The 200,425-nt window shown below is 71.3% G+C and carries 190 protein-coding genes and 1 pseudogene (1 of these 191 running past the window's edge); 117 read left to right on the top strand and 74 right to left on the bottom strand.

Translation table 11 applies throughout. The features are described from left to right. A protein-coding gene (locus ACIBKY_RS40960) for a carboxylesterase/lipase family protein (RefSeq protein ID WP_397105660.1) crosses the window boundary here: on the top strand, nucleotides 1–1,541 show its 3' portion. The gene continues 73 nt to the left of window position 1, outside the view; 1,541 of the gene's 1,614 nt are visible here — the last part of the coding sequence; its start codon lies beyond the left edge, outside the window; it ends in the stop codon at nucleotides 1,539–1,541. 2 nt (nucleotides 1,542–1,543) lie between these two features. On the opposite strand, the gene ACIBKY_RS40965 is transcribed toward ACIBKY_RS40960, so the two are convergent. Beyond that, nucleotides 1,544–2,089, bottom strand: coding sequence for a GrpB family protein (locus tag ACIBKY_RS40965; protein ID WP_397105662.1), 546 nt, complete (start codon nucleotides 2,087–2,089; stop codon nucleotides 1,544–1,546). A gap of 89 nt (nucleotides 2,090–2,178) precedes the next feature. On the opposite strand from ACIBKY_RS40965, the gene ACIBKY_RS40970 reads away from it, so the two are divergent. Next, nucleotides 2,179–2,574: a hypothetical protein gene (locus tag ACIBKY_RS40970; RefSeq protein ID WP_397105664.1), complete on the top strand. Its 396-nt coding sequence runs from the start codon at nucleotides 2,179–2,181 to the stop codon at nucleotides 2,572–2,574. Here ACIBKY_RS40970 and ACIBKY_RS40975 read toward each other — a convergent pair. From ACIBKY_RS40975 to ACIBKY_RS40985, 3 genes are read right to left on the bottom strand one after another with little or no spacing between them, the layout of a single operon-like run. Continuing rightward, on the bottom strand, nucleotides 2,552–2,830 hold the full coding sequence (locus ACIBKY_RS40975) for an antibiotic biosynthesis monooxygenase (protein ID WP_397105666.1): 279 nt from the start codon (nucleotides 2,828–2,830) through the stop codon (nucleotides 2,552–2,554). The genes ACIBKY_RS40970 and ACIBKY_RS40975 overlap by 23 nt on opposite strands. Further along, nucleotides 2,827–3,420, bottom strand: coding sequence for a DUF2867 domain-containing protein (locus ACIBKY_RS40980; protein WP_397105668.1), 594 nt, complete (start codon nucleotides 3,418–3,420; stop codon nucleotides 2,827–2,829). Before ACIBKY_RS40980 ends, ACIBKY_RS40975 begins: the two co-directional genes overlap by 4 nt. After that, a complete protein-coding gene (locus ACIBKY_RS40985; RefSeq protein WP_397105670.1) occupies nucleotides 3,417–5,339 on the bottom strand; it encodes a fumarylacetoacetate hydrolase family protein in 1,923 nt (640 codons plus the stop codon). Before ACIBKY_RS40985 ends, ACIBKY_RS40980 begins: the two co-directional genes overlap by 4 nt. Before the next feature lie 57 nt (nucleotides 5,340–5,396). Here ACIBKY_RS40985 and ACIBKY_RS40990 point away from each other — a divergent pair, with 57 nt between their 5' ends. Beyond that, entirely contained in the window at nucleotides 5,397–5,990 is a 594-nt protein-coding gene (locus ACIBKY_RS40990) for a TetR/AcrR family transcriptional regulator (protein WP_397105672.1), read from the top strand. Between the two features lie 118 nt (nucleotides 5,991–6,108). Here the strand turns inward: ACIBKY_RS40990 and ACIBKY_RS40995 are convergent, their stop codons facing one another. Then, the gene (locus ACIBKY_RS40995) at nucleotides 6,109–8,034 is read right to left on the bottom strand and encodes a glycosyl hydrolase family 8 (protein WP_397105674.1); all 1,926 of its coding nucleotides are present in this window, start codon (nucleotides 8,032–8,034) and stop codon (nucleotides 6,109–6,111) included. Nucleotides 8,035–8,146: 112 nt separating this feature from the next. After that, complete coding sequence (locus ACIBKY_RS41000) at nucleotides 8,147–8,455, bottom strand: hypothetical protein (protein WP_397105676.1); 309 nt, start codon at nucleotides 8,453–8,455, stop codon at nucleotides 8,147–8,149. 138 nt (nucleotides 8,456–8,593) lie between these two features. Between ACIBKY_RS41000 and ACIBKY_RS41005 the strand changes: the two are divergent. Together ACIBKY_RS41005 and ACIBKY_RS41010 are read left to right on the top strand one after the other, a co-directional pair. Then, nucleotides 8,594–10,144: pseudogene (locus tag ACIBKY_RS41005) on the top strand (lantipeptide synthetase); the annotation flags it as partial. A 73-nt stretch (nucleotides 10,145–10,217) separates the two neighbouring features. Continuing rightward, the gene (locus tag ACIBKY_RS41010; protein WP_397106007.1) at nucleotides 10,218–10,799 is read left to right on the top strand and encodes an MFS transporter; all 582 of its coding nucleotides are present in this window, start codon (nucleotides 10,218–10,220) and stop codon (nucleotides 10,797–10,799) included. 164 nt (nucleotides 10,800–10,963) lie between these two features. On the opposite strand, the gene ACIBKY_RS41015 is transcribed toward ACIBKY_RS41010, so the two are convergent. Then, nucleotides 10,964–13,942: an AfsR/SARP family transcriptional regulator gene (locus ACIBKY_RS41015; protein ID WP_397105677.1), complete on the bottom strand. Its 2,979-nt coding sequence runs from the start codon at nucleotides 13,940–13,942 to the stop codon at nucleotides 10,964–10,966. Between the two features lie 205 nt (nucleotides 13,943–14,147). Between ACIBKY_RS41015 and ACIBKY_RS41020 the strand changes: the two genes are divergently transcribed. The 4 genes from ACIBKY_RS41020 (at nucleotide 14,148) to ACIBKY_RS41035 (ending at nucleotide 18,453) form a co-directional block, all read left to right on the top strand. Then, complete coding sequence (locus tag ACIBKY_RS41020) at nucleotides 14,148–15,146, top strand: sugar ABC transporter substrate-binding protein (protein WP_397105679.1); 999 nt, start codon at nucleotides 14,148–14,150, stop codon at nucleotides 15,144–15,146. Next, on the top strand, nucleotides 15,143–16,624 hold the full coding sequence (locus ACIBKY_RS41025; protein WP_397105681.1) for a sugar ABC transporter ATP-binding protein: 1,482 nt from the start codon (nucleotides 15,143–15,145) through the stop codon (nucleotides 16,622–16,624). Before ACIBKY_RS41020 ends, ACIBKY_RS41025 begins: the two co-directional genes overlap by 4 nt. Next, nucleotides 16,621–17,553, top strand: coding sequence for an ABC transporter permease (locus ACIBKY_RS41030; RefSeq protein WP_397105683.1), 933 nt, complete (start codon nucleotides 16,621–16,623; stop codon nucleotides 17,551–17,553). The genes ACIBKY_RS41025 and ACIBKY_RS41030 overlap by 4 nt, the downstream gene beginning before the upstream one ends. Before the next feature lie 75 nt (nucleotides 17,554–17,628). After that, a complete protein-coding gene (locus tag ACIBKY_RS41035; RefSeq protein ID WP_397105685.1) occupies nucleotides 17,629–18,453 on the top strand; it encodes an SAM-dependent methyltransferase in 825 nt (274 codons plus the stop codon). A gap of 208 nt (nucleotides 18,454–18,661) precedes the next feature. On the opposite strand, the gene ACIBKY_RS41040 is transcribed toward ACIBKY_RS41035, so the two are convergent. Next, nucleotides 18,662–19,963, bottom strand: a complete 1,302-nt coding sequence (locus ACIBKY_RS41040; protein ID WP_397105687.1) for an aspartate aminotransferase family protein — start codon at nucleotides 19,961–19,963, stop codon at nucleotides 18,662–18,664. 105 nt (nucleotides 19,964–20,068) lie between these two features. Here ACIBKY_RS41040 and ACIBKY_RS41045 point away from each other — a divergent pair, with 105 nt between their 5' ends. The 13 genes from ACIBKY_RS41045 (at nucleotide 20,069) to ACIBKY_RS41105 (ending at nucleotide 33,000) form a co-directional block, all read left to right on the top strand. Continuing rightward, the gene (locus tag ACIBKY_RS41045; RefSeq protein WP_397105689.1) at nucleotides 20,069–21,082 is read left to right on the top strand and encodes a Gfo/Idh/MocA family protein; all 1,014 of its coding nucleotides are present in this window, start codon (nucleotides 20,069–20,071) and stop codon (nucleotides 21,080–21,082) included. Next, the gene (locus ACIBKY_RS41050) at nucleotides 21,079–22,035 is read left to right on the top strand and encodes a Gfo/Idh/MocA family protein (RefSeq protein ID WP_397105691.1); all 957 of its coding nucleotides are present in this window, start codon (nucleotides 21,079–21,081) and stop codon (nucleotides 22,033–22,035) included. Before ACIBKY_RS41045 ends, ACIBKY_RS41050 begins: the two co-directional genes overlap by 4 nt. Further along, the gene (locus ACIBKY_RS41055) at nucleotides 22,032–22,889 is read left to right on the top strand and encodes a fumarylacetoacetate hydrolase family protein (RefSeq protein WP_397105693.1); all 858 of its coding nucleotides are present in this window, start codon (nucleotides 22,032–22,034) and stop codon (nucleotides 22,887–22,889) included. Before ACIBKY_RS41050 ends, ACIBKY_RS41055 begins: the two co-directional genes overlap by 4 nt. Beyond that, on the top strand, nucleotides 22,886–24,433 hold the full coding sequence (locus ACIBKY_RS41060) for an ABC transporter substrate-binding protein (RefSeq protein ID WP_397105695.1): 1,548 nt from the start codon (nucleotides 22,886–22,888) through the stop codon (nucleotides 24,431–24,433). Before ACIBKY_RS41055 ends, ACIBKY_RS41060 begins: the two co-directional genes overlap by 4 nt. After that, complete coding sequence (locus ACIBKY_RS41065) at nucleotides 24,433–25,392, top strand: ABC transporter permease (protein ID WP_397105697.1); 960 nt, start codon at nucleotides 24,433–24,435, stop codon at nucleotides 25,390–25,392. The genes ACIBKY_RS41060 and ACIBKY_RS41065 overlap by 1 nt, the downstream gene beginning before the upstream one ends. Further along, nucleotides 25,389–26,258, top strand: a complete 870-nt coding sequence (gene opp4C / locus ACIBKY_RS41070) for an oligopeptide ABC transporter permease (protein WP_397105699.1) — start codon at nucleotides 25,389–25,391, stop codon at nucleotides 26,256–26,258. The genes ACIBKY_RS41065 and opp4C overlap by 4 nt, the downstream gene beginning before the upstream one ends. Next, nucleotides 26,255–27,232 (top strand): ABC transporter ATP-binding protein, encoded by a 978-nt coding sequence (locus tag ACIBKY_RS41075; protein WP_397105701.1) that lies wholly within the window; start codon nucleotides 26,255–26,257, stop codon nucleotides 27,230–27,232. Before opp4C ends, ACIBKY_RS41075 begins: the two co-directional genes overlap by 4 nt. Continuing rightward, a complete protein-coding gene (locus ACIBKY_RS41080) occupies nucleotides 27,229–28,242 on the top strand; it encodes an ABC transporter ATP-binding protein (RefSeq protein WP_397105703.1) in 1,014 nt (337 codons plus the stop codon). Before ACIBKY_RS41075 ends, ACIBKY_RS41080 begins: the two co-directional genes overlap by 4 nt. Beyond that, nucleotides 28,202–28,633 carry a RidA family protein gene (locus tag ACIBKY_RS41085; protein WP_397105705.1) on the top strand — a complete coding sequence of 144 codons (432 nt, stop codon included), beginning with the start codon at nucleotides 28,202–28,204 and terminating at the stop codon, nucleotides 28,631–28,633. The genes ACIBKY_RS41080 and ACIBKY_RS41085 overlap by 41 nt, the downstream gene beginning before the upstream one ends. Next, complete coding sequence (locus ACIBKY_RS41090) at nucleotides 28,623–30,158, top strand: amidohydrolase family protein (RefSeq protein WP_397105707.1); 1,536 nt, start codon at nucleotides 28,623–28,625, stop codon at nucleotides 30,156–30,158. The genes ACIBKY_RS41085 and ACIBKY_RS41090 overlap by 11 nt, the downstream gene beginning before the upstream one ends. Then, nucleotides 30,155–31,018 (top strand): IclR family transcriptional regulator, encoded by an 864-nt coding sequence (locus ACIBKY_RS41095; protein ID WP_397105709.1) that lies wholly within the window; start codon nucleotides 30,155–30,157, stop codon nucleotides 31,016–31,018. Before ACIBKY_RS41090 ends, ACIBKY_RS41095 begins: the two co-directional genes overlap by 4 nt. Before the next feature lie 84 nt (nucleotides 31,019–31,102). Continuing rightward, nucleotides 31,103–31,930, top strand: coding sequence for an amidohydrolase family protein (locus ACIBKY_RS41100; protein ID WP_397105711.1), 828 nt, complete (start codon nucleotides 31,103–31,105; stop codon nucleotides 31,928–31,930). Beyond that, nucleotides 31,927–33,000, top strand: a complete 1,074-nt coding sequence (locus ACIBKY_RS41105; RefSeq protein WP_397105713.1) for an alanine racemase — start codon at nucleotides 31,927–31,929, stop codon at nucleotides 32,998–33,000. The genes ACIBKY_RS41100 and ACIBKY_RS41105 overlap by 4 nt, the downstream gene beginning before the upstream one ends. On the opposite strand, the gene ACIBKY_RS41110 is transcribed toward ACIBKY_RS41105, so the two are convergent. Beyond that, the gene (locus ACIBKY_RS41110; protein ID WP_397105715.1) at nucleotides 32,943–33,422 is read right to left on the bottom strand and encodes a hypothetical protein; all 480 of its coding nucleotides are present in this window, start codon (nucleotides 33,420–33,422) and stop codon (nucleotides 32,943–32,945) included. The two genes, ACIBKY_RS41105 and ACIBKY_RS41110, sit on opposite strands and share 58 nt — an antisense overlap. 66 nt (nucleotides 33,423–33,488) lie before the next feature. Here ACIBKY_RS41110 and ACIBKY_RS41115 point away from each other — a divergent pair, with 66 nt between their 5' ends. After that, nucleotides 33,489–34,304, top strand: coding sequence for an SDR family NAD(P)-dependent oxidoreductase (locus tag ACIBKY_RS41115; protein ID WP_397105717.1), 816 nt, complete (start codon nucleotides 33,489–33,491; stop codon nucleotides 34,302–34,304). Here the strand turns inward: ACIBKY_RS41115 and ACIBKY_RS41120 are convergent. Continuing rightward, entirely contained in the window at nucleotides 34,291–34,893 is a 603-nt protein-coding gene (locus tag ACIBKY_RS41120) for a TetR/AcrR family transcriptional regulator (RefSeq protein WP_397105719.1), read from the bottom strand. The two genes, ACIBKY_RS41115 and ACIBKY_RS41120, sit on opposite strands and share 14 nt — an antisense overlap. A gap of 239 nt (nucleotides 34,894–35,132) precedes the next feature. On the opposite strand from ACIBKY_RS41120, the gene ACIBKY_RS41125 reads away from it, so the two are divergent. From ACIBKY_RS41125 to ACIBKY_RS41165, 9 genes are all read left to right on the top strand, one after another. Continuing rightward, the gene (locus ACIBKY_RS41125) at nucleotides 35,133–36,716 is read left to right on the top strand and encodes an exo-alpha-sialidase (protein ID WP_397105721.1); all 1,584 of its coding nucleotides are present in this window, start codon (nucleotides 35,133–35,135) and stop codon (nucleotides 36,714–36,716) included. A 126-nt stretch (nucleotides 36,717–36,842) separates the two neighbouring features. Then, nucleotides 36,843–37,604: a DeoR/GlpR family DNA-binding transcription regulator gene (locus ACIBKY_RS41130; protein WP_397105723.1), complete on the top strand. Its 762-nt coding sequence runs from the start codon at nucleotides 36,843–36,845 to the stop codon at nucleotides 37,602–37,604. Beyond that, complete coding sequence (locus tag ACIBKY_RS41135) at nucleotides 37,601–38,734, top strand: 1-phosphofructokinase family hexose kinase (protein ID WP_397105725.1); 1,134 nt, start codon at nucleotides 37,601–37,603, stop codon at nucleotides 38,732–38,734. The genes ACIBKY_RS41130 and ACIBKY_RS41135 overlap by 4 nt, the downstream gene beginning before the upstream one ends. Before the next feature lie 2 nt (nucleotides 38,735–38,736). Beyond that, nucleotides 38,737–39,825 (top strand): mannitol-specific PTS transporter subunit IIC, encoded by a 1,089-nt coding sequence (mtlA, locus tag ACIBKY_RS41140; protein WP_397105727.1) that lies wholly within the window; start codon nucleotides 38,737–38,739, stop codon nucleotides 39,823–39,825. Continuing rightward, nucleotides 39,822–40,130 (top strand): PTS lactose transporter subunit IIB, encoded by a 309-nt coding sequence (locus ACIBKY_RS41145; RefSeq protein WP_397105729.1) that lies wholly within the window; start codon nucleotides 39,822–39,824, stop codon nucleotides 40,128–40,130. The genes mtlA and ACIBKY_RS41145 overlap by 4 nt, the downstream gene beginning before the upstream one ends. Continuing rightward, nucleotides 40,123–40,539 (top strand): PTS sugar transporter subunit IIA, encoded by a 417-nt coding sequence (locus ACIBKY_RS41150; RefSeq protein ID WP_397105731.1) that lies wholly within the window; start codon nucleotides 40,123–40,125, stop codon nucleotides 40,537–40,539. Before ACIBKY_RS41145 ends, ACIBKY_RS41150 begins: the two co-directional genes overlap by 8 nt. After that, complete coding sequence (locus ACIBKY_RS41155) at nucleotides 40,536–41,531, top strand: zinc-dependent dehydrogenase (protein WP_397105733.1); 996 nt, start codon at nucleotides 40,536–40,538, stop codon at nucleotides 41,529–41,531. Before ACIBKY_RS41150 ends, ACIBKY_RS41155 begins: the two co-directional genes overlap by 4 nt. 12 nt (nucleotides 41,532–41,543) lie before the next feature. Continuing rightward, nucleotides 41,544–41,822, top strand: coding sequence for an HPr family phosphocarrier protein (locus ACIBKY_RS41160; RefSeq protein WP_379614219.1), 279 nt, complete (start codon nucleotides 41,544–41,546; stop codon nucleotides 41,820–41,822). Then, nucleotides 41,815–43,419 (top strand): putative PEP-binding protein, encoded by a 1,605-nt coding sequence (locus ACIBKY_RS41165; RefSeq protein ID WP_397105735.1) that lies wholly within the window; start codon nucleotides 41,815–41,817, stop codon nucleotides 43,417–43,419. The genes ACIBKY_RS41160 and ACIBKY_RS41165 overlap by 8 nt, the downstream gene beginning before the upstream one ends. Before the next feature lie 216 nt (nucleotides 43,420–43,635). Here the strand turns inward: ACIBKY_RS41165 and ACIBKY_RS41170 are convergent, their stop codons facing one another. After that, a complete protein-coding gene (locus ACIBKY_RS41170; protein ID WP_397105737.1) occupies nucleotides 43,636–44,631 on the bottom strand; it encodes a hypothetical protein in 996 nt (331 codons plus the stop codon). 274 nt (nucleotides 44,632–44,905) lie between these two features. Here ACIBKY_RS41170 and ACIBKY_RS41175 point away from each other — a divergent pair, with 274 nt between their 5' ends. Continuing rightward, the gene (locus ACIBKY_RS41175) at nucleotides 44,906–45,076 is read left to right on the top strand and encodes a hypothetical protein (protein ID WP_397105739.1); all 171 of its coding nucleotides are present in this window, start codon (nucleotides 44,906–44,908) and stop codon (nucleotides 45,074–45,076) included. 128 nt (nucleotides 45,077–45,204) lie between these two features. Here the strand turns inward: ACIBKY_RS41175 and ACIBKY_RS41180 are convergent, their stop codons facing one another. Next, the gene (locus ACIBKY_RS41180; RefSeq protein ID WP_397105741.1) at nucleotides 45,205–46,080 is read right to left on the bottom strand and encodes a hypothetical protein; all 876 of its coding nucleotides are present in this window, start codon (nucleotides 46,078–46,080) and stop codon (nucleotides 45,205–45,207) included. Nucleotides 46,081–46,738: 658 nt separating this feature from the next. Between ACIBKY_RS41180 and ACIBKY_RS41185 the strand changes: the two genes are divergently transcribed. Genes ACIBKY_RS41185 through ACIBKY_RS41220 form a run of 8 tightly spaced genes read left to right on the top strand, consistent with a single transcriptional unit; the run spans nucleotide 46,739 to nucleotide 55,620 of the window. Beyond that, a complete protein-coding gene (locus ACIBKY_RS41185; protein ID WP_397105743.1) occupies nucleotides 46,739–48,127 on the top strand; it encodes an exopolysaccharide biosynthesis polyprenyl glycosylphosphotransferase in 1,389 nt (462 codons plus the stop codon). Further along, the gene (locus tag ACIBKY_RS41190; RefSeq protein ID WP_397105745.1) at nucleotides 48,127–49,422 is read left to right on the top strand and encodes an O-antigen ligase family protein; all 1,296 of its coding nucleotides are present in this window, start codon (nucleotides 48,127–48,129) and stop codon (nucleotides 49,420–49,422) included. Before ACIBKY_RS41185 ends, ACIBKY_RS41190 begins: the two co-directional genes overlap by 1 nt. Further along, nucleotides 49,419–50,948 (top strand): murein biosynthesis integral membrane protein MurJ, encoded by a 1,530-nt coding sequence (gene murJ, locus ACIBKY_RS41195; protein ID WP_397105747.1) that lies wholly within the window; start codon nucleotides 49,419–49,421, stop codon nucleotides 50,946–50,948. Before ACIBKY_RS41190 ends, murJ begins: the two co-directional genes overlap by 4 nt. Then, nucleotides 50,945–51,649, top strand: a complete 705-nt coding sequence (locus tag ACIBKY_RS41200; RefSeq protein ID WP_397105749.1) for a polysaccharide deacetylase family protein — start codon at nucleotides 50,945–50,947, stop codon at nucleotides 51,647–51,649. Before murJ ends, ACIBKY_RS41200 begins: the two co-directional genes overlap by 4 nt. Further along, nucleotides 51,646–52,776 carry a glycosyltransferase gene (locus ACIBKY_RS41205; protein WP_397105751.1) on the top strand — a complete coding sequence of 377 codons (1,131 nt, stop codon included), beginning with the start codon at nucleotides 51,646–51,648 and terminating at the stop codon, nucleotides 52,774–52,776. Before ACIBKY_RS41200 ends, ACIBKY_RS41205 begins: the two co-directional genes overlap by 4 nt. Continuing rightward, nucleotides 52,773–53,417: a hypothetical protein gene (locus tag ACIBKY_RS41210; RefSeq protein ID WP_397105753.1), complete on the top strand. Its 645-nt coding sequence runs from the start codon at nucleotides 52,773–52,775 to the stop codon at nucleotides 53,415–53,417. Before ACIBKY_RS41205 ends, ACIBKY_RS41210 begins: the two co-directional genes overlap by 4 nt. Beyond that, nucleotides 53,414–54,517, top strand: coding sequence for a GNAT family N-acetyltransferase (locus ACIBKY_RS41215; RefSeq protein ID WP_397105755.1), 1,104 nt, complete (start codon nucleotides 53,414–53,416; stop codon nucleotides 54,515–54,517). Before ACIBKY_RS41210 ends, ACIBKY_RS41215 begins: the two co-directional genes overlap by 4 nt. Beyond that, on the top strand, nucleotides 54,514–55,620 hold the full coding sequence (locus ACIBKY_RS41220; protein WP_397105757.1) for a glycosyltransferase: 1,107 nt from the start codon (nucleotides 54,514–54,516) through the stop codon (nucleotides 55,618–55,620). Before ACIBKY_RS41215 ends, ACIBKY_RS41220 begins: the two co-directional genes overlap by 4 nt. A gap of 20 nt (nucleotides 55,621–55,640) precedes the next feature. Here the strand turns inward: ACIBKY_RS41220 and ACIBKY_RS41225 are convergent, their stop codons facing one another. Beyond that, a complete protein-coding gene (locus ACIBKY_RS41225) occupies nucleotides 55,641–57,347 on the bottom strand; it encodes a glycosyl hydrolase (protein WP_397105759.1) in 1,707 nt (568 codons plus the stop codon). Nucleotides 57,348–57,766: 419 nt separating this feature from the next. Here ACIBKY_RS41225 and ACIBKY_RS41230 point away from each other — a divergent pair, with 419 nt between their 5' ends. The 4 genes from ACIBKY_RS41230 (at nucleotide 57,767) to ACIBKY_RS41245 (ending at nucleotide 61,081) form a co-directional block, all read left to right on the top strand. Beyond that, entirely contained in the window at nucleotides 57,767–58,894 is a 1,128-nt protein-coding gene (locus ACIBKY_RS41230; RefSeq protein WP_397105760.1) for an ATP-grasp domain-containing protein, read from the top strand. After that, a complete protein-coding gene (locus ACIBKY_RS41235; protein WP_397105762.1) occupies nucleotides 58,891–60,129 on the top strand; it encodes an NAD(P)-binding domain-containing protein in 1,239 nt (412 codons plus the stop codon). Before ACIBKY_RS41230 ends, ACIBKY_RS41235 begins: the two co-directional genes overlap by 4 nt. Next, nucleotides 60,120–60,434, top strand: coding sequence for a hypothetical protein (locus ACIBKY_RS41240; RefSeq protein ID WP_397105764.1), 315 nt, complete (start codon nucleotides 60,120–60,122; stop codon nucleotides 60,432–60,434). The genes ACIBKY_RS41235 and ACIBKY_RS41240 overlap by 10 nt, the downstream gene beginning before the upstream one ends. Before the next feature lie 95 nt (nucleotides 60,435–60,529). After that, on the top strand, nucleotides 60,530–61,081 hold the full coding sequence (locus ACIBKY_RS41245; protein ID WP_397105766.1) for a C40 family peptidase: 552 nt from the start codon (nucleotides 60,530–60,532) through the stop codon (nucleotides 61,079–61,081). Nucleotides 61,082–61,305: 224 nt separating this feature from the next. Here ACIBKY_RS41245 and ACIBKY_RS41250 read toward each other — a convergent pair whose 3' ends face one another. From ACIBKY_RS41250 to ACIBKY_RS41260, 3 genes are all read right to left on the bottom strand, one after another. Then, the gene (locus ACIBKY_RS41250; RefSeq protein ID WP_184969978.1) at nucleotides 61,306–61,575 is read right to left on the bottom strand and encodes a hypothetical protein; all 270 of its coding nucleotides are present in this window, start codon (nucleotides 61,573–61,575) and stop codon (nucleotides 61,306–61,308) included. Between the two features lie 257 nt (nucleotides 61,576–61,832). Beyond that, on the bottom strand, nucleotides 61,833–62,981 hold the full coding sequence (locus tag ACIBKY_RS41255) for a S8 family serine peptidase (protein WP_397105768.1): 1,149 nt from the start codon (nucleotides 62,979–62,981) through the stop codon (nucleotides 61,833–61,835). Nucleotides 62,982–63,082: 101 nt separating this feature from the next. Beyond that, nucleotides 63,083–64,537 (bottom strand): GEVED domain-containing protein, encoded by a 1,455-nt coding sequence (locus ACIBKY_RS41260; RefSeq protein WP_397105770.1) that lies wholly within the window; start codon nucleotides 64,535–64,537, stop codon nucleotides 63,083–63,085. A gap of 64 nt (nucleotides 64,538–64,601) precedes the next feature. On the opposite strand from ACIBKY_RS41260, the gene ACIBKY_RS41265 reads away from it, so the two are divergent. After that, the gene (locus ACIBKY_RS41265; RefSeq protein ID WP_397105772.1) at nucleotides 64,602–64,835 is read left to right on the top strand and encodes a hypothetical protein; all 234 of its coding nucleotides are present in this window, start codon (nucleotides 64,602–64,604) and stop codon (nucleotides 64,833–64,835) included. 531 nt (nucleotides 64,836–65,366) lie between these two features. Here ACIBKY_RS41265 and ACIBKY_RS41270 read toward each other — a convergent pair. After that, entirely contained in the window at nucleotides 65,367–66,101 is a 735-nt protein-coding gene (locus tag ACIBKY_RS41270; RefSeq protein ID WP_397105774.1) for a MarR family transcriptional regulator, read from the bottom strand. 236 nt (nucleotides 66,102–66,337) lie between these two features. Between ACIBKY_RS41270 and ACIBKY_RS41275 the strand changes: the two genes are divergently transcribed. Next, nucleotides 66,338–67,330, top strand: coding sequence for a hypothetical protein (locus ACIBKY_RS41275; RefSeq protein WP_397105776.1), 993 nt, complete (start codon nucleotides 66,338–66,340; stop codon nucleotides 67,328–67,330). Between the two features lie 59 nt (nucleotides 67,331–67,389). Beyond that, the gene (locus ACIBKY_RS41280) at nucleotides 67,390–68,532 is read left to right on the top strand and encodes a serine hydrolase domain-containing protein (protein ID WP_397105778.1); all 1,143 of its coding nucleotides are present in this window, start codon (nucleotides 67,390–67,392) and stop codon (nucleotides 68,530–68,532) included. On the opposite strand, the gene ACIBKY_RS41285 is transcribed toward ACIBKY_RS41280, so the two are convergent. Then, a complete protein-coding gene (locus ACIBKY_RS41285) occupies nucleotides 68,525–69,886 on the bottom strand; it encodes an MFS transporter (protein ID WP_397105780.1) in 1,362 nt (453 codons plus the stop codon). The two genes, ACIBKY_RS41280 and ACIBKY_RS41285, sit on opposite strands and share 8 nt — an antisense overlap. Nucleotides 69,887–69,955: 69 nt before the next feature. Between ACIBKY_RS41285 and ACIBKY_RS41290 the strand changes: the two genes are divergently transcribed. Then, on the top strand, nucleotides 69,956–70,582 hold the full coding sequence (locus ACIBKY_RS41290) for a TetR/AcrR family transcriptional regulator (RefSeq protein ID WP_397105782.1): 627 nt from the start codon (nucleotides 69,956–69,958) through the stop codon (nucleotides 70,580–70,582). Here ACIBKY_RS41290 and ACIBKY_RS41295 read toward each other — a convergent pair. Genes ACIBKY_RS41295 through ACIBKY_RS41305 form a run of 3 tightly spaced genes read right to left on the bottom strand, consistent with a single transcriptional unit; the run spans nucleotide 70,579 to nucleotide 73,803 of the window. Then, nucleotides 70,579–71,328, bottom strand: coding sequence for an SDR family NAD(P)-dependent oxidoreductase (locus tag ACIBKY_RS41295; protein WP_397105784.1), 750 nt, complete (start codon nucleotides 71,326–71,328; stop codon nucleotides 70,579–70,581). The two genes, ACIBKY_RS41290 and ACIBKY_RS41295, sit on opposite strands and share 4 nt — an antisense overlap. Next, nucleotides 71,325–72,176, bottom strand: a complete 852-nt coding sequence (locus tag ACIBKY_RS41300) for an SDR family NAD(P)-dependent oxidoreductase (RefSeq protein ID WP_397105786.1) — start codon at nucleotides 72,174–72,176, stop codon at nucleotides 71,325–71,327. Before ACIBKY_RS41300 ends, ACIBKY_RS41295 begins: the two co-directional genes overlap by 4 nt. Nucleotides 72,177–72,198: 22 nt before the next feature. Then, nucleotides 72,199–73,803 carry an AMP-binding protein gene (locus tag ACIBKY_RS41305; RefSeq protein WP_397105788.1) on the bottom strand — a complete coding sequence of 535 codons (1,605 nt, stop codon included), beginning with the start codon at nucleotides 73,801–73,803 and terminating at the stop codon, nucleotides 72,199–72,201. Nucleotides 73,804–73,927: 124 nt separating this feature from the next. Between ACIBKY_RS41305 and ACIBKY_RS41310 the strand changes: the two genes are divergently transcribed. Together ACIBKY_RS41310 and ACIBKY_RS41315 are read left to right on the top strand one after the other, a co-directional pair. Next, entirely contained in the window at nucleotides 73,928–75,256 is a 1,329-nt protein-coding gene (locus ACIBKY_RS41310; RefSeq protein WP_397105790.1) for a flavin monoamine oxidase family protein, read from the top strand. 9 nt (nucleotides 75,257–75,265) lie between these two features. Further along, nucleotides 75,266–75,574: a cupin domain-containing protein gene (locus ACIBKY_RS41315; protein WP_397105792.1), complete on the top strand. Its 309-nt coding sequence runs from the start codon at nucleotides 75,266–75,268 to the stop codon at nucleotides 75,572–75,574. A 16-nt stretch (nucleotides 75,575–75,590) separates the two neighbouring features. On the opposite strand, the gene ACIBKY_RS41320 is transcribed toward ACIBKY_RS41315, so the two are convergent. From ACIBKY_RS41320 to ACIBKY_RS41340, 5 genes are read right to left on the bottom strand one after another with little or no spacing between them, the layout of a single operon-like run. Then, on the bottom strand, nucleotides 75,591–77,207 hold the full coding sequence (locus tag ACIBKY_RS41320; protein WP_397105794.1) for an AMP-binding protein: 1,617 nt from the start codon (nucleotides 77,205–77,207) through the stop codon (nucleotides 75,591–75,593). Beyond that, nucleotides 77,204–78,163, bottom strand: coding sequence for an amidohydrolase family protein (locus tag ACIBKY_RS41325; protein ID WP_397105796.1), 960 nt, complete (start codon nucleotides 78,161–78,163; stop codon nucleotides 77,204–77,206). The genes ACIBKY_RS41320 and ACIBKY_RS41325 overlap by 4 nt, the downstream gene beginning before the upstream one ends. Continuing rightward, entirely contained in the window at nucleotides 78,160–79,347 is a 1,188-nt protein-coding gene (locus ACIBKY_RS41330; protein WP_397105797.1) for an acetyl-CoA acetyltransferase, read from the bottom strand. Before ACIBKY_RS41330 ends, ACIBKY_RS41325 begins: the two co-directional genes overlap by 4 nt. Further along, on the bottom strand, nucleotides 79,347–80,762 hold the full coding sequence (locus ACIBKY_RS41335) for a 3-oxoacyl-[acyl-carrier-protein] synthase III C-terminal domain-containing protein (RefSeq protein WP_397105798.1): 1,416 nt from the start codon (nucleotides 80,760–80,762) through the stop codon (nucleotides 79,347–79,349). Before ACIBKY_RS41335 ends, ACIBKY_RS41330 begins: the two co-directional genes overlap by 1 nt. A 35-nt stretch (nucleotides 80,763–80,797) precedes the next feature. Continuing rightward, a complete protein-coding gene (locus ACIBKY_RS41340) occupies nucleotides 80,798–81,772 on the bottom strand; it encodes an amidohydrolase family protein (protein WP_397105799.1) in 975 nt (324 codons plus the stop codon). Between the two features lie 29 nt (nucleotides 81,773–81,801). Here ACIBKY_RS41340 and ACIBKY_RS41345 point away from each other — a divergent pair, with 29 nt between their 5' ends. The 3 genes from ACIBKY_RS41345 to ACIBKY_RS41355 all read left to right on the top strand — a co-directional run bounded on the left by ACIBKY_RS41345 (nucleotide 81,802) and on the right by ACIBKY_RS41355 (nucleotide 86,110). After that, nucleotides 81,802–82,764 carry an AraC family transcriptional regulator gene (locus tag ACIBKY_RS41345; protein WP_397105801.1) on the top strand — a complete coding sequence of 321 codons (963 nt, stop codon included), beginning with the start codon at nucleotides 81,802–81,804 and terminating at the stop codon, nucleotides 82,762–82,764. A gap of 80 nt (nucleotides 82,765–82,844) precedes the next feature. Further along, on the top strand, nucleotides 82,845–84,044 hold the full coding sequence (locus tag ACIBKY_RS41350; RefSeq protein WP_397105803.1) for an acetyl-CoA C-acetyltransferase: 1,200 nt from the start codon (nucleotides 82,845–82,847) through the stop codon (nucleotides 84,042–84,044). Continuing rightward, nucleotides 84,044–86,110 carry a 3-hydroxyacyl-CoA dehydrogenase NAD-binding domain-containing protein gene (locus ACIBKY_RS41355; protein WP_397105805.1) on the top strand — a complete coding sequence of 689 codons (2,067 nt, stop codon included), beginning with the start codon at nucleotides 84,044–84,046 and terminating at the stop codon, nucleotides 86,108–86,110. The genes ACIBKY_RS41350 and ACIBKY_RS41355 overlap by 1 nt, the downstream gene beginning before the upstream one ends. Here the strand turns inward: ACIBKY_RS41355 and ACIBKY_RS41360 are convergent. The 3 genes from ACIBKY_RS41360 to ACIBKY_RS41370 all read right to left on the bottom strand — a co-directional run bounded on the left by ACIBKY_RS41360 (nucleotide 86,084) and on the right by ACIBKY_RS41370 (nucleotide 92,025). After that, nucleotides 86,084–87,772 (bottom strand): CocE/NonD family hydrolase, encoded by a 1,689-nt coding sequence (locus ACIBKY_RS41360; RefSeq protein WP_397105807.1) that lies wholly within the window; start codon nucleotides 87,770–87,772, stop codon nucleotides 86,084–86,086. The two genes, ACIBKY_RS41355 and ACIBKY_RS41360, sit on opposite strands and share 27 nt — an antisense overlap. Continuing rightward, nucleotides 87,769–88,950: a serine hydrolase domain-containing protein gene (locus ACIBKY_RS41365; RefSeq protein ID WP_397105808.1), complete on the bottom strand. Its 1,182-nt coding sequence runs from the start codon at nucleotides 88,948–88,950 to the stop codon at nucleotides 87,769–87,771. Before ACIBKY_RS41365 ends, ACIBKY_RS41360 begins: the two co-directional genes overlap by 4 nt. A 156-nt stretch (nucleotides 88,951–89,106) precedes the next feature. Then, complete coding sequence (locus ACIBKY_RS41370; protein ID WP_397105810.1) at nucleotides 89,107–92,025, bottom strand: tetratricopeptide repeat protein; 2,919 nt, start codon at nucleotides 92,023–92,025, stop codon at nucleotides 89,107–89,109. Between ACIBKY_RS41370 and ACIBKY_RS41375 the strand changes: the two genes are divergently transcribed. After that, nucleotides 91,967–92,419: a carboxymuconolactone decarboxylase family protein gene (locus tag ACIBKY_RS41375; RefSeq protein ID WP_397105812.1), complete on the top strand. Its 453-nt coding sequence runs from the start codon at nucleotides 91,967–91,969 to the stop codon at nucleotides 92,417–92,419. The two genes, ACIBKY_RS41370 and ACIBKY_RS41375, sit on opposite strands and share 59 nt — an antisense overlap. A gap of 96 nt (nucleotides 92,420–92,515) precedes the next feature. Here the strand turns inward: ACIBKY_RS41375 and ACIBKY_RS41380 are convergent, their stop codons facing one another. Next, nucleotides 92,516–93,604, bottom strand: coding sequence for an FAD-dependent oxidoreductase (locus ACIBKY_RS41380; protein WP_397105814.1), 1,089 nt, complete (start codon nucleotides 93,602–93,604; stop codon nucleotides 92,516–92,518). A gap of 26 nt (nucleotides 93,605–93,630) precedes the next feature. Here ACIBKY_RS41380 and ACIBKY_RS41385 point away from each other — a divergent pair, with 26 nt between their 5' ends. Then, nucleotides 93,631–94,179 carry a TetR-like C-terminal domain-containing protein gene (locus ACIBKY_RS41385; protein ID WP_397105816.1) on the top strand — a complete coding sequence of 183 codons (549 nt, stop codon included), beginning with the start codon at nucleotides 93,631–93,633 and terminating at the stop codon, nucleotides 94,177–94,179. Nucleotides 94,180–94,184: 5 nt separating this feature from the next. Here ACIBKY_RS41385 and ACIBKY_RS41390 read toward each other — a convergent pair whose 3' ends face one another. After that, nucleotides 94,185–94,778, bottom strand: a complete 594-nt coding sequence (locus ACIBKY_RS41390; protein ID WP_397105817.1) for a hypothetical protein — start codon at nucleotides 94,776–94,778, stop codon at nucleotides 94,185–94,187. Nucleotides 94,779–94,824: 46 nt separating this feature from the next. Beyond that, the gene (locus tag ACIBKY_RS41395) at nucleotides 94,825–95,958 is read right to left on the bottom strand and encodes a serine hydrolase domain-containing protein (protein ID WP_397105819.1); all 1,134 of its coding nucleotides are present in this window, start codon (nucleotides 95,956–95,958) and stop codon (nucleotides 94,825–94,827) included. Between the two features lie 87 nt (nucleotides 95,959–96,045). On the opposite strand from ACIBKY_RS41395, the gene ACIBKY_RS41400 reads away from it, so the two are divergent. Further along, nucleotides 96,046–96,513 (top strand): hypothetical protein, encoded by a 468-nt coding sequence (locus ACIBKY_RS41400; RefSeq protein WP_397105820.1) that lies wholly within the window; start codon nucleotides 96,046–96,048, stop codon nucleotides 96,511–96,513. Here the strand turns inward: ACIBKY_RS41400 and ACIBKY_RS41405 are convergent. From ACIBKY_RS41405 to ACIBKY_RS41415, 3 genes are all read right to left on the bottom strand, one after another. Continuing rightward, nucleotides 96,504–96,851 carry a VOC family protein gene (locus ACIBKY_RS41405; RefSeq protein ID WP_397105822.1) on the bottom strand — a complete coding sequence of 116 codons (348 nt, stop codon included), beginning with the start codon at nucleotides 96,849–96,851 and terminating at the stop codon, nucleotides 96,504–96,506. The genes ACIBKY_RS41400 and ACIBKY_RS41405 overlap by 10 nt on opposite strands. Nucleotides 96,852–96,940: 89 nt before the next feature. After that, entirely contained in the window at nucleotides 96,941–98,284 is a 1,344-nt protein-coding gene (locus ACIBKY_RS41410; protein ID WP_397105824.1) for a dihydroorotase family protein, read from the bottom strand. Further along, complete coding sequence (locus tag ACIBKY_RS41415) at nucleotides 98,281–99,510, bottom strand: MFS transporter (RefSeq protein WP_397105825.1); 1,230 nt, start codon at nucleotides 99,508–99,510, stop codon at nucleotides 98,281–98,283. Before ACIBKY_RS41415 ends, ACIBKY_RS41410 begins: the two co-directional genes overlap by 4 nt. An 83-nt stretch (nucleotides 99,511–99,593) precedes the next feature. Here ACIBKY_RS41415 and ACIBKY_RS41420 point away from each other — a divergent pair, with 83 nt between their 5' ends. Continuing rightward, nucleotides 99,594–100,793 (top strand): asparaginase, encoded by a 1,200-nt coding sequence (locus ACIBKY_RS41420; protein ID WP_397105827.1) that lies wholly within the window; start codon nucleotides 99,594–99,596, stop codon nucleotides 100,791–100,793. Beyond that, nucleotides 100,708–101,367 (top strand): GntR family transcriptional regulator, encoded by a 660-nt coding sequence (locus ACIBKY_RS41425; RefSeq protein ID WP_397105828.1) that lies wholly within the window; start codon nucleotides 100,708–100,710, stop codon nucleotides 101,365–101,367. Before ACIBKY_RS41420 ends, ACIBKY_RS41425 begins: the two co-directional genes overlap by 86 nt. A gap of 1 nt (nucleotide 101,368) precedes the next feature. Here ACIBKY_RS41425 and ACIBKY_RS41430 read toward each other — a convergent pair whose 3' ends face one another. After that, complete coding sequence (locus tag ACIBKY_RS41430) at nucleotides 101,369–102,112, bottom strand: SDR family oxidoreductase (RefSeq protein WP_397105830.1); 744 nt, start codon at nucleotides 102,110–102,112, stop codon at nucleotides 101,369–101,371. Between the two features lie 49 nt (nucleotides 102,113–102,161). Here ACIBKY_RS41430 and ACIBKY_RS41435 point away from each other — a divergent pair, with 49 nt between their 5' ends. Next, nucleotides 102,162–102,734 carry a TetR/AcrR family transcriptional regulator gene (locus ACIBKY_RS41435; protein WP_397105832.1) on the top strand — a complete coding sequence of 191 codons (573 nt, stop codon included), beginning with the start codon at nucleotides 102,162–102,164 and terminating at the stop codon, nucleotides 102,732–102,734. 110 nt (nucleotides 102,735–102,844) lie between these two features. Further along, nucleotides 102,845–103,285, top strand: a complete 441-nt coding sequence (locus ACIBKY_RS41440) for a DUF5994 family protein (RefSeq protein ID WP_397105834.1) — start codon at nucleotides 102,845–102,847, stop codon at nucleotides 103,283–103,285. A 135-nt stretch (nucleotides 103,286–103,420) separates the two neighbouring features. Here the strand turns inward: ACIBKY_RS41440 and ACIBKY_RS41445 are convergent, their stop codons facing one another. The 3 genes from ACIBKY_RS41445 to ACIBKY_RS41455 form a co-directional block, all read right to left on the bottom strand. Then, entirely contained in the window at nucleotides 103,421–103,654 is a 234-nt protein-coding gene (locus ACIBKY_RS41445) for a hypothetical protein (RefSeq protein WP_397105836.1), read from the bottom strand. A 58-nt stretch (nucleotides 103,655–103,712) separates the two neighbouring features. Next, nucleotides 103,713–104,210 carry an ATP-binding protein gene (locus ACIBKY_RS41450; protein ID WP_397106008.1) on the bottom strand — a complete coding sequence of 166 codons (498 nt, stop codon included), beginning with the start codon at nucleotides 104,208–104,210 and terminating at the stop codon, nucleotides 103,713–103,715. A 145-nt stretch (nucleotides 104,211–104,355) separates the two neighbouring features. Next, entirely contained in the window at nucleotides 104,356–104,769 is a 414-nt protein-coding gene (locus tag ACIBKY_RS41455) for a VOC family protein (RefSeq protein ID WP_397105837.1), read from the bottom strand. Nucleotides 104,770–105,414: 645 nt separating this feature from the next. Between ACIBKY_RS41455 and ACIBKY_RS41460 the strand changes: the two genes are divergently transcribed. The 3 genes from ACIBKY_RS41460 (at nucleotide 105,415) to ACIBKY_RS41470 (ending at nucleotide 108,632) form a co-directional block, all read left to right on the top strand. After that, a complete protein-coding gene (locus ACIBKY_RS41460) occupies nucleotides 105,415–107,835 on the top strand; it encodes a M4 family metallopeptidase (protein WP_397105839.1) in 2,421 nt (806 codons plus the stop codon). A 62-nt stretch (nucleotides 107,836–107,897) separates the two neighbouring features. Then, entirely contained in the window at nucleotides 107,898–108,170 is a 273-nt protein-coding gene (locus ACIBKY_RS41465) for a hypothetical protein (RefSeq protein WP_397105841.1), read from the top strand. A 147-nt stretch (nucleotides 108,171–108,317) separates the two neighbouring features. Further along, complete coding sequence (locus tag ACIBKY_RS41470; protein WP_397105843.1) at nucleotides 108,318–108,632, top strand: hypothetical protein; 315 nt, start codon at nucleotides 108,318–108,320, stop codon at nucleotides 108,630–108,632. Here the strand turns inward: ACIBKY_RS41470 and ACIBKY_RS41475 are convergent. After that, nucleotides 108,629–109,351, bottom strand: coding sequence for a TetR/AcrR family transcriptional regulator (locus ACIBKY_RS41475; RefSeq protein ID WP_397105844.1), 723 nt, complete (start codon nucleotides 109,349–109,351; stop codon nucleotides 108,629–108,631). The genes ACIBKY_RS41470 and ACIBKY_RS41475 overlap by 4 nt on opposite strands. An 89-nt stretch (nucleotides 109,352–109,440) precedes the next feature. Here ACIBKY_RS41475 and ACIBKY_RS41480 point away from each other — a divergent pair, with 89 nt between their 5' ends. The 5 genes from ACIBKY_RS41480 to ACIBKY_RS41500 all read left to right on the top strand — a co-directional run bounded on the left by ACIBKY_RS41480 (nucleotide 109,441) and on the right by ACIBKY_RS41500 (nucleotide 115,141). Further along, on the top strand, nucleotides 109,441–110,382 hold the full coding sequence (locus ACIBKY_RS41480) for an ATP-binding cassette domain-containing protein (protein ID WP_397105846.1): 942 nt from the start codon (nucleotides 109,441–109,443) through the stop codon (nucleotides 110,380–110,382). Beyond that, nucleotides 110,379–111,197, top strand: a complete 819-nt coding sequence (locus ACIBKY_RS41485) for an ABC transporter permease (RefSeq protein WP_397105848.1) — start codon at nucleotides 110,379–110,381, stop codon at nucleotides 111,195–111,197. Before ACIBKY_RS41480 ends, ACIBKY_RS41485 begins: the two co-directional genes overlap by 4 nt. A gap of 110 nt (nucleotides 111,198–111,307) precedes the next feature. Next, nucleotides 111,308–113,119 carry a penicillin acylase family protein gene (locus ACIBKY_RS41490; RefSeq protein ID WP_397105850.1) on the top strand — a complete coding sequence of 604 codons (1,812 nt, stop codon included), beginning with the start codon at nucleotides 111,308–111,310 and terminating at the stop codon, nucleotides 113,117–113,119. Next, nucleotides 113,116–114,297 carry an MFS transporter gene (locus tag ACIBKY_RS41495; protein WP_397105852.1) on the top strand — a complete coding sequence of 394 codons (1,182 nt, stop codon included), beginning with the start codon at nucleotides 113,116–113,118 and terminating at the stop codon, nucleotides 114,295–114,297. Before ACIBKY_RS41490 ends, ACIBKY_RS41495 begins: the two co-directional genes overlap by 4 nt. After that, on the top strand, nucleotides 114,290–115,141 hold the full coding sequence (locus tag ACIBKY_RS41500; RefSeq protein WP_397105854.1) for an alpha/beta fold hydrolase: 852 nt from the start codon (nucleotides 114,290–114,292) through the stop codon (nucleotides 115,139–115,141). Before ACIBKY_RS41495 ends, ACIBKY_RS41500 begins: the two co-directional genes overlap by 8 nt. 2 nt (nucleotides 115,142–115,143) lie before the next feature. Here ACIBKY_RS41500 and ACIBKY_RS41505 read toward each other — a convergent pair whose 3' ends face one another. From ACIBKY_RS41505 to ACIBKY_RS41515, 3 genes are all read right to left on the bottom strand, one after another. Beyond that, nucleotides 115,144–117,429 carry an FdhF/YdeP family oxidoreductase gene (locus ACIBKY_RS41505; RefSeq protein ID WP_397105856.1) on the bottom strand — a complete coding sequence of 762 codons (2,286 nt, stop codon included), beginning with the start codon at nucleotides 117,427–117,429 and terminating at the stop codon, nucleotides 115,144–115,146. 180 nt (nucleotides 117,430–117,609) lie between these two features. Further along, a complete protein-coding gene (locus ACIBKY_RS41510; protein WP_397105858.1) occupies nucleotides 117,610–118,218 on the bottom strand; it encodes a hypothetical protein in 609 nt (202 codons plus the stop codon). 2 nt (nucleotides 118,219–118,220) lie between these two features. Further along, nucleotides 118,221–118,790, bottom strand: coding sequence for an RNA polymerase sigma factor (locus tag ACIBKY_RS41515; RefSeq protein WP_397105860.1), 570 nt, complete (start codon nucleotides 118,788–118,790; stop codon nucleotides 118,221–118,223). Nucleotides 118,791–119,094: 304 nt separating this feature from the next. On the opposite strand from ACIBKY_RS41515, the gene ACIBKY_RS41520 reads away from it, so the two are divergent. Further along, nucleotides 119,095–119,886, top strand: a complete 792-nt coding sequence (locus tag ACIBKY_RS41520; protein ID WP_397105862.1) for a helix-turn-helix transcriptional regulator — start codon at nucleotides 119,095–119,097, stop codon at nucleotides 119,884–119,886. Between the two features lie 57 nt (nucleotides 119,887–119,943). Here ACIBKY_RS41520 and ACIBKY_RS41525 read toward each other — a convergent pair whose 3' ends face one another. After that, nucleotides 119,944–121,479 (bottom strand): long-chain fatty acid--CoA ligase, encoded by a 1,536-nt coding sequence (locus ACIBKY_RS41525; RefSeq protein ID WP_397105864.1) that lies wholly within the window; start codon nucleotides 121,477–121,479, stop codon nucleotides 119,944–119,946. 150 nt (nucleotides 121,480–121,629) lie between these two features. On the opposite strand from ACIBKY_RS41525, the gene ACIBKY_RS41530 reads away from it, so the two are divergent. Next, the gene (locus ACIBKY_RS41530) at nucleotides 121,630–122,118 is read left to right on the top strand and encodes a hypothetical protein (protein ID WP_397105865.1); all 489 of its coding nucleotides are present in this window, start codon (nucleotides 121,630–121,632) and stop codon (nucleotides 122,116–122,118) included. After that, nucleotides 122,093–122,965: an alpha/beta fold hydrolase gene (locus tag ACIBKY_RS41535; protein WP_397105867.1), complete on the top strand. Its 873-nt coding sequence runs from the start codon at nucleotides 122,093–122,095 to the stop codon at nucleotides 122,963–122,965. The genes ACIBKY_RS41530 and ACIBKY_RS41535 overlap by 26 nt, the downstream gene beginning before the upstream one ends. Here ACIBKY_RS41535 and ACIBKY_RS41540 read toward each other — a convergent pair. Then, nucleotides 122,962–123,873, bottom strand: coding sequence for an aldose 1-epimerase family protein (locus ACIBKY_RS41540; RefSeq protein ID WP_397105869.1), 912 nt, complete (start codon nucleotides 123,871–123,873; stop codon nucleotides 122,962–122,964). The genes ACIBKY_RS41535 and ACIBKY_RS41540 overlap by 4 nt on opposite strands. A gap of 115 nt (nucleotides 123,874–123,988) precedes the next feature. Between ACIBKY_RS41540 and ACIBKY_RS41545 the strand changes: the two genes are divergently transcribed. Continuing rightward, nucleotides 123,989–126,055, top strand: coding sequence for a histidine kinase (locus tag ACIBKY_RS41545; RefSeq protein WP_397105870.1), 2,067 nt, complete (start codon nucleotides 123,989–123,991; stop codon nucleotides 126,053–126,055). Here the strand turns inward: ACIBKY_RS41545 and ACIBKY_RS41550 are convergent. Next, a complete protein-coding gene (locus ACIBKY_RS41550) occupies nucleotides 125,942–126,550 on the bottom strand; it encodes a DNA-binding response regulator (protein ID WP_397105872.1) in 609 nt (202 codons plus the stop codon). The two genes, ACIBKY_RS41545 and ACIBKY_RS41550, sit on opposite strands and share 114 nt — an antisense overlap. A 98-nt stretch (nucleotides 126,551–126,648) precedes the next feature. On the opposite strand from ACIBKY_RS41550, the gene ACIBKY_RS41555 reads away from it, so the two are divergent. Then, complete coding sequence (locus tag ACIBKY_RS41555; RefSeq protein WP_379635530.1) at nucleotides 126,649–127,383, top strand: ABC transporter ATP-binding protein; 735 nt, start codon at nucleotides 126,649–126,651, stop codon at nucleotides 127,381–127,383. Further along, a complete protein-coding gene (locus tag ACIBKY_RS41560) occupies nucleotides 127,380–129,725 on the top strand; it encodes an FtsX-like permease family protein (RefSeq protein ID WP_397106010.1) in 2,346 nt (781 codons plus the stop codon). Before ACIBKY_RS41555 ends, ACIBKY_RS41560 begins: the two co-directional genes overlap by 4 nt. Nucleotides 129,726–129,761: 36 nt before the next feature. On the opposite strand, the gene ACIBKY_RS41565 is transcribed toward ACIBKY_RS41560, so the two are convergent. Both ACIBKY_RS41565 and ACIBKY_RS41570 read right to left on the bottom strand, forming a co-directional pair. Next, nucleotides 129,762–130,082: a VOC family protein gene (locus ACIBKY_RS41565; RefSeq protein ID WP_397105874.1), complete on the bottom strand. Its 321-nt coding sequence runs from the start codon at nucleotides 130,080–130,082 to the stop codon at nucleotides 129,762–129,764. Further along, entirely contained in the window at nucleotides 130,075–130,380 is a 306-nt protein-coding gene (locus ACIBKY_RS41570; RefSeq protein ID WP_397105876.1) for a winged helix-turn-helix transcriptional regulator, read from the bottom strand. Before ACIBKY_RS41570 ends, ACIBKY_RS41565 begins: the two co-directional genes overlap by 8 nt. 309 nt (nucleotides 130,381–130,689) lie before the next feature. On the opposite strand from ACIBKY_RS41570, the gene ACIBKY_RS41575 reads away from it, so the two are divergent. From ACIBKY_RS41575 to ACIBKY_RS41590, 4 genes are all read left to right on the top strand, one after another. After that, nucleotides 130,690–132,969: a hypothetical protein gene (locus ACIBKY_RS41575; RefSeq protein WP_397105878.1), complete on the top strand. Its 2,280-nt coding sequence runs from the start codon at nucleotides 130,690–130,692 to the stop codon at nucleotides 132,967–132,969. A gap of 120 nt (nucleotides 132,970–133,089) precedes the next feature. Beyond that, a complete protein-coding gene (locus tag ACIBKY_RS41580) occupies nucleotides 133,090–133,533 on the top strand; it encodes a DUF6325 family protein (protein ID WP_397105880.1) in 444 nt (147 codons plus the stop codon). Next, a complete protein-coding gene (locus ACIBKY_RS41585) occupies nucleotides 133,530–133,850 on the top strand; it encodes an SHOCT domain-containing protein (protein ID WP_397105882.1) in 321 nt (106 codons plus the stop codon). Before ACIBKY_RS41580 ends, ACIBKY_RS41585 begins: the two co-directional genes overlap by 4 nt. Nucleotides 133,851–133,968: 118 nt before the next feature. Continuing rightward, nucleotides 133,969–135,192 carry an NAD(P)/FAD-dependent oxidoreductase gene (locus tag ACIBKY_RS41590; RefSeq protein ID WP_397105883.1) on the top strand — a complete coding sequence of 408 codons (1,224 nt, stop codon included), beginning with the start codon at nucleotides 133,969–133,971 and terminating at the stop codon, nucleotides 135,190–135,192. Nucleotides 135,193–135,258: 66 nt separating this feature from the next. Here ACIBKY_RS41590 and ACIBKY_RS41595 read toward each other — a convergent pair whose 3' ends face one another. Both ACIBKY_RS41595 and ACIBKY_RS41600 read right to left on the bottom strand, forming a co-directional pair. Further along, nucleotides 135,259–136,479: a cytochrome P450 gene (locus tag ACIBKY_RS41595; protein ID WP_397105885.1), complete on the bottom strand. Its 1,221-nt coding sequence runs from the start codon at nucleotides 136,477–136,479 to the stop codon at nucleotides 135,259–135,261. A 24-nt stretch (nucleotides 136,480–136,503) separates the two neighbouring features. After that, nucleotides 136,504–138,117 carry an FAD-dependent oxidoreductase gene (locus tag ACIBKY_RS41600; RefSeq protein WP_397105887.1) on the bottom strand — a complete coding sequence of 538 codons (1,614 nt, stop codon included), beginning with the start codon at nucleotides 138,115–138,117 and terminating at the stop codon, nucleotides 136,504–136,506. Nucleotides 138,118–138,320: 203 nt separating this feature from the next. Between ACIBKY_RS41600 and ACIBKY_RS41605 the strand changes: the two genes are divergently transcribed. After that, a complete protein-coding gene (locus ACIBKY_RS41605; RefSeq protein WP_397105889.1) occupies nucleotides 138,321–141,479 on the top strand; it encodes a S8 family serine peptidase in 3,159 nt (1,052 codons plus the stop codon). Nucleotides 141,480–141,540: 61 nt separating this feature from the next. Here ACIBKY_RS41605 and ACIBKY_RS41610 read toward each other — a convergent pair whose 3' ends face one another. Next, on the bottom strand, nucleotides 141,541–142,227 hold the full coding sequence (locus ACIBKY_RS41610; protein WP_397105891.1) for a response regulator transcription factor: 687 nt from the start codon (nucleotides 142,225–142,227) through the stop codon (nucleotides 141,541–141,543). Then, a complete protein-coding gene (locus ACIBKY_RS41615; protein WP_397105893.1) occupies nucleotides 142,224–143,342 on the bottom strand; it encodes a sensor histidine kinase in 1,119 nt (372 codons plus the stop codon). The genes ACIBKY_RS41610 and ACIBKY_RS41615 overlap by 4 nt, the downstream gene beginning before the upstream one ends. Before the next feature lie 90 nt (nucleotides 143,343–143,432). On the opposite strand from ACIBKY_RS41615, the gene ACIBKY_RS41620 reads away from it, so the two are divergent. Genes ACIBKY_RS41620 through ACIBKY_RS41630 form a run of 3 tightly spaced genes read left to right on the top strand, consistent with a single transcriptional unit; the run spans nucleotide 143,433 to nucleotide 146,158 of the window. After that, nucleotides 143,433–144,902 carry a hypothetical protein gene (locus ACIBKY_RS41620; protein ID WP_397105895.1) on the top strand — a complete coding sequence of 490 codons (1,470 nt, stop codon included), beginning with the start codon at nucleotides 143,433–143,435 and terminating at the stop codon, nucleotides 144,900–144,902. Beyond that, nucleotides 144,877–145,113 (top strand): hypothetical protein, encoded by a 237-nt coding sequence (locus tag ACIBKY_RS41625; protein ID WP_397105897.1) that lies wholly within the window; start codon nucleotides 144,877–144,879, stop codon nucleotides 145,111–145,113. Before ACIBKY_RS41620 ends, ACIBKY_RS41625 begins: the two co-directional genes overlap by 26 nt. A 1-nt stretch (nucleotide 145,114) precedes the next feature. Continuing rightward, the gene (locus tag ACIBKY_RS41630; protein WP_397105899.1) at nucleotides 145,115–146,158 is read left to right on the top strand and encodes a hypothetical protein; all 1,044 of its coding nucleotides are present in this window, start codon (nucleotides 145,115–145,117) and stop codon (nucleotides 146,156–146,158) included. Nucleotides 146,159–146,264: 106 nt separating this feature from the next. Here the strand turns inward: ACIBKY_RS41630 and ACIBKY_RS41635 are convergent, their stop codons facing one another. Next, nucleotides 146,265–147,449 carry an MFS transporter gene (locus ACIBKY_RS41635; RefSeq protein WP_397105901.1) on the bottom strand — a complete coding sequence of 395 codons (1,185 nt, stop codon included), beginning with the start codon at nucleotides 147,447–147,449 and terminating at the stop codon, nucleotides 146,265–146,267. Nucleotides 147,450–147,556: 107 nt separating this feature from the next. Between ACIBKY_RS41635 and ACIBKY_RS41640 the strand changes: the two genes are divergently transcribed. Together ACIBKY_RS41640 and ACIBKY_RS41645 are read left to right on the top strand one after the other, a co-directional pair. Beyond that, complete coding sequence (locus ACIBKY_RS41640) at nucleotides 147,557–148,384, top strand: helix-turn-helix domain-containing protein (RefSeq protein WP_397105903.1); 828 nt, start codon at nucleotides 147,557–147,559, stop codon at nucleotides 148,382–148,384. A 26-nt stretch (nucleotides 148,385–148,410) separates the two neighbouring features. Continuing rightward, entirely contained in the window at nucleotides 148,411–149,622 is a 1,212-nt protein-coding gene (locus ACIBKY_RS41645; RefSeq protein ID WP_397105905.1) for an acyltransferase family protein, read from the top strand. A gap of 147 nt (nucleotides 149,623–149,769) precedes the next feature. Here the strand turns inward: ACIBKY_RS41645 and ACIBKY_RS41650 are convergent, their stop codons facing one another. After that, nucleotides 149,770–150,174, bottom strand: coding sequence for a hypothetical protein (locus ACIBKY_RS41650; protein WP_397105907.1), 405 nt, complete (start codon nucleotides 150,172–150,174; stop codon nucleotides 149,770–149,772). A 334-nt stretch (nucleotides 150,175–150,508) separates the two neighbouring features. On the opposite strand from ACIBKY_RS41650, the gene ACIBKY_RS41655 reads away from it, so the two are divergent. Further along, nucleotides 150,509–152,308, top strand: a complete 1,800-nt coding sequence (locus ACIBKY_RS41655; protein ID WP_397105908.1) for a BTAD domain-containing putative transcriptional regulator — start codon at nucleotides 150,509–150,511, stop codon at nucleotides 152,306–152,308. Here ACIBKY_RS41655 and ACIBKY_RS41660 read toward each other — a convergent pair. After that, on the bottom strand, nucleotides 152,298–153,119 hold the full coding sequence (locus ACIBKY_RS41660) for a DUF4344 domain-containing metallopeptidase (protein ID WP_397105910.1): 822 nt from the start codon (nucleotides 153,117–153,119) through the stop codon (nucleotides 152,298–152,300). The genes ACIBKY_RS41655 and ACIBKY_RS41660 overlap by 11 nt on opposite strands. 229 nt (nucleotides 153,120–153,348) lie before the next feature. Here ACIBKY_RS41660 and ACIBKY_RS41665 point away from each other — a divergent pair, with 229 nt between their 5' ends. The 6 genes from ACIBKY_RS41665 to ACIBKY_RS41690 all read left to right on the top strand — a co-directional run bounded on the left by ACIBKY_RS41665 (nucleotide 153,349) and on the right by ACIBKY_RS41690 (nucleotide 159,219). Further along, nucleotides 153,349–153,723 carry a hypothetical protein gene (locus tag ACIBKY_RS41665; RefSeq protein WP_397105912.1) on the top strand — a complete coding sequence of 125 codons (375 nt, stop codon included), beginning with the start codon at nucleotides 153,349–153,351 and terminating at the stop codon, nucleotides 153,721–153,723. 9 nt (nucleotides 153,724–153,732) lie between these two features. Next, the gene (locus ACIBKY_RS41670) at nucleotides 153,733–155,181 is read left to right on the top strand and encodes an FAD-binding oxidoreductase (protein WP_397105914.1); all 1,449 of its coding nucleotides are present in this window, start codon (nucleotides 153,733–153,735) and stop codon (nucleotides 155,179–155,181) included. Between the two features lie 174 nt (nucleotides 155,182–155,355). Next, on the top strand, nucleotides 155,356–156,207 hold the full coding sequence (locus ACIBKY_RS41675) for a hypothetical protein (protein ID WP_397105915.1): 852 nt from the start codon (nucleotides 155,356–155,358) through the stop codon (nucleotides 156,205–156,207). 302 nt (nucleotides 156,208–156,509) lie between these two features. Beyond that, complete coding sequence (locus ACIBKY_RS41680) at nucleotides 156,510–157,325, top strand: peptidoglycan-binding protein (protein ID WP_397105917.1); 816 nt, start codon at nucleotides 156,510–156,512, stop codon at nucleotides 157,323–157,325. 50 nt (nucleotides 157,326–157,375) lie between these two features. Beyond that, nucleotides 157,376–158,272 carry a peptidase inhibitor family I36 protein gene (locus ACIBKY_RS41685; RefSeq protein WP_397105919.1) on the top strand — a complete coding sequence of 299 codons (897 nt, stop codon included), beginning with the start codon at nucleotides 157,376–157,378 and terminating at the stop codon, nucleotides 158,270–158,272. A 14-nt stretch (nucleotides 158,273–158,286) separates the two neighbouring features. Continuing rightward, nucleotides 158,287–159,219 carry a SpoIID/LytB domain-containing protein gene (locus tag ACIBKY_RS41690; RefSeq protein ID WP_397105921.1) on the top strand — a complete coding sequence of 311 codons (933 nt, stop codon included), beginning with the start codon at nucleotides 158,287–158,289 and terminating at the stop codon, nucleotides 159,217–159,219. A gap of 41 nt (nucleotides 159,220–159,260) precedes the next feature. On the opposite strand, the gene ACIBKY_RS41695 is transcribed toward ACIBKY_RS41690, so the two are convergent. Together ACIBKY_RS41695 and ACIBKY_RS41700 are read right to left on the bottom strand one after the other, a co-directional pair. Next, nucleotides 159,261–160,217: an NBR1-Ig-like domain-containing protein gene (locus ACIBKY_RS41695; RefSeq protein WP_397105923.1), complete on the bottom strand. Its 957-nt coding sequence runs from the start codon at nucleotides 160,215–160,217 to the stop codon at nucleotides 159,261–159,263. Nucleotides 160,218–160,260: 43 nt separating this feature from the next. Further along, nucleotides 160,261–161,028 (bottom strand): TetR/AcrR family transcriptional regulator, encoded by a 768-nt coding sequence (locus ACIBKY_RS41700; protein WP_397105925.1) that lies wholly within the window; start codon nucleotides 161,026–161,028, stop codon nucleotides 160,261–160,263. A gap of 85 nt (nucleotides 161,029–161,113) precedes the next feature. Here ACIBKY_RS41700 and ACIBKY_RS41705 point away from each other — a divergent pair, with 85 nt between their 5' ends. Continuing rightward, entirely contained in the window at nucleotides 161,114–162,001 is an 888-nt protein-coding gene (locus tag ACIBKY_RS41705; RefSeq protein ID WP_397105927.1) for an SDR family oxidoreductase, read from the top strand. A 52-nt stretch (nucleotides 162,002–162,053) separates the two neighbouring features. On the opposite strand, the gene ACIBKY_RS41710 is transcribed toward ACIBKY_RS41705, so the two are convergent. The 4 genes from ACIBKY_RS41710 to ACIBKY_RS41725 all read right to left on the bottom strand — a co-directional run bounded on the left by ACIBKY_RS41710 (nucleotide 162,054) and on the right by ACIBKY_RS41725 (nucleotide 167,366). Continuing rightward, entirely contained in the window at nucleotides 162,054–164,864 is a 2,811-nt protein-coding gene (locus ACIBKY_RS41710; protein ID WP_397105928.1) for a tetratricopeptide repeat protein, read from the bottom strand. A gap of 71 nt (nucleotides 164,865–164,935) precedes the next feature. Then, entirely contained in the window at nucleotides 164,936–165,850 is a 915-nt protein-coding gene (locus tag ACIBKY_RS41715; protein WP_397105930.1) for an endonuclease/exonuclease/phosphatase family protein, read from the bottom strand. Nucleotides 165,851–165,877: 27 nt separating this feature from the next. Then, nucleotides 165,878–166,582, bottom strand: coding sequence for an alpha/beta fold hydrolase (locus ACIBKY_RS41720; RefSeq protein ID WP_397105932.1), 705 nt, complete (start codon nucleotides 166,580–166,582; stop codon nucleotides 165,878–165,880). A 406-nt stretch (nucleotides 166,583–166,988) separates the two neighbouring features. Then, complete coding sequence (locus tag ACIBKY_RS41725) at nucleotides 166,989–167,366, bottom strand: DUF4267 domain-containing protein (protein ID WP_397105934.1); 378 nt, start codon at nucleotides 167,364–167,366, stop codon at nucleotides 166,989–166,991. 95 nt (nucleotides 167,367–167,461) lie between these two features. Between ACIBKY_RS41725 and ACIBKY_RS41730 the strand changes: the two genes are divergently transcribed. The 3 genes from ACIBKY_RS41730 to ACIBKY_RS41740 all read left to right on the top strand — a co-directional run bounded on the left by ACIBKY_RS41730 (nucleotide 167,462) and on the right by ACIBKY_RS41740 (nucleotide 169,067). Continuing rightward, nucleotides 167,462–168,034, top strand: a complete 573-nt coding sequence (locus ACIBKY_RS41730) for a TetR/AcrR family transcriptional regulator (RefSeq protein ID WP_397105936.1) — start codon at nucleotides 167,462–167,464, stop codon at nucleotides 168,032–168,034. 81 nt (nucleotides 168,035–168,115) lie between these two features. Next, nucleotides 168,116–168,625 (top strand): pyridoxamine 5'-phosphate oxidase family protein, encoded by a 510-nt coding sequence (locus ACIBKY_RS41735; RefSeq protein ID WP_397105938.1) that lies wholly within the window; start codon nucleotides 168,116–168,118, stop codon nucleotides 168,623–168,625. 19 nt (nucleotides 168,626–168,644) lie between these two features. Continuing rightward, on the top strand, nucleotides 168,645–169,067 hold the full coding sequence (locus tag ACIBKY_RS41740; RefSeq protein ID WP_397105939.1) for a PPOX class F420-dependent oxidoreductase: 423 nt from the start codon (nucleotides 168,645–168,647) through the stop codon (nucleotides 169,065–169,067). Between the two features lie 75 nt (nucleotides 169,068–169,142). Here the strand turns inward: ACIBKY_RS41740 and ACIBKY_RS41745 are convergent, their stop codons facing one another. Then, nucleotides 169,143–169,355, bottom strand: a complete 213-nt coding sequence (locus ACIBKY_RS41745; protein WP_397105941.1) for a CsbD family protein — start codon at nucleotides 169,353–169,355, stop codon at nucleotides 169,143–169,145. Nucleotides 169,356–169,516: 161 nt separating this feature from the next. On the opposite strand from ACIBKY_RS41745, the gene ACIBKY_RS41750 reads away from it, so the two are divergent. Next, entirely contained in the window at nucleotides 169,517–170,719 is a 1,203-nt protein-coding gene (locus ACIBKY_RS41750; protein WP_397105943.1) for a tetratricopeptide repeat protein, read from the top strand. 2 nt (nucleotides 170,720–170,721) lie between these two features. Here ACIBKY_RS41750 and ACIBKY_RS41755 read toward each other — a convergent pair whose 3' ends face one another. The 6 genes from ACIBKY_RS41755 to ACIBKY_RS41780 all read right to left on the bottom strand — a co-directional run bounded on the left by ACIBKY_RS41755 (nucleotide 170,722) and on the right by ACIBKY_RS41780 (nucleotide 177,844). Further along, nucleotides 170,722–171,513, bottom strand: a complete 792-nt coding sequence (locus ACIBKY_RS41755) for an ArsR/SmtB family transcription factor (protein ID WP_397105945.1) — start codon at nucleotides 171,511–171,513, stop codon at nucleotides 170,722–170,724. 80 nt (nucleotides 171,514–171,593) lie between these two features. Continuing rightward, nucleotides 171,594–172,655, bottom strand: coding sequence for a DUF917 domain-containing protein (locus ACIBKY_RS41760; RefSeq protein WP_397105947.1), 1,062 nt, complete (start codon nucleotides 172,653–172,655; stop codon nucleotides 171,594–171,596). Then, nucleotides 172,648–174,165 carry a hydantoinase/oxoprolinase N-terminal domain-containing protein gene (locus tag ACIBKY_RS41765; RefSeq protein ID WP_397105949.1) on the bottom strand — a complete coding sequence of 506 codons (1,518 nt, stop codon included), beginning with the start codon at nucleotides 174,163–174,165 and terminating at the stop codon, nucleotides 172,648–172,650. The genes ACIBKY_RS41760 and ACIBKY_RS41765 overlap by 8 nt, the downstream gene beginning before the upstream one ends. A gap of 20 nt (nucleotides 174,166–174,185) precedes the next feature. Further along, nucleotides 174,186–175,496 (bottom strand): purine-cytosine permease family protein, encoded by a 1,311-nt coding sequence (locus ACIBKY_RS41770; RefSeq protein WP_397105951.1) that lies wholly within the window; start codon nucleotides 175,494–175,496, stop codon nucleotides 174,186–174,188. A 27-nt stretch (nucleotides 175,497–175,523) separates the two neighbouring features. Then, entirely contained in the window at nucleotides 175,524–176,822 is a 1,299-nt protein-coding gene (locus tag ACIBKY_RS41775) for a hydantoinase/oxoprolinase N-terminal domain-containing protein (RefSeq protein ID WP_397105952.1), read from the bottom strand. Beyond that, nucleotides 176,819–177,844 carry a DUF917 domain-containing protein gene (locus tag ACIBKY_RS41780; protein WP_397105954.1) on the bottom strand — a complete coding sequence of 342 codons (1,026 nt, stop codon included), beginning with the start codon at nucleotides 177,842–177,844 and terminating at the stop codon, nucleotides 176,819–176,821. Before ACIBKY_RS41780 ends, ACIBKY_RS41775 begins: the two co-directional genes overlap by 4 nt. Nucleotides 177,845–177,932: 88 nt before the next feature. Between ACIBKY_RS41780 and ACIBKY_RS41785 the strand changes: the two genes are divergently transcribed. The 4 genes from ACIBKY_RS41785 (at nucleotide 177,933) to ACIBKY_RS41800 (ending at nucleotide 182,365) form a co-directional block, all read left to right on the top strand. Continuing rightward, complete coding sequence (locus ACIBKY_RS41785; protein WP_397105956.1) at nucleotides 177,933–179,273, top strand: PucR family transcriptional regulator; 1,341 nt, start codon at nucleotides 177,933–177,935, stop codon at nucleotides 179,271–179,273. A 155-nt stretch (nucleotides 179,274–179,428) separates the two neighbouring features. After that, complete coding sequence (locus tag ACIBKY_RS41790) at nucleotides 179,429–180,247, top strand: class I SAM-dependent methyltransferase (protein WP_397105958.1); 819 nt, start codon at nucleotides 179,429–179,431, stop codon at nucleotides 180,245–180,247. Nucleotides 180,248–180,669: 422 nt separating this feature from the next. Further along, nucleotides 180,670–181,932 carry an FAD-dependent oxidoreductase gene (locus ACIBKY_RS41795; protein ID WP_397105960.1) on the top strand — a complete coding sequence of 421 codons (1,263 nt, stop codon included), beginning with the start codon at nucleotides 180,670–180,672 and terminating at the stop codon, nucleotides 181,930–181,932. After that, entirely contained in the window at nucleotides 181,925–182,365 is a 441-nt protein-coding gene (locus ACIBKY_RS41800) for a MarR family winged helix-turn-helix transcriptional regulator (protein WP_397105961.1), read from the top strand. The genes ACIBKY_RS41795 and ACIBKY_RS41800 overlap by 8 nt, the downstream gene beginning before the upstream one ends. Before the next feature lie 119 nt (nucleotides 182,366–182,484). Here the strand turns inward: ACIBKY_RS41800 and ACIBKY_RS41805 are convergent, their stop codons facing one another. Together ACIBKY_RS41805 and ACIBKY_RS41810 are read right to left on the bottom strand one after the other, a co-directional pair. After that, entirely contained in the window at nucleotides 182,485–183,132 is a 648-nt protein-coding gene (locus ACIBKY_RS41805) for a nitroreductase family protein (protein WP_397105963.1), read from the bottom strand. 11 nt (nucleotides 183,133–183,143) lie between these two features. After that, a complete protein-coding gene (locus tag ACIBKY_RS41810) occupies nucleotides 183,144–184,505 on the bottom strand; it encodes an MFS transporter (RefSeq protein ID WP_397105965.1) in 1,362 nt (453 codons plus the stop codon). 139 nt (nucleotides 184,506–184,644) lie between these two features. On the opposite strand from ACIBKY_RS41810, the gene ACIBKY_RS41815 reads away from it, so the two are divergent. Then, nucleotides 184,645–185,121, top strand: a complete 477-nt coding sequence (locus ACIBKY_RS41815; RefSeq protein ID WP_397105967.1) for a MarR family winged helix-turn-helix transcriptional regulator — start codon at nucleotides 184,645–184,647, stop codon at nucleotides 185,119–185,121. Nucleotides 185,122–185,312: 191 nt separating this feature from the next. Here ACIBKY_RS41815 and ACIBKY_RS41820 read toward each other — a convergent pair whose 3' ends face one another. Beyond that, nucleotides 185,313–185,966 (bottom strand): response regulator, encoded by a 654-nt coding sequence (locus tag ACIBKY_RS41820; protein WP_397105969.1) that lies wholly within the window; start codon nucleotides 185,964–185,966, stop codon nucleotides 185,313–185,315. Continuing rightward, on the bottom strand, nucleotides 185,963–187,108 hold the full coding sequence (locus ACIBKY_RS41825; protein WP_397105971.1) for a sensor histidine kinase: 1,146 nt from the start codon (nucleotides 187,106–187,108) through the stop codon (nucleotides 185,963–185,965). Before ACIBKY_RS41825 ends, ACIBKY_RS41820 begins: the two co-directional genes overlap by 4 nt. A 172-nt stretch (nucleotides 187,109–187,280) precedes the next feature. On the opposite strand from ACIBKY_RS41825, the gene ACIBKY_RS41830 reads away from it, so the two are divergent. The 3 genes from ACIBKY_RS41830 (at nucleotide 187,281) to ACIBKY_RS41840 (ending at nucleotide 189,293) form a co-directional block, all read left to right on the top strand. Beyond that, nucleotides 187,281–187,706, top strand: a complete 426-nt coding sequence (locus tag ACIBKY_RS41830) for a DUF6326 family protein (RefSeq protein ID WP_397105973.1) — start codon at nucleotides 187,281–187,283, stop codon at nucleotides 187,704–187,706. Between the two features lie 53 nt (nucleotides 187,707–187,759). Continuing rightward, a complete protein-coding gene (locus ACIBKY_RS41835) occupies nucleotides 187,760–188,422 on the top strand; it encodes a TetR/AcrR family transcriptional regulator (protein WP_397105975.1) in 663 nt (220 codons plus the stop codon). A 61-nt stretch (nucleotides 188,423–188,483) separates the two neighbouring features. Continuing rightward, on the top strand, nucleotides 188,484–189,293 hold the full coding sequence (locus tag ACIBKY_RS41840; protein ID WP_397105977.1) for an alpha/beta fold hydrolase: 810 nt from the start codon (nucleotides 188,484–188,486) through the stop codon (nucleotides 189,291–189,293). 21 nt (nucleotides 189,294–189,314) lie between these two features. Here the strand turns inward: ACIBKY_RS41840 and ACIBKY_RS41845 are convergent, their stop codons facing one another. Beyond that, nucleotides 189,315–189,656, bottom strand: coding sequence for an alpha/beta fold hydrolase (locus tag ACIBKY_RS41845; RefSeq protein ID WP_397106012.1), 342 nt, complete (start codon nucleotides 189,654–189,656; stop codon nucleotides 189,315–189,317). 32 nt (nucleotides 189,657–189,688) lie between these two features. Between ACIBKY_RS41845 and ACIBKY_RS41850 the strand changes: the two genes are divergently transcribed. The 8 genes from ACIBKY_RS41850 to ACIBKY_RS41885 all read left to right on the top strand — a co-directional run bounded on the left by ACIBKY_RS41850 (nucleotide 189,689) and on the right by ACIBKY_RS41885 (nucleotide 194,948). Continuing rightward, a complete protein-coding gene (locus ACIBKY_RS41850; RefSeq protein ID WP_397105979.1) occupies nucleotides 189,689–190,087 on the top strand; it encodes a helix-turn-helix domain-containing protein in 399 nt (132 codons plus the stop codon). Between the two features lie 35 nt (nucleotides 190,088–190,122). After that, the gene (locus tag ACIBKY_RS41855; protein WP_397105981.1) at nucleotides 190,123–190,587 is read left to right on the top strand and encodes a VOC family protein; all 465 of its coding nucleotides are present in this window, start codon (nucleotides 190,123–190,125) and stop codon (nucleotides 190,585–190,587) included. Nucleotides 190,588–190,673: 86 nt separating this feature from the next. After that, nucleotides 190,674–191,096 (top strand): hypothetical protein, encoded by a 423-nt coding sequence (locus ACIBKY_RS41860; protein WP_397105983.1) that lies wholly within the window; start codon nucleotides 190,674–190,676, stop codon nucleotides 191,094–191,096. Nucleotides 191,097–191,173: 77 nt separating this feature from the next. Continuing rightward, nucleotides 191,174–191,767 (top strand): TetR/AcrR family transcriptional regulator, encoded by a 594-nt coding sequence (locus tag ACIBKY_RS41865; protein WP_397105985.1) that lies wholly within the window; start codon nucleotides 191,174–191,176, stop codon nucleotides 191,765–191,767. Nucleotides 191,768–191,916: 149 nt separating this feature from the next. Then, entirely contained in the window at nucleotides 191,917–192,909 is a 993-nt protein-coding gene (locus ACIBKY_RS41870; RefSeq protein ID WP_397105986.1) for a zinc-binding dehydrogenase, read from the top strand. A 51-nt stretch (nucleotides 192,910–192,960) separates the two neighbouring features. Beyond that, entirely contained in the window at nucleotides 192,961–193,311 is a 351-nt protein-coding gene (locus ACIBKY_RS41875) for a VOC family protein (protein WP_397105988.1), read from the top strand. 211 nt (nucleotides 193,312–193,522) lie between these two features. Next, nucleotides 193,523–194,236 (top strand): L,D-transpeptidase, encoded by a 714-nt coding sequence (locus ACIBKY_RS41880; protein WP_397105990.1) that lies wholly within the window; start codon nucleotides 193,523–193,525, stop codon nucleotides 194,234–194,236. Further along, the gene (locus ACIBKY_RS41885) at nucleotides 194,229–194,948 is read left to right on the top strand and encodes a choice-of-anchor P family protein (RefSeq protein ID WP_397105992.1); all 720 of its coding nucleotides are present in this window, start codon (nucleotides 194,229–194,231) and stop codon (nucleotides 194,946–194,948) included. Before ACIBKY_RS41880 ends, ACIBKY_RS41885 begins: the two co-directional genes overlap by 8 nt. 252 nt (nucleotides 194,949–195,200) lie before the next feature. Here the strand turns inward: ACIBKY_RS41885 and ACIBKY_RS41890 are convergent, their stop codons facing one another. Then, entirely contained in the window at nucleotides 195,201–195,785 is a 585-nt protein-coding gene (locus tag ACIBKY_RS41890; RefSeq protein ID WP_397105994.1) for a helix-turn-helix domain-containing protein, read from the bottom strand. A gap of 43 nt (nucleotides 195,786–195,828) precedes the next feature. Between ACIBKY_RS41890 and ACIBKY_RS41895 the strand changes: the two genes are divergently transcribed. From ACIBKY_RS41895 to ACIBKY_RS41910, 4 genes are all read left to right on the top strand, one after another. Next, complete coding sequence (locus ACIBKY_RS41895; RefSeq protein ID WP_397105995.1) at nucleotides 195,829–197,154, top strand: serine aminopeptidase domain-containing protein; 1,326 nt, start codon at nucleotides 195,829–195,831, stop codon at nucleotides 197,152–197,154. A 75-nt stretch (nucleotides 197,155–197,229) separates the two neighbouring features. Continuing rightward, nucleotides 197,230–197,880, top strand: a complete 651-nt coding sequence (locus ACIBKY_RS41900; protein WP_397105997.1) for a dihydrofolate reductase family protein — start codon at nucleotides 197,230–197,232, stop codon at nucleotides 197,878–197,880. Nucleotides 197,881–198,233: 353 nt separating this feature from the next. After that, complete coding sequence (locus ACIBKY_RS41905) at nucleotides 198,234–198,776, top strand: hypothetical protein (RefSeq protein WP_397105999.1); 543 nt, start codon at nucleotides 198,234–198,236, stop codon at nucleotides 198,774–198,776. Between the two features lie 276 nt (nucleotides 198,777–199,052). Further along, nucleotides 199,053–199,787: a hypothetical protein gene (locus tag ACIBKY_RS41910; RefSeq protein WP_397106000.1), complete on the top strand. Its 735-nt coding sequence runs from the start codon at nucleotides 199,053–199,055 to the stop codon at nucleotides 199,785–199,787. The last annotated feature ends 638 nt before the right edge of the window (nucleotides 199,788–200,425 follow it).

Consider the following 200,425-nt stretch of genomic DNA (forward strand, 5'->3'; position numbering starts at 1 on the left):
CACCGGCGGACGCGCAGGTCCAGGCCCAGGGGCGAGTCGACGTGCGCACCGACAAGGGCAAGGTCAGGGGTGTCACCGACGGCCGGGTCAACCGGTTCCTGGGTGTGCCCTACGCCGCCCCGCCGGTGGGGGCGCTGCGCTGGGCGTCGCCGCGGCCGGCCGTACCGTGGAAGGGGGTGCGGGACGCGGCGGCGTCGGCGCGCAGATGCCCGCAGTCCCCGCAGATGGGCGGCGGCGACAGCGGCGTGGAGGACTGCCTCTACCTTGAGGTGACCGCCCCGGCGAAGCCCGGCAAGCGGCCCGTGGTGGTGTGGTTCCACGGTGGCGTGGGGATGTCCGGCGCGGCCTCGGAGTACAACGCGGACAGGCTGGTCGCGGGCGGTGACGTCGTGGTCGTGTCGGCCGCCTTCCGCATCGGGATCCTGGGCGGGCTGCAGCATCCCGCCCTGGACGCCGCATCCTCCGCCGGTGACTCGGGCTTCTGGGGCACCGAGGACCGGATCGCCGCGCTGCGCTGGGTGAAGGCGAACATCGCCGCGTTCGGCGGCGACCCGGGCAACGTCACCATCGGCGGGCAGTCGGCCGGGTCCACGGCGGTGTGCGGGCTGCTGGCCGCTCCCCCGGCGGCCGGGCTGTTCCACCGGGCCATCCTGCAGAGCGGGCCGTGCAAGCTGCGGTGGGCGAAGAACTCCCTGTTCGAGGGCACTCCGGCCAACGACGGCCGGCCGCGCACCCACAAGGAGACCCTGCCCGGCAACCTGGCGACCGCGGCCAACCTGGGCTGCGCCGACCGGGCGGGCGCGGCGGCGTGCCTGCGCGGGCTGAGCGTGGAGAAGATCCTCCAGGTGCAGGCCGGCGCCTTCGAGGCAGGCGGCGGATCGGGTTCCGCGTTCCTGCCGAAGGGCGACGTGTTCGGCGACGGGCGGTTCAACCGGGTACCGGTCCTCATCGGGGCCACCAAGGACGAGAGCCGCCTGTTCATGGTGTGGCGCTTCGACGGCGCGCACCCGTCGAAGCCGCTCACGGCCGCCGGGTACCCGGTGAAGGTGCGCGAGAGCTTCGGCGCCGACGCGCCGAAGATCCTGCGCCGCTACCCGCTGTCCGGCGGCGTACGGCCGGCCGAGGCACTCGGATCGGTGTACACCGACCACGGCTGGTTCTGCTCGACCGTGACCACCGCGCGGGCCATGGCCGGGAAGGTCCCGGTGCACGCCTTCGAGTTCGCCGAGCCGGTCGGCGACGACCATCCGGGGCTCACCTTCCGGCCGGGCGCCTGGCACGGGGCGGAGCTGCGCTACCTGTTCGACATGCCGGGCGCCAAGCCGATCTCGGCCCCGGCGCAGAAGCGGCTGGCCGCCCAGATGATCGGCTACTGGTCGAACTTCGCCAGGACCGGTGACCCCAACGGGCGCGGCCTGCCGTACTGGCCGAAGTCGAAGGCGCGCGGCGGGACCGCGATGTCGATCAGCGCGGGCGACCCGGGCCCGCGGGATGTCGGCAAGAGCCACAACTGCGGCTTCTGGGAGCGGCTCGCCAGGTGACGCTAGACGCCGGCCCGGGTGAGGATCGACTCCACGACCCGGGTCTTGGCGTCGGCGTAGTTCTGGACGTACTTCCAGGTGCGCCCGGCGAGGTCGCGTTTGGTGTCCGCGTACAGGTCACGGTCCTCGTCGTGCGTACGCAGCCAGTCGCGAAAGCCCAGCATGCGGCGCACCTCCAGGCAGCCCTCCGGCAGCACGTGCAGGTTGACCGGCATCTCGCCGGTCAGCTTGAGCACGCGGTGCTCGTACCACTCCGGCTCGCGGATCGTCAGGACGTAGCCGAGCGACTCCAGCGCCGGGACGTACGCGGCCTCGTCGGCGGGGTCTTCGACGATCAGGAGCATGTCGAGGATCGGCTTGGCCGGCAGACCGGGCACCGACGTGGACCCGACGTGCTCCAGCCTGACCTCGCCGAGGGTGGCCAGGATGTCACCGGCCAGGCGCTCGAAGCGGGCCGGCCAGGCCGGATCGTAGTCGGCCAGGTGGATGCGGTCGTTGTGGACGGGCGGGGTCGTGACGTGGGCTTTGGCGATCTCTTCGTCGGACATGGATGGCTCGTTCACGTATGACATCCTGCCCGTCCCCAGAGAAACCGGCATAAAGCGCTGTGCAAGCGGCCCCCGTTAGCTTGCCGATCGTGCAACCTCTCCCCGACATGGCCGCCGTGGCCAGGACCGGGCTGATCACCGGCCTGGTCTCCACCGTTCCCGCCGTCGCCCTGCTGGCCGTCGCGCTGACCGCCGATCCGCGCAGTGGCATCGGCTACTTCTACTTCCTGGCACCCATGATCACACCGTTCGCGTTTCTGGTCGGCCTGGTGATGCTGGCCGCCCGCGGCGGGGCCCGCCAGGCCGGCGGCGCCGTGGCGGGCAGCGTGCTGATCGTGCTGGTGGCCTACGCCGTCACGGCCCTGATGACGGACGAGCCACGGACGATGCTCACCTTCTTCGTGCTGCCCCTGGGCGCCGCCGCCCTCTTCCCGCTCGCGTTCGTGACGGGTGTCTGGCTGGTCAGGGCGCCACGAGGCGGATGATCTCGCGCGGCCGTACCTCGCGCTCGTCGTAGGCGAGATCCACGTCGGCCGCCTGGACCGCGGCGAGCGAGGCGGTGAACGCCGCCTCCGACTCCCACTCCACGATGGACACCACCGCGTCGCCGGCCAGCCAGCACGTGGCCGACAGGCAGCCGGGCGCCCGCCGGAACTCCGCGGCCACCGCCTGGACGCGGGCGACGAACTCCTCCCGGTGCTCGGCGCTCGGGTAGTGGTGGCCGATCATGCCGACCTTCATGATGATCTCCTTTGACTCGGGTCTTCGGGTGACCGCCAGCCCTGGCCGATCTTCCTGACCAGGGCGGGATCCACGATCAGGTGCCTGAACGGCCTGATCGCGAGCATGTAGGCCCGGCCGAACAGGCCGTTCGGCTTCACCAGGACGGCCATCTGGCCGCGATGGCCGCCACGGCCGTCCGGGACCCAGGCGATGTGCATCACCGTGTGCACGGTCTTGTTCGCCATCTCCGACGCCCACTCGGTGTCGGTCTGGAAGACCGAGGTGAACGGCACCGCGCGCAGGTCGGGGCCGCGCCTGGCGAGCAGGTGCGGCGGCAGCCGTCCGCGCAGGGATCGCACGCGCGAGCCGATCCCGGCGGCGCCGCGGTCCCAGCCGAACAGGGCGCCGATCTTCCAGCGGAGGGCGAAGAGCGCGCCCGTGAGGCCGGAGAAGCCGCCGGGGCGCGTGGACATCTGGCGTACGAGCACGTCCAGGTCGCCGGGGCCGCCGGGGGTCGGCAGCGCCCAGACGTCCTCGACCCGGAAGTCGGGCGCCACCTCGTGGATGTGCCAGGCGTGCTTGGTGTGCTCGGTGTCCGGGATTCTCACGCGCGCGCCCATTCGGCCATCAGCGCGAACAGCGCGATGCGGTCGAGCACCGGCTGCCCGGGATCGATCTCGCGGTAGCGCTGGTAGACGTTGACCACGACCCGCTCGGCGTCCAGCCAGGCGGCGTACTCGCCCAGGTCGATGCCGAAGGCGGCCTCCCGCACGTCCAGGCCCTTGGCGTGGGCGGCGTCGGCGTGCGCGACGACGTGGCCGAGGTAGTCGCGCACTCCGCGGATCCCGGCGGCGTCGGTCACCGGCCCGTGGCCCGGCACCACGGTGGGCGCGTCGAGGGCGAGCATCGTGTCGCAGGCGGCGATCCAGTTGGCGATCGGGCCGCCCCACACGATCGGCGTGCACCCGACGAACAGCAGGTCACCCGCGAACAGCACGCCCGCGTCCGGCACGTGCACGACCGTGTCGGCCCCGGTGTGCGCGGGGCCGAGGTCGAGCAGGCGCACCTCGCGGCCGCCCACGTCGAGGGTCAGCCGCCGCTCGTAGGTCTGGTCGGGGCCGCGCAGCCTGATCCCGCCGAAGTCGAAGGCGCCGAACCTTTCGCGCAGGTACGGCGTGAGCACCGGCCCGAGGTCCATGATCTGGAGCGCCGCGGTCATCTCCGGGGCCATCTCGGTACGCATCTCGTGGGCGGTCCCCTCGGCGGCGATGACGCGGACCGAGCCCGGCAGCAACTGGCCGCCGTGGGTGTGGTCGCCGTTGGCGTGGGTGAGCACGTGGTGGGTCAGCGGGTGGCGGTCGGTGACCCGCCGCAGGCCGTCCAGCATCTCGGCGGTGTGCCGCAGGTCGTAGAGCGTGTCGACGAGCAGTGACGCGCCGTCGCCGGCGACCAGCCCGGCGTTGCTCATGCCGAAGCCGCCGTCCGGCAGCAGCCATGCCCACACACCGTCGCCGACCTGGTGCGGCCCCTTCGTGTACGGCACCTTCGTGCTCGGCGCGCGGTTGACCCTCGGCTCGCGTGGCACGGCGGCGGGATCGGGTCTGGCGGGCATCGGACGCGGGGCCGTACCGGCGCGGACGGTCTGGCGGATCTCGCCGAGCCCATCGGCGCGCAGCGTCACCACGTCGCCGTCCTTGAGCCAGCCGCGGAAGGCGGGGAGGTCGGCGAAGCTGAGGTGCTCGATCAGGCAGCACCCGGGAACGGTGCCGGAGCCGAAGACGTCGCCCGGCTGGAGTTCGACCCCGCGCGAGGCGTAGGCGACGACCTCGCCGAACGTCCAGTCCATGGCGTCGGTACGGCCGGCCCCCACCAGCTCCCCGTTGACCTCGGCCCGCACCGCGAGCGCCGGCCACCCGCCGGGGCCGCAGGGCAGCTCGTCGGGTGTGACCAGCCAGGGCCCGAGCGTGGTGGCGCCGTCCTTGCCCTTGGCCTGTCCGATCTTGAGCTGGCCTTCGAGCGCCTGAAGGTCACGGGCGCTCCAGTCGCAGAACAGCGTGTAGCCGGCGATGTGCTCCATGGCCTGCTCGGGCGTCAGGTCGCGCCCCGGCGCGCCGATCACCGCGCCGATCTCCAGCTCGAAGTCGAACCAGGCGCTGCCCGGCGAGACGGTCACCTCGTCGTGGGGCCCGATGACGGTGGCCGGGTTGGCGAAGTAGAAGGCGGGGATCTGGTACCAGGTCGGCTCCAGGGTCCCGGTGCCGCCCGTAGCCCTGAGGCAGCCGCGCATGTGGTCGAGGAAGCACAGGCAGTCGCGGATGGACGGCGGTCTGGGGATGGGCGCCTTCAGCGTGAGATCGGCGAGCGGAGTGACCTGGGCGGGCTCGGCGAGCGCCCGCTCGCCCGCCTGCCGCAGCCCCGGGCCGAGCAGCTCGATCAGGCCGGTACCCGTGGGCAGGGCGTGGACCTGGTCGCCGTTGACGACGCCGACCCGGTCACCATCGGCCGAGGCGTAGGTGACGAAGCGCAAAATGACCTCCTGTGTTGGCCAGCATAGAGTATGATTGCTAGCACAGAAGGAGGTGCGGTGACAACACGTCGAGAGCAGACCAGCCAGGAGAGCCGCGAGCTGATCCTGGCCGCGGCGGCCGAACTGTTCGCGGAGAAGGGCTACCGGCAGACCACGTTCGCCGACGTGGGTGAGCGCTCCGGGATCAGCAGGGGTTCGATCCCCTGGCACTTCGGCAGCAAGGAGGGGCTGCTGCTGGCCGTTCTCGAACGCTCGCTGGACGAACTGCGCGCCGGGCTCGGCGAACCACCCGAGCGGGTGGAGACGGCACTCGACCTGCTGGCGGAGGGCGCGGGGGCGCTGTTCGCGCTGCCCACGGGCAGGCTCTTCGTCAACCTGCTGGTGGAGGCGCTGGAGCCGGGCTCACCGATCCAGGGGCGCTACGTCGAGATGCACGAGGCGCTGCGCGCGCACGGCCGGCGGGTGCTGGAGCGGTTGCCGCTGCCGCCAGGACTGTCGGCCGAGGGACTGTCGATCCTTCTCGTCGGGGCCGTGATCGGCGTGCACCAGCAATGGCTGCTGGCGCCCGATCGTGTCGACTACCAGGAGGCGCTGGCCGCGCTGCGGGGGCTGATGGCGAAAGCGGTGCTACCCGGCCCGGAGCAGGGATGATGACCCGCCGGAGCGGGTGATGCCACCCCGGCGCGAGGTGAAGGCGCCCGTGCCGCGCCGGGGTGGAGCGAGCGGAACGGCGGGCCGGTCGGGCAGGCCGACCGGCCGCCATGGTGTGTCAGGGCACCCAGTGGTTGTGCGTGGCCGTGATCATGACCTGGAGCTGGATGCTCGCCGCGAAGTAGCTGCCGCTGTCGATCGGCGTGGCCAGCATCCTGTTCCAGAGCGCGTCCAGCCAGGCCTGGCTGCCGGAGTCGGTCATCGCCGCCACCGCGAACGGGGCGAAGAACGAGGCGTCGCTTCCGGAGGAGATCTGCGTGCCGTTGAGCTTGTAGCCCATGGCGATCTTGCCGGGGTCGCCGCCGGTCTTGGACTTGACCCAGGTGTTCAGCTTGCGGGCGGCCGTCAGCGACTTGGCGTCGCCGCTGGTCACCGCGTCGGCGCCGATCCGCCAGGGCACGCGGCAGGAGTTCCACCAGTACTGGCCGTCGTTCGCGTGCTCCAGCACCTTTCCGGGCGCCGGGCGCGGCGAGGTGTTGGTGTCGACCACGAAGTCGGGCAGCAGGCCGGTGTTCGGGGCGTAGGTGGACTGCAGGGAGGCGATCACGTTCTGGTGCGCGTTGCGCACGGTGTCCCAGGTGGAGTCGCCGGTGGCCTTCTTGAAGGCGCGGAAGTGGTCGGCCATCCAGTCCGAGGCGCGCGAGACGTAGTAGCGATGGTCGCTCGGCGTGCTCCAGTCGCCCAGTTTGAGCAGGTTCGTGGAGGGGTTGAGCTCATCCTTCTTGATCGCGTTGATGTGCCGCACGGCGAGGTTCTTGTAGTTGTAGGTGCCGTTGCTGCCCCACTGCCGGTCGGCCAGGAGCAGGCCGTAGGCCACGTCCATGTCGCCGTCGGTGGCGCCGTCGCTGCCGTTGACGCTCTGGCAGGCCTCGTTCTGCTCGGCGGCCAGCAGGTCGGGGTTGATCACCGACGGGTGGTCGATCATCCACTTGGTCAGGCCGTCGAAGATCTTCTTGGCGTCCGGGTCGGCTCCGGCCATGGTCGCCGCGATCACCATGCCGTAACCCTGGGCCTCGGCCACGTACGGGTGGTCGGCGTCCGGGGAGTAGACCTGGTACCAGCCGTTGCCGCAGTTCTGCCGGAGGAAGGCGGTCTTCCACCGCTTGTAGTAGTCGATCACCTTCTGGTCGAGCGTCGCCTGGGCGCCGGAGGGCTTCAGCATGCCGGAGGCGTAGGGGAAGGCGTGGCTGCCGAACGGTACGGCGGGGCCGCCGCCGGCCGGCTGGGTGGTGGCGGTGACCGGGCCGCTCGCCGGCGAGACGTTGCCCGCGGCGTCACGGGCCCTGACCGTGTAGGTGTAGGCCGTGGCGGGGGTCAGGCCGGTGTCGGTGTAGGTCGTCCCGGTGGCGGTGCCGGCCGGCGTGCCGCCCCGGTAGACGTCGTAGCCGGTGACGCCGACGTTGTCGGTGGCGGCGTTCCAGGCCAGGGAGACGCTGGTGGAGGTGGTGGCGGTGGAGCGCAGGCCGGCCGGCGTGCCCGGTGGCGTGGTGTCGCCGCCGGAGGAGAACGAGCCGTAGGTCTCGAACTCCCAGAGCGAGTAGCCGTAGGTGGTGCCGCGGGCCGTGCCGTACATGCGGATGTAGCGCCCACTGCCCGACAGGCCCGTCAGGTCGTCGGTGGCGCCGTTGCCGGTGGTGGTGGAGTAGATGTCGGTCCAGATCGTCCCGTTGGGCGAGGTCTGGATTTTGTACGACTTGCCGTAGGCCGCTTCCCAGCTCAGCTTGACGCGGGAGATGGTCGCCGTGGCGCCGAGGTCGATGGTGACCGATTCGGGGTCGTGACCCTCGGCGCTGGCCCAGCGGGTGCTCGTACTGCCGTCCACCGCCTTGGCCGCCTCGAAACCGGCGCCTTCGATGGACGAGGCGGTCGCGGGCCTGTCGCGGGAGATCAGGGTGTCGGCCGCCGAACTGGCGGCGGCGGGATGGGCGGTGAGGGCTGCGACCATGGCCGCGGCGGCGGCCATGGCTCTGACAACGTGCGGCATCAGCGGGGTCCTTGGGGGGTGAGGTTCGGACGACGCCTTAGTTAGGAATGTTTCCTAACTTGTAGGGACAGTAAAGAACCTTCGCCCGCTTGGCAAGAGCCCCCTCGCGCGATCAGCAGGGATAGAGGCCGCGCCCCTGCCGGTGGGAGGCGTTGCCGTAGGTGAGGTTCTTCCGCTCGTGGGCCTTGATCGTGTACGGCCCGGCGTCCGGCCAGTTCGGGATGTCGACACAGATCGTCTTCGCGTATCCGCACTCGTTGACGACCTTCACGTACCGGAAGAAGTTGGCGGAGCCGCCGCTGTACCACCCCTCGTGCTGGACGTTGCACGCCGACGCCGCCGCCGAGACGTCCGCCTGCGCCGGTGCCGCGATCGACAGGGAAACCAGCGCCGCGGCGCCGAGGAGAACCTTCTTGAGCATGACTGACTTTCCTTTCTGGGAGTTACGCGGCGAAACGTTAGGGACGCGGGATTCGCGGGAGATATGAGCGCCTCATATCGAGCTCATAGCGGCGGCGTGCAGGCTCTAGCCAGCCGATCACCGCCGAGGGGGACACCAATGATCGAGTGGGAGCATCTCGCGCTCTTCTGCCAGTCGGACCCCGACTTCTTCGCCCGCCCGGACCGGATCGCCGACACCGCGGAGCGACTCGCCCACCGCGAGCCGCCGGAGAACTGGGAACGCACCGAGAAGGACCTCTGGGTACGGCTGCGCCCCGCCTACCGCCCGCTCAAGCGGACCGGCTGGAAGATCCACGTGGCGGTGACGCCCGGCGACGCCGACCACGCCTGCGCGATCGTCTGGGACTACTGCGTCGAGCACGACATCCCGTTCAAGTTCCTGCGCAGCCGCCGCGCCATCCAGCTGCTGAACGGCAAGTACGCCGACCGCTCGGCCAGCGGCAAGGCCATCACCATCTACCCGGCCGACGACGAGGAACTGGCCGAGGCGCTGGAAACGCTCGGCCGCCTGCTCAAGGGCATCACCGGCCCGTACGTCCTGAGCGACCTCCGGATCGGCGAGGGCCCGCTGTTCGTGCGCTACGGCGCCTTCACCAAGCTCACCTGCGTCGGCGAGGACGGCGAACCGGTCGCCGGCCGCCTCGACCCGGACGGCCGGATCGTCCCCGACGTACGCGAGGCCCGGTTCGTCCTGCCCGAGCGGGTCGCGGTGCCCGAGGTCCTGACCCCGCACCTGGAGGCCCGCGACGGCGGCGGCGCCGGCTTCCCCTTCGCCGTCGAGAGCGTCATGCACTACTCCAACGCCGGCGGCGTCTACCTCGCCACCAGAAAGGGGACGGACGAGCGCGTGGTCCTGGTGGAGGCCAGGCCGCACGCCGGTCTCGACCGCAACGGCCGCGACGCGGTCGCCCGCCTCCAGGTCCAGCGCGACATCCTGCGGCGGCTGGACGGCCTGCCCTGCGTGCCCCGCCTGCTCGGCCACCACCTCGCCTGGGAGCACCACTTCCTGGTCGAGGAGCACGTCGAAGGCCTGAGCCTGTTCGAGGAGATGGTCCGCCGCTACCCGTACGCCCACAACACCTACGGCCCGCCGGAACCCGAGGTCAGGGCGTACACCGAATGGGCCGCCGAGATCACCGGCAAGATCGGGCACGCGCTGGAGCGGATCCACGAGCGCGGCGTGCGCTACGGCGACCTGCATCCCGGCAACGTCATCGTCCGCCCCGACGGCGAGATCGTGCTGGTCGACTACGAGTACGCCCGCGACCTCGACGACACCACGATCCTGGACGGCGGCGCGCCCGGCTTCCACGCGCCCGCCGGGCTGAGCGGCGCCGCCGCCGACCGCTACCAGCTGGAATGCGTACGCGTCTGGCTCCACCTGCCGATGAACATGCGGCCGGAACACACCCCCGCCCAGGTCCGCCGCGCGATCGGCACGGTGACCGATCTGTTTCCCGTGGACGAGACGTTCGCCGCGCAGGCGGCCGCCGGGTTCGGGCTGACCGGGGACGGCCCCGCCCCCGACGTGGCCGACCGGCTGCTGGGCGGCGGGGAGATCTCCTGGCCGGCCGTACGCGACTCGCTGGTGGCGGGGATCATGGAGAGCGCGAGCTTCTCCCGCGACGGCGCGCTGTTCCCCGGCGGCCCGCAGCAGTTCGCCACCGGCGGCTTCACGCTGGCCTACGGGGCGGCCGGGGTGCTCGCGCCGCCTGCGCCTCATCGCCCGCGACCGCACGCTGCGGGCCGTCCTCGGCGCGGGCGTGATCGTCATGCTGGGCGCGAGCGCGTTCGGCTCGCTCAACGTCTTCTTCGTCAGGGAGAACCTGAGCGCCGACCCGGTCTGGTTCGGCGTGATCAGCTCGGCGCTGGGCGCGGGCATCCTCGCCGGCGCGCTCGGTTCCGCCGCGCTCCACGCGCGGCTGGGCAAGGAGCGGCTGTTCGCCAGCGGCCTGCTGCTGTGCGGCCTCACCTGCCTGGTCTACGCGCGCCTCGACAACGCGCCGCTCGCCGCCCTGGTCATCTTCGGGTACGGCGTCGCCGGCGGCATCGTCGAGACCGTGATGTCGCCCATCCTGCTGGCCGCCACCGGCCGGGACCATCTCGCCCGGGTCCTGTCGGTCTTCACCTCGGCGCTGCGCCTGGCCTCGATCACCTCACTGGCCCTGGTGGGCTGGCTGGCCGGAGGGCGGGGCCGTATCGACCTCATCCTGCTCGGAGCGGCCGTGATGTTCCTGCTGGCGGGCGCGCACGCGGCCCTCTACCTGCGGCGGCCCGGCCCCGAGGGCCGGGCCGGCGCCTAACACCACTCGTGGTCGCCCGGACATTCGCCGGCGACGACGGTCTGGGCGGGGGGCGAGTGCGGCGGTTCGAGGTGAGCCGCCGCGGCACTGCCTCCGAGTACTACGGCGACGCTGAGCAAGAGTGCGGAAAGACGGCGCTTCATCGTCATGTCCTCCAGGACGGGTCAGGTGAGGTTGAGTGCCTTCTCCAGCCAGGGCTGGGCGCCCAGGCGTCGGAAGGCGGTGATGGCGAGGTCAAGGTGCCCGTGCGCGTTCTCGCCGCCCAGGCGGGCGAGCGCGAGGTGGGCACGTCCGGCGAGCAGGAGGTCCCCGAGCCGGTCGGCCCCCGCCAGGGACGACGCGAGCGTCTCCCTGCCGAGGGGCCTGTCCACGTCCGCCAGCGCCTCCCCCAGGCTCAGCAGCACCCAGGCCTCGCCGATCTGGTCGCGCTGCTCCCGGACGAGCCGGAGGGCGAGCCTGCCCGCCTCGACGGCTTCGAGGTTCTTGCCCAGCTCGTGATAGGTGTCGGCCAGACGCTTGGTCAGCAGGGCCTTCGTCCGCCTGCCCAGGGGGTGGGCCAGTGCCCGTACGAGAGGTCCCTCGGCCCGGTCCGGGCGGCCCAGGGTGGTGTGGTGGTGGGCGATGCTGCCGAGGGTCACCGCCTCCGCGGTGGTGTCGCCCACCCGCTCGAAGACGGCTACCGCCTTCCACAACTCGGCCGCGGCTCCCTCGTGGTCGCCCCGGTAGCCGCGGGTGACGACGTCGTAGCGGCGGGTGAGGGCCTGGCCGTACTCGTCGCCGACCTCCTCGAAGATCCGCATGGCGGCCGCCAGCGTGGTCCCGGCCTCGGTGAGCTGGCGGCGCTGGTGGTGGATCTCGCCGCGCGACAGCAGCATCGCGGCCTCGCCGCGCCGGTCGCCGGTCTCCCCGCACGCGGCCAGCGCCGCGTCCGCGACCGTTCGCCAGTCGTCGAAGTAGCCGGACATCTCGTAGAGGTAGACCGGGGTGGCGGCCAGCTCCCAGGCCAGGCCGGCCCAGCCGAGGTGGGCCGCCTGGGTGACGAAGGCGACCACGGTGGCGCGTTCCGCGTCGAGCCAGGCCATCGGGTCGGCGTCCAGCTGGGGCGGGGGTTCCAGGTGGTGGCGCGGCGCCGTACCCCGGAGGATCAGGAGGTCATGGCGGGGATACTCGTGTCCTCGCGCGCGCTCGGCCAGTGCGAGCAGGCCGCCGATCGCGCGGGTGAGGGCCTCGGCACGCTGTTCCGGGCTCTCCTCCTCCTCGGCCCGCTCGATCGCGAACAGGCGGACGAGGTCGTGCATGGTGTAGCGGCGCTGCCCGCTGGCGTCGCGCCGGGCGGGCTGGAGCATCTGCGCGTTGGCCAGTTCCTCGCACAGCTCCTCCGCGTCGCGCAACGACGTGTGGAGGAGCGCGGCCAGGGTCCAGGGGGCCAGGTCTCTCACGCCCTGGAGCAGGCCGATCCGCCGGAAGGCCAGCCGGGCGGTCCGCGGCAGGTCGAGGTAGCTCAGCTCGAAGGTGTTGCGCAGCTGCTCCTCGTCCTGGCGCAGCTCGTTCAGGCGGTGGCGCTCGGCGCGCAGGCTGCCGGTCAGCTCGCCCAGAGACCACGCGCTGCCGACGGCCAGCTTCGCCGCGGCGATGCGCAGCGCGAGCGGGAGGCGGTCGCACAGCTCGGCGAGCGTGGACAGTTCCTCGCCGTCGGCGTCGTCATCGACCCGTCGCCGCCCGGCGATGCGGCGCAGCAGCAGCCGCGCGTCGTCGGGGGGCAGCACCTCCAGCGTGAGCGGCCGCGCGCCCTCCTGGACGACGAGTCCGCCGAGCCGTTTGCGGGAGGTGACGATGACGCGGCAGGTGCCGGAGCCGGGCAGAAGCGGGCGGACCTGGTCGGCGGAGTGCGCGTTGTCCAGCACGACCAGCAGCCGCCGGCCGACGAGCATGCTGCGGTAGAGGGCCGTGCGCTCGGCGAGGCTCTGCGGTATCCGGCGGCCCGGAACCCCGAGCGCCCGCAGGAAGCCGTCCAGCACGCTCTCCGGTGCGGCCGGGCGGCTGCCGCGGGTGAACCCGCTCAGGTCCGCGAACAGCTGCCCGTCGGGGAAGCGCTCGGCCCGGCGGTGTGCCCAGGCCATGGCGAGGGCGGTCTTGCCGATGCCGCCCACCCCGCTCACCACACTGACGCGGACGGCGTCGTCACCGCTGATGTCGTCGCCACTGACGTCGCCACTGACGTCGGCGGTGTCATCGGCGGTGTCATCGGCGGTGTCATCGGCGGCGTCGAGCAGCGCGTCCAGCTCCGCCAGCTCCGCCTGCCTGCCGGTGAAGGCGAAGGCGGCGGGCGGGAGCTGCGAGGGCCGTACGTCGGCGACCTCGCGCCCCGGCTCACGGGTGACCGGATCCTCCAGGAGGATCATGTTGTGTACCTCGCGCAGGCGCGGGCCGGGCTCCAGGCCGAGCTCGTCGACCATGAGCCTGCGTCCCTCGTCGTAGACGGCCAGCGCGTCGGCCTGCCGCCCGGAGCGCGACAGGGAGAGCATGAGCTGGGCGCGGGCCCGCTCCCGCAGGGGGTGCTCGCCGACGAAGCTCCTGAGCTCGGCGGTCAGCTCCCGGTGGTGTCCCAGGTCCAGCTCCAGCTCGACGCACTCCTCCAGCGCGGCCAGGCGCAGCTCCTCCCACCTGCTGGCGGCGTTGAGGAGGGCGGAGCTCGTGATCCCGCCGAGCACGGGTCCGCGCCACAGCCTGAGCATCGCGCGGAACATGGCCGCGGCCTGGCCAGGCCGGCCGCCCGCCGCCTCCTGGCGCGCCGCGGTGAGACCCTGCTCCACCGTCAGCGCGTCCAGGGCCAGCGTCCGGGGAACCCGGTAGCCGCCCGCGACGGTCTCGATCAGCGCCGGGTCTCCACCGGCCTTGCGCAGCGCGCCACGCAGGGCCGAGATCGCCGCGGCCACCTGCCCGCGTACGGAGGAGGGCGGCGCGTCCTCCCACACCAGGTCGACCAGGCGGCCGGTGCTCACCGTCTGCCCGCTGTGCAGCAGGAGGGTCGCCAGGACCGCCTGGGGCCGCGGACCTCCCACGTGGACGGGCCGGTCGCCGACCACGACCTCCAGCGGCCCGAGAATCGCGAACCTCGTGCCCGGCTCTCCGCTCAGCGCCACCGGCGCCCCCCGGTCCGGCTCGCCGCGGAGGTCAACCCGGGAAAGGTCATCACGCGGCCACTCCTGATCATGGTCTCTCAACTACCGAGGGGACCGTAACCGTGACCGCTTTCGATCGGTTATCGGTGGGCGAAAGCGACCGCCGTTCCCTATGATCAAGCTCTCTGGGACGTGCACGTTCGCTGACATGCGAAGGAGACCGTCGATGGTCGCACGCTGGACCGGATTACCCCTGCTCGCGGCGGTGGTGGCGTTGGCGGCGGGCTGCGTCAACCCCGACACCGGGGGCGCCCCGACGGCGCAGCCGAGTCCCAAGGGCCAGAGCCGCGTCGCGTTCTTCGGCTTCGCGAAGGCGAACTCGTTCACCGCCGCCACGTTCGCCGGCGTCGAGGAGCACGCCAAGTCCCGCGACGCCACGGCCGAGTTCTTCGACCCCAACTTCGACGCGCAGACGCAGGTCCGCCAGATACAGGACGCGGTCACCTCCAAGCGCTTCGACGTCTTCGTCATCCAGGCCAACGACGGGGCAGCGGTGGTCCCGGCGGTCCGCTCCGCCGTACAGGCGGGGATCGCGGTCGTCGTGCAGTTCACCCCGCTCGGCACCCGCTACGACACCGCCGAGCCGCAGGTCGAGGGGACGATCACGCTGATCGACGTGCCCACGGTGAACGGCGCGGCCCTGGCCGAACTGGCCGTGCGCGCCTGCGCGGGCAAGAAGCCGTGCGAGATCGCCTACCTGGAGGGCCTGAAGGCGCTCCCGCTCGACAACGCGCGCACCGACGCGGCCGTCGGGGCGCTGAAGAAGGCGGGCATGAAGGTCGTCGCCCAGGTCGAGGGCGGATACACCCAGGACAGCGGGCGCAAGGCCATGCAGGACGTGCTCCAGCGCGCGCCCGGCGTCGACGTCGTCGTCGGCTCCTCCCAGGCGATCGCCGGCGCCGAGGCGGTCGCGAAGGGCAAGCCCATCCTGTACGTCGCCAACGGCGGCTCCCGCCAGACGGTCACCGCGGTCCAGGAGGGACGCTGGTTCGCCGCCTACTACCTGCCCGTCCGCACCCTGGGCGCCAGGGCCGCCGAACTGGGACTGGACAAGGCGCAGGGCAGGCAGGTGAAGACGGGCAACCTGATGACCGACGTCATGCCGGGCAAGCACCTGGGCACCAAGGAGGTGCTGGCGGGCGTCACCGGCGAGTACGACGAATGACCGGCCCGCTCCTCCTGGAGGGCATCACCAAGAGCTACGCGGGCACGACCGTGCTGCACGGCGTCGACCTGCGCGTCGAGCCGGGACGGATGCACGGCCTGGTCGGCGAGAACGGCGCCGGCAAGAGCACGCTGGTCAAGGTGCTGTGCGGCGTCACCACGCCCGGCGCGGGCCGGATCGTCGCGGACGGCCGGGCGGTGCGGCTGGACAGCCCCCGGGCCGCGCGGGCGCACGGGATCGCGCTGGTGACGCAGGAGGTGGCGCTCGTCCCCCGGCTCACGGTGCTGGAGAACGTCGTCCTCGGCCGCTGGGCACACCGGGCGGGATGGTGGCGGCCGGGCGCGGACCGGCTCCTGCTCGACGGCTTGCTGGGCCGTACCGGATTCGCGCTCGACGCGGACCGGCCCGTGCGGGAGCTGCCCGTCGCCGACCAGCAGCGGGTGGAGATCCTGCGCGCGCTGGCGAGCGGCGCGCGGGTGCTGGCCCTGGACGAGCCGACGGCGCTGCTGCCGCGCACCGAGGCGGCGCGGCTGTTGGAACTGCTGGGCACGCTCGCGGCGGACGGGATGGCGATCGTGCTGGTGTCCCACCGGCTGGAGGAGGTGCTGTCGGCCTGCGACGTGGTCACCGTGCTGCGCGACGGCCGGCACGTGCTCACGGCGCCGGCCGCCGGGCAGACCCCGCGCTCGCTGGTCCAGCACATGGTCGGGCGCCCGGTCGAGGTCCTCTACCCCGAGCCCGCCCCCGTCGCCGCGGACGCACCGGTGGTGCTGTCGGCCACCGGGCTGCCCCAGGTGGAACGGCTTGAGGTCCGCGCGGGCGAGATCGTCGGGCTCGCTGGGCTGACCGGCAGCGGCAGGTCGGCGGTCCTGCGGCTGTTGTTCGGCGCCGACCGCCGCACCTCCGGCGACGTCGCGGTCGACGGCCATCCGGTACGGCCCGCCTCCCCCCGCCACGCGATGGCGCGGGGCATGGCCCTGGTACCCGAGTCCCGCAAGGAGCAGGGCCTGGTCCTGGTCCGCTCGCTGCGCGAGAACCTGGCGCTGGCCGGCCTGTCCGCCCGCCAGCGCGCCGGGTTCGTCCGGCGGGCCGCCGAGGCCCGCGAGGCCGGTCAGTGGCTCGACCGCCTCGACGTGAGGGCGGCCGATCCCAAGGGCAGGGCCGCCGGCCTGTCGGGCGGCAACCAGCAGAAGGCCATGTTCGGCAAGTGGCTCATGCGCGAGCCCAAGGTGCTGCTGGTCGATGAGCCGACCAGGGGCGTCGACGTCGTGGTGAAGGTGGAGATCCACCGGCTGCTGGTCGGGCTCGCGGCACGCGGCGTGGCCGTGCTCATGGTGTCATCGGAGATCGAGGAGGTGCTCGGGCTCTCGCACCGCGTGCTGGTGATGCGCGGCGGCCGGGTGGCCGGCGAGTTCGCGCGCGGCGCCGCGGAGCGCGAGGACGTCATGGAACTCGCCTTCGCCGGGCGGCCGCGATGAGAGTACGCGACTCCGGGATCCTGCTGGCGCTGTTCGTGCTGGTGGTGGCGCTGTCGCTGGCCACGCAGACGTTCCTGACCCAGGGCAACCTGGTCAACCTGCTCGACCAGGCCGTCATCGTGGGGCTGCTGACCTGCGGGATCACCCTGTGCATGATCTGCGGCGTGTTCGACCTGTCGGCGAGCGCGGTGCTGGCGGTCAGCGCCGTCGTGGGCGTGCTGGTCGCGCGCGGCGGCGGGGTGGCGCTGGGGTTCGGCGCCGCGGTGCTCGCGGGTGCGCTGCTCGGGGCGGTCAACGGGGCCGCCGTCGTGCTGCTGCGCGTGCACTCGTTCATCGTGACGCTGGCGCTGAGCATCGTCTACCGGGGGCTCGCGCTGGTCATCACGGCCGGGGCGATCGTGTACCCGGATCCGGCGCGGCTGACGGAGTTTCAGTCGCTGAGCTGGCCCACGGCCCTGGGCGGGGTGACCGTACCGTCGTTGCTGCTGCTCGCCGTCTCGGCGGTGACCTCGCTCGTGCTGTGGCGGACCACGCTCGGGCGGCGCGTGTACGCCGTCGGCGGCAACCCGGAGGCGGCCAGGCTGTCCGGCATCCGGGTGGGGCCGGTGCGGATCGTCGTGTTCACGATCAGCGGGGTCTGCGCGGCGCTGGCGGGCCTGGTGCTCGCGGCCCGCGGCGGATCCGCGCAGGCGAGCATGGGCACGCTGCTGGAACTCAGCGCGATCGCCGCCGCCGTGATCGGGGGTACCAGCATCCTGGGCGGCGAGGGCGCGATCTGGCGCGGCATGATCGGCGTGCTGATCCTGACGCTCATCGGCAACGGGTTCAACCTGCTCGGATGGGATACGACATACCGGCCGATCGTCGAGGGACTGCTCATCCTTGCCGCCGTCGGCACGGACTACGCGTTACGGCACCGCGAGGAGTAGCCGAAAGATCGCGAATAATGAGTGTTCATACCGTTAGCATCTGTTCATCGGATTGCGCTGATCAAAGGTGTGACGATGAGCAACCCCACGCGCGTGCCCTCCGGGATCAACCCGAACGTGCCCAACGCCGCGCGCATGTACGACTACTACCTCGGCGGCAAGGACAACTTCGCCGCCGACCGCGCGGCGGCAGAGAAGATCATGGCGCTGGGGCCCAGCCGCCAGATCTGCCTGGCCAACCGGTGGTTTCTGGGCAGGGCCGTACGCCATATCGCCAACCTGGGCATCCGCCAGTTCATCGACCTGGGCACCGGGCTGCCCAACCAGAACAACGTGCACGAGGTCGCCCGCCGGATCCACCCGAGCGCGCCCGTGGTCTACGTGGACCACGACCCGGTCGTCATCGTCCACGCGCGGGCCCTGCTGGCCGACGTGGACGGCAACACCGCCATCGCGCACGCCGACATCCGCGAGCCGGGAACGATCCTCGACCATCCCGACGTGAAGCGGCTCATCGACTTCAGCCGGCCGGTCGGGGTGGTGTTCCTGGGCGTGCTGCACTGCATCCCCGACGAGGACGATCCGTACCAGGTGGTGCGGGCCTTCTCCGAACGCATGGCGCCGGGCAGCTACCTGGTCGTCTCCCACCTGACCGACGACGCCCATCCCGAGGTGGGGGTGGCTGCCAGGAAGGTGTACGACAAGGCGGACACGCCCCTGCTGCACCGGAGCTTCGCGCAGATCTCCCGCTTCTTCGACGGGTTCGAACTGGTCGAGCCCGGCGTGGTCCACGTGGCGGACTGGCGGCCGGAGGAGCCGTGGGAGGAGGACCCCGAGGGCAGCGAGTGGTGGTACGTCGGCGTCGCCCGCAAACCCGAGATTCCTCCCCGCACACCCTGACCACCCCTGGCAAGCGCCGACCACCCCTGGCACACCCTGACCACCCCTGGCAGGCGCCGACCACCCCCGGCAGGCGTCGACCACCCCCGGCAGGCGCCGACCACCCCTCACGAGCGCCCAGACCCCCTCGCGAGCGCCTGACCTCCCCTCGCGAGGGAGCGCCTGACGGCCGCCGCGCGCCAGGGCCCGCGACGGTCCCGCGGCCCGGTCAGACGACGCCGTCCGCGCGCATCTCCTTGAGCACGTCCCTGGCCGCGTCCAGGGTCAGGTCGATGTCGGCGTCGGTGTGCGCGCCGGAGACGTGGTTGCGCTTGAGCGCCATCGGCAGCATCAGGAAGCCCTTGCCGGTCATCCTGCGGTGGAAGGCCGCGTACGCCGCGTGGTCGTTGCGCATCAGGTCGCGGTAACCGGAGACCGGGCCGGTGCCGAAGTAGAGCACGAACACACCGCCGAACCCGCTGACCGTCGCGTCCACGTCGAGTTCGGCGGCGATCTCGCCGAGCCCGTCGCGCAGGCGCTGCCCCAGCCGGTGCGTCCTGAGGTAGAAGTCCGGGTTGTCGCGCAGGTGGCGCATGGTGGCGACGGCGGCGTGGGCCGCGACCGGGTGGCCGTTGAAGGTCCCGGCCAGCAGGACGTCGGCAGCGAACCGCTCCATCAGCTCGCGCGGTCCGGCCAGTCCCGCCGTCGGGAAGCCGTTGGCCATCGCCTTGCCGAAGGCGGTCAGGTCCGGCAGCACCCCGCACACCTGCTGGTATCCGCCGAGCGCGTGGCGGAATCCGGTGATCACCTCGTCGAAGACCAGCAGCGCGCCCTCCTGCCTGGTCAGCTCGCGCAGCCCCTCGACGAACTCCCGCGTGGGCACCAGAGCGCCGACGTTGTGCGGGATCGGCTCCAGGAAGACCGCGGCGATCTGCTCGGGATGGGCCTCGAATAGGGCGCGCACCGAGTCCAGGTCGTTGAACTCGGCGATGAGCGTGGCGTCCACGGCCGAGTCGAGCAGCCCGGCGGACAGCGGGTCGCGGCCGTAGGCGGACTCGGGCTTGGAGATCACGTTCCTGGCCAGGGCGTCGCCCCAGCCGTGATAGCAGCCCTGGAACTTGACCAGCAGCGACCGGCCGGTGACCGCGCGGGCCAGGCGGACCGCCTGGACGGTGGCCTCAGAGCCGCTCATCGTGGTGATCATCATCTCGGCGGAGGGGATGAGCTCACAGGCCAGCTCGGCCAGCTCGACCTCGATCGGCGTCACGCCCAGGCCCATCAGGTCAATGCCGTCGAGGGCGGTCAGGACGGCCTGCCGTACGGCCGGATGGTTGTGACCGAGCAGAACGGCGCCGAAGGCGGCGTGGTAGTCGAGGTAGCGGTGGCCGTCGGCGTCACTCACGTAGGCGCCGTCGGCGGCGGTGAAGGCGTACGGCGCGCCGACCTGGCGGGTGGCGGAGTTGACGCCTCCCGGCAGAACCCGGCGCGCGGCCTCGTCGATCGCGTGTCCCAGCGGACGGTGTAATTCCACAACTGCTCCTTACGTGAAAAGACGTTCCATGTCGCGGAAGTTACGTGGAAGGAGATTCCACGTCAACCCTTGACATCGGCCTGGGCACGCACGAAGGATGCACGCATGGAAAGAGGTTCCACGTCGGTGGGCGTGCTCGTGATCGGTGCGGGCGCCATCGCCGACCAGCACGTCGCCGCGTTATCCAGCGATCCACGAGGGCGGCTGGCCGGCTTCGTCGACACCAGCGCCGCCCGCGCAGAACAGGCCGCGCGGGCCCGGGGTGGCGTCCCCTGGACCACCGATCTGGCCGAGGCGCTCGCCTGGCCCGGCGTCGACGCCTGCGTCCTGTGCACCCCCAACGACACCCACGACGAACTCGCCGCCCGCGTCGCCGCGGCCGGCAAGCACCTGCTGGTGGAGAAGCCGCTGGCGACCACCGTCCCGGCGGCCCGCAAGACCGTCGAGGCTTTCGCCGCCGCCGGCCGCACCCTTTCCGTCGCGCACTCGCACCGCTTCTACGACTACGCCCGCACCGTCCGCGAGGAGATCGCCTCCGGCGCGCTCGGCCGCCCCCTCCTGGTACGGCTGGCGCTGCTCGGCGGCTGGATCTGGCCCGACTGGCGTACCTGGGTGATCGACCGCGAACGCTCCGGAGGCCACGCCCTGCACAACGGCGTCCACCTGCTCGACCTGGTGACCTGGTGGATCGGCGACGAACCGGTCAGCGTGTACGCCAGAGGCCAGCGCAGGACCGCCGCCGAACTGGACGTCCACGACCACCTGGAGATGGTCGTCACCTACGCCGGCGGCGCCACCGCGATCTGCGAGATGAGCCGCGCCCACCGCCCCGCGAGCCTGAGCGCCCGCGACGTCGTCGTCCAGGGCAGCGAGGGCCTGCTGACGATGGAGTGGGACGGCGAGGGCGTGCTGCTCGCCGACGAGCGCGGCACCCACCTGGCCGCGGAGGGCCCGGCCGCGGGCTTCGCCGCCCAGCTCTCCGCCTGGCTCGACACCGTCACCGGCGCCGCGGGCGCCGGGGTCGCCGGCGACGAGGCCCTGCTGGCGGTGGCGATGGGCGTCGCCGCCGAACGCTCGATGGAGCTCGGCCGCCCGGTGACACTGGAGGAGGTCCGATGAGGGTTCTCGACGTCCTGCTGGTCGGCGAGTACGGCCTCGGCCACCAGAACCACCAGCGCGACATGTACGCCCCCGCCTTCGAGGCGCACCCGGGCTTCCGCGTCACCGGCCGTACCGAGGCCGACGACCCGCTCGACCGGCCGGACGCCGACGTCGTCAGCGTCTGCGTGCCCTACGAGCGGCGCGTCGAGGTGGTCACACGCGCCCTGCGCGCGGGCAAGCACGTGCTGGTCGACAAGCCGATGGCGCTGACCGCCGCCGAGTGCGCGCGGATCGCCGAGGTGGCCGCGGGCACCGGCCTGGTCTGCCTGCCCGCCCACCACCAGCGTTTCCAGCCCGCGGTCAGGGTGGCGCGGGAGGCGATCGCCGCGGGCAAGGTCGGACTGCCGTGGAACGTGCAGGCCGACTTCCTCGTCGCGGGCGGCGGCGCGGTCTGGCCGCTCGGCGAACTGCTCAACTTCGCCCCCTACGCCACCGACGCCATCCACGCGATGACCGCACTGCCGGTCACCGCCGTATACGCCACCGGCGGCGCCCGCTTCCAGAACAGCCCCCTCCAGAACAGCCCCTCCCAGGACGGACCCGAGGACCTGGTCACGCTCTGCCTCACCCATGAGCGCGGCATGACCAGCACCGTCGTGGCCGGCCGTACACCGGCGATGCCGGGAGCGGGCGGCCTGTCCCTGCACCGCTACCGCGTCGCGGGCTCGCACGGCACGCTGCTGGCCGACGCCAACCGCCCGGCGGCGCGCGTGCTGACCACCGCAGGAACGCCGCGTGCCCCGTGGGCGGGGCCGTCCACGGTCGATCGCATGCTCACCGAACTGCACACCGCCGTCGTCGCCGGCCAGCCCGCCGAGCTCGGACCCGCCGACGCCGTGGCCGCGCTGCGCGTCGTCGAGGCCGCCCGCCGCTCGCTGGCGTCCGGCCAGGTAGAGGAGGTCCTGTCGTGAAGCTGCTCACCTACCGCCACGACGGCGTCGTACGGCACGGCCGCCTGCTGGACGGCGACGTGATCGAGGAGTGGGGCGAAGGCGACCTGGCGACATGGCTGGCCGGCTCCCGGAAGAAGACCCTGGCGACCGTGCCGCTGGAGGCCGTCGAGGTTCTCACCCCGCTGCTGAACCCGGGCAAGCTGCTCGGCGTCGCCGCCAACTACCAGGACCACGTGGCGGAGGCCGGTGCCGAACCGCTGGACAAGTCCCGGATGGCGCCCCGGCTGTTCCTCATGCCGCCGACCGCGCTGCTGGCCCACGGCCGCCCCATCCCGCTGCCCGCGGTCAGCGAGCAGGTGGACTGGGAGGCCGAACTGGCCGTCGTGATCGGCCGCACCGCCAAGGACCTGGACGTGGAGACGGCCCTGGACGCGGTGGCCGGGTACTGCGTGGCCAACGACGTCTCGGCCCGGTCGGTCGGCTACGGCTACCCGCGTGACCTGGACGACCCGGCCGTGCGCTTCTTCGACTGGCTGGCCGGCAAGTGGCTGGACGGCTTCGCGCCGCTGGGGCCGTACCTGGTCACCGCGGACGAGGTCGGCGACCCGCAGACGCTCGACGTCGAGCTGCGCGTCAACGGCCGCGTCAGGCAGCGCGGCTCGACCAAGGACATGATCTTCACGGTGGCGGAGCTGGTGGCCTTCGCCTCCCGTCTGATGACGCTGAGCCCGGGGGACGTGCTGATGACCGGCACCCCGGCCGGCGTCGGCGCCACCACGGGGGAGTTTCTCGCCGCGGGCGACGAGGTCTCGGTCTCGATCTCCGGCCTCGGCACGCTGGTCAATCCCGTCTCGCCCATGGAGCCCTCATGATCCGTCCGCTCGGCGTGCTGGCCGCCGCCGTCCTCGTGCTCGCCACCGGCTGCTCCGACCCCACCAACTCCGGCTCCAAGACCGCGCAGGGCGGCGCGCTCAGCGTGTACCTGTACCAGAAGCCCAAGCGCTTCAGCCCGCTGGACCCGCTCACCGGCCCCGACCAGCAGGTCATGCAGCTCGTCTACGACAACCTGCTGACGGTCAACGACCGCTACGAGTACGAGCCCCGCCTGGCCGAGCGCTGGGACGTCACGCCCCGCAAGGTCGTCTTCCACCTGCGCAAGGGTCTGAAGTGGAGCGACGGCACGCCGTTCTCCAGCAAGGACGTGCTGTTCACCTACAAGCTGCTGGCCGACGCCAAGCTCGGCAGCGCCATGGCGGGCAAGCTCGCCGGAGCCACCTTCGAGGCCCCCGACGCGGACACGTTCGTCATCAAGCTGGCCAAACCGAACGTGGGCTTCCTCAGCCTGCTGGCCGGGCCGTTCGGGTTCGTGCTGCCCGAGCACGTGCTCGGTTCCGTGCCCGCCGCCCAGCTCACCGGGCACGCGTTCTTCAACAAGCCCACGGCCGGCATGGGCCCGTACACGTTCGTGCAGTACAAGACCGACCAGTACGTGGAGCTGGCCGCCAACCCGAACTACCGCAAGCCGGTGTCCATCCCCAAGATCTTCCTCAAGCCGGTCAGCTCCGACGTGGCGACGGCGCAGCTGGGCACCGGCGAGATGGACCTCGTCCAGATCTCCCCCACCGACCTGCGGGCCGTCGGCGCGCTCAAGGGCGTCACGGTGGCGGGCCGGCCCAGCCCCGGCTTCCTCAGGATGGCCGTCGACCAGACCGACAAGCGCTTCGCCGACCCCCGGGTACGGCAGGCCATGCTCCACGCCATCGACAGGAAGGCCCTCGTCGACAAGCTGCTCGCCGGAAAGGGCCGGGTGCAGAACTCCTCCTTCGTCGCCGCCTGGGCCCTGCCCGAGACGCTCGCCGGCTACGCCTACGACCCGGCCAAGGCCAAGACGCTGCTGGCCGAGGCGGGCTGGGACGCGTCCAAGCCGGTCACGCTGTCGTGGATCCCCGGCCAGCGCGACCGTGACGCCGCGGCGACCGTGGTGCAGAGCTCGCTGGCGGCGGCCGGGGTGAAGGTCGAGCTCAAGCAGGTCCAGGCGGCCCAGCTCCTGCAGTCGTACGAGGATCGCAGCTTCGACCTGGCGTTGTTCGGCGGCGGCACCTACGCCGTCGACCCCTCCAGCAGCGTGCCCATCCTCGGCTGCGGCGCCTTCTACCCGACCGGCGGCAACATCAGCGCCTTCTGCGACAGGTCGCTCGACAAGCTGACCGCCGAAGCCGACGGCATCTCCGGCCAGGACGAACGCGCCGGGCTGTATCGCCAGGCGGCGGAGAAGGACAACGCGCAGGTGCCGTACCTGTGGCTGTACAACCCGGACACCCTCTGGGCCAGCAGCGCGCGGCTGCGGGGCTTCAAGCCGAGCGGCGACTTCGTCTCCGGCTTCTGGAACGCCGACGAGTGGACCCTGGCCGGCTGATGCTCGCCTTCCTCGTGCGCCGGCTCCTGGTCAACGCCGCCGTCTTCCTGCTCATCAGCGTGGGGGTGTTCGTCCTGGTCCAGTCGGTCCCCGGCGACCCCGTCCTGATGATGGTCAACCCCGAGCAACTGCAGTCGGGCGGTCCGGAGTTCCTCGCCGCCAAGCGCGCCGAACTGGGACTGGACGCCCCGGCGTTCGTCAGGTACCTGATCTGGCTGCGCGACGCGCTGGGCGGCGACCTCGGCTACTCCTTCGTCAGCCGCCGGCCCGTGGCCGACGTGTTGCTGGAGCGGGTGGGCCCGACGGTGCTGCTCATGTCCACGGCCCTGGTCATCGGGCTGCTGCTGGCGGTGGCGGTCGGCACCCTGGCCGCCGTGCGGCGCAACACCGCGGTGGACTACGCCGCCACCGCGGCGAGCCTGGGCACCATCTCGGTGCCCAGCTTCTTCCTCGGCATCGCGGCGATCTACGTCTTCGCGCTCAAGCTCGGCTGGGTGCCGTCCTCCGGCATGTCCACGCCGGGCGACGGCGGCGGCGCCGACGTCCTGGCCCACCTGGTGCTGCCCGCCGCGATACTCGGGCTGTCGATCGCGGGGCCGTTCACCCGGTACGTGCGCGCGGGACTGCTGGCCGAGCTGGGCGCCGACTACGTGCGCACGGCCGAGGCGAAGGGCGCCGGTCCCGGCCGGGTGCTGCTGCGCCACGCGCTGCGCAACGCGCTCATCCCGCTCATCACCGTCGTCATGATCTACGTCCCGCAGCTGCTGGCCGGAGCCGTGGCCCTGGAGCAGGTCTTCGCCTGGCCGGGCATGGGCCAGCTCGCGGTCAGCTCCATCGGCCAGCTCGACCATCCGGTGGTGATCGGGTTCGCGATGTTCATCGCGGTGCTCGTCCTGATCTGCAACCTCGCCGCCGACCTGCTCTACGCGGTGGCCGACCCGAGGATCAGCCTGTCATGACCACGCAGATCATCCCCCGCTCCCCCACCCGGCTGGCGGCCAGGCGCTTCCGCCGCAACCGGATGGCGCCGGCCGGCGCGGTCTTCCTCGCCGTGATCGTGCTCATGGCGCTGGCCGCGCCGCTGGTCAGCGGGTACGACCCGAACGCGGTGGACCTGTCCGCCTTCCGCGAGCCGCCCTCGGCCGCGCACCTGCTCGGCACCGACTCCTCGGGACGTGACGTCTTCGCCAGGCTCGTCCACGCCGGGCGGGTGTCGCTGCTGGTCGGCCTGATGTCGGCGCTGGCGGCGGTCGTCCTCGGCGCGCTGCTGGGGGCGCTGGCCGGCATGTTCGGCGGCCCGCTCGACGCGGCCGTCATGCGGGTGGCCGACGTGGTGCTGTCGTTCCCCTCGCTGGTCGTGGTCGTCGTGCTGGCCGGCGTCCTCGGCCCCAGCACCGCGATGCTGGTGGTGGTCTTCGCCGCCTGCAACTGGCCCACCGCCTGCCGCGTGGTGCGCGGGCTCACGCTCGCGCTGCGCGAGCAGGAGTACGTGCAGGCCGCGCGGGCCTTCGGCGCCGGCCGGCTGACCATCGTCTTCCGTCACGTGCTGCCCGCCGTACTGTCGCAGGTGGCGGTGGTCGGCACGCTGCTGGTGGCGCAGATGATCCTGCTGGAGGCGGTGCTGTCCTTCCTCGGGCTCGGCGTCCAGCCGCCCCAGGCGAGCTGGGGCAACATGCTGAACGACGCCCAGAGCCTCACCCTCATCCAGACCATGCCGTGGCTGTGGCTGCCGCCCGGCCTGGCGATCGCGCTCACCGTGCTGGCGGTCAACTTCGTCGGCGACGGCCTGCGCGACGCCGTCGACCCGAAGGGGGCCCGCGCATGAGCCCGCTGCTGCAGGTGGACGACCTGGCCGTGGAGTTCCCCACGGAGGACGGCGTCGTACGCGCCGTGGACGGCGTCAGCCTCGACGTACGGCCCGGCGAGATCCTGGGCGTCGTCGGCGAGTCCGGCTCGGGCAAGAGCGTCACCGCCATGTCGGCGCTCGGCCTGATCAGGCCGCCGGGCCGGATCGTACGCGGCTCGGTGACCTTCGACGGCGAGGACCTGCTGGCGCTCCCGGCCCGTCGGCTGCGCCGGATCCGCGGCCGCCGCATCGCCATGATCTTCCAGGACCCGATGACCGCGCTCAACCCGGTGGTGCCGGTGGGCGCGCAGATCGCCGAGGCGATCAGGCTGCACCAGCCACGCCTGTCACGCGCCGCCGTACGGGCCAGGGTCCTGGAGCTGCTGACCGCCGTCGGCATCGCCAACCCAGCCGACCGGTACGGCAGGCATCCCCACGAGTACTCCGGCGGCATGCGCCAGCGCGCGATGATCGCGATGGCCATCGCCAACGAACCGGACCTGCTCATCGCCGACGAGCCCACGACCGCGCTCGACGTGACCATCCAGGCGCAGGTGCTCGGCCTGCTGGACACCGCCAGGCGCGAGGCGGGGGCGGCGGCCATCCTCATCACCCACGACCTCGGCGTGATCGCCGAGCTGGCCGACCGGGTGGCGGTCATGTACGCGGGCCGCGTCGTCGAGCACGGCGACGTGCACCAGATCTTCGCCGCGCCCCGGCACCCGTACACGGCGGGGCTGCTGGCCAGCCGGCCGAGGCTGGATTCGACCGGCGAGCTGACGGCCATCCCGGGCAGCCCGCCGAACCTGCTGGCGCCGCCGCCCGGCTGCGCGTTCCAGCCCCGGTGCGGGCTGAGCGAAGGGCGGGCGGCCTGCCGTACGGACCGGCCGGAGGCCGCGGCGGTCGGGCCGGGCCACCACTCTGCCTGCCACTACCACGAGGAGTTGGTGTGAGCGAGCCCTTGCTCTCCGTCGAGGGTCTGGTGAAGCACTTTCCGATCCGGTCGGGCGTGCTGCGCAGGCAGACCGGGGCGGTACGTGCCGTGGACGGGGTCGATCTGGCGCTGCGCGCCGGCCGTACCCTGGGGCTGGTCGGCGAGTCCGGCTGCGGCAAGACCACCACGGGCCGGCTGGTCGTACGGCTGGCCGAGCCCACCGCGGGCCGGATCGTGTACGGCGGCCGGGACCTGGCCAAGCTCTCCCCCGCCGAGCTGCGTCCGCTGCGCGGCGAGATCCAGATCGTCTTCCAGGACCCGTACTCGTCGCTGTCGCCCCGGCTGACCGTGCACGAGATCGTCGCCGAGCCGCTGCGCTCCCAGGGCCGTTACCGCGACGGCGGCCGGGAGCGTGTGGCCGAACTGCTGGACATGGTCGGGCTGCTGCCCGAGCAGGCCAACCGCTACCCCCACGAGTTCTCCGGCGGCCAGCGCCAGCGCATCGGCATCGCCAGGGCCCTGGCGCTCGGTCCGCGCGTCCTGGTGCTGGACGAGCCGGTCTCGGCGCTGGACGTCTCCATCCAGGCGCAGGTGGTCAACAAACTGGCGGAACTGCAGCGGGAGCTCGGGCTGGCGTACCTGTTCATCTCGCACGACCTTTCCGTTGTGCGGCACGTGTGCGACCGGGTTGCGATCATGTATCTCGGCCGTGTCGTGGAGGAGGGCGAGCGCGAAGAGGTCTTCCAACGGCCCGCCCATCCCTACACCAGGGCGCTGATCTCCGCGGTGCCCATCTCGGACCCGTCCGCGCGCGGTGACCGGGAGCGGATCGTGCTCACCGGAGACGTGCCCAGCCCGGCGGATCCGCCGTCGGGCTGCCATTTCCGTACCCGCTGCTGGAAGGCCCAGGAGCGGTGCGCGGCCGAGGCGCCCGTACTGACGGGGGCCGACCACCGCGTCGCCTGCCACTTCCCCGAGGAGAACCCCGATGCTCGACTCCCTGCCCGACACGCCGCCGGCTCCCGCTGAGCCGGTGACCATCGAACCGGTCCGCCGCGACGGCGACACGCTGTTCGCATCAGGCCAGGTCGCCATGGCGGGAGACACGCTGATCGCCACCGGGCCCGTCACCGACCTGGACACCGCCCGGCACTGCGCCTGGCAGTGCGCCCGCAACCTGATGGCCGCGGTCCGGGAGCACACCGGCTCCCTGGAGGACGTCCACGCGGTGAAGCTGACCGTCTACGTGGCGAGCGCGCCCGGCTTCACCGAGCAGCACCTGGTCGCCCACGCCGCCTCGCAGCTGGTCCTCCAGGTGCTGGGCCCCGGGCGGGGCAGGCACGCGCGGGCCGCGATCGGCGTGGCCGCCCTGCCACTCGGCAGCCAGGTCGAGGTCGAAGGCGTCTTCCGTGTCGGCTGACCATGGGCAGCTCGCCGACGTGGTGCTGGCCGGCGGGTTGCTGGTCGATGGCACCGGCGCGCCCGCGCGCCCGGCCGACGTCGAGGTGACGGGCGCGCGGATCAGCGCCGTCCGCCCGCCCGGCACCGGCCGCGCCGCCCGCGTACTGGACGTCGCGGGCCGCGTGGTCTGTCCCGGCTTCGTCGACGTCCACAGCCACTCCGACCTGGCCCTGCTGGCCAACCCCCAGGCCCACAGCAAGGTACGGCAGGGCGTCACCACCGAGATCGTGGGCAACTGCGGCCTCGGCGTGACCCCGGCTGCCGACCAGGCGGCGCTCAGGGCCGCCGTCGCCTTCATCGACCTGGACCCGGCGCTGCCCTGGCCGCAGGGCGGCACAACCGGCCACCTGCGCGCCCTGGAGGCGGCCGCCCCGTCCCTGAACGTCGCCACCCTCACCGGCCACCTCCCGCTGCGCGCGAGCGCCGTGGGCTTCGCCGACCGCCCCGCCACACCCGCCGAGCTGGGCGCGATGCGCGAGGAACTGGCCCGCTCGCTGGAAGAGGGCGCGCTGGGCCTGAGCACCGGCCTCATCTACGCCCCCGCCAGCTACGCCACCGAGGCGGAACTGACCGCGCTCGCCGAAGTGGTCGCGGAAGCGGGCGGCGTCTTCGCCTGGCACCTGCGCGACTACACCGACACGCTGACGGAGTCGGTGGCCCAGGCGGTACGCGTGGCCGAAGCCACCGGCTGCGTCACCCAGATCTCCCACCTGGCCGCGGTCGGCCGCCGTAACTGGGGCGCCGTCGCCAGGGCGCTCGACCTCATCGGCGACGCCCCGGTCCACGTGGACGTCTACCCGTACCTGGCCGGCAGCGCGAACCTGTCGCAGCTCCTGCCCGGCTGGGCCCACGAGGGCGGCAGGACGCGGGAACGCCTGGCCGAGCCGGGAGCCCGCGACCGCGTTCTCGCCGGATGGGCGCGGCGCTGGTGGGACTGGCCGGACATCCACGTCGACGGCAACCCGCTGGAGTCCGGCGAACAGGCGCTCGACCTGATCACCGAGCACGGCAACGCCGTCACGATGGTCGCCTTCGGACGCTGCGAGGAGGACCTGCTGACCGTCCTGCGCCACCCCGCGACCATGATCGGCTCGGATGGCTTCGCGCTCGACCCCGGCGGCCTCACCGGCGGCGCCACGCCGCACCCGCGCTCCTACGGCTGCTACCCCCGGCTGCTCGCCCGCTACGTCCACGAGGGCGCGCTCACGCTGGAGGAAGCCGTGCGCAAGAGCACGGGGCTGCCCGCCGAGGTCTTCGGCCTCGACGGCCGCGGCCTCATCGAGGAGGGCGCGGCGGCCGACGTGCTTGTCCTCGACCCCGGCACGCTCAATGATCTGAGCACGTTCGACCGACCACACCAGTTCCCGTCAGGGGTGGAGCTCGTCCTGGTGAACGGCGTCGCCGTCGTGGAGGGCACAGGCCACACGGGCGCCGGACCGGGCCAGGTGCTACGCGCCCGCGGCCAGATCGGAGTCAGCGCATGAGGAGAGGCACCGAGAAGCGGAGCATCGACGAGGACAAGCCCGCGGCGGCCAACTACCACGCGCACGCACTCGCGCGCGGCCTGGCCCTGCTGGAACGGCTGGCCACCAGCCGCCACCCGGTGACCCTGTCGGAGCTGTACGAGGAGACGGGACTGCCCAAGAGCACGCTCGTCCGGCTGCTGTCCGTGCTGGCCGAGACCGAGTACGTGGTGCGCGTGGACGAGCGGCCGTCGTTCCGGCTCGGCCACAAGGTGCTTGACCTGTCCACCGCCTACGTCTCCACGCTCGACGCGGGTGCCTCGGCCCGCGGGCACCTGGCCGAGCTGGCCAAGCGGACCGGGCAGACGGCCAACCTCGGCGTCCTGGACGGCACGCAGGTGCTTCATCTGTGCGTCGAGGAGCCTGACCGGCCCATCCGGTACATGGCGATGAGCGGCTCGCGCGACGACACGCACGCCACCGGGCTCGGCAAGCTGCTGCTGTCGCGGCTGGAGGAAGGTGAGCTGCCGGGGTTCCTGCCCGCGGAGCCGTACCGGAGCAGGACGGAGCACACGCGCACCACCTTCGCCGAGCTGCTCGCGGACCTGCGTGTCACCCGCGAGCGCGGCTACGCCTTCGACGACAACGAGAACAGCGTCGGGCTGCGCTGCCTGGCCATCCCGCTGGAGGCGGGCGGCGAGGTCCTGGCGTCGCTGAGCGTCTCGGGACCGGCCGGCGAGCTCGAACCGGTCCGCCACGAGGCGCTGCTCGCCGAACTGCGCGCCACCGCAGGAGCGATGCTCGCCGACCACGAGCTCGTGACGGCGCTGCGCGTGGTGACCCGCTCGCTGCTCCCCGCCGCGGAAGGACGAAGCCGATGACCCCACGTGCGGGGAAACAGAAGCAAATGACCGACGCGCGGGGAAACCGCGGCGAATGACCGACGTGCGGAAAGGACGCGGCCGATGATCGACGTGCACACCCATTGCATGCTCGCCGAGGACTGGGGGTGCGAGTGGGACGACCACTGGCGGCCGGTGTACGGCGGGCCCTGGCAGGACGTGACCCCCGAGGACTACGACCGGGCGATGACCGGCGTGCGCGCGGCGTTCGTGTTCGGCATCCGGGCCACCTCGGCGGGCGTGGCCACCTCCAACGAGCACGTGGCCCGCTTCTGCGCCGGCACCCGTACCGAGACGGTCGGCTTCATGGCGCTCGACCCCACCGACCCCGACGTGCTTGAGCAGCTCGCCGACGGGGTGGGACGCGGGCTGCGCGGCATCAAGCTCTACCCGGTGCTGGCCCACTTCGATCCGCGCGACCCCGCCCACGACCCCTTCTACGCGGCCGCCGCGGCGGCGGGGCTGGTGGTGCTGTGGCACATGGGCGCCACCCCGAGCCCCGCCGGCGACCTGGACGTCACCAACCCGCTCACGGTGGACGCCGTCGCCCGCCGCCATCCGGAGCTGACGCAGATCATCGCGCACATGGGCCACCCCTGGCAGCGCGAGACCATGATCGTGCTGCGTAAGAACCGGCGCGTGTTCTCCGACGTGTCGGCCAGCTGGGCCAGGCCGCTGGACGGGTACCTGTCGCTGGTGCGCGCCCAGGAGTGGGGAGTGACGGACAAGCTGCTGTTCGGATCCGACTTCCCGCTGTGGACGCCGGACGAGGCGGTCAAGGGCCTGCGTTCCCTCACCGGCATCCGCGTGCCCGGTCTGGAGGGCGTACGGCAGGAGACCCTGGACGCGCTGCTCGACGCCGACCCGCGCCCGCTGCTGGGGCTCGCGTGAGAATCCCGCTCGACGAGCTGCCCACGCCCGCGCTGCTGATCGACCTGGCCAAGCTGGAGCGCAACCTCGCGGACATGGCCGGGCTGGCCGCCTCCGCCGGGGTGGCGCTGCGCCCGCACTTCAAGGCGTCCAAATGCGTCGAGGTGGCGCGGCGGCAGCTCGGCCACGGCGCCGCCGGGTTCACCTGCGCCACGATGGGCGAGGTCGAGGCCCTGCTGGAGGCGGGGATCGACGATCTGGTCTGGGCACACCAGCCGGTCGGGCCCGCCAAGGTGCGCTTCGCGGTGCGTACCGGGGTGACGGTGGCGCTCGACTCGGTGGCCGCCGCCGAGCCGCTGGCCGCCGCCGCCCGTGCGGCGGGGGTGCGGCAGCCGTACCTGCTGGAGGTGGACACCGGGATGGGGCGGGCGGGCGTCGCGCCCGCCGAGGCCGTGCGGACGGCCGCCCAGCTGGAACGGCTGGGCGGGCTGAGCCTGCGCGGCGTGCTCACGCACGAAGGCCATCTGATGACCTATCTGGGCGATCCCGGCGGGCGGGAGAAGGCCGGGCGGCGGGTCGGCGAGACGATGGCGGGTGTGGCCGCGGACCTGCGCGCGGCCGGGCACGACTGCGCGATCGTCTCGGTGGGTTCGACGCCGGGGGCGGCCAGCGCGCCGTTCGTGCCCCGGGTGACGGAGGCGCGGCCCGGCACCTACGTCTTCTACGACGGCAACCAGGTGGCGCTCGGCACCGCCGAGGAGTCCCGGTGCGCGCTGACCGTGCTGACCCGGGTGGTGAGCGTGCCGCGGGGCGAGGACCTGGCCATCGTCGACGCCGGGCTGAAGGCCATGAGTTCCGACGCCTCGGTCAGGGGCAGCGGGTTCGGCACCGTGCTGGGTGTCTCGGGCGTCGCCTTCGGCAAGGCCAACGAGGAGCACGGTTATCTCACCGGCGCGGGCGGCCTCCGGGTCGGGTCCCTGGTGTCGGTGCTGCCCAACCACGGCTGCGGGGTGGTGAACATGTGGAGCGGCGCCTACGTCGTCGACGACGGCTTCGCGGTGGACCGCTGGCCCATCACCGGCCGCCACTGAAACGCCACGACGCCGCCGCCGAGCACCAGCAGCCCGATCCCGGTGCCGGCGACCGAGCCCGAATGCGCGATCCAGCGATCGCCGCCGGGCAGGCGCGTGGCGGTGACCCGCTGCGGGTCGGTCCGTCCGTCGTGGTCGACGAACGTCAGTTCCGTGCGCCGCCTCGGCTCGACCGGAGGACTGCCCTCGCGGTGGGCGCGTAACGCCGCGAGTTCGGCCCGGCGGACGGCCGCGTCGTTGGCGCGCAGTTGTTCCGGGCTCTCGCCGTCGCAGTGCCAGACCGTGCCGCCCTTGACCATGACCGAGCGGCACTCGATCCGGGTGAACACGTGGGTCTCCAGCCCGAACGCGCCGGTCCCGACGGCGATCACGCCGACCCCCAACGCCGCCGCGACCGCTCCGGCCGCCATCATCGCTCGCATGACGCCTCCACCCTACGGCGCGAAAGTCGTTGGCGGCGGGCAGCGGCGGCTGGGCATGATGGCGGGATGATCGACACCGGGCTGCAGGGACGTGTGGCGCTCGTGACGGGCGCCAACCAGGGGATCGGAGCCGCCTCCGCGGTCGCGCTGGCGGGGCAGGGGGTCGCGGTCTTCCTGACGTACAAGCGGCTGGAGCCGGTGGACCACCCGGCCTTTCCCGCCCGGTACGACGTCCTGCGCGCCGCGAGCGCCGACGAGGTGGTCGAGCGGATCCGGCGGGCGGGCGGGGTGGCCGAGTCGGCGGAGGCGGACCTGTCCGACCCGGAGGCGCCCCGTGCGCTCTTCGAGCGGGCGGAGGAGACGCTGGGGCCGGTGGAGATCCTGGTCAACAACGCCACCGGCTGGATCGGGAACACCTTCGAGCCGCGCGCCGCCGACGACCTCGGCCGCCCGCTGCTGCTGGTGGACGCTGCCGGTCACGACCGGCAGTTCGCGGTGGACGCGCGGGCGGTGGCCCTGCTGATCGCCGAGTTCGCCACCCGCCACATCGCGCGGAAGGCGACCTGGGGGCGGATCATCGGCCTCACCTCGGGCGGCCCCGGCGGCTTCCCCACCGAGGTCTCGTACGGCGCGGCGAAGGCGGCCCAGGAGAACTACACGATGTCGGCCGCCCACGAACTGGGCAAGTACGGAATCACGGCCAACATGGTCTACCCGGCGGTCACCGACACCGGGTGGATCAAGAAGGAGGACGAGGAGAAGCTGCGCGGACTCAGTCCCCTGGGGCACATCGGGCAGCCGGAGGACGTGGCGGACGTGATCACGTTCCTCGCCTCCGAGCAGGCGCGGTGTGTCACCGGTCAGCTCGTCAGGCTGTACTGAACGGCCTGCCCAGGGCGGGCAGTACGAGCCGGTCGACGATCGCGGCCAGTTCGCCGCCGGTGGGTGTCGCGCCGTTGATCAGGTGCTGGACGGTGATCAGCGCCGGGCCCGCCGCGCAGACCTCGGGCGACACGGCGGCCGCGCCGATCTCCCCGCGCTCGACGGCCCGGCGCAGGCTCTCCTCGATCGCGTCCAGGTGCGGGCGCAGCAGCCGATCCCGCAGCGTCTCCACCAGCTCGGGATGCCGGGCGCGCTCGCCGACCACCGCCCCGAGCGCGGCGCCGAGGTCACCGGCCAGGACCTGCTCGGTCATCCGGCGGAAGTGGACCAGCAGATCCTCACGGAGGTCACCGGTGTCCACCGGTCCGCCGGTGGCCGACAGCGCGTCGGCCAGCGCGTCGAGCACCAGCGCTTCCGGCGTGTCCCAACGCCGGTAGAGCGGCATCCGGCCGGAACCCGCGCGGGCGGCGATGCCCTCCATCGTGAGCCGGCGGAACCCCACCTCGGCCAGCTCCGCCAGCACGGCCGCGTAGATCGCGTCCAGCAGGGCCTGCCCACGCCGCCGCGCCTTCTTCACCTGCTCGGACACGCGGGCTCCTCTCGCGCAGCGGCCGGCCGCACCCGGGCATTGTCCCGCATCCGGGTCCTCGCCCGCCGCCCGCGTACGGCCGGCTGGACCCTCACCCGAGCACGCGGGTACTTCACTCCTTTAGATACACTGATGCCTCTAATTGAGAGACAGTAGCGTACCTATAACGTGGAACAATCTTTCACGTTGACATGGAACGGGATTTCGCGTTCGATCGCGGCAACCCCCCAGGAGGTCGTATGTTCCTCAAGGCGTTAGCCGTCGCCACCCTGCTCCTGACCAGCACGCCGGACGTGCAGATCATCAGCCCCGACAACAGCACCTGCCGCCCGTGGGACCCCGCCCTGACCAGGGAGCAGAACGAGACCGTCGAATGCCCCTGGTTCCCGTCCATCGTCACGCTCGCCAACGGCGACCTCTACCTCGCCTACAGCTGGAGCGTCTCCCACTCCCACTCGGGCGCGGTCGCCGCCCGGCGCAGCACCGACGGCGGCCAGACCTGGTCCGCCCAGCAGATCATCGCGAGCGACCCGGACCCGCTGACGGTCGACGTGAAGGAGCCCAGCCTCACGGTCCTGCGCGACGGCACCCTGCTGATGGCCTACTACGACTACCGGCCCTCACGCGGCAACCGCCGCCAGGTCTACGTCAAGCGCTCCACCGACAACGGCGTCACCTGGTCGGCGCCGATCCTGCCGCCCAGCCTCATGTACGACAGCGGCAGGGCCAGCGTCGCCGTCAACGGCGAGATGGTCGAGCTCGACAACGGCGACATCCTTCTCCCCGTGTACGGCTACCGCCACTACTCCGGCTCACTCGGCGGCTCCGGCGCCCACGTCCTGCGCAGCCGGGACGGCGGCCTGACCTGGGCCAAGAGCGACGAACGGGTCGCCATGTGGGAGGGCCCCGTCTACGTCGCCGGCACCACCATCGGATACGCGGAGCCCGCCCTGGCCAACCTCGGCGGCGGCCACGTGATGATGGTGGCCAGGACCTCCAACAACGGCGACGTGATGCGCGTCAGCCACTCCTACGACGGCGGCGACACCTGGAGCGCCCCGGTCAACGAGCCCACGCTCAAGGGCCACGCGCCACACCTGCTCAAGCTGCGCGGCGGCAGCCACCTGCTGACGTACGGCGACCAGTCGGCGACCTGGGTCGGCGGCCGTCCCGTGGCCGGGCGCATGTACATCGACTCGCGCGGCTGGTCCGCCACCCAGAGCCAGCTCATCTACCGCAACCCCGGCATCTTCTCCGACATGAGCTACCCGGGCAGCGTCCAGCTCGCCGACGGCCGCGTTCTCACCGTCTACTACGACCGGGGCCAGGGCATCCTCGGCGGCAACTACGTCACGCCCACCCCGGACCGGCTCGACCTGGCCGCGCTGCACCAGGCGGGGACGCTGACCGTGTCCACCGACCTCACCCACACCGCGCCGAGCCGGCCGTCGATGGGACCGCTGGGGCCGATCGACGGTGACCTCACCTACTGGCACGCCGCGGGCGCCGGGACCGCCGCGCCGCCCGCCCGTTACTGGCAGGCCGATCTCGGCGGGCCGTACCCGATCACCGAGGTGGGGGTCGTGCTCAAGCCCGGATACCACGAGTCGGCCAAGGTCGAGGTGTCGGCGACCGGGTCCGGCGACTGGCAGCAGGTGCGCGCGTACACGATGGCCCGCACCGACACGCTCGACTGGACCACTCTGGCGGCGCCGCGCGAGGCCAGGTACGTGCGCGTGACCATCACCGACACGACCGGCAACGGCCACGCGATGCTCACCGAGGTGGCGGTCCGCGTCGCCCCGACGGGCTTCACCGGCTAGAACCCGGCAGAGGGCGCGTGATCCGATCGGGATCACGCGCCCTTTTCTCTGCCCAGACCTTGACGAACAACATCCACGGGTCTAAAACAAAGTGAAACCACACTGAAACGGCGGTGAAACAACAGCATGTACGCCGAGGAGCGCCAGCAGGAGATCCTGCGCAGGGCGCGCGAGGCCGGTCGGGTGGACGTAGTGGCACTGGCAGAGAGCTTCGACGTCACGACGGAGACCGTCCGCCGCGACCTCACCGTGCTGGAGCGGGCCGGCGTGCTGCGCCGCGTGCACGGCGGGGCGATCCCGGTCGAGCGGCTCGGCTTCGAGCCCGCGCTGGCCGCCCGCGACGAGGTGATGACCGCCGAAAAGGAACGCATCGCCAAGGCCGCCCTCGCCGAACTGCCCGACGACGGCTCCGTGATCATCGACGCGGGCACCACGACCGGCCGCCTGGCCCAGGTGCTGCCCGCCGATCGGGAGCTGACCGTGGTCGTGAATTCCCCGCCGCTGGCCACGGTCCTGGCCACCCGGGCCAACCTGACCGTGATCATGCTGGGCGGCCGGGTCCGCGGGCGTACGCTGGCCACGGTCGACGACTGGGCACTGCGTCCGCTGGCCGACCTGCACGTGGACGTGGCGTTCATGGCCACCAACGGCTGCTCGGTCGCCAAGGGCCTCACCACGCCCGACCCGGCCGAGGCCGCGATCAAGCGGGCGATGATCGCGGCCGCCGAGCGGAGCGTGCTGCTCGCCGACCACACCAAGTTCACCAACACCTACTTCTCCCGCTTCGCCGCACTGGACGAGATCGACGTGGTGATCACCGACACCGGCCTCGACCCGGCCACCGCCGCGGATCTGGCGGAGGCGGGGCTGGAGGTGGTCCGCGCATGATCCTCACCCTGACGCTCAACCCGAGCCTCGACCGCACCATCGAGGTCGGCGAACTGTCCCGCGGCGCGGTGATCAGGGCGGGAGCGGCCAGGCTCGACCCCGGCGGCAAGGGCGTGAACGTCTCCCGCGCCCTCCTCGCCAACGGCGTCGTCTCGTGCGCGGTGGTGCCGTTCGGCGGCGACGAGGGCAGGCGGCTGGTCCATCTCCTGGCCGACGAGGGCCTGGAGATGGTGATGGTCCCGGTCAGGGGCGCCACCCGCTCGAACGTGGCCCTGGCCGAGCCCGACGGCACCGTCACCAAGATCAATGAACCGGGCACCGCGCTGTCGGCCGACGAGCTCGACACCGTCGCCGAGGCCGTCCTGTCCGCCGCGCACTCGGCCGACTGGGTGGTCGCCTCCGGCAGCCTGCCGCCGTCGGTCCCCCAGGACGTCTACGCGGTGCTCTGCCGCCGCTTCACCGGCGCGGGCATCCACGTGGCCGTCGACACGAGCGGCCCCGCCCTCATGGCCGCGGTCGCCGCCGGTCCCGCGCTGGTCAAGCCCAACCGCGACGAACTCGCCGACGTGACCGGCCGCCCGATCACCCGCCTGGGCGACGCCGTGGAGGCCGCGGAGAAGCTGCGCGCCGCGGGCGCGCGCTCGGTGCTGGCCAGCCTCGGCGCGGCCGGCGCCGTCCTGGTCGCGGAGCACGGTGTCTGGTACGGCGACTGCCGCGTCGAAGAACCGCGCAGCACGGTGGGCGCCGGCGACGCCATGCTGGCCGGCTTCCTGGCCCACCTCTCCCGCTCAGCCGACCCGTCCCACTCCTCCCGCCCGGACAGCCCAGCCCGCCCGGACAGCCCAGCCTTAAGGGACGACCAACCCCGCCGGGACGGCTCAGCCTTCAGGGGCGGCTCAGCCTTCAGGGGCGGCTCAGCCCGACCGGACGGCCCCGCCTGGCGGGACGGCTCACCGGGGGACGTGCTCCTGGCCGATCCGCTCGCCTGCGAACGCGCGTTACGCGAGGCGCTGGCCTGGGCCGCCGCCGCCGTCGAGCTGCCCGGGAGCCGCATGCCCCACCCCTCCGACATCCGCCGCGACCGTGTCCGGCTGCTTCCCGCAGATCCGTCCACCCCCCTGGGAGAGTAACCATGGCCGACACCTACACCCCTCCGGTCACCGGGACCGGCGTCAAGGCCACCATCCAGCGCATCGGAGGCTACTTAGCAGGCATGATCATGCCGAACATCGGCGCGTTCATCGCCTTCGGCCTCATCACGGCCCTGTTCATCCCGACCGGCTGGCTGCCGAACGAGGACTTCGCCAAGCTCGTCACCCCGATCATCAGCACCCTGCTTCCGATCCTCATCGGCTACACCGGCGGCCGGATGGTCCACGGCCAGCGGGGCGCGGTGGTCGGCGCGGTCGCGACCGTCGGGCTGATCGTCGGCGCGACCATCCCCATGTTCCTCGGCGCGATGATCATCGGCCCGCTGGCCGCGTACGTGCTCAAGCTGGTAGACGGATTCACCGAGGACCGCACCAAGGCCGGCTTCGAGATGCTGGTCGACAACTTCACCGCCGGCATCGTGGGCGGCGCGATGGCGCTGCTCGGCGCCTGGGGCATCGGCCCGATCGTCAAGGTCGTCACCGACGCCGCCGGAAATGCGGTGGGGTGGCTGATCAGCGCCAACCTCCTGCCCGCCGCCTCGCTGCTCATCGAGCCGGCCAAGGTGCTGTTCCTCAACAACGCGATCAACCATGGCGTGCTCGGCCCGCTCGGCGTCGCCGAGGCGGCCAGAACCGGGCAGTCCATCCTGTTCATGCTGGAGTCGAACCCGGGCCCGGGGCTCGGACTGCTGCTGGCCTTCATGTTCTTCGGCCCCAGGGCCATGCGGCCCACCACCCCGGCGGCGATCATCATCCACTTCTTCGGCGGGATCCACGAGATCTACTTCCCGTACGTGCTGATGAAGCCCCGCCTGATCCTCGCGGTCATCGCCGGCGGCGCGGTCGGCATCTTCACCTTCATGATCACGGGCTCCGGCCTGGTGGCGCCGCCCTCGCCGGGCAGCATCTTCGCCTACCTCACGGTGACGCCCAGGGGCGGCTGGCTCGGGGTGGGGGCCGGCATCCTGCTGTCGACCGCGGCCAGCTTCGTCATCGCCGCCCTCCTGCTGGGCTTCGGCCGGGGCGAGAAGAAAGAAGAAGAAGAGACGGAAGAGGTCGCGACGGCATGAGCAGCATCGAGAGCAAGGACATCCGCAAGATCGTGATCGCCTGCGACGCCGGCATGGGCAGCAGCGTAATGCTCGCCACCACCGTGCGCAAGCAGCTCAAGGGCACCGGCGTCCTGGTGGAGCACACTCCGGTCAACTCCATCCCCGACGACGCCGACGTGGTGCTCACCCACGCGGGGCTCGCCGCCCGTGCCCAGGCCGGGGCGCCGGGGAAGGTCATCATCCCCTTCCAGATCTTCCTCGGCGATCCGGCCGTCACCCGGCTCGTCGAGACCATCAAGAAGGGCGGGACCGTCGGTGCGTGAGGTGCTGGAGGCGCGAGCCGTACACCTGCACGAGAAGGCGGCGACCCGCGAGGAGGCCGTCGCCCGGTGCGGTGAGGTGCTGGTCGAGACCGGCGCGGTGGCGCGGCCGTACGTGGAGGCCATGCTGGAGCGCGAGCGCTCCATCTCCACCTACGTCGGCGAGGGCGTGGCGATCCCGCACGGCATGTCCAAGGAGCACGTGCTGCGTGACGCGATCTGCGTGCTCCGCTTCCCCGCCGGGATCGACTGGGACGGCGAGCGGGTCACGCTCTGCGTCGGCATCGCCGCCAAGGGCGACGGCCACGTGGCGCTGCTGGCCGAACTCGCCGAGATTCTGCTCGATCCCGGCCGGGCCCGCACGCTGCGCGAGGCCCCCGACGTCGAGACCGTCATGAAGGAGCTCACGTGAAGGTCGCCCGTTTCCACGCCCCTGGCGACATCAGGATCGAAGAAGCCCCACGCCCCGAGGGCGGCCTGGTGATCCGCGTGCGCAACTGCTCGACCTGCGGCACCGACGCGAAGATCTACAAACACGGCCACCACCACCTCGCGCCGCCGAGGGTGATGGGCCACGAGATCGCCGGGGAGGTCGTGGGCACGGGCGAACGCGTGCAGGTGATCGCGGCCATCCCCTGCGGCACGTGCGCGGAGTGCCGGCGCGGCCGGATGACGGTCTGCCCGGACCAGGAATCGATGGGCTACCACTACGACGGCGGTTTCGCCGAGTACATGGCGATTCCCGACAAGGTCGTCGCCGTCGGCGGCGTCAACCCGATCCCCGGCGGGGTGTCCTTCGCCGAGGCCTCGGTGGCCGAGCCGCTCGCCTGCGTGCTCAACGGCCAGGAACTGGCGCGGGTGTCCGACGGGGACGACGTCGTGGTGATGGGCGCGGGTCCGATCGGCTGCCTCCACGTACGGCTGGCGCGCGCCCGCGGCGCGGCCCGGGTCTTCCTGGCCGACGTGAACGCCGACCGCCTGGCCAAGGCCGCGGCCCTGGTCGAGCCCGACGCGGTGATCGACGACGACGCCGTCGCCCAGGTGCTCAAGCTGACCGGCGGGCGCGGCGCCGACGTGGTGATCACCGCGGCCGCCTCGGGGGCCGCCCAGGAGCAGGCGCTGACGATGGCGGCCCGGCAGGGCCGGATCAGCTTCTTCGGCGGCCTGCCCAAGGACGACCCGATCATCCGGTGCGACTCCAACCTCGTGCACTACCGGGAGCTGACCATCGTCGGGGCGAACGGGTCGAGTCCCGCCCACAACGCCCGCGCGCTGGACCTGATCGCCTCAGGACAGGTTCCGGTCGCCGACCTCATCACCCACAGGCTGGGCCTGGATGACGTGCTGGAGGCGATCGCCCTGGTCAGCAGGGGCGAGGCGATCAAGGTCACGATCGAGCCGTGAAGGAGCAGTGAGATGGCAGAGCGTACGGTGGCCGTGGCCGCGCGGGCGGGCCTGCACGCGCGACCGGCCAAGCTGTTCGTCCAGGCGGCGATGAAGCTGGGCGTGCCCGTCAAGATCCGTGTCGGGTCCGGCAAGGAGGTCCCGGCCAACAGCATGCTGGGCGTGCTGTCGCTGGGCGCGGTCCAGGGCACCGAGGTGACGCTGTCGGCCGCCGACGGCCCCGAGGGCGAGTCCGCCCTGGACGCGCTGGCCGCCATGCTGGCTCGCGACCTGGACGCCGCAGATGCCTGACCTGCGGGGACTCGGCGTCAGCCCGGGGCGTACGGCCGGCCCCGTCCTCCTCATGGCCGCCGCGCCCACGCTCCCGCCCCCGGGCCCGCCCCTGTCCACCGAGGCCGGGACCGCCGCCGTGGCGGCCGCCCTGTCCGCCGTCGCGGCCGAGCTCGACCGGCGGGCGGGACGGGCCGGTGGCGAGGCCCGCGACATCCTGGAGTCGCAGGCCATGATGGCCGCGGACCCCACGCTGCTGCAGGCGGCCGAGGAGCACGTCATCGGCGGCATGGACGCCGCCCACGCCCTCGACGCGGCGTTCACCGGCCATCGCGCGGCCCTGATCGCCGCGGGCGGGTACTTCGCCGAGCGCGCCGCCGACCTCGACGACCTGCGCAACCGGGCCGTGGCCGCGGTGCTGGGCCTGCCGATGCCCGGCGTGCCCGACCCCGGCCACCCGTTCGTCCTGGTGGCCGGGGACCTCTCCCCCGCCGACACCGCGGGGCTGAGCGACGACGTGCTGGCACTGGTCACCGAGAAGGGCGGGCCGACCAGCCACACCGCGATCCTGGCCCGCGGCAGGGGACTGCCCGCCGTCGTCGCCTGCGCGGGCGCCCTCACGCTGGAGGAGGGCACGCTGGTGAGCGTCGACGGCGCCACCGGCGAGATCCGCGCCGGCCTCGACGGGCCGGCCGCCGAGCAGATCAGACGCCGGGCGGAGGCCGAGCGCGCCGAGCTCGCGCACAGCCGCGGACCCGGCCGGACCGCCGACGGGCATCCGGTCAAGCTGCTGCTCAACATCGGCTCGGCCGGGGACCTGGCGCCGGAGGCGGAGGGGGTGGGGTTGTTCCGTACCGAGCTGCTGTTCCTGGACCGCAGGTCCGCTCCGGGCTTCGAGGAGCAGGTGGCCGCGTACGCGGCGGTGTTCAAGGCCGTCCCCGACGCGATCGTCAGGACACTGGACGCGGGGACCGACAAGCCGCTGCCGTTCCTGGAACTTCCCGCCGAGCCGAACCCGGGGCTCGGCATCCGCGGCCTGCGCGTTGACCGGCTGCGGCCGGACGTCCTGGACACCCAGCTCGCCGCCATCACCGAGGCGGCCCGCGCCACCGGCGCCGAACCCGCGGTGATGGCGCCCATGGTCAGCACCCCGCGGGAGGCCGCGCGCTTCGCCGGTCGGGCGCGCGCGGCCGGGGTGCGCCGCGTGGGCGTGATGATCGAGGTGCCCGCCGCCGCGCTCCTGGCCGAGGCGATCCTGGCCGAGGTCGACTTCCTCAGCATCGGCACCAACGACCTGGGCCAGTACGCCTTCGCCGCCGACCGGCAGCATCCCGCCCTGGCCGACCTGCTCGACCCCTGGCAGCCCGCGTTGCTCAGGCTGGTGGAGATGTGCGCGGCGGCCGGCCGGGGCGCGGGCAAGCCGGTCGGGGTATGCGGCGAGGCCGCCGGTGACCCGCGCCTGGCGCCGGTCCTGGTCGGGCTGGGCGTGACGAGCCTGTCCATGTCCGCCGTCTGCGTCCCCGCCGTACGCGAGGCGCTGGCCGGGCACACGCTGGAGGAGTGCCGGGCCGGCGCCCAAGCCGCGCTCCAGCGCGATCACACCGACGGCGTCGTGTGATCGGAGGCGATCAGCGCCCCGCCGCACGCGGGATCCATGTCCCGGCCGGTGCGGGTCAACACCACGGATACGAGGGCTCAAGTGATCGCAAAGCGGACCGGTGCGGGATCCGCCGTGCTCTACCGTTTTCCGCGTGGCCCCCACCGCCACTCTGGATGGTTCCCCCGTCCGCAGAAAGAAAATTGGGGAGCCCGGCGTCGTGCCGGGCTCCCTGTTTCACAGCAGCGCTTCCACGTCCGTCCACAGATATGTGACGTTGACCCAGTCATTCGTGGTCATGCCGAGGTCCTGCCAGAAAAGCTCGTCCGCCAGGTCTATGCCCGCCGGATTGCGCACCTTTCTCGACCTGTCGTCGCGGCCCGCGTTGTATCCGTCGAGATATGCCGCCTGCGCCTGGGGTTTTCCCTGCGGCAGATCCGCCCACATATCGCGGGTGGCGGCGGCGTTCCAATAATCGTCGCGGATATTCCACGGGCCAACGTCCCAGATCGGCGCGACGACGCAGCGCGTGGCGTAACAGATCTTGACCTCGTAGGCGCGTTCCGTGGTGTTGGCGTTCAGTGCCCGCCTTGAGGGCAGGGCGACGAAGCGGTCCGTGGTTGCGATCGTGTGGCCGTTGGCGGTCTTGTCGCCGATCTGGCCGATCCGGGTGGCGAAGACGCGGCTGGTCAGCGGTTTGGGGGCGGGCTCGGCCCCGGCCTGGGGCTGGCCGCGGGCGGGGTCGACGACCAGCAGGCGCAGGCCGTACACCTCCGGGCCCTGGCCGGCGCCACGCTGGGTCAGCGTGATCCTGGCCTGGAGCTGGGTGGACGAGGCGGGCAGGACGACCTCGTCGGAGCCCTGCCTGGCCTCCCGCCACTCCGTCCAGCGGGCGGAGCGGGTCTGGCCGCGCAGTTCCAGCAGGATGTCCGCGCCCGGCGGCGTCTCGGCCATCATGATGGGCCGGATGCGATTGGCCAGGGAACGTGTGCCGATCGCGGTGGTGACGTAGAAGCCCTGGCGCTCTTCGCCCTCGGTGGCCGTGGCAGCGAGCTGGGGGCCGAGCCGAAGGCCGCGTGCGGTGTGGGCGACGTTGAACTGGCTCACGCCGTCCGTGGTGAGGTCGACGGCGAAACTCTGGCTGGCCGTGGCCACGCCGGGTGGTAGGAGCCAAAAGGCGGCGATTCCCGCTGCCGCCACGGTTTTACCGATCCTGCTGAGCACTTTCCGCATTCCCGCCCGCTCCTCGCTTGCCGTACGCGATGCATCTTCGGGGCGCTTATTGACTTAGTCCGACATCTCCGTCTCTGGCGCCCCGACGGGTCATACCCTCGGGCAATGGCGCCATGGGAAAAGCACGGTATGGACGCTGTCATGAAAGAGGATTTGCGCGGGAGAAAGAAGCTATATCGGGCATTCTGCTAATTTTCCCTGGAAAACGCGACGGCCGACGGCCGTGCTCGGGCACGGCCGTCGGCGGTTGTCCACGTGAGCCATACCACCGGGCTTGGGTGAAGCGGGCACTATCACCTCGCCCGGCGGGCTGCGCTGTCAGGAACGCAGCAGTCACGCCACACAGCAGTTCGTGGCGCCGATGTTCCCGTTCCCCTCCAACAGCGAGGGCATCGACGTCACCAGGTCAGAGCCCACCGCGTACAGCGACGCGGGCAGGTCGTGACCGCAGCCGATCTGTTCACGCCCGGCGAAAGGCACCATGACGCCGGACGGGTGCGGAAGACGGATGGGGGGCTGCTTGCTCTGTGCGGCGAAGGGCCTGTGGTTCCTTCAGCGCACGAGGGAGTGACTCTAGTGAGCCGCTGCCATGTCGCCGACGGCGCCGGTCGTCGGGACCGAGGCGCCCAGCGCGTCTCCCACAGCCTCAGGAGCGCCCTTCGACTGCGCCAGCGGCGACGCGGCGAGCGGGCCTTCGACGAGCGGGGCGATCTCGTCGAGCGGGACGTCGGTCCGCGGGCCGGCGGCGCGCTGCGCCATCGGCTGCCTGACCTCGGGGCTGCCCATGATGGGCGCCAGCTCGGTGGACACCGCCGCGGGCATCGCGGACTTGACCGCCATGTTCGGGCCGCTGAGCAGATCGTGCGCGGAGATGTAGCCGACCTGGCGGGCGGCGGTCTTCGCCATGAACGCGGCGTGGTCGGTGTGACCGGCCAGGCGCTCGGTGACCTGCGGCATCGCCGCCTCGGCGGCGGGCTCGAGCGCGGGGGCGTGCAGGATCTCGTCGGCGCGCCCGGTCAGGGAGCTGACGACACCCGGCACCGGCTCGTCCTGGTGCTCAAGGCCGACGACCTCACGCCCGTCCAGCAGCGCGAAGTCCAGCGGCGAGCTCTCCGCGCCGGTGAGGGCCGGCGCCAGCGGGTCGCGGTGCTCCACACCGGCGGCGTTGGAGGCCTCGTTCAGCGGCAGGCCGTTACGGAAGGTCCCCTGCGGGAGAAGACGCGCCGCGCCCTCCACGGAACGGGCCGTGCCGTCAGCGGAACGGGTGAGCCCGTCCACCGGGTTCTGGCTCTGCGTGAGCCCCGCGAGCGGGCTCGCGAGGGACATCAGCGGGTTCTGCCCCTTCCCGCCGAGCAGGCTGCTGCCGCCGCCTCCGCCGAGCAGGCCGCCGAGCGGGTCCCCGCCGCTCCTGGCCGCGGCCATGGCGGGTCCGGCCAGCGCCGCTGCCATTCCCAGGCAGGCCACAGCTATGGCCGTGCTTTTGACTATGCGATTCATGATTGCCTTTCCGGGCTGTGATCGGACGTGTTCGCGATTACGCATGACCTACGAACCGATTACTCCGAATGCCGCGACGTGCGCTCTGTGGACACCGCACAAAGCGCTATCGCGACCGAGCTACCGGGAAAGTTCTATCACCGCATCTCGGCCCCATCCGACGACGTTGAACTATGTGGGCACAGGCTTTGCCTTAATCAGCCGCCGATTACCACAGTTAATTCGCCGGCGACTTCTTCTTCGACCAGCGCCGCAGCTGACGGCATGTCCGGCTTCACAGGACAAGACCTGCTCTGGCCGTATTGCCGAGAACAAAGAAGTTGTCCGTTTGCTCCGCGCGGGCATTGAATAACTCGCGCAGCCGTACGCCACAATTCCAGCGCGACCGCCGGTGGCGAAATATTTGCCCACCCATGAACCCCGCGCGAGCCTTCCATCGGCCAGTTCCAACGCTCGCGCCGATACCATCTCAACGATCTTGGGGCGCGAATGAACGCCATTCTTGTGTCCTCGCACAAGCGCCTGCAGAGAAACAGCCACGACTGCCAGCCCCTGCCACTACCCCTCGTCCCGCAGCACTGGCGTGTGACCGCGACCTTGGAGGCAACAGATGACCGTAGCTGTTGGCACCAGCGAACCGACTGAGGACTTCCTGGATTCCGGGCCCGCGATGGCACCCGAGGCGCCCGCCTCACCTCGACCTGACATCCCCCTGCGCGACCTCACCCGGCGAGCCGCCCACCTCGGCCTGCTGACCGCCTGCCTGCTGGCCGCGACGAGCGTCACCGGCTGGCGGCTGACCAACGTGGCGGCGGCGGTCGCGATCGCGGTCGTCCTGCACGTCCTGCTGCCCAAAGCCCGGTTCACTGGCTGGACGGTGGCCGCTCTGTGCACGCTGAGCCTTGAGGCGTGGCTGTGCTCGCCCGCCCCCGCGCCGCCGTCCGCGGCCTGGCTGCTGGCGGGCCTCTGCCACGCCACGCTCATGACCTCGGCCCACGGGGCCGGACGCGCCTGGCGGCACGTCGCGGCCCGGCGCCGCGTGCCCCGCAAGGCCGTGATCCTTTCCACCGGCGAGCACGGCGTACGGCTGGCCAGGACACTCCTGCAGCACCCCGAGCACGGCATCGAGCCCATCGGCCTGGTCGGCGCCAGCGCGTCGGCCCACGGCCCCGCCGACGACCTGCCGGTCCTGGCCACCTACTCCACCTGCGCCCAGATGCTGCGGCGCTCGGCCGTCAGCGTCGTCATCCTGGCCGGGCAGCCGCCGATCTCGCGGGCCGTGCTGCAGGAGATCAGGGCCACCGGGTGTCGGATCATGCTCGCCCCGGGACCGGACGACCTCGTCCAGGACTTCGTGGCGCCGGGCCGGCAGCTTCAGAGCTTCCCGCTGGTGGACATGCGACCGCCCGCGCAGCACCGGCCGTACTGGATCGCCAAGCGCGTCTGTGACGTCACGCTGTCACTGCTGGCGCTGCTCGTGCTCGCGCCCGTGCTGGGGCTGTGCCTGCTGGGCGTCCGGCTGGAAGGCGGGCCGGGCGTGCTGTTCCGCCAGCGGCGGGTCGGCATGGGCGGGCGCTGCTTCGACATGCTGAAGATCCGTACGCTCAAGCCGGCCAGCGCGCGGGACTCGGCCACCCAGTGGACCGTGAGCCAGAGCCGCCTCAGCGGCCCGTTCGGCGGCTTCCTGCGCAAGACGTCGCTGGATGAGCTGCCGCAGCTGTGGAACGTGGTCACCGGGGACATGAGCATCGTGGGACCGCGGCCGGAGCGGCCGTACTTCGTGCAGCAGTTCTCGAAGACGGTCGAGCGCTACGACCGCCGCCACCGGGTCCCCGTCGGGATCACCGGCTGGGCCCAGGTGCACGGCCTGCGCGGCGACACCTCCATCGAGGAGCGCGCGCGCCTGGACAACCACTACATCGACACCTGGTCGTTCGGCCTGGATGTGAAGATCGCGCTCAAGACGATCGGCTGCGTGCTGCGCCTGGGCGGCGCGTAGTGGCGCTCGCCCTGCGGCCGCGTTCCTCCCCGCACGCGCCGAACTGGCGGCGGCCCAGCGTCCTCGCGGTGCTGGCGGTGGCGCTGGTGTGCGTGCCGCAGCAACGGACCCAGCTCGACTCGTCCTTCAACGTGACCGCCGCCGACGTGGCGGCCGGCTGCCTGGTGGTGGCCGCGCTCGTCCGCGCGCTCAGGGGGCGGCTCCGGCTGCCCAGGCGGGCGTACCTGCTGGCTCCGCCCGCCGTCGCGGTGACGGCGGCGACGCTCGCCGGCGTGGACGTGGTCGCGGCGCTGCCGGGGTTCGTGCGCTACCTCGAGATCTTCGTGATCGTGCCGCTGGCCATGGCGATCGTCGTCCGTGACGAGGTGGACCGGCGGCTGGTGGCCGCGGCGGTGCTCGGCGCGGCCCTGGTACAGGCGCTGCTCGGGTGCTGGCAGGCGTACTCGGGCAGCGGCGCCTCCTACGGCGGGCAGAGCATCAGGGCGATCGGCACGTTCGGCGCCGTCGACGTCATGGGCATGGCCACCATCGTCTGCTACGGCGCGATCGTGGCGCTGGCTGTGGCGCTGACCACGCGCGGACGGCCACGGGTCGCCGCGGCGCTGGTCCTGCTCGTCCTGCTGGCGGCGCTGGTCCTGTCACTGAGCCGGGGGGCGTGGCTGGCGTGGCTGATGGCCGGCGTCGTCATGATCCTGCTGTCGGGCAGCAGGAGGGCCGTCGGCGGCGCCCTCGCCGGGGCCCTCGTGCTGGGCCTCGTGGTACTCGGCGGCTGGGGGTCCGGGACCGTCACCCAGCGGCTGGCCTCCATGACCTCCGTCGCCTCCCAGCCGGACCAGTCGGTCAACGACAGATACGGCCTGTGGGAGACCGCCGCGGGCATGTGGCACGACCATCCGCTCCTGGGCGTGGGCCCGCGCGGCTTCGTGGCGTGGCGCGACAACTACGCGCCCCTGCACGTCTCGGCCGGCAGCGACACCGCGGACCCCGTGAACGGATTCCAGCGGCAGGAGCTGCGCTCCCCGCACAACATGTACCTGCTGGTGCTGAGCGAGCAGGGTCTTGTCGGGCTCACCGCCTTCACGCTGCTGTGGGCCGGGCTGGCCGCGCTGACGGCCAAGCGGGTGCGGCGCGGCGGCACCCCCGCCCAGCGGGCCGCGGGGCTGTGCGCGGCGGGCTTCCTGACCTGGCAGCTCGTCGACTTCGTCTACGCCGACGTGGGCGGATCCCCCACCGTCGTCATGTCGATCATGATCGGCCTGCTGTTGTCCTGGGTGGTCGCGGCGGACACGCCATGAGCGCCACCACCGAGGAGACCCGCGGCCCGCTGGCCAGGGCCACCACGGTCACCATGCTCCTGGTCATCGCCGGCTCGGCGTCCGGGTTCGCCCGCGACCTCCTGGTGGCCGGCGTCTTCGGCGCCAGCGCGGGCACCGACGCCTTCATGGTCGCCTGGACCATCCCCGAGACGGCCGCGCCCCTGCTCATAGAAGGCGCGCTGTCGTTCCTGCTCATCCCCTACTTCAGCCGGTCGGTCGAGGAGGGCCGGGCGCTGCGCGAGGTCGTCTGGGCCGCGCTGCCCAAGGCCGTCCTCGCGTTCGTGCTGCTGAGCGCCGCCACGGCCGCCGCCGCGCCGCTCATCGCGCGCGGCCTGGCGCCCGGCATCCAGGAGCACGACCTGGCCACCCGGTGCACGCAGATCACCTCGCTGACCGTGCTGGGCTTCGGGCTGGCCGGGTTCTGCAGCGCCGCGCTGCGTACCCGGCGGATCTTCGGCCCGCCCGCCGCCATCTACCTGGCCTACAACGCCGCCATCGTCGGCGCCATCGCCATCGGCCACGACGGCTGGGGGATCACCGCGGTGGCGTGCGGCGTGGCGGCCGGCGGCCTGCTCATGGCGCTCATCCAGGCCCCGTCCTTCATCCGGTACATCGGAACCCCGGTCAGGGCCGGCGTCGCGACGTCGATCTCCTGGACGGTCTTCGCGCCCATCGCCGCCTTCACCCTGCTGCGCCAGGCGCAGGTGTTCGTCGAGCGGTTCGTCGCCTCCTCGCTGCCGCCCGGCTCGATCTCCTACCTGAACTACGCGCAGAAGATCGCCCAGGTGCCCATGGTGGCCTCGCTCATCCTCGCCACGGTCTCCTTCCCGGTCCTGGCCCGTGCCGTCGCCGCCGGCGACGGCGCGGGCGCCGGCCGGCGGGTGCTGGCGGACACGTGGGTGGCCGCCGCGATCGTGCTGCCCGCCACGGCGTTCCTGGTCGCGCACGCGCCCGGCGTGGTGGGCCTGCTGCTGGAGCACGGCGCCTTCACCCCGGACGACACCGCCGCGACGGCGTGGAGCATGCGCCTGTACTGCCTGGGGCTCCTGGGCCAGGCCGTGGTCGGCGTGCTGTGCCGGGTCTACTTCTGCGCCTCCCGGCCCTCCTGGTACCCGGCCGCGGCCATGGCCGCGGGGCTGGCGCTCACCGCGGTCGCCGCGCCGTTCCTGGCCGGCCCGCTCGGCGTGGGCGGGGTCGCGCTGGCCAACGCCGCGGGCATCAGCCTGACGGCCGCGCTCCTGCTGAGCGGCCTCGGCGCGCCGCTCCTGGTGCTGCCCAAGCGCGCGCTGCTCGTGTCCGTCGGCCGCCTTACCGCGGCGGCCGCCGTCGCGGCGGGCGTCTCCTTCCTGGTCCGCCCCGTCACCGCGGACCTCTCGTTGATCGTCGCCGTGCCGTGCCAGGCCGCCGTCACCATGGCGGTCTTCGTCACCGCGGCACTACTCACCGGTTCCAGGCGGGACCTCGGCGACGCGCTGAGGCCCCGCGAAGGGGGAGTGCGATTGTGAGCCCAACCAGGCAGCAGGTCCTGATGTACCACTCGGTCGACGACTTCGACGAGGATCCGTACCTCATCACGGTCAGACCCGCCCGCTTCGCCGCGCAGATGGCGTGGCTGCGCGGGCGGGGGCTGCGCGGGGTGTCCATGCGCGAGCTCCTGCGCGCCCAGCGCGAGGGTACGGCCCGGCGCCTCGTCGGCCTCACCTTCGACGACGGGTACGCCGACTTCGCCACCCACGCCCTGCCGGTGCTCCTGCGCCACGGCTTCACCGCCACGGTCTTCGCCGTCACCGGCCGCCTGGGCGGCGACAACGCCTGGGACCCCCTCGGCCCGCGCAAACCGCTCATGACCGCGGAACAGCTCAGGCACGTCGCCGGCGAGGGCATGGAGGTCGCCTCCCACACCCAGACGCACCTGTCGCTGGCCGGCGCCCCGACCGGGGACCTCTACCACGAGGTCAAGACCAGCCGCACGGACCTGGAGGCGATCCTCGGCCACGAGGTCCTCGGCCTGGCCTACCCGTACGGCCACGCCGACCGCGAGGCCGTCGAGGCGGTACGCGCCGCCGGCTATGCCTACGCCTGCGGCATCAAGCCCGGCGAGGCGGACCAGCTCTGCCTGCCCAGAACCCACGTGAGCGACGACGACCGGCGGCTCCGGCTGACCGTCAAGCGGGCCCTGCACTACTGGAAGTGGGGCCGGCGATGAAGGTGCTGCACGTCATCACCGGGCTGGAGGCGGGCGGGGCCGAGCGGCAGCTGCGCGACCTGGTGGCCAACCATCACGTCAGCGCCGAGGTCGCCGCGCTCACGAAGCCGGGCCTGATCAGCCAGGCCATCCAGGCAGAAGGGGTGACCGTCCACCATCTCGGCATGACCGGCAACCGGGACCTGCGCGTACTGGGCCCGCTGTGGCGGCTGGTCCAGCGCGGCGGCTACGACGTGGTGCACACGCACCTGTTCCGCGCCGGGTTGTACGGCCGCCTCGTCGCCCGGCTGGCCGGTGTGGCCGCGATCGTGGCCAGCGAGCACTCCATCGGCGAGCGGCACCTGGAGGGGCGGCCCATCACCGCGCCGGTGCGCGTGCTGGCCCGCGCCGGTGAGCGGCTGGGGCACGTGACGGTCGCGGTGTCGTCGGCGGCGGCCCAGCGGCTGGTCCGGTGGGGGGTGCCCGAGCAGCGGATCGAGGTGATCGCCAACGGCATCGACCCGCGGGCGTTCCGCTTCGACCCGGCCGTGCGGGAGACGACCCGCAGCCGGCTGACGATCCCGCCGCACATCACGGTCGTGGGCGGGGTGGGCAGGCTGGAGCCCGGCAAGCGGTTCGACGTGCTGATCGAGGCCGTGGCCGGGTTGCCGGACACCGTACTGCTGCTGGTGGGGGACGGGCCCGAGCGGGCGAACCTCGTCGCGCACGCGCGCAGGCTGGGGATCGCGCACCGGATGGTGCTGGCCGGGCAGTCCAGCCAGGTTCCGGCGCTGCTGTCGGCCATGGACGTCTTCGCGGCGCCGTCGCAGGAGGAGACGTTCGGCCTGGCCATCGTCGAGGCGCTGGCGTGCGGGCTGCCCGTGCTCTACAGCGCGTGCCCGGCGCTGGACGAGCTGCCCGCGAGCGCCTCGCCGAACGCGCGGCGGCTGCCCTCGGCGGCGGAGCCGTTCCGGCAGGCCGTGGAGGAGCTCATCGCGTCCGGCGCGCCGCGGCAGCTTCCCCCGCAGGCCGTGGACCACTACGGCATCGGCCATCACGTCAACCGCATCGAAGCGCTGTACCTGCGCGTGCACGAGCAAAGATCCCGATCGAAGACCATCGCGCCAGCCTGGGGAGAGCAACCATGAGCGTGACCCGCCGTGTATCCGCCGCTGCCCGGCGGTGGTGGCCGCAAGGCTGCGCCGTCGTCCTGGGCCTGTGCGCGGGACTCCTGTACACCGCGCTGACCGACCGCGTGTACACCGCCCAGGCGTACGTCGTCGTGGTGGCCGACGCCCCGTCGAGCATCGAGCAGACGACGAAGTTCGCCCAGGCCTTCACCAAGATCGCCACGCAGCCCGCCGTCGTCGGCGCCGCGCTGCGTCCCGGCCTCGCCGCCCGCACGGTCGGCGAGCTGCAGCGCACGGTACGCGTCTCCGCCTCCCCCGACGCCCCGATGATCAGCCTGGCCGCCTCCGCGCCCGACGCGGCGCAGGCGGCGAGCCAGGCCAACGCGCTGGCCCAAGCACTCATCACCTACGCCGGAGCCCGCGCCACCGACACCGGCGTGCGCATCGCCAACCTGTCCCAGGCCGTGGCGCCGGAAGAGCCGTCAGGCCCCGACCCGCTCATCAACCTCAGCGTGGGCGGCGCCGCGGGACTCCTGCTCGGCGGCTTGTTCTACCTCGTCACCCCGCCCGCCAGACAGGGCCGCGACAAGGGCGCCGCCCGCGACGAGCCCGCCGCCCGCGCCCGCGAGCGCTCACGCAAGCGGCCGGTCGGCGCATGACGCCCGGCCTCCTGGTCGGCGGCCAGAGCAGCGTCGTGACCGACCCGAGCGCCTTCGCGGCCATGAAGCCGGAATGGGACGCCCTGTACGAGCGCTGCGCCACGTCCACCCCCTTCCAGTCGCACGCCTGGCTCACCTCCTGGTGGCAGTGGTACGGCGGGCGGTCCCGCCTGCACGTCCTCCTGCTGCGCCACGAGGACCGGCTGGTGGCGGCGCTGCCGCTGATGCGCACGCGGCGCTGGGGCTGCCGGGTGCTGAGCCCGCTGGGCGTCGGCCTGTCCGACTACACCGACGTACTCCTCGACGAGGCGCATCGCGACGGTCTCGCCAGGACCGCGAGCGAGGCGCTGCTCGGCCTGCCCGGCTGGGACGTCATGGACTTCCCCGAGGCCCAGCCGGGCGCCGCCCTGGAGACGCTGCACGCGTGCTGGCCCGGCAGCCGCTGGCTCATGGAGGGCTCCTCCTGCCTGTACATGCCCGCCCTTCCTCTGGAGGACCAGTTGGCCGCGCTCGGCACGCGTACGGCGGGCAAACTGCGCCGCGGCCTCTACAAGATCGACAAGCTGGACCTCCAGGTGCACGCGGTGACCCCCGAACAGGTGCCGGCGGCCATGGAGGACCTCCTGCGCCTGCACGCCCTGCAATGGGCGGGCCGGCCGATCAACAAGGAACACCTCAGCTCCCGCTTCCAGGCCCACCTCACCAGGTCCGCCACCGAGCTCATCGCCACCGGGCGGGCCGCGCTGACGGAGTTCCGGGTCGGTGAGCGCCTCGTGGCCGCCGACTTCTGCCTCATCGGCGCCGACTTCGCCGGTGGCTACCTGTACGGAGCCGACCCCTGGCTGCGTACCCGCGTCGACACCTTCGCCATGGTCCTGCGGCACGGGCTGCGCCAGGCGCACGCGCGCAGGCTGGAGAAGCTGAGCCTGCTGCGCGGCGCCGAGCCGCACAAGGCCAAGTGGGGCGCGAAGGCCATCGGCAACCGCCGCATGATCTTCGGCAGGACCCACCGGGCCGGCCTCTACGCGGCGCTGGTGCGCGCCCGGATCCGCGCGGCCCGCACGCTCAAGGAACGCCTCTCAGCGAAGGCCGTCTCATGACCATCTCCATCCTGCACGTCAGCCAGCCCGTCGAGGCGGGCGTGGCCGCCTACGTCAGCGCCGCCGCGGCCGACCAGGCCCGGCGCGGCTGGCGGGTCACGGTGGCGGCGCCGTCCCGTGGCACGCTCCCCGACCGGCTCGCCGAACAGAAGATCCCGCACGTGGCCTGGGAGTCGGCCCGCTCCCCCGTGCGCTCGTGCAAGGACGAGACCGTCGCGCTGCGCCGGATCGTCGACGAGCTGGAACCCGACATCATCCACCTGCACTCGGCCAAGGCGGGCCTGGTGGGTCGCCTGGCCGTACGGGGCAGGCGGCCCACGCTCTTCCAGCCGCACGGCTGGTCGTGGCTGGCCTGCCGGGGCGCGACGGCCAGGACCGCGATCGCGTGGGAGCGCACCGCCGCGCGCTGGGCGGCCGCGATCGTGTGCGTCGGCGAGGGCGAGGCCGAGGCCGGGGCGGCGAGGGGGGTGGCGGCCCGGATCGTCGTCGTGCGCAACGGCGTCGACCTCGACCACTTCACCCCCGCCGGCATCGAGGCGCAACTACGGGCCCGCGCCGAACTCGGCGTCCCCGAGCACGCCCGGCTGGCCGTGTGCGTCGGCAGGCTCACCCGCCAGAAGGGCCAGGACCTGCTGCTGCGCGCCTGGCCCCGGGTGCTGCGCTCGTGCCCCGACGCGCAACTGGCGCTCGTCGGCGACGGCGAGCTCAAGGCCGAACTGGAGGCCGGCGCACCGCCCGGCGTCCGCTTCGCCGGCCCCAGCGCCGACGTGCGGCCCTGGTACGCGGCCTGCGACCTGGTCGTGATGCCGTCCCGCTGGGAGGGGCTGCCGCTGACCGCGCTGGAGGCGATGGCCAGCGCGCGTCCCGTCGTCGGCTTCGACATCCCCGGCCTGCGCGAGGTGATCGGCGAGGAGACCGGCGCGCTGGTGAGCGCGGGCGACCTCAGGGGGCTGGCCTACGCGCTGTCCTCCCGCCTGTCCTCCCACGACGGTACGGCGTGGCGCGAGGGCCAGGTCGCCGCGCTGCTCAGCAAGGAGTTCGACGCCCGGGTGACCATGGAGGTGCTGGCCGGGGTGACCGCCGGGGTGCTCGGGCGAGGCTGACCCCGCCCGAGCGTCCGCGTTCAGGTCGGCAGCTCATCCTCGGGTACGGCCGGCGGCATCACCGTGGGGCTGGGCAGGATGCCCGGCACCTCCAGCTGCACCGGCGGCGGCACGACGACCATCGTCAGCAGGCTCCGCCACAGGCCGACCAGCCAGGTGAGCATCGGCTCCCTGGTGACCTGCGGGGGCAGGGTGACGGCCGGGAGGGTGGGCGGCATGGGGTTCTGGATCGAGGGCGGCACGGGGTTGGACGTCACGCCCAGAGGCGGGACCGCCCCGGTCGGCGTCCCGGTCGGCGCACCCGGCGCACCGGGCTCACCGGCGCCGAGCGGGATCGCGGGCGCTGACGGCAGCGCGGACGCGCTGGGCAACGCGGGCGCTGACGGCAGCGCCGGCGTGCTCGGCAGGGCAGGCGCGGACGGCAGCACCGAAGCGCTCGGCAACGCGGGTGCGCTCGGAAGCGCCGACGTCGACGGCAGTGCGGGCTTCGACGGCAGCGCAGGTGCGCTGGGCAGCGCGGACGTACTGGGCAGCGCGGGCTTCACCGGCAACGCCGAAGCGCTGGGCAGAGCGGGCTTCTCCGGCAGCCCCGACGCGCTGGGCAGCGCGGACGTGCTGGGCAGCGCGGGCTTCGATGGCAGCGCCGAGGTGCTCGGCAGTGCGGGCGCTGACGGGAGGGCCGAGGCGCTGGGCAGCGCGGGCGCTGAAGGCAGTGCCGACGTGCTCGGGAGTGCGGACGCGCTCGGGAGCGGAGGGGTGGTCGGCGTGGGCACGGCCGGGGTCGGCAGCATCTGCTGCAGCAGCGTCCGGAACCCCGCGGCCGACCGGGGGTTGGACGAGCACTGCCACACCCCGTGCGGGCAGTAGTCCGACAGCGAGTGGTAGGCGACGTTGTGCCGCCCGATCCAGTCGAGCATCTGCCGTACATAGGTGGGCCGGTCGCCGTATCGGAACAGGCCCCACTCGGGGAACGACATGGGCTTGCCGTGAGCGGCGGCGAACTCGGCGTGGTGGCGCAGGCCGTACGGCTGGGAGACGTAGGACTGGAACCCGTCGGAGGGCGGCTGGTCGTAGTTGTCCATGCCGATGATGTCCACGACGTCGTCGCCGGGGTAGCACTCGGTCCACGGGATCGCGTCGCGCCCGCGGTTGGCGGTGAAGTCGAAGCGGAAGCGCTGCCCGGTCACGGACCGCATGCTGGTCACGATCCGCCGCCAGTACGCCTTCCACGCGGTCGGGTCGGGCGCGCATCGGCTGGAGTACGTCGTGCCGTTCATCTCCCAGCCCAGGACGATGATGGAGTCCTCGGCGCCCTCGGCGACCAGCCGGCCGGCCAGCTTCCTGAAGGTGAGGTCGAAGGCGCCACTGGCTCCGGCGTTCAGCAGCACGGAGACCGCGGCGTCGGACAGCTTGCCCTCGTTGGGCGCCACCATGGGCACGTTGATCGCGAGGATCCTGCCCGGCTGGGCCGCACGCCACTGGGTCCAGGGCTTCAGGATGAAGTCGGGGCCGTGGAAGGCCGCCCATGTCTCGCCGGGGATGTAGGTCCTGCCGACGGTCACCTCGCGGCCGAGCCAGCGCTCGAAGCCGGGCAGGCGGGCGGCGCCGTGGGCGTCGGAGCCCATGAAGACGCCGAGCGCGGCCCGCTGCTTGGTCACCGCGAGCAGCTTGGGCTCGGGCTCGGCGACCGCGTCCGGCTGTACGGCGACGGCGGCCACGAGCAACATGGCGGCTCCAAGCGCGCCCCTGTGCCTAAGTCCGGGGAACATGTGCCTTCTCATGCGGCTAACTCACCATTCCTGCCCGTCAAAGCATTACTGCGTGCTTCCATTCCCCTTCCCGCTTGATGAGAACATCAAATCTCCTTCGGAATTTCGCAAGCAATGCACAGGATGACCGATTCGCCACATAAGAGGTTTTCGCACCATCTCGTCCTTGACATTGGAGAAACAATAACGCCCTCATGAAAAACAATTCACCGTGTCCATGATAGGAAAGACCGGTGAACGACGCTCCCCAACAGAAGCGGAATAACGATATCCGCAACTGCCTGCCCGTCGCCCCGAGGGCCCCGGCACTGGTCGTCAGGATGGATCGCAACCCATTCCATCACGGCACCCTCGCCGCCATTCGGTCGCTGGGTCGCATGGGCGTCGATGTGCACGCCGTTCTCGAAGGCCCGCACGGTCCCGCTGCCCAGTCGAAATACCTCTCCAGCTGCGGCCACTGGGACACGGCGCCCACCGCGGCCGAGAGCTTTCTCCGCACAATGCTTTCCGCCGCCGACCGCATCGGCGGAAATCCGGTCCTGCTGCCAATGGACGACATCACCGCCATCTATACGGCGCAGCACGCACAGGACCTGTCCCCCCGATTCCGGATCTCGAATCCGGCCGGCGAACTCCCCGCCCAGCTCGCCGACAAGCACGCGCTCGCCACCATCTGCGCCCATCTCGGCGTCGCCCACCCGGACACCCACGTGGCCGAGACCCAGGACGACCTGCGCTTCGCCGAGCGCGCCTACGGCTTCCCGATGATGGCCAAGTGGGCCAGGCCCTGGCTGGCCGCCGGCGCCCGCGGCCTGCGCAGCACCACGCTCCTCCAGTCGCACGACCAGCTCCGCGCCCTGGCCGCACGGGCCCCGGAGCAGGACAGCGAACTGCTGCTGCAGCGCTACATCCCGCCGACCCGCGACGGCGACTGGTTCTTCCACGGCTACTTCCGCGAGGACTCCACCTGCGACTTCGCCGGCTCGGGCAGGAAGGAGCGCGCCTACCCCCCGGCCGCCGGGATCACCACGCTCGGCCGCTGGCTGCCCAACCCCGAGATCGACCACACCGCCAGGACCCTCGCCAAATCCCTGCGCTACTCCGGAATCCTCGACATGGACTTCCGCTTCGACGTCAGGGACGGCAAGTACTACCTACTCGACTTCAATCCCCGCGTCGGCGCGCAGTTCCGCCTCTTCGGCGACTCCAACCGCATCGACGTCATCAGGGCCGCCTATCTGGACCTGACCGGGCAAGACTCAAACTTCGGTTCTCCCCAGTACGGCAGGACGTATCTGGTGGAGAATTACGACCTCTTGCGGAAGCTGGCCAGAAAGCCCGGGGTAAACGGCCGCCGCCGCCCGGGATGGCTGTCGTCCCTGCGCCGGGCCGACGAGCTGGCCTGGTACGCGAGAGATGATGTCAAGCCCTTCACCGGAATGGTGAAACAAACGTTTCTACGCGCCATGAGGGCATGCACACCAACGATCGAAAGAATGCCATGAACACCGAAACCGTCGACGTCGCGGTCATCGGAGCCGGGCCCTACGGCCTTTCCGTCGCCGCATACGCCATCAGCGCCGGACTTGAGGCCCAGGTCTTCGGCCAGCCGATGAACGCCTGGGACAAGCACATGCCCACCGGCATGCTGCTGAAGTCCGAGCCATTCGCCTCGCACCTCGCCGACCCTGCCGGGGATTTCACGCTCGCGGCATACTGCCGTTCGCACGGATTCCCCTATGCCTATGCCCGGCCCACTCCTGTGGAGCGCTTCGTCGACTACGGGAAGTGGTTCTGCGAGCAGGCCGTCCAGGACCGTGTCACGCCGGTCAACGTGGTGGACGTCGCCAAGCAGGACGAGTTGTTCACCGTCACCCTGGAGACGGGCCGGCAGGTCCGGGCGCGGGCCGTCGTGCTCGCCGTGGGCTTCCTGCCGTTCGCCCGCATTCCGGCGGCGCTGGCCTCGCTGCCGTCGTCGGTGCTGGCCCACAGCTGTCAGCTCAACGACCTCAGCTGCTACGCCGGCGAGAAGGTGGCGGTGATCGGCGCCGGGCAGTCGGCCATCGAGACCGCGTGCCTGCTGCAGGAGGCCGGCGCGTACCCCCACCTGATCGCGCGCACGGCGGCGCTGAAGTGGAACGAGACGCCCGTCGAGGAACGCACGGCGCTGGCGCGCTGCCTCGCCCCGCGCTCGGGGCTCGGGACCGGCTGGCGGTCCTGGATGTGGTCGGAGAAGCCCGCGCTGGTGCGCCATCTGCCCGGACGCGTGCGCCGGCGCATCGTGCGCACCACGCTCGGCCCGGCCGGCTCATGGTGGCTGAAGGACCGCTTCACCAGCGTCCCGACCAGCCTCGGCGCACAGCTACGGCGGGCCGTCCCCGGCGAAGGGGTCGACCTGCGCCTGCAGGACGCGACGGGTGGCCTCTTCCACCTGCACGCCGACCGCGTCATCGCCGCGACGGGGTACGTCGTCGACGTGCGCCGCTTCAGCGTCCTGGAGCCTGGGCTGCGGGACTCCGTCGCGCACGTGGGCCACGCGCCCGTGCTGAGCAAGACGTTCGAATCCTCCGTGCCCGGCCTGTTCGTCGTGGGGCTCGCGGCCGCGCCCACGTTCGGCCCGGTCATGCGCTTCGTGCACGGCTCCCGTTTCGCCGCGGCCACGGTCGCTCCCGCGCTGGTCGCGCGGGTGTCCGGCCGCCGTCCTTCCCCCCTCGTCACCGTGGAGCCCTCATGCCGATGACCAACCGCCGCGCGGCGTTCGCGATCGCCGCGGGTCTGTGCGCGCTCGCCTGGCTGGGTTCTCCCGGTACGGCCGCCGCCACCGCCACCCCGACCATCGTCGTCACCTCGCCCGCGGACACCCCGGTCCGGGCACGGACCCTCGGCACCCCGGTGACGGTCGAGCCGAGGAGCCCCGGCCGGTACTCGATGTCCGTGGTCAGGGCGAGCGACTTCTCCGTCACGGCCCCGGCCGCGCGCACGGGACCCGGCAGCGCGATGCTGCACGGCGACCCCCACGTCGCCGTCCTGGGCCCGGCCCGCTAGTACGGGTAGTTTTGCGATAGATGATCTGCCTTTGAGGCTGATCGACCGCGCCCGCGGGCACCTTCCCGTCAACTACTTCCACGGGGACAGGTGCCATGAAGCTCGAGTTCATCATCGGCGGAGCTCTGTTCGTGGGCGCGGTCCCCCCTTTCCCGCTCGACCCCGTTCCCGAGCTCTTCCAGTGGTGTGCCTCCTGGTACACCTCGGCCTGCGAGCGGTCAGCGGGACTCGCCCGCGGCCGCCTGGCCGCGAACACCGCTCTCGGCACGCTCGGCACACCCTATTCATGGGGCGGCGGCGGGCCCTCAGGAGCCACCTACGGGACCGGCAGGGGAAAGCGCGTCAAAGGCTTCGACTGCGCGGGACTGACCGAGTACGCGTGGTCTCAGGCCGGTGTGGGAATCGGTTCGAGCACCTATGAACAGTGGCGCTCCGGAACCCGGATTCCCAGGACCCGAATTCAGGTCGGTGACCTGGCCTTCTTCGAGACCGATTCCAAGCGCCCAGGTCCTGACCACGTCGGCGTCGCCATCAAAGCGAACCAGATGGTGGTCGCGCCATTCACCGGCGAGGTCGTGCGCATAGAGACGATCGACCGGCGCAATTTCGTGGGGCTGGTCAGGCCCGCGCGGCAGAAGCCCGGATGATCTTCACGGGCAAAAAGAAACGCCCCTGATCCGGCTCCTCGGGAGTTGGGAGCCGCATCAGGGGCAGCGTCGACTGTGGGTGAGGGAGAGTGCCCGTCTACCGCTCACCAGTCGGTTCGCGTGCGGCCTCCTGACCTGCCGTCACTCGAGGTCCGCGCGAATGCCGGCGCGCTGTCATCACTGCCAGCGCACCGGCGCTTCGCCCGGACTTTCTAGCGTCCAGCTCAGCCGTCGTTACCCTCGATGTCGGTCAGGCTGGTGTTGTTGGTCAGGAGCTGCAGGTTGATGCGCTCCAGGTGCGCGATCGTCAGGACGTCAACCTCGTTGTTGTTGAGCGCGTGGTTGAGCACCGGAACGACGATCGACGCCGGGCTGTGGGCGTTGCCGACGTTGTCGTCGTTGCCCTTCTCCCACGTGGCCGCAGAAGCTGCGGTGGACGAGGCAGCCAGGAAAGCGCCTGCGGCGAGCGCACCGATGACAATGCGACGAAGCATGTTTACTTCCTCCAGTGTGCGAATGGAATTGGTGGCGCCGCCTGTTGAGTTGGCAGCTGCGCCATGCATGACTACCTTGCCGCGCCACGCATACTAATTCCACCGATCCTTGCCGTATTAAAGTCAAAGACCGCCATGGATTCCTTGGCACAGCTGAAGGAATACAATCAGCCATTCGGCCTTTTCTCAGAGCGCCAAGAAAGGCCGTTGTCCGCCGCCCGATATATGTCCAAATCGGGCCATATCGTACCCCGGAGTCAGAGCTTGGGTTCGGTATCCCCGACGTAAAGCAGCCGATTGGGCGTATCACGCCTGAGTCCCGATACGACGTTTCTCGTCGAGGTCTCCATGAGCACCGACGCGATGTCGGCAGGGGTGGCGCGCGGGCTTGTGGCCAGCAACAACGCCACCGCTCCCGAGACGTGCGGCGTGGCCATCGAGGTGCCGCTCGCCGATCGCGCCGAGGTGTCGTCGGTGAACCACGCCGAGTCGATGGCCACCCCCGGAGCGAACAGGTCCACGCACCGGCCGCCGTTGGAGAACGGGGCCCGCTCGTCCGCGCGCGTGGTGGCCGCCACCGTGATGGCCTCCCTGGCGCCCGAGGGTGAGGCCTCGCAGGCGTCGGCGTTCTGGTTGCCCGCGGACACCACGTACGGGATGCCGGTCGCGATCGAGCTCCGCACGGCGCGGTCGATGGCCGAGCTCCTGCCGCTCTGGAGGCTGATGTTCACCACGGCGGGGCGCTGGGCGTTGGCGGTCACCCAGTCGATCCCGGCCACGATCTCGGCGGTGGTGCCGTAGCCGGCGCAGTCGAGCACGCGTACACCGACCAGCTGGACGTCCTTGGCCACCCCGTAGGTGGCGCCGCCGAGGATGCCCGCCACGTGTGTGCCGTGGCCGTAGCAGTCCTGGGCGACGAGGTCGGAGTCCACGGCGTCGTAGCCGTAGCGTGCCCTGCCGCCGAACTCCGTGTGCGAGAGCCGCAGGCCACTGTCGATGACGTAGGCCGTGACCCCGGCGGCGCTGCCGCCACGCACGCCGACGTCGTCCAGGGGCAGGCGGCGCTGGTTGACCCGGTCGAGGCCCCAGGGGCTCGCCTGGGAGGTGAAGACCTGGTTGTGCTCGATCGTGGCCACGCGCCGGTCGGCGGCCAGCCTCGCCGCCTGCTCAGCGCTCATGGACGCGGAGAACCCCCGCAGGGCGGCGGCGTAGATGTGGTGAACCTCGCCCCCGTACTGCTTCGCCAGGGCGGCGGCCTGGGTCTCGACGCCCGCCTCGTCGCCGTCCGGCGGGAGCCGTAGCGCCACGACGAACACGTCGCGGTCGACGGCGCCGCGCACGGGAGGCGCGGCGAGCAGCCCCAGGCACAGGGCGAGGCAGGCTGCGGAGAATCTGGCCCAGATCACATGCGTCTCATTTCTACGATCGGCAGGCGCGGCACCGGCCCTCGGGGCCCGCGCCGCGCCTGCGTTTCACGTGATGGTCTGGGGGTTTTTCGGGGAGTTCGTCAGTCGCGCACGGCTACCGAGGCGCCACACCTCTCGCCTGCGCACGTGCCCGGCCAGCGCGTGGCCACCTTGCCGTTGCCGAGTTCGCCACGCTTGACCTGGACGCGCACGCGGATCTCGCGGGTGGCTCCGGGTTCGAGCGTGCCCTGCCAGGTGAGGGCGGAGCGCGTACGGGCGGTGGGACGAGGGTTGATCGCCCGCACCCTCGCGTCGTCGAGCACGTCGTCCAGGCGCATCGACAGGTGGTAGGGAAGGGCCGTCTGACCGCTGTTGTGGATGCGCGTGGTGAACGTCAGGCGCTCTCCCTTGCCGATGCGGTCGGGGGCCTTGTGCGAGACACGTACCTGCCCGGGGGTCAGCAGGTCGATGCGGTGGTCCTCCACCTCGCCGGTGGCCGCCCAGCCGGTGGGCACGCTCACCTCGGCGGCGGCCTCGGCCAGGCGCAGGCGCAGCCACGACGGGCCCGGCCTGGTGTCGTGCGGCAGCGCCCAGGTCAGCACGGCACGCGCGGATCCGGCCGGCAGCACGGACGAGGCCCGCTCGGACGGCTGGAAACGGCCGTCGCGGTCGAAGTCCACCCATCCGGCCAGCACACCCGATGACGCGGTCCGCACGGGCACCGTGAGCTGGAGGCGGCGGTCCTGCCCGGCCTCCAGCCGTCCCGCCGAGGCGTCGTCCTGGTCGTCGTCGATCCGGCGCGGGGTGAAGCTCACCGTGCCCGGCCGGTCGGACGTGGCCGAGGCGCCGATCGACTGGTCGGAGATGGAGTGGGAGGCGGCGCCGTACGAGGCCGGGGCGTCGGAGTCGTCCTGCTCGAAGGTGACGCGGAAGACGCCCCACATGAACGGGTCGCCGGCGGGCAGCGTCCGGCGGACGTTGAGCGCGCGCACGTCGACGGTGAACGAGGAGACCATGCCGTTGACCTGCGCGGTGCCGCACATGTAGACGACGCCGCAGGTCGTCTCGCGCTGGCGGCCGCCGGCGTTCGGAACGATGGCCTGCCGGTCGACCTCGAAGCCGGGGAAGCCCGCGATCTTGCTGAACGTCGGCCGGGACGGGGTGCCGCCCGACAGGCGCAGCCCGGTCCAGTACTCCTCCCGGTTGCCCGCCGAATCCACCGTCGCGCCGCCGGTGCCCGCGACGTGCAGGCGCGGGTTGCGCACCGGGCTGGAGAACCTGAACGTCAGGGTGGCGACGTCACTCCAGCCGTTCGGCCGGACCGCGAACCCCTCGTAGAGGTCGCTGATTCCGGCGGCGGCCTTGGCGTTGACCGGGTCCAGGTACTCGTCGGGCGGGGCGCCCGGGTCCGCGCGCAGGGTCTCGGCCTTGGCCACCCGCGTGCCGTACGCCATCTTCTTCTCGACCGTCATGATGATGCCCGACGGCGCGACGCCGCGGGCGCTCCCGGCCGTGTTCGCCATCGTCCAGGTGTTGCGCTTGCCCTTCGACGCCATCGCGCCGGCAACCCCTGTCGAGGGTCTTTCCTGATCTACGGCAAGTGCCCCCGGGGAGCCCAGCGTGCTGATTAGCATCGCCGCCATGACGTTGACCACCGCGACACGCCGCATTCCACCCCATACGGAAACCACACTTATTACCCTTCCGTCCTCGACGCAGGTTCTCTACTTTCGCGCGCTCTTGCGGAGGCAGACCAAGGAGGCACTACTGCGGATCAGCAGAGAAAGTGAGCTCCGATATCAGCTGGCCTCGCTGAGGCGCGATCAGCGCCGCCAGTACGGCGGATCGCCCTGACGAATCCTGCCAGCGCGGAACACGTGGAGAACCGGCCGAAAGCATATCCAGATCAAAAACATCTTCAGTTCCCGGCGATGCGCCACACATATCCAGAAATGCCCACATATCGACGGCAGCGGGTGACGGCGGTGCCCTGCCCCCGTACATGAGCCTTTACACCGGGCTCGGGAGGGCACCGCGTGCCGCTATTCAGACCGGCCAAGCTATCGAGCCGCTCGCGCCCATTCCACTACGCGTCGTCGCCGTGTCCCGTCCTTGAAGCCGCCGCCCTGCCCCCAGGCACGCCCCGCCGCACGGGGCTCCACCTCGCGGACTCCGCCTCCCGGCGTGACCCTGCCACGTGGCCCTGCCGGAGGCCCACACCGTGCGGATGGCCTGACAGCGCGGCACAGCCGCGCCGGGGGCACGATCCGGGCTACCGGACCTCGCGGTGAGCCGGGCTCGCCGCGTGACCCTGCCGGGTACCCCGCCGTGTGCCGGCGGCCAGGCGGTGTGAGTGGCCGAGCGGCGCGGGTGGGCGGGCGCGGTTCAGGGGTTGGGGGCTGGGGGTTGTCTGGTGGCGTAGTCGTGGCGCCACTGTTCGGCGGCTTCGATCATGGCCTGGCCGACGTGGCCGAAGAACTGGCCTATGTCCTGGAGGCGGGTGCCGGCCGGGGTGGTGTCGCCCAGGACCTGGGCGCCGTCCCTGGCGATGTCGGCCAGCAGCATGTTCTGGCGGGCGCTGGCCGTCCAGCCGCGGAACCAGGCGTCGGCGTCGATGACGTAGCGGTCGCGCCGCCGGCGGGGGTCGCGTTCGCGGCGGATGAGCTCCTGCTGCTCCAGTTCGCCGACGGCCTTGGAGATGGACGCCGGGCTCACCTGGAGGCGCTGGACCAGTTCCGCGGCGGTCAGGCTGCCGTCGTCGGTTGTGTACAGGCAGGTCAGCACCCTGGCGGTCATCCGGGGCAGGCCCGTGGCGACCATGATGCCGGTGAACTGCTCCTCCAGGTCATGGACGGCCCGGGGGTCGCGGCCGAGGGTGGCCCCGTCCTCCACGCGCGTGGGCGGGGGTGGGGTCGGCTTGCTGCGGCGGGCCCGGCCCTGGGTGGCCCGCTGGGCCTGGGCCGCCCGATAGCCGGACGGGCCGCCGTTGCGGGCCACCTCCCTGGTGACGGTGGAGATGGGGCGGTCCAGCAGACCCGCGATCTCCGTGTAGGTGTGCCCCTTCGCCAGGCCGTCGGCGATCGTCTGCCGGTCCTCCTGGGTCAGCCTGCCTCCGGGCATCGGTACCGCCTTTCGTGTCGTGTCCGCCTGGCGTCCCCCATTCTTGCGTTCGACTCCACTCCATTGCAAGTCTGCTCGTGCTGCCTCTTGCATTTAGCTCCACTTTCATTGCAAGACTTCATGCCATTGACCTGCGTTTTCACGGGATCGAGCAATCCATGCGTTGACGAATTATCAAACGCAAGATAGCTTTCAGTTGTTCGCGAAATAGTGAACGACAGTGAACGGAGCCCCTCATGACTTCCCTCCTCGCCCCCGTGCGCACCTGGCACCGTCCGTTGATGGTGTGCGCGGCGCTCATGCTGGGCCTGATGCTGGTCGCCGGCGTCGGGCTCGTGGTGGACGACCGGACCCTGCTGAACGAGTCGGTATGGATCAAGCCGCTCAAGTTCGGCTTCGCCTTCGCCCTGTACGCCCTCACGCTGGCCTGGCTGTCCACCAAGCTGACCAGGGGCAGGCGGCTCGGCCGGTGGCTGGGCAACGTGTTCGCGGTGACCGTGGTCGTGGAGGTCGGCGCCATCACGGTCCAGGCGGCACGCGGCACCTTCAGCCACTTCAACGCCGACATGACCGACCCGGTCACCGTGGCGCTCGTGCCGATCCTCACCTACGGCGTCATGATCATTCTGATCGCGCAGCTGATCCTCGGGGTCGTCGTGCTGATCCAGCGCACCGGCGGCGCGGCGCTGAACCGGGCCATCCGCACCGGGCTGGCGCTGGCCACCTTCGGCATGGTCCTGCCCATCTACTGGCTGCTCGCCCAGATCACCCCCCGTACGGTCACCGACGCCAACGGCAGGCAGGTGCCCATGTACCAGGGCCACGGCATCGGCGACCCCGACGGCAACGGCATGTTCCTCACCGGCTGGAGCGTGACCGGCGGCGACTTCCGGGTGCCCCACTTCTTCGCCCTGCACGGCATCCAGGTGCTCCTCCTGCTCGCCGCCGCGCTGGCCGCGCTGGCCGCCAAGCGCGCCTGGCTGCGCCCCGAGAAGGTCCGCGCCCGGCTCGTCGGCAGCGCCGCCCTCGGCTACACGGGGCTGGTCGCGGTCGTGACCTGGCAGGCGCTGCGCGGCCAGTCCCTGATCCACCCGGACGCCGCCACCCTCCTCGCCCTGGCCGCGGTGCTGCTGATCACCTCGCTGGCCGCCGCGGGGTCGGTCGTGGCCGGCAGGCGGGCGGCGGCCGTACCGGCTGAGATGCCCGCACCGCACCACATCGCGCGCTGACGCAGACCCACCAAAGAGCTGGAACAGACCACCAGAGAAACGCTCGAAAGGACACCGACATGACGATCTTCAAGGCCGGACTGCTTCTCTCCGCCGTGGTGATGACCGCGACCGCGCTCGCGGCGCCGGCTGAGGCCGCCCACGACCGCGCCGGCGTGCGGCGCTCGCTTGAGCGGGCCGTCGAGAGTGGTGCGCCCGGCATGGTCGCCGAGATCCGCGATCACCGCGGACGCTGGTTCGGCTCGGCGGGCGTGGCCGACCTCAAGACCGGTGAGGAGCGCCGCTCCGGCGAGCGGTTCCGGATCGGGAGCACGACCAAGACGTTCACCGCGCTGCTGGTCCTGCAACTCGTCGCCGAGGGCCGGTTGAGCCTCGACGACAGCGTGGACACGTGGCTGCCCGGCCTGGTGCGGGGCGACGGTTACGACGGGCGCCAGATCACGATCCGGCAGTTGCTCAACCACACCAGCGGAATCTTCAACTACGGCAATGACGCGGAGCTGATGAAGAAGGCCGTGGGCGCCGCCTGGTACGAGCACCGCTTCGACACCTACACGCCCGCGGAGCTGGTGAAGATCGGCCTGTCCAACCCGCCCTACTTCGCCCCCGGCGCCGGGTTCGGCTACTCCAACACCAACTACTACCTGGCCGCGATGATCATCGAGAGGATCACCGGCCGGAGCTACGGCGACGAGCTTGAGCGCCGCATCCTGCGCCCGCTGGGGATGTCACACACGTACCTGCCCGGCCGCGACACGAAGATCCGCGGCGAGCACCCCGTCCACCACTCCACGCTGTTCTCCATGGACGCCGACCCCGAGATCCACGACGCCACCGAGATGAACCAGTCCTTCGCCTGGGCCGCGGGCGGCATGGTCTCCACCACGGGCGACCTGCAGCGCTTCTTCGGCAAGCTGCTGGCGGGCAAGCTGCTGCCCGCCGCGCAGCAGCGCGAGATGTTCACCACCGTGGCGACCCAGGGCGGGCCGCCGTGGATCCCCCACACCCGCTACGGGCTGGGCGTCTTCTCCCAGGAACTGCCGGGTGGCGTCACGCTCTGGGGGAACGGCGGCGCCGCCTACGGCTCCTGGACCTTCGCCATGGGCACCCGCGACGGCAGCCGCCTGCTCACCACCCAGATCAACGGCGACTGGAGCGGCCTGGCCCCCTTCGACGACCTGTTCGCCGCCGAGTTCAGCTGACCCGCTTCCTGTCCCGGGGTACGGCGAACGCCCCCGCCAGAGCGACCACCGCCGCACCCGCCCCGAGCACGAAGGCCAGGCCGAAGCCCGCTTCGGCGGGTATGCCGGTCGCGGGGTCGAGGCGGGCGGCCAGGATCGACAGCCCGGCCTGGCTGCCCAGCGTCTCCCCCAGCGTCCTGGCCAGGGTGCTGATGCCGGTGGACACCCCGGTCTCGCCCGGGGCGACCGCCCGGACGATCAGGCTGGTCATGGCGGTGAACGCGAGCCCGTACCCGACTCCCATGACCGCACTTGCGGCCATGAGCTGCCAGGGCTCGCGGTGCCACAGGGCCAGCGCGGCGACGGACAGCGCCATGACGAGAGCACCACCGATGATCACGGCTCGGGGCGGCAGGACCCGCTCCAGCGCCCCGGCGGCCGGGCCGGCGACGAGGAACGCCAGCGCGGTGGGCAGCAGGTACAGGCCGGCCTGGGCGGTCGTGCCGCCGAAGCCGTACCCCGTCTCGGTGGGCAGTGTCACCAGCTGGGGAACCACGACGAAGACCACCACGCTGGAGAAGCCGACCGCCAGGGCGATCAGCGACGGCGCCAGCACCACCCGGCGGCGCAGCAGCGCCATGTCGACGAACGGCCGGGGGTGGCGGGACTCGTACCGGATCCATCCGGCTGCGCCGGCCACGGCGAACGCGAGCAGCGGTGTGACGCGCCAGGACAGCCAGCCGTCGTCGGCGGCGTAGGTGACCGACAGCAGCAGCGCCACGACCGAGGCGGCGAACAGCAGCACCCCGCCGACGTCGAGCGCGCCGCCAAGGCGGAGGTCGGAGCCGGGGATGACCAGCCGCGCGGCCACCGTGGCGACGAGCATCGCCGCCCCGGCGCCGAGCAGCCAGCGGTGCGAGAAGGCGTCGGCCAGGGCGCCGCCGACCAGGTAGCCGATGAGGCCGCCCGCGGTGGCCACGCCGCCGATCGTGCCGATGGCGACGCCGACGGAGCGCGACGGCAGCACCTCACGGGCCAGCCCGTACGCCAGCGGGTAGATCCCGGCTCCCACACCCAGCAGGAGCTGACCGGCGATCATCACCGGCAGGCCGGGGGCCAGGCCCGACACCAGGGCCCCCGCGGCCATGATGGCGAAGGTCCAGGTGACCACGCGCCGCTTGCCGTACATGTCGCCCAGACGCCCGGCGACCGGGGTGGCGATCGAGGCGGCGAGGAGGAAGCCGGTGAACAGCCACGCGGCGGCGGACGGCGAGGCGCCGAGATCGGCCTGGAAGCGTACGAGGCCGGGCACGATGGCCGAGCCGAGCGTCGTGTAGATCAGTACCCCGGCCAGCAGAACGAGTAGCGTCGGCATGCGAAGGCCTCCTGTATGAACGTTTATGCACTACGATGAAGAGGTCACCCAGAAATCTGAGGAGAGTCCGTGCCGCCTCGCTCGCGCGCCACCGTCGCGACGCCCGCCAAGAAGCCGCCGGCGGAGCGCATCCTGGCCGCCGCGGAGGAACTGTTCTTCACCCAGGGCTTCAAGGGCACGAGCGTCAGGGACATCACGGCGGCGAGCGGCCTGACGCCCGCCGCGCTCTACAACCACTTCCCCTCCAAGGAAGAGGTCCTGTTCACGCTGGTCAGCCGGGCGACGGACGAGGGTGAGCGGATGCTCAACGACGCGGTCGCCAACGCGGCAGCCGACCCGGAGAGCCAGCTGAGGGCACTGGCGTACGCCTCGGCCCTCTTCCACGCCCGCCACCGCGCCTCGGCCATGATCGCCACGTTCGAGTACGTCCATCTGCCCGAGGCACAGCGGGCGGTCATCGTCGAGCGCCGCCGCGGCCTGCGGACCCGGCTGGAGCGCACGCTGGAGCACGGCGTGCGGTCGGGGGTCTTCGAGCTGCCCGCCATGCGCGGTGACGCGACGAAGCTCACCGCCACGGCGATCGTCAACCTGGTCCTGCGGGCGACCGAGTTCTTCGGCCCGTTCCCGGCGGTCAAGGACGAGGAGCTGGCCGGGCTCCACGCCGACCTGGCCTGCCGGATGGTGCTGGCGCGCTAGGCGCGTACCCAGCCGCCGTCGACGAAGAGGGCCTGGCCCGTCACGTAACGGGCCTCGTCCGAGGCCAGCCAGCAGACCGCGTTCGCGATCTCCTCCGGCCGGCCCATCCTGGCGATCGGCTGGGTGGCCGTCTGTTTGGCGGCGATCTCCCGCAGGTTGCCGTGGTCGGCCATCTCGGTGTCGACGAAGCCGGGGCAGACGGCGTTCGCGCGGATGCCGCTGCGGCCAAGTTCGACGGCGAGCGCCCTGGTCAGCGAGAGCAGGCCGCCCTTGGAGGCGTCGTAGGCGATCTGCCCGAAGAAGCCGATCACGGCCACGGAGCAGATGTTGACGATCGCGCCCGTGCCCGAGCGCGCGAGGTGGTCGAGCGCCGCCTGGCTGAGCACGAACGGGGCGCGCAGGTTGACCGCGAGCACCCGGTCCCAGTCCTCCAGCGTGTAGTCGCGGATCTTGGCACGGGCGCCGGTGGCGGCGTTGTTGACCAGGATGTCGAGGCCGCCGAGGCGTTCGGCCGCCTGCGCGACGACGGCCTTGGCCGCACCGGCGTCGGAGACGTCTGCCTCCTGGACGATCCCCTTCCCGCCGTCGCGCTCGATCCGCGCGAGCGTCGCCCGCGCGCCCTCGGCGTCGAGGTCGCACAGGGCGACCCGCGCGCCTTCCGCCGCCATCCGGGTGGCGATGGCGGCGCCGATGCCGCGGGCCGCTCCCGTGATCAATGCGGTACGGCCGGCCAGCGTTCCCGTCATGCCCCGCCTCCTTCCGTGATCGGTGTCTCCAGGTGGCGCAGCCGCCATCGGGTCTGCCCGCGGCGCCGGTAGTCGGTGGTGAACCAGCGCGGCACGTTGTGGGTGGCGCCGCCGTCCACGAGGTGCGCGACGCCGGTGACGTAGGAGCTGTCGTCCCCGGCGAGGAACGCGACCATCGCGGCCACGTCCTCGGGGCGCCCGACCCGGCCGAGCGGCGTCTGCGACTCGATGAGCCGGTCCATGCCCTGCTCCAGCAGATCCTTGGTCATCGCGGTGGCCGTGACCCCCGGCATCACCGCGTTGACCCGCACGTCGTGGGCGCCGAGTTCGGCGGCCATGACCTGGACCAGCATGTTGAGCGCGGCCTTGGTGGCGCAGTAGGCGGAGAACAGGGCGGCGGGGGCGACCGCGCCGTTGGAGGAGTTGACGATGATCGATCCGCCGCGGCCGCCGTCGGCCATGTGCCTGGCGGCGGTCTGGCACACCAGGAAGGTGCCGGTCAGGTTGACGGCGACGTGCCGGTTCCAGGTGTCCAGCGGCAGGTCGAGGAAGGCGTCGAGGCGGCCCCAGCCGGCGTTGGCGAAGCAGATGTCGAGCCTGCCGTGCGCTTCCACCGTCTCGGTGAAGGCGTCCTCGACCTGCTCGGGGTCGGTCTGGTCCATCTTGACCGCTCGCACGTCGAGGCCCTCGCCGCGCAGGCCGGCCGCCACGCGTTCCGCGGCCGCGCCGTCCCGGTCGGCGACGACGACCGCGGCTCCTTGCCCGGCGAGCTTGCGCGCTGTGGCGGCGCCGATCCCGCCGGCGCCGCCGGTGATCAGCGCGACCCGGTCGCGCAGTGGGGTGTGCATAAAGGTCTCCATGAATAATCGTTCATACTTGTTTGAGGCGGGTGCGGCGGACCTTGAACCCGGCGGCCTCGCGGTCCCAGGTGTCGGGCGTGACGCCCTCGCGGCGCAGGCGCCGCTTCTCGATCTTGCTGGTGGGGGTCTTGGGCAGTTCGCCCAGCACGCGCACGTACCGGGGCACCATGAAGTGCGGGAGCCGTTCCACGAGAAACTCCAGGAGGTCGCGCGGGTCGAGACGCGCGCCGTCCACGGGTGCCACGGCCGCGAGCACGTCGTCCTCCCCGTCCCCGCTGGGCACCGCGACGGCCGCGGCCTCCCGGACCGCCGGATGGCGCAGGATCTCCGCCTCGACCTCGCTGGAGGAGATGTTCTCCCCGCGCCGCCTGATCGCGTCCTTGATCCGGTCGACGAAGAAGTAGTCGCCGTGCTCGTCCCTGCGGAAGGCGTCGCCGGTGTGGAACCAGCCGTTGCGCCAGGCCGCCGCCGTCGCCTCGGGGGCGCCGAGATAGCCGCTGGTCATCGCCCAGGGCAGATCGGTGCGGATGACGAGCTCGCCGATCTCGCCCAGCGGGACCTCCTGGTCGTGGGCGTCGACCACGCGTACCTGGACGCCCGGCCGCGGGCGGCCGCAGCTGCCCGGCGTGGCCGGGTTGAGTTCGGAGACGAGCGGCACGCTCACCTCGGTCATGTTGAACACCGTGAGGATGTCGCAGCCGAAGCGGCGGGCGAACTCCCCCGCGTTGTCCGTGAGCGGGACCAGGTAGACCAGCCGGAGCGAGGTGTCGCGCTCGCCCGGCCGGGGCGGCTGCTTGAGCAGGAACGTCGCCATGACGCCGAGAAGCGTGCAGCAGGTGGCGCCGGTGCGCTCGATGACGTCCCAGAACGAGCTCGTGTCGAAGGACTCGACCAGCACCACGGACGCGCCCACGACCAGCGCGCCCGCGATGTCCTGCAGCCCGCCGCCGTGGAAGATCGGCAGGCTGGTGAGGCAGCGGTCGTCGGCCGACAGGTGCTCCTCGACGGCGGTGACGGTGGCCCACAGGTGCACGTAGGAGGAGATCACGCCCTTGGAGGGTCCGGTGGTGCCCGAAGTGAAGATCACCGCGTACGGATCCCAGGGCTGGGCCGGGCACGCGTCCTCCACGGTCCCGGCGGCTTCCGGGTGCAGTACGGCGGCGCCGTGCGCGCCGACCCCCGGCAGCGGCGCGCACGGGCCGCCGGCCACGACGACGTGCTCCACCCCGGGCAGGTCAAGGCCGGTCAGCCGGTCTGCCAGGTCCGCGTGCACGACGACGACCTTCGGCCGTACGAGCGTGAGCACGTGCGCCAGGATGTCGCCGCGGTAGGCGGTGTTGACGGGGACGAACACGGCGCCGAGCTGGTTGGCGCCGAACCACACGCGCAGGATCTCCGGGCCGTTGGGCAGCCACACGAGGACGTGGTCGCCCGCGTCCACTCCCAGGGAGCGCAGGCCGCTCGCGGCGGAGAGCGTCTCGTCCCAGGCGTTGCCGTAGGTCCACGCCGTCCCGTCGGCGAAGGCGACGAAGGGCCGGTCGGGATCCTGGCGTGCCCGATCCCGCAGAAGCAGCGGAAGCACGCACTGTTCGCGGGGTGGGAGCTTCGCTGTCATCGCTCTCCCTGAACGGTGGCAAATGTATGAACGTTTGTATAGCATGCTGCCATTCAGACAGACAATACCTGGCCAAATAACCCTCAGATAGTCATGTACGATCGTTCATATTGAGGAGTCCCGGATGATCGAGAAGACCGCTGACGCCGTCGTGGTCGGCGGCGGCCTGTCCGGCCTCACCGCCGCCTACCGGCTGGCCCGCGGCGGCGTGGACACGGTCGTCCTGGAAGCGGGCGGGCGCGTCGGCGGCCGCGTGTGGAACCTCCCCCTCACCGGTGGCAAGGCCACCGAGGCCGGCGCCATGTACGTGTGCGCGAGCCAGCGGGAGATCCTCACCCTCGCGGCCGAACTGGGCGTTGAGCTCTTCCCCTCCTTCAAGGACGGCATCAGCGTCGCCCACCTGGGCGGGCGCCGCTTCGAGTACGCGGACGGCCTGCCCGACCTGCCCCGTGACGCGGTTCGCGAGTACGCCGGCGCGCTCAAGGCCATGGAGCGCACCGGCCACGACGACCCCCGGCTCGACACCCTCGACCTCGCCGCCTGGCGGGACGAGCAGATCCACGACCCGCTGGCCAGGCAGTTGTTCGACTGTTCTGTCTCCGCGTGGTTCGCCGCGCCGCCGGACGAGATCTCCTTCGCCTACGCGCTGCACGCCATCGCCACCTGCGGCGGGATCCGGCCGATGCTGCGCGACCAGGACGCCGTGCTGAGGTTCGCCGCCGGGTCGCAGGCGCTGCCCGACGCGCTGGCGGCGTACCTGGGCGAGCGGGTGTGTCTCGGCGAGCCGGTCCGCGAGGTCGAGCGGGACGGGCGCGGCATCGTGGTCGGCACGCCCGGCCTGCGCGTGCGGGCCCGCCGGGTGATCATGGCGATCGGGCCGGCCGCGACCGGTCCCGTCTCCTTCCGTCCCGGGCTGCCGCGCGCGCGGGCGGCGCTGGCCGGCGGCTGGGTGCGGGGGCCGCTCATCAAGACCAACGTGGTCTACGACGAGCCGTTCTGGCGGGACCGCGGGTTCTCGGGCTCCGGGTTCACCGATCTGGGCGCGGTGCCCGGCTTCCTGGACGCCTCGCCGCCGGACGGCTCGCCTGGGGTGCTCGCGCTCACCGCGTTCACCTTTTCCGAGCGGCACTTCCGCGGCAACCCGCCGGCCTTCTCCACCGACCATCAGGTACGGCGCGCCGCCACCCTGGAAGCCCTGGCCGCCTGCCTGGGTCCCGGGGCGGCCCGCCCGGTGGCGTACCTGGAGACCGACTGGCGGCGGCAGCCGTACGTCTTCGGCTGTCAGGGCGGCCTGCGGCCCGGCGCGCTCACCGCGGCGGGACCCGCGCCGCACGCGCCCGCGGACGGCCTGCACTGGGCCGGGACGGAGAGCGCCGACCGGTGGACGGGCTGGATGAACGGCGCGGTCCAGGCGGGCGAGCGCTGCGCCCGCGAGGTACTCGACCGGCTCTGAGGAGAGATCATGACCGAGGTCCTGCCGTTCGGCGACGACCCGTCGGGCTACCGCGAGGTGCCCTTCGCCAGGAACCTCGCGGTGTCCTTCCCCATGGACACCGCGGGTTTCCTGCGCTTTTCCGAGGAGGGGCACCTGCGCGACTGGACGCTCACCTACGACGAGACGCTGTATGTCATCGAGGGTGAGCTGACCGTGACCGAGGGCGGGCGGGCCGTGCGGGTCGCCGCCGGGTCCGCCTGCTTCATCGGCGCGGGCTCGACGGTCGACTATCAGGCGACCGCCGGAACCCGGGCCTTCTTCGTCATCCGACCCTGAGTCACCCGACCCTGAGTCACCCGTCCGCGGCCGTGAGGCGCTCCCGCCTGACCCGGATGCCGGCCGCCTCGCGGTCCCAGGTGTCGGCGGTGATCCCGGCGGCGCGCAGCAGGTGCTTGCGCACCTTGTTCGTCGGCGTCTTGGGCAGCTCGGCCACGACGCGGACATAGCGCGGCACCATGTAGTGCGGCATGTGCTCCACGCAGAAGGCCACGAACCCGGCGGGATCGACGGTCTGGCCGGGGATCGGCGCCACGACCACGAGCACCTCGTCCTCGCCGTGCTCGCTCGGCACGGCGACGGCGGCCACCTCCCTGACTCCGGGGTACGCGGCGGCGCCGGTCTCCAGCTCGAAGGAGGAGATGTTCTCGCCCCGGCGGCGGATGGCGTCCTTGACCCGGTCGACGAAGAAGTACTCGCCGTCCGGCTCACGGCGGAAGGCGTCACCGGTGTGGAACCAGCCGTTGCGCCAGGCCGCCGCGCTCGCCTCCGGCATCGCGTGGTAACCGTGGTTCATGGCCCAGGGCGCGGCCGTTCTGACGATCATCTCGCCGGTCTCGCCGTCGGGCACCTCCCGGTCGTGCGCGTCCACCAGCCGCACCTCGGCGCCGGGGCGGACCCGGCCGCAGGCCCCCGCCCTGTCCGGGTTGCGCTCCGACAGCAGCGGCGTGCTGACCTCGGTCATGTTGAACAGCGTGTAGACGTCGACGCCGAAGCGCCGGGCGAAGGCCCGGGCGTTCTCCCCGAGCGGCACCATGCAGACGGTGCGCAGCGGGTGGTCCCGGTCGTCCGGTCCCGGCTCGCGTGCGGCCAGGAACGACGTCATGGCACCCAGCAGCGTGCAGGCGGTGGTGCCGGTACGGCGGACCAGTTCCCAGAACGAGCGGGTGTCGAAGCCGTCCACCACCGCCACCGAGGCGCCGACGTACAGGGCCAGGGCGACGCCGATCGTGCCGCCGCCGTGGAAGAGCGGTAGCTGGACCAGATACCGATCGCCCGCGCCGATGACGCCGGCCGAGGCGGCCACCGCCGTCGTCCACAGGTGCGCGTACGAGCACAGCACGCCTTTGCTCGCCCCCGTCGTGCCGGAGGTGTAGAGCACGCCGTAGGTGTCCCAGGGCCGGGGCGTGTGCGTCGATACCCGGCGCGGTGCGGCCGGGAGGTCACCGACCGGCACCGTGTCGAGGCCGGTGACCTCGGGCGCGGCGTGGCCTGGGACCAGCACGGTACGCAGCGCCGCCGTCTCCACCGAGGCCAGCCTGGGCGCGAGGGTGGGATGGACGACCGCCAGCCGGGCGCCGGAGTTGGCCAGCACGTGCTCCAGGAACCTGCCGCGCAGGGCGGTGTTGACCGGTACGTACACGGCGCCGAGCTCGTTGAGCCCGAACCAGGTGCGCAGGGCGTCCGGCCCGTTGGGCAGCCAGGACACGACGAGGTCGCCGGGCCGTACACCGTGCTCGTGCAGGATCTCGGCCATGGCCAGGGTCTCGTGGAGTACCCGCGCGCCCGTCCACTCCTCGCCGTCCTGGAAGACGGCGAAGACCTCGCCGGGACGCTCCTCGGCGCGGCGGCGCAGTACCAGGGGCACCACGCACTCCGCGGCCTCGGGGGTCGTGGTGAAGGCGGTGCTCATGCCGCCGTCCCCAGCACGCGGGCGGCGTTGGCGTACAGCCAGCGGCGCACGGTGCCCTCGTCGAGCGGCAGCGCGCGTACCTCGTCGGCCAGTTCGCCCGCCGACATCTCGTGCACCCAGCCGACGCTGCCGAACAGGACCTTGTTCCTGATCGTGGCCCGGCCGTGGGCCAGCAGCGGCTCCCAGCCAGAGCCCGCGGCCGCCATGTGCAGCGGCCGGTGGGTGGAGAACTCCAGGTAGACGTTGGGATGGCGCTGGCAGAGCGCCACCATCTCCATCATCCACGGCCAGCCGCCGTGACCGGCGACGATCACCAGGTCCGGGTGGGCCCGCGCGATCGCGTCCAGTTGCCGCCACGCGCAGTGGTCCACGGGCACCCGGGGCGAGAGGTTGTGCCCGGCGTGGATCCAGACCGGCACGCCCAGGCGCTCGGCCTCGGCGTAGACCGCCCGGCTGGCGGCGGAGAGCGGGTCGGCGACGTCGGTGAAGTGCGTCACCGACACCCCGCCCATGCCGAGGTCGCCCACGCACCTGCGCATCTCCTTGAGTGCCGCCTGCTCGTCGCGCAGGCTCAGCCCCGCCCAGGCGCGCAGCCGGTCCGGGTGGCGGCGGGCGAAGTCGGCCGCCCGGTCGTTGAGCAGCCCGCCCGAGCGCAGCGGCGTCATGCCGCCGTGGATCACCTGCAGCGCCACCCCACCGGCGGCCAGCTCCTCCACGTACCGGTCGATGTCCACGTCCAGCCGGCCCGTGGACAGAAGGAGCCGCACCACCTCCTCCGGTCCGCGCTCCAGCGCCTTCTGGTACGCCGCGTGCTCGACCCCCGCCAGGCCGCAGAAGCGGCGCCCGAACAGCCGCAGGTAGTTGGGGCAGTCGGCGGCGAACCAGCTCAGGTACGACTCCCACGACTCGGCGTCGAGCACGACCCCTGCCATGTCGATGACCGCGTCGCCGCTCACCGGGAAGGCCCTTCGAGGATGGTGATGAGGCAGACGCATTCGCCGGGATCGCCGCCGATGTTCTGGGTGAGCGCGAGCGTGCGCCCGTTGTCGATCTGCCGTTCCCCGGCCTCGCCGCGCAGTTGCAGCCAGCTCTCGAAGATCATCCTGATGCCGGAGGCGCCGAGCGGGTGCCCGAACGCCTTCAGCCCGCCATCCGGGTTGACCGGCAGCGCGCCGTCGCGGTCGAAGACCCCGCCCACCATGTCCTTCCAGGCGGTGCCGCGGGCGGAGAAGCCCAGGTCCTCCATCAGGACGATCTCGGTGATGGTGAAGCAGTCGTGCACCTCGGCGAAGGACAGCTCCGCCCGCGGGTCGCCGATGCCCGCCTGCGCGTACGCGCTGCGCGCGGCGGCCACCGCCTCGGGGAAGGAGGAGAAGTCGTGGCCGGGGTCCATGGCGCCGGTACCCGGGCCGGCCGCCAGGGCCAGCGCCTTCACCAGGACGGGCTTGTCCGTGTAGCGGCGCGCGTCCTCGGTTCTGGTGATCACGACGGCGGCCGCGCCGTCGGCCAGCCCGCCGCAGTCGAGCAGGCTAAGCTTCCCGGCCAGCAGCGGCTGCCGGTCGATCACCTCCTTGGGGATCTCCCGCTGGAAGTAGGCGCGGGGGTTGAGCGCGCCGTTGCGGTGGTTCTTCCACGCGACGTGGGTCATGGCCGCGCGCAGGTCGGCGTCGGCCACGCCGTGGCGCTGCGCGTAGCCGCTGGCCAGGTAGCCGAAGGTGCCGGGGGGCGTGTGCGGCACCGCCGTACCGTCGTCGAAGAACTCGAAGAACGGGATGCCGGCCTGTCCCGAGTCCATGACCTTCTCCACGCCGATCGCCATGACCACGTCGTACGCGCCGGCGGCCACGGCATAGCAGGCGTTGCGGAACGCGTCGGCGCCGGTGGCGCAGAAGTTCTCGACCCGGGTGACGGGCTTGTTGTCCAGCTTGAGCGGCTTGGACAGCGCGGTGCCCGCGTGCCCGGAGCCGAACGTGCCCAGCCAGAACGCGTCCACGTCGGCCAGGTCGATGCCCGCCGACGCGGCGGCCTCGTTGGCTGCGGCGATGAGCAGGTCGTCGGCCCCGGCGTCGCGGCGCTCGCCGAAACGCGTGCATCCGGCACCCACCACGGCCACTCTGCCGTTGATTCCCCTGTCGGCCATCAGTACTGCTCCCCTCGTTCCGGGCGGGCCTTCCAGTAGTAGTTGTGCACGCCGTCGCGGCTGTGTGTCCTGCGTACGGCCATGCGCACCCGCAGCCCGGCCCGCGCGCCGTCCGGCACCGTGTCGGTGAACTCGCACTGCAGCCGGCCGCCGCCGTCGAAGTCGACGGTTCCGTAGATCAGCGGCGGGTTCGGCGACCAGGCCAGCCGGTCCACGGTGGCGATCGAGACGGTGGCGGGCATGCCGGCCACCGGGTCGGGCCGCATCTGGTCGAGCGCGCGGCAGACGCCGCACACGCGCTGGGGCGGCAGGTGGCGGGTGTCGCAGGCGACGCAGCGCGAGCCGACGAGGCCGAGCTTCCACGCGCCGATCCGCCGGGCGGCGGGCGCGGCGAGTTGTGGCGGCAGCGGGCGGCGCATGGGCTCGCGCGGCAGGAATCCGCGCCAGGTGACGTAGGTGGCGTAGCTCAGGTCGTCGCTGGAGTGCTCGATCTGGGCGGCGGTCGGCCAGGCGCTGCGCCGTTCGGCGAGCAGGTCGGTGGTGCGGAACAGGAGCGCGTCGGCGCCTTCCGTCAGGACGACGAGCGCGATCACCTCACCCGGTCCCGCCCGGTCCAGGATCGTGGCCAGTCGCAGCGCCGGGTGCGCGGTGCCGGTCTCACCGACCGAGTCGAGCAGGTCGTCGGCCGCCGCGTGCTCCTCGACGCCGGCCGCGGCACGGACCGCGGCGGCGATCCGCCTGCTCGCGCCGGTGACGACGAGGTGGTCGACGTCGGCCGCGGTCAGACCGGCGGACTTCAGCGCCTCCTCCAGCGCCAGCCGTCCGGCGGGCACGTGGACCTCCTCGACGAAGCGGTCCTCCCAGTGGCGGGAGTGCCGCTCGCCGGGCTCGCGCCAGCGGCTCAGGAACTCCTCCGTTCTGGCCGCGTCGCCGATCCACTCCGCCACGACCTCTCCGCCGGTGCCCACGACGAGCGCCGCGGCGCCGTCGCCGCCGTCACGTTCGTCGGCGCCGCCGGGCAGGCCGGCGCGGATGTCGGACAGGACGACGAGGGTGGGCGGGCCCGCGTGCAGTCCGGCCCGCAGGGCGCCCACGCCGGAGCGCACCGCGCCGCCCATGTCGACCGCGGGCACGGACGGGTCGAGCGACAGCACCGCGTGTACGGCGGCGGCGTTGGACCTGTCCAGATAGACCGGGTCCGCGGTGGCGAAGTAGAGGCCCCGCACCTCCTCCGGTCCCGGCAGGCCGCGCAACGCCACCCTGGCCGCCTCGGCGCCCATGGTGGTGGTGTCCTCGTCGTAGGAGGCGACCGTCCTGGAGCCGGTCGCCGGCCTGGTGCCGAGCGCCTCCCCGATGCGCGAGCGGCGGATCCGGTGCGCAGGGAGGTAGCCCCCGTACGCCATGATTCCAGCCAAGATTGAACTCCTTGCTCTATGAACGTTCATTCATATTAGGCATCCGGAGCCGGGATGGCCAGGGGCAGGCCGAGAAGAGCCGCCGCGTTGTCGTGCAGCCAGGCTCGCTCGTGCCGTTCCTCCAGCCCCAGCCCGCGCACGGCGGCGATCGAGCGCTCCTGGGTGGAGGCGTGCGTCCACGCCGCGCTGCCGAACACCACCCGGCGGCGCAGCGCCCCCCGAAGATGGAACAGCAGCGGCTCCCACCCGGAGCCGGGGACCGCCATCGCCCTCGGGTCGTGCCCCGAGGTGTCGAGATAGACGTTGGGCTGGCGCATCATCACCGCCACCAGCTCTCCCACGTACGGCCAGCCGCCGTGCCCGGCCACGACCGGCATCCCCGGATAGCGCCCGGCGACCAGGTCAAGCTCGGCCGGGGTGGTCATCGGGCTGGAGCGCGACAGGTTCAGCCCGCAGTGCAGCCACAGCGGCAGCCCCAGGCCGGCGACGTGCCGGTAGACCAGGTGGCTCGCGGGGTCGTCGGCGGGCACGCCCGCGGCGAAGGGCAGCATGACCACCCCGCGCATGCCGAGTGCCACACACCGGTCGATCTCGGCCACCGCCGCCGCGGGGTCGCGCGCGTCGACGCCGCACCAGCCGCTCAGCAGGTCCGGATGCCGGGCGGCGCGCGCGGCCACCCGGTCGTTCACGCTCTCGCCGCCGGGCAGGCGGTAGTGGGAGCCGTGCAGCACCTGGTGGCGGACGCCGGCGGCGCGCAGCCGTTCCACGTGGGCGCCGGGTTCGACGGCCAGCCCGCCGGCCAGCGCGGCGAGGGCCCGCCCGGGATCGTGGGCGAGGTGGTCGCGTACGCGCGCGGGGTCGAGGCCCGCCACCACGCTCATGGCGCCGGCCAGGAACTCCAGGAAGTGCGGCGCGTCCGCCGACAGCCCGCGCAGCAGCGCCAGCCATGAGCCGGAGTCGTGGACGCCGTCACAGATGTCGATGACGGACTGTTCTGCATGAACACTCATTCATATGATGGTGGCAGAAAGGGGCCGACATGGACAGACGGATCTCGGGACGGCTCGTGCACGCCTGCCTCGCCGGCGCCCGCCGCCGCGGCCTCGACGTCGGCCGGGCGCTCGCCCGCTCGGACATCGAGCCGGAGGCCCGCACGGTGACCACGCGGCAGTACACCCGCCTGGTCCGGCACCTCTGGACCGCCCTCGACGACGAACTGCTCGGGTTCGGCCCGGCCCCGAGCCGGCTCGGCACCTTCGCGACCATGGCGGCGCTCGCCGTGCACGGCCACGACCTGCGCACCGCGCTGCTGCGTGGGGCCGCCTTCTACGACCTGTTCGCCATCGGGGTGACGGTCAGGCTGGTGGAAAGCGGGCGGGAGGCGCGGCTGGAGTTCACGCTGACCGGGTTCCCCCAGCCCGCCGATCACCTGGTCGAGCTGGTGCTGGGGGCGTGGCACCGGTTCGCCAGCTGGCTGGTCGGGGGTGGGCTGGAGCTGCGGCGGGCGGAGTTTCCGCACGGGCGGCCGCCGTACGTGCTGGAGTACGACGCGCTCTACGGGTGCGGGTGCCTGTTCGGGCGGGCGCGGCCCGCGATCGGGTTCGACCGGGCGGCGCTCGACCGGCCGGTGCTGCGCGACGAGGCGGCGCTGACGCCGTTCCTGCGGCGCTACCCGGCCGAGCTGGTCGAGCGCGGGGACTACTCGGGCGACGTCGCCGGGCAGGTCAGGCGGATACTCGCCGAGGGCGGGCCCGACCTGGCCTCGGCCGCCGCCCGGCTGTCCGTCAGCCCCGCCGGCCTACGGCACCGCCTGCGCGCCGAGGGCACCTCCTACCAGCGCGTACGCGACCGGTTCAGGCGGGACGCCGCGGTGTCCGCGCTGGCCCGCGGCGACCTGTCCATTGAGGAGTTGAGCAGGCGGCTCGGGTTCTCGGAGCCCAGCGCGTTCCACCGCGCGTTCAAACGCTGGACCGGCACGACCCCGCGCGCCTACCGCCCATGACAAGCGGGGGACGCCAGGGTCAGGCAGCACGGACGGCACGGTCATTGGCCGGTTACGCCGCCGTTCCTACCGTCGGGACCGTGGAAGCCCTCATCTTCGACGCCGTGCGCACGCCGCGCGGCCTCAGCAAACGCGGCGCGCTGCGCGGCATCCGGCCCGTCGACCTCGCCGCGCAGGTCCTGCGCGCCCTGGCCGACCGCAACCACCTGGACGGCCCGCAGGTCGACGACGTCATCCTCGGCTGTGTCAGCCCCGTCGGCGAGCAGGGCAGCGACATCGCCCGCATCGCCGCCCTCGTGGCCGGGCTCGACCTGGACACTCCCGGCGTGCAGGTCGACCGGTTCTGCGGCTCGGGCCTGGAGGCGGTGAACCTGGCGGCCATGAAGATCCGGTCAGGGTTCGAGGACCTGGTGGTGGCGGGCGGCGTGGAGTCGATGTCCCGCGTGCCGATGGGCTCGACCGGCGGCGCCTGGATGGACGATCCGGAGACGGCGCTGCGTACCGGGTACGTGCCGCAGGGCGTGGCCATCGACCTGCTGGCGACTCTGGAGGGCTACACCCGCGAGGAGGTGGACGCCTACGCGCTGTCGTCGCAGCGCCGTGCCACGCGGGCCAGGGACAAGGGGTACTTCGACCGCTCACTCGTCCCGGTGACCGGTCCTGACGGCCTCGCCGTACTGGATCATGACGACGCGATCAGACCCCAGACCACGATGGAGGGGCTGGCCGGGCTGTCGCCGAGCTTCGCCCTGGCGGGCGAGACGTTCGACGCGGTCGCCATCGGCCGCTACCCGCAGGTCGAGCGGGTCGAGCACATCCACACCGCGGGCAACTCCTCCCAGATCGTGGACGGCGCCGCAGCCATGCTGATCGGCGGCGCGGCCGCGGGCGAACGGCTGGGCCTGACGCCACGCGCCAGGATCGTCGCGACCGCCGTGGTCGGCACCGAGCCGACGCTGATGTTCACCGGCCCGGTCCCCGCCACCCGAAAGGCGCTGGCCAGGGCCGGCCTCACGCTCGACGACATCGACCTCTTCGAGGTCAACGAGGCGTTCGCGGCCGTGGTGCTCAAGTACGCCCGCGACCTCGGCCTGTCCCCCGACCGGATCAACGTCAACGGCGGCGCGATCGCGCTCGGGCACCCGCTCGGCGCCACCGGCTGCATCATCCTCGGCACCCTGCTGGACGAGCTGGAGCGCCGGAACCTGCGGCGCGGCCTGGCCACCCTGTGTGTGGGCGCCGGCATGGGCATCGCCACGATCATCGAGAGGGACGTGTGATGGCGATCGGCTACCACCGCGACGACGACGGCATCGTCACGCTCACGCTCGACCGGCACGACCGGCCGGTCAACACGCTCGACGCCGCCTTCGGCACCGCCCTGGCCGCGGCGCTCGACCGCCTGGAGTCGGAGCGCGAGCACGTCACCGGCGTGATCGTCGTCTCGGCCAAGGCGACCTTCGCCGTCGGCGCCGACCTCGACCAGGTCTACGCCCTCACCCCCGCGGACGCGGCCGGGTTCGCCGGGCAGCTCGACCGCACCAAGGACGCCTTCCGCAGGCTGGAGCGCCTCGGCCGGCCCGTGGTGGCCGTGATCGGCGGCACCGCGCTCGGCGGCGGGCTCGAACTGGCCCTCGCCTGCCACCACCGCCTCTGCGCCGACGACCCGGCGATCCGCCTCGGCCTGCCCGAGGTCACGTTCGGGCTGCTGCCCGGCGGTGGCGGGGTGGTGCGGACCGTCCGCCTGCTGGGCCCCGCCGCCGCCCTGCCCCTGCTCATGGAGGGAGAACGGCTGCCGCCCCGCCGGGCGCTCGACGCCGGGCTCGTGGACCGGCTCGTCCCGGCCCGCGAACTGATCGGAGAGGCCCGCGCGTGGATCGCCGCCCACCCCGATGCCACACAACCGTGGGACGACCCGGCGCCCGCCGCTCCCCCGCGCTTCTTCGAGACCGCCGCCGCCCGCCTGTACGCCAGGACCCACGGCACCCTGCCCGCCCAGGAGCGGATCCTCGCCTGCGTGGCGGAGGCCGTCCGGGTGGACGTCGACACCGCCCTGCGCACCGAGACCCGGCATCTGGTCGCACTCGCCACCGGCCAGGTGGCCAAGAACATGATCGGCTGTCACTGGTACGCCCGCAACGAGGTCACCAGGCGGGCCAGGTCCACCGGCGGGGTTCGGCGACTCGGCGTGATCGGCGCCGGGATGATGGGCGCCGGGATCGCGGCGGTCGCCGCCGCGGCGGGCATCGAGGTGGTACTCACCGACGTGAGCGCGGAGGCGACCGAGCGCGGGCACGACGAGGTCGTGCGCCGGCTGAGGCGGCAGGTCGCCCAGGGCAGGATGAGCGCCGCCGCCTGCGGCGTGGCCGTCGACCACCTCGCCGGACCCGGCACCGCGATCGCCGGGTGCGATCTCGTGGTCGAGGCCGTCTTCGAGGACCGCGCGCTCAAGCGCCGCGTGCTGGCCGGCGCCGAGGACGGCACCGCCGTGCTCGCCTCCAACACCTCCACGCTGCCGATCACCGGGCTGGCCGAGGGGCTGCGGGCCCCCGGTGACCTGGTGGGTCTGCACTTCATCTCGCCCGTGGAGCGCGTACCGCTGCTGGAGGTCGTGCGCGGCGAACGCACCGGGGACGCCGCGCTCGCGCTGGCCTTCGCCTTCGCCCGGCAGATCGGCAAGACGCCGATCCTCGTCAACGACGGTCCCGGCTTCTACACCTCGCGGGTCTTCGTCTCCTACACCGCCGAGGGCGCGGCCATGCTCACGGAGGGCGTACCGGCGGCGCTCGTGGAGAACGCCGCCCGCGGGGCGGGCATGGCCGTGGGCCCGCTGGCCGTCAGCGACGAGGTCGCCCTGGCCACCATGCTCAGGGTGCGCCGCCAGAACGAGGCGGACGCGGCGGCCGACGGCCGCGAGCTGGGCCACGCCACCGCCTACGGCGTCTTCTCCTGGATGGTCGAGGAGATGAACCGGCCTGGGCGGGCAGGGGGCGGCGGCTTCTACGACTACCCAGAGCGGGCCCGCAAGCGCCTGTGGCCGGGGCTGGCCGGGCGCTTCGGCGGCGACCGGCCCATCCCCGAGCGGGACGTGCGCGAGCGGCTGCTGTTCGCCCAGGCACTGGAGAGCGTGCGCGCCCTGGAGGACGGGATCCTGACCTCCACCGCCGACGCGAACGTCGGCAGCGTGCTCGGCCTCGCCTTCGCGCCGTGGTCGGGCGGCACACTCCAGTACGTCAACCAGTACGGCCTGCGCGCCTTCACCGAGCGCGCCGACCGGCTGGCCGACGCCTATGGCGAGCACCTGCGCCCGCCGTCCCTGCTACGGGGCCGGATCGAGCCCTTCTGACAGGACCGGCAGCTCCAGCCGCGACGGATACAGCACGCTGTGGTGGACGGTCTGGTGGGCGACCACCCCGGCGGCGTCGGTGCCGACCGGCTCGCCGGTGTTCATGTTGCGGTCGTAGGCGGGGAAGTCGCTGCTGGTGATCTCCAGGCGGACGCGGTGCCCGGCCGGGAAGCGCCACGCGGTGTGGCCGAGGCCAATGGTGTACTCCTCGACCGTTCCCGGCTCCAGGAGTTGCTCGGCGTCCGGTCCGTGCCGGTGGCGGGCGCGCTGCACGCCGCCGGCCGCGGCCAGAGCGCGGCCGTCGGGGAAGACGTCGACGAGCTTGGCGGCGAAGTCGGTGTCGCGGGCCGACGACGCCGCGAACAGCCGTACCGCCACCTGGCCCACCACGTCGAGCGGTTCGTCCAGGACGGGCGAGGTGTAGCACAGCACGTCGGGGCGCTCCTCCAGCCGGGAGCGGTCGAGCGGGCCCGGCACCAGCCGGCCCAGGTTGACCACCCGGCCGCCGCGGGTGGGGACGGGGTCGTCCGGGTCGTAGGCGTAGTGGTCGGGGTGCTCGTCGGCCGGAGGCCGCGTGCCCAGGCGGCCGTCGTCCCCCAGGTACAGCGTCCTGAGCTCGCCCGGCGGCGGCCACCGGTCCGCCTCGCGCCACTCGTCGGCGCCCATGAGGAAGTACCGCACGGCGGGCGCCGCGGACGGAGTGCCCCGCACGTGTTCGTCGAAGAAGGCCAGGTGCTGGGCGGACAGGCCGAGCACCGTGGCGTCGCCGCGGGCGGAGAAGCTGACCTCGCCCTGGCAGTAGCCGAGCCTGCCGTCGTGCGACCAGGGGCCCACGATGAGCCGGTGCCGGTCGCCGTGGATCGCGCGCAGGCGCAGGAAGCTCTCGATGGTGGAGTCGCAGTGGTTGTCGAACCAGCCGGTGACGCTCAGGGCGGGCACCTCGACGGCTTCGTAGGCGAACGACTCGGTGATGCCAGGCGTGCCGTACGCCAGCATCTTCCCCACGTCGAGCGGGAAGCCGGGCACCGCGGCGAACTGCGGCAGGTCCTTCAGCGGCAGCGTGCGCAGGGCGGCGGCCGGGTCGGTGGCGAGCTCCCACAGTTCGTAGGCGGCGCCGGGGTCGGCGGGACGCCCGGCGGCCCGCTCGCGCTCCAGCCAGTCCATGGCCATGAACGCCAGCCACGCCATGACCTCGTTGACGCGCATGACGCCGCCGGCGGCGCGGTCGAGTTCGGCGCTGCTGGTCATCCCGGGCGCGATCGCGCGCAGGTGCGGCGGGCGTTCGGCGGCGCCGAGCAGTTGCACGATCCCGAGGTAGGAGGCCCCGGCCATGACGACGTTGCCGTCGCACCACGGCTGCGCCGCGGCCCATTCCACGCTGTCGTGGGTGTCGCGGGCCTCCTGCTCGGCCATGAAGATCGTCCACTCGCCGTCGGAGCCCGCGCGGCCGCGCGTGTCCTGCACGACGCAGGCGTAGTCGCCCTGCACGCATTCGAGCGGGCGCAGGAAGTCGTTGTTGGTCCCCGTCCGTCCGTACGGCGTGCGGATCAGCACGGCGGGGCGGCGGCGCCCGTCGTCCGGCGTCCAGACGTCGCCGCGCAGCACGACGCCGTCGCGCATGGGCATCTCCGCGTCGCGCACGATCGTGATGGGGGCCTTCACAGCACGGCCTTGTAGACGGCCTCGACCAGCGACCTGACCCGGAAGTCGCCGCCTTCCAGCAGCTCGGAGCCGCGGTTGGGCACGTAGCCGAACCCCAGCCCGCGTTCGGGGTCGGCGAAGGCGAACGAGCCGGTGGCTCCGCTGCCGCCGAACATGCCCTTGAGGTGCTCGGGCGCGGGCCAGAAGGGCCCTCCCGGGACGAGGAAGCCGAGCCCCCAGGCGGTGCGGACCTTGAGGAGCTCGTCGATGCCGTCCGACTGCGGGGTGCGGATCTTGTCGACCAGCCAGGGCGAGAAGAGCCGGACGCCGTCGACCTCGCCGATCATGGCGGCGAAGTAGCGGGCCAGGGAGTGGGCGGAGGCGACGCCGTCCATGGAGGGGCTCTCGACCTGGTAGGTGCGGGGGTTGTTGGAGTCGTCCCACTGCTGGGTGACGCTGCCGTAGAAGGCGCGGTAGCTCAGGGTGTCCGGGTCGCCCAGCGCCTGGACGAAGTCCGCCATCTCCGGCACCTGCATGCCGAGCTGGACGGACTGCTCGTCCGGGAGGACCATCTTGGCCAGCCGGGGCAGCGCGGCGTCGGGCACGCGTACGTAGCAGTCGAGGCTGAGCGGGCCGGTGATCTCCGCTTCGAGGAACGCGCTCAGCGTCATCCCGGTCACGCGGCGGACGATCTCCCCGGTGAGGTGGCCGATGGTGACGCCGTGGTAACCGTGCCGGATGCCGGGCGGCCATTCCGGGGCGGCCGCGGCGAGGGTCTCGGTGATCGGGGTCCAGTCGCGCAGGTCCTCCCAGGTGACCGGGCGCATGTGCATGCTGGGCAGTCCGGCGCGGTGGGCGAGCAGGGTGCGGACGGTGATGCCGCTCTTGCCGTTCTGGGCGAACTCGGGCCAGTAGCGGGCCACCGGCGCCTCCAGGTCCACCTCTCCGCGCTCGACCAGCCGCAGCAGCGCGCCCGACGCGAACGTCTTGCAGGTGGAGGCGATGGCGGCCAGCGTGTCGCGGTTCCAGGGGCGGTGAGTGTCGGGGTCGGCCTCGCCGCCCCACAGGTCCACGACGGGGCGGCCGTGCCGGTAGACGGTGAACCCTGCGCCGACCTCGCCGCTGTCGGTGAAGTTGCGCTCGAACGCCTCGCGGACGGCCTCGAAGCCGGGGGCGACGGTGCCTTGGACATGGGTCATGACAGATTCCCTCCCCATCTCTACCGACCGGTCGGTCGATACAAGGACCATATCGACCGACCGGTCGGGCGGCAACCGTCGGGGTGTCGGAAGCCTGGGGCGTGCTTGGGGGCGGGCGCCCGGATCTGGCCCGCGCTTGGAGGCGGGCGCCCGGATCTAGCCCGCGCGTTCGAGCAGGGCCCGCACCTCGTCCGCCTCGGGCACGCCGAGCTCGCCGTACAGGTCGAGGGCCAGCCGCCCGTGCTCGCGGGCCTGGTCCGAGTGCCCCAGCGTGAGATGGGCGCGGGCCAGGCCGTCGTGCGCGCGGGCCTGCTCAGGCCGGTTGCGGGAGGCGTCGGCCAGCGCGAGCGCCGCCGCGTGCTCCTCGACCGCCCGTGCGGGATCGCCGGCCGCCTCGGCCAGCCCGTTGAGCGCGGTCGCCTCGTCGGTGATGTTGCCGAGCTTGCGGTAAAGCGCGGCGGCCTCCTGGTGCCGGGTGCGCGCCTGGTCGAGCAGGCCCTGGTGGCGCGCGACGACGCCGAGGTGGTTGAGCACCAGCGCCTCGCCACCCGGGTTGCCGATCTTGCGGTGGAGCGCCAGCGCCACGTCGAGGTGCCTGCGGGCCTCCTCCGGACGCCCGGCCCGGTCGAGGACGAGGGCGAGGTAGCCGAGGACGTGGGCCTCTCCCCACGTGTCCGCGCCGATGCGGGTCAGGTCCAGCGCCCGCTTGAGGTACTGCTCCGCCTGCTCGTCCTGGCGCCTGCGCTGGGCGACGTTGCCCAAGGTCAGCAGGGCCCGCGCCTCCTCGTGCGGCTCCTCGCACGCCTCCAGTGCCTGGTTCGCGTGCTCCTCCGCCTGCTCGTACCGGCCGAGGCGCCAGTAGGTCCAGGACAGGTCGGTCAGCGCCTGCGCCTCGAAGCCGTGGCTGCCGAGCTTGCGGCTGCGCCGCAGGACCAGGTCGTGCAGGGTCAGGGCGTCGTCGTGATGCGCCTGCCGGTCGAGGTACGGCCGCAGCGCCAGGCCCATGAAGCCGAGGCAGACCTCAGGCCCGTGCAACGCGGTCACGATGATGTTGGAGCGCTCGGCGTCGAGCCAGGTGAGCGCCTCATCGGCGTCGCGGATGGGCGGGATCGGGGACTGCGGCTGCGGGATGCCCTCGCGCTGCACGATGCTGTCGGGGAAGAGCCGGTCCATCGCCGCCCGCGAGCGGTGCAGGTAGTAGACGAGCAGTTGCAGGATCGCGCCGTCGTCGGCGCCGAGCGAGCGGGCGTGCTCGCGGAGCAGGTCGTGGAAGGTGTACCTGCCGGGTTCGAGCTGCAGGAGCATGTGGGCGTCCAGCAGGCTTTCGAGCAGGTCCTCCGCCTCGTCCTCGGAGATGCCGGCCAGGGCGGCGGCGCCGTTCGGGTCGATGTCGCGGCCGGGGACCAGCCCGAGCAGGCGGAACATCCGCTGCTCGTCCTCGTCGAGTTGCTCGTAGGAGATGCTGAACGCGGCCGACACCCCGTCCAGCAGCCGTCGCTGGTCGCGCAGTTTGCCGGCCAGGTAGGCGACCGTCCAGCGCTGGCGGTGCTGCAGGCGGGCGGCCGAGATCCGGATGGCGAGCGGCAGGTGGCCGCACAGCTCCAGCACCTCGCGGACCGCGTCCGGTTCGTCCCGCGCGCGGTCGCCGACGATCCTGCCGAACAGCTCGGCGGCGTCCTGCTCGCCCAGGACCTCGACGGACAGGGCGCGGGCGCCGTCCAGGCCGACCAGCCGCCGCCTGCTGGTGACCAGGACGAGGGTGTCGGAGCCGCCGGGCAGCAGGGGGCGTACCTGGTCGGCGTCGAGGGCGTTGTCCAGGACGACGAGCACCCGGCGGCCGGCCAGCTCGGCCCGCCACAGGGCGCTGCGCTCGGCCTGGGTCGCCGGGATCTGGTCCACGGGCACACCCAGCTGGCGCAGCAGGGCTTCCAGCGCGGCGGCGGAGTCGACCGGCGTACTGCCCGCGGTGTGGGCCTGCAGATCGAGGAAGAGCTGGCCGTCCGGGTAGCGGCCGGTCAGCTGGTGCGCCACGTGCACGGCGAGCGCGGTCTTGCCGATCCCGGCCATGCCGTCGATCGTGACGAGCGCCGCCTCCTGCTCGTCGGCGAGCCGTTCCAGCTCAGCGGTACGTCCGGAGAAGTCCGGGATGTCGTAGGGCAGGAAGGTCCGCCGCGGCGGCGCGGCCGGTGCCGGCGGCTGGACGGGTCCGGCGGCCTCGGCCAGGCGCAGCGACGGATCGTCGTTCAGCACCGCCCGCTCCAGCTCGGCGAACGCGTGCCCGGGGTCCAGCCCCTGCTCGTCGGCCAGCGCCGTACGGTAGGCGCGCGCCGCGGCCAGGGCGTCGGCCTGCCGGCCCGAGCGGTGCAGGGCCAGGACCAGGTGGCCGCTCAGCTTCTCCCTGATCGGGTTGGCGGCGACCTGGGCGGCCAGGTCGTCGAGCAGTTCCGCGTGGCGACCGGCGGCCAGTTCGGCCTCCGCCAGGCGTTCGTAGGCGGTCAGGCGACGGTCGTTCCAGAGGTCGCGGGCGCCGGCGACGTAGTGCGCGTGCACGTCCTCGAGCGCTTCGCCGTTCCACAGCTTCAGCGCCCCGCGCAGGTCGCCGAGCGTCACGAGCTCGGTGAACTCCTGCGCGTCCACCTGCCCCTGCGCCGGGTTCACGACGTAGCCGCCGGTCCGGGTCTCCAGCAGGTCGCCGTCGCCCGCGCCGCGCAGTGCCTTGCGGATCGCGGTGATCGAGGCGTGGACCTGCGAGCGGGCGGTGTCGGGCTGGTCGTAGCCCCACATGGCCTCGATCAGCCGGTCGATGCTGATGACCCGTCCGGCGTTGAGCAGAAGATAGGCCAGCACCGCGCGATGCCGCGGGGCGATGCCTGCGAGCGGGCCCCCGTCGACGATCACTTGTACCGGCCCGAGAAGCGTAAACCGCACCATTGTCACCCCATCGTCGACGCATAGCGAATGTATCAACTCGGGCGCCCAATCTGTTCTCACAGCAACAACGACGAAAGAGGACAAAATGGAAGCCCGGATGAAGAACCCCGCGACGATCATTCCCGCCGCGATGAAGCCGATCATGGAGCTGATGAAGGCCGCGCAGTCGCAGGGCCTGCCCCAGGAACTGCTGGAGATGATCCACCTGCGCGTCAGCCAGGTCAACGGCTGCAGCTTCTGCGTCGACGCCGGCCTCAAGAACCTGCGCAAGCTCGGCGAGAGCGACGAGCGCATCGGCCTGGTCGCGGCCTGGCGCGAGGCCCCGTACTACACCGACTCCGAGCGCGCCGCGCTGGCGCTGGCCGAGGCCGCCACCCGGCTGGCCGACCGCCCCGACCCCGTCTCCGACGAGGTCTGGAACGACGCCGCCGACCACTTCGACGAGCAGCAGCTCGCCGCGATCCTGCTCATGATCGCCACGACGAACCTCTTCAACCGCCTCAACGCCCCGATCCACCAGGTCGCCGGCTCCTGGTAGGGCGCCCCTCGGCCGGGAGAACTTCGCCGAACCTCCGGTTCGCCCTCGTCCACAGCCAGGGCCGCGGCGGGCACCTGGCGCTCAAGGTCCTCCGACTCACGCCATGGCCGAGAGGTACCCGCTCGACTTGCGGATCCACCAGGAGTACACGACGCTCATCGGCCCGCCGGGCATCTTCCTGCCCGGCCGGTTGGCGATCTCGTCCCCGGCCAGCCTGGCGGGCAGGCGCAGTTGCCTGGACCGGGTCCGCTCGTAGCCGCGCAGGTCGCCCAGCGAGCGGGTCAGCAGCCAGGCGTCTTCGATCGCCTGGTTGGTGCCCTGGGCGAGGCTGGGGGGCATCGTGTGGGCCGAGTCGCCCAGGAGCGTGGTGGGCCCGCGTCCCCAGACCTCCGGCACCTTGTGCCGCCAGTGCGGGAACGCCTCCATCTCGGTCACCGACGACAGCACCTTGGGCACCAGGCCCTTCCAGCCGCCGAAGACCTCCTTGAGCCGGCCGATCGGGTCGACCTCGTCCAGCCAGAGCGGACGGCCCGGCGCCGTGCGCAGCTCGAACCAGTTCAGCACCCTGCCGGGGCCCGCCGGAGTCAGGCCCATCATCCCCTCCTTGCCGGTGATGACCAGGGAGCGCCCGGTGTCCACCAGTTCCAGGGGCACGTCGGCGAAGGTCTGCCAGGTGACCCATTCGGTACGCCGGGCCGGATCCTCCTTCCCCAGCGCGCGCCGTACCGGGGAATTACGCCCGTCGGCGCCGATCAGGACGTCTCCGCGGACCGTGCTCCCGTCGGCCAGCGTGACCTCGGCCCGGTCGGGGTCGACCCCCACGACCTCACTTCCGTAGCGGACGGGCACCCCTTCGACCAGGCGCTCGACCAGGTCACGGCGGGCGATGTGCACGCTGGGAGCGCCGTACGCGCGCTCGGGACGCAAGAGGTCGATCTTCATCAGCGGTACGCCCTCCGGCGACCACCCCTCCAGTTGGGTCAGCCGGCTGCCCAGATCGGCCGGGTCCGCCCCGAGCTCGCGCAGGATGCGGATCGATCCCGGCCACAACGTGACGGAGCCGCCCTTCGTCCGCAGCTCCGGCGCCCGCTCAAGGATCTCCACGTCGTGTCCGGCGGCCGTGAGCGAGCGCGCCGCGACCAATCCGCCCGGTCCCGCGCCTATGATGATGATTCTGATACGCATAGTATCTGATACTAGGAGTCTCACTTATGGCGCGCAAGCCCGATCCGGAAGTCGGCGCCCGCATCAAGCGGGCGGCGACCACCCTGATCTTCACGAAGGGCCTGGACTTCACCATGGACGAGGTGGCCCAGGCCGCCTCCGTGGGCAGGGCGAGCGTGTTCCGCCGCTACGCCACCAAACGGGACCTCCTGCTCGACGCGCTCGGCTCGGCCATGGACGCCAAGGTGGCGATGCCCGACACCGGGTCGTTCGAGGGCGACCTGCGCGTGGTCGTCACCGAGACGATGGAGGGCTGGAAGGCGATGGGCCCCATCGCCAGGCAGATGTACGGCGAGGCCGGCCGCGACCCCGCGGTGGCCGAGATCCTGCGCGAGGCGATGCGGTCGAGGATGGCCCGCTCATGGGAGATCTACGACAACGCGCTCGCCCGCGGCGAGGTACGCGAGGACGCCGACCTGTGGCTGCTGAGCGACATGTTCGTCGGCGTGGTCGTCTACCGGGGCCTGCTGGACAAGGAGCTGCCCACCGTGGAAGCCGTCGTCGAGGCCCTGCTGCACGGCTTCGCCCCCCGCTGACCGGCTCAGCAGACTCCGGGCAGCTCGCAGACCTTGGCGGCCATCTTCCTGGCGGTCCTGGTCAGCCCGCCCGGCTTGTAGTAGCCGTCGGTGGTGGTGTAGATGATCAGGGCGCTGCCCCTGCGCGCGACGATGCCGGTGATCGTCTGGTTCACCATGCCGTCCTGCCAGGTCCGGTAGCCCATGCCGATCGACTCGTCGCCCGCCTTGGCCTTGCTCGTCCGCCACCGGACCTTGAGAGCGGGGTAGGCCGGGTCCCCCTTGCGCGCGCACCGCTTGACCTCGGCGCGCAGCTGCGCGAGCGCGGCGTGGGCGGCGCGCGGGCTCTTGTACAGGACGAGTTGCTCCGACTCGCCGCTCGGAGCGCTGGTCCAGAGCGTGATCGTGCGGGCCGCCAGGCGGCCGCGGTCGACGGCGCGCCGGTGCGCGCACGGATTCAGCTCCAGCGGCGTGGTGAGCCTGTCGCTGATCTTGTAGCCCATCTCGGCCGCGTCATCCGGAGACAGGACCTTGCGGGCGGCGGGCTCACTGAACAGGAAGTTCTTCGGGATCTCGGTCGCGGTCGCCGGCGAGAGGGCCAGCACCAAGGAGAGCGTCACGGTGATCATGCAGCGTTGGACTCTGCCACGGGCCCTTCGGTTCGCCTCACCGCTTCGCGCACAGGGCGTTCTCGACCAGCCGGTCCATGGCCTTCATCGTGGTCAGGTCGGCCTGGACCTCCTCGGCCGAGCGGGTGATGGTGGCCGATACCGCCACGGAGCGCTTACCGTCGGCCGTCACGCCGTCCCAGTTGCGGTAGCCGAGGTTGGTGCCGCTGTGGCTCCAGTAGCCGCCGCCGCAGCCGAGCGGCCGCCACACCAGGCCGAGCCCATAGCGCGCACCGGGGTGGAACGCCTCCCAGCCCTTGGCCGGCACGGTCTTCTTCATCTCGGCCAGTTGCGCGGGGGCGAGCAGCTCGCCGCCCAGCAGCGCGCGGAAGTACCTGGCCAGGTCGCGGGGACTGCTGGTCAGCGCGCCCGCGGCGTTGCCGTGGGTCTGGTTCTGGACGGTGACGTCGACCAGGCCGGCGCCGGGGGCGAAGCGGGTGTAGCCGTGCGCCTTCGGGTCCGGGAGGAAGGGGGATTCGCCGGGGGTGGAGGTGTCGCGCAGGCCGAGGGGTTCGATGACGCGCCGCCGTACCTGCTGCTCCCAGGTCTGGCCGGTCACGGCGCGGATCAGCATGCCGGCGACGGCGTAGTTGGTGGCGGAGTAGGACCAGCTCGTGCCGGGCGGGAAGTGGGGCGCGTGGGCCGTGGCCATGGCGATGAGCCGCTCCGGGCGGAACGAGCGGAACCGCTCGTTCCGCCAGCCCTCCTCGGTGCGCTGCCCCTGCAGGAGGTCGGCGTTGTAGTCGTACAGACCGCTGGTGTGCTGCAGGAGCTGCCGGACCGTGATCTTGGAACCGTCGTTGCCGTTGCCCCGCACGAGGCCGGGCAGCCAGCGCTCCACCGTGTCGTCCAGCGCCAGCCTGCCCTCACCGGCCAGTTGCAGCACCACCGTGGCCACGAACGACTTCGTCACGCTGCCGACCCGGAACCGCGCGTCGAACGGCACCGGCGACCCGGCGGCCAGGTCGCCGGCACCGGCCCGTGCGCGCTGCCGTCCGGACGGGGTGATCACCTCGCTGAGCACACCCACCGCACCCGTGGCGTGCACCGCCTCGACGTCACGCCGGAGGTCGGAAGTGGCGGGCGTGGGCGCCGCGAGAGCCGCGGCGGCGAGGATGGCCATGACCTTCATGGGAAGCTCCTTTGCGTACATTCAACGCTCTATGCGCACACTGTACCCATACGTTTGACTTGTTCGCAATCTCATACCCTGGGTGGAATGCGCGGAAGGATCGAAGCAGCACTGGAAAAGGTGTACGGCGAGGCCCCGCCGTGGGGAGAGCTGGCCGGAGGCGCCATCCGCGCGTACGCGGCCGACCTCCCGCTCCCCCACTGGCACCTGATCACCGTCGGGACGGGCCGGCACGGTTACGAGCTCAGCCTCCGCGTGGCCCGCGGCCCGGCGGACGCCGCCCCGCCCGACTGGTGTGTCGGTATCCTGCTCGACCTGCGCGAACGGCCCCTGGCCCCCGGCCACCTCACGCGCATGAACCCGCAAGGATCACTGACGGCGCTGGCCCTGACCGTGGACCCCGAGTTCGACGTCCTGGACACGCTCACGTTCTTGCAGGTCGCCGCGCTCACCGAAGCCGAGTACGAGCGGGCGCGGGCGGGTCACGTCATCCCCACCCTGTGGCAGATCGGCCAGGACGTGCCCCTGCACATCATCGACCCCGCTCAGCGATGACTCAGCACGTTGATCACCCGGCCGTTGGGGTCGCGGACGAAGAACCGTCGCACGCCCCAATCCTCGTCCCGCAGGTCGTGCACGATCTCGGCGCCACTCGCACGCACGGCCGCGTACGCCGCGTCGACGTCATCCACCTCGACGCTCACGTCCGGCGTGACCGGGGCGGTCTTGTCACTGGTCATGAAGCTGATCTGCGCCGCCGGGGTGGACGGCGAGGCGAGCGTCACGATCCACCCGTGATCCATGACCTCCTCGAACCCCAGCAGCCCGTAGAACTCCCGGCTCTCCCGCACGGCCTTCGACTGGATGACGGGCATGACGCGGCTGACGGACATCGAAAACTCCACATCTGTATGGAAACTCTTCCCCGAAGGGCGGTCCCCCGGCCAAAGCACCCCCAACCGCCCTCGTCACCACCGCAATCCTAAGCGCCACCGCCGGACAGGAACCGGCCCTCGCGGGCGTCGATAGGTTCGCCCTCCTCGGCGATCAGGACACCACGCAGATACGTCCGCACCACCAGGCCGGTGACGGCACGGCCGTGGTACGGGGTCCAGCCCGCCTTGGACAGCATGTTCTCGTTGGCCAGCGTGCGCCGGCCGCCGGGATCGACCAGGACCAGGTCGGCGTCGGCCCCCACACCGATCCGGCCCTTGCGCGGGTACAGGCCGTACGTTCGGGCCGGCGTCTCGGCGTACACGCGGGCGACGTCCTCGTGGCTCAGGTGGCCACGGGCGGCGGCGTCCAGCAGGACCGGCAGGGTGGTGTCGAGTCCGGGCAGGCCGAAGTGAACGTTCCAGATGTCGCCGGCGGCCTTCTGCTCCAGGGTGGACGGGGCGTGGTCGCTCGACATGTGCGACAGCGTGCCGGAGCGCAGCAGCCGCCACATCAACGCCTCGTCGGAGTCGGTGCGCGCCCTGGCCGGCGGCGTGAACTTGCGCAGCGCCCCGTGCTCGTGCACCTCGTCCTCCCGCAGCAGGAAGTACTGCGGGCAGCCCTCGGCGCCCAGCCGGGCGCCGCCGGCCCGCTCGCGCGCGAGGTAGTCGGCGACCTCGGGGTGGCTGACGTGCGCGACGACGGCCCGCGCTCCGACGCGCCTGACGAGCAGCGCGGTGACGGCGGCGGCGACGACTTCGGCGTCACGGTCGCGCCAGTCGGGGAGCAGGCCGGGGTCCGTGCGCCCGGATCCGCGCAGCAGACGCTCGGCGTCCGCGGTCAGCGACTCGTCCTCGCAGTGCACCAGGCTGACGGCGTCCGCCAGTGCGGTGGCGTTGAGATGGGCGCGCAGCGCGGCGGCGTCGTGGCCGGGGATGCCGTGCGTGGTGCAGGTGAACACCTTGAAGAAGGCGACGCCCGCCCGCCACAACCCGGCGACGTCGCCGGCGGCGCCGGGCCAGGCGTGCGCGGCCAGCCCGAAGTCGACGTTGGAGCGGCCGGTGAGGTACGACTGCTTGTCGCGCAGATCCGCCACCGTGCGCACGGGCGCGCCGTGGCTGTGCTCCACGATGGTGGTGACGCCGGCCACCGCCGCTGCCGCCGTACCCGTCGGGAAGTCCTCGCGCTCGGTGCTGCCCGGGTCCATGAGATGGACGTGGGTGTCCACCCCGCCGGGCAGAACCAGCAGGCCCGACGCGTCGACCTCCCGGCGGGCCGCGGGCCGGTCGGTGCCGATGACCGCGATCCGGCCGTCGGCCACGCCGACGTTCTGCCGCCGGCGGCCGTCCGGGGTGACGACCATGCCACCGGCGATCAGCAGGTCCAGCGTCATCGGTGAGTTCCCTTCTCCGTCTTCACCAGCAGGAGCGTGGCCAAGGCCACGATAGGCAGGATCCCCAGCACACCCACCGCCGCGCCGCCCCAGCCGAAGTGTCCCTTGAGCGCCGTGAACAGGTATCCGGCGAAGGCCGACGGAATGTAGAAGCAGGCCACGAACAGGCCGGAGACCCGCCCGGCCAGCTCCGGGCGGACGGAGCGCTGGATGGCCGAGTAGAGGTTCACGAACAGCACACCGCTGGCCAGCGCGCCCTCGGCGAACGAGAGGGTGTACTGCAGGCCGTGCCCGCCGGGTACGTGGAACATGACCAGGCCGACGACGCTGAGCCCGACCAGGCAGACCAGCATCAAGCGGCGCTGGTCGAGGCGGTCACCCAGGTATCCGCCGACGATGCTCAGCATGGCGCCGCACCCGAACATGGCGGCGGCGAAGCCCGCCTCTGTCCTGGTGAAGCCGAGCTCCTCCTGGAGGTAGGTGGGGTAGATCCCGAGGTAGCTGTAGAGCATGACGCCGACCACGCCGGCGCTGACCGCGAGCAGCACGGTGTTGCGGTTGAGCAGGAACGCCGGGAGATGGCCGCCGCCCGCGGCGGCCGCGGTCCCGGCCGGCTCCGCCCGCTCGGAGAAGACCTTGGGGACCCCGAACCACAGAACCACGATCATCACCAGGCCCAGGAGCCCATAGGTGATGAACGGCGTCGTCCAGTGGCCGGAGGCGGTGGCGAGCAGGGCCCCCAGATAGGGGCCGAGTACGCTGCCCAGCCCGAACACCGTGTTCAGGTAGCCCAGGGCCAGGGCGCGTGAGGCGTGGAAGTAGGCCCCGACCGCGGCGAACAGGGCGGTGATCTGCATGGCCTCGCCGACGCCCGACAGGGCCCGGTAGGCGAACATGTCGAGGAATCCGACCGCGAACGCGGTGAGCAAGGTGAATCCCGAGTAGATCAGGATGCCGACCGCCATGACCGCCTTGCGGGACAGGCGGTCGAGCAGGATGCCGGTCGGGACGCCAGCCAGGCCGATGCCGAGGGTGAAGACGGTCGCGAGCAGCCCGCCCTGGGACAGGGCCAGGCCGAGATCGGCGCGGATGTCGGGCAGCAGGACCGGGAAGAGCTGCCGGTCCATCGCGTTCAGAATGTAGGACACGCCGAGCATGGCCATCGTGGTCAAGGCCACCGTCCGGGTCAGCCGGGCGGGTGTCGCCTTGGTCTTCTCTGTTGTCATCACTCCTCCATCGCCTCGCTGTTCCCCGAGGTATGTGGATGTTATAAAATGCACCCCATAACCTGTCAATGGAGGATGTGCCCATGACCGACCCCCTGGTCCGCGTCCTGTCCCTGGGCGGCACGATCACGATGACCCCGACCGAGAGCGGCGCGGTCGCACCCACGCTCGGCGGTGACGCGCTGCTGGGCGCGGTCGCACCGGCGTTGCGGGGCATCCGGGTCACCGCCCAGACCCTCGGCCGCACCCCGGGCGCCGCGCTCACCCCCCACCTCGTCCTCGACGCCGTCCGCGCCGCGGCCGCGGCGATCCGCGACGGCGCGCACGGAGTGGTCGTGGTCCAGGGAACCGACACCATGGAGGAGTCCGCCTACCTGGCCGACCTCGTCTGGCGTGCGCACGAGCCCGTCGTGTTCACCGGGGCGATGCGGCCCGCGGGCGCGCTCGGCGCGGACGGCCCGGCCAACCTCGCCGCCGCCATCAGGACCGCGGCCGATCCCGGGGCGCGCGACCGTGGCGCGCTCGTGGTCATGAACGACGAGATCCACGCCGCCCACCGGGTCCGCAAGGTTCATGCCGGGGCGTTGCGGGCGTTCGAGTCGGGAGAGTTCGGACTGCTCGGGCGCATGGTCGAGGGTCTGCCGTGGTTCGCGGAGGCCCCGGTGGGAAGCGGGGCGCTGCCGCGGTTCGCGGAGGCGCCGGTGGAGGGCGGGGCGCTGCCGCGGTTCGCGGGAGCGCCGGTGGAGGGCGGGGCGCTGCCGTACCCCTCGGGACAGGCTTTTGTCCCTCTGCTTGAGACATACCTCGGCGACGACGGCGGCGCGCTGCGGGCCCTGCTCGACGCCGGGCCCGACGGCGCGGTGATCGCGGCGTACGGCGTCGGCCACGTCTCACCCGCCATGGCCGACACCATCGAGAAGGCGGCGGCCAAGATCCCGGTCGTGCTCGCCACCAGGACCGGCGCCGGGAGCACCCTGCGCGCCGCCTACGATTTCCCCGGCTCCGAAGCCGACCTGATCGGCCGGGGCGTCATCACCGCGGGACGGCTCAACCCGCGCCAGGCCCGGCTGCTGCTGTGGCTGCTCCTGGCCTCGGGCACCCCTCCGGCCGAGATAGCGTCGGCGATCGTCGCACGCGGCGGCGGCTATGCTGAACGGGCGCTGTCGTGGCCGCGTCCAGCCGGATCGGAGGCGAAAAGTGTTGCCCAACAAGCAGCCGAACCGATCAAGGACGGCGCACGAGTACGCCAGGGAGAGGATCCGCACGGCCATCCTCTCGGGTGAGCTCGCGGCCGGCACCCGGCTGCTGCAGCGGGAGATCGCCGCCGACCTCGACGTCAGCACCACCCCGGTCAGGGAGGCGCTGCGCGACCTGGCCACCGAAGGGCTCATCTACCTCGACGCGCACCGCGGCGCCGTGGTGCGCAGCCTCGATCTGGACGAGGTCCGCGAGATCTACGAGATGCGCATGGCGCTCGAACCGCTCATGATCAAGCGGGTGCTCGCCGCCTTCACCGACGAACGGCTGGCCGTGGCGGCCGATCTGTGCGAGCGGATGGCCGCCGAGCCGGATCTGTCCGTCTGGGTCGACCTCAACCGGCGCTTTCACGGCCTGCTCTCCGACGAGGGCGACGACGGCAAGCTGGCCCAGACGCTACGCAGCCTGCGCGCCAGCGCCTCGGCCTACGTCAGCCTGTCCCTGGACGCGCGTCCCGAGCAGGTCGGCGAGGCCAACGCCGAGCACCGCCGCCTGGTCGAGCTCTACCGTGCCCGTGACCTCGACGGGATCGTCGCCGTCACCCTCCAGCACCTGCGCAACACGCTCGCCGCCATCGAGGCCGTCCACCAGGAGTTCTGAATCAGCCGACGCGCGGCCCCAGGTGTACGCCGCCGCTGGCGTCCACCACCTGGCCGGTCACCCATCGGGCGGCGTCGGAGGCGAGGAATCCCACCACGTCGGCCACGTCCTCGGCCCTGCCCACCCTGTCCAGCGCCGTGTGACTGGCGAAGAAGGCCGACGCCTCCGGGGTGAAGAGGGAGGCGTTGGCGCTGGTCCGGGTGGCGCCCGGGGCGACGACGTTCACCGTGATGCCGCGGCCGCCGAGTGCCTGGGCCAGGGACAGGCTCATGGTCTCCAGCGCGCCCTTGGTCATGGCGAAGGAGGTCTGCGTGGGATAGGCCATGCGGGTGGCGACGGTGGAGATGCTGATGATCCGCCCGCCGTTCCGCATGAGGGGCAGGAGCCGCTGGATGAGGAAATACGGGGCTTTGACGTTGACCGCGAACAACCGGTCGAACTGCTCGGGGGTGTCCGTCTCGATCGGCCCGGCGGGCGGGGCGGCCGCGTTGTTGACCAGGATGTCCAGCTCATGCTCCGCCAGCGCGTCGGCCAGTTCGCCCACGCCGGCCATGGTGGCGAGGTCGGCCCGCACCGGGAACGCACGCTCGCCGATCCGGCCGACCGTCTCGGCCACCTCGGCCTCACTGGTGCCGTAGTGCACGGCGACGCGGGCTCCGTCGGCGGCGAGCCGTTCGGCGATGGCCCGGCCGATGCCGCGCGAGGCTCCGGTCACCAGCGCGGTCTTGCCGATCAGTCGTGTCATCGGACCCTCCAGAAATGTTAGTGACTACCACTTTGGTATTGTCTACCACATGATGAGCCTGCGTGACCGGCGCCGTATCGAGACAAGACAGGCGATCCAGGCGCACGCCATCCGCCTCTTCCTCGACCAGGGCTACGACGCGACGACCGTCACCGGCGTGGCCGAGGCGGCGGGCGTCTCCGCGATGACCGTGTACCGGCACTTCGCCACCAAAGAGGACCTGGTGCTGTACGACGACTACGACCAGGTGACCGCCGCCACCGTCGCCGCCCGGCCGGAGACCGAGTCGCTCCACGAGCGGATCGGCCTGGCCCTCGTCGAGATGGCCGCCGCGGCGATCGCGGCCGAGAAGGCCATGCTGCTGGCCCGGCTGAGCCTGATGATCTCCGTCCCGGCGCTGCGCGCCCACCACCTGGACAGCCAGTACGCCACCCAGTCCGCGATCGTCGCCGCGCTCTGCGGCCCGTCGCCGGACCCCGCCGAGGAGTTCCGCGTACGCGCCACCGCCGGAGCCTGCCTGGGCGCCACCCACGTGGCACTGGTGCGCTGGGCCGAGAGCGACGGCCACGCCGACCTGCCTGAACTCATGCGGCAGGCCCTGGGTTTCGCCTTCGATACGTAAGGTAAAGTGCGGTTACCGAGGGTATTTCGAGCGCCGGCAGTCAGGCCGGCGTCGCCCCGGCGATTCACACGGGCCGGTTTGCGCGGGCCCGGACAGGTCAGGCGACGAACATGACGCCGACGCTTCTACCGCTCCATCCCGTCCTGCGGCTCACCCTCGACCCCGTGCCCAGCCGAAGAGCCGTCGTGGACGGAGCCTGGTGGCCCCGCTCCCGCGACGCCGCCATCGAGTTGCCCGGCCTCGTCGCCGCCGTCGATCAGCGGCTGGGGCGCACAACGCTGCAGGTCGGCCTGTACGAGCACGCGTGGCGCCAGATCCCGGACCGGATCCCGGCACCCGGACGGCAGGTCCGCGTCGGCCGCTTCCGCGACGCGGACCCGCACGTGGTCGTCCTGTTCTTCGCGGCCGTCGAACCGGTGGCGCTGCTGCTCATCCCGCCGGACACCGCCGCCGGACCCGCCGAGCGCGCCCTGGCGCGCGCCGCCCGGCACACGGCCGGCCTGACCGCCGACGATCTTCTCGCCCTCACGTCCCTGCCGACCGCGAGGTGATCCCGCGTCCGGCATGTCTGGCATCGCCGAACCGTCCGCCTGACCGGTGAGATCGACATCGTCACCAGCGCGGCGCTCCGACACCGGTCGCTGCGACGCCTCCGGCCCGGACCTCATGCCATGACCCGGTACGGCTCAGCAGGGCGTGAAGAAGACCTTCAGCGTGCCGTTCAGGGTCCCCCACTGACCCGCGGGCTGGTTGCAGCCGAACCAGCGCTGCCCAATGACCTGTTCCCCGCTGTAGTAGGTGAAGACGATGAGGTTGTCGCCCCCCGGCGGAGGAGGCGGAATGGCGTGAGCCGGGGTCGAGCCGAGAGCGAGCACTCCGGCGGCCAATACCGCCGCTAAAACCCCTCGCCTGATCTTCATGAAGTTCCCTCCCGGGCTTTCCCTGCGGATGATCCGCCATCAAGGTAACCCGGCGTTTTCAGCGGGTCCATTCGGTGCGGAATTCGGTTTCCCGCAGAGGAGGACTCGTCCGGATGCGCTTCATTCCGGTTCCTTCTGCGGGAAGTTCGACCGCCAGATGGATGACGGTGCCTTCCTCGCCGGTGGTGATGTCGACGCTGCTGACCAGATGATGGATCAGCCACAGTCCGCGGCCGCCCAGCGCGTCCGGACTTATCCGGGAGACGTTCAGCCCGTCAAGGGGAATGCCGGGGCCGCGGTCGGAAATCGTGCAGTGCACGTGACCGTCGCTGCGCCACAACTGGATCTCGCCGTGATTGCCGGCGTGCTTCACCACGTTGGCGACGCTCTCGTGAACGGCCAGCACGAACTCGAGCAGCCGGGGCCCGTTGAGGCCGAGGGACTCGGCGTGCTCGGCCGTCGCGTGCCGGATCATGCGCAAGGAGGAGCCGGCGAAACGATCCGCCAGCAGGAATGGTTTGCCATGCTCGGGGAGCGGCGATTTCGCTGCGGTCATCACAGGCCCTCACCGTTTCACCAAGTGATGAGGCAGTTCGCCCGCGTGGGTCTGGGGCGGTACGCATTTCTCCGCCACAGTGGCGGCCTTACAGTCGCTCGCAGGTGAATTATCCGGCCTGACTGACCGACGGTCAAGGTCGCGATTATCTGCTGAGTACGTCCACGACCCAGGTGACGCCGAACCGGTCCGTCAGCATCCCGTAGAGGGGCGCCCACTGCGCGGGGGCCAGCGGCTGCTGGACGGTCGCGCCGTCGGAGAGTTTCTCCCAGTACGCGGCGACCTCCTCGGCCGTGTCACCGCGGAGCGAGACGAAGAACGCGTTCTCCCCCTGGTTCCAGGGCAGGCGCGACGGGACGTCGTAGGCCATGACACGAAAGCCGCTGTCGGCGGCCACCTGTCCCCACATCACCTGGCCGGCCTCGGCGGGGTTCTGCACGTTTCCCGCGTCCTCGTACGTGACCGCCACCATCTGGCCGCCGAAGACGGACTGGTAGAAGGTGAGCGCCGCCTGGGCGTCGCCGCGGAAGTTCAGGTGGGTCACAGAGTTGACGGACATGATCGGCTCCTTGCTTGTCGGTTCCTCGGTGACCACTCTCGCAAGGGAAGCGGCCAGGGTGTGGCCTCTTCTCCGGCGGATCCGACCTGATCAGGGGGTGACCCCGCTGGGACCGGTCGCGAACCTGAGCGCCGTGCGGGCGAAGGCCGTGGAGAAGACCCGCCGAAGGCGACGTTCTCAGGCCGATCCGAGGGCGACGTTCTCAGGCCGACGTGAAGGTGACGCTCTCAGGCCGGCCCACAGGCGGACGCTCTCAGGCCGGTCTGGAGGTGGTGGCGAAGGGAGCACCGGGGCGGGCGGATGCAATTCCGGTTGCCTTTGCTTGTCAATACTCGGTGGAACCAGAAACGGGCTTCAAGAAAGGCCGTAACGGATGACGGGCGCGTCACCCCCAGCGGGAAATGCCTGTTCAGTGGACTTTGAGTCCTTTTGGACCGATACAGCACCTGTTGTCGATGAATTTCCAAGTATTTCCGCACATATTGACGCCCTTTTAGATCTCACGTCAGATGCAGGAAGCTCCGTCTTCCTCCCCTCCTGATCGATCACCGCGGAGCGACGCCAGAGATCTCTGGGGAGATCTCGCACACCCCCCGGCGGCCGACGTCCCCCCAGCCGCGGCCGCTCACCCAGAAGGAGCACCGCGTGAAACGCAAACTCGCGTTAGCGCTCGTCGCGAGCACCACCAGCCTGCTCGTGGCGATGTCGGCCTCGATCGCCTCGGGCCAGACCGCCCTGGCGGCAGAGACCGCCGCACCTCCGGACCCGGCCACCGCGGCCGTCCAGGCGGCCGACCGCCTGGTGGAGTCCGAGCCCGGCGTTCTGCGCGTCTCACCCAAGGACGCCTTCGCGCGCCAGGGCGTGACCGCCGGTCAGAACGGACTCAACTACGTCTCCTATGCCCGTACCCACGCCGGTCTTCCGGTGCGCGGTGGCGACTTCGTCGTCGTGACCGACTCCACCGGCGGCGTGCTGAGCACGTCCATCGCGCAGACCCAGGCGCTGGAGGTCGCCACCAAGCCGGCCATCGGCGCCGACCGGGCGGCCGACGTCGCGCGCGCCCTGGTTCCCGAGGTCGCCTCGGTCTCCGCGCCGCAGCTCAGCGTCTTCGCCGAGGGTGCGGGACGCCTGGCGTACGAGGTACGGGTCGACGGCACCGACAAGGGGCGCGAGACGAAGCTGCACGTGTTCGTCGACGCCATGAACGGCCAGGTCATCGAGAAGTCCGACCTGGTCATGGACGGCACCGGCAACAGCTACTACAACGGCAACCCGGTCACCATCGGCACCTCCGGCTCGGGCTCCAGCTTCTCGATGACGGACCCGGTCCGTACGGGAATCCGGTGCGGCGGCCAGGACGGCGCGGCGTACACCGGGACCGACGACAACTGGGGCAACGGCTCCGGCACGAACCTGGAGACCGCCTGCGTGGACGTGCTGTTCGGGGCGGGCAAGGAATGGGACATGCTCGGCCAGTGGCTGGGCCGTAACGGCATCAACGGCACCGGCGGCGGCTTCCCCGCACGTGTCGGGCTCAACGCCGTCAACGCCTTCTGGAACGGCAGCTACACGAGCTTCGGCCGCTCCCAGGACAGCCAGCGCCAGGTCACCCCGATGGACGTCGTCGCGCACGAGTACGGCCACGCCATCTTCCAGAACACCCCCGGCGGCTCGACCGGCAGCAACGAGAAGGGCGGCCTCAACGAGTCGACCGGTGACATCTTCGGCGCGCTGACCGAGTGGTTCGCCAACCTGCCCGCCAACCTCGACCCGCCCGACTACAGCGTGGGCGAAGAGGTCAACCTGACGGGCAGCGGCCCGATCCGCTACATGCACCAGCCGTCGCTGATCTCCGGCCACCCCAACTGCTACTCCGCCTCCGTGCCGAACCTGCCGGTGCACACGGCCGCCGGCGTCCAGAACCACTGGTTCTACCTGCTGGCAGAGGGCACCAACCCGACCAACGGGCAGCCGCCGAGCCCGACCTGCAACTCCACCACGCTGACCGGGCTGGGCCCGCGCAAGGCCGGCCAGATCTTCATGGCCACGCTGCTGCGCAAGACCGCGACGTGGACCCACTCGCTGGCCCGCAAGGCCTCGCTGGAGGCCGCGATCCAGTCGTTCCCCGGCTCCTGCGCCGAGTTCGACGCCACCAAGGCCGCGTGGCTGGCCGTGAGCGTGCCGGCCGCGGCCGGAGAGCCGGCCTCGTGCCAGGGCGGCGGCCCCGGCTTCTCGATGGCCCTGAACCCGACGTCCGCGACCGTCGAACCTGGTCAGACGACCACCTCGACGGTGAGCACGACGACCACCACGCCGCCCGCGCAGACGGTCACCTTCTCGGCCACCGGGCTTCCGGCCGGCGTGACGGCGACGTTCAACCCGCCGAGCGTGACCTCGGGCGCCTCGTCGACGATGACGATCAACGTGCCCGCGGGTACTCCGAGCGCCACCTACAACGTCATCGTCACCGGTGACGGCACCTCGATGGACCGCACCGCCCCGTTCACCCTGAACGTGGGCACGGTCAGCAACGTGGTCTTCAACGACACGTTCGAGACGTCGCTGGGCTGGACCACGAACGCCTCCGGCACCGACACCGCCACGTCCGGCGCCTGGGAGCGGGGTGACCCGGCGGCCACGAGCTCCGGCATCGGCCTGCAGCTCGGCACCACGGTCAGCGGCGTCAACGACCTGGTGACCGGCCGCCTGGCCGGCAGCGGGGCGGGCACGCACGACGTCGACGGCGGGGCCACGAGCATCCGCTCGCCGGAGATCGCGCTGCCGTCCGGGACGCTCACGCTGACGCTGTCGTGGTACCTGGCGCATCTCAGCAACGCGAGCAGCGCCGACTACTTCCGCGTCCGCGTCGTGTCCGGCTCGACGAACACCGTCGTGCTGCAGCAGCTCGGCTCGGCCGCCAACCGGGCCGGCGCCTGGCAGTCCGCGACGATCAACCTGTCGTCCTTCGCGGGACAGACCGTCCGGCTGCTGGTCGAGACGGCCGACGCGGGTACGGCCAGCCTGATCGAGGCCGGCGTGGACGACGTGAAGATCACACGTTCCTGACCACCGTCTCATAAGGTCCCGGCACCCAGCGGGGTGCCGGGACCCCAACAGGAAGGGACACCGTGAGAAGAAGCATCGTGGCCGTCGCGATGGCGGCCGCCCTGGCCTGCACGATCACCACTCCGCCGGCGTCCGCGGCGGCGGCGATCTACACGTGCACCAGCGGCACCCGCTTCCTACTGTCCGACATACTTGGATATTTCATCATCGCCAGCGGGTGCACCGGTCCGGCCGGCCCCGGCGGCGGCACGGTCTCGATCCCCTCCGGCACCTACCACTGCATCACGGTGAACCTCAACACCACCATCAACCTCCTCAACGGGCAACGCTGCTGAGCCCGTGAGAAGCGCGCATCCGGCGGTGACGGGCGCCGCCGGCCGGCCCGCCTGAGGGCCGGGATCACGGCTCAGGACTCGAAAGCGAATCCAAAGCCACCCTCTGTAGCCTCTGACGCCCAAGATCACGCTGAAGAGGGAAATCCCATGCTCAAGAAGCTCACCGTCACGGCCGCCCTGGCCATGGGCATCGTCGCGGTTCCCGCGGCCGCGTACGCCGGCCCCGCCCCGATCACCAAGTGCTACAGCGGCCAGATGACGGGCGGTTCCGGTGACGGCGGCTTCGCCAGGTGCAACGCGGGCTACGGCTGGGTCCGCGTCCGGATCGAGTGCTGGAACGACTACAGCAAGAAGGTCGTGTACTACGGCTCGTGGGTGGGCCGGAACAAGGAGTCCTACGCCTGGTGCAACAGCCGCTACCCCAACCTGGGGAAGATCGGCCACCAGACGAGGAACCTCTAGCCTCGTGCGGGAAGGGCCGTGGCGATGAAGTCGAGGACGCGCTGGAGCCCGTCCCGGAACTGGTCGTCGCGGCTCAGGTGCGGGTGACGCGCCTCCATCACGATCTTGGTGAAGATCGGGTACTCCCCGCTCTTCACCAGCCCTTCGATGTACGGGTAGCTCCGCGTCATCCACTCCGACTCGCTGAGCCCGCTGCGGCGGGCCTCCTTGGCCGAGCTGATCTCCTCGCGGACGACGCCCTCGATGTAGCCGTTCAGCATGGCCATGAGGCCGAGGTTCTCGTCGATGGAGACGAAGGGGTCGAGCACTCCCATCAGCCGTTCGATCAGGAGCAACTGGTTGGGGCCGAAGCTGGGAAGTGACCGCTGCACGGTTCCGATCCACGGGTGCCTCAGCCACATGGCCCGCAGTTCGCCGGCGTAGCGGGTCAGGTCGGCGCGCCAGTCGCCCGAGGGCATGCCCGAAACGTCGATCTCGCCCTGCATCCGGTCGGCCATGAGCTCGACCAGATTTTCGCGGCTCGGAACATACCGGTAGAGAGACATCGCGCCGGCGCCGATCTCGGCGGCGATCCGCCGCATGGTGGCTGCCTCCAGCCCCTCGGTGTCGGCGATCCGGATCGCCGCCTCGGTGATCTGCGCGCGGCTGTAGCCCGGCTTCGGCCCGCGGGCCGGGCGCTCGGGCAGCATCCAGATGTTCACGTACTCGGCGTCGGTCACCGCTCCACCCTTCCCTACTTGCGTACATGGTACCCAGTAATTTACTCTGGCCGCCATAACCGCGTACAACGTACCCAGTGGAGGGGTTCATGCCTGATCCGATCGTGCTCGCCGAAGGGCTGCACAAGTCCTTCGGCGACACTCATGCGCTGCGGGGGCTGGACCTGGCCGTCCCGGAAGGAACGGTCTGCGGCGTGCTCGGCCCGAACGGCGCCGGGAAGACAACCGCGGTACGCGTCCTGGCGACCCTGTCCGATCCCGACGCCGGGCACGCCCGCATCGCCGGATACGACGTCGTCCGCGAGGCCGGCAAGGTGCGCGCCAGGATCGGGCTCGCGGGCCAGTACGCCGCCGTGGACGAGAAGCTCACCGGCCGCGGCAACCTGCGCATGTTCGGCCGTCTCTCCCACCTGTCCCGTGCCGAGGCGCACCGGCGGGCCGACGAACTGCTCGACCGCTTCGGCCTGATGGACGCCGCCGACCGGCAGGTCAGCGGCTACTCCGGCGGCATGCGCCGCCGCCTCGACCTGATCACCAGCCTCATCCTGCGCCCCGAGGTGCTGTTCCTGGACGAGCCGACCACCGGCCTGGACCCGCGCAGCCGCGGCGAGATCTGGGACAGCATCCGCGAACTGGTGGCGGACGGCACCACGGTGCTGCTCACGACGCAGTACCTGGACGAGGCCGACCAGCTCGCCGACGACATCGCCGTCGTCGACCACGGGAGGGTGATCGCCACCGGCACGCCCGACGAGCTGAAGGCCACGATCGGCGACCGCCTCGACGTCACCCTCGAAGACCCCGCCGCGATGCCCGAGGCGGCGACCGTCCTGAACACCCTGGCCGGCACCGAGCCCACCACGAACGGCGACCGGCTCACCGTCGCCCTGCCCGCTCCCGGCCCGCGCCTGGCCGACATCGTGCGCGGGCTCGACCACGCCGGAGTCGCCGCCGCCGACGTGAGCCTGCGCCGCCCCACTCTCGACGAGGTGTTCCTGCGCCTCACCGACCGCAAGGAGTCCGTGCGATGACCGCTCTCACCTCGCCGCTGGGCCGCCTGCGCTGGACGCTCACCGACGGGCTGACCCTGGTCGGCCGCGAGCTGGGACGGCTGCGCAACAATCCCGGCGAACTCGTCGTGGCGCTGATCTTCCCGGCCGTCATGGTGGTGCTGTTCGGGTACGTCTTCGGCAGCGCGATCCAGGTGCCGAACGGCGGCGACTACCGCGAATACCTCATGCCCGGCCTGTTCGCGATGGTGACCTTCTCCGCGGTGATGGGGGTCATGACGCGCATGGCCGGCGACGCCTCCCGCGGCGTGATGGACCGCTTCCGCTCCATGCCGATGGCGCGCCTGGCGGTGCCGTTCGGCCAGACCGGCGCCGACCTGCTGATCGGCCTGCTGATGCTGGCCATCATGGTGGGCGCGGGCCTGCTGGTGGGCTGGCAGCCGCACAACGGCCTGGTCCCCACGGCCCAGGCGTTCCTGCTGATGATCGTGCTGCGGTACGCGCTGAGCTGGGTGGGCGTCTACGTGGGCCTGGCCGTGAAGAACGAACAGGTCGCCGACGCGATGGTGCCGCTGTTCCTGCCGTTCACGATGCTGTCCAACGCGTTCGTCCCGACCGGCGGCATGCCCGCCTGGCTGCGCTTCCTGGCCGACTGGAACCCGGTCAGCGCGCTCACCGCCGCCTCCAGGGAGCTGTTCGGCAACCCGGGCGCCCCGTCCGGCGACGTGGCCTGGCCGCTGGCGCATCCGGTGGCCACCGTCCTGCTCTGGTCGGCGGCGCTGCTGGTGGTGTTCGTCCCGCTGTCGCTGCGCGCGTACTCACGCTGGGGGCGGTGACGCCTGACGATCCGCCCCGCCCGCCACTGAACCCATCGGCCAAGGGCACGGGCAGGTTCTTGGCCGATCGGACAAGGCCAGAGGCCATCGCTTCACGCACTGTTGAGCCCATGGACAATTCGTGGGGCTCGGTGCGCATCCACCGCGACCCGTACGGCACGCCGCTACTCGACGCCACCAGCGAACCCGCCGCCTACTTCGGCCTCGGCTACGCCCAGGCACAGGACGACCTGCCAGGCGTGCTGCGCCAGTACCGGCTGGTCCGCGGCGAGCTCGGTGAGCCGGGGCGCGATGCCAACCAGCGCCGCTGGCAGGTGCTCGAAGAGGCCAGGCGCGGGTTCGACGGCCTCCCGGCCGACCTGCGTGAGTGCTACGTGGCGTTCGTCGCCGGGATCGCGGCGTGGATGGACGAGCATCCGGCGGACGTGCCCGCGTGGGCGCCGCCGCTGGAGCCCGCGCTGCCGATCGGCGTCAACCGCACGGTGATGCTGTACTGGATCATCGTCGACGCCGTCACGGCGCTGCGCGCGGCGGGCGTCACCCCGGCCGCACCGGCCTCGGAACTGGACCGCGGCCTGGTCCCGCCCGGCTCCAACGCCTGGGTGCTCAGGCCGTGGCGTACGGCGGCCGGGGAGACGATCCTCGTCAGCGACCCGCACCTGCCCTTCGGCGGCGCCTTCGAGATGTACGAGGCCGTCGTCAAGGGCGGCGGCCTGCACTACACCGGGTTCGGCTTCCTGGGCGCGATGCTGCCGCCGCTCGCCCACAACGGCGACGTCGCCTGGGGCCTGACGACCGGCGGGCCGCGTGTGTCCGACGCCTACCGCATCGAGGTGGACGGCGACGCCTACCGCTACGACGGCGAGACCAGGAAGGTCCTGGAGTACGAGGGTCATGCCCACGTGCTGCACAACGGTGTGATCGCCCCGGTCGTGGCCAGGGACGAGGACGCCGTCTACGTGGTGTGCACGCCGTACATGGGACGGGCGGGACAGACGGAACGGCAGTTCATGGCGATGCTGCGGGCCCGCGACACCGGCGAGTTGCGCGCGGCGCTCGACGCCTGCGACTTCCCGCCGCAGAACCTGCTGGCGGCCGACTCCGCCGGCGACTGCTTCTACCTGCGCACCGGCCGGGTGCCCGTGCGCGATTTCGAGGCGAGGGGCGTGCTGGACGGCAACACCTCGGCGACCGCCTGGCAGGGCATCCGCCCGGCGGCCGAGCTGGTGCAGCTGGCCAACCCCGTGTCCGGATATCTTCAGAACTGCAATACCGCGCCCGACACGGTGACGCCCGACCCGGCGCTGTCTCCCGGGCGCTGGCACCGCGACGCCTTCAACGACGAGGCGGGCCGCGACACCAGCAGGGGCAGGCGCAGCGTCGAGCTGCTGAGCAGGGCCTACGCCACCGGCGTCGAGGAGGTGACCGCGTGGGCGATGGAGGACCGCTGGATGGACACCCCGCTGTGGCAGGCCAAGCTCGCCGACGCCGCGGCGGCCGACCCCGCGCGCGTCGCCGGGTGGCCCGGCGGGCATCGTCTGCTACTGCGCAGGCTGCTCGGCTTCGACGGGCACGCCGGTCCTGACTCGGTGGACGCGATGGCCTGGCTGGCCTGGCGCTCGGCGGGTGAGGATCCGCTCGACGCGCTGGAGAAGGTGGCGCCGGCCGTACCGGATGAAACGTATGGTGAGGCGCACGAGCTCGCGCCCGGGGTGCCCGGCCGCGGGGGTGCGCTGCTGGAGCTTGAGGTGCCGCTGCGCGCCACCTACTTCTCCGGCGGGCGGGCGTATGCGGGCGGTCCCTGCCTGCGGATCGTGGCTTTCGGCCCGTACGGCATGCGGTCGTGGAGCGTGTCGATGCCCGGCCAGGCCGAGCTGTACGCCCGCGGCGAGGTCAAGCCGATCGTGTTCGACCCCTCATGAGGCTCTATCCCGTCCTGGCCGTCGGCATGCTCGCGATCACCGACGCCTTCGTCAACCAGGCGCTCAGCGTGCTCGCGCCGGACATGACCAGCTCGCTCGGCGTCTCGGCCGGCGCGCTCGCCACGTTGATGGCGATCCAGCTGCTGGCCGTCGGAACCGCGCCGTTCCTGATGGCCGCGCTGGTCGGCGGCCGGCCACGGCGCGCGGTGATCTCCATCGTCACCGGCTTCGTCTGGAGCCTGTCCACGATCGCGATGGCGTTCGCGAACAGTGTCTGGATGGTCGGCGTGCTGCTCGTGCTGAGCGGCCTGGCCAACGGCAGCCAGCTCGCGCTGCACTCGCCCCTCCTCGCCGACCTGTACGAACCCGCCGTCCGCGGCCGGGTACTCGCCCTGTACGGCGCCGCCACCCCCGCCGGGGCGATCCTGAGCCCGCTCAGCGTCTCGGCGCTGGCCGGATGGCTGGACCTGGACTGGCGGGCCGTGTTCGTGGTGCTCGGCGTGGTGTCGATGCTGGGCTGCCTGTTCGCGCTGCGGCTGCGCGATCCGGGCATCGGCCGGTTCGAGGCCCCTGCGGGCGGCGGCGGGCTGCTGCGGTCCAGGACGTTGCGGCGGGTCTTCGCCTGCTTCGTCGCGTTCGGCATGCTGCTGGTGCCCGCGGCGACGTTCCTGTCGGTCCATCTCAAGGAACGCTGGGGGCTGGAGACCGAGGCGCGCGGGATCTTCACCGCGGTCTGCTCGGCCGCGACGATCGTGGTGCTGGTGACGCTCGGGCGTCGGCTCGACGGGATCTTCAGGTCGGACCCGCGCCGGGTCCCCTACGTGATCGCCGTGCTCCTGGCCTGCTGCGGGGCGGCGTTCGCCCTGGGGGTCAACGCGCCGAACGTGGTGTTGTGCCTGATCGCGTTCTTCGTCGGGCTGATGCTGACGCCGCTGATCCTGCCGATGATCACGTTGATCATGGTCTCGGTGACCGCGCCCGCGCAGCGCGGCTACACCGCCAGCTTCTTCGGCATCAGCCTCGCGGTGGGCGGGCTGGCCGGCGCCTGGCTGACCGGGTCCGGCGGCGCTCTGGGGATGGCGATTCCGGCGCTGGTGGCGGGCCTGATCATCGCCTCGGCCGCGCGCACGATCCAGCATGACCTTGTCCCGGTGAAGAAGGAGAATCTCAGTGTCTGACGTCTTCGGCGACTCCAGGTACGCGACGCTGCCGGACGGGCGGCGGCTGCACCACGTGACCCAGGGCTCCGGCGGGCCGGTCGTGGTGTTCGAGTCCGGGCTCGGGGCGACCCGTACCGAGTGGGGGCTGGTGCTGCCCGGCCTGGCCAAGCACACGACGGTGGTGGCCTACGACCGGGCCGGGCTCGGGCGCAGCGACCGCGATCCGGCCCGGCGCGACCTGGAGCGCATGGTGGCCGATCTCGGGCACCTGCTGGATCACCTGGGGGCCGGGCCGTACATTCTGGCCGGTCACAGCCTGGGCGGGCCGATCATCCGCGGCTACGCGGCCGCGCACCCCGAGCGGGTGGCCGCGCTCGTGCTGATCGACCAGGCGGCAGAGGACCTGGACATCTACTACGCGCGGCGCACCAGGGCCGCCGCCCTCGCCCTGCAGTCGGTGCTGATCGTCCTGTCCCGGTTCGGCGTCAAGAGCGTCACATCGGAGGTACGCCGCATCCTGCGCCTGTTCCCGCCGGACATGCGGGCCGAGGCGGTGGCCGAGATGACGCGTACGTCGGAGCTGCGGGCCACCCGGGCGGAGTTCGAGGCGCTCGCCGAGGGGCTCGCCCGCCTGCGCGACTCCTCCCGCCCGCTCCCCCCGGTGCCCGTGACGGCCATCAGCGGCGCGCTGGCCCCGACCGCGATGGAGCGGCGCGTGCGGCCGGACCTGATGGCCAGCCATCGGCGGCTCGTCGCGGCCCTGCCGTACGGCAGGCATGTGGTGGCGGAGAAGTCCGGGCACATGGTCCCGCAAGATGAGCCCGAGCTGGTGATCGAGGAGATCGTCCGCCTTCTGCCATGAGGTCAGGCGGCCGGGCCGATGGTGACCCGGAGGTGTTTCATCAGCGGCTGGTCGCTCTGCGTGCTGTGATCGGTGATGGAGCACAGGACGTTCATCTCGGGCATGTATCCGGCGCAGCAGCCTTTGGGCAGGTTGTGCCGGACGGCGAGGTAGCCGTGCAGGGAGCGGGTGGTGCCGTCCCTCGCGGTGCTGGTGATGTCGACGGGATCGAACTGGCCGATGCCGCGTTCGCGCATGTCGTCGGCGTTCATGAAGACGAGGGTGCGCAGGTTCTTGATGCCGCGGTAGCGGTCGTTGTCGGAGTAGATCGTGGTGTTCCATTGATCGTGGGAGCGCATGGTGCCCAGGATCAGCGTGCCGGGCGCGGGGACGACGTCGGGCAGCCGGGCGGTGGAGAACTCGGCCAGGCCGGAGGGCGTGAGGAAGATCAGCTCGCGGGCGGGCTGCTTGATGCGGAAGCCCATGGGCAGGCGGACCCGGCGGTTGAAGTCCTCGAATCCGTCCAGGACCTGGGCCATGGTGTCGCGGATGCGGTCGTAGTCCTCGACGTACCAGTCCCAGGGGGTGTCGCTGTTCGGGAGGGCGGCGCGGGCCAGGCCGGCGATGATGGCCGGTTCCGACAGCAGGTGGTGTGAGGCGGGGCGTTTCATCCCGACCGACAGATGCACCATGCTCATCGAGTCCTCAACCGAGGTCTGCTGCACGCCGCTGCGCTGCACGTCCTTCTCGGTGCGGCCCAGGCACGGCAGGATGAGCGCCCGGCGGCCGTGCACGAGGTGGCTGCGGTTCAGCTTGGTGCTCACGTGGACGGTCAGCTCGCACGAGCGCAGCCCGGCGTGGGTGTAGGGGGTGTCGGGCGCGGCCATGGCGAAGTTGCCGCCCATGCCGACGAACACCTTCACCTCGCCGCGGTGCATCGCCTCGATGGTGTTCACCACGTCCAGGCCGTCGGCGCGCGGCGGGTCGATGCCGCACACCCGCGCCAGCCGGTCCAGGAACTCCTTGGGCGGCCGGTGGTCGATGCCGCACGTCCGGTTGCCCTGGACGTTGCTGTGCCCGCGTACCGGTGACGGCCCCGCGCCCTCCCGGCCCAGGTTGCCACGGAGCAGCAGCACGTTGACGATCTCCCGGATGGTGTCGACGCCGTGCTCGTGCTGGGTGACGCCCAGGCACCAGCTGATGATGCTGCGGTCGGCGCCGCGATACACGCGCGCGGCTCTGAGGATGTCGTCGCGGGCGAGACCGCTCTGCCGTTCGATCTCCTCCCATGGCGTGGCCGCGCACAGGGCCTTGTACTCCGCGAACCCGGTCGTGTGCCGGTCGATGAACTCCTGGTCCACGGCCCCGTGATCGCTCTCCGCCCGCTCCAGCGTCGCCTTGGCGATGCCGCGCATGAGCGCCATGTCGCCGCCGCTGCGTACCTGAAGGTTGAGGGTGCTGGTGCGGGTGGCGCGGAACAACGCCATCTGCGTGAACTCGTGCGGGATGATCGTCCGGGTGGCGCCCGCCTCGATCATCGGGTTGATGTGCACGATCTGGGCGCCGCGGCGGTAGGCCTCCGCGAGGCTGGTGAGCATCCTGGGGGCGTTGGAGGCCGCGTTGACCCCCATGATGAACAGCGCGTCCGCGCTGTCCCAGTCCTTGAGGTCGGCGGTGCCCTTGCCGGTGCCGAGCGAGGCGTGCAGGGCGCGGCCGCTGGCCTCGTGGCACATGTTGGAGCAGTCGGGCAGGTTGTTGGTGCCCAGTTCGCGGGCCATGAGCTGGTAGAGGAAGGTGGCCTCGTTGCCCAGCCGTCCCGAGGTGTAGTACGCGGCCTGGTTCGGGTCGTCCAGCTCGCGTACCGTCCGGCCGAACAGCTCGAACGCCTCCGCCCAGCCGATGGGGACGTAGCGGTCGGACGCGGCGTCGTAGGACATCGGCTCGGTCAGCCGGCCCTGGTCCTCCAGCGCGAAGTCGCTCCACCGCGACAGCTCGCTCACCGTGTGGGCGGCGAAGAACTCCCGGCCGACCCGCTTGCCGGTCATCTCCCACGTGACGTGCTTGATCCCGTTCTCGCAGATGTCCAGACGCAGGCCCTGGGTGTCCGGCCACGCGCATCCCGGGCAGTCGAAGCCGCCGTTCTCGTGGTTCATGCGCAGCACGGCGCGGGGGCCGTCGACGAACTCGCGCTCGTGCACCACGAACTCGGTCACGGCCTTGGCCGCCCCCCAGCCCGCGGCCGGGTGGTGGTAGGGACGGGACCGCGGCGGCCCCTCTGGCACCGGCCCCACACTGGGCTCTTCGCTCATTTCTCCAGTTAAGCCCAATGCCCGGTTGCTACCTGGAAGTCTGGTTAACTCCATACTCCTTGGACCGCGTTTCCATGGCCGGAGTTTGCCTTTCCAGGCCGCCGCGCCCCTGGAGAAGCGCGGCATACCCGCCGAGGCGGCGCGCGACCTGGCACGACCACGGGTGCGGGAGTTCCTGGGCTAGGAGCTCGGGCGGGGAATGGGCGTGCAGGGCTTCACGGTGCTGCCCGCCTTGGCCAGCCAGGTGCCGAGTTGCCAGGGAGCGGGACCGGCGGGCGTCTCCCAGTACTGAAGCACGACCGTCTCGCCTGGCCGGATGTGCTCGGGGGAGATCAGGAGCTCCCGTTGGGAGAGCACCCGCGTGGCGCGGAACGAACGCCACTTCTTCTCCTCGCCTCGCGCGGGTGGCCCGTCCGCGTTGTACGCCGCGTCCACGCTGTCGAACCGGGGTGTCTCGGCGCACCACGTGTTCGTGGGCAGGAACGTCACGTCCGCTGTGACGCCGGCCGAGCGGAGGTCGGCCTCCAGCGCTTCGGGATCGCGGAGTTCGTTGACGGCCACCGTGATCGTGCCGTCCGGGTTCGAGGTCACCGCGTACGCCGGTGTCCCGGTCGCGACGATCAGCGGGGTGGCCACGACCGCCGCCGCGGCGCCCGCCGCGACCAGCAGCCTGGGGGCGGTGAAGCGGCGCCTGGGGCGCATGCCGGTCAGCAGCCGCCGCCTGGCTCCGGCGAGGTCCTCTTCGGTACCGGGCCGGACCGTCGCCCACATGCTCTTGAGCTCGTTCATCGTCATTCTCCTTGTCCTGGCCGCAACGCTTGGCGGATCTGGGCTCGGGCCCGGTTGAGCCGGGAACCGACGGTGCCCGGCGGGATGGCGAGCGCGTCGGCGATCTCCTGGTAGCTCAGCTCGGCCCAGGCGACCAGCAGCAGCACGTCGCGATCGACCTGTTTGAGCTTCAGCAGCGCCCGCGCCAGGGGCAGGTTGACGGCCAGCGTGTTGACGCCGTCCTCGACCTGCGTGTTCGCGGTCTGCGCCGGGTGCACGCCGGTGCGGAGGTAGGCGCGGTAGAGGCTGGTCTCGGTACGCCGCCGCTTGCCGATCACGTTGGAGGCGATGCCGTACAGCCAGGGGCGGGCGTCGGGGCGGCCCCGGTCATATGCGCCCCGACGCTGGAAGGCGGCCAGGAAGGTGTCGGCGACGACATCCTCCGCCTCGGCGGGCCCCAGCCGCCTGGTCACGTAGCGGTGCAGTAACGGGGCATACCTGTCGAACAGGACGGCGAAGACCTCAGGCTCGGTCAGCGATCTCTCGATGAGGTCCGCGTCATCGACGTGGACGTCTTCGTGGGCGAGTGTCATGCATGTCGGCCTTTCCTGGTGTGTACGGTCACCTGTACTTACCGCGCCAGGCCGAAATCCTTCATCCCGCCGGCCGAACGGGATGCGGTCGAAGGTGCCGGAAACCAGCCGTAGACCAGACGACGCACCCGCGCAGGGTCACGAAGTGGCCCTAACGGCGCCCCACCCGCACTGGTCGTCCCCAAAAATGCCTTTGAGGCTTGGTCTTTGAGGCTTTTGACGTTTTGGTCTTTGAGGGCTCATGGCGCTCGGTCTGTGAGGTTGTAATGCCGCGCAGACGGCTACGCTGGCCGCAGGAGGAGTGATGTCACATCCTTGGCGGGGCTGGTGCTTACTCCGACCGGGCCTTCTGCTTTTCGGCGGAACCGTCGGCAGGAACGACCTGCACGCGCACCACGCGGTCCAGCTCATCGTGTCCGCGCAACCCTTCACGATGGCCGACGCCCACGGCGGAGAGCTGACCACACAGATCGCGATCGTCCCTCCCGACGTCCGCCACACGGTGCGCAAGGGGGCGCACGAGGCCCTGCTCGTCCTCCTGGATCCCCGCAGTTCGCCCGGCCGTTCCCTGCTGGCGCGCTTCGGCGTGGGGTTGACGGCACCGGCCTGGGCGCCCGTCCTCCAGGATCCGCCGGTCCCGGCCGAGGGCATCCGGCCGCTCATGTTCGCCGAGCCGGCGGCCGGTCATGCTCGCTCGGCCGAGGCGGCGGCCGCGCTGCGGACGGTGGAGGGGTGGACCGGCCACAGTGCGGCCGAGGGCGCCCGCCTCCACCCCGCGGTGGAGGCGGCGATCGCGGTGATCCCCACGCTTCTGCGGCGCGGACCAGTGCGGATGCGTACGGTGGCGGACGCGGTCCACCTGTCGCCGAGCCGGTTGGCGCACCTGTTCGGCGCGCACGTGGGGATCCCGCTGCGGCCCTACGTGCGGTGGCTGCGCATGCAACAGGCCATCGGCCTGGTGTCCAGGGGACAGACGCTGACGGCGGCCGCGCACACCGCCGGCTTCACCGACGGCCCGCACTTCACCCGGGTCTTCCGCGACACCTTCGGGACCACGCCCTCAGAGCTGGCCGCCGCGATCGACTGGCTGCCCTGAACCTGGCCGGGCCGCTCTGAGGCTGGTGAACGGTCCCCGCAGACGCTCACCAGCTCGTCAGCGCAGCTCGCGCTTGAGGATCTTGCCGGTGGCCGAGATCGGCAGGGTCTCGCGGAACTCGATGATCCGCGGGTACTTGTAGGCCGCCATGTTCTCCTTGGCCCAGCCGATCAGCTCGTCCCCGCTCGCCGTCGCGCCGGGCGCCAGGATGACGTACGCCTTGACCTCTTCGCCGTGCGAGTCGTGGGGCACGCCGACCACCGCCACCAGCGAGACCGCCGGGTGTGTCATCAGCACCTCCTCCACCTCGCGCGGGTAGACGTTGAAGCCGCCGCGGATGATCATGTCCTTGGTGCGGTCGATGATGGAGTAGTAGCCCTCCTCGTCGCGGGTGGCGATGTCGCCGGTGCGGAACCAGCCGTCCCGCATGACCTCCGCGGTCTCCTCGGGCCTGCCGTAGTAGCCCTTCATGATGTTGTGCCCGCGGACGGCGACCTCGCCGGGTCCCTCGCCCTCGATGGGGTTCCACTCGTCGTCCACCAGGCGCATCTCCACGCCCCAGATGGGGAAGCCGATGGTGCCGGGCTTGGTGGGCCGGCTGAGCTGGTTGAAGCTGGCGGCCGGGGAGGTCTCCGACAGGCCGTAGCCCTCCAGGATGGGGATGCCGAAGGTGGACTCGAAGTCCTTGAGCACCTCGATCGGCAGGGAGGCCGCCCCGGACACCGCCACCCTCAGCGTCTTGGGCACCTCGTCCCCGTCGCCGTGGATCTTCGAGAGCATCGCCCAGTACATGGTCGGCACCCCGGCGAACATGGTCACCTTCTCCCGGCACATGAGCTCCAGCGCCGCGCCGGGGTCGAAGCGGGGCAGGAGCACCAGGGTGCCGCGCCTGCGCAGGCAGACGTTCATGACCGAGACCTGGCCGAAGGAGTGGAAGAGAGGCAGTACGGCCAGCGAGACGTCGCCTTCTGGGTCGGCGGGGAACATCCCGTCGCTGACCATGGTGTTGATCAGCAGGTTGGCGTGGGTCAGCACGGCGCCCTTGGCCTGGCCGGTGGTGCCGGAGGTGTAGAGGATGGCCGCGGTGTCGCCGGGCTCGGTCTGAACCGTCTCGAACTCCGATGACATGCCGTCCAGCGCCGCCCAGAACGACTCGCCGTGCTCCGACTCGGTGGCCAGCGGCGTCGTGGGCAGCACGATGAACTGCTCGCACCCGTCGGTGGCGTCGAAGGCCTCCCGCCCGCGCGCGCCCATGGGCAGTTCGGGCGTGCCGTCGAAGCAGAACAGCGCCTTGGCGTCGCTGTCGGTCAGGTGGTAGGCGATCTCGCGCGGCTGCAGCAGCAGGTTGAGCGGCACCACGGTCGCCCCGGCCTTGAGGATGCCGAAGTAGACGAAGGGGAAGTAGGGCACGTTCGGGCAGAGCAGCGCGACCTTGTCCCCCTTGCCGATCCCCCGGGCGACCAGGAGGTTGGCCACCTGGTTCGCGACAGAATCCACCATCGAGTACGGCAGGCGCAGGTCCCCGAAGACCAGGGCGGTGCGGTCCGGAACATGGCGGGCACTGTCTTCCAGAATGATCGACAAATTGAGCATCGCGACCCTTTCCTCGATGCCAAGGCACGTGGCCGGCTCTGGAACTTCGTACGGTCCAGAATGCCGCGAGGGCGTGGGGAACACTTGTATGAACGTGCCGACCTCATGCTACTTGACACACAAGAGCAAGTACTTGCTATCTTTCGTCAAGTGAGTACGCGCGAGCACGTGGAACTGGCCGGTGAGCTGATCGGGCTGATCGAACGGCGCATCACCGACCCCCTGGAGATCCTGTTCGGCTCGGCCGACCAGGTGGACCCGGTCAGAGAACGGTTGAAGATCGAGGCCGAGGTCTGGGCCGCCCAGTTGATGGGCCCGGACGACGGCCTGGCCGTCCGTACGGCAGCGCGGCTGATCGCCGCCGTCTTTCCCTCCGACGGCCCGTTCGACCCCGCCGACGAGTGGTGGGCCACCGCCTTCGGCAGGGTCGTGGCCAGGCGGGCGGGCCACCCGGGCAAGGAGGCGGTGCCGTTCGCGACCGCCGGAGCCATGCTCGGCATCACCCGGCAGGGAGTCCACGACCTCGTCAAACGCGCCAAGCTCGACCGCCACCCCGACGGCGGGGTCACCACGAAGTCGATCCGCGAACGCCTCAGCCAACCCCAGGAGCGCCATGCCGCACGACGTCACCATCACTGACCACGCCATCCCCCTCGCCCTGCGCGACCACGGCGGGGACGGCCGGCCCGTTCTCCTGCTGCACGGCCTCGGCGGCACCCTCGAAGCCTGGGACGCGCTGGACCTCGGCCCCGGCCACCGGGCCGTCGCCCTGGACCTGCGGGGCCACGGGCTGTCCGGCGACGGCCCGTGGGAGTGGGACAGCGTCCTGGACGACCTCGAAGCCGTGGTGAAGCACCTCGACCTCGGCAACCCGGCCGTCGTCGGCCACTCGCTGGGCGGGATGCTCGCCGTCCTGTGGGCGAGGCGCCATCCCGAGTGCCCGGGGATCGTCAACCTCGACGGGTTGCGGTCGGCGGAGAATGATCCCGGCAATTACCCGGGCATGGACCCCGCGGCGCGAGACGAGGCCCTGGCCCGGCTCAAGGCCGGGTTCGACGCGCAGGCGGCGAGCATGGGACGGCCGCTGCCGGTCGAGCTCCTGCCCATGGTCCCCGCCCGTGCCCGCGTGGAACGCGACGGCGAGGTCTATGCCCGGCCAGGCGCCGATCTCCTCGAAGCGGTGCGGTACGCCCCGGAGTTCCGCGACACCATCCCTCTGCTGCGCGAGGTGGCCTGCCCCGCCCTGGTCGTCATCCCAACCCAGGACCCGCCCGGGACGGACGGCGGTGAGCTGATGGCGGCGTTCCGCCGCGGTGTGCGCCGTGACCTCGCCGGCCTGCCGGGACACATCCAGGTCAAGGAACTGGAGGCCGGTCACGGCATGATGACCGAGCGGCCGGCGGCCGTCGCCGCCCTGGTCGCCGAGTGGCTGCGGCACATCGAACGGGAGAGGTCGGAGGCGCGGTCCGAACCGCGCCGCGGCTAGGCCGAGGTGATTCCCCACGTGCCGGTGAACAGGTCGCCGGGCTGGAGGACGACGAGGTCCGTGCGGCTGGCGAAGGCGTTCGGCGGGCAGGTCATCGGCTCGGCGCCGAGGCCCCTGCGGCGTTCCGGGGCGGGCACGGAGTCGGCGGTGTAGAGCTCCAGCCACGGGTGGGCGCGGTCCGTCCAGAGCGAGGTGGTGCGGGCGGTCCCGGTCAGGTGGACCCAGGCGCGGCCGTCGGCGTCCCGCTCCAGGCCGGTGAACGCGCGGTCGATCCGCAGGTCGCCGAGGGTACACGGGGTGCGCAGGTCGAACGGGGTGCCGTCGACGGGCTCGGCCGGGCCGCGCGGGATCATCATCGCGTCCACCGGCAGATGCCTGCTGCCGGGCGCCTGGACGGTGCAGCCGTCGATGGGCTCCCCGACCGTCAGGTACGGGTGCGCGCCATGGCCGTACGGCGCCGCCGTCTCCCCGTCGTTGAGCGCGGTGACCCGGACGGTCAGGCCGGACCCGGCGTCGAGCGCGTACTCGGCCCGCAGCGCGAGCCGGAACGGGTAGCCGGGGCTGCCGAGCAGCCCGCAGGTCAGCGCCACGGTCTCGGGCGTCTGGCTCTCCAGGCTCCAGGGCAGCCACCGGACCAGGCCATGGATCGCGCAGTCGAAGCGGGGCTCGGAGATGTCGAGCTGGAGTTCGCGCCCCTCCCAGGAGTAGCGGCCGCGCTCGATCCGGTTGGGCCACGGGATCAGGAGTTGCCCGAAGGCCGCCGGGGCGACCTGCTGCGGGCCGTACGTCAGGACGAGGTCCTGCCCGTCCAGCCGCAGGACGCGGAGCCCGGCGCCGGACTCGGTCACGACGGCGGTGTAGCCGCCGGCCGACAGCGTGAACTGCCCGCCGCTCACAGCAGAGTGCATGTAGCCCTACCTACCCAGGCCACAAAGCAGGAAATTACCGGACATCTGCAAAGAAAGAGAAAGCACACTGTGCCCGATTGCTGGGGTTACGCGAAGTTTCTCCTAAGCTTCCCAGGTGGTGAAACGGGCATGGATTCTGGTCATCGCGGCACTGGCGAGCTTCGCGAGCATCTACGTGGCGGCGGGCTCCTGGCTGGCCGTGGTGGTCTGCGTGGCGCAGCTGGCGTTCGTGCGGTGGCGGCACGGGTGGATCCTGGCCGTGGTCGTGCTGGGCTCGTACGCGGCGGTGCTGGGGTTCGGCACTTCGGTCGGCATCCTCGGCTTCGCCGGCGGCGCGCTGCTGCTGACCAGGGCGCGCCCGCTCGCCGTACCGGTCGTGGGCAGCGCGGCGGTACTGGGCAACGCCGACGGGGCGATCAGCGCGATGCTGATCGCACTGGTCGTCTACGGGCTCACGACGCTGATCAGGCAGGTCGAGGAGATCACCGCGACCCGGCTGGCGCTGGCGATGTCCGCGGCGGCCGAGGAACGGCTGCGCATCGCCGCCGAGCTGAACCAGGGCCTGGGCAAGGCGCTGGCGGCGATCGCGGCCGGCGCCCGAGCGGGCGACCCGCGGGCCGAGACGGCCCGAGCCTCGCTGGCCGAGGCGCGGGCGGCGGCGGCCGGGTACCGGGCGATGTCCTTGGCGCCGGAGATCACCACGGCCAGGGCGATGCTGTCCTCGGCCGGGATCGCCGTGGAGGTACGCGTCGGCCACGAGGAGCCTCTGGGCCCGGCGGGCGCGCTGCTGGCAGCGGTGCTGCGCGAGGCCGTCACCGACGTACTGCGTCAGGCCACGGCGAGCCTCTGCGTGATCGAGACCGGCCGGGTCTTCCTGCGCGTGACCAGCGACGGCGCCCGCACCGCCGACGACGCGTTCCTGGACGACCTGCCCGCGCGCGTCGAGGAGGCGGGCGGCAGGCTGGTCACCCGGCTGACCGACGAGGGACGGCTGAGCGTGGAGGCGACCCTGCCCGACCTGGGCAGGCCGCGTGCCGACAACGACTCGTACCGGCTGTCGGTGGTGCTGGCCGCCGCCGTCCTGCTCGGCTTCGTCGCCAAGGGCCTGATGCAGACCCCCGCGCACCTGCTGGCGCCGGCCGCCGCGCTCCTGGCCGCGATCGTGGTGCTGCAGCTGACCTCGGTGAGGGGCCGCCACATGGGCCGGCTGGCGGTGCTGACCGCTCTGGCCTATCTCCCGCTGCCGTTGCTGGGCCGCAGCTGGCTGGGCGTCCTGGGGTTCCTGGCCGGGCCGGTGCTGCTCTCGTTCTCCTGGCGGGTGGCGGTACCGCTGGCCGGGCTCGTCGCGGCCAGCGCGGCGGTGGCGGGCCATCTGATGGGCCTGCCGGTTCCGGCGCAGGTCAACTACACGCTGAGCACGCTGGTGACCGCCATGGTGCTGTACGGCCTGATCAAGCTGGCGCAGATCATCAAGGAGTCACGCGACTCCCGCGACGCCCTGGCCCGCGCGGCCGTCGTCGAGGAGCGGCTGCGCGCCGCCCGCGACCTGCACGACCTGCTCGGCCACAGCCTGGCCGCCATCCTCATCAAGTGCGAGCTGGCCCGCCGCCTCGGCAACCCGGAAAGCGAGCTGCGCGACATCGCCGAGATGGCCGAGCGCGCCCAGGCCGACCTGCGCTCGGTCTCCGGCGACCACCGCGACCTGCTGCTGCCCGCCGAGGCCGGCAACGCCCGCGCGGTGCTGACCGCCGCGGGCATCGAGGTCACCGTCGAGCTGTCCCACCCGCCGCTGCCGGCCGCCGCCGAGACGGTGCTGAGCACCGTCCTCAGAGAGGCGGTCACGAACGTGCTCCGGCACAGCACCGCCCGCCACTGCGCCATCACCGCCTCCACCACCGCCGACGGCCACGAGGTACGGCTGCGCGTCCGCAACGACGGCGTCAAAGACGGCCCGATCCGCAGGGGCTCGGCCGGGATCGGCAACCTCACCACCCGCCTGGCCGCCCTCGGCGGAACGCTGTCCACCACACGGGAGGACGGCTGGTTCACCCTGGAGGCGGCGCTCCCGTCAGATCCAGCCGGACTCGCTCGCGATGCGGACGGCGTCGGTGCGGTTGCGGGCGTTGAGCTTGGCCACGATCGCCGTCAGGTAGTTGCGGACGGTGCCCGCGGTCAGGTGTAGCCGTTCCGCCACCTCGGTGGCCTCGGCCCCACCGGCGACCAGGCGCAGCACGTCGACCTCGCGCTGGGTGAGCGGGTTGTCGGCCAGGTCCCATGCGGTCACGGCCAGCGAGGGGTCCAGGACGCGCCCGCCTCCCGCCACGGTACGGATGGCGGCGGTCAGCTCCTCGGGGGGAGCCGTCTTCAGCAGGAACCCGTCGACCTGGGAGGCCAGGGCGCGGCGCAGGTGGCCGGGCTTGCCGTACCCGGTGAGCATGAGGGTGCGGCAGGCGGGGAGCTTGCCGCGGATCGTGGCGGCGGCGTCCAGGCCGTCGATGGTGCCGGGCATGTCGATGTCGAGCACGGCCACGTCGGGCCGGTGGACGAGCGCGGCGGCGACGGCGGCGTCCCCCGACTCGACCGCCTCGACGATCTCCAGGTCGGCCTCAAGCCCGAGCAACGCGACCAGGGCACCCCTGATGACGTGCTGGTCCTCGGCCAGAAGTACGCGAATCACGGGGTCATGTCTACCAGTGTCCGCTTTATGACGAGGTCATGGTGACCCGGTGAGCACGTCTCTGTCCTGCGGCAACGCCCGCCAGCAGGCTTGGACTCATGACAGACGTGGTGCGGTTGGACGCGGTGAGCAAGGTGTACGGGAAAGGGCAGAACGCGGTGGCTGCCCTTCGCGAGGTGTCGGCAGGCATCCCGCGCGGCAGCTTCACCGCGGTGATGGGTCCCTCGGGTTCCGGTAAGAGCACGTTCCTCCACTGTGCGGCCGGGCTGGACGTCCCGTCCTCGGGTTCGGTACGGCTCGGCGGCACGGAACTGGCCGGCATGAGCGAGACCGCCCTGACCGAGCTGCGGCGGGGCCGGGTGGGCTTCGTCTTCCAGGCGTTCAACCTGGTCTCCTCGCTGACCGTGCTGGAGAACATCACGTTGCCGCTGCGCCTGTCCGGTGAGAAGGCCGACGCCGCGTGGCTGGCCGAAATCGTGCGCCGGGTGGGCCTGGAAGGGCGTACCGGTCACCTGCCGGCCCAGTTGTCCGGCGGCCAGCAGCAGCGGGTGGCCATCGCACGCGCCCTGGTGGTACGGCCGGAGGTGGTCTTCGGCGACGAGCCGACCGGCGCCCTGGACACGATGACCGCCCGCGACGTGCTGGTCCTGCTGCGCGAGGTGGTCTCGGCCCTGGGCCAGACCGTGGTGATGGTCACCCACGACCCGGTCGCCGCCTCCTATGCCGACACCGTCCTGTTCCTGGCCGACGGCCGGATCGCCGACTCGATGACCGCGCCCACCGCCGAGAAGGTGGCCGAGCGCATGACCAGGCTGGGAGCGTGGAAGCGATGATCTCGCTGGCGTGGAAGACCCTCCGGCACCGCAAGGCCGGGTTCGCGGGCGCGTTCGTCGCCCTGTTCTGCGCCGCCGCCCTGGTGACGGCGTGCGGCATGTTGCTGGAGACGGGCCTGCGCGGCGCGCTGGCCCCGGAGCGGTACGCGGGTGCGCCGGTCATCGTGGCCGGTGACCAGTTCGAACGCCGCGTCGTCGACAAGGGCGACGGCGAGACCAAGGTCAAGGCCAAGGCGCTGTCGGACCTGCGCTGGATCCCCGAGGAACTGGCCGCCGGCCTGGCCGCCGCACCCGGCGTGGAGAGGGTCGTCACCGAGGTCACCTTCCCCGCCGGGGACGCGCTGGGGCACGGCTGGGAGTCGGCGGCGCTCACGCCGTTCACGCTGAAGAGCGGCCGCGCGCCGGAGAAGGCGGGCGAGGTCGTCGTGGACGCGAGCTTCCGCGGCGGGTCCTTCACCGCCGCGGGCAGGACCTACCGCGTCGTCGGCGTGACCCACCAGGCGCTGCCCAGCCAGCGCACCGTCTTCTTCAGCACCGCCGAGGCCCGCCGGATGGCGGGGCGGCCCGGCCTGGTCAGCGCGATCGGCGTGTTCCCGCAGGTCCCGGTCGCGGTCAAGGGCGCGCTCGCCTACACCGGCGACGAGCGCGGCGCGGTGGAGTTCCGCGACGGCGACAACGCCCGCATCAAGCTGATCAGCATGGGCGGCGCGATGGGCGGTACCTCGCTGCTGGTGGCGATCCTGGTCGTGGTCGGCACGTTCGCGCTCTCCATCCAGCAGCGCCAGCGCGAACTGGCCCTGCTGCGGGCCGTCGCGGCCACTCCCCGGCAGATCCGCCGGATGCTCGGCGGCGAGGCGCTCGCCGTCAGCGCCCTGGCCGGGGTGCTCGGGGCGGGGGCCGGAATCATGCTCGGGTTCTGGCTGCGCGGGCGGTTCGTGGCCCTGGGCGCGATGCCGGACAACCTGCACCTGGTTCTCAGCCCGTTCCCGATGGCGGCGGCTCTGCTGGCCACCGTCGCGGCGGCGTGGGCGGCGGCGCGCGTCTCGGCCCGCCGTACCTCCAAGATCCGACCGGTCGAGGCGCTGGGTGAGGCGGCGATGGAGAAGCCTGGGCTGCCGGTCGGACGGCTGATCGCCGGGCTGGCCGTGCTGGCGGGCAGCGTCGTGCTGACGATCCTGCTGACGACCCTGGACACCGAGGCCGCGGCGAGCCCGGTCACCATGCTCACCGCGCTCGCCTGGACGCTGGCCGTCTCCCTGCTCGCGCCGCTCATCGCCCGCGCCGTCACCGCCCTGCCCCTGCGCGGCCCCGGCGCGGGCGGCTACCTGGCCGCGCGCAACCTGCGGGCCGGTACCAAGCGCATGTCCTCGGTGATCACGCCGCTCAGCCTGATGATCGCCATGACCTGCACCATCCTGTTCGTGCAGACCACGCTCGGCGCCGCCGCCCGGGAACAGGCCGTCGCGGGGGTCAAGGCCGAGACCGTGCTCGGCCCCGGCGCCTCCGCCACCGCCGCCCGCGAGGTGCCCGGCGTGCGCGCCGTCACCGAGGTGCTGCGCACCTCCGTCAGAGTCGACCTTGAGCGGTACGGCGCGCAGGCCGTCACCCCGCGGGGCCTGGACCAGACCATGGACCTCGGCGTGGTCGCCGGCTCGATGGCCGGCTTCGGCGAGAGGTCGGTGGCGCTCAGCACCAAGGCGGCCGGCTGGTTCGGCGTCGCGGTCGGCGACCGGCTCGCGCTCACGCTCGGCGACGGCACCCCGGCCGAGCTGACCGTCGCCGCCCTCTACACGCGCGGCATGGGCTTCGGCGAGCTGACTCTGCCGCACGCGCTGGTCTCCAAGCACGTGGACGACCCGCGCGGCACCCTCCTGGTCGCGGGCGGCGACCGGGCCGCGCTGGCCGGGGCGGGCCCCCTCCTGCCTCCCGCCGGCGACTCCTCTTCCGGCGGCGCGGCCGTCAACTACGTGGCCATGGGCCTGATCATCGCCTTCTGCGCCATCGCGGTCGTGAACACGCTGGCCATGTCCACCTCGGCCCGCTCCCGTGAGATGGCGCTCCTGCGCCTGGTCGGGACCACGCGGCGGCAGGTGCTCGGCATGCTGCGCCAGGAGACGGCCGCGGCCGTGCTGGTCTCGGTGGTGCTGGGCACGCTGATCTCGGCGATCACGCTGGCCGCCGCCGGCCTGGGCATGACCGGCTCGCCGGTGCCGTCGGTGCCGCCGCTGGGCTACCTGGGCGTGATCGCCGCGGTGGGCGCGCTGGCCCTGGCGGCCACCGCGATCCCGGCCCGGCTGGCGCTCAGGGAGCACCCGGCCGAGGCGATCGGCGGCCGCGAATAGCGCCGGAGCCCCGGCCTCCGATGAGGCCGGGGCTGTTCACTCGGCGGGGGCCTGCGCGAGGGACAGGCTGTTGCCGTCGGGGTCGATGATGTCGACGTGGCGGACCCCGTTGCCGTAGGTCTCCACGGGATCGTGCCCGATTCCGTGCTCGGCCAGCCGGGCCAGGATGTCGTCCAGGTCGGTCACCCCGAACGTGATCATGGTGCCGCCCACCCGCGCCGCCCGCACCTGCCGGTCGTCGATGACGACCCAGGCGTTCTCACCGACCTGCCACAGGAGCTCCTCGCCGATGATCTCGTCCGCCGGCCGCCCGAAGAACGCCTCGAACCACTTGCGCGACGTTTCCCGGTCACTCACGCACACGACGCTGTACAGGTCCATCCGGCCCGCTCCTTCCGATCGTCTCCACAGTGAGACCCCGCACGCGGGCGGGACTCATCGCGCCGCGCCCGGCCCCCTTGGCCGTCAGATGGTACTCGTGGCGCGGCCGCTGATCGTAGGGGCGGCGTTCGAGGACGCCGTGGCCGACCAGGTGGTTGAGCCGCTCGGTCAGCACCTTGCGCGAGATGCCGAGATCAGCCTGGAGCTGCTCGAACCGGGTGAAGCCCGCCCACACGTCGCGCAGGATCAGCGGCGACCACGGCTCTCCGATCACGTCGAGCGTAGGCCCGCAACCTCCACCGCGACCCGCGGGTGGCGCTGTCCATGGCGCCCCTCGACAACCCGTCGAGCCCGTCATCGTCCGCGGCCGGGTCGTCGAATGGCTCGACGGCGACGCGGCCTGGGAGATCATCGACCAGATCTCGATGAAGTACCTCGGTCGGCCCTACCCCCGCGACGAGGAACGCGTCGGCGGCGTCATCGAGCCCGAGCGGCAGACCGTGGGCGTCGGCTGACGCCTTGATCACTTCACAGCGGCTGGATAGGTTGGGGCGCTTTTACTGATTCGCCCCCAAGGATGGCCATGCGTCGCTACCGGTTCGGCACGATCGCGGCTCTGGTCGCGCTGGGCTTTCTCGCCGTGGTCGTGGTGCTGTGCGCCTTCACGCTGGCCGACCCGGGCAATGTTCTCCTGTGGAAGGTCGTCACCCACGACACGTTCACCGGCGACCTCTTCGGCTCCGGCATCCCGTGGGTGCTGACGCTCGCCCTGGTCCTCATCGGGACGCTCCAGGCGTGGGCCCTGTGGCAGGTGCTGCGTGGACGGGCCCGCGGCGAGCTGACGGATCGGGGCAGAAAGGCTGGCCTGCTGCGGCTGGCCCTCTACCTCGGCGTCGGCACCAGCTTGGCCGGCATCGCCGTCGCCCCGCTGATCGTCAGCTGGGAGGCCTACTGGTTCTGGTCGGTGTCGGCGATCGTCTCCGGCCTCCTGCAACTGGCCGTCGCGTCGCTCTTCTTCCTGGTGCTGCGTGACACCGCCTCCTTCGGGCTTCGGCTGTTCTCGCTGGTCACCGGGGTCCTCATCGGCGTGCTCACCATCGGTCAAAGCATCGCGCAGGTCCTCTTCCTGGAGTCCGTCGCGCAGATCTTCACCCTCGGCGGCATGTTCGGCTACCTCTGGCCGGCGTGGGCGGGGTCGATCCTGATCGCCCAGGGCAGGGACCCCCGCTGGAGTGCGGCGACCGTACGGATCGGGATCCTCGCGCAGGTGGTGTCCGTTCTCCAGCCCGCCGGGGCGGTGTCCTTCGGTTCCTTCGGATACGGGGTCCCGTCCACCTTGGTGATCTATTCGCTCCTTTCCGCCGTCGGCGTCCTGGGGCTGGTGTGGCAGGCGAGAACGGCCCACGAGCTGGCCGCCCCCCTGCCGCGGGCCCCTGCTCCGGCGCCGGAGCGGTCGGCGGCCAGGCGATGGCCCATGGCCGCCGTGGCGATCGTGCTTCCGCTGATCCCCGCCGCCGTCAACCTCGCGCAGGGCCGGTACCTCTGGATCGGCCCCAGAGGCGCGATCGAGCAGTTCGTCCGCGAGGAGAGCTGGCACGCCCCGGCCTGGTTCGGCCTCGACGTCTTCGTCGGTGCCGGCGGTCCCGCTCTGCTGATCCTGGCCGCCGTCCTGCGCAGGACGCGGCTTGCCGTACAGGTGACGTCGGTGACGCTGACCGTCGCCGCGGCCGTGGGTCTCGTCAGCGCGCTCACCACCGTGACGCCGGTGCCGGGAGAGTTCCGCGACGAAGGCGCGCAGATCTACCCGGAGGGGATGTTCGCCCCGGCGCCGGACGGGGAGATCTTCTTCGGTATCTCACCGTTGTTCTACAGCGCCGCCCTGTTCGGCTCCGCGCTGCTCCTGCGGTCGCTGTACCCGGTCGCGCCCGCCCCGCGCGCACGCCACCACGTACTGCTCGCCGGGCTCGCCACGGTCGTCGCGCTCGGCTTCGTGCCCGCCGCCGACCAGGCGCGCGGCCCGGTCACCGCGGCCCGGGACTGCACCCCGCACCCGGGCGAGAGCCTGCCGGAGCTCACCCGCGACCAGCGCATCGTGTGCTCTCTCCGGCAGGGAAACCTGATCAAGGTCGGCGCCACCGCGTCCGACGCCGGGGTCCTCGCCTACGCCCGCCGGTTGTGCGGCATCTACACCCGCAACGATCCCGAAGAGGTCGCCCGTCTCAAGACCTCGGACGGGCTGCTGCGCGATGACCTCGCCTACCCACTCGCGGAGATCTGCCCCAGCGCGAACAAGGTGGTCAAGGCGGCGGCCGCCGAACAGGACCGGGAGTTCCAGGAGTGGGAGGCCGCGGCGCAGCGCATGTGCGACGCCACCCCCCGCCATCGCCCGCTCATCGAACCGGCCCACGCGACCCGCATGAAGGAACCCCAGTCGACCGACTACGGGGTCGTCGAAACCTATGAGCCGACCGGGCCCGACCAGGACCCGGCCGAGGACGGCCTGCTGGACATGGCTCAGGACGACGGCCTGGTGGCCTCCCTTCCCGGCCGCCTGATGGTCCTGACCCACTCCGACTTCGACATCTGCGTGACCGTGGAGACCTACGCCCGCCGCCCGCCGGTGGAGACCAAGGGCTGGGACCGCGTCGCCGAGGTCGGCTACGAGAGCCCCACCGGCGACATCGTGCTCAGCGACGATCTGAGCGGCACCGAGTTCCCCGACCTGTCGCTGAACGGCCGCGCGGGTCACTACCGGATCCGCGTGCACTACGACTCGTTCAAGGACAAGAACGGCCAGGAGGGCCAGCGGCTGCTGATCATGGCGTACCCGGGGAAGGGGAAGAAGCCGGTCACCTACCGCTAGCCGCCCGGACGACGACCTGCCGCGGGCGCTCCATGGGGAACGTTTGCCTCGCGCACGGGTTCCGCAAAAGACCCATACGGGGAGGAGTCGATCGCAGAATTCGTCGGCAGAGGAGGGCTGATGGCCACGGTCATGAAGGCCGAGTCGGTGGGACCGGTGGATGTCGCCGTCATCACGTTCGGCGGGGAGCACTTCGACCCGGGCGTGGTGTCCGCGATCCGGGAGATCCAGGACAAGGGCACCGTCCGGGTCGTCGACCTCAGCTTCGTCCGCAAGGCGGCGGACGGAACCGTGTCGGCGGCCGAGGTCGCCGACACCGATGTCGCGGCCGAGTACGCGGGACTCGCCGACGAGGAGCTCGACCTCCTGAACGACGAGGACCTGCGCCTGCTGGGCGACGACCTCGACCCCGGTACGGCCGCGCTGGTCGTCGTCTGGGAGAACACGTGGGCGGCGCAGCTCGGCGCCGCCCTCCGGGCCTCCAGCAGCCAGGTTTCGACGCTGGAGCGCATTCCCCGGCAGGTTGTCCTGGACGCCCTCGCAGCTCTGGAGGATGAGCGATGATGCTTCGACGTCGAGTGGGCAGGCCCGGTCTCATCGGCGCCATGGCGCGCACCGCGGTGATCACCGGTACGGCGACCGCGGTGAGCGGCGGCATCCAGCGCAGGCAGGCCAGGCGCATGGAGGAGCAGGAGGCGGCGTCCGCGGCCCAGGAGCAGTCCATGGTGGACCGCGCCGCCGCCCAGGCCCAGGCCCAGGCTCCCGCCACGGCCCCGGCCGAGCGGATGCGGCTCCTGCGGGAGCTCGGCCAGATGAAGGCCGACGGGCTGCTCACCGAGGAGGAGTTCGCCGCGGAGAAGGCCAGGATCCTGGCCTCCTGACCCGGACCCCGAGCCTGTCCAAAAGGCCAGGATCCTGGCCTCCTGACCCGGACCCTGAGCCTGTCCAAGAGGGTGACCGCCACCGACAATGGCTCATAGTCGCCAGGGAAAGGACCGGATGATGCCGCAGAGACCGAGGGTCGTGATCGTGGGGGCCGGGTTCGCGGGGCTGGGCGCCACGAAGGCGCTGGCCAGGACGGGGGCGCTGGTGACGCTGGTCGACCGCAACCCGTACGCGACCTTCCAGCCCCTTCTCTACCAGGTCGCCACGGCCGGGCTGGGCGCCTCCGACGTGACCTATCCGGTCCGCACCTTCGCCGCCAAGTGGCCCAATGTCCGGACCCGTCAGGCCGCCCTGACCAAGGTGCTCCCGGACGAGCGGCGGGTGGAGTTCGAGGACGGCAGCGGCCTGGACTACGACTATCTCGTGCTGGCCACGGGTGTGACCACCAACTGGCTCGGCATCGACGGGGCACGGGACAACGCGCTGCCCATCTACTCGCTGCGCGACGCGGCCGCGCTGCGCGACCGGCTCGGGCGCCTCCTGGAGGAGACGGCGCTCGGGCGCCGCAAGAGCACGCACGTCGTGGTGGTGGGAGCGGGCGCGACGGGGGTGGAGATGGCGGGCACGCTGGCCGAACTGCGCCGCCGTACCCTGCCGTTGACGCATCCCGAGATCAAGCCGGGCCAGACCAGCGTCACGCTGGTGGAGCGGTTCGGCCACGTGCTGGCCCCGTACAAGTCACGGCTGCGGAACGCGGCCGCGGCGGCGCTGCGCAGGCGGGGGGTGAAGCTGCGGCTGGGGTGCACGGTGGCGGCCGTCGAGCCGGACGCGGTGGTGCTCAGCGACGGCACGCGGCTGCCGAGCGACCTGACCGTGTGGGCGCTCGGCGTGACCGCGCCCACGCAGGTCGCCGACTGGGGCCTGCCGCAGGGCGACGGCGGCCGGGTCGCGCTCACCGAGGCGCTGAACGTGCCGGAGCACCCGGAGATCTTCGTGGCCGGCGACCTTTCCGGACCGCCCGCCCCGCAGCCGCAGCTCGCCCAGCCGGCGATCCAGATGGGCGAACACGTCGGCAGGCAGATCGCCGCGGCCATGCGGGGCGAGCCCGCACGGCCGTTCTCCTACGACGACCCGGGCATCATGGCCACCGTGGGCAAGGCGGAGGCCGTGCTGCAACTGCCCAACGGGCTGACCGTGCACGGGCTCCCCGCCTGGCTGGTGTGGATCTTCGTGCACCTGGCGTACCTGCTGGGCGGCCGCAACCGCGCCAGCGTGCTGCTCAACTTCCTGTGGCGGTACGCCGGGCCGCGCCGCAGCGCCACCAGCGTCTCCCAGTAGCCCGCTGCACGAGGTTGTGCGAGCCCGGTGGACGAGCTCGCCGCGCGCCGCCGTGGTGCCCGAAGGTCAGTCCCCCTCGTACGGCAGGACCTCGTCGTAGGAGATGACCAGGTGGCGCGGCCCCCGCAGGGTCGAGCTGGGGCGGTACGGCGGCGGGTCGGTCACCAGGCGGGGGTTCACCAGGCGCTTGGCGAGCTGGCGGAGCGCGATCTGGGCCTCCAGGCGGGCCAGCGGGGCGCCGAAGCAGTTGTGGATGCCGCCGCCGAACCCGAGGTGCTGGATGTAGGGGCGGTCCGGGTCGAAGCGGTCGGGGTCGTGCACGTGCGCGGGGTCGCGGCTGCCCGAGGCGAGGGACAGGATGATGCTCGACCCCTTGGGGATGGTGACGTCCGCCACCGTGATGTCGTCGAGGGCGACGCGCTGGGGCAGGAAGTGCACGGGCGGCTCGAAGCGCAGCAGTTCCTCGACGGTGCCGATGACCAGGTCGGGCTCGTCGCGGAGCCGTTCGAGCAGGCCGGGGTTGCGCAGCAGGGTCAGCATGCCGTTGGTGATCAGGTTGACCGTGGTCTCGTGCCCGGCGATCAGCAGGAGCACCGCGGTGGTCATCACCTCGGTCTCCGACATGGATCCCTCGGGACCGTGGTAGGTGACCAGCCCGGACAGCAGATCGTGGCGCGGATTCTCGCGGCGCGACTGAGCGAGTTCGCCCAGGTAGCCGGCCAGCGCGAACCCGGCGGCCTGGCGGCGCCCGGCCCGCTCCTCCACGCTGCCCTCGCCGGGGCCGAGGGTCTCGACGATCTCGTCCGCCCAGACGTGGAAGCGGGACTCGTCCTCGCGCGGGACGCCGAGCAGGCGGCAGATGACCGTGACGGGGAACGGGTAGGCGACGTCGTCGACGATGTCGGCCTGGGTCCGGCCGGCGATGCCGTCGATCAGCTCCTTGACGAGTTCGTGCAGTTCCTCGCGCATGCTCTCGACCACGAGCGGGGAGTGCGGCGGCCCGAAGTGGCGCATCGTCAGCCCCCTGAGCCGGTCGTGCTCGGGCGGGTCGACGCGGATGAAGGAGGGCGGCAGCGGCTCGGTGGCCGGCGGGTGGGCCAGGTTCCGGGCGTCCGAGCTGACCCGCGGGTCGTGCAGCAGCGCGACGATGTGCTCGTAGGTGTTGACGACGTAGGCGCCGTCGTCCAGCCGCACCACGGGTGTCCGGCGGAGCTCGGCGTACAACGTGTAGGGGTCCGCCCTGTTGGCGAACTCGTGAATCTGGTCGTAGATGCGTGCCGGCTCCACGGATGTGCCCCCGTCTGGTCGTCGTTACTGGTGCCGGACGAGCGTGACGCGCCGCTCGGCCGGATCGTGGCCGGTCACCACCACGGTCGCGCCCTCGGCGGGCGCCAGCCGCGGCGGCCCCTCGGCGGGTACGGCCCGCAGCTCGTCGGGCATGCCGACCATCTGGAAGTCGGGCGGGAACGGCGCCGCCCGCTGGATGAGGTCGCGGTAGAAGTCCAGCCACATCCCCTGGTCGAAGGTGACGGCGGCGGTGATCCTGCCGCGGTAGCCGTACACGGCGACGAAGCGGCGCTCTTCCACGGAGCCCTGCGCGATCACGACCTCGTCGGCGATGGTCGGCACGCCGACGGACTTGATGTTGACGCCGAACTGGTTGGACCAGAAGACCGGCAGCGACAGGTGCGGCCAGCGATGCGCCTGGTCGCTGAGCATGTTGTGGGCGGCGATCTCGGCCTGCGCCACGGCGTTGCCCCAGTGTTCGAGCGACATGAACTGGTAGTGGTACACCGGGTGCGGGAAGCGGGCCACGTCACCGGCGACGAACACGTCATCGGTGACCAGCCCGTTGACGTCGACGGCACGGCAGCCGGCGTCGGTGGCCACCCCCCAGGGGCCGGCCGCCAGGCCCGACCCGGCCAGCCATTCGATGTTGCGGACCGCGCCAAGCGCGACCACCGCCATGTCGGCCTCGACCGTGGTGCCGTCCGACAGCCTGGCCCCGCGCACCCGGCCGTCGGAGTCGCCTTCCAGCGCCTCGACCCTGACCCCGCAGCGCAGGTCCACTCCGGCGTCGCGCTGCATGCGGGCGGCGACGTCGCCGATGACCTTGCCGAGCGCGCCGGCGAGCGGCGCCGGGCCCGCCTCCACGACGGTCACCGCCACGTCGAGGTCGCGGCAGACCGAGGCGACCTCCGATCCGGTGAACCCGGCCCCGATGATCAGCACCCGCCTGACGCCCGCGGCCAGCCGTTCCCTGATCCGGTGCGCGTCGTCCAGCGTGCGCAGCACGTGCACCCCGTCGAGGGCGGCCTCCTGCTCGTTCGGCCACGGCCTGGCCCGCACGCCGGTGGCGATCAGCACCTTGTCGAAGTCGATCTGCCTGCCGTCGGCCAGCCGTACCTGCTTGGCGGCCAGGTCCAGGCCGGTCGCCGGAGTGCCGGCGAGAAACTCGACCTCGATCTCGCGCAGGTGGGGCAGCGCGGTGTGCTCGACCGTGATCGTGCCGGTCAGCACCTGTTTGGACAGCGGCGGCCGGTCGTACGGCTCGTACGCCTCGTCGCCGATCAGCGTCAGCCTGCCCTTGAAGCCGTCCCGGCGCAGGACGCCCGCGGCCCGGCCCCCGGCCAGGGAGGCGCCGACGATGACGATGTGGCCGTCGCGCTTGAACGCGTCGTCGCCGTGCGAGGTGGCGTAGCTCAGTTCCGGTTCCCTCGTCCGGTGCTGCGTGGCCATCCTGTCGATGTGGATGGCCTGGACCGGACAGGCCGCGGCGGCCTGAAGCACCCGTTCCCGCTGGGCGGCCTCGGGGTCGGGGTCGTACAACAGCGCCTCCTGGCCGTGCATCGTGAACACGGCCGGGGCCATGAACGCGCACTGCCCGTACCCCTGACAGCGCGTGAGGTCCACGACAACTCTCACAGCCACACCCCCGTCGATCCGGTACGGCACACGCCGCCAGGCTGATGTACCCGGCTCTTCCTCCGCGATAAGCGAGGAAAAGTCATGGATTGGGTCAGGAAGCGGCCCGCCGTACGGCGTCGAGGAGCCGACCGGCACGCCATGAACCTTCGGGTGCTCCGGCGGCAAGAGCCTGTGACGACACAACGGCGGCAGGAGCGTTCATGAGATCAGTCCTGGGAACCCTCGCCACGATCGTGGCCGGGTCTCTGCTCGCGGGCGGCATCACCGGCATCACCGGCACCACCGGCGCCGCCCGCGCCGACCCGGCGGCGGCCGGTGTCACCGGCGCGGTGACCCTGCTGACCGGCGACCGGGTGATCCTCACGGCGAACGGTTACCGGGTCGAGCCGGGGCCGGGCAGGAACGTCCGCTTCGACGTCCAGCGCCGCCAAGGACATCTGCACGTCATTCCGGGGGACGCCAAACGGCTCGTGGCCGAAGGCCTGCTGGACGCGCGGCTGTTCGACGTCACGCAACTGCTCACGTGGAGGTACGGCGACGCCGACAAGCCCGAGATCCCGCTGATCATCCAGTCGCCCGAGGGCAAGGCGGCGACGGCGCTCGGCGCGGCCAAGCGACTGGCCGCGCCGGAACTGGCCGGCATGAGCGTCCCCAAGGCCAGGGCGAGCCAGACCTGGCAGAGCCTGGCCGGCGCCGCGCGATCCCTGTCCGCGGCCAGGTCGAAGATCTGGCTCGACGGCAAGCGCTCCTTCACCCTCGACCAGAGCGTCAGGCAGATCGGGGCCCCGCAGGCCTGGCAGCAGGGGCTGACCGGAGCCGGTGTCACGGTGGCGGTGCTGGACAGCGGCTACGACACCACGCACCCCGATCTCAAGGAGGTGGTCACGCAGTCGCGCAACTTCTCCGACGATCCCGACGTCACCGACCGCATCGGTCACGGCACCCATGTCGCCTCCACCGTGGCGGGGGCCGGTGAGAAGTACCGGGGCGTCGCACCGGGCGCGAAGATCGCGATGGGCAAGGTCGGATCGGAGTGGATCACCGAATCGGCACTGCTGGCGGGCATGGAGTGGGCGGCGGTAGAGGTCAAGGCGAAGATCATCAATCTCAGCATCGGCGCCGTGGACCATCTGGGCGTCGACCCGGTGGAACAGGCGGTCAACACGCTGTCCGCGCGTACGGGAGCGTTGTTCGTCATCTCCGCGGGCAACGATGGGCAGAGATCCATCAGCAGTCCGGGCAGCGCCGACGCGGCGCTGACGGTCGGCGCAGTCGACAAGTCCGACCGGATGGCCGGCTTCTCCAGCCGCGGCCCGAGGAAGGGCGATCACGCGATCAAGCCCGATGTGACCGCTCCGGGCGTGGACATCACGGCGGCGGCCGCGCGGGGCACGGCCGACGGCCCCTATGTCGCCTACTCGGGTACCTCGATGGCCGCGCCGCACGTGGCGGGCGCGGCGGCGATCCTCGCCCAGCGGCATCCGGACTGGACCGGTGAACAGCTCAAGGCCGCGCTCATGGGCAGCGCCGCCCCGCAGCCCGGCGCCACGCACTTCGACCAGGGCGCCGGACGCGTCGACGTGGTCCGCGCGCTCGGCGCCCAGGTCCACGCCAGTCCCGCGAACATCGGCGCGGCCTTCCGCTGGGACGACTCCGGTGAGCGGAAGACGACCAGGGAACTCACCTACACCAATGCCGGCGACGCGCCGGTCACGCTGGACCTCACCACGGAGGGCGGGGTGCTCCACACCTCGGCGCGACGGGTCGAGGTGCCGGCCAAGGGCACCGCGACGGTCACCGTGACGATCGACGCGACCGGCAAGGCGCCCGGCGATTATCCGGGCACCGTCACGGCCGCGTCGGGCGACCTCAGGGTGCGTACCGTCGCGACCGCGTACGTGGAGCCGGAATCCTACGACGTGACGGTCCGCACCCTCGGGAGCGAGGGCCGGCCGGTCAGCGCGATGGGAGAGTTCTACAACGAGGCGGGCGAGCGCCACCCACTGACTCAGATCGACGCCCCGGGCACCTACCGGCTCCCCGCGGGTGAGTGGAACCTGTACGTGGACATCTACGAGGAGCCGCGCACCGTCACGACCACGCACCTGCCGGTGAAGGTCGGCGGCCGCGACATGGAGCTGGTGCTGGACACGCGCAAGGCCAAACCGGTCACGTTCGCCGTGGACGACCCCGCCGCCGTCCCCAGCGGGTGGATCGAGGTCTCAGTGAAACACGGGTCCTGGTTCTTGAGCGTGCTCTCCGAGCCGGGCCTGAAGACGCTCGTGCTCGCTTCCGACCACCCCGGGCTGACGTACATAGCCAGGACGCACCTCCACGCTCCCGGCCCGGTCCGGTACGACCTGGTCGACGAACACCGGGGCGGCATCCCGGAGGACCCCTCCCACACCGCGAGGACCAAGGACCTCGACAAGGTACGCACGACCTTCCGCGGTGCCGGAGTGGCCTCGACGGGCACCTACTACGCGGCGAACAGCAACGACATCATCGCCAACGGATGGCTGACGCCGACCGAGAACGTGACCCTGCCGGGCACGCTGCTGCAGTACCGGACTCCGGGCCACCGATGGTCCAGCGCGCTGCAGGCCGGAGAGTCCGTGGTCACGGAGGGCGTCAAGCCCGTCCGCAACGGCCGGGCCCGGCAGACGTGGAACGTCGCGGTGAGCGGGCCGTCCTTCGCCACCCCGGGGGCCTGGCGGGAGAAGGACACCCTGACCTTCGACGCCGCCCGGCTGCACTCCGACGGGGTGCCCGGCCGGACCGGCATGGACGGCGCGGCGACCGGAACCGTCACCCTCGCCGAGGGCGACCGGGTCATCTCCACGATCGACTACGCCGCGTGCCAGCCGGACCCGTGGGACCCGGCGTCCTGCCGGCTGACCGCCACCCTCCCGCCGGGCGCCGCCACCTATACCCTCACCGCGACGGGCGGGCGGGCGGTGCCGTACTCCACGCTCTCCACGAAGGTCGAGTCGACGTGGACGTTCCGGTCGGCGAGCACCCCGGCGCGGCAGCCGCTCGCGCTGACCGCGGTCCGGTACGCGCCGGCGGGGCTGGATGCGTACAACCGCGCTAAGCCCGGATCGTCCACCCGGCTGCCCATCTGGATCGAACGCAACCCCGGAGCTCCGGCGGCCGCGGTGAAGTCGATCCGCCTGTGGATGTCCGCCGACGACGGGGCGACATGGCGCGACCTCCCGGTCAAGGCCGGGGGGCGGGGCTGGAGCGCGCGGGTGCCCAACCCGCGTACGGCGGGCTTCGTGTCCCTGCGCGCGACCTCCGCCGACTCCGCGGGCAACACCGTCACCCAGACCATCCACCGCGCCTACGCGGTCGGGTAGCCGGGTCCGCTTGATCTTCCGGGCGTGACCGCTCCTGCCGGCAGACCCGCAGCGACGCCGGTCAGGGGCCGGTCGCGCCCGGATCCGGGTCGTCCACGACGTGGTAGCCGACGTTGGGGATGGTGCCGATGACCGGAGGTTCGCCGAGCTTGCGGCGGAGCCTGCCGACCGTGACGGCGACGACGTTGGAGAAGGGGTCGGCGTGCTCGTCCCATGCCTGTTCGAGGAGGTCCTCGGCGGACAGGACCGCCGGATGCGCGCGCACAAGCGACTCCAGCACGGCGAACTCCCTGGCCGACAGGTTGAGCGGGCGGCCGTCACGGGCGGCGGTGTGGCGCAGGGTGTCGAGCTCGATGCCTCCCGCTCGGTATGTCCGGGAGCGGGGGGCGGGCTGGCGGCGGGCCAGGGCGCGGATCCTGAGCACGAGTTCGGGGAAGTGGAACGGCTTGGGCAGGTAGTCGTCGGCCCCCAGGCTGAGGCCGGTGACCCGGTCGCCTGGGGTGCCGGCGGCGGTCAGCATGAGCACCATGGCGGGGTGGCCGCCATCGGCGATCATCCGGCACAACGTGTCGCCGTGCAGGCCGGGCAGGTCGCGGTCGAGGACGACGACCTGGTACGGGTTGAGGTCGAGCTTGGCGGCCGCCGCCCGCCCGTCATAGGCGACGTCCACGGCCATCCCCTGGTCACGGAGCCCTTCGGCGATGCCGTCGGCCAGCGCTCTTGAGTCTTCGACGACCAGGATTCTCACACGTGGTCCTCGGCCAGGGGCAGGGTGATGACCAGGCGGAGGCCGCCGGCGGCGCGGGCGTACAGGCTGATGCCGCCGTTGTGTGCCTCGGCGATCGCCTTGACGATGGACAGTCCGAGGCCGGTGCCGGTCCGCTCGGCGTCTGGGCGCCGGAAGGGCTGGGTGAGCCGGCCGAGGTCTTCGGGGGTGAGGACGGTTCCGCTGTTCTCGACGATGAGGCGGGCCTGCTGGGGTCCGGTCTCGGCGCTGACGCGGATCCAGCCGCCCGGCCGGTTGTGCCGGACCGCGTTGTCGACGACGTTCCCGATCATGCGGGTGAGCAGGGTTTCGCTGCCGGTGACCCGGGCCTGCGGGCAGGGGCGGTGCTCGACGTGGAGGGGCAGGGCGGCGATGGTGTCGGCGTGTCGCCGCAGGGCGGCCGCCGCGGTGGTGCTCAGGGCGACGCGGGACCGGTCGTCGGAGGGGCCCTGCTGGGTGCGGGCGAGGATGAGGAGGCTCTCCAGGAGCGCGTCGACGTGGTCGAGCTCGTTGCGGATCCGGTCGCCGAGGCTGACGAGCTGCGGGGGCAGCGGGCCGGGCTTGGCCATGGCCACGTCCAGCCACACCCGCATGGTGGCCATCGGGGTGCGCAGCTCATGGGAAGCGCTGGCGGCGAAGCGGCGCTCGGACTCGAACGACCGCTCCAGCCTGGCCAGCAGTTCGTCGATCGTGTCGGCCAGTTCCTTCAGGTCGTCGTCGGGACCCTGGAGGCTGAGGCGTTCGTGCAGGTTGGTGGCGGAGATCCGGCGCGCGGCGGTGGTGATGGCGCGGATCGGCGCCAGGAAACGTCCTGCCACCAGCCAGCCGAACAACAGCGAGACCACCGCCATGACGGCCAGGGCGACACCGGCCACGGTGACAAGCTTGCCGAGATCGGAGCTGTGGGTGGTGGCGGCCGGCGCGCCCGGGACATGGACGGTGACCGTCGTCTCGCCCTGCCACAGGCCGACCGTCAGGATCAGAAGAACGGCGCCGGAGGCGACGAACAGTCCCCAGTACGACAGGGCCATGCGCATGCGGATGGCGGGCCGTCTCCGCGGGCCGGCCATCGCCGCGGTCTTCACTCTGCGTCGCATGGGTGCCCCCAGAATGCCGCATTCCACATGACAGCGGCATAACAGGCGGCGTTGGGCCGGTGTCATCCCCTGCGGCGTACAAACGGCGCCATGGACAGAACGACGCTGAGCGCGGAGTGGACCAGGTTCAGGACCGGACGCGGCTGGGTGCTCGGCATGGTGGCCTCGGTGCTGGTCACCGTGTCGATCGGGCTGCTGGTCACCGGGAGCGCCCGCACCACCTGCGTGACCGGGAAGGGCGAAGGCCCCTGCCCCGCGCCTCTGCTCGGACCAGATGGTACGGCGGTGGCGGACAAGTACTACTTCGTACACCAGCCGCTCCAGGGGGACGGCAGCATCACCGCCCGCGTATCGGACATGACCGGCCAGATCCGGCTGCCGGACGCCGTACCCGGGGTGCGCAACGTCAAGGAAGGGGTGGTCGTGCCCTGGGCGAAAGCCGGACTTCTCATCCGGCCGACCCTCAAGCAGGGCACGCCGTACGCCGCCATCATGATCACCGGAGCGCACGGCGTGCGGATGCAGCACAACTTCACCCACGACGTGGCCGGCGCTCCCGTCACCGGACCGCGCCGGCTGCGGCTGACCAGGACGGGCGACACCATCACGGGCCACGAGTCCGGCGACGGCAGGACGTGGACCGAGGTCGGCACGGTCACGCTGGCAGGACTGCCGCGGACGGTCGAGATCGGGCTGTTCGCCGCCTCACCCGGCGCGTTGACGGACATGACCGGCCGCTTCGCCCAGGCCACGGCCACCTTCGACCAGATCGCGCTGCGGGGCGCGAACGGTTCGTGGCGCCACGACGACGTCGGCGTCACCATGAAGCCCGACGGCACTCCGCATCACCCGGGGCGGGCCGTCGAGTCGGGCGGCAAGGTCATCGTGAGCGGGGGTGGTGACATCGGGCCCGTCATCATGACCGGTGGCCTGCGCGCCGATCTCACCCTGCTGGGCGGGGCCGCCGGGCTGGTCCTGGTGATCGTGGTGGCGGTCACGTTCTTCACCGCGGATCACCGGCGCGGGCGGGGCGATCCGCTTGCCAAGGCCGTCGTCGTGGGCGCTGTGGCGTTCGTGACCGGGCTGGTGACCTCGGGTGTCGTGGTGCCCGGCGGACTGGCGCTGATGCGGGCCCATCAGAACCCGGTTCAGCCGATAACCCCGGCCACCGGGCTTCAGGTGATCGTGGGCTTCGCGGCACTGACCGCGGCGGCCGCGGTGCTGGCCCTCGGCCTCGCCGCGCTGGTCAGGCGGGGCATCGTCGCCATCGGGCTGGCCGTCGGGCTGGTGGTGGTGCCCTATGTGCTGGCGAGCGCGGGGCTGGTGCCGTGGCTACTGATGATCACCCCGGCCGCCGGGTTCGCGATCACACAGAGCGTCCCCGTGTTCGCGCACATCGACGTGGACCGGTCGCTGCTCGGCGGGTACTACCCGCTTCCGCCCTGGGCGGGGCTGACTGTGATCTGTGGATACGCCGCCCTCGTCCTTTGGCTGGCACACCGATCTTGTCGGTGGGCGGTGATACCTCTGACACATGCCCACCGTCACCTTCCGCGATGAGACCACCACCGGCAAGGCGTTGGAGATCATCACCGCCCCCGAACTCGTGCGGCCGCGCGTGCGCCGCACCGGCTGGGAGCGGCAGGCCGACATCGCCGAGCGGGCCTTCGGGCGCGACGGGTTCCTGCTCATGGCCGGCGACCGGCAGATCGAGGATCTGGCCGAGACGATCGGCCCGCGCGTCGAGCACATCGCGCTGGTGGGGGGCTGACATGGGCGTCCTGGATCGCTTCCCGCCGTCGCACGCGTACATGCTCCGCGAGGTTGATGAGGCCATGCGGGCGGACTTCGACCGTTTCGACGCGGGCGAGCGGCCGGGCGCGGGTGAGCAGGCCGTGTTCGGGAGGTGGGCCCAGCTGCGGCTCGGCCTCGGGCAAGAAGGCGGGCACGACCACCCCGCCGACGTGTTGCGCACGGCCAGGGAGGTCGCCGAGAGCGACACACCCTGGACCGCGCGGGACGTGGGCTTCCTCTGGGAGATCGCGAACGGGCTGATGACCTTGGAGCACACCAACTACCTGGAGCTCTACCGGATCCCGCTGGCCGCGATCCGCACGCTCGGCTACTCCGAGCGGCGCGAGATCCTGGTGCGGATCGTCGATTGGTTCCGCAAGTATCACCCGCCGGTGTGGGAGGTTCTGCACGAGGAAATCGACGAGGTGCTCACCGAACCGGCCGAGCACGGGCCGGCCGGGGTCGTGCGCACCATCATCTGGGACCGCGATCCGATCGCGGTCACGCTGGCCGAGGACTTCGGCGAGCGCCTGGCCGACCCGGCCGTCCTGCCGTTGCTGCGCCACTGGGCCACCGCCCGATCGTCCAAGCCCGGCGCGCGATGGCTGACGACCGCGCGCAGTCTCCTGACTCCGCAGGTCGCGGAACTGGTCAGGGAGATCCTCGTCCTGGTGACCGCCCACCGGGAGCGGCGGCCCGACAACGGCCACGGTACGGTCTTCCTCCACCTGTGCACGTCCGTTCCGGTGCGCGGCATGGTGTGGACCTGCGAGCTCTTCGACGAGCCGTGGATCACGCAGGTTCTGGGCGACCTGGCGCTGACCTGCGGCGTCGGCCTCGGTGGCAGGGGCGCCAACTGCCGCAGCGAGATGCTGGCCAACGCCGCCGTCAACGTCCTGGCCCACCGCGGCGGGCCGGACACCGTCCCTGCCCTGGCCAGGCTCCAGGCGAAGGTGCGCAAGAAGTCCGTGCTGGCCAACGTCGCGCGCGCGCTCGACGCCGTGGCCGAGCGCGCGGGCTGAGCTCCGAGCGACTGCTCGACCGCACCGTCCCGACGTTCGGGCTCGGGCCCGACGGGGTACGGGAGGACGGGTCTGGCCGACGATCAGGCGATCACCGGCCCGTCGATCACCGGCCGGTTGGCGCGGCGATCGGCAGGCGCACCGTGCCGCGGCCGGCTAGCAGTGCGACGATCGTCTGGACGGCCGCGGCCACGCACATCAGCATGATCGGTACTCGCCAGCCCGAGCTGATGGTGTGCGACAGCCCGAAGGCCACCGGCCCCACGGCGGCCAGCAGGTACCCGATCGACTGTGCCATCGCCGACAACGCACCGGCCGCGGCGGCGTCCTGGGCGCGCATGCTCATGAACGCCAGCGCGAGCACGAGGCAGGCGCCCCCGCCCAGCCCAAGGACGACGCTCCACAGCAACGCCCATTCCGGCGCCACGAAAAGCCCCAGGTAGCCGAGGAGCATGACCGCCGAGCAGATCGCCGCCAGCGCACGCTGGTCACGCGCCCACCGGAGCGCGGCGGGCACCGCCAGGCTGGTCACCACCGCGACCGCCTGGAACACGAACAGCAGCCATCCCGCCGCGGCCGCGCCGACCCCGCTGTCCTGAAGCACCTGGGGCAACCAGGTCACGACGACGTAGAAGCCCAGCGACTGCAGTCCCATGAACGCCGTCACCGCCCACGCCAGCCCGGACCCCCACGGCAACCGGTGCGCGCGAAGCGGCTGCGCGCCCAGCCGCGGCGCCCGCACCTGAGGAGCCCACAGCAGGACGGCCACGAGCGCGAACAGGACCCAGCAGCCCAGCGCGGTGTACCAACCGCCGGGCGCGACCTCACTGATCGGTACCGCCACCCCGGACGCCACCGCGGCCACACCGCCCATCACCGTGGCATAGGCGCTGGTCAGCAGCCCCACCTTGTCCGGAAAATCCCGCTTTATCAGGCTGGGCAGCAGCACGTTGCCCACGGCGATCCCCGCCCCGATCAGCAGGGTCCCCCCGAACAGACCGGCACCCACCGGCACCCACCGCAGCGCGATCCCCAGCGTCAGCACCACGAGCGCGCCCCCGAGGAGCCGCTCGGCCCCCCACCGCGCGGCCAGCCGGGGCACCATCGGTGACAGCACCACGAACGCCAGCAGCGGCAGCGTGTTCAGCAGCCCCGCCACGGCCGGGGCCAACCCCAGATCAGCCTGTACGCGATCCAGCAACGGCCCGACACCCGTCAAACTCGCCCGCAGGTTGGCCGCCACGACCAGCAGCCCCCACACCAGCAGAACCCGACCCGGCCTCTTCTCCATGCGGACCACGATCAGCCCCCACCAGGGCCGGCAACCAGCCCGTGCTCAGGCTGGCCCCGGAAAGGCCACCCTGAGGTCAGGCCGGAACCGCCCGGTAACCTGTCGACGTGGGGACGCCATTGGGGAACTTCATCCGGGCCAAACGCGACAGCATCCAGCCGGAATCCCTCGGACTGCCGGAACGCGGCCGCCGCCGTTCACCGGGCCTGCGCCGCCTCGACCTCGCCACGTGGGCCGGCATCAGCGTCGAATACCTGACCCGCATCGAGCAGGGCCGCGACCGCAACCCGTCCCCGTCCGTCATCAACGCGCTCGCCGGCGCGCTCCGCCTCGACCTCCCGGAGCACAACCACCTGCGCTACCTCGCGAAGATCACCAGCGACGAGTGCTCCGTCGACATCCGCCCCGTGCCGCCGCCCAGAGACGTACGCCCGTCCGTCCTGCGGACACTCCGCCTCCTCGAACCCGGCGTCGCCATCGTCACCAACCGCCTGGGCGACATCCTGGCTCACACCACCGGCTACCAATCGGTCGCCACGGGAACCGGACTGCTCGACGCCGCCCGTCCGAACCTCAATCGCTACCTGTTCACCGACTCACGCGCCCGGACGTTCTTCGCCGACTGGGACGACGTCGCCGACGAACAGACCTTCGACCTGTGGCAGGCGCCGTCCCTCGAAAATCTCGAATGGCTCACCGCGGAGCTGACCCCCATCGCCGGCCCGGATTTCACCAGCCGCCTCAACCGTCATAGGGTTCCGCGACGCGGCGTTCTCCGCCTCAACCACCCGGCCGGGCACCGGCTTCGACTGCACCGGGAGACGCTCGAACTGCCCGCGGAGTCCCAGCAACTGGTCGTCTTCCTCCCGGCCGACGATCAGACGACCAGGGCCATCGACCAGCTCAAGGCATCCCGTCCAATCGAAGGGTCGTAGCCGATGGTTCTTATTACGATGTTCGGATGCTTTCCGCCCCCCTGACTACGGCTGACCCGGCTTTGCCAGATACCAGGCGCCTGGCTTGGCTGGACGCGCTGCGAGGGCTGGCGGCGATGGTGGTGGTCTTCGAGCACGCGCTCAAACCGCTGTGGCCGGAGGCACGGCTGCCAATCAAGGCCGTCTTCGACCCCGGCTGGTACGGCGTGCTGGTGTTCTTCCTGGTCAGCGGCTACGTCGTCCCGGCGTCACTGGAGCGCGGGGGCAGCCTGCGGGCGTTCTGGATCTCGCGGTTCTTCCGGTTGTGGCCGCTGTTCACCGTGTGCGTGGCCGGAATGACGCTGCTGGCGGCGTCCGGCTGGGACGAACTGCACACCTGGTGGGACAGCCGGCCGGTGGCGCTGGCCCTGGCACACGCCGGCATGCTGCAGAACCTCATGTACGTGCCGAACCTGGCCAACGTGCTGTGGACCCTTTCCTTCGAGATGGCCTTCTACCTTCTGCTGACCGCGATGTTCACCCTGGGTGTGCACCGGCGCAGCACCGCGACGGCGCTCACGTTCGCGGCGGTCGCGGTGCTGGGCGCGGGGCTGCTGCCCGTGACGCTGCTGTCGGCCGGTGGGGCGGGCCGCATGCTCGCGGTCGTGGTCGTGGTGACCGCCGTCCTGGCCGCCGGGCTGGCCGCGGTGCTGTGCGGCGGCAGGCGGGTACGACAGGTGGGCGCCGTGGCCATCGCGGGCACGATCCTCCTGCTGCTGATGGTCAACCAGAGCTACCCCGGGCCGTGGCAGGGGCTGTTCATCCTGGCGACCATGTTCGCCGGCACCGCGCTGTATCGCGTCGAGGCGGGACAGCTCGGTCGCCGGCACATCGCCTGGGTGGCGCTGATACCGCTGGCCGGGTTGTGGCCGGCGCGTGCCGAGACCGGGCTACAGGTGGCGATCGCGGCGGCCTGGCTGACGTTCGCCGCCGGGCTGGCACTGCGTCACCGCACGATGCCGTCGTGGCTGACCTGGCTGGGCCTGGTGTCGTACTCGGTCTACCTGCTGCACCCGCTGCTGCTGGAGAGCGTGGAGTTCTTCTTGCCGGATCCGCCGGCCGTACCGTTGGCGGTGCGTCTGACGTTGCTGGTGGCGGTGTGCGCCGCGCTACTCGGCCTGTGCGCGCTGACCTGGCGATGGGTGGAGAAGCCCGCGCAGCGGCTGGGCAAGCGGCTGGTCAACCGGCCCGTCGGGTGAGCCCGGTCAGGCCACGGGCTACACGCCGGCGCGGCTGCTGATCGAGAAGGTCAGCGGGCGCTCGGTTCCCGAAGCTGCTGGATGACCTCCTCAAGCAGGTGTTCCGCGGCGGGCAGTCATGACCCCGCCCGCCGCGCCACCGGCCGGTCAAGCGGCGTCAAGGGCTTCGGTGATCTTGCGGGCCATCTCGGCCAGGGTGGGGCTGGGCCCGCCGTTCCCGCTGTGGACGCCGGCCTCGATGGCGACGAGAACGGTGGTGCGGAAGTTGTCGGCCTCGGCCGGGGCCTGCTCCTTGAGCAGGTTCATGGCCGCCGTCAGGGCGGGAAGCACCTGGTCGGCGAGTTCGGCGACGGTCTTGCCGTACTTCACGCCCTTGGGCGCCTTGGTGAGCACGTGTCCGACCGGGCCGGTCGCCGAGACCAGCGCGACGGAGCCGTGGGTGCCGACCTTGTGGGCGGATCCCGCGGCGCCCGCGGCGGACATCAGCGAGACGGCGCCCCAGGCGGCGAGACGGAGGGTGAGCTTGTCCTGGTCGGAGAAAGTGACGGTCATGATGTGTGCTCCTTCTAATCCGAGTTGGCCGGTGGATCCCGGCCTGTTCATGAGATCCACGATCGCCGACCGCTCTGATACCGGGCCGTCGCCGCCCTGACACAACCGCTGACGCCGGGGTGTGACGATCGGCCCGAAGTTCGAGGGATGCCCGCCGCCGAGGACCCGCCGGCCTGACGGCGTACCGTGCCCGGCCGGTGGTCCGGGCGGCCTCAGTCACCTGCCGATGACCCGCATCGCGTCGTCGACTCTTCGTCTATGAAACGTCTACCGGCCTCCCTCACCATGGCCTCCGTCCAGATCAGCACCATTGGGGGGTCAAATGCGTTTCGGCGTGCTCGGAACTGTGGAGGCGTGGCGGGGGGATGACCGCCTGGATGTGGGGACGCCACGCAACAGGGAGGTTCTCGCCCGGCTGCTGCTGTCGCCAGGGAGGGTCATTCCCGTCGACCAGCTCATCGACGATCTTTGGGAAGGCTGCCCGCCACCGCAGGCGCTGTCCTCACTGCGGACGTTCATCTGCCGGCTGCGTCGCGTGGTCGAGCCGCCCGCCCGGGAACCCGGCCGGCCGTCCGTGCTGATCACCGAGCCGCGCGGCTACGTGCTGCGCGTGGACGAGGCGGCGCTCGACTCGGCCATGTTCGAGCGGCTGCTGCGGCAGGCGAGGGTGGCCGCCGAGCCGCGTACCGCCCTCGATCTGATCGACGAGGCGTTCGGCCTGTGGCGCGGTCCGGCCTACGCCGAGTTCGCGCACACCCTGTGGGCGCGGGGAGAGGTGAGCAGGCTGCAGGAACTCCGTCTCGGGGCGACGGAACACCGGCTCGGCACCCTGCTCGGCCTGGGGCGGCACGCCGAGGCCGTACCCGAGCTGGAAGCGCACGCGCGCGCCCAGCCCACCCGGGAGGAGGGCTGGCGGCTGCTCGCACTGGGCCTGTACCGCTCGTCCAGGCAGGGCGACGCCCTCGCCGCGCTCAGCGAGGCACGTCGCTATCTGGCCGGGGAACTGGGCGTTGATCCGGGGCCTGAACTGCGCAAGCTTGAGGCGGACATCCTCGCGCAGACCTCCGAGCTCGACCTGCCGCCGGCACCGGTGGCGATCAGGAAACCGGTCGTCCGCCTGCGCTGCCTCGGCCGCGACGATCAGCTCGCGGCCGCCGGAGCGGCCATGGCCGCCGCCGAGTCCGGCACCGGCGGCAGCCTGCTCTACGACGGCGTCCCGGGCGCCGGCAAGACCCAGCTGCTGAGAGGGGTGGAGGCACTGGCCGACATGCGCGGATTCCAGACGGCGTGGGCGCAGGCGCACCCGCTTGAGCGCGAGTACGAGTACGGCGTCGCCCGGCAGATCTTCGAACCGATCCTGTACTGCCTGCCGGCGCAGGAGCGGCGGCGGCTGCTCGGCGGGACGGTCGAGCCCGCGGCCGACATCGTCTGGCACAACCGGCCGTCCTCGGGCGGCCCCGACGCGCTGCACGCGCTCTACCGTCTCGCCGTCCGGCTCGCGGAGCGCGTGCCGCTGCTGATCGCCATCGATGACCTGCAATGGTGCGACCTCGGCTCGTTGCGCTGGCTGGCCTACCTGGCCAGGCGCGTCGAGCGTGTCCCCCTCCTGGTCACCGCGACCAGGGCGACCGGGATCCCCGCCGGCGACGATCAGCTGCTCGAGTCGCTTTGCTCGATCTTCGGCCTCGTACGCCTGGGTGGCCTGCCCGGCGAGGCGGCGACGGCCCTCGCCACCGAGTTGTTCGGCACGGAACCGGAGCCCGCGTTCATCGCCTCGTGCCTGCGTGAGACGGGCGGCAACACGCTTCTGCTCACCGAGCACATGAAGGCGCGGGGCGCGGGCAAGAGGTCCACCTCCATCGAGCGGTGGGTGGCCGGCCTGCTGCGCCACGCGGGTCCCGGGGCGAGCGCGCTGGCCATGGCGGTCGCGATGCTCGACCACGCGGCCGAGTTCCATGCCGTGGCCGACCTGGCCGGTCTGCCCGATAACCAGGCGGCCGCCGTCCTGTCGGCGCTGGTCGGCATGGGGATCCTGAGCGACGGCTCGCCGCTGCGGTTCAACCAGCCGGTCGTACGGCAGGCCGTACTCGAAGGCGTGCGGGCCGGTGTTCCGCAGTTTGCCCTCACTCCTTGACGTGGGAATCCAGGAGCTTCGACCAGGAGTCGGAGAGCTTCTCGTACTCGGCCGGGCACCTCGCGGCCCTCTCCTCCGGCAACCCGTCCTCGCCGACCCAGTCGGCGTAGCGCTTGGGGTCGGAGCCGTAGATCCAGCACATGTAGTTGTACGCCCGCTGCTCGTCCATCGAGTGCTCGCCATAGAACGGCAGCGTGGCCCGGTCCTGGTCCCCGGCCGACGCGAAGTAGTAGTTGATCGTCTGGAGGCCCACGGAATCGTCGCCCTGGGCCATGATGAACGCGGACAACTGATCGGCGGCGTCGTCCTCCTTGCCCAGGGCGGGGAGGTCGTAGATGTCGATCACGGCGTGGCCGAGTTCGTGGTACAGCGTGTCGAGGAGATTGGCCTGGCCATGCTCGTCGTTCTCCTCCTCGGACGCGGCCTTGTCGCGGTACCGGTTGAAGCCGTCGGCCACGAGCTCGTAGCACATCGTGATCTTCTTCTCGTCCGGGCTGTAGTAGGCGTTCACCTGGTCGCACTGCTCACCGGCCAGGGTGACGTCGTGCGGCAGTTTGAGCATCCCGTTGAGGCTGGCGGCGAAGCCTTCGAGCACCTTGCCCGGCTTCAGCCGCTCCAGTCCCTCGGTGGCGATCTCGGTGTCCGCCTTGCCGTACTCGGCGATGAACTTTCCCGCGGCTTCCGGTGCGGGTGCGCCCGTCTTGGGGGCGTTCTCCTTGGCCGCCGCGGGCTCGTCCGTGCCGCCGCAGGCGGAGAGCATGGTGGCGAGCAGCAACGCGCCGGCGCCGATCGTGAACTGATTCCACTTCATCAAGAGTCTCCAGGTCGAAGTCAACCCTTGGATCCTGCAGACACGATCTTGATGATCGATGGACAGCCGGTCTCCGGAGCCGTGCGGATGACCGGCGCCTCCGTCAATGTGCCGTCAATCGGGAGCCCGGAGCGGGCCCTCCTGGCGGCGATTCATCGGCTGGTCATCGGCTGTCCATGGCCTCGGTGAAGGCTGTCGTGACCCATTGCGACAGCACGGAGGAAAAGACATGTCCTGGTACAAGATCGCCCTGAGCGTCTCCGCTCTCACCCTCCTGACCCTGGGTACTGCGGCCTGTGGCTCGGGCGAGACCGCCGCCGTGGCCGACACCAAGGGGTGCAAGGAGATGCAGGCCGTCATGGGGAGCACGGTGACCGAGCTCCAGAAGAGGGCCGGGGACCTTGAGGCGATGAAGCAGCTCTACAGCGACAGCGCGCAGAAGATCAAGGCACTCGACGTCGACGCGAAGGCCAAGGACGCCCAGGCCGCGGTCGTCTCCCTCTACGAGGAGCTGTCGGGGATCAGCACGCCGGAGGAGGCGGACACGTACACCGAAAAGGCCACCGCGACCGTGACGAAGCTGAACTCCGCCTGCACGGCCTGAGGGGAAGCCATGGTGAGCAGACGAACCATCATCAAGGGCGCGGGAGCCGCGCTCGCCATCGGGAGCGCGGCGGCCGCCCACGATCCCGGCGACCGCCTCGCGACCAGGCTCAGGCCGGCGGTGAAGGGCACCGTACTGTTCCCCCGCGACCCCGGCTTCGCGGCGGAACACGCCGGATACAACAGCGTCGTCCGGCACGCCCCCAAGGCGGTCGTGGTGCCCGCCGACGCCGGCGACGTCCGCGCCGCCGTACGCCTGGCGGGCGTGCTCGGGCTGCCCGTCGCCGTGCAGGCCACCGGGCACGGCATCAGCGCGGCCGCCGACGGCGGGATCCTGATCAGCACCCGGCGGCTGAGCTCCGTGAAGATCGACCCGGCCAAGCGCGTCGCCAAGGTCGCCGCCGGCACCAGGATGCGTACGCTCGTCGAGGCCGCCGCCGCCCACGGCCTGGCGACGATCAACGGCTCCTCGCTCGACGTGGGCGCGGTGGGCTACACGCTGGGCGGAGGCCTCGGCCCGTTCGGCCGCAAGTACGGCTACGCCGCCGACCACGTGCGGGCCATTGACCTGGTCACACCGGACGGCCGCCCGCTTCGCCTGTCGCCGGGCAGGCACGCGGACCTGTTCTGGGCGGTTCGAGGGGGCAAGAGCAACTTCGGGGTGGTCACCGGCATGGAGATCGACCTGGTCAAGGTGGCGACCCTGTACGGCGGCGCGCTCTTCTTCTTCGGAGAGGCCGCCCAGCGGGTGGTGCGCGCCTACCCCGCCTGGGCGGCCGGGCTGCCCGAGGAGATGACGACCACGCTGGCGTTCATGCGGCTGCCCAAGGCGCCGACCGTGCCCCCGCCCCTTCAGGACCGGGTGGCGGTACGCCTGACCGCCGCCTACCTCGGACGGGACCATGAGGCCAGGCGGCTGCTCGCGCCGATGCTGGCCGCCGGGCCGGAGCTCGGCACGATGGGCACGCTGCCGTACGAGAAGGTCGGGACGATCTCCAATGATCCGCCCGTGGCGCCTCTGCCGGTCTTCGAGCGCACCGGGCTGCTCCGCCGCCTGGACGCCGCCGCCGTGGAGCGGCTACTGGCCCTGGCGGGCCCGAACGTCAAGCTGCCCTTCGGGGTGATCGAGCTCCGCCAGCTGGGCGGCGCGCTCGCCCGTCCGGCCGCGGTGCCCAACGCCGTGGGACACCGGGACGCCGCCGCCCTGCTGTTCATCGCGAACCCGGCGCCCGCGGACCAGGCCGGAGCGGTGCGCAAGCTGCAACAGCACCTGATGGACGGCTTCAGGCCGCACCTCACGGGAGGCATGGCGGCCAACTTCATGAGCAGCGCCGACCTCGCACCCGAGCAGGTACGCGCGGCCTACACCCCGGCTGACTACAAGCGTCTGACCCGGCTCAAGCGGATCCACGACCCACGCAACCTGTTCCGCGTCAACCACAACATCAGACCGGCATAGCGGCCGTGACCGTACTCCGTCTCCCTGGACGCCCGGTGGACGGGGGCGGTCATCTCCCGTCAACCAGGTGTCGACGCACACCATCCATTCTCTGCTGTCATGACTTATCAGTCCCTTCCGCCTCTTCCGCCAGAACAGGCCCCAGTTCCTCCGCTCCCGGAACCCAAGGGCAGCGTGCTTGAGGTCTTCGAGAAGATCGGGTCGGTCGCCGTGCCGGTCGCCGTGGGCATGTACGCCATGCTCTATCTGGGATTGGCCCAGGTCTACATGGTGTTCGGCATCACCCCCGAGCAGGCCGGCCTGGACCAGGCGACGATCTTCGGCCGGCTCATCGGCACCCTGATCCAGCTCTTCCTGGTGGCCCTGCCCGGGGTGGGGCTGCTCGTCGCGCTGGGCTGGCTGCTCAACCTGGCCACCCGCAGGTCGGTCGGCCGGCTGCTGCACAGGCTCCGCGAGCAGCCGTGGATCGCGGCCGCGGCAGGCGTCCTCATCTCGCTCGTCGCCTACTACGCCTACTTCGGCACGCTCTGGGAACTGTCCGGCGGCACCCTTGTGGTGGCCGTTCTCCTTGTCGCGGTCCTCGGCCTGCTGGTGCCGTTTCGCCTGATGCGCCGGCACAACACCGGCCGGGCCGGGATGAAGGTGCTCACCGGCGCGCTGCTCGGCATCGGGCTGGGGCTGATGCTGGTCGCCCAGATGGTCCAGGGCGCCGTCGACATCGCCGCCAACGGCAACGGCAACGCCCTGCTGCAGACCGTGGGCTTCCAGAACCAGTGGGCCACCGTGGGCGACGGCGACGGCAAGCCTCTGCACAAGGACAACCCGGACGAGAGGTTCCTGCTCCTGGGCGAGAAGGAGGGCGCGTACGTGCTCTACGACTGCGGCAAGCAGGAAACCTTCCGTCGCTCCGTCGAGGGCACCACGCTCGGCCTGATCGAGTTCGACCCGGACTTCTCCGACCCCGAGACCGGCGAGGTCAAGGCCTGCGGTTACGCGCTGGAGGAGGCCGGAACCGGAGAGCAGTAGCCCTTGGGCAGCGTGGATCTGGTGAGCCCCGACACGGCTCACCGATCCTGCCTGCCGATGACGTTGTTCGACCGCCCCGGACCGGCACGCCGTAGCTGCCCGTCTCGCGGGCGGATGATCTTTTTACGACGGATCCGGACAGTACGCGGCGCGTTCATCGCGCGGATCACCTGTCAGACAGCCCGTACGCGCATGCCTGCCGTACAGGCTGACAACACCGATCTCCTACCGGACAGGCCAGCGACCCGGGAGCTTGATTCTCGCCGCACCGAGAACCGCCCCAGCGCTGACCAGGAGTATCGATGAAGGTTACAACGGCCGTCCTGCTGGCTCTCCTGACCGGAGCGCCCGGGACGCCGACGGCACACGCCGGGGCTCTTCCCGCTCTGAACATGGAAGCCACCGTCAAGGCTGCCCAGATCGACCCGCGGCGGGCCGACAACACGTTGACCCCGGGTGCCAAGGCCAGTGTGCTCCTCGTTGAGCGGGCGCTGCGCGACCGGCGTCTCCTCGACACGAAGTGGGTTGACGGGTACTTCGGCACCACAACGGTCACCGCCTACGCCAACTACCAGAAGTCTCTCGGCCTCAGCGGTCTCGACGCCAACGGCCTTCCGGGCAGGACGTCGCTCACCAGTCTCGGAGCCGGCCGCTTCAAGGTCACCCACGTCGTCGACCCCGGTCCCCGGGTGTCCTCCGGCGGTTTCGTCGTCAACACCCGTACGCGAAGCATGCTGACCGAGGCGAAGCGGTTGCTCGGGCGCGACCTCAAGCTGGACCAGGGTTCGTACAACCCCGGCGGTGACCCCACGTCCGCGGGCACCCACGACGGCGGGGGCGTCGTGGACATTTCGGTGGAAGGCATGAACTCCGCCACCCGGACCGCGGTCGTGCGTGGGTTGCGTCGTGTGGGTTTCGCCGCGTGGGTGCGCGATCCCCAGCAGGATGACTGGCCGTGGCACATCCACGCCGTGGCCATCAGCGACACCGCTCTCTCCGGCCAGGCCCAGCACCAGGTCGGTGACTACTACCTCGGTCTCAACGGCCTCGCCGGCCGTGGTCCCGACGACGGCCCGAAGGTGACCATCCGCACCTGGGAGGAGTACCAGCGCCGGTGACTCCGCCGAAACGCAGCGACCCCCGACACCACGGACAGAAGGAGAACAGCATGACCACGCTCACCAGGATCCTGACCGCGGCGACCGCGGCGATGGCGCTCGGCGGAACGGTACTCGCCGCCACCTCAGCCCCCGCGGCGGCCGCGAACCGCAACGGCGTCTGCGAAACCGGCGAATTCTGCTACTACTTCAACAGCAACAACCAGGGATCCGTCTCCGACTTCACCGGATCAGTAGGCGACTACGCCACCAAACAACCGTCCTGCTTCGACTTCAAGGGACCGGGCGCCGGCAAAGGCAAATGCGTCAAGAACTCCGCCGCCTCCGTCTGGAACCGCAGCACCAAAACCGTCCGCGTCTACTTCAACAGCGGCCACACCGGCAAGTTCCAGGACTTCGCCGCCGGCGCCAGAGGCAACCTGAACCCCACCCTCAAGAACCAGAACGCCTCACACCTGTTCGGCCCGTCGTCGTCCACGCCACGCGCCATCATGTCGTTCTCGCTGTACGCGGCCAGCGGCCGGATCTCCACCGGCTACGACGGCTACAAGAACACCCCCGGCCGGCACGAGGGCATCGACATCGTCCGGGGCCTGGGCGCCAACGTCCGCTCCTTGGTGGCAGGCCAGATCATCAACGTCAGGCAGGGGGCCCGCGGCGGGTCGGGACTTTCCACCATCGCCATCTACATGGCCTCGCTGAACAAGACGGTGATCTACCTGCACACCGACCCGCTGGACTCCTTGCGCGTGGGCCAGCAGGTCAGGCGCGGTCAGCTCCTCGGCACGGAGTCCTGGCACGGGGTGTCGAAGAAGTCGTCCGCGCACACCCACGTAGAAATGCGCCCCGGACGCCATCTGCGGGCGGCCAAGAGCGTCAAAGACTGGAACCTGCAGAACCCGAACCCGGGCCCGTTCTGGAACTCCCAGGGCTACACCGTCCGATAGTGAGGATCACACCTGTGCTCACCCGAACCGTACGGCTGATCTCCGCGATGGCGCTCGGCGGGACCATGCTCGCCGCCACCTCAGCCCCCGCGTCGGCCGCGAACCGCAACGGCGTCTGCGAAACCGGCGAATTCTGCTACTACTTCAACAGCAACAACCAGGGATCCGTCTCCGACTTCACCGGATCAGTAGGCGACTACGCCACCAAACAGCCGTCCTGCTTCGACTTCAAAGGACCAGGCAACGGCAAAGGCAAATGCGTCAAGAACTCCGCCGCCTCCGTCTGGAACCGCAGCACCAAAACCGTCCGCGTCTACTTCAACAGCGGCCACACCGGCAAGTACCAGGACTTCGCCGCAGGCGCCAGAGGCAACCTGAACCCCACCCTCAAGAACCAGAACGCCTCACACCTGTTCCTGACGTCCAAGCCGCCGATCACCGGGTGCAAGTCCGACGGCACGGACACCAGGCTGCCCACGACGATCCTCGTGTACCGCAAGTCCATCAATCGCGTGGAACGGGTGGACTTCAAGACGTACGTCAAGAACGTCCTGCCCAACGAGTGGGTGTCGAGCTGGCCCAGGGAGTCCCTCAGGGCCGGGGCGCTGGCCGTAAAGAACTTCGGCTGGTACTGGGCGATGCGCTCGAACCGCAAGACCCCGAGCGGGCAGTGCTTCGACGTCTATGACCACACGTCGAGCCAGGTGTACAAGCCCGGTTCCGCGAAGGCGGCGACCAGCGCCGCGGTGGACGCGACCTGGGGCATCCGGCTGACCCGCGGCGGGAAGATCTTCAAGGCCCAGTACTGCTCGACGACGACGGCGTGCGGCAACTGGGTCAACGGGGACTGGATGTCGCAGAAGGGCTCGCGCGACAAGGCCAAGGCGGGCTGGAACTACGCCAGGATCCTCCGGAGCTACTACACGGGGATCGGTATCGGCTCCTGATTCCCCTCTCGCTTCCCCGCCGCGTCACGCGCGGCGGGGAACTAACGTTTGTTCACGATGATCTGGAAGGTGACCGGCCGGCTACCGGGGAACACGACCGTTCCCGAAGCGTCCACCATCTTGAACCCCGCGTAACACAGTCCCGGCTTCATCGGCGTCGTGATGTCGGTCTGGATCTCGACCATCTCACCGGGTTGCGTGTCCTTGATCGGCACGTCGGCGACGGTCCGGCACTGATCGGCTTGCTGCGCCGGTTCGAGCCGCCGGAGCGAGTACCCCTTCCACGGCACGCTCCCGGCGTTCTTGAACCGCCACACCTTGGTCAGGGTCTCGCCGGTGCCGACGTGCATGCAGTCGGGGAGCGTGACGTCCGCGACGAACACGGCCGCGTCGTCCTTGTACAACGGCGAGGCGGGCGGCGGGTTGCCCACCCGTACCGGGCAACCGGTCGAAGTCAGCGCGATCGACGCGCCGGCGGCCGGAGGGTTCGGGCCGGCCCCGGCGGGTGTGGAGCCGCGATTGAGCACGACCACCACGAGGACCACCGCCCCCAGCACGACGGCGCCCGCCGCCGCGATCACGGCCGCGCGCGCCGGCCGGAACCGCCCGGCGCTCCCCCGCACGGAGAGCGGCGGGGGAATCTCGCCCGCGTTCCAGGGCTCTCGCGGTTCGGTGACGCGGCCCGCCGAGGTGTCCTGGCCCGCCGAGGTGTCCGCGCGGGGTTCCGCGGCGCTCGCGGACCTGACCGTCAGGTTCGCCCGTTCCCAGTGGTCGCGGTACGCGGCCGGGTCCCCGCCGCACGCCTTGACGAACTCGACGGTGGTCTCCCAGCTCGGGAGCCGGTTGCCCTTGACGGCTTCATGCAACGTCGTGTGGGAGATCGCCCCCGACCGGCCGGACATTTCCCGAAAAGGTGGGTTGCCGACAGAGTTGCGCAGTTCCCGCAGGGACGCCGCGAAGTCCTCGATCGCCTCCGCACGTGCACGCCTGTCGTCCACCGTGCGAAGCTAACAGCACCCACGGTCCTCACTCAACCCACCCTTATGTCACGCGCGCCTCGATCCCGTCCAGCAGACTGCGCAGCCCGAGGTCGAACGCCATCGCCGAGGCCTCGGCGGCGCTGCGGCTCAGACCGCCTTCCGTCCAGGCGCGCGCGATGGAGGGATAGCGGCCGGCGTCGAAGATCTCCGTCCAGAACGCCTGCCGCGCCGCCCACCAGTCGGGGTCGGACTGGCCGCTGACCTGCTCGGCGTACGCGTGTTCCGCCTGCGCGCCGGCCGCGGCGTCCACGAAGGTCACGATCGCGTCGGTCGCGGCCGTCGCCTGAACGGCGTCGAGGCCGGTGCCCGACAGCGCGGACAGCAGGTACTCCTGCCGGGCCAGCAGGCCGGGGCCCAAGGGCGGACGCACGGTCGAGATCTCGCGGAGCCAGGGATGGCGGCCGTGCAGCGCCGAGGCCCGGCCCGCGTACAGCTCCACCTGAGCTCGCCAGCCGTCCGGCCGGGGATCCGTGCCGTACGGCAGCGCCAGCTCACACCACGTGGCGTCCACCATCAGGTCGATCAGCTCGGCCTTGCCGGGCACGTGCGTATACAGCGACATCGTGCCGACGCCCAGTTCGCCGGCGACCTTGTCCATGGTCGTGGCCTCAAGCTGGTCGCGGTCGGCCACGGCGATCGCCGCGGTGACGATCTGTTCGAGCGTGATCTTCGGTGGCCGTCCCCGGGTGGGCCGGTCACCCCCCACGGCGGCGCCACGCCACAGCAGCCGCAGGGTCGCGCCGGGATCGCCGCCGCCGCTGCGTTCCATCACATCTCCTCGCGTCCCATTTCCCGTATACGATACGGTATTGTTTAACCGTAGGTGGTACGGAAATTCGAGAAGGGCGGGGACGATGCGAGTACTGGTGACCGGCGCGACCGGCAACGTAGGGCGGCTGGTGACGAAGGGACTGGCCGGCGCGGGCGTGGAGGTGCGCGCCCTGACGCGGGATCCGGCCAGGGCGCAGCTGCCCGGCGGTGTCGACGTCGTGGCGGGCGACCTCACGCGACCGCACACGGTGCGACCGGCCATGGCCGACGTCGACCGGATGTACCTCTTCCCCGAGGCCTCCACGGCACGAGAGGTGGTCGCGCTGGCGACGCGGGCGGGGGTGCGGCGCGTGGTGGTGTTGTCATCAGGCGCGGTGACCGGCGGCTACGACACGACGTTCCACCTGCCCGTGGAGCGGGCGGTCGAGGAGTCAGGCCTGGAGTGGACACACGTACGGCCGGGCGAGTTCGCGGCGAACAAGCTGTCGCTGTGGGGCCCGTCGATCCGGGCGGAACGGGTGGTGCGGGACGCCCATCCCGATTCCGGCTGGTTTCCCGTGCACGAGCAGGACATCGCCGACGTGGCGCTCGCGGCCCTGCTGGAGGACGGTCACGCCGGCAACGCCTACGACGTCAACGGGCCGGAACTGATCAGCCTCCGTGACCAGGTGCGCGCCATCGCGGCGGCGATCGGCGAGGAGATCCGCTTCGAGGAGCTCAGCCCGGCCGAGGCCCGGAAGGTGTACCTCGCGCAGGGCGGGTTCGCCGCGGAGGCCGCGGACTTCCTGCTGGGCTTCACCGACTACGCCGGAAACCCGGCCGACCCGGACGCGGCATCGGATTTCGATCCGGCGGAGCTGGGCCCGCTGCCCACGGCGGAGGTCGTCACCGGCCGGCCGGCTCGGACGTTCGCGCAGTGGGCCCGCGACCATGCCGCCGCCTTCCGCGACCTCGCCGGAAGGCCCGCTTGAGTGGCTACCGGGCGGCGTTCATGGTCGTGCTGATCCAGCCGGTAGGTGCCTTCTAGTCCTCGCCGCCGAGCCAGTCGAGGTTCTCGGTGAGGAAGCGCAGGGAGTCACGGACCGCCTGGGTCAGGACGTGCTCCGGCCCCAGAACCAGCTCGTGGCCGGGGAGCGCCATCTCGAACTGCCGGAGCGCACGTTCGTGATCTCCGATCTTCTCGTAGGCGAACCCCAGGTCGCGCCTGGCCCCGAAGGTCTTCGGATCCTCCTCGCCCAGCAGCGTGGCGAACCCCTCAACGGCCTCCACGTACAACGGAACGGCACGTTTCATGTCATCGACGGATTGATAGGCGCTCGCGAGATCTTGGCGAGCGTCCATCGTTTCCGGGTGGTCGCGGCCGAAGAGCCGGTAGCTGTCGGCGAGGACGCGCTTGAAGTGGGGGATGGCGCGATAGGGCTGTCTCGCCTGTTCGAAGGCGAGCGCCAGGTCCCGGCGCGCGTCCAGGGTTCTGCGGTGGCCGTCGCCCTGTACCCGCTCCCTGGCGGCCAGGACCTCCTCGAACATCCGCAGGGCGCGGTCGAGCCCGCCGCTCAGCGAGTAGGCGCCGGCGAGGTCGCCCCGGACGTCCAGCGTGCTCGGATGGTCGGGGCCCAGCGCGCGTTCCCGGTCTTCCAGCAGCTTCTCCAGCAACGGGATGGCCTTCGCGTAGTCCTTGGCGCTCAGGTAGGCGTCCGCGAGCCCCTCGCGGTTGGCGAGCCGGTCGGGGTGCAGGTCGTCGAGGACCCGTTCGCTGTCCTCCACGACGGCTTCCAGCATGGCGAGCGCGCCGTCCTCGTCCCCGATCCGCGCGAGGACGTCCGCCAGGTTGAAACGGGCGAGGAGGGTGTCCGGGTGATCGGTGCCGAGCTCCCGCTCCCGCTCCTCCAGGTTCCTCTGCAGCAGCGCGGCCGCCCGTTCCTCGTCGCCGGTCAGCGAGCAGGCGAGCGCGAGGTTGTTGCGGACCGCGAGGGTATGGCCGTGCGCCGGGCCGAGTACCGCTTCGCACGCCGAGAGGGCCTGCTCGAAGAGAGGTATCGACGTCGCCTGGTCGCCCGCGCGGTAGTGGGCGTTGGCCAGATCGTGGCGGCTCTGGAGCGTGAGCGGGTCGTGGGGTCCGAGCAGCCGTTCCCGGTCGGCCAGGAGCTGTTCGAACAGGACCGTGGCCTGGGCGTGGTCGGCCGCCGCCTGGTGGGCGTGCGCGAGGTGGCGGCGGCTCTCGAAGGTGAGCGGGTCGTTACGGCCGTGCCTGGCCTTGCGGTCGGCGAGGTTCGCCTTGAGCAGCGCGACGGCGTCACCCAGCTCCCCCGCGTCCTGGCAGGCCACGCCGAGGGCGTCACGGACGTACAGCGTGACCGGATGGACGGCGCCGTAGAGCCGCCGCGCCGACTCCAGCGCACGGTCCAGGAGGTTGACGGCCCGCAGGACGTCGCCCTGCTCGCCGAGGAACACGGACGTGTGCCACAGGAGAAAGGGCAGGGCCAGGCCCTCGGCCTCCTTCGGTGTCCTGGACACCAGCGTGGTGATGTGCGGGAGCAGCGCGCGTACCTCCGCCCGGGCCTCCGGGGGACCCGTGTCCGCGGGGAAGGCGAGTTCGAGCAGGATCGCCGCACGGTCCCTCGCGACGCCGGGCGCCTGCCCCTCCGCCGTCCGGGTGACGTCCTGGACGAGCCGGTGCACGGTCACGAATTCAGAGGTCAGGCCGACCATGTTGTAGGCGTCGAGGCGGCCGAGAGCCTCCTCGACGTCGAGGGGGTCGCACAGCGCCCGTGTCGTGCTCCAGCCGTCGCGGTCGCGGCGTTCCCACGGACGCCGCCGCCGGTAGAGCGGTTTGGGCTCGGTCAGGGCCCGGAATATGGTCCGGGGGACGGGTTCCGGGCCGAGCCACGCCAGGATCGCGAGCAGGTCGCCGGGCAGCGGGGAGCGTAAGCCGATCGTGTCGAGGGTCGTCTTCCAGACCTGGGCGATCGTCGCGCGGCCCGCGGAGCCTTCGGCCGTGCTGTCGTGGAGGCGGGCCGGCCGCTCGCGCAGGAGCCGCAGGTACGCCTCGGGGGTGAGGCCGGTCTCCTGGAGATAGGCGCCCGCCTGCTCGATCGCCAGCGGAAGCCCGCCGAGATGGGCGACGAGGCCCGCCGCGCCCGGCCAGGCGCCGGCCTGACCGGGCGGGGCGAAGGAGAGGAGCAGTTCGAGCGAGGCCGCCTCGCCCAGAACATCCAGGTGAACGGTGTCGGCGCCGAGGGTGTGCCAGCCATGCGCCAGCCGGCTCGTAATGATCATCCGTCCGTCGCCGGCGACCGCGGCCAGATCGCCGAGCACGCCGGGGCCCGGAGCGTTGTCGCAGATCAGTAACCAGCCGGAGTGGCAGGCCAGCCAGGCCTTCGCCCGGAGTGTGAGCGCCTGCGCGGGCAGCCCTCCGAGCTCCGGCTGCAGCGCGACCGCCAGATCGGCCAGACCAGCCGACACCGTCTCCTCGGTGTCGGACACGATCCACCAGACCATCTGGTAGTGGTCGCGGTACTGCCGCGCGTACCGTGCCGCGAACGTCGACTTCCCGACGCCGCCCATCCCGTGCAGCGCCCGCACCACCACCGGCCTGTCCTCGGCCAGCGTTCCGTGCAGGACCTCCAGGTCCTCCTCACGCCCGACGAACGTGCGCGGTACGGCGGGCACGTTCCCCAGGCCCGGTGGCACCGTGACGCCCTCGACCGGACGCACCGCCTCGATCCGCGTCACCAGCTGCGTGATGTTCACGTGGTCGCCGGTCGTGATGATCCCGTGGTTGTCGCCGTGGAGCTCGACCGACCGTTCGCCACGCGGCGCTGGAACCTCGGTCATCGGCGGCCTCCATCGCGCTGGGCGTCCTGTCCAGGACGCTACCCGTTTCCGGCCCGCGCGCCAGCGACTTCCTAAAGTGCGCGCAACGTTACGATCCCGGTGAGGATCCGGTGGTCGGAGCATGCTTTCGCCCCACACGCGGGTGCCGGCCGCGCGTCGCCCGATGACGAAGCGGCCACGTACTCGCTGTCGTGCGTGAAGATCATGTCAATCTTCGTTCCGGTACGGCACGGGCCGCCGACGCCGGCCTCCTGGAGCGTGCCCTCCCCGTAGCCGGGGCAGGCGGCGGCGTCGGCGTCGTCCACCTCGCGGAAATGGCCGGTGTTGCCGTCGTTGTTCGGGGTGTCCACCTGGGGGGAGTAGAAGCGGTTCATCCGCGCGAAGTCGGGGGCGGCGTTGAAGTCGCCCGCGACGATGACCTGGTCACCGGCTGCCCGGTAAGCGTCCATCCGATCGAAGATCGCGGTGAGCTGGGGAAGGCGGAAGGCGTCGACGAAGGTGGAGTGCGTCGTGCAGAAGCGCAGGCGGGCCTGCTCACGCAACGGCGCGCAGAGCAGCTTGCGCACCTCGTTGCCGTCGTCGGGAAGGGTGATCCGGTCGGCCGCGCCGAGCGGCTTCTTGCTGAACAATCCGATGCCGTAGGCCTTTCCCTGACACGGCCCGCCCGCCTTACCGGGGATCGTCGCCTCGAACCGGGCGAAGTTGGCCGGATCCTCCGGCCAGCCGGCGGCGCGCAGACGCTGGATGAGGGCGTCGAACTGCTGCTGGCACAGCTCGTTGACCGAGGCGAACACCGCCCCGCTCCCGGTGATGGAGGAGACGGCCGCGGGGATGAGCCCGTCGGTGGTGGATCCCTTGTGCATGGTGTTGCCGGCGACATTCCAGTGCCAGACCCGATAGGAGACCGCGGCCTGCGCCGGAACCCCGGCCAGCGACGTCAACAAGGTGGCGGCGACCAGAGCCCAGGACAGCTTTCGCACGATCATCCCTTCTCCGAGTGATCCACCACCTTTTCACTGGACCTGTCGGGGTTTCAATGTCGCGTACCCCACCAGCAGGTCCGCCACCTGCTTGGGGCGGCTGAGCGCGACGCAGTGGCTGCCCGCGATCTCGTCGGGAACGATGCCCAGGCGGTCGGCCGCCAGGCGGCGCATGAAGCCGGGCGGGAAGAAGCGGTCCTCGGTGCAGAGCACGAACCTCGTCGGCACGTCCGGCCACGCGGCCAGCGGCCAGGGAGTGGCCGACGCGGTGCCCGACGGGTGCGCGCGCTCCTTGCCCAGAGCCTCCCGCGCCAGCTCTCTCGGTACGTCGTGGTAGAAGCTCACGTACGGATCCGCGTTGCCGGTCAAGCCGCCATCGCGCTCGGCCTGCTCCTCCACCGCGCTCTGGTAGCCGGTGCCGGCCCACCAGTCATCCGGCGACTCACCCGGCGACGGGATCATGCCGGCCAGCAGGACCAGCGCGTCGACGGGCAACCGATCGGCGACCAGCGTGGCGGTGAACGCGCCGAAGGAGTGGCCCACGACGACCAGGTTCCGCCTGTCACCGACGGCCTCGATCACGGCGTCGGCGTAGTCCGCCAGGGTCTTCGACTCGTCATCGCCCGGAAGGTCGGGAGCCAGCACATCGTGCCCCCGCGCTCGTAGCTCGGCCTCCACCAGGTGCCAGGACCACCCGACGTCTCCCCCGCCATGAATCAACACGAATGTGCTTGTCATACCGGCCACACTAAGGCCACGAGGCCATCACGAAAAGCGATGGTTACCGATCAACTCAATCGAAAGAAGCGATGTAGACGTCAGCCCGGCAGCAGGTGCGACACGAGGGCGTCGCGACCGGGGCGGCGACGACCACCCTGAGCGCCACTCTCGTCGATCTCGAACCGTCCCGTGGGCGGGCGGGCGTCATCACCTCGGTAGCTCCCCTGACCGGGCTCGCCCTCGGCGAAGCTCCTGGCCGGCGCGGGAACCGTGCAAGACCCACGGATCACGAGGTACGGCCCCGCTCCAGACCGAGGACATGGTGTGACGTTGCGGATGGCAGGGTGCCGCCGGCCGAACTGGATGCCGTCATCGACGCGGCTTGAGCGGGTCCCCGGCTTCGACGCGGACTGACGGCGAGGGGTTACGCGATGAGCAGCAGCGTGCCGATCACCAGCATCACCGCCGCCGTGGCGGCGTGGACGCCGTAGGCGGTCGCCTTGGGGCCGTTGCTGCGCAGCACGACCACCGCGTCGCCCACGGGTATGACGCCGGCGGCCAGCATGAACCAGCCCAGCAGGTGAGTCGTCCCGCCGACCAGCGCGATGAGGATCAAGAGCCCCGCGCCGATGTCGCGCACGGCCTTGACGGACAACCAGGCCTGGAAGGTGCGGTCCTCGGTAGGCGTGCCGGGGATGCCGAAGCCGGCGGCGGCCTGCGGCGCCCAGAAGAAGCTGGCGCCCATGAAGATGACGCCCGCGCCGATCAGTCCGGCGAGCACGGTGGCGATGGTGCTGAGCATGAGTGGTCCTCTCGATCCGTTCCTAGCAGCGCTAGATATGGTAGCGACTGTATTACTATCGCAGACACGATGTCTAGCGTTGCTAGAATGTCTCCATGTCCGCCATCACCAAGCGCCGCGAACGTGAACGCGCCCAACGCCATCAGCTGATCATCACGGCCGCCCGCGAACTGGCCGAGGCCGAAGGATGGGAGGCGGTGACCACGCGAAGGCTGGCCGATCGCGTCGAGTACAGCCAGCCCGTGCTCTACAGCCACTTCAACGGCAAGGACGCCATCCTGCGCGCCGTCGCACTCGAAGGCTTCGGTGAACTCGCGGACCGCCTGCGCGATGCCCGGCTGGCCGCCCCCGAGCCGCCTCAGGCCCTGCACGCCGTCTGCCGCGCCTACCTGGAGTTCGCGAGCGGGCAACCCGCCCTCTACCAGGCCATGTTCGTCCTGCCGACCGACGTGAAGTTCGGGCACGCCGAGACGCCGCCCGCGCTGCGCGCCGGTTTCGAGGAGTTCGTGAACTGCTTCCGCCCGGACAACCCGCGACGGGAGCTGTATGCCGAGGTCACCTGGAGCGCGTTGCACGGCATGGCCGCCCTGGCGGAGAGCGGCCGCATCCCCCCGGACGGCCAGCCGGAGCGGCTCGACCTCCTCGTCACCCAGATCACCGGCAGCTAAGTCCTGCCATCGCTCATGGCGATCACCTTGATCGGAAACCATCGCTTTTCGTAATACGCCGGCTCACCTAGCGTCATCGGTATGACGACGTTGGAGCCGGCCCCCGAGCAACTGTCCAGTCCGCGCGGCACACCCCTGACGGCGCTCAGCTGGGCGGACGTACGCACGCGGGTGGCCGGGGCGGGCGACTACCTGCTCGCCACCACCGACCGGGACGGGCGGCCGCACGTGGTGCCGGTGCTGGCCGTATGGCTCGAAGGAACGGTCTGTTTCGTCACCTTCCGGCAGTCCCGCAAGGCCCGCGACCTCGTGCGGAACAACGGCTGCGCGATCACCGTGCCCGGTCCCGATGCCGACGTGGTTGTCGAAGGCACCGCCCATCTCGTCCGGGACGCGGCCCGGCTGCGACACGTCGCGGAGCTGTTTCCGCCCAAGTATCCGTGGTGGCATCCGTTCGTCAGGGACGGCGAGTTCTACGATCCGGCCGACACCGCGCTCAGCGACCCTCGGCACGTGTACGCGATCGAGCCGGCGCGGGTGTTCGCGTTCGGCAAGGAGAACGGGTTCAGCGCTACCCGCTGGCGCTTCTAGAACGAAAGGAAGCACACCCATGACCACGATGACCGACGACGAATGGCGATCCTTCGTCACAGCGGGAACAAGGCTCGGCCACATAGCCCTCACCCGCGCCGACGGGCGGCCCCACGTCACCCCGGTCTGCTTCGTCCTCGACGGAGACGAACTCGCCTTCGCGCTTTCGCCCGGGAGCGTCAAGGGGAAAAGCCTGGCGCGTGACCGGCGCGTCGCGGTCTGCGTCAGCGACGATCGGCAACCGTACAGCTTCGTGTCCATCGAAGGACAGGCACGAACCTCTGCCGAACCAGAGCAGGTCAAACGCGTGGCGGCGGGTATCGCCGACCGCTACTACCCCACGCGGCCCGCGGAGGGCGTCGCCGAATCATTCGTGCGCGAAGGCTTCACCGCGGTACGCATCAGCATCACCAACGTCATCGCCCGATCCGGCCTCGGTTGAAGCCGGGCCGGAACCCCGCGGAGACGGCAGAAGGCGGCATCCTCGCCGGATGCCGCCTTCGGCGTGTTCGCGTGCCTAGCGCCGGTCCTTCGAGTCAGGTGTGACCGCGTCCTTGACGTTCTTGGCCGCGTCCTTGACCTTCTCGCCGGCCTGCTTGAGCTTGCTCTTGCTCTGGTCGGCCCGGCCTTCGGCCTCAAGTCGCTCGTCGTCGGTCGCGCGGCCGACGCCTTCCTTGACCTTGCCGCCGAGTTCCTCGGCCTTGTTGTCGATCTTGTCGTCCAGGCCCATGTCGATCCCCCTAGGTCTCGCCGTCTCGAACCTTTCCCCTGTCCCCAGAATCGGGACGCAAACGCGGTGACACGACCATGACGCGGCGCGGACGAAGCGGAAACATGGCCCGCCGATAGTTGACCGGCAGGCAAGTCGGCGACCACGAAGAGGAGAAGGCCTTGGTTATCGGCGAAGAACGGGCCACGGCTCTTGCGGGAAGAAGTGAAGCGGACGCGCTGTTCGAGGCCGGGAAGTTCGAGCGGGCCGGGCGCTTGTACGAGGAGATCCTGAAGGGAAATCCCGGGAACGTCCACGCCGCACGCCGGCGCGGCTATGTGGCGCTTCTCGGCAACAGGTTCCCCGATGCCGAGAAGTTCCTCACGATGGCGCTCGAATCGGCACCCGGGGACGAACAGACCAACCGGCTCCTGGCCGACTGCTACACCCGGCAGGACAAGTTCGCCCTCGCCGCACCCTGCTGGCAGGCGGCCGGCGAGGAAGCCTACGCCAAACAGTTCGCGGCGTTCCGTGGCACGCCGTACCAGATCCACGGCGACCTCGCCCGCCTGCCGTGGCAGCGGACGGACCCGTTTCCGCTGGTCGAGGCCTCGGTCAACGGCGGGCCGCCGAAGAGCTTCACGTTCTACACCCGCGTCGGCGGTCTGGGGGTGAGCGCGAAGGTCGCCAAGGAGGCCGGGCTGAACGCCGTGGCCAAGCAAAAGATCGAGGCCTTCGGCGACATCATGTGGCTGTACTACGGAGTCCTGGAATCCTTCAAACTGGGCGGCATCGAACTGCGCAACATCCCGGTGGGGTGGTCGGAGCTCGAGTCGGGCGGAGAAGTCGCCCCCGAGGCCCACGACGGCATGATCGGCACGTGGATCTTCTACCATCTGCTGTCCACCTTCGACTACGCGGGCCGGGCGCTGATCCTGCGCCGCCGTACCCCCGAATCGGCCAGGAAGGCGCGCGCACGAGCGGGTGTCAAGCCGCTGCCGCTGTGGCTGGCCGCTGAGCACCTGCTGCACACCGAGGGCAGCGTCGCCGGGTCCGACACCGGGGTGGTGGCCCTGAACATCGGCGGTACCGGCGAACAGGTCGCGGGCATGTCCGAGGAAACGGCCAGGCGGCTGGGGGTCCGCGTCGACTACGACCGCCCCCTGGCCGGCTTCGCCGGAGGCCAGCCGGTCGTCGTCTACCCCTGCTACCCCAAGGAGGTCCGCCTCGGCGGCGCCACCGCCAAGGGCGTCTACTGCTACGCGGGCGGAAAGAGCACGCTGGGCCACGAAGGGTTCTACAAGCTGGCCGACTTCGCCCACACCTTCCACAAGCCCTACGACATCACCCTCGACTTCACCGACATGAAGGTCTACATCGCCTGAGGTCACGCGTCGTCCGGCAGCGGTTCGCCGGTCTCCAGCAGCGTCTTCAGGCTCGCGATCACGTTCGGCCAGCCGTGGCTGACCATCTCGGCCAGGCTCGATCCGGGCTCGAATCCGTCGTGCACGACGGTGAGCTTCACGACCGGCCCGTTCTCCTCGATCGTGAAGGTGACCTTCGAGCGGGCCTCACCGGACAGCCGGGCGAGCAGTTCGTCGTCCCAGCCGAAGCGCTTGGCGAGCTCCGGGGTGATGGCGTGCCAGGTGTAGGAGAGCCGGCTGTAGGGTTCGGCCGCCAGCACGACCTGCTCCGGGTCGCTGATCGGCACGCCGTGGTTGTCCCAGGTCATCGGCGAGCCGGCGGACCAGTCCGTGGTGAACTCCGTGGCCCAGTAGCGGCGGGTGAAGGCGGGCTCGGTCAGCGCCTGCCAGAGCTTTTGCGGGGTGGTGCGGATGTAGGTGGTGTACACGAAGGTCGGCGCGTCCATCGGGGTCTCCTCCAGGGCGAGTTTCAGGTCCGCCAGGGCTTGGACCCTGGGCTGGTCGTAGCGGCTGATCCACCGGTGGGCGATCTCGTGCACGGGCGCGGCGTTGAGGTAGTGCAGCTTCTCCCGGCCCCGCCGCACGGTGGCGACGAGCCCGGCCTCCTCCAGCACCGCGAGGTGCTTGCTGACGGACTGTCTGGCCATGTCGAGCCCGGCGCACAGCTCGCGCAGCGTCTGCCCGTTGCGGGCGTTGAGCGAGTCGAGCAGCGCGCGCCGGCTCGGGTCGGCCAGTGCCTTGAACACCTCGTCCATGCCGCCCTCGCCCCGTCGATATGCAGCCTCTTGGCTGCCTTTAATTTAGGCAGCCATCTGGCTGCCTGTCAAGGCGGGCATCAGCCGATCACCAGCGGCTCGTAGTCGCAGTCGTAGCCGAAGTAGCGAGGCCCGGCCAGCTCCAGCCCCTCGGGCGTGCGCCAGCGCGGGTCGCAGGGCGCGCCGATGACGGTGACGCGCAGGCCGTAGCGCAGTGCCTCGGTCGTGACCGGTTCGCCGGACTCGGTGTCCAGGACGCAGATCAGGTCGGGGGTGGTGGCCACCGTGGCGCCGTCGCGGCGGGCCAGGAGGTGCTCGTTCTGGAAGCTGAGCTCCAGCACCCCGTACGACGACTCCAGACGCGCCGTGCCACGGGCGAAACCCCCGGTGGTGCGGCGCTCGACGTCGACGACCTTGCCCGCGAACAGCTCCGTCCCGCCCAGTACCTCCAGCGCGGCCCCGACCGGCGAGGTGTGTGCCTCGCGCGCCAGCCGTACGGCACGGCCCAGATCCTCGGCCAGCGTCAGGGTGGCGGGGACGAGACCTTCACGCAGCTGCGACCCGCGCAGGACGGTGTCGGCGGAGGAGAGCTGGCAGCCCATCCGGACGCACGCCGCCCTGGCGATCTTCTCCGCCCAATGATTGGAGATCGCCTCCAGGACGAGGGTGTTGCCCTTGTCGTCGGCCAGCGCCATCGGCGTGTTGCTCACTCCGATGAGCGTGGGCAGGACCATCTGCGCCTCGGGGAAGGCGCGGCCCATGGCGTCGCCGTCGACCAGGGGCAGCCCCGCCTGCGCCGCCGCGGAGATGGGGGTCATCGAGTTCATGCCGCCGACCTCGATGGGCACGATGTGCGTGGCGGGACGGCCGATCACGGCCTCCAGGGCCCGCAGGACGGCCAGTTCCTCGGTCCCCGCGGGCAGCTTCTCCAGCATCACCGTCGGCGCGCCCATGGTGGAGATGGGCACGACGGTGGCGTCGGCGGGCACCTCGTCGATCGAGTACAGCGGCACCGGCCCGTGCTTGCGGATCGCCTCGCGGGCGAACAGCTTGCCGACGTACGGGTCGCCGCCGCCCCCTGTGCCGAGAATGCCGGCGCCCCGGGCCAGGTCGTCGAGCATGTCCACGGTGATCTCACGCATTGATCTTCTCCAGGTCCAGGTCACCGACGGCTTTCACGCGGATGCGGGTGGCGTCGCCGGGCAGGTAGGCGAGCGGGAGTTCTTCCACGTCCACGATCCGTACGCTGCCCGTGCGCGCGCCCGCCCGCTCGGCGCGGTTCATGGCCTCGTCCTTGGCCTCCCGCAGTACGGCCTCGCGCGGCCCGGAGAACACGCGATCCACCTCCCCGCCTACCTGGGCGATGGCGGCGCCGACGGCGTTGGCCACCTCGAAGTGGCCGGGCCGCCGCACGTCGGCGAAGCCGGGCAGGGTGTCGATGAGGATGCTGCCTCCGCCCACCAGGACGACGGGCAGCGGGGCGGGCGAGGTACGCATCCGGTCGACGGCTTCGGCCACCCGCGCCTCGATGTCCTTGAGCGGTCCCGCCCAGGACACCTCCGACACGAGTCCCGGGTCTCCGATCGCCGCCCGGCCGGCGGCCACGGCCAGGTCGGTGGCGGTCAGCGTGGACCCGCCGAACACCAGTGCCTGCTCGGTGAGCCGGTATCCGACGCTGCGCGGCCCCGCCGTACCGTCGGCCGCGATGACCGAGCCGCCGCCGATGCCGATGGACAGCACGTCGGGGATGCGGAAGTTGGTCCGTACCTCGGCGACCAGCGCCTCCCCCGCGGCCTCGCGCGGGAAACCCCCGGCCAGGATGCCGACGTCGGTGGTGGTCCCGCCGATGTCGACGACCGCGCAGTCGCTCAGCCCGGACAGGTACGCCGCGCCGCGCATGGAGTTGGTCGGCCCGGAGGCGAACGTGAGCACCGGGTACCTGCGCGCGTGCGCGACGTCCATCAGCGTCCCGTCGTTCTGCGACAGGAACAGGGGCGCCTCGATGCCCGCCACCCGCAGCGCCTGCCCGAACGCCTCGACGGTGCGTACGGCCAGCCGGCTCAGGGCGGCGTTCACGATGGTGGCGTTCTCCCTGGCCAGCAGCCCGACGCGACCGATCTCGCTGGAGATCGACAGGTGGACGCCGGGGCCGAGCTCGGCGGCCAGAATCTCGGCGGCCCTGACCTCGGAGCCGGCGCTGACCGGGGAGAACACCGAGGAGATCGCGACCGACCGCAGCCCGCGGCGGCGGATGTCGGCGGCCACCTTCCTGAGCTCGCCGGGGTCGAGCTCGGAGATGGGGGTGCCGTCGTACTCGTGGCCGCCGTGGCACTGGTACGTCGCGCCTTCGACGACCTCGCGCAGCCGTTCCGGCCAGTCGACCAGGGGCGGCAACGCGGCGGCGGCGGGCAGGCCGAGCCGGACGGCGGCGACCGGCTCCAGCCGGGCCGCCTCGACCAGCGCGTTGACGAAGTGGGTGGTGCCGATCATCACGGCGGACACCTCGGTGGCACCGAGCCCGGCCAGCGCCGCGGCGACGCCGCCGGTGACGTCCTGCGTGGTGGGCGACTTGACGGTGGCCAGGACCCGGCCGTCGTCGTCGATGAGGGCTGCGTCGGTATTGGTGCCGCCGACGTCGATGCCGATGCGCATGGGGAGAAGAACTTTCTGGTCTATGGGGTGGGGACGAGTTGCTGCTCGCGGCTGCCGCGTACGAGGCCGAGCTTCCCCGCGACGATGTAGAGCAGCCCGGCCAGGATCAGGGAGGTGAGTGCCGGGATGCCGGGCCACTGGTAGTGCTCGCTGAGCCAGCCGGTCAGCGCGGACACCGTCCAGATGACCAGCGTGGCCGGGACCCAGGTGGGCTCCGTCTCCGGCAGCGTGCCCTGCTCGCGGGAGGCGTCCAGGACGGGCCGCCAGCGTCTGACGACGAAGTACTCGGCCACCATGATCCCGGCGATCGGCGGGGTGACGATGCCGAGGATCAGCAGGAAGTCGGTGAAACGTTCCAGGATCCCGGCGGCCGCCAGCAGGCTGCCCACCACGCCGACGCCGACGGTGACCGCGACCCGGTTCAGCTTGAGGCCGATGGTCGACTCGACCGCGTTGAGCAGGCCGAGCACGGCGGAGTACAGGTTCCAGTTATTGATCTTCACGGTGGCGGAGATCAGCACGATGACGCCGATCACGCCGGAGGACGCGGTGATGATGGCGATCACGTCCGAGGACTTGACCGCGTACGCCAGCAGCACCCCCGCCAGGCCCAGGACGTACTCGCCCAGGGAGATGCCGACGAGCGTCTGCTTGACCACGTCACCGGTGCTGCGGTTGAACCTGGTCATGTCGGGTGTGGTGACCGCGCCGACGATGTAGGAGCCGGCGACGATGGTGGCGCCGGTCGCGATCGTCATCGGCTCGCCGAAGGGCGTCGACGCCACCAGCGTCCCGAGGTCGTGCCGCGAAAGCTCCACCCAGATCGCCCAGCCCGCCAGGCCGAGGAACGCGGGCACGGTGATGAACGCCGTCATCCCCATCGCCCTGAACCCCTTGATCACCAACAGGGTCACTCCGAGCCCCGCGACCAGCGCCCAGAGCCAGAAGGGCAGCCAGGGCATGATCGCGTGCAGGCCGGCGGCGAAGACGCCCGTCTGCACGCCGAACCAGCCGAACAGGCTCAACGTGATGATCACGCCGATGATCGTGGACCCGTACCGGCCGAATCCGGTCCAGCGGGCCAGCAGCGAGGTGGACATGCCCTCGCGCATGCCGGCGATGCCGACGAAGATGCAGACGACCTCAAGGATCACCGAACCGAGCGTGAACGCCCAGAACGCGTCCCAGAAGGACAGCCCCGCGCCGAGGGTGGCGCCGAGCAGGAACTGGGTCAGGTCCGACAGTTGCCCGAACCGCTGCACTGCGACGTTGAACCAGGAGTAGCGGGCGCGCTTGGGCACTCGCTCGAGGGGATAGTCCTCGTCGATCATCGATCTTGCCTCTCTGCGGGGGGTGTTTCACCAGCGCGACGGCGGACCTGCCGCTCTCGCGCGGAGTTTGACGAAGGTGCCGGGCAGATAGTCCAGCGTCGTGTCGTCGGCGTGGATGATCACCGTCTGCCGCGGGTCGGCCCCGGCCAGGACGGCGACCGCCCTGGCCTCTTCCATGACGGCGTCCATGGCGGCGGGCAGCCCCGCGCGGTCCGGGAGCCGGATGATCCGTTCGTAGTGGCCGCCCACCGGGCTGACGATCGCGCCGATCGCGCCCGCCGCCAGCCCGTGCTCGGGGTGAATGCCCTGCTGTACGGCCTGCGCCCCGCCGCCGACGACGACAAGCGGCAGCCGGTCGGCGCCCGGTTGCAGGCGATCCACGGCCTCGGCCAGCTCGGCGTCGTCGACGGGCCTGGCCACCCGGATCAGCCCGGGGATGCGGAAGCCGACTGGGACCCCGCCGATGTTCGCCCCGCCCACGGCCTCCTCGGGGAAGCCGCCGGACAGCACGCCGACCCTGACCCTGCGGGCGCCGACGTCGGCGACCACGGCGTCCTCCAGACCGGTCAGCGCGCCGGCGCCGCGCAGCACGCTGGCCGGTCCGCTGCCCAGGCTGAGGCCGGGGTGGCGGGCCATGTGCTCCAGGCTCATCAGCGTGCCGTCCCCGCGGGTGACGAAGACGGCGGCACCCGGGCAGAGCGTGCCCAGGCCGTCGGCCACCGCCTGGGCGAACCCGGACAGGGCGGCGTCCAGGATGGTGGCGTTCTCGCGTTCCAGGAGGCCGAGCGAGCCCAGGTCGGCCGACAGGGCGATGGGCAGGTTGCCGACCTCGGCCCTGATCAGTTCGGCCGCCTCGTGCTCCTGCTCGGCGTCCAGGGGGGAGAACAGGCCGACGACGGCGAACGCCTCGGCCGTGCCCGCCATGGCGGCGGCGAACCGGCTGACGGCGGCCCGATCTAGGGGCGTCCGGTCGTCGCGTTCCAGCCCGCCGCCGCCGTCCACGATCTCCGCGCCGGCATTGACCGCGGTACGGAGATCGTCCGGCCAGCCGAACAGGGGGCGTACGGCCCGGGTGGAGTCTCCGCTGATGCGCACGACGGCGACCCGGCGCAACTCGCGCCGCCTGGTGACCGAGGTGGCGCTGCCGCGCAGGCCCACGGCCACCTGGGTGAGGTCGGTGGCCTTCAGCCTTTCGAGCGCCGCCCTGACGTTGGCCACGGGCATGTCGGGTTGCGAGGGGACCTTCACCGTCGCCAGCACCCGGCCGTCGTCGTCGAGGAGGGCCGCGTCGGTGTTGGTCGGCCCGACGTCCACCCCGGCCTTCATGACGCCTCCCCCGTACCCGCCCGGCAGGGGAATCCGGGCGGGTTCTGAGGAGGGCTTTGCAGACCGGTGAGGCCGAAGGCTTCCGGGCCGGCCAGGCGCAGGCCCTCGGGGGTGTACCAGATCGGGTCGCACAGCAGACGCACGACGCCGACGCGCAGGCCGTAGCGCACCTGCTCGACCTGCACCACCTCGCCGGTCCGGGTGTCGATGAGGGCGATGACGTCGGGCACGCACGCCAGCGGCCGCCCGTCCTCCAGCACGGCGAGGAACTCGCTGCCCGCCTCCAGCCGGACCAGCCTGCCCTGGTCTGCGCCGAGCCCCTCGACGAGGATCCCGTCCGCCGCCTCGGCGATCTTGCCGGTGACCAGCGGCGCGGGCAGGTCGGTTCCGAGGCGGACCGCGCGGCTGACCGAGCCGAGCGCGGTGGCGGTGGCGACCTGGCGTCCGCGCAGGACGTACTCGGCACTGGCCACCTGCCCGCCGAACGCCTCCAGCGACGAGCGCACGAGCCGCTCCAGCCAGCGCCCGGTGACGTGCTCGATGACGATGGTTCTGCCGCGCTCGTCGCACACGACGGCCGGGGTGGGGGCGATGCCGCGTAGTTGCATCACCGTCTGGTTCATGCCGGGGAAGGCGCGGCTCATGCCGTCGGCGTCGACCAGGGGCAGGCCCAGACGGGCGGCCCAGGCGACCGCCATGCAGCCGTTGGCGCCGCCGATCTCGCTGGCCATCAGTGCGCCGACGCGCGTGCCGTACAGCGCCTCGACCTTGTCGCGCAGGTGCACGGGCTCTTCGGTCCCGGTGACCCGTTCCAGCATGACGGCCGACGAGCCTGCCGTACCGGCTGGCATGACCAGCAGGTCGGGGTCGAGATCGCCCGCCTGGACCACGTGTACCGGACCGTGATCCTCCAGCGCCTGCATGGCGGCGACGCGGGCGATCGCGACGGTCCCGCCCCCTCCGGAGCCGAGCACGGCGCAACCACGCGCGAACGCGGGGAGCGTGTCGGTGTCGATGTCCACTCGCTCAGGCTACGAACGCGCAGACAAAGGGTGGGTGTGCTGAAAGCATCATTATGTGTGATCTGTGTGCTAATGGCACACTTGAAGGATGAGCGTGCGGTTGATCGAGAGCCTCGGGGAGGTGGTCAGGCAGCCACCGGGCGCGGTGCTCGTCCTCACCAGGGCCGCCTCGGCGCAGGCCGTGGGATACCGGCTTGAGGTGGCGCTGCGTGACGCGGCCGCGGCCGGGGCGGTGGCCCTGGTGCTCACCGCCGCGACCACCATCAGCCACAGCGCGTGGGCCCTGGCCGAGCGGGTGAGCGTCGAACTCCTCGACACGCGCGCCTCCGGCACCAGCCCGCTCGGCGCCGTGATCGCGACCGCGTTTCGCGAAAGTCAAGGGGACCTGGCCGGACTGATGGTGGCCGTTCAGAGCGCGCTCGCGGGAGACGCCGCCGACTCGCTGGCCAGAGCGGCACGGGCGGTCGAGGGGATCGCCGGGGCCGGCGGCGTACCGGAGCGGATCGCCGAGGAGGTCAGCGCCGCGATGGGGGTCCCCGTCGACCCCGACTTCACCACCGCCGGCGGGCCGGGCGGACATCGCGCCGACGCCACCGAGCTCGTGCTCCGCCTCGCCGCGCTGGCCGCGGCCGCGGGCGCCGTCGACGAGCTGCCCGCCCGTTCACGTGCCCATCTGCTGACCGAACTGCTCGTCGCCCCGGAAAAGCAGGCCCAGGAACTGGTCCCGCGCGCCAGAGCGCTGGGGCTGCCGATCGACGACTGGCACGTCATCCTGCGGTTCGAGCCGGTGATGGACGAGGGGCCCGACCGTTATGCCGTACTCGACACCCTCGCCTCCCGCGCCACCCGGGCCGTGCGCGAGCTCGCCGGCCCCTCGTGGAACGCCGCCCTCGCGGGCGACGCACTCGTGATCGTCCGTACGGTCCCCCGCGACCAGGGCAGCATGGGCCTACGGCAGGCGGTACGCGAGGCCGGAGCGCTGCTGGAGCGGGTCCGGCCGGCGGGTACCAAGGTGCGCTGCGGGGTTTCCACCTGCCACGAGGGGGTGCTCGGCCTGCGTACCTGCGCCTCCGAGGCCCGTACGGCACTGCGCAGGGACAAGACGGAACCGCTGGCCGTCTACGACCTGTCCGGCCTGGACCGGATGCTGGAGGAGTGGTACTCCTCCGACACTGCCCAGCAGGCGGTCAGAGACCTGCTGCAGCCGCTCCTCGACCTACCCGGCGGCCAGCCCAAACGGCTGATCACGATCCTGCGCGCCTACCTGGACCACCACGGCTCCCCCGCCAAGGCGGCCGAAGAGGTGAACCTCCACAGGAACGCCGTCAGCCGCAACATCCGCCGCATAGAAACCCTGCTGAAGGCCGACCTGAACAACCCGCAACAGCGCCTCGCCCTCCAACTCGCCTGCCGCGCCGCCCAGGTCTAGCCCCCACCGGTGCTTGGACAGGCGCGTGGCCGCCGTGTGAACGTGTGGGCTCAGGTGGTTGAAACTCTACCGGGCCGAACCGCGATCAATCGGGTAGGAGCGCGCCCGCGCCCCGTGCTGCCGGCGCCGTGCGCCGCCGCGTGAGGAGACGATTCGTGACGTTGGTCGAGACGCCGGTCCACCTGCCGTCCTCGTACGGGAGACTTTCCGGCATCCGCCGGATCGCCGCGGCGAAAGGGACGCCGCTGCTGCTGGGGCTGCTCGCGACGAGCGCGCCCATCACCGCCTACGAAGGGGCGGTGATGGCCGAGGAGGCCATGCTGATCAGCGGCGGTCTCCTCGTACGCCTGCGGGAGTCGCGCCGCCGGCTGGCACGGCTGATCTATGACCAGCGTTTCGGGGTACACACCGCCGACTTCGCCGATCTCGAGGAGTTCGGGCTCGGCCATCCGGATCGCGTTCATTACTCGCCCGCGCACTGGGGCACGCTGTGCCGCGCGTTGCCCGTTCAAGAGGTCGGCCGGAAGGACGTGTTCCTCGACCTCGGCTCGGGCAAGGGCAGGATGGTGCTGGAGGCGGCCAGCCGATTCGCCTTCCGGCGGGTGATCGGCGTCGAACTCTCCCCCGAGCTCGTCACGGTGGCGCGCGACAACGTGGCGTCCACAAGGCTCAAGCTTCAGGCTCGTGAGATCGAGTTCGTGAACACCGACGTGCTGGACTACGACATCCCCCCGGACGTCAGCGTGGTGTTCCTCAACAATCCGTTCAGGGGCGAGATCTTCGCGGCCGCGATGAAGCGGTTGATCGAGTCGGCCGACCGGTACCCGCGTCCCATCACCTTGATCTACTTCAACCCCATCGAGGAGCCGCATCTGCTCGGCACCGGCCGGTTCCGCCACGTCCGTACCGTCATGCCGCGGTGGAGAAGCGCCAACGGGGTGTTCGGCACGACCCGTGTCTACGCGCTCGCGTAGCCGTTGACGTCGCGGGGTGTCAGAGGCGCGGGTAGCGGGGGTGGGCGGCGCGTTCGGTGATGCCCGCGGCCTTGGCCAACTGGCGGACGGTGACGTCGTTCTCCCGGGCCAGGGTGGCGGCCGCGCGTTCGACGGCCTGGACGTCCTCCAGAAGGCGGCGGGCCCCCGACGATGGCCACGGCGGTCTCGGCGGGGGTCAGGCCGCCGACGTGGTGCGCGCGCGGGTCATCGGGTCGAGCGGGAGGCCCTGGTACGCCAGGCGTACGCGCTGGCGCCTGGAGGCCGTCGTCGGACGTTGTCATGTGGGCGCGGCTGGGCTCTCCGGAAGGTGTGCCCTTGCCGAGAATCCTCACCGGGGCCTGCCGTACCAGAAAATCAGGTACCTTATTCTTAAGTATCAGGTTCCTGATTTGAGGTGCGTCATGAGAGTCGTGATCATCGGAGCCGGGATGGGCGGGCTCACGCTGGCCCAGGCGCTGCGCGGCGCGGGGATCGACGCGGTCGTGCACGAGCGGGACCAGGCCGTGGAGTCCACCGGCGGGTACCGGCTCCACCTGGACGAACGCGCCTGCCAGGTCCTGCGCCGCCATCTCGCGCCGGGCCACTACCAGGCGCTGCTGGCCAGCTCGGCGGGGCCGACGGCGTTCAGCAGGTTCGCGGTCGCCGACCACCGGATGCGGCTGCTGTTTCAGGAGCCGCGCGACGCGCGGTCGGAGACGCTGATGATCGGCCGGATCCCGCTGCGCCGGCTGCTGGCGCATGGACTGGGGCAGGCGCTGCGGCTGGGCTCGGAGTACACCGGATACCGGGCGAACCCCGGCGGCACGCTCACCGTGTCCTTCGCCGGCGGCCGCACCGAGGAGGCCGACCTGCTGGTCGGCGCCGACGGCGTGGGGTCGCGGGTCGCGGCGGCGCTGGCCGGGCGGCCGACGTCGGCCCCGGTGGGGGTGAGTGGCATCGCCGCGCGCACGCCGCTGACCTCCGACATGAGGCCACTGGTTCCCGCGCTGCTGGCGCCGGGGCCGGCGCTGGCGTTCGGTCCCGGCGGCACCGGGCTTTTCCTCAGCCTCCACGACCCCGGCTCCCGTTCCATGGTCGATCCGGCGGCCTGTGCCGAGGTCGCGCCGATCATCGAGGAGCCCGCGCTGATCTGGGGGCTGCTGGCGCCGGACCGGACCTTTCCCGGCCGGCCGCGGGAACTCGGCGGCGCCGAGCTGATCCGGCTCACCGACCGGCTGCTCGGCGGCTGGAGCACGCCGGTACGAACGCTGGTACGCGCCGCCGATCCGGCCACGGCGGCGTTCTTCGGCTTCCATGCCGTGCCCGCGGACACCGATCTCACCCCGTGGCCCGCGGGCACGGTGACCGCGCTCGGCGACGCGGTGCACGCCATGCCACCCACCGGCGGCATGGCGGCGGCCACGGCGATCCGCGACGCCGACGTCCTGGCGCGCGAACTGATCCAGGTACGCGACGGCACGTCCACGATCCCGCTGGCGGTGCACCGCTTCCAGACCCGGATGGCCGGGTACGCCCCCGCGGCCGTGCGTCTATCCGTGCGACCCCTGAGCTGGGTGAACCGGCTGGCCACCCCCCTGGGCACGCAAGCCGCCCGCCTGGCCCTACCGGCCCTCGCCTCCGCCACCCGGCTCGGCCGTACCCTGGCCGGAGCCCGCGATGCCTGAGGAGCCGGACCTTCCGCTATGGGAGCTGATGCAGACCTCGTACGTCGTGGCCCGGGGCTTCACCGAGGTCTTCGCCACGGTCGGCCTGTCGCCGGTCCAGTTCGGCGTGCTGGCCTCGCTCGCGGACGGCGAGGACCTCAACCAGGCCGAACTCGCCCGAGTGATCATGGTGCGACCGCAGAGCCTCGGCGAGGTGGCGGTGGCGCTGATCGAGCGGGGTCTCGTCGAGCGCGACGGGCCGGGCGGCCGCGGCCGCCGCTCGAAACTGCGGATCACCCCCGCGGGCCAGGAGATTCTGGACCGCGTCCTTCCCGCGGTGGCGGCCTTCAACGCCCCGCGGGCGATGGGACTGTCCGACCGGGACGCCGCGGCGCTGACCCGGATGCTGCGCACGGTCCGCGGCACGCTGTCCGCCAGGCACGAGCACCGGTGATGGCAAAACCCCAGGCCCGACGGTTGCGGCGGTCAGGTCGAGCTCAACGCGGCCCCGGCGCCATGTCATGCGGCGATCGCCGTATCGGAGGGTGCCGCCATGGCCGCTTCAGTCCGGGCTCACCACCGTTCCCAGTGCAGGACCTCCTCGCGTGGGATGCGGGGAGCGGGCTTGAAGTCGGTGCCGAGGGTGAAGGCCAGCGGGATGAACGCCGCCAGCATGACCTTCTCGTACGGCACGCCGAGCACCTGGGCCAGTTCGCGTTCGAGCGGCCCCTGCGCGGTGGTCCACACGGTGCCCAGGCCGCGCGCCCTGGCGGCCAGCATGAAACTCCATACCGCCGGAAGGATCGACCCCCAGGCCCCCGCCTGTACGGCCACCGGAGCGCGGTCGGTGCGCCCCTCGACGCCGGGGATGACGAACGCGGGCACGCGGTGGATGTTGTCGGCCAGGTGGCGCAGCCCGTCGAAGACCCGCTCGGTGGAGCCGGCGTGGTAGTTCATCCGCCGCACGTCGCGTTCGGTCAGTGGCTGCCCGGTGGCCAGCGGCAGGGCGCGCAGGAAGATGTCGGCCACGGCCCGTCGCTGCTCGGGCTCGGTCACGACCATGAAGTGCCAGCGCTGCCGGTTGCGGCCGGTCGGTGCCTGCACGGCCAGGTCCACGCACTCCTCGATCAGCTCGCGCGGCACCGGGCGGGTGAGGTCGAGGCGCTTGCGCACGGCCCGGGTGGTGCTCAGCAGTTCGTCCGGGGTGAGATCCAGCGTCATGATGTGCTCCTTCAGGCGGTGGGTGCGGGAACGGGCGCGGGGCGGCGGGAGCGCAGGCCGACAGCGGCGACGAGGGCGCCGAGCAGGGAGAAGCCGCCCGCCGTCAGGAAGGCGATCCGGTATCCGGCCAGCGCGGAGTCGCCGAGCGTCATCATCGACGCCAGTACGGCCACGCCGATTCCGGCGCCGATCTGGACGGCGGAGGTGACCAGTCCCGAGGCCAGCCCCTGCCGCTCGTCGGGCAGGCCGGCGACGGCGGCGATGTTGAGGCTGGGGAAGGAAAGCCCGTTGCCGATGCCGTGCACGACCAGGGCGGGCAGCAGCATCGTGACGTAGTCGCCGGTGGCCCCCGCCCGCAGGAACAACAGGATGCCCGCGCCCTGGACCAGCATTCCGGCGGCGGCCACCCACCTCAGGCCGTACCGGCTGATCAGCCGGCCGGCCAGGTTGGCGGCGATGACGATGGCCAGGCCCATCGGGACGATCCCCAGCCCGGTGGCCAGCGCGGTGTAGCCGAGTACCTGCTGCAGGTACAGCACGGCGACGAACTGCCAGCCGATCGTCGCGCAGGCCCAGGCCAGCGCCGCGAGATTGGCGGCGCCCACGGTGCCGGACCTGAACACCTCCAGCGGGACGAGCGGCGCGGACCGCCGGCGCTCGATGACGACGAAGGCACCCAGCAGCAGTACGGCCACGCCCCCGGCCGGCCAGCTCTTCTCGGTCAGCGCGAACACCAGCAGCAACACGCCGCCGGTGACCGCGGCCGCGCCCGCGACGTCGAACCCCTCACGCGCGCCGGGCGGCCGGACACCACGTGGCAGCACCAGCGGCGCCGCGGCCAGCACCAGCAGGGCGATCGGGACCGGCAGGAAGAACACCAGCCGCCAGCTGATCTCGGTCAGCAGGCCGGAGGCGATCAGCCCGGCGGTGTATCCGGTCGCCCCGGCCAGTGAGTAGACCCCCAGCGCCCGGTTGCGCTGTGGCCCCTCGGCGAAGGTGGTGGTGATGAGCGACAGCGCCGCCGGGGCGGTGAGCGCGGCCGCCACCCCCTTGATCACCCGGGTGGCCACCAGCGGCCATCCGTCCGACAGCAGCCCGCCCACCAGGCTCGCCGCCGCGAACACCGCCAGCGAGAGCAGGAACACCCGGCGGCGGCCGAACAGGTCGGCGATGCGTCCGCCGAGCAGGAGGAAGCCGCCGTAGGCGACGGCGTAGCCGGACATCAGCCACTGCAGGGTGCTTTCCGGCAGCGACAGATCACGCCCGATGGCGGGCAGGGCCACGCCCATCAACGACAGGTCCATCGAGTCCAGGAACACCGCGGCGCACAGCAATACCAGGGCCACCTGCCGGCGGCCATTGGTTCGGATCACGAACACTCTCCATCTGCGTGCAAACAATCGTTAGACAGACGGTTTGGACCGTATGCCGGTAAATCATCTGCTGTCAAACAGTCTGATTGGAGATGGATGTGCGGTAGGCTGACGGTCGAACGCACGAGGGAGAGTGATCGTGACAACGACCAGAACGACGGACCGCGGGACGGCGTACTTTCCCCGGCTCGCCGCCGAGCGGCTCGACATCGCGCTGTGCCGGGCGTCGGCCGCCGTGGCCCGCGCCGCCGACGCGCATGCCACGGGGGAAGGGCTCGGAGTCGGGCAGCACCTCGTCCTCCAGATGCTCGACGCCGTCGGCCCCTGCTCCCAGCAGACGCTCAGCGAAGAACTCCGGATCGACCGCAGCGTCATGGTCGGCATCTGCGACGGCCTGGAGGAGGCGGGCCACGTCCGCAGGGAACGCAACCCCCGCGACCGGCGCTCCTACGCCGTCACCATCACCGACTCAGGCCACCGGCGGCTCACCCAGGCACAGGCCTTGATCCCGGACTTCCTCGAGGACACCTTCCAGGCCCTCACCCCAGGCGAGCGCGGCCAGTTGAGCGCGATCCTCGCCAAACTCCTGCGGGCCGGCGCCGTCGGCCCTCGCTGACCCAACACCTCATCCCCGGCAGGAGGGCCTTCGGCGAGCAGTACGCCGATCGGCCCGAGGCGTGAGCCGACAACGTCGGGGGGCCTTGGCGAAGCCGGAAAACGCGCCGGCGAGCGCGTGGTCAGGTGCTCTGTGCCAGGTGCCGCTTGTAGAACGGGATCAGTTCGTCCCCGCACAGCACACGCCGGACGTCACCGGACACGGTTCGTCTGGTAAGCCCATATAGCGAGTTCGACCCGGTTCCGGACGCCGAGTTTCGTCATGAGACCAGCGAGATGGAACTTGACCGTACTCATGCTGATGTGCAGTTCCCGGGCGATCTCGGCGTTGGTCCTGCCTCGCGCGACCCGGCCGAGCACGTTCTCCTCCCGGTCCGTCAACGCGTCGATGGGCTGGGCCGGCGCGGTGGGCGGGCCGCCGGTGGCGAAGGTGGCGAGCAGCCGGGCGGTGATGGCCGGGTCGATGAGCGCGTCACCGTGCACGGCGGCGTGAATCGCCCGGAGTAATTGATCCGGTTCTGTTCCCTTGAGGAGGAAGCCACGGGCTCCCGCTCTGAGGGCTCCGTAGATGTGCTCGTCGGTGTCGAACGTGGTGATCACGACGACGGCGATCGGATCGTCCACGTCCGGCCCGGCGACCAGGCGGGTGGCTTCGATGCCGTCCAGGATGGGCATGCGGATGTCGAAAAGGCACACGTCGGGTCGCAGCCGGTGGGCGAGCGCGACGGCCTCGCGGCCGTCGGCCGCCTGGCCGATCACCTCGACTCCAGGCTGGCTGTTGAGGATCGTGGTCAGTCCTGCCCGGACGATGCCCTGGTCGTCGGCGACGAGCACGCGGACGGTCATGGCGCGGCGACCCCTCGGGGAAGGACGGCCCGGACGCTCCAGCCGCGGTCCGGATTCGGTCCGGCCGTGAGCGTGCCACCGAGCAGGGTGACGCGCTCGGTCATGCCGACCAGTCCGAAGCCGGGCTGGTCGGCACCCGGCGTGGTGCGGGCACCGTCGTCGCTGACCGTCAGCCGCACCTCGGTGGCGCCGCCGGTCACCTCGACCTCGACCCGGGTCGCCTGCTGTGCGTGGCGGGTGGCGTTGGTGATCGATTCCTGGGTCACGCGGTAGACGGCGCCTTCCACGGCCGGTGACAGGTTCGTCAGGTCGCCGCTCAGCCGCACGCCGATGCGCAGCGCGTCGGTGCTGCCGGTGACGAGATGTTCGATGTCGGCGATCCGGCGCTGCGGGGCCGTGGCCGGCTGTCGCCTGCGGTCGCGCAGCGCGCTGACCATCGTGCGCATCTCGGCGAGTGTCCGGGCCGCCTCGCGGTTGATGATCTCCAGGGCCTCGGTCGCCCCGCTGAGCGATGACGATCGGGCGAGGAACAGCCCCGCCTGAGCCTGGATCGCGATCGCGGAGACGTGATGGGCGACGGTGTCGTGCAGTTCCCGGGCCAGTTCCTCCCGCTCCTGCAGTTTCGCCTGTTCGATCCGCTGCTCGCGTACGGTCGCCCGGTAGCGGCTGGACACGCCGAGCGCCGCGGCGAGAAGCACCAACGCGGCCCCGGCGATCGTCTCGGCGATCCCGGGAAAGTCGATGCCGACGATGACCGTGATCGCGAGGGCCACGACCGCGAGCCCGATGACCGCGTCGCGGTCGCCACGCCAACGCAAGAGCGAGTAGACGAGCACCAGAACGGTCCAGCCGCTGTACAACGCCACGGGTTCGGCGCCCGCGACGAGCGCGGCCACGTCCAGGGTCGCGAACCCTCCGAACGCGAACGCCACCGCCGCCAGCGGATGGGCCCGCCGGACCAGGGTGGCGAACGCGAGACCGCATCCGAAGACGACGGCGACCGGTCGCCAGGCCAGGTCCTGGCGGAGCACCCCTTCGAGCACGACCCCGGCCATGACGATCGCGGCGAGTGCCCAGTCGCGTCGGCCATACGGTGGCGCGTGCCGTACCGCGTCCCACAACGACGTCGCTGCATTCGGCACGACAGCCACAGTAGCGTTCGGGCGGTCGTGACGGACCGGCCGTAAGACCAGCCGCCAACCTGGCCTTTCGGCCAGGGAGAGCCTTGTCCGTACGGCTCGGGCGCCGGGCCGCCGGTCCGGCCCAGACTGGAGGCCGTTCAGCGCCATCGGGCCACCGGGAGGGGTACCACCCATGAGCAGGGATCGGACGAGCGACCTCACCGACACCAAGACCGACGTCAAGGTCGTGCTCTGCGGCCTCTGGGTCGCCACGCTCTTCGTGTTCGCGTACGTCGACATCTTCGGCTTCTTCCGCAAGGACGTGATCGACGGCGTACTCACCGGCAGGGTGTCGAGCACCGGCTTCACCATCGACCAGATGTTCCTCCTGCTCACGACCTGCTATGTCGTGGTTCCGGCGCTGATGGTCGTCGTCTCCCTTGTCGCCAAGGCCCGCGTCAACAGGCTTGCCAACATCGTCGTGAGCCTGTTCTACGTGGTGACGGCGGCGGTGACAATCGTCGGCGAGACCTGGATCTACTACATCGTCGGGATCGTCATCATGTCCATGCTGATGCTGGCGATCGCCCGAGTCGCCTGGACGTGGCCAAGAAACTGACTCCTCTGGTACGGTACGGTACCGTACCAGAAAGTGGAGTCGAGGAGATGCCCATGGTCAGCCCGGCGGAGCTCAGGTCGGCCGCCAAACGTCAGGCGATCATCGACGCCGCCCGGTCGGTGTTCCTCGCGGGCGGCTTCGCCGGGGCCAGTGTGGACGAGGTGGCCGCGCTCGCCTCCACCTCCAAGCGGACCGTCTACGGGCTCTTCGGCGACAAGAAGGGGCTGTTCATCGCGGTGATCACCGAGGACATCGAGGCCGCGGAACACCGCTCGCACGACAGCGTCGAGGCGCTGGCGACCAGTCAGGACCTCGCCACGGACCTGCGCGCCTTCGCCCGCCGGCACGTCGCGAACGTCATCCAGCCGCACATCATGCGCCTGCGCCGGCTCATCATCGGCGAGGCCGAACGCTTCCCCGACCTGGCGAGCACCTGGTACGCCAACGGCCCAGGACGCGGCCACGCCACCCTGACGAGGGTGTTCACCGCATTGACCGAACGCGGCCTGCTGAGAGCGGACGACCCGGCGCTGGCGGCCCAGCACTTCAACTGGCTGATCCTTTCGATCCCGCTGAACCAGGCCATGTTCCACGCGGGCGACGACCACCTCACCCCCGCCGACCTCGAGCACTACGCCGACGAGGGAACCCGGGTGTTCCTGTCCGCCTACGGCGTGAGCCGACCCGGCAGGCAGGCGACACCGGCAAGGACGTAGGCCGGCCGCATCGACGCGTGTCCCCCAACCCCATCGACACCGGAGGATCATGATGTCCAAGGTGATCTCGGCAGACGGCACAGTCATCGCCTACCAGCGCTTCGGCGGCGACGGCCCGCCACTCATCCTGATCACCGCGGCGCTGTGCGACCGCACCGCGGTCGGCGCGCTGGCCGGGCAACTGGCGCCCGCGCTCCCCTCGATCGCCTACGACCGGCGCGGCCGCGGCGACAGCGGCGACCTCGGCGCCTGGACCGTCCGGCGGGAGATCGACGATCTCGCCGCCCTCATCGACGGAGCCGGTGGCAGCGCCGCGGTCTACGGCCACTCCTCCGGGGCCGCCCTGGCCTTGCACGCGGCCGCAGCCGGACTGCCCATCACCAAGCTCATCCTGCACGAGCCGCCCTTCACCCCCGCCCAGGACGGCCAAGACCAGCGCGAGCGCCAGGCCGCCGAGGAACGGGCCGGAAGGGAGCAGGCCGATACCATCCGCGCCCTGCTCGCCCAGGACCGCAGGGCCGAGGCCGTCGCGGCGTTCCTGGCACCCACCGGGATGCCGCAGCAGATGGTCGAGCAGATGAGCAACGACCCCGTGGTGCAGGCCGTCGCCCACACGTTGCCGCACGACCCGTTCGACGTGGTCAGCGCGAGCAGCCGAGGCGGCGCCACACCGGCCGAGCAGGCCGAAGCCGTCTCTGTCCCGACACTCCTGCTCTGCGGCGGCGACAGCTTTCCCTGGATGATCGAAACCGGCGCCCAGCTCGCCGCCGCCATGCCGGACGGGCGTCATCACGTCATGCCGGGCCAGCCCCACGTCGCGGCGCCGCAGGTGCTGGCGCCGGTGCTGACCGGCTTCCTGCTCAGCGGATGAGCGACGACCGGGTACTCGCCATCAGCCAAGGAGCGACTGGCCGCCACCCGCCCCGTTCCGGCGGAACGGCCAACGGACGGGCTTCACCTTGATCGGCGGAACGCGCCGGAGGCAGGAGGTGTCGCCGAGGCGTTCGTCGCGGATGAAGCCGACCACGATCGAGATCGCACAGCCGGTGGGGTCGCCTTCGGGCACGTGCCCCGTATTGGGTATCGACAGGAACCGGGCGCGGGGGAACCGCGCGGCGTTCAGCCGGCCGTTCTCGTCGGTGGTGTTGCTGTCGAGGTCTCCGGAGATCACGAGCGTGGGGACGTCCGGAAGCTTCCCGCTCAGCTGGTACGGCCGCGCCGGTTTCCTGGGCAGTCTGGCGTTTCGCGGCGTCTACCATGGATTTCGTGTTCAGTCCGAGTGAGGATCAGAACCGGCGGCTGCTTCGGGCCCGGGACGCGATGGACCGGGAGTTCGCCGGCCCGCTCGACGTTCCCGCTCTTGCCCGGATCGCCCTGATGTCGCCGACGCACTTCACCCGGTCCTTCCACGCCACCTTCGGCGAGACTCCGCACCGGTATCTCCAGCGGCGCCGTATCGAGCGCGCCATGGCCTTGCTCCGGTCCACTTCGGTCAGTGTCACCGAGGTGTCCACCCAGGTCGGTTTCGAGAGTCTGGGCACGTTCAGCCGTACGTTCCGTGCCATCGTCGGCGTGCCGCCGACCGACTACCGGGCCCGTACGCGGCCCGTCGACGTCCCCGGTTGCTTCGTCAAAGCCTGGAGCAGACCAAGTAGTTTTGGATAAGGCTCCGCGCATTCGCCGGCCATAGTGTTCTGCGCATGTTCACCCACATCAGCATTCACTCTGTCCTTGTCCTGGACCAGGACGAAGCTCTCGACTTCTACGTCGGGAAGCTGGGTTTCCAGGTGTCCTCCGACGTCGACATGGGATTCATGCGCTGGCTCACCATCGCCCTTCCGTCCGATCCGGACCGGCAGATCCTGCTGGAGGTGCCGAAGCCGCCGAGGCTCAGTGAGGATGTCGCCACGCAGGTACGGGACCTCGTGACGAAGGGCGCGCTCGGTGTCGCGGCGATCCTCAACACCGACGACTGCCGGCAGACCTACGACACCCTCCTCGCCAAGGGCGTGGAGTTCACCGAGAAGCCGACGCGGCAGCCGTACGGCATCGATTGCGCGTTGCGTGATCCGTTCGGCAACCACATCCGGATCACGCAGCCGGCCGCGGGGCCTGTCGAGGTCACCGAGGAGGACATCGCGCGCTGGCGGGGCGGCAGCCAGTAGTGACCTGCGGTGAGGCGGCGCGGCCCGGGTTCGCGGTGGAAGGCAGGGGTCGGCGCCGGTCGTATGCCACCTGCCACAATGGACGGATGACGGACCATGAGACGGATCCACGTGACCGCCCGGCCCCGTTTGGTGTGATCGTTGGACTGACCACGCTGTCTGCCATCGCGGTCATGGTGGTCACGCATCTGCTGGCGACGCCTGTCAGCATGAAATGGCTGCTCGTGGGGCCGATAGCGCTCGTGGTCTACGAGGTGGTGATCCACGAGCTCTGGTGGAGGCGATGGTGGGGCGCCATCCCCGGGGCTTTGGCCGGGCTGGTGATCTACTTCGAGGGGCGCGAGATGGTCACCGGCTTCGTGGGGCCGTCGTGGGCCGGCGCCGTGGCGTACGTGGCGGCTTGGTCCGCCTTCGCGGCGATCTTTGCGCTGGCCAGCCGAGTCAGCGTCTTCGCCGGGGATCGACCGCTTCGCGACAGCGGTGACGACGAAGAGCCCCGGCCTGCCTGACCCGGCGGCATCCTCCATCGCGTCGTCTGCCGAGCCCAGACTCGACAAAATAAAAATATCCCCATACGATTACTGCTGTGCCGAGAGTCGCCGATCATGCGGAGCGCCGCCGTCAGGTGGTGGAGGCCACGCTGCGGGTGATGGCGGCCCGGGGAATGGAAGGGCCCACGGTGGCCGAGGTCGCCGCGGAGGCGGGGGTCTCCGTGGGGCTGGTGCAGCGCTACTTCCCCACCAAGGACGAGATGCTGTTGCTGACCTTCGAGTTCCTCGGCGCCCGGCTGATGATGCGGATCAAGACGGCGTGGGAGGCGGGTGGCCCGGTCAGGGAACGCCTGCGCCGATGCCTGCTGGAGTTGCTTCCGCTGGACGATGAGCGCATCGCGGAGATCAGGATTTATCAGGTTTTCTGCGGCAGGGCGATGGGCAATCCCGCGCTGCGGCGGGTGCAGGTGGCGCTCCATGCCACCGCACGGGCGGACCTCGCGGCGGCCATCGCGCAGGCGATGGCCGAGGGAGAGGTCCGGGGCGAGCGGGATCCCGGCGAGGAGGCGGCGCTGTTGTGGGCCCTGGTCGACGGGCTCGCGGTGCACGGTTGCGCCGATCCCATCGGGCTCCCGCCGGCCATGGCCGAGCGTCTGGTCGAACGGCAGTTGGACCGGCTGTTCGGCTGAGGCGTTTCCCATGGCTCGTTTTTGAACAACGGTTCAGCATCCGGGACGGCGCCGTGCCGGCCGGTTCGGGAGCTCCATCACATCCACATCGGAGAGGACATCATGATCGAGATCAATGTCTGCGCCGCGTTCCTTCCTACGGTGAGCGCATGACGATCACCCACGCGACGGAGCTGCGGCTGACCGCGCGCCCGGACGCCGAACTGCGCGAGGAGCACTTCGAACTCGCCCGCACCGAGATCGGCCCGCCCGGCGAGGGCGAGTTCCTGGTGCGCAACGACTGGATGCTGCTGTCGGTCGTGATGCGGGAGCTGATGGACGCCGAGCCCCACCCCGACCTGCCGATGGCCGCCTACGAACTGGGCCGCCCGCCCTGGGCGCCCGCGGTCGGCACCGTCGTGGCCTCCCGCAGCGCACGCTTTTCCGCCGGCGACCTGGTCCAGCACATGTACGGCTTCCGCGACCACGTCCTGGCCGGCGAGGCCGACGAGTCGTTCACCCCACTCGACCCCGGCCTGCTGCCCGGCCCGGAATACCACCTCATCCAGGGCGGCACCGCCTGGCGCGGCATGGTGACGCTCGCCGCGGTGGGACCCGGCGACACCGTGTTCGTGTCCGGAGCCACCACCGGCGTCGGCGCGGTGGCCGGCCAGTTCGCCCGATGCCGCGGCGCCAAGCGGGTGATCGGCAGCACGGGCAGCAAGGAGAAGATCGGCTACCTCACCGACGAACTGGGCTTCGACGCCGCCTTCGACTACCACGACGGACCGGTCGCCGCCCGGCTGGCCGAACTGGCACCGGACGGCATCGACGTCTTCTTCGACAACGTCGCCGGAGAACAGTTCGAGGCCGCGCTGGCACTGGCCGCACCGAACGCCCGCTTCGTGCTCTGCGGCTCGCTGTCGGGCCGCAACCCCACCCTCGACCTGGAACCCGCCGTCCTGCGCGACGTCACGATCCGCGGGTTCACCACCCCCTACGACAGCGATCCCACCTGGATCGAGCACTACAGCCGGTGGGTACGCGAGGGCCGCTTCGTCTTCCCCCACACCGTGATCGAGGGCGGCCTGGCCGCGGTACCCGGCGCCCTCATCGGCCAGCTGAACGGCAGACACCGGGGGACGACCCTGGTCCGGCTGTGAAGTCAGCAGCGCCGGGAGCCGGCTCACGAGATCAACCATAGGAGCACGAGAATGAAACTGAACGGTATCTACGCTGGCATCCCGGCCGTCGATCTGGCCGCCTCACAGCACTGGTACGAGCGGCTCACCGGCTTGAAGGGCGACGCGGAGTCGGCCCCCGACATGGTCGTCTTCGAGGTCTCCGGAGACAACGGCTTCGAACTCGACCGCGTCCAAGCCGTACCGGCCGGGACGGGCTGGGGTCTCCGGCTCGTGGTCGAGGACGTGGAACGTGAGCGCGCGAGCCTGATCGAGAACGGGTTCACTCCCAGCCCGATCGAATCCGTCTCCAGCCTCGTGGCCTTCTGCCACCTGCACGACCCCGACGGCAACCTGGTCACATTGGTCCAGGAACTGAGCTAGCCATGGACGTTGTAGGCCTTTGCCAGGCTTTGGTGCCGTGAGAGGCCGGCAACCTTGCCGTCCATAGCCGGTTCCCGGGCCCGGTGCGCGGAAGTCCGAGCCGGCCCCTGTCGGTAAATCTCGGGACTGCAATCCGCCATCTCGGCAGAGGTCGCGCGTCGTGGTCGCTAGCGTCCAGCGGGTGCCTCGTCCATGGGTTCGACCTGCCGGGATGGTCCTGGCGTCGGTGCTGCTCCTGTCCGCGGGAGCTTCCCGTGCGGGGGCCGCGCGCCTGCCGTTCGTGACCACCCATGCCACCAACGCGGCGCTGCCCGCCGATCCCGAGCCGTTCGCCGTCAACGACGGCACGCTGCTGCACCCGATCGTGTCCGCCATCGTCCGTGACCGGCCCGGCGGTCGCCCGGTCGCGAGGCTCGCGGCCCGCCAGCTCGGCAATCCGACGTGGGTGCCGGTGGTGGAACGGGTTCCGGGGTGGGCGCGGGTGCTGCTGCCGGCCCGGCCCAACGGGTCGACGGGGTGGATCGCCACCGGCGGGCGCGTGCGGCTGGCCCGTACCACTTACCTGGTGGGAGTCGACGTGCGGGAGCGTCGGCTCACGCTGCTCCGGTACGGGCGCCCGATCGGGAGCTGGCGGGTCGCCGTCGGCGCGGCGGAGACGCCGACACCTGTGGGACGCACGTTCCTGCTCGGGTCGTTGCGGGAGAACGGCTCGCTCGTGCTGCCGACCGGCGCTCATTCAGACACCTTGGACAGTTACGGCGGTGGCCCGGGCACGGTGGCGCTGCACGGCTGGCCCGACCCATCCGTCTACGGCCAGGCGGTCAGCCATGGATGCGTCCGGGTGCCGGACGAGGCACTTCGAGCACTGTCGAGGGTGCCGCTCGGCACCCTCGTCCTCATCCACTCAGGGGGAATTGATGCGTAGGAAGTCTGCATTCGTCATTTCGACCGCGGCGCTGGCGCTGGCGGTTCTGGCGCCGGCGTCGCAGGCCACGACCGATCCCGGCGGATCCAGCGCCTTCGGGCTGGCGGCCGCGGATGCGCTGGGGATCGCGCCGATGCCGGCCGTACAGGCCGATGGAGCCCGTCCGGCGCGCAAGAGCGTGACGGAGCACCCGGCGAACAAGCTGGTCAACGCCAAGGCGCTGGAGGTGGACGCGCAGGGCGACCGGGCCGGCTCCCGGGCCGTCGGCGTGGACGCGCTGGCCTCCAAGCTGACGGCCGACGCCGTACAGGTGCGTTGTGTGGGCGGGTCGGCAACCGCGAGGATGGCGAGCGCCGTCGTCGACGGCAAGCCGATCGAGTCGGCGCCCGCGCCGAACACGACCATCCCGGTGGAGATGAAGGGGGTCGGCACCGCGAGCGTCACGCTGAACAAGCAGCAGCGCAACGCCGACGGCGGGATGACCGTGACCGGCGTCGCGATCGCCGTGCCGGTGGGTGACGGCAAGTACGAGTCGATCGACCTGGCCTCCGCCACCTGCGCCGGCGCGGGCCGGACGGCACAGGCGCCGTCCGGCCAGACGGCACCGGTGCCGGTCGCCGTCGACGACCGCGGACCGCTGCAGGAGGGCGCACCGCTCCAGGAGGCCGCGCCGCCGATGCCGTCGAACAGCAAGCTCCCGGTCGCGGGCTGAACATCGCACCACGTCCGTCCGGACCCCACCACCCTGGCTCACCGTCGAGTCCAGGGTGGTGGGCCGCGGCGCCGGTCGGCACTTGATTGTTTCCGCCGGGTACTCGGCGCCGCCCTCACGCTCGACGCCGACCCGCGCGACACGGGCGCGGCCAGCGGCACCCTCACGCTGCTGCGCACCATCGGCGGCGCACTCGGCATCGCCCTGCTGGGCACCCTGTATGCCGCCCGGGTACGCGGTAGCAGATCACTGTCACGTACCTGAGTCATCCGGGTCCGATTCGGAGCCGGTGGGTGGCTGTTCGATCGGGAAGAGGATCGGGCTGAGCAGGTGCTGTGTGCGGTCCGGCGTTGGCTGGTTGGTCAACATGGGCAGGATCACGCGACGGAGCTGGCTGATCATCTCTTCCCGTTCGCCACGGGTGAGCCAGATGGCATGCTGCCGGTAGCCGACGAGGTCCGCCACCGGGTCGACATCCTCGTGGTCGAGGTAGGCGTTGAATTCGGCGACCAGGACGGCCATCGCGGTGGCGAAGGCGCGCCGGTGGTCGTCGGGCGTCATGGCCGCGAACGCGTCGGCGTAGATGGCGGCCCGGTCGTGGCGGAGCCGGTAGCGGCGTTCCACCGCACCCCGCACCCGTCTCTCACCCGCCACCTCCAGGATCCCACTGGCCGCCAGCAGGTCGACGTGCCGATAGACCATGGCCTTCGAGGTGTCGGGTATGCGAGCGCACAGCTGTCCGGTGGTGAGTTCCCGCTCTCCGCGCATCGCATGCACGATCCGCAGCCGTACCGGATGCGCCAGAAGCTCCAAAGTGTCCACATACAACGATCTCATGCTGTGCTACCGTTCGCAAAACAGTAGAAGGGATGGTGTTGGAATGACCAGAGGAACGGATCCGGTGACGATCGCCGCGGCGGTCGTTGAGATGGCACAGGGTGGGCGCTTTGCGGATATTGAGGAATTGTTCGCCCCGCCGTTGCGGGCGGTGGTCTCCGCTGAGACGCTGCAAGCCGCCTGGGAGAGCCAGCTCTCCACGATGGGGGCGATCTCCGCGGTCGCGACGCCGATCAGCGAGTCGGCCCCCGAGAGCTGGGTGACCGCATCGGGGAAGGCCGGGCTGGTCAAGGTGAGCGTCCCGGTGACCTGCGAACGTGGCGGGCTGACGGTGGTCATGTCGGTCGACGAGACCGGACTGCTGCAGGGCCTGCAACTGGCACCCGAGCTCACCGAGCCGTGGACGCCGCCCGCGTACGCCCGCCGTAAGAGGTTCGACGAGCACGAGGTCACCGTGGGTTCCGGTCCGCTGGCCGTACCCGGCACGTTGAGTGTGCCGCGCGGAGACGGGCCGTGGCCCGCGGTGGTGCTGCTCAGCGGCGGCGGGCCATTCGACCGGGACGCCACCAGCGGCCCCAACAAGCCCCTCAAAGATCTGGCCTGGGGGCTGGCCGGGCGCGGTGTGGCCGTGCTGCGCTTCGACAAGGTGACCCACGCCCACGCCGCCGAGGTGGCGGCCGACCCGGCGTTCACGATGGGCGAGGAGTACGTCCCGCACGCCGTCGCGGCCATCCACATGCTCCAGCGCCATCCGGACGTCGATGCCGCACGTGTGTACGTCGCGGGGCACAGCATGGGCGGCAAGGTGGCCCCGAGGGTCGCCGCCGCCGAGCCGTCGGTGGCCGGGCTGGTGCTCCTGGCCGCTGACACCCAGCCCATGCATCGGGCCGCCGTCCGTGTCGTCCGCCACCTCGCCTCGCTCGATCCCGGTGCGCGGGCCGCAGTCGAGGCGATCACGCGGCAGGCCGCACTAGTCGACAGCCCTCGGCTGTCGGCCGAGACACCCGCGACGGAGCTGCCGTTCGGCTACTCCGGGACGTACTGGCTTGATCTGCGAGATTATGACCCGGTCGCGACGGCGGCAGCGCTGGACAAGCCGATGCTCATCCTGCAGGGCGGACGCGACTATCAGGTGACCGTCGCAGACGACCTCGCGGGCTGGCGGGCAGGACTCGGCCACCGGGCGGACGTCACCATCCGCGTCTACGACGCCGACGACCACCTGTTCTTCCCCGGCTCAGGCCCGTCCACGCCCGCGGACTACGGCAAGCCCCAGCACATGGACGCGGCCGTGGTCACCGACATCGCCGACTGGCTGGCCCCGCGTCAATCGGCGATCGCCCGGCTCGCCTCCAGCTTCAAACGCTGACCATCTCACCGGCTGCACTCGGATGCTCGGCCGGTCACGGACGTAGCGATGAGTTCGGCAACACAGGAGGAACACGTGGCTCAGCTACTGAGAGTCCAGAACTTCAACGTCTCAAGTGAGGGGATCGGCGCCGGTGCCGATGAGGATCAGAGCCTCGAGAACCCGTTTGGCCGCGCCAATGCCGAACGACTGTTCGCCTGGGCCGGCGCCACGGCGAGCTGGCCTATGCGCACCGACCCGGGAGGGAGCCGGGGCCTCGACGACTACTTCACGCGGGACTACGCACGCGACATCGGTGCCGAGATCATGGGCCGCAACAAGTTCGGACCCCAGCGCGGACCGTGGAAGGACCATGAGTGGCGCGGCTGGTGGGGCGACGAGCCTCCGTTCCGCACTCCTGTGTTCGTGATGACCCACCACGAGCGCCCGTCGTTCACGCTGTCGGACACCACGTTCCACTTTGTCGACGGTGACCCGGCCACGGTCCTGGAGCAGGCGCGGGAGGCGGCGCAGGGCAAGGACGTCCGGCTCGGGGGCGGGGTTACCACCATTAGGCAGTTCCTCGACGCCGACCTCGTCGACACCATGCATGTGGCGGTCTCGCCGGTGAAGCTCGGGTCCGGAATACGGCTCTGGGAGTCCCCCGATGAGCTGCTCGACCGGTTTCACCTGGAGATCGTGCCTAGCCCGAGCGGCGTGACACATCACCTGTTCTGGCGAAAGTGACATGAGGGCCCATTCGGAGTAGTGCCCCCCAGAGGTTCTTCAGGGCGCCGCGGTACTGTCGGTCGATCCGGGGCCTCGTCGGCAGCCCGGTTCGGCGCTGATTGGGCGGCCTGCCACCCGGCTGCCCGGCTCCAGGCCGCTGCCGCCGATCAACTCCCGCCCGCGTCGGGCCGGCGCGCGGGATCCTCGTCCAGTGCCCGCGCCACCAGGCCCCGCAGCGGCTCCGGGGCGCCCGACACATCGGGGTCAGGAAAAAGGGCCGTCTCCCAGCGCGTCTTTGGACGCACAATCTCCGGCGTGATCGGGATGTACTTCCCTGCGGACAGGGGGCCGATCACTCATCAAGGAGAACCATGAGACTCAAGCGCGCACTCACCACGGGGGCTCTGCTCGCCCTTCCCCTGATGGCCGTGTTCGCCAGCCCGGCGATGGCGGCCACCAGCGTGAGCGGCGTCGGCGGCCAGCTCACGATCAATTCGGGGAACGTCGGCGACGAGATCAACATCAGCCTCGAAGGGGGATTCCTGGTCGTCCGGAACTTCCAGGACACCATGAACACGCCCAGCTTCAACTGCCAGCGGCTCGACAGCCGCACCGTCCGCTGCCCCAGCGCCGGGATCAACAAGATCCAGGTGCAGACGCAGGGCGGCGCCGACGTCGTCCGCAACAACACGGCGCTGCCCACCCGGGCCTTCCTCGGCCCGGAGGGCGATCAGTACTCCGGCGGCAGCGCCCGGGACTTCGTCAACGGCGACGAGGGCAACGACCTCATCGACGGCAACGGCGGCAGCGACATCCTCATCGGCGACAGCGGAGGCTTCGACCAGGTCTTCGGCGGCCCAGGCACCGACCTTTGCGACGCCGAGGCGGAGAACTCCTGCGAACAGCAAGCCTGAAGGAGCAGGCATTGAAGATCAAAAACACGAACCGCCAGCCATCAGCCGGCGCTTGCAGCCGGGTGAGCGGTGAACCACACATCGGCGCAGGTCGGGGCAATGCGCCTCCCGTTCCTACGGTTCCGGTCCGAGGTTCACGTAGGTAGGCCGACGTCGAAACCATGATCTGAAGCAGAGCGTGACACCACAGGCCAGCGGGCCCCTACTCACGGGTAGCGGCCCGCTGGATGTCGCTGGATTCCTCGGCCCCGGCGATCCAAAGGCACCCAGGTCCTCATGGCCGACGGTAGTGCCAAGCCGATCGAGCAAGTAGAGGCCGGCGAGAAGGTCCTGGCCACAGACCCGGAAACTGGACAGGCCACACCTCGGGGAGTTGTCTATCTACGCACTAATCTCAACACGGGCGAGGAATATGTGGGCATCGCCGAGCCGGGCAATTGGATTCACGCTGGCGGCGGCAAGGAGCCGATACCTGGTAGTGTTCTCACAAACAAGCGCTACCAAATGAGCGACCCGAAATATAAGGCGGCGGGGTGGCGACGTATGTTGATCAAATACCGCGAGGGGGATCTGCTTCAGATTCCAATAATTCACGATAGAGCGGCGACCGGCCAGGTCGTGAAGACGCTACAAGGAAACATCATACTAGGCGTTTTCGATTCGCCACACGGAATGCGCGAAGCTGTCGACGTCGCCGAGCTCGATCTCGATATTCCGATATTTTTGGCCGAGACGATGGATTCAGCGATCGAGACCGGTACCTGGAGAATCGTAGGGAGCCGCTCGGTTTCTCCGAATATAATAATACCTGTATACAAAGTACCGGTTGGCTTGCAAGGTGATTACTATTTGCAAGACGTGTATGGAAATATCGGTCAACGGCTCTCACCAAATGAGGCGCGCCTCCTGAAACACCCGAGATCCTATTCTCCAGCACTCATCGAAGGGGCGATTCGCGCCTTCTACGGGCATGAGCCATGGCTGCCGCTCTATGACGAAATCGCGCAGTAGCGAAAAAGTCGCAGGGATTCGACGAGATGGAAACTCGCGGTTGGAGCCCGGCCTGGACTTTTGACGTCGACAGAGAAAGTCCTGACCTGCAGCGTCGTTTCGACGTAAGGCGGGCTGCGACGATCATCGCCACGGAGAATGGCTCCGAACCTTGGCCGGTACTCGGTAGGGCGAGCACGGATCTCGGCGAACAGTGCGCACGAACAGGAATTTCTTCCCGGTGTAGGCGTCGTCCGCCGACCCGGGTCCCAACCCCGTGGACGAGAACGACCGCCGCCAAAGGGCACCTGGTACCTGCGGCTGCAGTGCAAGACCAGCGCGGGGAACCTCTACCACTACACCTCGCCTGCGCAGTCCGGCGACGGGTCGGTGTACGTGAGCTGCGGCTCCGGCCAGACTCCTGGATCCTCAAATAGGGGCTGACCAGCCGATATGAGGACTGTGCCGCGCGCACGCGAGCAGCTTGCGTACGGCATGGGCTCTGCTGTAATTGGATTTGCAGAATTGTGCGGTGGAGCGTTGGCCGTGCCTTCTACTGACAGGGAGCCTTTTCCATCTTGATCAGCGGCCATCTTCAGCAGTCTGAAGTACGAGGATGGCCTGCACGATCGCGGTAGCTCGATGCGGGCAGCAGCGCA

This window comes from Nonomuraea sp. NPDC050394, from assembly GCF_044459065.1.
Lineage (GTDB): Bacteria > Actinomycetota > Actinomycetes > Streptosporangiales > Streptosporangiaceae > Nonomuraea.

Excerpts from the sequence above, each read along its gene's own strand:
- ACIBKY_RS40965 (WP_397105662.1), bottom strand. The coding sequence starts at position 2,089 with ATGTCCGACGAAGAGATCGCCAAAGCCCACGTCACGACCCCGCCCGTC.
- ACIBKY_RS40975 (WP_397105666.1), bottom strand. The coding sequence starts at position 2,830 with ATGAAGGTCGGCATGATCGGCCACCACTACCCGAGCGCCGAGCACCGG.
- ACIBKY_RS40995 (WP_397105674.1), bottom strand. The coding sequence starts at position 8,034 with ATGCCGCACGTTGTCAGAGCCATGGCCGCCGCCGCGGCCATGGTCGCA.
- ACIBKY_RS41000 (WP_397105676.1), bottom strand. The coding sequence starts at position 8,455 with ATGCTCAAGAAGGTTCTCCTCGGCGCCGCGGCGCTGGTTTCCCTGTCG.
- ACIBKY_RS41020 (WP_397105679.1), top strand. The coding sequence starts at position 14,148 with ATGGTCGCACGCTGGACCGGATTACCCCTGCTCGCGGCGGTGGTGGCG.
- ACIBKY_RS41025 (WP_397105681.1), top strand. The coding sequence starts at position 15,143 with ATGACCGGCCCGCTCCTCCTGGAGGGCATCACCAAGAGCTACGCGGGC.
- ACIBKY_RS41030 (WP_397105683.1), top strand. The coding sequence starts at position 16,621 with ATGAGAGTACGCGACTCCGGGATCCTGCTGGCGCTGTTCGTGCTGGTG.
- ACIBKY_RS41035 (WP_397105685.1), top strand. The coding sequence starts at position 17,629 with ATGAGCAACCCCACGCGCGTGCCCTCCGGGATCAACCCGAACGTGCCC.
- ACIBKY_RS41045 (WP_397105689.1), top strand. The coding sequence starts at position 20,069 with ATGGAAAGAGGTTCCACGTCGGTGGGCGTGCTCGTGATCGGTGCGGGC.
- ACIBKY_RS41050 (WP_397105691.1), top strand. The coding sequence starts at position 21,079 with ATGAGGGTTCTCGACGTCCTGCTGGTCGGCGAGTACGGCCTCGGCCAC.
- ACIBKY_RS41060 (WP_397105695.1), top strand. The coding sequence starts at position 22,886 with ATGATCCGTCCGCTCGGCGTGCTGGCCGCCGCCGTCCTCGTGCTCGCC.
- ACIBKY_RS41065 (WP_397105697.1), top strand. The coding sequence starts at position 24,433 with ATGCTCGCCTTCCTCGTGCGCCGGCTCCTGGTCAACGCCGCCGTCTTC.
- opp4C (WP_397105699.1), top strand. The coding sequence starts at position 25,389 with ATGACCACGCAGATCATCCCCCGCTCCCCCACCCGGCTGGCGGCCAGG.
- ACIBKY_RS41075 (WP_397105701.1), top strand. The coding sequence starts at position 26,255 with ATGAGCCCGCTGCTGCAGGTGGACGACCTGGCCGTGGAGTTCCCCACG.
- ACIBKY_RS41085 (WP_397105705.1), top strand. The coding sequence starts at position 28,202 with ATGCTCGACTCCCTGCCCGACACGCCGCCGGCTCCCGCTGAGCCGGTG.
- ACIBKY_RS41095 (WP_397105709.1), top strand. The coding sequence starts at position 30,155 with ATGAGGAGAGGCACCGAGAAGCGGAGCATCGACGAGGACAAGCCCGCG.
- ACIBKY_RS41100 (WP_397105711.1), top strand. The coding sequence starts at position 31,103 with ATGATCGACGTGCACACCCATTGCATGCTCGCCGAGGACTGGGGGTGC.
- ACIBKY_RS41110 (WP_397105715.1), bottom strand. The coding sequence starts at position 33,422 with ATGCGAGCGATGATGGCGGCCGGAGCGGTCGCGGCGGCGTTGGGGGTC.
- ACIBKY_RS41115 (WP_397105717.1), top strand. The coding sequence starts at position 33,489 with ATGATCGACACCGGGCTGCAGGGACGTGTGGCGCTCGTGACGGGCGCC.
- ACIBKY_RS41125 (WP_397105721.1), top strand. The coding sequence starts at position 35,133 with ATGTTCCTCAAGGCGTTAGCCGTCGCCACCCTGCTCCTGACCAGCACG.
- ACIBKY_RS41130 (WP_397105723.1), top strand. The coding sequence starts at position 36,843 with ATGTACGCCGAGGAGCGCCAGCAGGAGATCCTGCGCAGGGCGCGCGAG.
- ACIBKY_RS41135 (WP_397105725.1), top strand. The coding sequence starts at position 37,601 with ATGATCCTCACCCTGACGCTCAACCCGAGCCTCGACCGCACCATCGAG.
- mtlA (WP_397105727.1), top strand. The coding sequence starts at position 38,737 with ATGGCCGACACCTACACCCCTCCGGTCACCGGGACCGGCGTCAAGGCC.
- ACIBKY_RS41145 (WP_397105729.1), top strand. The coding sequence starts at position 39,822 with ATGAGCAGCATCGAGAGCAAGGACATCCGCAAGATCGTGATCGCCTGC.
- ACIBKY_RS41160 (WP_379614219.1), top strand. The coding sequence starts at position 41,544 with ATGGCAGAGCGTACGGTGGCCGTGGCCGCGCGGGCGGGCCTGCACGCG.
- ACIBKY_RS41165 (WP_397105735.1), top strand. The coding sequence starts at position 41,815 with ATGCCTGACCTGCGGGGACTCGGCGTCAGCCCGGGGCGTACGGCCGGC.
- ACIBKY_RS41170 (WP_397105737.1), bottom strand. The coding sequence starts at position 44,631 with ATGCGGAAAGTGCTCAGCAGGATCGGTAAAACCGTGGCGGCAGCGGGA.
- ACIBKY_RS41180 (WP_397105741.1), bottom strand. The coding sequence starts at position 46,080 with ATGGCAGCGGCGCTGGCCGGACCCGCCATGGCCGCGGCCAGGAGCGGC.
- ACIBKY_RS41185 (WP_397105743.1), top strand. The coding sequence starts at position 46,739 with ATGACCGTAGCTGTTGGCACCAGCGAACCGACTGAGGACTTCCTGGAT.
- murJ (WP_397105747.1), top strand. The coding sequence starts at position 49,419 with ATGAGCGCCACCACCGAGGAGACCCGCGGCCCGCTGGCCAGGGCCACC.
- ACIBKY_RS41205 (WP_397105751.1), top strand. The coding sequence starts at position 51,646 with ATGAAGGTGCTGCACGTCATCACCGGGCTGGAGGCGGGCGGGGCCGAG.
- ACIBKY_RS41210 (WP_397105753.1), top strand. The coding sequence starts at position 52,773 with ATGAGCGTGACCCGCCGTGTATCCGCCGCTGCCCGGCGGTGGTGGCCG.
- ACIBKY_RS41215 (WP_397105755.1), top strand. The coding sequence starts at position 53,414 with ATGACGCCCGGCCTCCTGGTCGGCGGCCAGAGCAGCGTCGTGACCGAC.
- ACIBKY_RS41220 (WP_397105757.1), top strand. The coding sequence starts at position 54,514 with ATGACCATCTCCATCCTGCACGTCAGCCAGCCCGTCGAGGCGGGCGTG.
- ACIBKY_RS41225 (WP_397105759.1), bottom strand. The coding sequence starts at position 57,347 with ATGTTGCTCGTGGCCGCCGTCGCCGTACAGCCGGACGCGGTCGCCGAG.
- ACIBKY_RS41230 (WP_397105760.1), top strand. The coding sequence starts at position 57,767 with ATGGGCGTCGATGTGCACGCCGTTCTCGAAGGCCCGCACGGTCCCGCT.
- ACIBKY_RS41235 (WP_397105762.1), top strand. The coding sequence starts at position 58,891 with ATGAACACCGAAACCGTCGACGTCGCGGTCATCGGAGCCGGGCCCTAC.
- ACIBKY_RS41240 (WP_397105764.1), top strand. The coding sequence starts at position 60,120 with ATGCCGATGACCAACCGCCGCGCGGCGTTCGCGATCGCCGCGGGTCTG.
- ACIBKY_RS41245 (WP_397105766.1), top strand. The coding sequence starts at position 60,530 with ATGAAGCTCGAGTTCATCATCGGCGGAGCTCTGTTCGTGGGCGCGGTC.
- ACIBKY_RS41250 (WP_184969978.1), bottom strand. The coding sequence starts at position 61,575 with ATGCTTCGTCGCATTGTCATCGGTGCGCTCGCCGCAGGCGCTTTCCTG.
- ACIBKY_RS41260 (WP_397105770.1), bottom strand. The coding sequence starts at position 64,537 with ATGGCGTCGAAGGGCAAGCGCAACACCTGGACGATGGCGAACACGGCC.
- ACIBKY_RS41270 (WP_397105774.1), bottom strand. The coding sequence starts at position 66,101 with ATGCCCGGAGGCAGGCTGACCCAGGAGGACCGGCAGACGATCGCCGAC.
- ACIBKY_RS41275 (WP_397105776.1), top strand. The coding sequence starts at position 66,338 with ATGACTTCCCTCCTCGCCCCCGTGCGCACCTGGCACCGTCCGTTGATG.
- ACIBKY_RS41280 (WP_397105778.1), top strand. The coding sequence starts at position 67,390 with ATGACGATCTTCAAGGCCGGACTGCTTCTCTCCGCCGTGGTGATGACC.
- ACIBKY_RS41285 (WP_397105780.1), bottom strand. The coding sequence starts at position 69,886 with ATGCCGACGCTACTCGTTCTGCTGGCCGGGGTACTGATCTACACGACG.
- ACIBKY_RS41295 (WP_397105784.1), bottom strand. The coding sequence starts at position 71,328 with ATGACGGGAACGCTGGCCGGCCGTACCGCATTGATCACGGGAGCGGCC.
- ACIBKY_RS41300 (WP_397105786.1), bottom strand. The coding sequence starts at position 72,176 with ATGCACACCCCACTGCGCGACCGGGTCGCGCTGATCACCGGCGGCGCC.
- ACIBKY_RS41305 (WP_397105788.1), bottom strand. The coding sequence starts at position 73,803 with ATGACAGCGAAGCTCCCACCCCGCGAACAGTGCGTGCTTCCGCTGCTT.
- ACIBKY_RS41310 (WP_397105790.1), top strand. The coding sequence starts at position 73,928 with ATGATCGAGAAGACCGCTGACGCCGTCGTGGTCGGCGGCGGCCTGTCC.
- ACIBKY_RS41315 (WP_397105792.1), top strand. The coding sequence starts at position 75,266 with ATGACCGAGGTCCTGCCGTTCGGCGACGACCCGTCGGGCTACCGCGAG.
- ACIBKY_RS41320 (WP_397105794.1), bottom strand. The coding sequence starts at position 77,207 with ATGAGCACCGCCTTCACCACGACCCCCGAGGCCGCGGAGTGCGTGGTG.
- ACIBKY_RS41330 (WP_397105797.1), bottom strand. The coding sequence starts at position 79,347 with ATGGCCGACAGGGGAATCAACGGCAGAGTGGCCGTGGTGGGTGCCGGA.
- ACIBKY_RS41340 (WP_397105799.1), bottom strand. The coding sequence starts at position 81,772 with ATGAGTGTTCATGCAGAACAGTCCGTCATCGACATCTGTGACGGCGTC.
- ACIBKY_RS41345 (WP_397105801.1), top strand. The coding sequence starts at position 81,802 with ATGGACAGACGGATCTCGGGACGGCTCGTGCACGCCTGCCTCGCCGGC.
- ACIBKY_RS41355 (WP_397105805.1), top strand. The coding sequence starts at position 84,044 with ATGGCGATCGGCTACCACCGCGACGACGACGGCATCGTCACGCTCACG.
- ACIBKY_RS41365 (WP_397105808.1), bottom strand. The coding sequence starts at position 88,950 with ATGACCCATGTCCAAGGCACCGTCGCCCCCGGCTTCGAGGCCGTCCGC.
- ACIBKY_RS41375 (WP_397105812.1), top strand. The coding sequence starts at position 91,967 with ATGGAAGCCCGGATGAAGAACCCCGCGACGATCATTCCCGCCGCGATG.
- ACIBKY_RS41370 (WP_397105810.1), bottom strand. The coding sequence starts at position 92,025 with ATGATCGGCTTCATCGCGGCGGGAATGATCGTCGCGGGGTTCTTCATC.
- ACIBKY_RS41380 (WP_397105814.1), bottom strand. The coding sequence starts at position 93,604 with ATGCGTATCAGAATCATCATCATAGGCGCGGGACCGGGCGGATTGGTC.
- ACIBKY_RS41385 (WP_397105816.1), top strand. The coding sequence starts at position 93,631 with ATGGCGCGCAAGCCCGATCCGGAAGTCGGCGCCCGCATCAAGCGGGCG.
- ACIBKY_RS41395 (WP_397105819.1), bottom strand. The coding sequence starts at position 95,958 with ATGAAGGTCATGGCCATCCTCGCCGCCGCGGCTCTCGCGGCGCCCACG.
- ACIBKY_RS41400 (WP_397105820.1), top strand. The coding sequence starts at position 96,046 with ATGCGCGGAAGGATCGAAGCAGCACTGGAAAAGGTGTACGGCGAGGCC.
- ACIBKY_RS41405 (WP_397105822.1), bottom strand. The coding sequence starts at position 96,851 with ATGTCCGTCAGCCGCGTCATGCCCGTCATCCAGTCGAAGGCCGTGCGG.
- ACIBKY_RS41410 (WP_397105824.1), bottom strand. The coding sequence starts at position 98,284 with ATGACGCTGGACCTGCTGATCGCCGGTGGCATGGTCGTCACCCCGGAC.
- ACIBKY_RS41415 (WP_397105825.1), bottom strand. The coding sequence starts at position 99,510 with ATGACAACAGAGAAGACCAAGGCGACACCCGCCCGGCTGACCCGGACG.
- ACIBKY_RS41420 (WP_397105827.1), top strand. The coding sequence starts at position 99,594 with ATGACCGACCCCCTGGTCCGCGTCCTGTCCCTGGGCGGCACGATCACG.
- ACIBKY_RS41430 (WP_397105830.1), bottom strand. The coding sequence starts at position 102,112 with ATGACACGACTGATCGGCAAGACCGCGCTGGTGACCGGAGCCTCGCGC.
- ACIBKY_RS41435 (WP_397105832.1), top strand. The coding sequence starts at position 102,162 with ATGATGAGCCTGCGTGACCGGCGCCGTATCGAGACAAGACAGGCGATC.
- ACIBKY_RS41440 (WP_397105834.1), top strand. The coding sequence starts at position 102,845 with ATGACGCCGACGCTTCTACCGCTCCATCCCGTCCTGCGGCTCACCCTC.
- ACIBKY_RS41445 (WP_397105836.1), bottom strand. The coding sequence starts at position 103,654 with ATGAAGATCAGGCGAGGGGTTTTAGCGGCGGTATTGGCCGCCGGAGTG.
- ACIBKY_RS41450 (WP_397106008.1), bottom strand. The coding sequence starts at position 104,210 with ATGACCGCAGCGAAATCGCCGCTCCCCGAGCATGGCAAACCATTCCTG.
- ACIBKY_RS41455 (WP_397105837.1), bottom strand. The coding sequence starts at position 104,769 with ATGTCCGTCAACTCTGTGACCCACCTGAACTTCCGCGGCGACGCCCAG.
- ACIBKY_RS41470 (WP_397105843.1), top strand. The coding sequence starts at position 108,318 with ATGCTCAAGAAGCTCACCGTCACGGCCGCCCTGGCCATGGGCATCGTC.
- ACIBKY_RS41480 (WP_397105846.1), top strand. The coding sequence starts at position 109,441 with ATGCCTGATCCGATCGTGCTCGCCGAAGGGCTGCACAAGTCCTTCGGC.
- ACIBKY_RS41485 (WP_397105848.1), top strand. The coding sequence starts at position 110,379 with ATGACCGCTCTCACCTCGCCGCTGGGCCGCCTGCGCTGGACGCTCACC.
- ACIBKY_RS41490 (WP_397105850.1), top strand. The coding sequence starts at position 111,308 with ATGGACAATTCGTGGGGCTCGGTGCGCATCCACCGCGACCCGTACGGC.
- ACIBKY_RS41495 (WP_397105852.1), top strand. The coding sequence starts at position 113,116 with ATGAGGCTCTATCCCGTCCTGGCCGTCGGCATGCTCGCGATCACCGAC.
- ACIBKY_RS41505 (WP_397105856.1), bottom strand. The coding sequence starts at position 117,429 with ATGAGCGAAGAGCCCAGTGTGGGGCCGGTGCCAGAGGGGCCGCCGCGG.
- ACIBKY_RS41510 (WP_397105858.1), bottom strand. The coding sequence starts at position 118,218 with ATGAACGAGCTCAAGAGCATGTGGGCGACGGTCCGGCCCGGTACCGAA.
- ACIBKY_RS41515 (WP_397105860.1), bottom strand. The coding sequence starts at position 118,790 with ATGACACTCGCCCACGAAGACGTCCACGTCGATGACGCGGACCTCATC.
- ACIBKY_RS41520 (WP_397105862.1), top strand. The coding sequence starts at position 119,095 with ATGTCACATCCTTGGCGGGGCTGGTGCTTACTCCGACCGGGCCTTCTG.
- ACIBKY_RS41525 (WP_397105864.1), bottom strand. The coding sequence starts at position 121,479 with ATGCTCAATTTGTCGATCATTCTGGAAGACAGTGCCCGCCATGTTCCG.
- ACIBKY_RS41535 (WP_397105867.1), top strand. The coding sequence starts at position 122,093 with ATGCCGCACGACGTCACCATCACTGACCACGCCATCCCCCTCGCCCTG.
- ACIBKY_RS41540 (WP_397105869.1), bottom strand. The coding sequence starts at position 123,873 with ATGCACTCTGCTGTGAGCGGCGGGCAGTTCACGCTGTCGGCCGGCGGC.
- ACIBKY_RS41555 (WP_379635530.1), top strand. The coding sequence starts at position 126,649 with ATGACAGACGTGGTGCGGTTGGACGCGGTGAGCAAGGTGTACGGGAAA.
- ACIBKY_RS41560 (WP_397106010.1), top strand. The coding sequence starts at position 127,380 with ATGATCTCGCTGGCGTGGAAGACCCTCCGGCACCGCAAGGCCGGGTTC.
- ACIBKY_RS41575 (WP_397105878.1), top strand. The coding sequence starts at position 130,690 with ATGCGTCGCTACCGGTTCGGCACGATCGCGGCTCTGGTCGCGCTGGGC.
- ACIBKY_RS41580 (WP_397105880.1), top strand. The coding sequence starts at position 133,090 with ATGGCCACGGTCATGAAGGCCGAGTCGGTGGGACCGGTGGATGTCGCC.
- ACIBKY_RS41585 (WP_397105882.1), top strand. The coding sequence starts at position 133,530 with ATGATGCTTCGACGTCGAGTGGGCAGGCCCGGTCTCATCGGCGCCATG.
- ACIBKY_RS41590 (WP_397105883.1), top strand. The coding sequence starts at position 133,969 with ATGATGCCGCAGAGACCGAGGGTCGTGATCGTGGGGGCCGGGTTCGCG.
- ACIBKY_RS41605 (WP_397105889.1), top strand. The coding sequence starts at position 138,321 with ATGAGATCAGTCCTGGGAACCCTCGCCACGATCGTGGCCGGGTCTCTG.
- ACIBKY_RS41615 (WP_397105893.1), bottom strand. The coding sequence starts at position 143,342 with ATGCGACGCAGAGTGAAGACCGCGGCGATGGCCGGCCCGCGGAGACGG.
- ACIBKY_RS41620 (WP_397105895.1), top strand. The coding sequence starts at position 143,433 with ATGGACAGAACGACGCTGAGCGCGGAGTGGACCAGGTTCAGGACCGGA.
- ACIBKY_RS41625 (WP_397105897.1), top strand. The coding sequence starts at position 144,877 with ATGCCCACCGTCACCTTCCGCGATGAGACCACCACCGGCAAGGCGTTG.
- ACIBKY_RS41630 (WP_397105899.1), top strand. The coding sequence starts at position 145,115 with ATGGGCGTCCTGGATCGCTTCCCGCCGTCGCACGCGTACATGCTCCGC.
- ACIBKY_RS41635 (WP_397105901.1), bottom strand. The coding sequence starts at position 147,449 with ATGGAGAAGAGGCCGGGTCGGGTTCTGCTGGTGTGGGGGCTGCTGGTC.
- ACIBKY_RS41645 (WP_397105905.1), top strand. The coding sequence starts at position 148,411 with ATGCTTTCCGCCCCCCTGACTACGGCTGACCCGGCTTTGCCAGATACC.
- ACIBKY_RS41650 (WP_397105907.1), bottom strand. The coding sequence starts at position 150,174 with ATGACCGTCACTTTCTCCGACCAGGACAAGCTCACCCTCCGTCTCGCC.
- ACIBKY_RS41660 (WP_397105910.1), bottom strand. The coding sequence starts at position 153,119 with ATGAAGTGGAATCAGTTCACGATCGGCGCCGGCGCGTTGCTGCTCGCC.
- ACIBKY_RS41665 (WP_397105912.1), top strand. The coding sequence starts at position 153,349 with ATGTCCTGGTACAAGATCGCCCTGAGCGTCTCCGCTCTCACCCTCCTG.
- ACIBKY_RS41670 (WP_397105914.1), top strand. The coding sequence starts at position 153,733 with ATGGTGAGCAGACGAACCATCATCAAGGGCGCGGGAGCCGCGCTCGCC.
- ACIBKY_RS41680 (WP_397105917.1), top strand. The coding sequence starts at position 156,510 with ATGAAGGTTACAACGGCCGTCCTGCTGGCTCTCCTGACCGGAGCGCCC.
- ACIBKY_RS41685 (WP_397105919.1), top strand. The coding sequence starts at position 157,376 with ATGACCACGCTCACCAGGATCCTGACCGCGGCGACCGCGGCGATGGCG.
- ACIBKY_RS41700 (WP_397105925.1), bottom strand. The coding sequence starts at position 161,028 with ATGGAACGCAGCGGCGGCGGCGATCCCGGCGCGACCCTGCGGCTGCTG.
- ACIBKY_RS41705 (WP_397105927.1), top strand. The coding sequence starts at position 161,114 with ATGCGAGTACTGGTGACCGGCGCGACCGGCAACGTAGGGCGGCTGGTG.
- ACIBKY_RS41710 (WP_397105928.1), bottom strand. The coding sequence starts at position 164,864 with ATGACCGAGGTTCCAGCGCCGCGTGGCGAACGGTCGGTCGAGCTCCAC.
- ACIBKY_RS41715 (WP_397105930.1), bottom strand. The coding sequence starts at position 165,850 with ATGATCGTGCGAAAGCTGTCCTGGGCTCTGGTCGCCGCCACCTTGTTG.
- ACIBKY_RS41720 (WP_397105932.1), bottom strand. The coding sequence starts at position 166,582 with ATGACAAGCACATTCGTGTTGATTCATGGCGGGGGAGACGTCGGGTGG.
- ACIBKY_RS41725 (WP_397105934.1), bottom strand. The coding sequence starts at position 167,366 with ATGCTCAGCACCATCGCCACCGTGCTCGCCGGACTGATCGGCGCGGGC.
- ACIBKY_RS41730 (WP_397105936.1), top strand. The coding sequence starts at position 167,462 with ATGTCCGCCATCACCAAGCGCCGCGAACGTGAACGCGCCCAACGCCAT.
- ACIBKY_RS41735 (WP_397105938.1), top strand. The coding sequence starts at position 168,116 with ATGACGACGTTGGAGCCGGCCCCCGAGCAACTGTCCAGTCCGCGCGGC.
- ACIBKY_RS41740 (WP_397105939.1), top strand. The coding sequence starts at position 168,645 with ATGACCACGATGACCGACGACGAATGGCGATCCTTCGTCACAGCGGGA.
- ACIBKY_RS41745 (WP_397105941.1), bottom strand. The coding sequence starts at position 169,355 with ATGGGCCTGGACGACAAGATCGACAACAAGGCCGAGGAACTCGGCGGC.
- ACIBKY_RS41755 (WP_397105945.1), bottom strand. The coding sequence starts at position 171,513 with ATGGACGAGGTGTTCAAGGCACTGGCCGACCCGAGCCGGCGCGCGCTG.
- ACIBKY_RS41760 (WP_397105947.1), bottom strand. The coding sequence starts at position 172,655 with ATGCGTGAGATCACCGTGGACATGCTCGACGACCTGGCCCGGGGCGCC.
- ACIBKY_RS41765 (WP_397105949.1), bottom strand. The coding sequence starts at position 174,165 with ATGCGCATCGGCATCGACGTCGGCGGCACCAATACCGACGCAGCCCTC.
- ACIBKY_RS41770 (WP_397105951.1), bottom strand. The coding sequence starts at position 175,496 with ATGATCGACGAGGACTATCCCCTCGAGCGAGTGCCCAAGCGCGCCCGC.
- ACIBKY_RS41775 (WP_397105952.1), bottom strand. The coding sequence starts at position 176,822 with ATGAAGGCCGGGGTGGACGTCGGGCCGACCAACACCGACGCGGCCCTC.
- ACIBKY_RS41785 (WP_397105956.1), top strand. The coding sequence starts at position 177,933 with ATGAGCGTGCGGTTGATCGAGAGCCTCGGGGAGGTGGTCAGGCAGCCA.
- ACIBKY_RS41795 (WP_397105960.1), top strand. The coding sequence starts at position 180,670 with ATGAGAGTCGTGATCATCGGAGCCGGGATGGGCGGGCTCACGCTGGCC.
- ACIBKY_RS41800 (WP_397105961.1), top strand. The coding sequence starts at position 181,925 with ATGCCTGAGGAGCCGGACCTTCCGCTATGGGAGCTGATGCAGACCTCG.
- ACIBKY_RS41805 (WP_397105963.1), bottom strand. The coding sequence starts at position 183,132 with ATGACGCTGGATCTCACCCCGGACGAACTGCTGAGCACCACCCGGGCC.
- ACIBKY_RS41820 (WP_397105969.1), bottom strand. The coding sequence starts at position 185,966 with ATGACCGTCCGCGTGCTCGTCGCCGACGACCAGGGCATCGTCCGGGCA.
- ACIBKY_RS41830 (WP_397105973.1), top strand. The coding sequence starts at position 187,281 with ATGAGCAGGGATCGGACGAGCGACCTCACCGACACCAAGACCGACGTC.
- ACIBKY_RS41835 (WP_397105975.1), top strand. The coding sequence starts at position 187,760 with ATGGTCAGCCCGGCGGAGCTCAGGTCGGCCGCCAAACGTCAGGCGATC.
- ACIBKY_RS41855 (WP_397105981.1), top strand. The coding sequence starts at position 190,123 with ATGTTCACCCACATCAGCATTCACTCTGTCCTTGTCCTGGACCAGGAC.
- ACIBKY_RS41860 (WP_397105983.1), top strand. The coding sequence starts at position 190,674 with ATGACGGACCATGAGACGGATCCACGTGACCGCCCGGCCCCGTTTGGT.
- ACIBKY_RS41870 (WP_397105986.1), top strand. The coding sequence starts at position 191,917 with ATGACGATCACCCACGCGACGGAGCTGCGGCTGACCGCGCGCCCGGAC.
- ACIBKY_RS41875 (WP_397105988.1), top strand. The coding sequence starts at position 192,961 with ATGAAACTGAACGGTATCTACGCTGGCATCCCGGCCGTCGATCTGGCC.
- ACIBKY_RS41880 (WP_397105990.1), top strand. The coding sequence starts at position 193,523 with ATGGTCCTGGCGTCGGTGCTGCTCCTGTCCGCGGGAGCTTCCCGTGCG.
- ACIBKY_RS41885 (WP_397105992.1), top strand. The coding sequence starts at position 194,229 with ATGCGTAGGAAGTCTGCATTCGTCATTTCGACCGCGGCGCTGGCGCTG.
- ACIBKY_RS41890 (WP_397105994.1), bottom strand. The coding sequence starts at position 195,785 with ATGAGATCGTTGTATGTGGACACTTTGGAGCTTCTGGCGCATCCGGTA.
- ACIBKY_RS41895 (WP_397105995.1), top strand. The coding sequence starts at position 195,829 with ATGACCAGAGGAACGGATCCGGTGACGATCGCCGCGGCGGTCGTTGAG.
- ACIBKY_RS41905 (WP_397105999.1), top strand. The coding sequence starts at position 198,234 with ATGAGACTCAAGCGCGCACTCACCACGGGGGCTCTGCTCGCCCTTCCC.
- ACIBKY_RS41910 (WP_397106000.1), top strand. The coding sequence starts at position 199,053 with ATGGCCGACGGTAGTGCCAAGCCGATCGAGCAAGTAGAGGCCGGCGAG.